Annotated in this window: 198 protein-coding genes and 4 tRNA genes (2 of these 202 cut by a window edge); 103 read left to right on the top strand and 99 right to left on the bottom strand. The window is 67.2% G+C overall.

Annotated elements, in window-relative coordinates; translation table 11 throughout:
- Both QX204_RS33160 and QX204_RS33155 read right to left on the bottom strand, forming a co-directional pair.
- Positions 1-1217: the 5' portion of a glycosyltransferase gene (locus tag QX204_RS33160; protein ID WP_301904398.1), read on the bottom strand. Its footprint begins 682 nt before the window's first position; 1217 of the gene's 1899 nt are visible here — the first part of the coding sequence; it begins with the start codon at positions 1215-1217; its stop codon lies off the left edge, out of view.
- 109 nt (positions 1218-1326) lie between these two features.
- Positions 1327-1875, bottom strand: coding sequence for a GtrA family protein (locus QX204_RS33155; protein ID WP_301904397.1), 549 nt, complete (start codon positions 1873-1875; stop codon positions 1327-1329).
- 205 nt (positions 1876-2080) lie between these two features.
- Here QX204_RS33155 and QX204_RS33150 point away from each other — a divergent pair, with 205 nt between their 5' ends.
- Together QX204_RS33150 and QX204_RS33145 are read left to right on the top strand one after the other, a co-directional pair.
- A complete protein-coding gene (locus QX204_RS33150; RefSeq protein ID WP_301904396.1) occupies positions 2081-3049 on the top strand; it encodes a glycosyltransferase family 2 protein in 969 nt (322 codons plus the stop codon).
- A complete protein-coding gene (locus tag QX204_RS33145; RefSeq protein WP_301904395.1) occupies positions 3046-4572 on the top strand; it encodes a DUF2142 domain-containing protein in 1527 nt (508 codons plus the stop codon). The genes QX204_RS33150 and QX204_RS33145 overlap by 4 nt, the downstream gene beginning before the upstream one ends.
- A gap of 22 nt (positions 4573-4594) precedes the next feature.
- On the opposite strand, the gene rfbB is transcribed toward QX204_RS33145, so the two are convergent.
- On the bottom strand, positions 4595-5596 hold the full coding sequence (gene rfbB / locus QX204_RS33140; RefSeq protein WP_301904394.1) for a dTDP-glucose 4,6-dehydratase: 1002 nt from the start codon (positions 5594-5596) through the stop codon (positions 4595-4597).
- 325 nt (positions 5597-5921) lie between these two features.
- Between rfbB and QX204_RS33135 the strand changes: the two genes are divergently transcribed.
- Complete coding sequence (locus QX204_RS33135) at positions 5922-6620, top strand: DUF8020 domain-containing protein (protein WP_301904393.1); 699 nt, start codon at positions 5922-5924, stop codon at positions 6618-6620.
- 116 nt (positions 6621-6736) lie between these two features.
- Here QX204_RS33135 and QX204_RS33130 read toward each other — a convergent pair whose 3' ends face one another.
- Positions 6737-7780, bottom strand: coding sequence for an alpha/beta hydrolase (locus QX204_RS33130; protein ID WP_301904392.1), 1044 nt, complete (start codon positions 7778-7780; stop codon positions 6737-6739).
- Positions 7781-8024: 244 nt separating this feature from the next.
- Here QX204_RS33130 and rfbA point away from each other — a divergent pair, with 244 nt between their 5' ends.
- Both rfbA and QX204_RS33120 read left to right on the top strand, forming a co-directional pair.
- Positions 8025-8897 (top strand): glucose-1-phosphate thymidylyltransferase RfbA, encoded by an 873-nt coding sequence (gene rfbA / locus QX204_RS33125; RefSeq protein ID WP_301904391.1) that lies wholly within the window; start codon positions 8025-8027, stop codon positions 8895-8897.
- A 3-nt stretch (positions 8898-8900) separates the two neighbouring features.
- A complete protein-coding gene (locus QX204_RS33120) occupies positions 8901-9452 on the top strand; it encodes a dTDP-4-dehydrorhamnose 3,5-epimerase family protein (RefSeq protein ID WP_301904390.1) in 552 nt (183 codons plus the stop codon).
- 57 nt (positions 9453-9509) lie between these two features.
- Here the strand turns inward: QX204_RS33120 and QX204_RS33115 are convergent, their stop codons facing one another.
- Complete coding sequence (locus QX204_RS33115; protein ID WP_301904389.1) at positions 9510-10988, bottom strand: MFS transporter; 1479 nt, start codon at positions 10986-10988, stop codon at positions 9510-9512.
- Positions 10989-11073: 85 nt separating this feature from the next.
- On the opposite strand from QX204_RS33115, the gene QX204_RS33110 reads away from it, so the two are divergent.
- Positions 11074-11493, top strand: coding sequence for a MarR family transcriptional regulator (locus QX204_RS33110; RefSeq protein WP_301904388.1), 420 nt, complete (start codon positions 11074-11076; stop codon positions 11491-11493).
- Here the strand turns inward: QX204_RS33110 and QX204_RS33105 are convergent.
- Together QX204_RS33105 and QX204_RS33100 are read right to left on the bottom strand one after the other, a co-directional pair.
- Positions 11477-12322 (bottom strand): helix-turn-helix domain-containing protein, encoded by an 846-nt coding sequence (locus tag QX204_RS33105; protein ID WP_301904387.1) that lies wholly within the window; start codon positions 12320-12322, stop codon positions 11477-11479. The genes QX204_RS33110 and QX204_RS33105 overlap by 17 nt on opposite strands.
- Positions 12323-12445: 123 nt before the next feature.
- Positions 12446-13030: a DUF4282 domain-containing protein gene (locus QX204_RS33100; protein WP_301904386.1), complete on the bottom strand. Its 585-nt coding sequence runs from the start codon at positions 13028-13030 to the stop codon at positions 12446-12448.
- A 194-nt stretch (positions 13031-13224) separates the two neighbouring features.
- Here QX204_RS33100 and QX204_RS33095 point away from each other — a divergent pair, with 194 nt between their 5' ends.
- The 3 genes from QX204_RS33095 (at position 13225) to QX204_RS33085 (ending at position 16805) form a co-directional block, all read left to right on the top strand.
- Positions 13225-13731, top strand: coding sequence for a hypothetical protein (locus QX204_RS33095; protein WP_301904385.1), 507 nt, complete (start codon positions 13225-13227; stop codon positions 13729-13731).
- Positions 13732-13838: 107 nt separating this feature from the next.
- Positions 13839-16013, top strand: a complete 2175-nt coding sequence (locus tag QX204_RS33090) for a molybdopterin oxidoreductase family protein (protein WP_301904384.1) — start codon at positions 13839-13841, stop codon at positions 16011-16013.
- Between the two features lie 168 nt (positions 16014-16181).
- Positions 16182-16805, top strand: a complete 624-nt coding sequence (locus QX204_RS33085; protein WP_301904383.1) for a pyridoxamine 5'-phosphate oxidase family protein — start codon at positions 16182-16184, stop codon at positions 16803-16805.
- 1 nt (position 16806) lies between these two features.
- On the opposite strand, the gene QX204_RS33080 is transcribed toward QX204_RS33085, so the two are convergent.
- Entirely contained in the window at positions 16807-17304 is a 498-nt protein-coding gene (locus QX204_RS33080; RefSeq protein WP_084787348.1) for a GtrA family protein, read from the bottom strand.
- A gap of 15 nt (positions 17305-17319) precedes the next feature.
- Between QX204_RS33080 and QX204_RS33075 the strand changes: the two genes are divergently transcribed.
- From QX204_RS33075 to QX204_RS33065, 3 genes are all read left to right on the top strand, one after another.
- Positions 17320-18747 carry a decaprenylphosphoryl-beta-D-ribose oxidase gene (locus QX204_RS33075; protein WP_301904381.1) on the top strand — a complete coding sequence of 476 codons (1428 nt, stop codon included), beginning with the start codon at positions 17320-17322 and terminating at the stop codon, positions 18745-18747.
- Positions 18744-19523 (top strand): decaprenylphospho-beta-D-erythro-pentofuranosid-2-ulose 2-reductase, encoded by a 780-nt coding sequence (locus QX204_RS33070; RefSeq protein ID WP_301904380.1) that lies wholly within the window; start codon positions 18744-18746, stop codon positions 19521-19523. The genes QX204_RS33075 and QX204_RS33070 overlap by 4 nt, the downstream gene beginning before the upstream one ends.
- A gap of 115 nt (positions 19524-19638) precedes the next feature.
- Complete coding sequence (locus tag QX204_RS33065) at positions 19639-21633, top strand: galactan 5-O-arabinofuranosyltransferase (RefSeq protein WP_301904378.1); 1995 nt, start codon at positions 19639-19641, stop codon at positions 21631-21633.
- An 18-nt stretch (positions 21634-21651) separates the two neighbouring features.
- On the opposite strand, the gene QX204_RS33060 is transcribed toward QX204_RS33065, so the two are convergent.
- Complete coding sequence (locus QX204_RS33060; protein ID WP_301904377.1) at positions 21652-22281, bottom strand: TIGR03086 family metal-binding protein; 630 nt, start codon at positions 22279-22281, stop codon at positions 21652-21654.
- Positions 22282-22364: 83 nt separating this feature from the next.
- On the opposite strand from QX204_RS33060, the gene QX204_RS33055 reads away from it, so the two are divergent.
- The 5 genes from QX204_RS33055 (at position 22365) to QX204_RS33035 (ending at position 28532) form a co-directional block, all read left to right on the top strand.
- Complete coding sequence (locus QX204_RS33055) at positions 22365-23327, top strand: helix-turn-helix transcriptional regulator (protein WP_301904376.1); 963 nt, start codon at positions 22365-22367, stop codon at positions 23325-23327.
- A gap of 178 nt (positions 23328-23505) precedes the next feature.
- The gene (locus tag QX204_RS33050; RefSeq protein ID WP_301904375.1) at positions 23506-24048 is read left to right on the top strand and encodes a hypothetical protein; all 543 of its coding nucleotides are present in this window, start codon (positions 23506-23508) and stop codon (positions 24046-24048) included.
- A gap of 214 nt (positions 24049-24262) precedes the next feature.
- On the top strand, positions 24263-24775 hold the full coding sequence (locus QX204_RS33045) for a hypothetical protein (RefSeq protein WP_301904373.1): 513 nt from the start codon (positions 24263-24265) through the stop codon (positions 24773-24775).
- A 90-nt stretch (positions 24776-24865) separates the two neighbouring features.
- Positions 24866-28210, top strand: coding sequence for an arabinosyltransferase domain-containing protein (locus QX204_RS33040; RefSeq protein WP_301904372.1), 3345 nt, complete (start codon positions 24866-24868; stop codon positions 28208-28210).
- Positions 28211-28391: 181 nt separating this feature from the next.
- Positions 28392-28532 (top strand): hypothetical protein, encoded by a 141-nt coding sequence (locus tag QX204_RS33035; RefSeq protein WP_165610232.1) that lies wholly within the window; start codon positions 28392-28394, stop codon positions 28530-28532.
- Between the two features lie 73 nt (positions 28533-28605).
- On the opposite strand, the gene QX204_RS33030 is transcribed toward QX204_RS33035, so the two are convergent.
- A complete protein-coding gene (locus QX204_RS33030) occupies positions 28606-31890 on the bottom strand; it encodes an arabinosyltransferase domain-containing protein (protein ID WP_301908196.1) in 3285 nt (1094 codons plus the stop codon).
- Between the two features lie 380 nt (positions 31891-32270).
- Between QX204_RS33030 and QX204_RS33025 the strand changes: the two genes are divergently transcribed.
- The 4 genes from QX204_RS33025 to QX204_RS33010 all read left to right on the top strand — a co-directional run bounded on the left by QX204_RS33025 (position 32271) and on the right by QX204_RS33010 (position 34771).
- On the top strand, positions 32271-32783 hold the full coding sequence (locus QX204_RS33025; RefSeq protein ID WP_301904371.1) for a hypothetical protein: 513 nt from the start codon (positions 32271-32273) through the stop codon (positions 32781-32783).
- A 100-nt stretch (positions 32784-32883) separates the two neighbouring features.
- Entirely contained in the window at positions 32884-33381 is a 498-nt protein-coding gene (locus QX204_RS33020; protein WP_056822265.1) for a peptidylprolyl isomerase, read from the top strand.
- A 147-nt stretch (positions 33382-33528) separates the two neighbouring features.
- Entirely contained in the window at positions 33529-34062 is a 534-nt protein-coding gene (locus QX204_RS33015) for a hypothetical protein (protein WP_301904370.1), read from the top strand.
- A gap of 148 nt (positions 34063-34210) precedes the next feature.
- Positions 34211-34771 carry a Uma2 family endonuclease gene (locus QX204_RS33010; protein WP_301904369.1) on the top strand — a complete coding sequence of 187 codons (561 nt, stop codon included), beginning with the start codon at positions 34211-34213 and terminating at the stop codon, positions 34769-34771.
- 60 nt (positions 34772-34831) lie between these two features.
- Here QX204_RS33010 and QX204_RS33005 read toward each other — a convergent pair whose 3' ends face one another.
- The 21 genes from QX204_RS33005 to QX204_RS32905 all read right to left on the bottom strand — a co-directional run bounded on the left by QX204_RS33005 (position 34832) and on the right by QX204_RS32905 (position 63492).
- The gene (locus tag QX204_RS33005) at positions 34832-36376 is read right to left on the bottom strand and encodes an acyl-CoA carboxylase subunit beta (RefSeq protein WP_056822279.1); all 1545 of its coding nucleotides are present in this window, start codon (positions 36374-36376) and stop codon (positions 34832-34834) included.
- 4 nt (positions 36377-36380) lie between these two features.
- On the bottom strand, positions 36381-41588 hold the full coding sequence (gene pks13 / locus QX204_RS33000) for a polyketide synthase Pks13 (protein WP_301904368.1): 5208 nt from the start codon (positions 41586-41588) through the stop codon (positions 36381-36383).
- 99 nt (positions 41589-41687) lie between these two features.
- The gene (gene fadD32 / locus QX204_RS32995; protein WP_056822283.1) at positions 41688-43598 is read right to left on the bottom strand and encodes a long-chain-fatty-acid--AMP ligase FadD32; all 1911 of its coding nucleotides are present in this window, start codon (positions 43596-43598) and stop codon (positions 41688-41690) included.
- A gap of 181 nt (positions 43599-43779) precedes the next feature.
- Complete coding sequence (locus QX204_RS32990; protein ID WP_056822285.1) at positions 43780-44799, bottom strand: LLM class F420-dependent oxidoreductase; 1020 nt, start codon at positions 44797-44799, stop codon at positions 43780-43782.
- Positions 44800-44939: 140 nt separating this feature from the next.
- Entirely contained in the window at positions 44940-45869 is a 930-nt protein-coding gene (locus QX204_RS32985; protein ID WP_301904367.1) for a cutinase family protein, read from the bottom strand.
- 56 nt (positions 45870-45925) lie between these two features.
- On the bottom strand, positions 45926-46429 hold the full coding sequence (locus QX204_RS32980; protein ID WP_301904366.1) for a DUF732 domain-containing protein: 504 nt from the start codon (positions 46427-46429) through the stop codon (positions 45926-45928).
- A 113-nt stretch (positions 46430-46542) separates the two neighbouring features.
- The gene (locus QX204_RS32975; protein WP_301904365.1) at positions 46543-48336 is read right to left on the bottom strand and encodes an alpha/beta hydrolase-fold protein; all 1794 of its coding nucleotides are present in this window, start codon (positions 48334-48336) and stop codon (positions 46543-46545) included.
- Positions 48337-48539: 203 nt separating this feature from the next.
- On the bottom strand, positions 48540-49544 hold the full coding sequence (locus QX204_RS32970; protein WP_301904364.1) for an alpha/beta hydrolase: 1005 nt from the start codon (positions 49542-49544) through the stop codon (positions 48540-48542).
- A gap of 393 nt (positions 49545-49937) precedes the next feature.
- Positions 49938-50999 (bottom strand): alpha/beta hydrolase, encoded by a 1062-nt coding sequence (locus tag QX204_RS32965; RefSeq protein ID WP_301904363.1) that lies wholly within the window; start codon positions 50997-50999, stop codon positions 49938-49940.
- A 298-nt stretch (positions 51000-51297) separates the two neighbouring features.
- Positions 51298-52368 carry an alpha/beta hydrolase gene (locus QX204_RS32960; RefSeq protein ID WP_301904362.1) on the bottom strand — a complete coding sequence of 357 codons (1071 nt, stop codon included), beginning with the start codon at positions 52366-52368 and terminating at the stop codon, positions 51298-51300.
- Positions 52369-52603: 235 nt separating this feature from the next.
- Complete coding sequence (zomB, locus tag QX204_RS32955) at positions 52604-54499, bottom strand: arabinofuranosyltransferase AftB family protein (protein WP_301904360.1); 1896 nt, start codon at positions 54497-54499, stop codon at positions 52604-52606.
- Between the two features lie 4 nt (positions 54500-54503).
- Complete coding sequence (locus QX204_RS32950; RefSeq protein ID WP_301904358.1) at positions 54504-55436, bottom strand: decaprenyl-phosphate phosphoribosyltransferase; 933 nt, start codon at positions 55434-55436, stop codon at positions 54504-54506.
- Between the two features lie 26 nt (positions 55437-55462).
- Positions 55463-55951 (bottom strand): phosphatase PAP2 family protein, encoded by a 489-nt coding sequence (locus QX204_RS32945; RefSeq protein WP_056822783.1) that lies wholly within the window; start codon positions 55949-55951, stop codon positions 55463-55465.
- A 98-nt stretch (positions 55952-56049) separates the two neighbouring features.
- Positions 56050-57972 carry a glycosyltransferase gene (locus tag QX204_RS32940; protein WP_301904357.1) on the bottom strand — a complete coding sequence of 641 codons (1923 nt, stop codon included), beginning with the start codon at positions 57970-57972 and terminating at the stop codon, positions 56050-56052.
- Positions 57969-59207: a UDP-galactopyranose mutase gene (gene glf / locus QX204_RS32935; protein ID WP_301904356.1), complete on the bottom strand. Its 1239-nt coding sequence runs from the start codon at positions 59205-59207 to the stop codon at positions 57969-57971. The genes QX204_RS32940 and glf overlap by 4 nt, the downstream gene beginning before the upstream one ends.
- A 333-nt stretch (positions 59208-59540) precedes the next feature.
- On the bottom strand, positions 59541-60203 hold the full coding sequence (locus tag QX204_RS32930; protein WP_301904355.1) for a hypothetical protein: 663 nt from the start codon (positions 60201-60203) through the stop codon (positions 59541-59543).
- Positions 60204-60296: 93 nt separating this feature from the next.
- Positions 60297-60842, bottom strand: coding sequence for a hypothetical protein (locus tag QX204_RS32925; protein ID WP_301904354.1), 546 nt, complete (start codon positions 60840-60842; stop codon positions 60297-60299).
- Between the two features lie 24 nt (positions 60843-60866).
- Positions 60867-61277, bottom strand: coding sequence for a hypothetical protein (locus QX204_RS32920; protein ID WP_301904353.1), 411 nt, complete (start codon positions 61275-61277; stop codon positions 60867-60869).
- Between the two features lie 31 nt (positions 61278-61308).
- Positions 61309-61842, bottom strand: a complete 534-nt coding sequence (locus QX204_RS32915; RefSeq protein WP_301904352.1) for a hypothetical protein — start codon at positions 61840-61842, stop codon at positions 61309-61311.
- Positions 61843-61966: 124 nt separating this feature from the next.
- The gene (locus QX204_RS32910; protein WP_301904351.1) at positions 61967-62725 is read right to left on the bottom strand and encodes a MerR family transcriptional regulator; all 759 of its coding nucleotides are present in this window, start codon (positions 62723-62725) and stop codon (positions 61967-61969) included.
- 56 nt (positions 62726-62781) lie between these two features.
- Positions 62782-63492 (bottom strand): SDR family NAD(P)-dependent oxidoreductase, encoded by a 711-nt coding sequence (locus tag QX204_RS32905; protein ID WP_301904350.1) that lies wholly within the window; start codon positions 63490-63492, stop codon positions 62782-62784.
- A 104-nt stretch (positions 63493-63596) separates the two neighbouring features.
- On the opposite strand from QX204_RS32905, the gene QX204_RS32900 reads away from it, so the two are divergent.
- The gene (locus QX204_RS32900) at positions 63597-64223 is read left to right on the top strand and encodes a TetR/AcrR family transcriptional regulator (RefSeq protein ID WP_301904349.1); all 627 of its coding nucleotides are present in this window, start codon (positions 63597-63599) and stop codon (positions 64221-64223) included.
- Positions 64224-64237: 14 nt separating this feature from the next.
- On the opposite strand, the gene QX204_RS32895 is transcribed toward QX204_RS32900, so the two are convergent.
- Positions 64238-65245: an EamA family transporter gene (locus tag QX204_RS32895; protein WP_301904348.1), complete on the bottom strand. Its 1008-nt coding sequence runs from the start codon at positions 65243-65245 to the stop codon at positions 64238-64240.
- A 102-nt stretch (positions 65246-65347) separates the two neighbouring features.
- Here QX204_RS32895 and QX204_RS32890 point away from each other — a divergent pair, with 102 nt between their 5' ends.
- The gene (locus QX204_RS32890) at positions 65348-65848 is read left to right on the top strand and encodes a MarR family winged helix-turn-helix transcriptional regulator (protein ID WP_301904347.1); all 501 of its coding nucleotides are present in this window, start codon (positions 65348-65350) and stop codon (positions 65846-65848) included.
- A gap of 21 nt (positions 65849-65869) precedes the next feature.
- Here the strand turns inward: QX204_RS32890 and QX204_RS32885 are convergent, their stop codons facing one another.
- Entirely contained in the window at positions 65870-67330 is a 1461-nt protein-coding gene (locus QX204_RS32885; protein WP_301904345.1) for a SpoIID/LytB domain-containing protein, read from the bottom strand.
- A 217-nt stretch (positions 67331-67547) separates the two neighbouring features.
- Between QX204_RS32885 and QX204_RS32880 the strand changes: the two genes are divergently transcribed.
- Complete coding sequence (locus QX204_RS32880) at positions 67548-69935, top strand: N-acetylmuramoyl-L-alanine amidase (protein WP_301904343.1); 2388 nt, start codon at positions 67548-67550, stop codon at positions 69933-69935.
- A 73-nt stretch (positions 69936-70008) separates the two neighbouring features.
- On the opposite strand, the gene QX204_RS32875 is transcribed toward QX204_RS32880, so the two are convergent.
- On the bottom strand, positions 70009-70836 hold the full coding sequence (locus tag QX204_RS32875) for an HAD family hydrolase (RefSeq protein ID WP_301904342.1): 828 nt from the start codon (positions 70834-70836) through the stop codon (positions 70009-70011).
- Between the two features lie 86 nt (positions 70837-70922).
- Here QX204_RS32875 and QX204_RS32870 point away from each other — a divergent pair, with 86 nt between their 5' ends.
- The 11 genes from QX204_RS32870 (at position 70923) to QX204_RS32820 (ending at position 85243) form a co-directional block, all read left to right on the top strand.
- Entirely contained in the window at positions 70923-71900 is a 978-nt protein-coding gene (locus QX204_RS32870) for an ABC transporter permease (protein ID WP_301904341.1), read from the top strand.
- On the top strand, positions 71897-72865 hold the full coding sequence (locus QX204_RS32865) for an ABC transporter permease subunit (RefSeq protein ID WP_301904340.1): 969 nt from the start codon (positions 71897-71899) through the stop codon (positions 72863-72865). The genes QX204_RS32870 and QX204_RS32865 overlap by 4 nt, the downstream gene beginning before the upstream one ends.
- Positions 72862-74706: an ABC transporter ATP-binding protein gene (locus tag QX204_RS32860; protein WP_301904339.1), complete on the top strand. Its 1845-nt coding sequence runs from the start codon at positions 72862-72864 to the stop codon at positions 74704-74706. Before QX204_RS32865 ends, QX204_RS32860 begins: the two co-directional genes overlap by 4 nt.
- Before the next feature lie 34 nt (positions 74707-74740).
- Positions 74741-76417: an ABC transporter family substrate-binding protein gene (locus QX204_RS32855; protein ID WP_301908195.1), complete on the top strand. Its 1677-nt coding sequence runs from the start codon at positions 74741-74743 to the stop codon at positions 76415-76417.
- Positions 76414-78102: an ABC transporter family substrate-binding protein gene (locus QX204_RS32850; protein ID WP_301904338.1), complete on the top strand. Its 1689-nt coding sequence runs from the start codon at positions 76414-76416 to the stop codon at positions 78100-78102. Before QX204_RS32855 ends, QX204_RS32850 begins: the two co-directional genes overlap by 4 nt.
- A gap of 19 nt (positions 78103-78121) precedes the next feature.
- Positions 78122-78763, top strand: a complete 642-nt coding sequence (locus QX204_RS32845) for a hypothetical protein (protein ID WP_301904337.1) — start codon at positions 78122-78124, stop codon at positions 78761-78763.
- Positions 78764-78876: 113 nt separating this feature from the next.
- The gene (locus QX204_RS32840) at positions 78877-79614 is read left to right on the top strand and encodes a FadR/GntR family transcriptional regulator (RefSeq protein WP_301904335.1); all 738 of its coding nucleotides are present in this window, start codon (positions 78877-78879) and stop codon (positions 79612-79614) included.
- A 128-nt stretch (positions 79615-79742) separates the two neighbouring features.
- Positions 79743-80369, top strand: a complete 627-nt coding sequence (locus QX204_RS32835; protein WP_301908194.1) for a sterol desaturase family protein — start codon at positions 79743-79745, stop codon at positions 80367-80369.
- 133 nt (positions 80370-80502) lie between these two features.
- Positions 80503-81918, top strand: a complete 1416-nt coding sequence (locus QX204_RS32830) for an MFS transporter (RefSeq protein ID WP_301904333.1) — start codon at positions 80503-80505, stop codon at positions 81916-81918.
- A 68-nt stretch (positions 81919-81986) separates the two neighbouring features.
- Positions 81987-82925 (top strand): DUF8832 domain-containing protein, encoded by a 939-nt coding sequence (locus QX204_RS32825; RefSeq protein ID WP_301904332.1) that lies wholly within the window; start codon positions 81987-81989, stop codon positions 82923-82925.
- A gap of 62 nt (positions 82926-82987) precedes the next feature.
- Positions 82988-85243: a heavy metal translocating P-type ATPase gene (locus QX204_RS32820; protein ID WP_301904331.1), complete on the top strand. Its 2256-nt coding sequence runs from the start codon at positions 82988-82990 to the stop codon at positions 85241-85243.
- Positions 85244-85304: 61 nt separating this feature from the next.
- Here the strand turns inward: QX204_RS32820 and QX204_RS32815 are convergent, their stop codons facing one another.
- Positions 85305-87209, bottom strand: a complete 1905-nt coding sequence (locus QX204_RS32815; protein WP_301904330.1) for an alkyl/aryl-sulfatase — start codon at positions 87207-87209, stop codon at positions 85305-85307.
- Between the two features lie 177 nt (positions 87210-87386).
- Between QX204_RS32815 and QX204_RS32810 the strand changes: the two genes are divergently transcribed.
- Both QX204_RS32810 and QX204_RS32805 read left to right on the top strand, forming a co-directional pair.
- Positions 87387-88016: a histone deacetylase gene (locus QX204_RS32810; RefSeq protein WP_301904329.1), complete on the top strand. Its 630-nt coding sequence runs from the start codon at positions 87387-87389 to the stop codon at positions 88014-88016.
- Positions 88017-88088: 72 nt separating this feature from the next.
- A complete protein-coding gene (locus QX204_RS32805; RefSeq protein WP_301904328.1) occupies positions 88089-89519 on the top strand; it encodes a lipase maturation factor family protein in 1431 nt (476 codons plus the stop codon).
- Positions 89520-89553: 34 nt separating this feature from the next.
- Here the strand turns inward: QX204_RS32805 and QX204_RS32800 are convergent.
- A tRNA-Gly gene (locus QX204_RS32800) sits at positions 89554-89625 on the bottom strand.
- Between the two features lie 228 nt (positions 89626-89853).
- Between QX204_RS32800 and QX204_RS32795 the strand changes: the two genes are divergently transcribed.
- Positions 89854-90276 carry a hypothetical protein gene (locus tag QX204_RS32795; RefSeq protein ID WP_301904327.1) on the top strand — a complete coding sequence of 141 codons (423 nt, stop codon included), beginning with the start codon at positions 89854-89856 and terminating at the stop codon, positions 90274-90276.
- Between the two features lie 29 nt (positions 90277-90305).
- Here the strand turns inward: QX204_RS32795 and QX204_RS32790 are convergent, their stop codons facing one another.
- Positions 90306-91244 (bottom strand): NAD(P)H-binding protein, encoded by a 939-nt coding sequence (locus QX204_RS32790; RefSeq protein WP_301904326.1) that lies wholly within the window; start codon positions 91242-91244, stop codon positions 90306-90308.
- A gap of 19 nt (positions 91245-91263) precedes the next feature.
- On the opposite strand from QX204_RS32790, the gene QX204_RS32785 reads away from it, so the two are divergent.
- Entirely contained in the window at positions 91264-92055 is a 792-nt protein-coding gene (locus QX204_RS32785) for an AraC family transcriptional regulator (protein ID WP_301904325.1), read from the top strand.
- 12 nt (positions 92056-92067) lie between these two features.
- Here QX204_RS32785 and QX204_RS32780 read toward each other — a convergent pair whose 3' ends face one another.
- Positions 92068-92589 (bottom strand): OsmC family protein, encoded by a 522-nt coding sequence (locus QX204_RS32780; RefSeq protein WP_301904324.1) that lies wholly within the window; start codon positions 92587-92589, stop codon positions 92068-92070.
- Positions 92590-92621: 32 nt separating this feature from the next.
- Complete coding sequence (locus QX204_RS32775) at positions 92622-93383, bottom strand: lysophospholipid acyltransferase family protein (RefSeq protein ID WP_301904323.1); 762 nt, start codon at positions 93381-93383, stop codon at positions 92622-92624.
- A gap of 200 nt (positions 93384-93583) precedes the next feature.
- On the opposite strand from QX204_RS32775, the gene QX204_RS32770 reads away from it, so the two are divergent.
- The 3 genes from QX204_RS32770 to QX204_RS32760 all read left to right on the top strand — a co-directional run bounded on the left by QX204_RS32770 (position 93584) and on the right by QX204_RS32760 (position 97584).
- Positions 93584-94474 carry a hypothetical protein gene (locus QX204_RS32770; RefSeq protein WP_301904322.1) on the top strand — a complete coding sequence of 297 codons (891 nt, stop codon included), beginning with the start codon at positions 93584-93586 and terminating at the stop codon, positions 94472-94474.
- Between the two features lie 102 nt (positions 94475-94576).
- The gene (locus QX204_RS32765; RefSeq protein WP_301904320.1) at positions 94577-96112 is read left to right on the top strand and encodes a Rieske 2Fe-2S domain-containing protein; all 1536 of its coding nucleotides are present in this window, start codon (positions 94577-94579) and stop codon (positions 96110-96112) included.
- Positions 96113-96207: 95 nt separating this feature from the next.
- Entirely contained in the window at positions 96208-97584 is a 1377-nt protein-coding gene (locus QX204_RS32760) for an FAD-binding oxidoreductase (protein WP_301904319.1), read from the top strand.
- A gap of 73 nt (positions 97585-97657) precedes the next feature.
- Here the strand turns inward: QX204_RS32760 and QX204_RS32755 are convergent, their stop codons facing one another.
- The 9 genes from QX204_RS32755 to serS all read right to left on the bottom strand — a co-directional run bounded on the left by QX204_RS32755 (position 97658) and on the right by serS (position 111441).
- Complete coding sequence (locus QX204_RS32755; protein ID WP_301904317.1) at positions 97658-98707, bottom strand: Gfo/Idh/MocA family protein; 1050 nt, start codon at positions 98705-98707, stop codon at positions 97658-97660.
- Between the two features lie 57 nt (positions 98708-98764).
- Entirely contained in the window at positions 98765-100681 is a 1917-nt protein-coding gene (locus tag QX204_RS32750) for a protein kinase domain-containing protein (protein WP_301904316.1), read from the bottom strand.
- Positions 100678-102540, bottom strand: coding sequence for a serine/threonine-protein kinase (locus QX204_RS32745; protein WP_301904315.1), 1863 nt, complete (start codon positions 102538-102540; stop codon positions 100678-100680). Before QX204_RS32745 ends, QX204_RS32750 begins: the two co-directional genes overlap by 4 nt.
- A gap of 17 nt (positions 102541-102557) precedes the next feature.
- A complete protein-coding gene (locus tag QX204_RS32740) occupies positions 102558-103724 on the bottom strand; it encodes a DUF7373 family lipoprotein (protein ID WP_301904314.1) in 1167 nt (388 codons plus the stop codon).
- A gap of 80 nt (positions 103725-103804) precedes the next feature.
- Complete coding sequence (locus tag QX204_RS32735; RefSeq protein WP_301904313.1) at positions 103805-105700, bottom strand: serine/threonine-protein kinase; 1896 nt, start codon at positions 105698-105700, stop codon at positions 103805-103807.
- A gap of 94 nt (positions 105701-105794) precedes the next feature.
- A complete protein-coding gene (locus QX204_RS32730; RefSeq protein WP_301904312.1) occupies positions 105795-106775 on the bottom strand; it encodes a DMT family transporter in 981 nt (326 codons plus the stop codon).
- A 35-nt stretch (positions 106776-106810) separates the two neighbouring features.
- Positions 106811-108184, bottom strand: a complete 1374-nt coding sequence (locus QX204_RS32725) for an MFS transporter (RefSeq protein WP_367620147.1) — start codon at positions 108182-108184, stop codon at positions 106811-106813.
- 88 nt (positions 108185-108272) lie between these two features.
- Positions 108273-110108, bottom strand: coding sequence for a putative bifunctional diguanylate cyclase/phosphodiesterase (locus QX204_RS32720; RefSeq protein ID WP_301904309.1), 1836 nt, complete (start codon positions 110106-110108; stop codon positions 108273-108275).
- Positions 110109-110184: 76 nt separating this feature from the next.
- The gene (gene serS, locus QX204_RS32715) at positions 110185-111441 is read right to left on the bottom strand and encodes a serine--tRNA ligase (protein ID WP_301904308.1); all 1257 of its coding nucleotides are present in this window, start codon (positions 111439-111441) and stop codon (positions 110185-110187) included.
- Between the two features lie 55 nt (positions 111442-111496).
- On the opposite strand from serS, the gene QX204_RS32710 reads away from it, so the two are divergent.
- The 6 genes from QX204_RS32710 (at position 111497) to QX204_RS32685 (ending at position 117061) form a co-directional block, all read left to right on the top strand.
- Positions 111497-113179: an aldehyde dehydrogenase family protein gene (locus tag QX204_RS32710; RefSeq protein ID WP_301904306.1), complete on the top strand. Its 1683-nt coding sequence runs from the start codon at positions 111497-111499 to the stop codon at positions 113177-113179.
- 36 nt (positions 113180-113215) lie between these two features.
- Positions 113216-114283 (top strand): septum formation family protein, encoded by a 1068-nt coding sequence (locus QX204_RS32705; protein ID WP_301904305.1) that lies wholly within the window; start codon positions 113216-113218, stop codon positions 114281-114283.
- A 14-nt stretch (positions 114284-114297) separates the two neighbouring features.
- The gene (locus QX204_RS32700; protein WP_131816868.1) at positions 114298-114636 is read left to right on the top strand and encodes a metallopeptidase family protein; all 339 of its coding nucleotides are present in this window, start codon (positions 114298-114300) and stop codon (positions 114634-114636) included.
- Between the two features lie 109 nt (positions 114637-114745).
- Positions 114746-115057, top strand: a complete 312-nt coding sequence (locus QX204_RS32695) for a PE family protein (protein WP_301904304.1) — start codon at positions 114746-114748, stop codon at positions 115055-115057.
- 46 nt (positions 115058-115103) lie between these two features.
- Positions 115104-116228 carry a PPE domain-containing protein gene (locus QX204_RS32690; RefSeq protein ID WP_301904303.1) on the top strand — a complete coding sequence of 375 codons (1125 nt, stop codon included), beginning with the start codon at positions 115104-115106 and terminating at the stop codon, positions 116226-116228.
- Complete coding sequence (locus tag QX204_RS32685) at positions 116225-117061, top strand: ESX secretion-associated protein EspG (protein WP_301904302.1); 837 nt, start codon at positions 116225-116227, stop codon at positions 117059-117061. Before QX204_RS32690 ends, QX204_RS32685 begins: the two co-directional genes overlap by 4 nt.
- Positions 117062-117140: 79 nt before the next feature.
- Here QX204_RS32685 and QX204_RS32680 read toward each other — a convergent pair whose 3' ends face one another.
- From QX204_RS32680 to QX204_RS32670, 3 genes are all read right to left on the bottom strand, one after another.
- Entirely contained in the window at positions 117141-117809 is a 669-nt protein-coding gene (locus QX204_RS32680) for a histidine phosphatase family protein (protein ID WP_301904301.1), read from the bottom strand.
- Positions 117806-118720: a prephenate dehydratase gene (gene pheA / locus QX204_RS32675; protein ID WP_301904300.1), complete on the bottom strand. Its 915-nt coding sequence runs from the start codon at positions 118718-118720 to the stop codon at positions 117806-117808. Before pheA ends, QX204_RS32680 begins: the two co-directional genes overlap by 4 nt.
- Positions 118721-118820: 100 nt before the next feature.
- Entirely contained in the window at positions 118821-119243 is a 423-nt protein-coding gene (locus tag QX204_RS32670) for a hypothetical protein (RefSeq protein WP_301904299.1), read from the bottom strand.
- Positions 119244-119344: 101 nt separating this feature from the next.
- On the opposite strand from QX204_RS32670, the gene QX204_RS32665 reads away from it, so the two are divergent.
- The 5 genes from QX204_RS32665 to QX204_RS32645 all read left to right on the top strand — a co-directional run bounded on the left by QX204_RS32665 (position 119345) and on the right by QX204_RS32645 (position 123894).
- The gene (locus QX204_RS32665; RefSeq protein ID WP_301904297.1) at positions 119345-120106 is read left to right on the top strand and encodes a DUF2470 domain-containing protein; all 762 of its coding nucleotides are present in this window, start codon (positions 119345-119347) and stop codon (positions 120104-120106) included.
- A 280-nt stretch (positions 120107-120386) separates the two neighbouring features.
- Entirely contained in the window at positions 120387-121163 is a 777-nt protein-coding gene (locus tag QX204_RS32660; protein ID WP_301904296.1) for a CPBP family intramembrane glutamic endopeptidase, read from the top strand.
- 147 nt (positions 121164-121310) lie between these two features.
- On the top strand, positions 121311-122723 hold the full coding sequence (locus QX204_RS32655; RefSeq protein WP_301908193.1) for an LCP family protein: 1413 nt from the start codon (positions 121311-121313) through the stop codon (positions 122721-122723).
- A gap of 9 nt (positions 122724-122732) precedes the next feature.
- A complete protein-coding gene (locus QX204_RS32650; RefSeq protein ID WP_301904295.1) occupies positions 122733-123263 on the top strand; it encodes a ferritin in 531 nt (176 codons plus the stop codon).
- Between the two features lie 82 nt (positions 123264-123345).
- Positions 123346-123894 (top strand): ferritin, encoded by a 549-nt coding sequence (locus QX204_RS32645; RefSeq protein WP_301904294.1) that lies wholly within the window; start codon positions 123346-123348, stop codon positions 123892-123894.
- A gap of 240 nt (positions 123895-124134) precedes the next feature.
- On the opposite strand, the gene QX204_RS32640 is transcribed toward QX204_RS32645, so the two are convergent.
- The 4 genes from QX204_RS32640 to QX204_RS32625 form a co-directional block, all read right to left on the bottom strand.
- Positions 124135-125055, bottom strand: coding sequence for a DUF5926 family protein (locus tag QX204_RS32640; protein WP_301904293.1), 921 nt, complete (start codon positions 125053-125055; stop codon positions 124135-124137).
- 76 nt (positions 125056-125131) lie between these two features.
- Positions 125132-125899: a glycerophosphodiester phosphodiesterase gene (locus QX204_RS32635; protein WP_301904292.1), complete on the bottom strand. Its 768-nt coding sequence runs from the start codon at positions 125897-125899 to the stop codon at positions 125132-125134.
- Positions 125896-126960, bottom strand: coding sequence for a DUF4328 domain-containing protein (locus QX204_RS32630; RefSeq protein ID WP_301904291.1), 1065 nt, complete (start codon positions 126958-126960; stop codon positions 125896-125898). The genes QX204_RS32635 and QX204_RS32630 overlap by 4 nt, the downstream gene beginning before the upstream one ends.
- 20 nt (positions 126961-126980) lie before the next feature.
- Positions 126981-127340 (bottom strand): rhodanese-like domain-containing protein, encoded by a 360-nt coding sequence (locus tag QX204_RS32625; RefSeq protein ID WP_301904289.1) that lies wholly within the window; start codon positions 127338-127340, stop codon positions 126981-126983.
- 336 nt (positions 127341-127676) lie between these two features.
- Between QX204_RS32625 and QX204_RS32620 the strand changes: the two genes are divergently transcribed.
- From QX204_RS32620 to QX204_RS32605, 4 genes are all read left to right on the top strand, one after another.
- Positions 127677-128288 (top strand): hypothetical protein, encoded by a 612-nt coding sequence (locus QX204_RS32620; protein ID WP_301904288.1) that lies wholly within the window; start codon positions 127677-127679, stop codon positions 128286-128288.
- A gap of 234 nt (positions 128289-128522) precedes the next feature.
- Positions 128523-129146, top strand: coding sequence for a superoxide dismutase (locus tag QX204_RS32615; RefSeq protein WP_056822473.1), 624 nt, complete (start codon positions 128523-128525; stop codon positions 129144-129146).
- Between the two features lie 153 nt (positions 129147-129299).
- The gene (locus QX204_RS32610) at positions 129300-129827 is read left to right on the top strand and encodes a hypothetical protein (RefSeq protein ID WP_056822475.1); all 528 of its coding nucleotides are present in this window, start codon (positions 129300-129302) and stop codon (positions 129825-129827) included.
- A 359-nt stretch (positions 129828-130186) separates the two neighbouring features.
- Positions 130187-130888, top strand: a complete 702-nt coding sequence (locus tag QX204_RS32605; protein WP_301904286.1) for a TMEM165/GDT1 family protein — start codon at positions 130187-130189, stop codon at positions 130886-130888.
- 1 nt (position 130889) lies between these two features.
- On the opposite strand, the gene QX204_RS32600 is transcribed toward QX204_RS32605, so the two are convergent.
- Together QX204_RS32600 and QX204_RS32595 are read right to left on the bottom strand one after the other, a co-directional pair.
- On the bottom strand, positions 130890-131531 hold the full coding sequence (locus QX204_RS32600) for a TetR/AcrR family transcriptional regulator (protein WP_301904285.1): 642 nt from the start codon (positions 131529-131531) through the stop codon (positions 130890-130892).
- Complete coding sequence (locus tag QX204_RS32595; RefSeq protein ID WP_301904284.1) at positions 131528-132406, bottom strand: SDR family NAD(P)-dependent oxidoreductase; 879 nt, start codon at positions 132404-132406, stop codon at positions 131528-131530. The genes QX204_RS32600 and QX204_RS32595 overlap by 4 nt, the downstream gene beginning before the upstream one ends.
- Before the next feature lie 312 nt (positions 132407-132718).
- Here QX204_RS32595 and QX204_RS32590 point away from each other — a divergent pair, with 312 nt between their 5' ends.
- The gene (locus tag QX204_RS32590) at positions 132719-133486 is read left to right on the top strand and encodes an SDR family NAD(P)-dependent oxidoreductase (protein WP_056822485.1); all 768 of its coding nucleotides are present in this window, start codon (positions 132719-132721) and stop codon (positions 133484-133486) included.
- A gap of 63 nt (positions 133487-133549) precedes the next feature.
- Here QX204_RS32590 and QX204_RS32585 read toward each other — a convergent pair whose 3' ends face one another.
- From QX204_RS32585 to QX204_RS32570, 4 genes are all read right to left on the bottom strand, one after another.
- Positions 133550-133903, bottom strand: a complete 354-nt coding sequence (locus QX204_RS32585; protein WP_301904283.1) for a MerR family transcriptional regulator — start codon at positions 133901-133903, stop codon at positions 133550-133552.
- A 397-nt stretch (positions 133904-134300) separates the two neighbouring features.
- Positions 134301-134750, bottom strand: a complete 450-nt coding sequence (locus tag QX204_RS32580; RefSeq protein WP_301904282.1) for a GNAT family N-acetyltransferase — start codon at positions 134748-134750, stop codon at positions 134301-134303.
- Positions 134751-134855: 105 nt separating this feature from the next.
- Positions 134856-136817, bottom strand: a complete 1962-nt coding sequence (htpG, locus tag QX204_RS32575; RefSeq protein WP_301904281.1) for a molecular chaperone HtpG — start codon at positions 136815-136817, stop codon at positions 134856-134858.
- A gap of 63 nt (positions 136818-136880) precedes the next feature.
- Positions 136881-138530 carry a TM0106 family RecB-like putative nuclease gene (locus QX204_RS32570; RefSeq protein ID WP_301908192.1) on the bottom strand — a complete coding sequence of 550 codons (1650 nt, stop codon included), beginning with the start codon at positions 138528-138530 and terminating at the stop codon, positions 136881-136883.
- Between the two features lie 170 nt (positions 138531-138700).
- Between QX204_RS32570 and QX204_RS32565 the strand changes: the two genes are divergently transcribed.
- The 7 genes from QX204_RS32565 to rraA all read left to right on the top strand — a co-directional run bounded on the left by QX204_RS32565 (position 138701) and on the right by rraA (position 143130).
- Entirely contained in the window at positions 138701-139375 is a 675-nt protein-coding gene (locus QX204_RS32565; RefSeq protein WP_301904280.1) for a DUF6474 family protein, read from the top strand.
- A gap of 7 nt (positions 139376-139382) precedes the next feature.
- Complete coding sequence (locus tag QX204_RS32560; protein WP_301904279.1) at positions 139383-139922, top strand: hypothetical protein; 540 nt, start codon at positions 139383-139385, stop codon at positions 139920-139922.
- 41 nt (positions 139923-139963) lie between these two features.
- The gene (locus tag QX204_RS32555; RefSeq protein ID WP_301904278.1) at positions 139964-140617 is read left to right on the top strand and encodes a YcnI family copper-binding membrane protein; all 654 of its coding nucleotides are present in this window, start codon (positions 139964-139966) and stop codon (positions 140615-140617) included.
- Positions 140617-141141 carry a copper resistance CopC family protein gene (locus QX204_RS32550; protein WP_301904277.1) on the top strand — a complete coding sequence of 175 codons (525 nt, stop codon included), beginning with the start codon at positions 140617-140619 and terminating at the stop codon, positions 141139-141141. Before QX204_RS32555 ends, QX204_RS32550 begins: the two co-directional genes overlap by 1 nt.
- A gap of 6 nt (positions 141142-141147) precedes the next feature.
- Complete coding sequence (locus QX204_RS32545) at positions 141148-142092, top strand: CopD family protein (RefSeq protein WP_301904276.1); 945 nt, start codon at positions 141148-141150, stop codon at positions 142090-142092.
- A 66-nt stretch (positions 142093-142158) separates the two neighbouring features.
- A complete protein-coding gene (locus QX204_RS32540; protein WP_301904275.1) occupies positions 142159-142638 on the top strand; it encodes an SRPBCC family protein in 480 nt (159 codons plus the stop codon).
- A 3-nt stretch (positions 142639-142641) separates the two neighbouring features.
- Positions 142642-143130, top strand: a complete 489-nt coding sequence (gene rraA / locus QX204_RS32535) for a ribonuclease E activity regulator RraA (RefSeq protein WP_056822505.1) — start codon at positions 142642-142644, stop codon at positions 143128-143130.
- 21 nt (positions 143131-143151) lie between these two features.
- Here rraA and QX204_RS32530 read toward each other — a convergent pair whose 3' ends face one another.
- A complete protein-coding gene (locus tag QX204_RS32530; RefSeq protein WP_056822507.1) occupies positions 143152-143373 on the bottom strand; it encodes an RNA-binding S4 domain-containing protein in 222 nt (73 codons plus the stop codon).
- Between the two features lie 151 nt (positions 143374-143524).
- On the opposite strand from QX204_RS32530, the gene lysX reads away from it, so the two are divergent.
- From lysX to QX204_RS32515, 3 genes are all read left to right on the top strand, one after another.
- Positions 143525-146803 carry a bifunctional lysylphosphatidylglycerol synthetase/lysine--tRNA ligase LysX gene (gene lysX, locus QX204_RS32525; protein ID WP_301908191.1) on the top strand — a complete coding sequence of 1093 codons (3279 nt, stop codon included), beginning with the start codon at positions 143525-143527 and terminating at the stop codon, positions 146801-146803.
- 162 nt (positions 146804-146965) lie between these two features.
- Complete coding sequence (locus QX204_RS32520; RefSeq protein WP_056822509.1) at positions 146966-147283, top strand: hypothetical protein; 318 nt, start codon at positions 146966-146968, stop codon at positions 147281-147283.
- Positions 147284-147410: 127 nt separating this feature from the next.
- Entirely contained in the window at positions 147411-148031 is a 621-nt protein-coding gene (locus tag QX204_RS32515; protein ID WP_301904273.1) for a histidine phosphatase family protein, read from the top strand.
- 333 nt (positions 148032-148364) lie between these two features.
- Here QX204_RS32515 and QX204_RS32510 read toward each other — a convergent pair whose 3' ends face one another.
- The 8 genes from QX204_RS32510 to gltB all read right to left on the bottom strand — a co-directional run bounded on the left by QX204_RS32510 (position 148365) and on the right by gltB (position 158997).
- The gene (locus QX204_RS32510) at positions 148365-149264 is read right to left on the bottom strand and encodes a cutinase family protein (RefSeq protein WP_301908190.1); all 900 of its coding nucleotides are present in this window, start codon (positions 149262-149264) and stop codon (positions 148365-148367) included.
- 222 nt (positions 149265-149486) lie between these two features.
- Positions 149487-149858 carry a hypothetical protein gene (locus QX204_RS32505; RefSeq protein WP_301904272.1) on the bottom strand — a complete coding sequence of 124 codons (372 nt, stop codon included), beginning with the start codon at positions 149856-149858 and terminating at the stop codon, positions 149487-149489.
- Positions 149859-149868: 10 nt separating this feature from the next.
- Positions 149869-150372 (bottom strand): roadblock/LC7 domain-containing protein, encoded by a 504-nt coding sequence (locus QX204_RS32500; protein WP_301904271.1) that lies wholly within the window; start codon positions 150370-150372, stop codon positions 149869-149871.
- The gene (locus tag QX204_RS32495; RefSeq protein ID WP_301904270.1) at positions 150369-151298 is read right to left on the bottom strand and encodes a hypothetical protein; all 930 of its coding nucleotides are present in this window, start codon (positions 151296-151298) and stop codon (positions 150369-150371) included. Before QX204_RS32495 ends, QX204_RS32500 begins: the two co-directional genes overlap by 4 nt.
- Positions 151295-151642 carry a hypothetical protein gene (locus QX204_RS32490; RefSeq protein ID WP_301904269.1) on the bottom strand — a complete coding sequence of 116 codons (348 nt, stop codon included), beginning with the start codon at positions 151640-151642 and terminating at the stop codon, positions 151295-151297. The genes QX204_RS32495 and QX204_RS32490 overlap by 4 nt, the downstream gene beginning before the upstream one ends.
- A gap of 341 nt (positions 151643-151983) precedes the next feature.
- Positions 151984-152610, bottom strand: coding sequence for a tetratricopeptide repeat protein (locus QX204_RS32485; RefSeq protein ID WP_056822515.1), 627 nt, complete (start codon positions 152608-152610; stop codon positions 151984-151986).
- A gap of 190 nt (positions 152611-152800) precedes the next feature.
- Positions 152801-154273 (bottom strand): glutamate synthase subunit beta, encoded by a 1473-nt coding sequence (locus QX204_RS32480; protein WP_301904268.1) that lies wholly within the window; start codon positions 154271-154273, stop codon positions 152801-152803.
- A 56-nt stretch (positions 154274-154329) separates the two neighbouring features.
- A complete protein-coding gene (gltB, locus tag QX204_RS32475) occupies positions 154330-158997 on the bottom strand; it encodes a glutamate synthase large subunit (protein WP_301904267.1) in 4668 nt (1555 codons plus the stop codon).
- Between the two features lie 929 nt (positions 158998-159926).
- Between gltB and QX204_RS32470 the strand changes: the two genes are divergently transcribed.
- Positions 159927-161750 (top strand): DUF4407 domain-containing protein, encoded by a 1824-nt coding sequence (locus tag QX204_RS32470; RefSeq protein ID WP_301904265.1) that lies wholly within the window; start codon positions 159927-159929, stop codon positions 161748-161750.
- A gap of 48 nt (positions 161751-161798) precedes the next feature.
- Here QX204_RS32470 and QX204_RS32465 read toward each other — a convergent pair whose 3' ends face one another.
- Complete coding sequence (locus QX204_RS32465; protein ID WP_301904263.1) at positions 161799-163310, bottom strand: MFS transporter; 1512 nt, start codon at positions 163308-163310, stop codon at positions 161799-161801.
- A gap of 81 nt (positions 163311-163391) precedes the next feature.
- On the opposite strand from QX204_RS32465, the gene QX204_RS32460 reads away from it, so the two are divergent.
- The 6 genes from QX204_RS32460 (at position 163392) to QX204_RS32435 (ending at position 169983) form a co-directional block, all read left to right on the top strand.
- Positions 163392-163937, top strand: a complete 546-nt coding sequence (locus QX204_RS32460; protein ID WP_301904262.1) for a TetR/AcrR family transcriptional regulator — start codon at positions 163392-163394, stop codon at positions 163935-163937.
- Between the two features lie 186 nt (positions 163938-164123).
- Positions 164124-165737, top strand: a complete 1614-nt coding sequence (locus tag QX204_RS32455) for an adenylate/guanylate cyclase domain-containing protein (protein WP_301904261.1) — start codon at positions 164124-164126, stop codon at positions 165735-165737.
- 53 nt (positions 165738-165790) lie between these two features.
- Complete coding sequence (locus QX204_RS32450; RefSeq protein WP_301904260.1) at positions 165791-166675, top strand: hypothetical protein; 885 nt, start codon at positions 165791-165793, stop codon at positions 166673-166675.
- Complete coding sequence (locus QX204_RS32445) at positions 166672-167700, top strand: DUF4129 domain-containing protein (protein WP_301904259.1); 1029 nt, start codon at positions 166672-166674, stop codon at positions 167698-167700. The genes QX204_RS32450 and QX204_RS32445 overlap by 4 nt, the downstream gene beginning before the upstream one ends.
- Complete coding sequence (locus QX204_RS32440) at positions 167697-168692, top strand: AAA family ATPase (RefSeq protein ID WP_301904257.1); 996 nt, start codon at positions 167697-167699, stop codon at positions 168690-168692. The genes QX204_RS32445 and QX204_RS32440 overlap by 4 nt, the downstream gene beginning before the upstream one ends.
- 4 nt (positions 168693-168696) lie before the next feature.
- A complete protein-coding gene (locus QX204_RS32435; protein ID WP_301904256.1) occupies positions 168697-169983 on the top strand; it encodes a DUF58 domain-containing protein in 1287 nt (428 codons plus the stop codon).
- 147 nt (positions 169984-170130) lie between these two features.
- Here the strand turns inward: QX204_RS32435 and QX204_RS32430 are convergent, their stop codons facing one another.
- Positions 170131-170877: an RDD family protein gene (locus tag QX204_RS32430; RefSeq protein WP_301904255.1), complete on the bottom strand. Its 747-nt coding sequence runs from the start codon at positions 170875-170877 to the stop codon at positions 170131-170133.
- 18 nt (positions 170878-170895) lie between these two features.
- Here QX204_RS32430 and QX204_RS32425 point away from each other — a divergent pair, with 18 nt between their 5' ends.
- A complete protein-coding gene (locus tag QX204_RS32425) occupies positions 170896-171930 on the top strand; it encodes a stage II sporulation protein M (protein WP_301904254.1) in 1035 nt (344 codons plus the stop codon).
- Positions 171931-172720: 790 nt separating this feature from the next.
- Here the strand turns inward: QX204_RS32425 and QX204_RS32420 are convergent.
- Entirely contained in the window at positions 172721-174100 is a 1380-nt protein-coding gene (locus QX204_RS32420; RefSeq protein ID WP_301908189.1) for a hypothetical protein, read from the bottom strand.
- A 137-nt stretch (positions 174101-174237) separates the two neighbouring features.
- Between QX204_RS32420 and QX204_RS32415 the strand changes: the two genes are divergently transcribed.
- Genes QX204_RS32415 through QX204_RS32405 form a run of 3 tightly spaced genes read left to right on the top strand, consistent with a single transcriptional unit; the run spans position 174238 to position 176293 of the window.
- Positions 174238-174876, top strand: a complete 639-nt coding sequence (locus tag QX204_RS32415; RefSeq protein WP_301904253.1) for a class I SAM-dependent methyltransferase — start codon at positions 174238-174240, stop codon at positions 174874-174876.
- 44 nt (positions 174877-174920) lie between these two features.
- A complete protein-coding gene (locus QX204_RS32410) occupies positions 174921-175760 on the top strand; it encodes an alpha/beta fold hydrolase (protein ID WP_301904252.1) in 840 nt (279 codons plus the stop codon).
- A complete protein-coding gene (locus QX204_RS32405) occupies positions 175757-176293 on the top strand; it encodes a TetR/AcrR family transcriptional regulator (RefSeq protein WP_301904251.1) in 537 nt (178 codons plus the stop codon). The genes QX204_RS32410 and QX204_RS32405 overlap by 4 nt, the downstream gene beginning before the upstream one ends.
- Positions 176294-176344: 51 nt before the next feature.
- Here the strand turns inward: QX204_RS32405 and QX204_RS32400 are convergent.
- Positions 176345-176427 (bottom strand) — tRNA-Leu (locus QX204_RS32400).
- A 219-nt stretch (positions 176428-176646) separates the two neighbouring features.
- Between QX204_RS32400 and QX204_RS32395 the strand changes: the two genes are divergently transcribed.
- The 8 genes from QX204_RS32395 to QX204_RS32360 all read left to right on the top strand — a co-directional run bounded on the left by QX204_RS32395 (position 176647) and on the right by QX204_RS32360 (position 187079).
- The gene (locus QX204_RS32395) at positions 176647-178074 is read left to right on the top strand and encodes an FHA domain-containing protein (RefSeq protein WP_301904250.1); all 1428 of its coding nucleotides are present in this window, start codon (positions 176647-176649) and stop codon (positions 178072-178074) included.
- A 168-nt stretch (positions 178075-178242) separates the two neighbouring features.
- On the top strand, positions 178243-178719 hold the full coding sequence (locus tag QX204_RS32390) for an FHA domain-containing protein FhaB/FipA (RefSeq protein ID WP_062992366.1): 477 nt from the start codon (positions 178243-178245) through the stop codon (positions 178717-178719).
- Entirely contained in the window at positions 178716-180167 is a 1452-nt protein-coding gene (locus QX204_RS32385) for a PP2C family protein-serine/threonine phosphatase (protein WP_063055331.1), read from the top strand. The genes QX204_RS32390 and QX204_RS32385 overlap by 4 nt, the downstream gene beginning before the upstream one ends.
- Positions 180167-181639, top strand: a complete 1473-nt coding sequence (locus tag QX204_RS32380; RefSeq protein ID WP_056822556.1) for an FtsW/RodA/SpoVE family cell cycle protein — start codon at positions 180167-180169, stop codon at positions 181637-181639. The genes QX204_RS32385 and QX204_RS32380 overlap by 1 nt, the downstream gene beginning before the upstream one ends.
- On the top strand, positions 181636-183108 hold the full coding sequence (locus tag QX204_RS32375) for a peptidoglycan D,D-transpeptidase FtsI family protein (RefSeq protein WP_301904249.1): 1473 nt from the start codon (positions 181636-181638) through the stop codon (positions 183106-183108). The genes QX204_RS32380 and QX204_RS32375 overlap by 4 nt, the downstream gene beginning before the upstream one ends.
- A gap of 37 nt (positions 183109-183145) precedes the next feature.
- Entirely contained in the window at positions 183146-184666 is a 1521-nt protein-coding gene (locus tag QX204_RS32370) for a protein kinase domain-containing protein (RefSeq protein ID WP_301904248.1), read from the top strand.
- A complete protein-coding gene (gene pknB, locus QX204_RS32365) occupies positions 184663-186558 on the top strand; it encodes a Stk1 family PASTA domain-containing Ser/Thr kinase (RefSeq protein ID WP_301904247.1) in 1896 nt (631 codons plus the stop codon). The genes QX204_RS32370 and pknB overlap by 4 nt, the downstream gene beginning before the upstream one ends.
- Before the next feature lie 101 nt (positions 186559-186659).
- Complete coding sequence (locus QX204_RS32360) at positions 186660-187079, top strand: CBS domain-containing protein (RefSeq protein WP_301904246.1); 420 nt, start codon at positions 186660-186662, stop codon at positions 187077-187079.
- Between the two features lies 1 nt (position 187080).
- Here QX204_RS32360 and QX204_RS32355 read toward each other — a convergent pair whose 3' ends face one another.
- The 3 genes from QX204_RS32355 to QX204_RS32345 all read right to left on the bottom strand — a co-directional run bounded on the left by QX204_RS32355 (position 187081) and on the right by QX204_RS32345 (position 189023).
- Positions 187081-187539, bottom strand: coding sequence for a deaminase (locus QX204_RS32355; RefSeq protein WP_301904244.1), 459 nt, complete (start codon positions 187537-187539; stop codon positions 187081-187083).
- A 144-nt stretch (positions 187540-187683) separates the two neighbouring features.
- Positions 187684-188364, bottom strand: coding sequence for a RibD family protein (locus QX204_RS32350; protein WP_301904243.1), 681 nt, complete (start codon positions 188362-188364; stop codon positions 187684-187686).
- Positions 188361-189023 (bottom strand): aminodeoxychorismate/anthranilate synthase component II, encoded by a 663-nt coding sequence (locus QX204_RS32345; RefSeq protein ID WP_301904242.1) that lies wholly within the window; start codon positions 189021-189023, stop codon positions 188361-188363. Before QX204_RS32345 ends, QX204_RS32350 begins: the two co-directional genes overlap by 4 nt.
- A 93-nt stretch (positions 189024-189116) precedes the next feature.
- Between QX204_RS32345 and crgA the strand changes: the two genes are divergently transcribed.
- Positions 189117-189380 (top strand): cell division protein CrgA, encoded by a 264-nt coding sequence (gene crgA / locus QX204_RS32340; RefSeq protein ID WP_056822573.1) that lies wholly within the window; start codon positions 189117-189119, stop codon positions 189378-189380.
- An 84-nt stretch (positions 189381-189464) separates the two neighbouring features.
- The gene (locus QX204_RS32335; protein WP_301904241.1) at positions 189465-189914 is read left to right on the top strand and encodes a PH domain-containing protein; all 450 of its coding nucleotides are present in this window, start codon (positions 189465-189467) and stop codon (positions 189912-189914) included.
- A 72-nt stretch (positions 189915-189986) separates the two neighbouring features.
- On the opposite strand, the gene QX204_RS32330 is transcribed toward QX204_RS32335, so the two are convergent.
- A complete protein-coding gene (locus QX204_RS32330) occupies positions 189987-190520 on the bottom strand; it encodes a peptidylprolyl isomerase (protein WP_301904240.1) in 534 nt (177 codons plus the stop codon).
- A 52-nt stretch (positions 190521-190572) separates the two neighbouring features.
- Between QX204_RS32330 and QX204_RS32325 the strand changes: the two genes are divergently transcribed.
- Together QX204_RS32325 and QX204_RS32320 are read left to right on the top strand one after the other, a co-directional pair.
- A complete protein-coding gene (locus QX204_RS32325; protein ID WP_301904239.1) occupies positions 190573-190749 on the top strand; it encodes a hypothetical protein in 177 nt (58 codons plus the stop codon).
- 426 nt (positions 190750-191175) lie between these two features.
- Entirely contained in the window at positions 191176-192300 is a 1125-nt protein-coding gene (locus tag QX204_RS32320; RefSeq protein WP_301904238.1) for a ParB/RepB/Spo0J family partition protein, read from the top strand.
- A 397-nt stretch (positions 192301-192697) separates the two neighbouring features.
- On the opposite strand, the gene QX204_RS34495 is transcribed toward QX204_RS32320, so the two are convergent.
- Positions 192698-192877 (bottom strand): transposase, encoded by a 180-nt coding sequence (locus tag QX204_RS34495; protein ID WP_367620210.1) that lies wholly within the window; start codon positions 192875-192877, stop codon positions 192698-192700.
- Between the two features lie 262 nt (positions 192878-193139).
- Here QX204_RS34495 and QX204_RS32315 point away from each other — a divergent pair, with 262 nt between their 5' ends.
- Entirely contained in the window at positions 193140-193433 is a 294-nt protein-coding gene (locus QX204_RS32315; RefSeq protein WP_301904237.1) for a hypothetical protein, read from the top strand.
- Positions 193434-193543: 110 nt separating this feature from the next.
- Here the strand turns inward: QX204_RS32315 and QX204_RS32310 are convergent, their stop codons facing one another.
- Entirely contained in the window at positions 193544-194338 is a 795-nt protein-coding gene (locus QX204_RS32310) for an ABC transporter permease (protein ID WP_301908188.1), read from the bottom strand.
- 59 nt (positions 194339-194397) lie between these two features.
- Positions 194398-195396, bottom strand: coding sequence for an efflux ABC transporter ATPase subunit, DrrA-related (locus QX204_RS32305; RefSeq protein ID WP_301904236.1), 999 nt, complete (start codon positions 195394-195396; stop codon positions 194398-194400).
- 606 nt (positions 195397-196002) lie between these two features.
- Between QX204_RS32305 and QX204_RS32300 the strand changes: the two genes are divergently transcribed.
- Positions 196003-197586, top strand: a complete 1584-nt coding sequence (locus QX204_RS32300) for a serine hydrolase (RefSeq protein WP_301904235.1) — start codon at positions 196003-196005, stop codon at positions 197584-197586.
- On the opposite strand, the gene QX204_RS32295 is transcribed toward QX204_RS32300, so the two are convergent.
- The 11 genes from QX204_RS32295 to dnaA form a co-directional block, all read right to left on the bottom strand.
- Complete coding sequence (locus QX204_RS32295) at positions 197587-198486, bottom strand: acyl-CoA dehydrogenase family protein (RefSeq protein WP_301904233.1); 900 nt, start codon at positions 198484-198486, stop codon at positions 197587-197589.
- A gap of 5 nt (positions 198487-198491) precedes the next feature.
- Positions 198492-198564, bottom strand: a tRNA-Ala gene (locus QX204_RS32290).
- A 32-nt stretch (positions 198565-198596) separates the two neighbouring features.
- On the bottom strand, positions 198597-198704 hold the full coding sequence (locus QX204_RS32285; protein WP_214516728.1) for a DLW-39 family protein: 108 nt from the start codon (positions 198702-198704) through the stop codon (positions 198597-198599).
- A 29-nt stretch (positions 198705-198733) separates the two neighbouring features.
- Positions 198734-198807 (bottom strand) — tRNA-Ile (locus QX204_RS32280).
- Positions 198808-198941: 134 nt separating this feature from the next.
- Positions 198942-199919 carry a DUF3566 domain-containing protein gene (locus QX204_RS32275; protein ID WP_301904232.1) on the bottom strand — a complete coding sequence of 326 codons (978 nt, stop codon included), beginning with the start codon at positions 199917-199919 and terminating at the stop codon, positions 198942-198944.
- A gap of 42 nt (positions 199920-199961) precedes the next feature.
- Positions 199962-202469: a DNA gyrase subunit A gene (gene gyrA, locus QX204_RS32270; RefSeq protein WP_301904231.1), complete on the bottom strand. Its 2508-nt coding sequence runs from the start codon at positions 202467-202469 to the stop codon at positions 199962-199964.
- A gap of 58 nt (positions 202470-202527) precedes the next feature.
- A complete protein-coding gene (gene gyrB / locus QX204_RS32265; RefSeq protein WP_301904230.1) occupies positions 202528-204561 on the bottom strand; it encodes a DNA topoisomerase (ATP-hydrolyzing) subunit B in 2034 nt (677 codons plus the stop codon).
- Positions 204562-204969: 408 nt separating this feature from the next.
- The gene (locus QX204_RS32260; protein WP_301904229.1) at positions 204970-205506 is read right to left on the bottom strand and encodes a DUF721 family protein; all 537 of its coding nucleotides are present in this window, start codon (positions 205504-205506) and stop codon (positions 204970-204972) included.
- Positions 205507-205638: 132 nt separating this feature from the next.
- Positions 205639-206841: a DNA replication/repair protein RecF gene (recF, locus tag QX204_RS32255; RefSeq protein ID WP_301904228.1), complete on the bottom strand. Its 1203-nt coding sequence runs from the start codon at positions 206839-206841 to the stop codon at positions 205639-205641.
- Positions 206842-206865: 24 nt separating this feature from the next.
- Positions 206866-208041: a DNA polymerase III subunit beta gene (gene dnaN / locus QX204_RS32250; RefSeq protein WP_301904227.1), complete on the bottom strand. Its 1176-nt coding sequence runs from the start codon at positions 208039-208041 to the stop codon at positions 206866-206868.
- 787 nt (positions 208042-208828) lie between these two features.
- The gene (dnaA, locus tag QX204_RS32245) at positions 208829-211093 is read right to left on the bottom strand and encodes a chromosomal replication initiator protein DnaA (RefSeq protein WP_301904226.1); all 2265 of its coding nucleotides are present in this window, start codon (positions 211091-211093) and stop codon (positions 208829-208831) included.
- Between the two features lie 649 nt (positions 211094-211742).
- Between dnaA and rpmH the strand changes: the two genes are divergently transcribed.
- The 9 genes from rpmH (at position 211743) to QX204_RS32200 (ending at position 220742) form a co-directional block, all read left to right on the top strand.
- The gene (gene rpmH / locus QX204_RS32240) at positions 211743-211886 is read left to right on the top strand and encodes a 50S ribosomal protein L34 (RefSeq protein WP_082843828.1); all 144 of its coding nucleotides are present in this window, start codon (positions 211743-211745) and stop codon (positions 211884-211886) included.
- Positions 211887-211908: 22 nt separating this feature from the next.
- Positions 211909-212325 carry a ribonuclease P protein component gene (gene rnpA / locus QX204_RS32235; RefSeq protein WP_301904225.1) on the top strand — a complete coding sequence of 139 codons (417 nt, stop codon included), beginning with the start codon at positions 211909-211911 and terminating at the stop codon, positions 212323-212325.
- Positions 212325-212624 (top strand): membrane protein insertion efficiency factor YidD, encoded by a 300-nt coding sequence (gene yidD, locus QX204_RS32230; RefSeq protein ID WP_301904224.1) that lies wholly within the window; start codon positions 212325-212327, stop codon positions 212622-212624. Before rnpA ends, yidD begins: the two co-directional genes overlap by 1 nt.
- 4 nt (positions 212625-212628) lie before the next feature.
- Positions 212629-213708: a membrane protein insertase YidC gene (gene yidC / locus QX204_RS32225; protein WP_301904223.1), complete on the top strand. Its 1080-nt coding sequence runs from the start codon at positions 212629-212631 to the stop codon at positions 213706-213708.
- 25 nt (positions 213709-213733) lie between these two features.
- A complete protein-coding gene (locus QX204_RS32220) occupies positions 213734-214270 on the top strand; it encodes a Jag family protein (protein ID WP_301904222.1) in 537 nt (178 codons plus the stop codon).
- Between the two features lie 86 nt (positions 214271-214356).
- Positions 214357-215103 (top strand): 16S rRNA (guanine(527)-N(7))-methyltransferase RsmG, encoded by a 747-nt coding sequence (rsmG, locus tag QX204_RS32215; protein ID WP_301904221.1) that lies wholly within the window; start codon positions 214357-214359, stop codon positions 215101-215103.
- A gap of 2762 nt (positions 215104-217865) precedes the next feature.
- Positions 217866-218861, top strand: coding sequence for a ParA family protein (locus QX204_RS32210; protein ID WP_301904220.1), 996 nt, complete (start codon positions 217866-217868; stop codon positions 218859-218861).
- Between the two features lie 34 nt (positions 218862-218895).
- Positions 218896-219936, top strand: a complete 1041-nt coding sequence (locus QX204_RS32205) for a ParB/RepB/Spo0J family partition protein (RefSeq protein WP_301904219.1) — start codon at positions 218896-218898, stop codon at positions 219934-219936.
- Between the two features lie 80 nt (positions 219937-220016).
- Positions 220017-220742, top strand: a complete 726-nt coding sequence (locus QX204_RS32200) for a hypothetical protein (protein ID WP_056822618.1) — start codon at positions 220017-220019, stop codon at positions 220740-220742.
- 56 nt (positions 220743-220798) lie between these two features.
- Here the strand turns inward: QX204_RS32200 and QX204_RS32195 are convergent, their stop codons facing one another.
- The 6 genes from QX204_RS32195 to QX204_RS32170 form a co-directional block, all read right to left on the bottom strand.
- On the bottom strand, positions 220799-221998 hold the full coding sequence (locus QX204_RS32195; protein ID WP_301904218.1) for an N-acetylmuramoyl-L-alanine amidase: 1200 nt from the start codon (positions 221996-221998) through the stop codon (positions 220799-220801).
- Positions 221999-222130: 132 nt separating this feature from the next.
- Complete coding sequence (trxA, locus tag QX204_RS32190) at positions 222131-222463, bottom strand: thioredoxin (protein ID WP_189031738.1); 333 nt, start codon at positions 222461-222463, stop codon at positions 222131-222133.
- A gap of 17 nt (positions 222464-222480) precedes the next feature.
- Positions 222481-223467 (bottom strand): thioredoxin-disulfide reductase, encoded by a 987-nt coding sequence (gene trxB / locus QX204_RS32185; protein WP_301904216.1) that lies wholly within the window; start codon positions 223465-223467, stop codon positions 222481-222483.
- Positions 223468-223589: 122 nt separating this feature from the next.
- Positions 223590-224360, bottom strand: coding sequence for an RsmA family anti-sigma factor (locus QX204_RS32180; protein ID WP_301904214.1), 771 nt, complete (start codon positions 224358-224360; stop codon positions 223590-223592).
- An 84-nt stretch (positions 224361-224444) separates the two neighbouring features.
- On the bottom strand, positions 224445-225041 hold the full coding sequence (gene sigM, locus QX204_RS32175) for an RNA polymerase sigma factor SigM (protein WP_301908187.1): 597 nt from the start codon (positions 225039-225041) through the stop codon (positions 224445-224447).
- Between the two features lie 294 nt (positions 225042-225335).
- On the bottom strand, positions 225336-228953 hold the full coding sequence (locus tag QX204_RS32170; RefSeq protein WP_301908186.1) for a murein biosynthesis integral membrane protein MurJ: 3618 nt from the start codon (positions 228951-228953) through the stop codon (positions 225336-225338).
- 909 nt (positions 228954-229862) lie between these two features.
- Here QX204_RS32170 and QX204_RS32165 point away from each other — a divergent pair.
- Positions 229863-230204 (top strand): hypothetical protein, encoded by a 342-nt coding sequence (locus QX204_RS32165; protein WP_301904213.1) that lies wholly within the window; start codon positions 229863-229865, stop codon positions 230202-230204.
- 72 nt (positions 230205-230276) lie between these two features.
- Here QX204_RS32165 and QX204_RS32160 read toward each other — a convergent pair whose 3' ends face one another.
- A protein-coding gene (locus QX204_RS32160; protein WP_301904212.1) for a DUF6049 family protein crosses the window boundary here: on the bottom strand, positions 230277-230686 show its 3' portion. It continues 2050 nt past the right edge of the window; only the last 410 of its 2460 coding nucleotides appear in the window; its start codon lies off the right edge, out of view; it ends in the stop codon at positions 230277-230279.

The raw sequence follows: 230686 nt of genomic DNA, 5'->3' as shown, positions 1-230686 counted from the left end.
TGCCAGACGGCGGCGTTGGGCAGGGTGACGGTGACGAAACCGTGCTCGCGCGCCCGGATGCCGTATTCCACGTCGTCCCACTGGAAGAAGATCGGCACCGGCAGCCCGATCTTGGCGACCACCTCGGCCGGGATCAGGCAGGTCCACCAGGCGTTGTAGCCCGCGTCGACGCGACGCTCCTGGTTCTTCTTGAGCATGGAGGTGTTGCGCAGTGCCTTGGGCACCTTCTGGCCGTGCTTGAGCTCGTGCAGATGCACTTCTTCCGCGCCGACATTGAGGTAGTCGGGGTTGAGCAGGAACAGCATCTGCGCGCCGACCAGGGTCGGTTCGACGGTCAGGTTGGCGAACGCCTGTAGGCGCAGGACGGTCTCGGGCTCGCAAAGGATGTCGTCGTCCATCAGGATGACGTCGGCATGCTCGTTGGCCGCCGACACCTCGTACAGGCCACGGGTGAAGCCGCCCGCGCCGCCGAGGTTGGGCTGGCGGATGTAGCGCAGCTTGTCGCCGAAATCGGGACGGACCTGCTGGAACAGCGGGCGATCCTCGACCGGATCGGTGCCCTGGTCGACGACGTACACCGCGTCGATCGCGGCCAGTACGGTCGCGTCCGATGCCAGCGCGGCGACGGTGTGCGCGCAATCCTCGGCCCGGTTGAAGGTGCAGATCGCGATGGCGACCGGGCGGACCTTCTCGGGCGCCTGCGCGGTCCAGGCGAGCTCGGTGATGTCGAGTTCGCCCCCGACGGCATCGAACTCGAGCCACAGCGCGCCACCGTCGACGTACTGATCCAGCGGCGCGGTGAGCGAGACGTAGCCGCTGCTGGTGGCCACCAGCGAGGCGATGATGCGGCGGTGCCCGGCGATATCGGAGGCCACCAGGCGCACGTTCGCCTTGTCGCCGACAGTCAGCTGCGCACCCACCGACACCTCGGTGACGGTGGTCCAGCGCTGCCAGTAACTGGCAGCCAACCGGCCGAAGTAGGTGTTGGTGTGTGCGGTCGCGCCCTTCGGCAGGTGCAGCGAGTGCCGTTCCCGAACCGCAGCACCCCCCTTGACGACCGCGTAGAGGTCATCGCTCACCCGCGCCGACGGCCCGGTGAAGATGCCTCGGGCCAGCACGAGCCGCTCGGGCGCTGAGTGTTCACCCCGCAGCGATGCGGGCGCGGCCTCGCGCCGATCGTTCGATTCGGTCACGGCTTTGGTAGCCGACTGCTCCATGAAGTCCTCGAAATTCTCGGTATCGACTGCGCCGGCGCAGGGAGTCACGTAAAAGTGGGCGTCGCGGCGGGCGGGGCGAGGATATCAATCGCGCGCCGCCCTCGCGTGGTCAGTGAGGTGTAGCCGCACCCCGCGCGTGTTGCTCATCGCTTGCCGACGAGCCGGTGAAAACGAATTTGCTGTAGGCCCAATAGCGGAATACGACCGCCATCGTCTGGCCGACCACAGTGGCGGAAATGTTGTCCGCCAGCGGTGACGACAGATCGAGCACATATCGGGAAAACCCGAGGCAGCCGAGTTGCAGGAGGATCGCTACCACATTGACGATCGCGTACAGCAGATATTCCCGACCAGGGCTGTCGGACTTACGGTGCGAGTAGGTCCACCACTTGTTCCCGAAGTAGGTGACCACCGTCGCCACCACGATCGCGATGATCTTGGCGACCAGTGGCGAGTGATAGAGCACACCCTCGGAGAGGGAAAAACCCCCACCCCAGAACACCAACAGGTTGTAAGTCCCCGCATCGACGAGAAACCCGATCGCCCCCACAACAAGGAACGCCGCACCCTGCCGCAATCCCGCGATCACCTTCGACACGAAGGGAACAGCAGACGGTTCAACGGATTGCGACACGCCCTGACCGTAGCCAACCACCACCCCCGACCCCTAGGGAGGGGCGGCCACGCAGTGGCCGGTTCGCGGCCGGGTCGCCGGTCAGGCGCCGTTGCGTAGGCGACGAAGGAGCAAGCAACGGTGCCTGACCGGCGGCCCCTCAGGGCCGCGAACACGCGGCGCCCGCGCCGCCAAAAATCCTGTAGCCTCCCGGTGTCCCACTGCTGCCTAACTTCGAGGATTGACCCGGGTGGACTCCACCGAGCTTCGCATTGCCGCCGTGGTTCCCTGCCACAATGAAGAGGCCGCGGTCGCCAAGGTCGTCGCCGACCTCAAAGCCGCCGTGCCGGGGATCGTCGTCTACGTCTACGACAATCTGAGCACCGACCGCACCGCCGAATGTGCCCGCGAGGCCGGGGCGATCGTGCGCCACGAGAACACCAAGGGCAAGGGCAACGTGGTGCGCCGCGCCTTCGCCGATATCGATGCCGACGTGTATCTGATGATCGACGGCGACGACACCTACGAGGCGTCGGCCGCTCCGCTGATGATCAAGACGCTGCTCGAGGGCCCCTACGACCACATTCTCGGCGTGCGCAAGCAGGACGCCACCGATACCAGCGCCTACCGCAGCGGCCACGAGACCGGCAACAAGGTGCTCAACGGCGTGGTCGGCAAGGTCTTCGGCGAGAACGTCGAAGACATGCTCAGCGGTTTCCGGGTGTTCTCGCGCCGGTTCGTGAAGAGCTTCCCCGCGGTGTCGCGGGAATTCGAGATCGAGACCGAGCTGACCGTGCATTCGCTGCACCTGCGCGTTCCGCAGACCTCGGTGTCGGTCGGTTTCCGTGACCGCCCCGCCGGCAGCGAGTCCAAGCTGCGCACCTACCGCGACGGCACCAAGATCCTCGCGCTGATCCTCGGCCTGGCCCGCCACGAACGCCCGGTGGCGTTCTACGGCCTGTTCGGCACCGTGGCCTGGCTGATCTCGGTCGTCCTGACCGTGCCGATCGTGATCGATTACTACAACACCCACCTGGTGGCACGGTTCCCGACATTGTTCCTGGCCTTCACGCTGTTGCTGCTCGGCAGCCTCGCCTGGACCGCAGGCCTGATCCTCGACGGCATCCGTCGCTCTCGCCATGAGACGGCGCGCCTGGTCTACCTGCGCTATTCGGCCGCCGGGGTGAGCGAGGACGTCGCGGCCGGAGAGCATCGGTGACCACCTCTACCGAACCCGAGACGACTGCTGTCGAACCCAGCAAGACCCCCGCGCGTAAGGATCGAGCGTTGGCGCCGGTGCGCGCGCTGACCCAGCGATTCGGCGCCGCCACGGTGGCGTTCGCGATGGTCGCGACCGTGTTCGGTGCCGTGTTCGCCGTGCTCACGCCCGCCTTCTGGGGCCACGACGAGATCACCCAGTTCGGCCGCGCCTATCAGGTCGCGCACGGCGGGGTGTTCCCCCAGCGCATCGTCGACGATCGCGGTGTGGCCTACGGCGGCCAGATTCCGGTCTCCGTCGACGAACTGATGGGCTACGCGTTCATCGACTACAACGACAACCCCGACGAGCCCGACGCGATGGTGGCCGACCCCGCCGCCTACGACCGGCTCGGCTCGGCCGAGATCTCCTCGACGACGCGGCAGATGTGGTTCACCAACACCGCCGCCTACTCGCCGGTGCCATATGTGCCCGCGGCCATCGGCATTCGCCTGGGTGAGGCGCTCGGCCTCAACGTGGGTGGCCTGTATCTGCTGGCGCGGTTCGCCGGGCTGGTGGCCTATCTCGCGGTGGTCGGATTCGGGCTCTACGCGCTGCGTGAGCGGCGTAGCCAGTGGCTGGTGTTCACCGTCGCGGTGCTGCCGATCGCACTGTTCCAGGCGGGCACCGTCACCGCGGACACGCTCACCAACGCACTCGCGATCATGGTGTCGGCGTTGCTGCTGAAAGCGCTTTTCGTCGGTGATCGATTGCACCGAGCCGAAACCGCCGCACTGCTCGCCGCGACGATCGCGCTGCCGCTGAGTAAACCGACCTACGTGTTGTTGGCGATGCTCGTCGTGGTCGTCCCCGCCGACCGGCTCGGTTTCGCCGGAAAGCTGAAATTCCTTCCGTGGGCATTCGCGGTGACGGGCGGGGTTCTTTTCCTCGCCTGGACGAAGATCGCGGCGCCCACCGGCGACGGCATGGGCCTGATGCGCCCGCCCCATCAGTGGGGTCAGGTGCGGCCGGGCGATCAGCTGAAGGGAATCCTCAGCGACCCGGTGCAATTCGTGCATACCTTCGGCGAGAGCATCGCGCTGCGCGATCATCGCTGGTTCAACCAGTTCTTCGGTGAACTCGGTTTCGCGTATGTGGACGCACCGGCGATCTCCATGCTGGCCTGCCTGCTCGCTTTCGCGGTGAGTTTCGGCATCGTCGACCGAATGAGTACTGCCACCGCCACTTTCCGTCGCACGCTGATCGTGGCGCTGACGGTACTGGCGAGTGTGGCGATGATCTACGTGACGCTGTACATGTCGTTCACGCCGGTCGATTTCTACATAATCGACGGTGTACAGGGTCGGTATTTCGTGCCGCTGGCGATCATGGCGCTCGCCGTGCTCGCACGCGTTGTACCGCTGCGGCTCTCGAATTCCGACGGGGTGATTCCGACCCGCGGAACCGCCATCACCGTCGCTTGTGCGTCGACTTTCGCGCTTATCGCCGCCGCCGCAACGTATTACACCGTCGTCTGGGGATAATTCCCCAGACGACGGTGGGGGTTTACAGCGTCTTTTCGCCCGCGGCCGCGTAGGCGCGTTCGGTATCGGCCTTTTTCGGTCGCCACCAGTTCTCGTTGTCGCGGTACCAGGCGACGGTGTCGGCCAGCCCCGCCCGGAAGTCCGCGTAGCGCGGTGACCAGCCCAGTTCCTCGCGCAGCAGGCTCGCGTCGATGGCGTAGCGCTGGTCGTGGCCGGGGCGATCGGTCACATGATCGAAATCGGTGGGCTCGCGATCGAATGCCTGCAGGATGAGCTGGACGACGGTGAGGTTGTCGAGCTCGCCCTGCGCCCCGATCAGATATGTCCGACCCGTGCGGCCGCGTTCGAGAATGTCCCAGACCGCGCGATTGTGGTCCTCGACGTGAATCCAGTCGCGCACCTGATGACCTGCGCCGTAGAGGCGCGGGCGCACCCCGTCGATCAGATTGGTGATCTGGCGGGGAATGAATTTCTCAACATGCTGGTACGGGCCGTAGTTGTTCGAGCAGTTCGACAGGGTGGCCCGGATACCGAAAGACCTGGTCCAGGCACGGACCAGCATGTCGCTACCCGCCTTGGTCGCCGAATACGGGCTCGACGGGTTGTAGGCGGTGGATTCGGTGAAGCCCGGCTCGTCGGGGGTGAGATCGCCGTACACCTCGTCGGTGGAGATGTGGTGGTAGCGCACATCGTGGCGGCGCACGGCCTGCAGCAGCGAGTAGGTGCCGACGATATTGGTCTGCACGAACGGCCACGGCTCGGCCAGGGAGTTGTCGTTGTGGGATTCGGCGGCGAAATGCACGACCGCGTCCACCCCGCTGACCAGATTGTCGACCAGATCGAGGTCGGCGATATCGCCGTGCACGAATTCGATCCGATCCGCGACCGGATCCAGCGACGCCCGGTTGCCCGCGTAAGTGAGCGCGTCGAGCACGGTCACTTGGACATCCGGGCGCGTGGCCACGGTCTGTTGGACGAAATTCGCACCGATGAACCCGGCCCCGCCGGTTACGAGCACTCGCACTCGGTCAACGATACGGGCATTGCGAGAGCCCTCGTGACGAACGGGCCGTCGTTATGTGTTGCTGGAACGTCTCTGAGCTGTGACCCGCCATCTATTTACACAGTGATCTCCGTCACACTACCTGTAAGTAGGTTAAGACTCAGAGTTGGTTTTACTGAGAAAAACCCCGGTCAATGCTCAGGTTTCTATCAGCGCACCGGCATCGGGGTATCAGTGGTGAACAAAACTTGAACTAACAGTCACAGCGGGTTCACCTCTGGTTAGCTGCGGGAGCTTTTGATCTACCAGTCCCCTCCGCACGCTCCAAACTTGAGGTTCAACAAAAATGCTGATGAGGAAATTCGCCGCCACGTCGGCGCTGCTGATCGCTGCCATGGGCGTTGCTGCCGGCACCGTCAACGCCGCGCCGGTCGAAGAGGCCGCCCCGATCAACTACACCGCCCAGGTCGTCGACGGTTCCAAGTCCGTCATCACCACCGACGCGGGCTCGCTGGTCGTCGAAGACGGCGCCTTCAAGATCAAGGCTGCCAACGGCACCACCGTCGCCGGTACCCCGCTGACCTTCCGCCTCGACGAGTTCGAGCTGCCGATCGCGGCCGAGATCTCGGGCAACACCGCCACCCTGAGCCCGCAGCTGGACCCGGCCAAGGCTGTCTACAAGCCGGTCGCCCTGCCTTACGACAACCAGGCGCCGTGGAAGACCGAGTACGAGCGTGAGCAGGCCGCCTGGAGCCGTCTGACCTCCACCATCTCCATGGGCGCCACCATCGGCACCCTGGGCGGCGGCCTCGCCGGCGCTGCCATCGGTTGCGTCACGGGTGCGGCGATCGGCCTGGTCGCGACCGGCGTGCTGCTCGCCCTGTTCGGCGCGGGCCCGCTCGCGGGTTGCGTCGTCGGCGCTACCAGCATCGGCGCCCTCGGTGTCCTCCTGGGCCAGATCTTCGTGACCGCCCCGGTCGCGATCGGTGCTGCGATCCAGTACTTCACCACCATCTCCGCCCCCTTCACCCCCCCGGCCAAGTAATTTCGCCGTAGGACAGAAGGAAAGCGGCCCCGCTCGGTTCTCCGAGCGGGGCCGCTTCGTTCACGTTCGAGGGTGGCTCGGTCGGCCGACCGTGATCAGAACCGCCCGAGCCGTTCTCAGGCCGTGCGGGCCCGCTGTGCCGGTTCCACCGCGGTGCGGACGAACTTCGCCACCCGGCCGAGCGCCGAACGACTCTCCGGCATGCTCGGCAGGATGCTCATGAACGCGTGCACCTGCCCACGCCACAGCTCCAGCGTGTTCGGCACGCCCGCGGCGGTGAGCCGATGGGCCATCAGCTCACAGTCGTAGCGCAGCAGTTCGTCTTCGGCCGCGATGAGCAGGACCGGCGGCATTCCCGCCAGGTCCGCGTTGACCGGTGAGAGCGCGGGATCGAGCGGACCTTCGTGCTCGGCGCCGAGGTGGACGACCGCCTCGAGCCCTTTCAGCGGAATGTAGGCATCCCGGTCGACATTGACGTACCCCTCTTTGGCCCGGTAATCCAGATCGAGCAGCGGACTGAGGCCGACGAGGGCGGCGGGCAGCGGCAGGCCGATCTCGCGGGAGCGGATCGCGGTGGCGAAGGTCAGGAACCCGCCGGCCGAATCACCGGCGAACACGATGCGCGCCGGATCGGCGCCGTGGCGCAGCAGCCAGCGGTAGGCGAGCACACAGTCGTCGATCGAGGCATCGATCGAACCGGGCAGCTGCCGGTATTCGACATTGAGGACCGGCAGCCCGGTGCGCCGCGCCAGTCCGGCCGCGATCGCACGATGCGTCTGCAATCCACAGACCGCGAATCCACCGCCGTGCATGTACAGCACCGCGCCGTGGCGCAGCGCGCGCGAGCCGCCCGCGGGCCGGACCATCTCCATCTTGAAATCGCTGAGCTGGATCTGCTCGCGTTCGATGCCGTGGGGTTCGGGTCGCAGCCGCGACAACAGGTCGATCGCGACGGCGCCGACCGGGATGGTGGCCCGGTTGATGGGCACGGTGCGCAGCAGCGGTCCGATGACGCCGAGGCAGGCGCCCATCAGGACACGCGAGGAGGTGCTGGTCCGGCCGGAGTTGACGATGATGCCCGGCTCCGGCCTGCTCGTGGTGCCGATCGGGGCCACGGGCGCGAGCCCACCCATCACGCCGGTGATCTTCGTGGTTACCATCGCGCACCTACCTCACAGCTGGCGCGTCGACCCCTGACCAAGGCGTATCCCCCCGGATCGGATGTCGGCGCTGACATCTAACACAGTGATGTTTCACACATCGGAGCTCACATAATCAGATGAGCGCCATGTCTGTCTCAGTTATCGCCCGACACACCCGGCCACGAAACGTTCGTGACCAATTCGTCGACGTGTCGGAACCTCCCCGTCTCCGGGGAGGAGGGAACTGGCAGACTTGCCACCTATGCGCGGAATCATCTTGGCGGGCGGCACCGGCTCACGGTTGCACCCGATCACGCGCGGGGTGAGCAAGCAGCTCGTCCCGGTCTACGACAAACCCATGGTCTACTACCCGCTGTCCACTCTCATGCTGGCAGGGATCGACGACATTCTGGTGATCACCACGCCGGAGGACGCCGACGCGTTTTCCCGATTGCTGGGCGACGGCAGCCAGTTCGGCGTCGCGATCAGCTATGTGGTGCAGCCCGAACCCGACGGCCTCGCGAGCGCCTTCGTCCTCGGGGCCGATCACATCGGCAACGAACCGGCCGCGCTGGTCCTCGGCGACAACATCTTCCACGGACCCGGCCTCGGCGCCAGCCTGGAACGCTTCCACGACATCGACGGCGGCGCGGTGTTCGCCTACTGGGTGAAGGACCCCACCGCCTACGGCGTGGTGGAGTTCGATCAGGGCCGTGCGGTCTCCATCGAGGAGAAGCCGAAGGTCCCGCGCTCGAACTACGCCATCCCCGGCCTCTACTTCTACGACAACGACGTGGTCGAGATCGCCCGCGAGCTGCGCCCGTCGGCGCGCGGGGAGTACGAGATCACCGATATCAACCGCGCCTACCTCGAGCAGAACCGGCTCAGCGTCGACGTACTGGCACGCGGCACCGCCTGGCTCGACACCGGCACCTTCGACTCCCTGCTCGACGCCGCCAATTACGTGCGCACCATCGAGGAACGCCAGGGCCTCAAGATCGGCGTGCCGGAGGAAGTGGCGTGGCGACGCGGCCTGATCTCCGACGAACAGCTGTGCAAGCTCGCCGAACCGATGGTGCGCTCGGGCTACGGCCGCTACCTGCTGGATCTGATCGACCGTGGAAAAGACTGGTAACACATGGAGTTTCGTGAACTGGCGATCCCCGGCGCCTGGGTGGTGACCCCGCGTCTGCTCGGCGACGACCGCGGCATGTTCTGTGAGTCGTTCAAGGCCTCGGAGTTCGAGAAGGCCACCGGACGCCCGTTCGAACTGCACCAGGTGAACACTTCGGTCTCAGCAGCCGGGGTGCTGCGCGGTATCCACTACACCGACAATCCGCCCGGTCAGGCCAAGTATGTGACCTGTGTGCGCGGTGCGTTCCTGGACGTGGTGGTCGACCTGCGACCCGGCTCGCCGACCTACGGCCGGTGGGACAGTGTGTTGCTCGACGACGTGTCGCGCCGCTCGGTGTTCCTGTCCGAGGGTCTCGGCCATGCCATCCTCTCGCTGGAGAACCGCTCGACGGTGACCTACCTCTGCTCGCTCGAGTACTCCCCCGAATTCGACAGGGACATGGACGCTTTCGATCCGCGCCTCGCTATCGCCTGGCCGACCGAGGGCCGCGACGGCCGCCCGCTGACCTACGTTCGCTCGGCGAAAGACGAAGCAGCGCCGAAGTTTTCCGACTGATTCACGTGAAACGAACGGCACCACCCGCGTGGGGTGGTGCCGTTCGGCGTTATTCGATCAGGCGACCGGTTCGAGAACCTTCGCCTCGACGACCGGTGCGTCCTGGGCGGGCTTGCGGAACCTGGGCAGGAAGACCGTCAGCGCGACCAGTGCGCCGACGATGGTGACGCCCGCCGCGAACTCGAGGCCCGGCCGGTAGGTGTCGAGCATCTGCTGCGCAGTGGCACTCGTTCCGTGCCCGCCGGAGGTGACGATAGCGGTGGTCACCGCGAGCACGATGGCAGCGCCGACCTGCATGGAGGTCTGCAGCACGCCTGCCGCGAGACCCTGCTCGTCGTCGTCGATACCGCTGGTGGCCTGTACATTGATCGCCGGGAAGCCGACCCAGCCGATGCCGATCAACAGGATCGCGGGCAGCAGCACGGTGAAGTAGCCGGGAGCCGTGTCGATCCGCAGGAACAGCAGGTAGCCGATCGCCATCACGCTCATGGTGACCGCGATGACCGGTCCGGTGCCGAAACGGTCGATCAGCTTCTCGGAGAAGAAGGCCGACCCGACGACCAGGATGCCCACCGGCAGCAGGGCCATCGCCAGCTTCAGCGCCGACCATTCCAGGGTGTCCTGCATGTACAGGGTCACGATGAACTGCCAGGAGAAGTACGAACCGGCGACCGCGATGATGGCCAGACTGGCTCGCACGAGCGAGGCCTTGCGCAGGATGCCGAGGCGAACCAGCGGGTGCTTCACGCGCTGCTCGGTGACGACGAACGCGGCGAACAGGGCGATCACGGCGAGGAACGAACCGATGGTGCGGCCCGAGGCCCAACCGACTTCCGGCGCGGTGACCACGGTGTAGACCAGCAACAACATGCCTGCCGTCGACAGCAGCGCGCCGAGCAGATCGTGCCCGCCTTCCTCGGCCTTACCGTCCTTGGGCACCAGCACGAACGCGGCGATCAGCGCGGCGACGGCGATCGGGACGGGCAGCAGGAAGGTCCAGCGCCAGCCGACGCCGGTCATGAGGCCGCCGAACAGCAGACCCATGGAGTAGCCGCCCGCACCGAAGACGGTGTAGATCGACAGCGCCTTGTTGCGCGCTTTTCCCTCGGCGAAGGTGGTGGTGATGATCGACAAGCCGGTCGGCGCGGTGAACGCGGCGGCCAGGCCCTTGATGAAACGGGTGGCGATCAGCAGAGCGGGGTCGCTCACCAGCCCGCCGACCAGTGATGCGACGGCGAACACCGCGAGTGCGATGAGGAAGACCTTGCGGCGTCCGAGCAGGTCGGCGGTGCGTCCGCCCAGCAGCAGCAGGCCGCCGTAGCCGAGGATGTAGCCGCTGACGAGCCACTGCAGGGTGGAGGTGGACAGATCGAGTTCGGCGCCGATGGACGGCAGCGCGACGCCGATCATCGAGACGTCGAGCCCGTCGAGGAAGAGAACGATGCACAGAGTGATCAGCATGCCCCAGAGCCGGAGGGGCCACCTGGTGGGATCGGTCGCCTGATCTGCGGCCGAAAGCGTTGCTGGCGAAGTCATGCGGAGGACATTACATGCGTGTGCATTAATTGCCAACACATAAAATGCCGTTGCATGAACAGGTGCCTACCACTAAGATGGGGCCATGAATCCGGCCGTAACGTCAGCTCGGCGCACTGAAGCGCCCACCGAGCTGGTCGGTCAGTGGCGCGAACTACTCGGCAGGCACGCCGCCGTGAGTTGCGCCCTGGAGAAGGCGCTCCAAAGGGACCACGAGATCGGCCTCAGCGAATTCGAAACGCTGGACCGACTGGTCGACGCGGCGTGTCAGAAGTACCGCATGACAGAACTGGCCCAGGACATCTACCTGAGCCAGAGCGCGCTCTCGCGCGCGGTGGCGAGACTGGAACGCGACGGACTGGTCGAGCGGAGCATGTGCGATCTCGACCGCCGCGCCATCTTCGTCCAACTCACCGACAAGGGCAGGGCGGTCTACGACAGCGCCCTGCCCACCCACCGTTCGGTGCTCGCCGGTTCGTGGGACAGCCCTACAGCGTGCCCGTAGCCGCCACGGTGATGTCGGTGAACGCCCGCCGGTAGCGGTCGCATTCGGCCGGTTTGTCGAGATAGCTGCTGCCCGCGAAGGTTTCCACGTAGACCACCGGCGGCTCCGGTCGATCCACCGAATCGTCGACCCCGAAATCCAGGATCACGAACCGACCGGATTCGAGACCGGAGTGATAGCCGGAATCGCCGGGAACCACCTGGATACGCACCGTGTCGCGCTCGGCCAGCTCCCGCAATCGCGCGAGCTGGCCCGCGCGCACGCGCTCGTCACCGATGAAGCGGGTGAGCACCGACTCGGCCAGCACCACGTCCAGCCGCAGCGGGGCATCGGCCCTGGTGACCAGGGCCTGCCTGGCGGCGAGCACCCGCAGCCTGCGCTCGAGCTCCGCCTCGGTCAGGTCGGGAATCGTCTGCTCGAACAGCGCTTTCGCGTAGTCCTGGGTCTGCAACAGCGCCGGGACCAGGCCGTCCTCGTAGAGTGCCAGCCCCGACGCGGCTTCCTCGAGACCGATGTAGACCTCGAAGCCCTCCGCGATCACATCGCCGTAGCTCGTCCACCAACCCCGTGCCTTGGTTTCGCGAGCCAGGGCGGCCAGTGGTTCGACCAGATCGGCCGGCGCGCCGTACACCTTGCACATGGCCTCGACGTCGAGGCTGCGCAACGACGTCTGCCCCGTTTCGATCCGCCAGATCTTCGCTTCCGACCACTCCAGTTGCGCCGCCGCGGTTCTCGTTGTCATCCGCGCCCGATTGCGCAGGTCACGTAGGTGCCTGCCCAACTGCCTGCGCGGCATCGTGGAACCCGTGACGCCCTGTGGTGAAGCCATACTTCCCCCCTGTATCCGAACTCCGGTCTCCGGACAGAACTTTCGGAGACCGCCCTACGCGGCCGACATATCGTCGGATCTGCGTACGGATTGTTTCACAATGAATCGGACACCGCGCAAGACCTATTTTTTCTTGCGGAACCGCCAGAACTGCACCGCTCGAACATCTTCGGAGAGCTGGTTCACCGGCTCGGCGACATCGGACAGGGCCTGGAACAGGCCATCGGCCAGTTCGCTGATGTGCTCGACGCGGCCCGCCAGCCGGGCGGCGTTGTCGGCGAATTCGAGCATCAGGCGCACCGAGGCCGCGATGGTGAGCCCCAACGGCACGGCGACGAGCGCGGCGAGCACCCCCAGCAGCGCCGAGGCCCGCCACATCAGCACCGTGAGCGCGATCGGCACGCCGATACCGAAGGAAACGACGCCCAATACGTAGGCCAGCGGCAGCAAGGTCCTGGTCGCGGGCCTGCGGAACTGCACATCGAGCAGGGAACGACCCGCTTCGGCAGCCCATTGTTTGGCCGAACCGGTGGTGCGGAAGGGCTCTTCGAACCCCGCGTCGCGCGCCAGGTCTGCCTCGTACGTACCCTCTGCGGGACGAGCCGAACGCTTTCCGTCGGTCTCTTTCCAAGAGAGCCAACGTGATTCGGCTTCGAACTCCTCGGCATCCTCGTCGTTCGACTCGGGGGTGCCAGGCGCTTCGGTCATAGTCCGAATCCTGCCCCGTTTCGGCCCCTACGCCAACCCGGGCGGCGCCGTACCTGCGATAGCGAAGGTTACCGAACTGAGACGAAGCAGACACTCTCGAATATTTTTCGGTAACGGCGTAACAAGTGGACTACCCCGCGCCGATACGCCCATGAACGCAGGAACAGAGCTCTTCGGGGAATGGAGAACACACAGTGCGCACGACGTTTCCGACCACCACTACGGCCGCCGACAAAGGTGCCGCCGCGCAGGAGTACACCGCGCGTGGATGGACGGTCGCTGAAACCATCAATGGCTTGTGCTTGATCACCGACGACGAGGTCTCGGCCATCGAGATCACCGGTGAGATCGCGGGCGATGTCCGCCGCTTCCTGCGCGCCAACAACCTGTCCGGCCCCGTGATCGAGATCCCGGGCCAGGAGCGTCGCGAGATCCACCTGGTCACCGGAGTCCGCAAGGCCGCCATGGCGATCGAGGCCATGCGTGAGGCCGGCGTCATCGTGCACACCGACGGCGCGAGCATCCCGCTGCCGCCGACCCAGCTGGCCGCGGGCAGCGCCTCCTGGAGCGTCGCGCCCACCGAGGCTCGCTGGATCCCGCCGGTCGTCGCCCTCGGTGCGGCCGTGCGCTCGGCGATGGCGCGTAAGCAGTCCGGCACCAAGCAGACCGGCAAGCGCACCGCGCTGACTCTGGCCAGCTGACCTGAACCAGCCCGAACCCGCGAGCCGCGACGCCTCCCCGACGTCGCAGCTCGCGGGTTTTCGGCGTTTCCGACCATCGCCCACCCCGGTGGGCGTAAGCATGAAGGATGGCTTCTCGTTCGCTGTCTTCTCGGACCGCTCTGCGTACCTGTCCGCTGTGCGAGGCCGTCTGCGGTCTCACCGTCACTCTCGACGACGCCGACCGGGTGTTGTCGGTGCGCGGCGATCGCGACGACCCGTTCAGCAAGGGCTTCCTGTGCCCGAAGGGCGCCAGCTTCGGCCAACTCGACAACGATCCGGACCTGGTCACCACCCCGCTGATCCGCGACGGTGACGGATTCCGCGCCGCGGGCTGGGACGAGGCGTTCGACCTGATCGCGGCCGCCTTCGCCGAGATCCCCAGCGGCTCGTCCGCCATGTACCTGGGCAATCCCAACGCGCACACCGTCGCGGGCGCGCTCTATGTGCCCGCGCTCATCCGCGCGTTGAGCACCCGCCACGTCTACACCGCGAGCTCCGCCGACCAGATGCCGAAACAGGTCGCGGCCGGGCTCATGTTCGGCGACCCGCTCAAGGTCCCGGTCCCCGACCTCGACCGCACCGATTTCCTGCTCATGCTCGGCGCCAATCCGCTCGAGTCCAACGGTTCGCTGTGCACCGCGCCTGATTTTCCCGGCCGGCTCAAGGCGTTGCGGGCTCGCGGAGGCAAGTTGGTCGTGGTCGATCCGCGCGAAACCAGAACCGCCGCGATCGCTGACCAGCACCTGTTCATCCGGCCCGGCGCCGACGCCTATCTGCTGTTCGGTGTGGTCCACACGCTGTTCGACGAAGGTCTCACGGACGTGCGCGTCGACGTCGCCGGGCTCGACGAACTGCGCGCTGCCGCGCTCGAGTTCGCGCCCGAGGCAGTGGCCGAGCGCACCGGCATCCCCGCCGACACCATCCGCACACTGACCCGCGAGCTCGCCGCCGCGCCCACGTCCGCGGTCTACGCGCGGATCGGCACCTGCACCGCGGAGTTCGGCACGCTCACCCAGTGGCTGGTCGACGCCGTCAACGCCCTCACCGGCAACCTCGACGCCCCCGGCGGCGCCATGTTCGCCGACGCGGCGGCGGGCGGAGTGGAGCGGTCGAGGCCGTTTCGGCTCGGCCGCTGGACCAGCCGCGTTCGCGAGCTGCCGGAGTCGATGGGCGAACTGCCCGTCGCCACCCTCGCCGACGAGATCGAAACCCCCGGTGAGGGGCAGATCAAGGCGCTGGTGACGGTCGCGGGCAACCCCGTGCTCTCCGCGCCGAGCGGTGCCCGACTGGACAAGGGTCTGGCCGGGCTGGAGTTCATGGTCAGTGTCGATCGCTACGTCAACGAAACCACCAGACACGCGAATGTGATCCTGCCGCCGCCGCGCTCGGTGCAGTCGCCGCACTTCGATTTCGCGCTGCTGCAGTTCGCGGTGCGCAACTACGCGCGCTACTCACCGCCGGTGGTCGACCTGGGTGACCGGCCGTCGGAATCGGCGGTGGTGGCCCGTCTCGCGGCCGCGGTGAGCGGTCAGCCCCACACCGGCACAGGCGCGGCGAGCCCGATCGCGATGATCGACGAACTCGTCATCGCGGGCACCCTGCACAAGGCCGACATGAGCGAACGCCGCGAGGAGCTGACCGGCGCGAACACCACCGAGCAGCGCCTTGATCTGATGCTCAAGCTCGGCCCGTACGGTGCCTGGAACGGTGGTGAACTCAGCCTGAAAACGCTGCTCGACAACCCGCACGGCATCGACCTCGGCCCGCTACGGCCGCGGCTGCCGGGAATCCTGCGCACCGCGTCGAAGAAGGTCGAGCTCGCCCCGCCGCAACTGCTGGCGGACGTGACGCGTCTGCGGGCCGGACTGGCGAGCACCGCGCCCGCGATGGTGCTGATCGGACGACGTCAGCTGCGCTCCAACAACAGCTGGATGCACAACATCTCGGGCCTTGTCGGCGGCTCCAACCGCTGCACGCTGCAGGTACACCCCGACGACGCGACCCGTCTCGGTCTCGGCGAACAGGCCGAGATCACCTCGGCGGCCGGCTCGTTGACGGTGCAGGTGGAGCTGACGCCGACGATCATGCCCGGCGTGGTGAGCCTGCCGCACGGCTGGGGCCACAGCGCGAGCACCACCCAGTCGGTCGCGCTGGCCAACGCCGGGGTGAATGCCAATGTGCTGACCGATGATTCGGTAGTCGACGCGGTATCCGGCACCGCTGTGTTCAACGGCGTACCGGTGACGGTAGGTCCGGCCTGATCAGTCCTGACCTGGAAACTGTTGCGCAAACTCGGCTTTCATCCCATTCGCAATAATGGAGACGCCCCGCCGACAGTGAGATTCCCCTAGACTGGATGAGATTGCGGTCACAGCGGGGGTTTCGTCTAGAGGCCCGCATCAACCGGTACGGCTAGCAGAGGGGGCCCGATGCCCGAAAAATTCGTCGGCAGCGACGGAGAACACGAGCTACAGGACACGTTGGGCACCTCGGACAGAGCCGAGCGTTTCTACGACGACCAGGTGATCGACTACCTGAACCCCACCATGGTGGATTTCGTCGCCCGCATGGACATGGCCTTCATCGCCACCGCCGATTCACACGGGGAATGTGACTCGAGCTTCCGGGCCGGGACGCCCGGATTTCTGTATGTGATCGACGATCGCACGATTGCGTACCCCGAGTATCGAGGTAACGGGGTGATGGCCAGCCTGGGCAATATCCTCGAGAACCCGCACGTCGGGATCCTGATGATCGACTTCGTTCGCGATCTCATCGGCCTGCACATCAACGGGAAAGCCCGCATGGTCGCCGACAGCGAACTGCGCGGCACCGTCACCGACCTGCCACCTGCCGAGCGGGGGAAAACCTCGCAGGTGTGGGTCGTCGTCGATGTCGAAGAGGCCTACATCCACTGCCGCAAACACATCCCGCAGATGGTGCCGGTCGCGCGGGATCAGCGCGAATGGGGCACCGACAACGTGCGCGCCAAGGGTGGCGACTACTTCGGCGTCAAGGCGGGCCGACACCATGTCGAGGCCAAAGCAGGCTGACCTACTTGATCTTGAAGATCACCGCACGCTGCACCACGAAGTTGATGACCGTTGCGGTGCCCTGTGCGACGACGAACGCGAGGGGCTGACGCCACCACTCGTCGGCCAGCGCGAAGTACATCGCCGCGTAGATCCCGACCTGCACGGCGAAGGTCACCGCGTACAGCGCGACCACCGCGAGGAACCGTGCCCTGCTCGGCTCGGCGTTGAACGTCCAGCGCCGATTGATCAGGTACGCGGTGGTCGTGCCCGCGATGAAGCTGATCGCCTTGGCGAGAACCTCCGGCAAACCGAGCACGTTCGACAGCAGAGCGAGCAGGCCGAAGTCGACGACAGCCGACAAACCCCCGGTCAGCGTGAACCGCACGATCTGCGTCTTGAGGTCGACATCGGTCCCGCCGGGCTCGTCGACCAGGGGAATTTCGGCGGGCAGCGGCAGATGCGGTTGGGCTTGCACGTGAGGAAGACTACGAGACCGGTCGCTCCTCGCGCCATGCATGTAGCCTCTTAGCCGATGTCTGAGAACATTTCGACCACCAACGATGACGCGTTCGCGCTACCCACGCGCACCCGCAAGCTCACCGGTTGGGGTCGCACCGCACCCACCTCCGCCGAAGTGCTCTCGACCAGCGATCCGGAACTGATCGCCAAGGCCGTGAGCATGGTGGCGCAGGACAACGACTCGAAGCCGGCGCATCTGCGACGCGGCGTGATCGCGCGTGGCCTAGGCCGCTCGTACGGCGACCACGCCCAGAACGCGGGCGGGCTCGTCATCGACATGCCCGCGCTCAACCGCATCCACCGCATCGACCGCGATTCGCGCATGGTCGAGGTGGACGGCGGTGTGAGCCTGGACCAGCTGATGAAGGCCGCGCTGCCCTTCGGCCTGTGGGTGCCCGTGCTACCCGGTACTCGCCAGGTGACCATCGGCGGCGCCATCGCCTCCGATATCCACGGCAAGAACCACCACAGCGAGGGCAGCTTCGGCAACCACGTCCGCTCGATCGACCTGCTCACCGCCGACGGCGCGGTGCGCACGATCTCGCCGACCGAGGACGCCGAGCTGTTCTGGGCGACTGTCGGCGGCAACGGCCTGACCGGCATCATCCTGCGCGCCACCATCGAGATGGCGCCCACCGAGACGGCGTACTTCCTCAACGACGGTGTGAAAACCTCCACGCTGGACGAGACCATCGCGGTCCACAGCGACGGCAGCGAGGCGAACTACACCTACTCGAGCGCGTGGTTCGACGTGATGAACCCGCTGCCCAAATTGGGTCGCTCCTGCCTGACTCGCGGCCGCCTCGCCACGGTCGACGAGCTGCCGAAGAAGCTGCAGAAGAATCCGCTGAAGTTCGACGCGCCGCAGCTGTTGACGGTGCCGAACATCTTCCCCAGCTGGTCGGCCAACCGGCTCTCGCTGGGCGCGGTCGGCGAGGCGTACTACGCCATGGGCGGCACCTACACCGGCAAGATCCAGAATCTGACGCAGTTCTACCACCCGCTCGACATGATCTCCGAGTGGAATCGGGCCTACGGACCCGCCGGTTTCCTGCAGTACCAGTTCGTGGTGCCGACCGAGGCCGTCGAAGAGTTCAAACGGATCATCATCGACATCCAGGCGTCCGGGCACATCTCGGCGCTCAATGTGTTCAAGCTGTTCGGTGAGGGCAACGCGGCACCGCTGAGCTTCCCGATGCCCGGCTGGAACATCTGCGTCGACTTCCCGATCCGGCGCGGCCTCAACGAGCTGGTCACCGATCTGGACCGGCGCGTGATGGAGTTCGGCGGGCGGCTGTACACCGCGAAGGACTCGCGTACGTCCGCCGAGGCGTTCCACAAGATGTACCCGCGGATCGACGAGTGGATCAAGATCCGCCGCAGCGTCGACCCGAATGGCGTGTTCATGTCCGATATGGCCAGGAGGCTGGAGCTCCAGTGATCAACGCAGTTGGCAACCCGCAGACCATCCTGCTCTTCGGTGGCACCTCCGAGATCGGTCTCGCGATCTGCGCCGAGTACCTGCGCAAGAGCCCGGCCCGGGTCATCCTGGCGAACCTGCCCGGCGATCCGCTGCTCGAGAACGCCGTCACCACGCTGAAGGCCGCGGGCGCGACCCAGGTCGACGTCATCGACTTCGACGCGCTCGACACCGACTCGCACCCGAAGGTCGTCGATTCGGCGTTCGCCACCGGTGACGTCGATGTGGCGATCGTGGCGTTCGGCGTGCTCGGCGATGCCGAGGAGCTGTGGCAGAACCAGCGCAAGGCGGTGATGACCGTCGGCATCAACTACACCGCCGGTGTCTCGGTGGGCGTGCTGGTCGGCGACAAGTTCAAGGCGCAGGGCCACGGCCGGATCATCGTGATGTCCTCGGTGGCCGGTGAGCGCGTTCGCCGCTCCAACTTCGTCTACGGGTCCACCAAGGCGGGGCTCGACGGCTTCTACCTCGGTCTCGGCGAAGCGTTGCGCCCCTTCGGCCCTCGCGTCACCGTCATCCGCCCGATGCAGGTGCGCACCTCGGCGACCAAGGCCCACTGGGAAGCCACCGGCTCCAAGGAAGCCCCGCTCACCGTCGACCCGGAGGACGTCGCCAAGCTCGCCGTCGCCGCGTCGGAGAAGGGCACCGAGATCGTCTGGGCCCCCGGCGAGGCCCGCTTCCTGATGTCGGCCCTGCGCCACGTGCCGCGACCGATCTTCCGCAAGCTCCCGATCTGATCGACCGCGTTCCGGACTGCCACATCATCCCCGGATGGTGTGGCAGTTCTGCGTTGGGGCTCCACTAGGCTGGCCCGGACCGTGGAGCACAGTGGAGCCGGAGGATTGCGCGCCGATGACGACCAATGACGAGGCGCGGGCGGGGCGCAGGATCTGGACCGGGGTCGGTGAGGGCGTCGCCGCCGCGGTGGTGGCACTCGTTGTCGCCGCGGTGGGACTGTTCGCGTTCTCGGCGGTGCAGTGGCCCGCGTTCAACTCCTCACATGTGACTCGCGCCCTGACCACGGTGGGCCAGGTCGTTTCGATCGCGCTGCTGGTGGTCTCGGTGCTGTTGATCCGCCTGCGGAAGTGGCCCGTGGTGGCGAAACTGCTGTCCTGGGTGGGTATTTCGAGCTTCGTCACCGTCACGCTCGGGATGCCGCTGGCCGCGACGAAGTTGTACCTGTTCGGCGTCTCGGTGGATCAGGAATTCCGGACCGAGTATCTGACGCGGCTCACCGACAGCGCCGCCCTGCGCGATATGACCTATGTGGATCTGCCGCCGTTCTATCCGGCCGGGTGGTTCTGGATCGGCGGGCGCGTGGGCAATGTGCTCGGCATGGACGGCTGGGAAGTGTTCAAGCCGTACGCGATCGGGCTGCTGGCCATCGCCGCCGCGGTGGCGCTGGTGTTGTGGATGCAGTTGGTGCGGGCCGATATGGCGGTGGGGGCCGCTGCGGCTGTCACGGCGATGACGTTGGCTTACGCGTCCCCGGAGGCTTATGGCGCGGTGCTCGTGGTGTTCATTCCGCCGGTGCTGGTATTGGCGTGGGGTGCGTTGCATCGGCGTTCCGGCGGGTGGGGCGCGGTGCTCGGAACCGGGGTGTTCCTCGGGGTGGCCGCGTGTTTCTACACGTTGTATCTGGCGATCGCGGCGTTCACCGTGGTGATCATGGGCGTGGTCGCGGCTGGATTCGCGGTCTACTCCCAGCGGGCCGCCGGGCAGCGGGCACACCGGGCCGGCACGGCGGCCACCGACGCCGGAGCTGCTTCGAGCGGCGCATCGCCCGCCTGGCGTGCCGCGATCGCGCCGCTGACCCGGCTGGCGGCCATCGGCGGTATCGCCGTCGTGCTCGCCCTCGTCGTGTGGGCGCCGTACCTGCTGAAGATGCTGTCCGGTGCGAAGATGCCGTCCGGCAACGCATTCCACTACCTGCCCGAATCCGGCGCCCAGCTCGCGTTCCCGATGCTCGAGTTCTCCCTGCGCGGAGCGTTCTGTCTGCTCGGTGTGCTGTGGCTGGTGATCAGGGCCGGATCATCCAGGCGCGCACAGGCACTGGGCATCGGCGTCGTCTCGATCTACCTGTGGACGCTGCTCTCGATGGCGGCGACCGCGGCGGGCACGACCCTGCTGTCCTTCCGCCTCGAGCCGGTGCTGCTCGCGCTGCTCGCCGCCGCGGGCGTTTTCGGCTTCGTCGAAGGCGCGACCGCCGTCTACCAGGCGTTGAACGAACCCGCCCCCCTGCGAACCGCCGCGGCGGCGATCGCCGTCCTCGGCGCTCTCGCTTTCGCGCAGATGATCCCCACCGTCCTCACCCACGAGATCGACACCGCCTACACCGACACCGTGCCCACCGACGTTCCGAACGCCGACGGCACCTACGGGGAACGCGCCGACAAGCGCAAGCCGTCCGCGGTCGCGTACTACCACGCCGTCGACGAGGCCATCCTGGCCCGAACCGGCAGGCCCCGCGACGAATCCGTCGTCCTCACCGCCGACACCACCTTCCTGGCGTTCTACCCCTACTGGGGCTTCCAGGCCCTCACCTCCCACTACGCGAACCCCTTGTCCGACTTCAAGGCTCGCGCCGCCACCATCGCGGACTGGAGCAAGCTCCCCGACTCCCCCGCCCTGGTCGAAGCGCTGTCGAAGTCGCCGTGGCGGGCCCCCGACGTCTTCCTCTTCCGCAACGACGGCGACAACTACACCCTGCGCCTGGCCGAAGACGTCTACCCGAACGACCCGAACGTCAAGCGCTACACGGTGTCGTTCCCCAAGTCCCTGTTCACCGATCCCGCCTTCACCGCCACCGAGATCGGCCCCTTCACCCTGATCACCGTGCGCCGCTGATCCGAGGCCGGGCTCCGCTCACGCAGCGGTGCGGCCGAGGTAGTGGAGGAGTTCGGCGGTCGGCGTGGTGGCCGATCCTTCGACGATCGGGGCGTAGGCGCCCCACTGCCGGAGGGGTTCGATGATCTCGGCGTCGGCGCCCGAACCGGGGGCCGGGTGGATCGTGCGGGCGGCCGCGAGGAGGTGGGCCGACAGGTCGTCGGTGAGGGGCGACGGCTGGCCGGTGGCGATCGCGATGTCCCAGGCGTGCACCGCCGCGTCGAGCGCGGCGAGGGTGGCCGCGACCGGGGTGGGGAGATCGCCGTGCGGAAGCGGTGTGGGCACGGTGGCGGTGTCGGCGGAGACCGTGGCCCATGCCGCGGCGGTCTGGTCGATGGCCTCGCGGACCAGCGCGGCGGCGGTGCCGTCGATGGCGCCGGAGGGGTCGAAGGGGTTGTAGGACGGGCCGGGGCCGACTCCGAGGGCCGCGGCGTAGGCGAGTTGATCACCCGCCGCGTGCTGGATGACCTGGGTGACGGTCCAGTCCGAGCAGGGGGTGGGCAGGCCCCACTGGTCGTCGCCGATACCGGCGACGACGTCGCTGAGGGCCTGGTAGGAGGTGGCGACCACGTCGCGCCAGACGGTTTCGAGGGCTGCGGTGCTGTTCATGATGGTGCCTTTCGTTTCGGTGATGAGTCCAGCCTAGAAACCTATTAGGCTAGTTTCTTTCCTAATTTTCCCCGAGGTGAAAAATGGCTGCGACAACCCCGCGCGTCCTGCGCCTACTCGCCCTGCTCCAGGACCGCGGCTACACCGGCCGTGAACTCGCCGAGCGCCTCGACATCACCGAACGCACCGTGCGCAACGACATTGCGCGACTGCGCGAACTCGGCTATCCCGTGCACGCGGAACGGGGCGCGATCGGCGGTTATCGCCTCGGCCGAGGCGCGACCATGCCGCCGCTGCTGCTCGACGACGAGGAAGCCGTCGCGGTCGCGCTGTCCATCGCCGTCGCCCACGATGGGTCGCTCGCCGTCTCCGACATCGGCGACCAACTCACCCGAGCCCTGCGCAAGATCGAGCAGATCCTCCCGAAACGCCTGCAGCGCAAGGTCTCCGCACTGCGCGATGCCACCGAGATCGGCCCGGCCACCACCGGCTCGCGCGAACCCGACGCACCGGTGGCCGCGGGCATCCTCACCACCCTCGCCGACGCCGTCCGCCGCACCACCGCCGTCACCGTCGAGACATCCGACGGCACAGCAGGGCTCGAGCCCTACCGGCTGATCAACTGGCAGCGCCGCTGGTACCTCGTCGCCTACAGCATGAACACCCATGCCTGGACGGCCCTTCCGGCTGCCGGGATCACCCGGGCCGAGACCGGCGCCCGCGTGTTCGCCCCGCGCGCGCTCCCGGACGACGACCTCGTCGCCTTCGTCATGCGCCACATCGCGTCCACCGGCTGGCGCGTGCACGCCCGCGTCACCGTCCTCGAACCCGCCGAGACCGTCATCGCCAGGATCAACCCGGCGGTCGGGGTGGTCGAGCCGATCGACGAACACAGTTGCGTGCTGCTCACCGGCGCCGACGCGATGGAGACGATCGCGATCTACCTCAGCATGTTGATGATGGATTTCCGCGTCGACGGCCCGCCGGAACTGGTCGCGCATCTGCGCACCCTGGCCCGTCGCTACACCGAATCGGTCGCACCGTGAGCCGTGCCGATCGTGTCCGTTCCGTGCCGGAACCCGGTGTTCATCCCGCCCTCCGGCACTACACTGACGGGTGCGGCACGGTCGTCGCCGACGGAGCGCACAACCCCCTCGGCGGCCGGCGTTGGAATCAGATTCTGCACGTCACGGGTCTCGGCGACCCGCTACCGGAGGAGGACGTATGTCCGATCCGTTGCACACGAGGGTGTGCCTCACCGGCCTGAACTGCTCCTGCCCGAGCATCAGCGTTTTCCTGGTGCCCGAACCGCTGGTTCTGGGCGGGCAGATGATGCACCTGCTCGAACAGGCCCCGGTCGCCGGGCGAATGCTCGAACCCACCCCCGACTCCGAACTGATCGACCTGATCCAGGCCGTGCGCACCCCGCTGGACACCCGTGGGCTCGCACGCGCGCAGCAGGTCGCGTTCTCCGGCCCGCGCCACGATCCGCCGGTCGCGCGGGAGGTTCTGCACGACCATCTCATCGAGGAACCCGCGCCATGGGGGCTCGATGTGGACGATCCGGCCGAACTCACCCGGCTGGCGATGCTGCCCGAACGGCGCATCGGCGTGCGCCGCATCGATGATTTCCAGGCGCATTCGGTCCGCCAGGCGATGGAGGCCGTCTACCGGTATTTCGCGATCGACCAGCGCATTCCCCTGGTCTATCACGGCTTCGCCGACCCACGCGACGGCTGGTTCGCGTTGCGCGCATCGGCGGCGTGAGCCGATCCCGCGGTGTGACGGCGTCGACCCTGTGTCTATCGACACCCGATAGCTACTGGTGTGCGGGAGCTCGATAGACCACAATATGTCCGGTCAGTGTCAACAAACCGCGCGGTCGGTGTCGCGGGGCGAGTACGCTGCGAAATGTTGGAAGTTCGGCCGACCGAAATCAGGTTTTGGTAGCGCTGATCGGTACGGATGCAGAGGTATAGCCATGACGCTCAACCGACCGGAGCGGATCGATCTTTTGTTGACCCGGACGCAACGTCTCGGCCGTGAACCAGAACCGCGCGAGCAGCTCGACTCCCTCGCCGCGATCGAACGGGTCGTCATCGACGCCACCATCGCCCTGCTCGCACCCGGCCAGAAATTCGCACTGCTGTGGTCGCTGCAGGTCGGCGAGCAGACCGTCGCCGGTGTGCAGATCAAAGAGCGCAACGGAACGGTCACCAACCTGATGCCGCCCACCGAGGTGCTCGAATACCTCACCGATCACAAACGCATGTCCTACGACCCCGCGACCGGGGCCTGGCTCAGCGCCGAGATCTTCATCGCGGGGCCGACGCGATACAAGACCAACTACTCCACCGCTGCCGTCGCCGACTGGATGCCGGAGGTCTCGGCCGACGACCTCCGCGCCGAATTCGCCGCCTTCCCGCGTCCCGACACCGAGATCCCCGACTGGGCCCGAACCCAGCTCGACTGGGCCGACCGCCGCACCGGCTAGGCCGTGCGCGGCTGAAAACCCTGTCGCGCCCGGGCCACATCAGGAGCGGCGCCGACCCGCGCACAGGTTCGATGGCTAGCATCAGTCCCCGTGCGACCGGACCGATCTGAACGAGCGTTCACCCGATACCGCCTGATCGCCCTTGTCTGTGGGCTGCTCGGGTTCGTGCTTGCCCTGCTCACACCGCTGTTGCCGGTGCGCCAGGACCGCGCGAGCCTGGACTGGCCCCAGGCGGGCGCGACCAGCGTCGAGGCACCGCTGGTGTCGTATGTGCCGCAGCGGCTCGACGCGCAGCTGCCGTGCACGATGCTGAACGGTCTGCCCGGCCCCGGCGCGGAGAACCCGAGCACGACCACCCTGTTGACGACGATTCCGGCCGCCTCCGGCAAAGCCGACCGCGGCCTGAGCGTCACGGTGCGAGACGGTGTGGTGGGAGTGCAGGCGCGTGATGTGCCGATGCTGTCGGCGCCGATCGCCGAGATCGGCGGGTGTGAGCGGATCAGCATCGTCTCGACCATCGAAGCGACCACCGTCGAGTTCGTCGGTGCCGCGCGCCAGGACGGCACCCCGTTCCGCAACACCGTCACCGTCGACAAGCGCCCGCAGATCGTCGGCATCTACACCGACCTCGACGCGGCCGCCCTCACCGGCGCCCGGCTGCACGCCGATATCGACTCACGCTTCACCTCGACGCCGACCACGCTGAAACTCGTGGCGATGATCGGCGCCGGGGTCTTCACCCTGCTCGCCTTGATCGCGCTGCACCTGATCGACACCGCCGACGGCCGACGCGCGCGGCGCTTCCTGCCCCGGCACTGGTGGCGGATCACCCCCACCGACGTGGTGGTGGTCGTGACGCTGCTGGGCTGGCACGTGATCGGGGCAAACACCTCCGACGACGGCTACATCCTCAATATGGCGCGCGCGTCGGGCCCGTCGGGCTACATGGCGAACTACTACCGCTGGTTCGGCGTGCCGGAGGCCCCGTTCGGCTGGTCCTACGAACTGCTCGCCTGGATGACGAAGGTCTCCGACGCCAGCCCGTGGATGCGCCTGCCCGCCCTCGCCGCCGGACTGGTCTGCTGGGCGGTGATCAGCCGAGAAGTGCTGCCCCGCCTCGGTGCTCGCGTGCGCCGCGACAAGGTGGCGCTGTGGACGGCGGGCCTGGTGTTCCTCGCCTTCTGGCTCCCCTACGACAACGGCCTTCGCCCCGAACCGCTGATCGCGGCGGGCGCGCTGCTCACCTGGTGCCTCATCGAACGCGCCATCGCCACCGCGCGACTGCTGCCCGCCGCCCTTGCCGTCCTCGTCGCCGCGTTCTCGCTGGCGGCGGGTCCGACCGGCCTGATCTGCATCGCCGCGCTGATCGCGGGCACCCGCCCGGTCATGCAGATCATCATCAAACGCGCGCAAGGTCTGCGACCACGCCGACCCGCCGCTGACAGTGCGGTCGATGCCGCCGATCAGAGTGCCGCGCCCGCCGGCCGCAAGCCCGAGCGACTCTCGCTGGGCACCAAGATCTTCCGTTATGCCGCGCTCCTGGCCCCTGGCGTCGCGGCGGGCACGCTGGTACTCATCATCGTCTTCGCCGACCAGACGCTGGCCACCGTCATGGAGGCCACCCGAGTCCGCACCCTCGTGGGCCCGAACGTGGCCTGGTTCGACGAGCGCACCCGCTGGGACTCGCTGTTCATGCTCTCCCCCGACGGCTCGCTGGCCCGCCGTTTCGGCGTCCTGGTGATGCTGCTGTGCCTGCTCGTCTGCATCCTGCAGGTCCTGCGCAAGGGCCGCATCCCCGGCACCTCACGCGGCCCCTCGGTGCGCATCCTCGGCATCGTCTTCGCCGCACTCCTGCTGATGATGTGGACGCCGACCAAGTGGACCCACCACTTCGGCGTCTACGCGGGCCTCGCGGGCTCGCTGGCGGCCTTGGCCGCGGTGGCTGTGGGCACCAACGGAATTCGCGCCCCACGCAATCGCTCGCTGTTCGCGGCGGCCGTTCTGTTCCTGCTCGCGATGACCTTCACCGGCTCCAACGGTTGGTGGTACGTGTCCAGCTACGGCGTGCCGTTCTGGGACAAGGCGCCGATGGTGGCGGGCAAGGGCGTTTCGACCCTGTTCCTCGGCCTCAGCATCCTCGCCCTCCTCGTCGCGCTGTATTTCCACCTGCGCGACCCCTACCGAACCCCGTCGGACACAGGCCGATTCGATCGTTTCGCGACCATGCCGCTGACCATCGCGGCGGCCTTGCTCGTGCTGTTCGAGGTGGCGTCGATGGCCAAGGGCGCGATCACCCAGTACCCCGCCTATTCCATCGCGAAGTCGAATATCAATTCGCTGGGAGGCGATACCTGCGGCCTCGCCAATGACGTTCTGGTGGAAACGAATACCGCCGATTCATTGCTCACTCCCTACACCGGCGCCCCCGCCGACGGGCTGAACGCCGAATCCACCGGCTTCACCCCGGACGGCGTCGCCGACGATCTCACCGCCGATGCCGACGAGACCGTGGTCGGCGGCGCCAACTCGGTCGACACCGATTCCGCCAACAAGACCACCAAGACCACCGGCGCGGGTACCGGCGGCGGCACCAGCGCCGAACCGGGCATCAACGGCAGCACCGTGGCCCTGCCGTTCGGCCTCGACCCCGCCCGGACCCCGGTCCTCGGCTCCTTCCAGGACGGCGTGCAGCAGCAGGCCAAGCTGACCTCACAGTGGTACGGCGTCGACCTCGGCGACAGTGTTCGCGACGATGCCGCCTATCAGGCCCTCGTGGTCACCGCGGCCGGACGCATCCGCTACGTCGATACCGACGGCGTGGTGCACTACGGCCAGGATCTGCGCCTGGAATACGGCACCCGCGCCGCCGACGGTTCCGTCGAGGTGACCGGTTCGGTCGCGCCGATGGATATCGGGCCCGCCCCGTCGTGGCGCAACCTGCGCGTGCCGATCGATCAGCTGCCCGTCGGCGTGAACGCGGTGCGCCTGGTCGCCGCCGACAACGACATCACCGGCAAGCAGTGGCTCGCGGTCACACCGCCGCGCCTGCCGAAACTGGCCACCCTGGACTCGGTGGTCGGCCGGACGGACCCGGTGCTGCTCGACTGGCACGTCGGCCTCGCGTTCCCCTGCCAGCGCCCGTTCGAGCACCACGACGGCGTCGCGGAGGCCCCCCAGTGGCGGATCATGCCCGACCGGGTCGGTTCGGACGCGTCCAACGCCTGGCAGGACGACATCGGCGGCGGCCCGCTCGGGTGGACAAATCTGCTGTTGAAGGCCGAGACTGTGCCCACCTATCTCGACCACGATCTCGGCCGTGACTGGGGCTCGCTGGAGCGGTTCACGCCGTATCAGCCCGCACCGCCCGCGAAGATCGGGGTGACTGTGATCGATCAGACAGGACGCGCCAAAGAACCGGCAATTCGGGCACAGTAGGGGCGTAGAGACTAGGGCAGCGCAAGGGCAGTGACCGGGCACTTGCCCATGTCTCTTACGAAACCCCCAGTGTCCGTTAGGGTTTCAGTTTGATGAAACACCTGTAAATGACATGGTAAAGGTCCTGTGCCTGCGGGTTTGAGCACGTACCCTGGTGGGTATGACAGGAGCCTTCGATGACATGGATCTACGAGATCTCGTCGAGTTGCTCAGCAACGACGAGAAGCAAGAACTACGACCGGCCGTAATGCGGGTACTGGAAAGACTGCCTTCACAAGAGGTATTACGCCGCGACCTGAACCGTCGCATGCTCAACGTCTGACTCCTGTCCCTCATACGACCACAAAGGCGCGGACCACATCCTGTGATCCGCGCCTTTTACTGTCCGGCCGAGGTCAGAACACCCGCAGCGGGCCCGGGCTCCACAGCCCGTCGCGCGGCGCGGTGCCGGTCTCCAGCTCGGCGGGCGTGGCCTGCGCGTACTGGTCGTAGCGTTCCAGCGAGCCCCAGTCGCGAGCCCAGTCGTCCTTCAGATAGGTCGGGATGGTGACCCGGCTCGCCAGCATCTGCGTCATGCCGAGCGGACCACCGAACTCCTGCGCCTGCCAGGTGTCGGTCGACGAGATCGCCAGCGGACGGTCCGGCAGGATCCGGTAGTTCGCCACCTCGGCCACGCCGTTCTTGTGCGCGAACGGACGCTGGCACGGGAACTGCAGGCCCACGGCCCAGTCCAGCAGGACCGGCTGGTCACGGCCGATGAACGTGTCCAGCGTCTGCAGCTTCGGTACCCGCGGCGGGGTGAACGCCAGCCACTGATCACCGATCAGGATCGGGTCGTTGACCATCACGCGTACCGCGTTCGCCTCGGCCGGGAGATCGGCCAGCGGCACCCGCAGGTTGCGCCACGACGGGGCGGGGCCGATATCGCGCGGCTGGTAGGCGCCGAGCGTGGTGACACTGCCGTCGGGGTTGCGGGTGCCGTATTCGACGAACAGCGCCTGGCCGTACTTGTCGGAGCCCGAGTCGTCCTTGGAGGCGATGCGACCGGCCGCGCTGATCACCACCAGCGGCGAGTCGTCCGAGCGGGCGGGCAGTCCGTACCAGGCCGATTCCAGGTGGGCCGGCTGCTGCATGCCCTCCTGGTAGGAGCCGAGAATCGGGGTCTGGGCGGGGTCGAGGCCGAACGGCAGCGCCACGGTCGAACCGTTGATGCCGCGCGCGCCCTCGCCGCCGCCGGTGCCCGCGCTCTCGCCTTCGGCGAAGGCCGCGCCCACCGACTGGTTGCTGGTGTTGCCGGTACCCGGCTTCACCTCGACCGCGTCGGCCGACAGGTCACCGGGCACGCCGTTGGGGGTGAACCCGACCGAGCCGGTGCCCGCGAGCGGGTCGCTGGGGTCGGTGAACGGACGGGCCGGGTCGACGATCGGGTCGAGCCTGCCGCCGTTCGGGTCGGGTTCGACCAGCACGTCGTTGGCCAGGCCGCACGAGTTGTTGCTCAGCGCGTCGATGTTGGAGCGGCCGAGCGAGTAGCCGGGGTACTGCTGGGTGGCACCCTTGACCAGCGAGAGCACCTCGAACAGCACCATCAGTCCGACCACGACGGTCAGCGGGATGGCGGCGAACTTGCGGATCCGTTTGCCGCGCTTGGTTTTCGCCGACGGCACCGGCCGCACATAGTCCTCGCGCAGCGCGTACCAGCCGACCAGGGCCAACGCCACGCCGAACAGGATGAGCATCACCGTGTTCGAATGCACGCCACGCAGCGAGATGGTCTTGTCGAACCACGGCACGCCGTAGCTGGACACGTACCAGTAGCCGTTGATGCCCGAGAACGACAGCGCGAGCACGAACAGCAATCCGGCCAGGAAGATCGCCCGGTTCTTGCGTGACCGCAGCGCGCTCTGTGACACCGCCACCGCCGTCACCGCGGCGAGCCCACCCGCGATGCCCGCGTAGGCGCCGAAGTGGTGGGTCCACTTGGTGGGGTTGAACATCATGAAGAAGATCGTGCCGAAGACGATTCCCATCAGACGCCAGGTCGGGCCCGACGCGATCCCCGGTACCTGACGGCGGCGCAGCAGCACCAGCAGCGTCGTGAACAGGCACAGCAGCATCACCAGGAAGGCGAAGCGGCGGGCCAGCGAGCCGTCGACGGTCTCGACGAACATGTAGTAGTAGCGCAGGTAGTCCTCGTACCAGGCCAGGTTCGGGCCGGTGGCCTGACGCACCCGGTTGGCTTCCTGGATACCCGCGAAGGTCTGGTCGCCGTAGACGACCGTGAGCACGAGCACGCCCGCCGACGCGATCGGAGCCAGCAGCGCGATCGTGCCGAACTCGCGATGACGGCGCACGATGATCCGCACCAGCGGCCGGATACCGGCCAGCAGCGCGGCCACACACATCAGACCCGTCGGTGCGGCCGCGAGAGTGAACGCCGCGATCAGCACCGCGATACCGGCGGGCAACAGACGGCCGGTGGCGATGGCGCGTTCGATGGAAACCCAGGTGAGCAGCGCGCCGAGGGCCACGATCGGTTCCGAACGCAGGCCGTTGTCGAACGGCAGCCAGAACGCCAGGAACACCAGTCCACCGGTCCACAGCGCCACCTGAGAGCGCTTCACGGCATTGCCGAGGCGAGGGACCACCTCGCGGCTGATCACCATCCAGCACAGGATCGCGCAGATCAGCGCGGGCACGCGCACCCACGGGCTGGCCGTGGAGATCTCGGCGAACACCTGGATGACGTAGTAGTACCAGCCGAACGGCGCCTCGGGGACGCCGTACCAGCGGAAGTAGTTGGCCATATAACCCGCGTCGGGGGCCACGCGCACCATCGACAGGATGTAGCCGTCGTCGGAGGTGTTGGCGCCGACGAAATGCCAGACCAGCAGCGTGCCGACCACCGCACCGTCGGCCCAGGTCGGCTTCAGCCAGTTGCGCGGCAGGAAGCGGCGGTGCCCACGCCCGTCACTGCCGTCGAGACGAGCGAGCGCGCCGAGCGCCAGCAGGGTGCACAGCACGGCCGCGATGATCGCCACCAGCTTGATCGGCGACGGGCTCGACGAGAAGCGGGTGTCGATCGTCGAGGTCAGCGAGAGACCCTGCGGCACCGCGCCTTCGAGATCGGTGAACACGCCGACGATCTGGGGCCGCAGGTCACCGGCGAGCTGCCCCTGCACGGGCACCTGCACGGTTTCCACCACGCCGGGCTGACCGGCGACCGGCCGCTCGACCTGCTTGCTCAGCCCCACGAACTCCGCACTCGTGCGGTTCTGATCGGAGCTGATCCGGATCGCCGAGCACCCGTCCATCGCCGACCGGTCCGCCGAGGCGACCACCGCGTTGCGATCCACCACATCGACGGCGGTATCGGACACGCGCACGAACAGCGCCTCCAGGGCCGCGCGATCGCCCTGTGGGGGTGCGGTCGCCAGCAACATGCCGCCCTGTTCGGGCAGCGTCGCCACCGCCGAACACGGGATCGACACATTCAGGTCGATCGGCACCTGCGACATCAGCGGCGCCTGGACGTTTCCGAGCGCGCCGTTCTGCGGCCAGTTCAGCTGCGCGGTCGTCTGGGTGACCGGAAGAAACGGCGTAGCCACCGCGAACAGGGCACCCAGAATCCCGGCGACGATCGCGATCCATCGCGCGATCCGGAAGTCCTTCGCGGTGGCCACCGGTTCGGCAGGAGGCTTGGTAAGAACGGCTGTAGCGGCGTCTGGCACGGTTCGACATGCTATCTGTCCCTCGGTACATGCGAGGGGTCGCACGCCGAGTCGGTAATATAGTTGGTGTGACTATGCACCAGGGGTGCATAGTCACACCACATGGTCAGCAGGGGGCGGCATCCGAAAAAGGCAATCAATACGGCCCTCGCAGAGCTCGACCTGGATCGTTTCGAGGTCGAAGAAGTCCACCGTGGACACCGTTGGGGCGTCGTCCGCCACCGTTCCAGCGGTGACACGATTGCTATCTGGTCGACCCCTCGCGTCCCAGAAGACAACGCCGACGCCATCCGCCGGTTCACGCGAGGGCACACCGAGTGAAAGGAATCGTCATGGGTCGCCATGAATTCACGCTGGTACTCGATCACACGCCAACCGATGACGAACTCGACGCGCTCTACGACGCGGGGCTCGACGATTCAACTCCCGAGTTCGGCCCACGCACGACCCCTCTACTGCACCTGCATCGTGATGATGACTCCCTCGCATCGGCCATTATCAGCGCTGTCGGCCAGGCCGAGACCGCCGGTTTCGCCGTCGTGGGCGTGCGCACCGAGAACCTGGTGACCCTGAAAACGATCGCAGTCAGAACCGGCCGCACTTACGAAAGCGTTCGTCGGCTCGCCAATGGCGATCGCGGGCCGGGCGGCTTCCCCGCGCCGATGAGCGGTGACGGTTATGCCCTGTACTCATGGACCGAGGCCGCGCGGTGGTTCGCCGAGCACTATGGCATCCCTGACACAACCACGTCTTACGACCGAATCATCGCTGCCGCGGATCATTTGGTGCGCGCCCGCCATTTGCTCGGCGGCGACACCGGCCAACTCTCCGCACTGGCGAGCTGACCTTCATCACCAGCAGATTCACGCCCGAGACTTTCCACCCGGCACTCCGACCGTGCGGCACCTGCCAGGACGCTCGGCGGTTCGCCCTAGACTCGACTCCATGACCAAGGTGAATCTCGAAACCAATTACGGACCGATCGTGCTCGAGTTGGACGACCAGGCCGCGCCGAACACGGTCGCCAACTTCGTGAACTACGTGAACTCGGGCCATTACGCCGGCACCGTGTTCCATCGCGTCATCCCCGGTTTCATGGTGCAGGGCGGCGGCTTCGAGCCCGGCCTGAAGCAGAAGCCGACTCAGGCGCCGATCCAGAACGAGGCCACCAACGGCCTGAAGAACGACAAGTACACCGTCGCGATGGCCCGCACCAACGACCCCCACTCGGCCACCGCGCAGTTCTTCATCAACATCTCCGACAACGCCTTCCTCAACCACTCCGCGCCTCAGGGCCAGGGCTGGGGCTACGCCGTCTTCGGCAAGGTCACCGACGGCTTCGAGGTAGTCGACAAGATCGCCGCCGTCACCACCGGCAGCGCCGGCCCCCACCAGGACGTCCCCGTCGACGACGTCATCATCGAATCCGCCTCTGTCGCCTGATTTCTCGACGCAGCGCGGCGGGCCGTCACCGAATTCCTCGGTGACGGCCCGTTTTTTCGGCTGTCGAATCGTCGCCGATGCGATCGTGACGGTGTTTTATCGCACGCGGTACGGTGTCTCGACTGATCGAAATGCTTGGGGGATTACGTGAAAGACCTTCTTTACTCGGTGCTGGGCGTTGTTTTCGGCGCCTTCCTCGTTTTCGGCGGAATCGTCACGCTCAACAGCGGTGCCGACTGCGACGGCAAGGCCATGTCGGCGGGCCAGACCTGCGTGACGACCAGCAAGGGCTCGTCGGTGGAGCGCGACGCCGCCGAACAAGAAGCCCAGAACAAGCGCACCGGGTGGATGCTGATCGGCGGCGGCGCCCTGATGAGCGTCGGCTCCGCGTTCTGGCTGCGGAGCAATCTCCGGTCGCGCCGGGCTCGCCGCGCCGCGACCGCGCCGCAGGGTTTCCCGCCCGCCGGTGCGCCGATGCCCGCCCCGCATGGCTTCCCACAGGCGCAGGGCCAGTGGCAGCAGCCCGCACCCGCTCCGTATGGGTCGCCGCAAGCCCAGGGCCAGTGGCCGCAGGGCGCTCCCGGATACGGCGCACCCGCTTACGCGCCACACCCCCAGAACCAGCCGTACGCACCGCACCCGGGCGCGGGGTACAACCCGAACCCGAATTACCGGCGGTAGTGGGTCAACCAGAAACGCCCGACTCGGATCGTCGCGAACCCGAATCACTTAGCTGAGCTCGCGTACTCCTTCGAGCTTTCCGGTCGCACGATTGGATTTGGTCCAGCGGGTGCGCCGACCGCTCGGAAATTTGGCCGGAAGGAGCGCCGTGACTGCCATTCTCCCCGCGTGGATGCGCGCGCAGATCACGGCAGCGGAGTACGACACCTGGTCCGAGGAGCGGTGCGCGGGCATCGAGATCGTGGACGGGATGGTTGTTGTGAGTCCCAGTGCGTCCCAGCGGTATAACCGGCTGGCTCGGATTCTCGCCAACGCGCTCGACGCCGCGGCCGGACCGGACTGGAATGCCGACACCGACTTCGACGTCCGACTCCAAGATGTTCCGCTCACCAATCGGCGACCCGATGTCGTTGTCTATCGGGCTGACACGATCGACCTCACGCCGACCCGGCCCGAACACGTGCTGTTGGTCGTCGAGGTCGTCTCGCCCGGTTCGGAGACCACAGACCGCATCGTCAAGGTGGACCAATACGCGAAGGCGGGCATCGCCTTCTACTGGCGGATCGAGCAGGCGGCCAACGGTGTCCCGCTGATCTATACCTACATTCTCGACCCGGCGACCGAGTCGTACCGGACCGGCGACATGTTCATAGGAGCGATCGATGTCTCGGCTCCCTTTCCCGTGGAGATCGACCTCGGGAAGATTTGATCCAGACTGCGCGAACGGGCCGCCACGGAGAGTTTCCGTGGCGGCCCGTTCGGGTTCGATCTACAGCGGCAGGACGTGGTGCTTGCGCGGGTTGCGCTGGATCTTCTTGTCCTGGAGCAGTTTCAGGGCTCGGCGCAGTTCGAGGCGGGTGGAGGCCGGTTCGATGATGGCGTCGATGAAGCCGCGTTCGGCGGCCACCCACGGGGTGGCGACGTTGGCATTGTAGAAATCGATCAGGTTCTGGCGGATGGCAGCGCGCTGCTCTTCGGGGGCGGCGGCGATCTGGGCGGCGCCGAGGAGGCTGACGGCGCCCTCAGCTCCCATGACCGCGATGCGGGCCGTCGGCCAGGCGAGGTTGATGTCGGCGCCGAGCTGCTTGGAGCCCATCACCGCGTAGCCGCCGCCGTAGGACTTGCGGACCACCAGGGTGATCTTGGGGACCGAGGCCTCGACGTAGGAGAACAGGAAGCGCCCGCCGCGCTTGATGACGCCGACCTTCTCCTGTTCCACGCCGGGAAGGAAGCCGGGGGTGTCGACGACGAAGACCAGCGGGATCTCGAAGGCGTCGCACAGGCGCACGAAGTGCGAGGCCTTGTCGGAGGCGCGGGCGTCGAGCGCGCCGGCCGCCGACATCGGCTGGTTGGCGACGACGCCGACGGTGCGGCCGTCGATGCGCGCGTAACCGGTGATGATGTTCTGGCCGGTGTCGGCGCTGATCTCCTTGAACTCACCGTCGTCGAAGATGCGCAGCAGGATGTCGTACATGTCGTAGCCCGCGTTGTCGGAGTCGGGCATGAACGTGTTCAGCTCGCGGTCGGAGTCGGTGATCTCCGGCTCGAGGCCGGGGTTCACCACCGGCGGCAGTTCTTGGCAGCTGCTCGGCATGTAGCCCAGGTACTCGCGCACCCAGGTGAAGGCCGCCTCCTCGTCCTTGGCGACGTGGTGGATGTTGCCGTACTGGGCCTGCGTGCGCGCGCCGCCGAGCTCCTCGAGGCTCACGTCCTCGCCGGTGACCTCTTTGATGATCTTCGGGCCGGTGACGAACATGTGCGCGGACTCGGTCGCGACCACCACATCGGTGCAGATCGGCTCGTACACCGCGCCACCGGCGCAGTTGCCGAGGATCACCGAGACCAGCGGAACCATGCCCGACAGCGGCTCGAGGTTGGTCGCCATCCAGGCGTACCAGGCCAGCGAGCTGATCGCCTCCTGCACGCGCGCGCCACCGGAATCGTTGATGCCGACCAGCGGAATGCCGACCTTGGAGGCGTACTGCATCAAGCCGCACAGCTTGCGACCGAACGCCTCACCGACCGAACCGCCGTAGACCGTCTGATCATGGGAGAACACCGCCACCGGGCGGCCCTCGACCTTGCCGTGGCCGACGACGACACCGTCACCGTAGAGCGCGGTCGCGTCGCCGGGCTTGCGCACCAGCGCGCCGATCTCGACGAAGGTGCCGGGATCGAGGAGCTGGTTGATCCGGTCGCGGGCACTGGGAATGCCCTTGTGCGCCCGCTTCGCGATGCCCTTCGCGCCCGCGGGCTCTTTGGCGAGCTCGAGCCGCTCGTGCAGATCGGCAAGCTTTTCGGCGGTCGTGCTCACTTACTTACTCTCCCTTTGCGGAAATCGCGGCCAGCTTGGCAGCGAGGTCGGCACCGATCTGACCGATCCGCGGTTCGTCGACAATCTGTAGGTGGTCGCCCGGAATGTGGACGACCTCCAGGTTCGGGATGAACTCGTCCCAGCCACCGTTGGGCCTGCGATCAGCGAAGCGCGGCTCGAGCTCGATCGCGCCATCGTGGTAGCGATCGGCCAGGTAGAGCACCACGTCACCGTCGTACTGCCGGGGCTCCACCGCCAGCAGGGCGCGGTTCTCCAGCCACGAGGTGCGCTGGTGTTCGAGCACACCGCCGGGGATCTTCGCACCGGAGAGCTTGATCAGGTCGCTGATCATCGAGAACTGCTCGGTATCGGAGACCGCCGCCAGTTCCTCGATCTGGTCTCGGTCGAGGGTGGTGGGCACGTTGTAGGTCTTCTTGGCGAAGGCCTGGTACCGCTCGAGGCGACGCACCCGTTCCTCCGGGCTGTTGTCCTCGCCCTCGACCGTCATCGCCAGGTCGATCAGGCCGACGTAGCGCACGTCGGCGCCTTCCTCGCGCAACAGCTGACCCACCTGCAGTGCCAGCACAGCACCCAACGACCAGCCGTAGAGCACGTACGGACCGTTGCCCTGGATCTTGCGGAGCTCCGGAAGGTACTCGCGCGCACGGTCTTCGATGGAACCCTCGACCCGCTCGAAGCCGTAGACCGGCGTGTCGGCGGGCAGTCGCTTCATCAGCGGCTCGTAGACCAGGGTGTTGCCACCGGCCGGGTGGAAGACGAACAGCGGGACGGTGTCGGACCCCTCGGGACGCACACGCAGCGGACGGATGAAGCCCTCCACGTCGGCGCCACTGTCCTGCAGGTTGCGGACGACATCGGCGAGCTGCTCGATGGTCTCGCAATCCAGCACATCGTCGAGAGTCACTTCGGCGCCCACCCGCTCGGTCAGACGTGCCGCCATCTTCTCGGCGAGCTCCTCTTCCAAGATCGGGAGGGTGTTGAAGATGCCGCCCGGGGAAGTGCCGGTCACGACTGCCCACGTGGCGTAGGTCAGGCGCTCGGCCGCGTCACGTGGCGGAACGTTGTCCTCGTCGGCACTCGCATCGGCGAAATAGTCGATGTCGGCGACAGCCGACTCGGCAGGCGCCTGCTCCGAAACCGGTTCGGCGACAGGTGCAGGCGAACTGGCGTCGGCATCCGAAACCGGTTCGGCGGCAGCGGCTTCCGACGACAGCTCGGCTTCGGCCTTCTTCGCCACCGCCAGCGGATCCTCACCCGCGGCGATCGCGGCCCGAGCAGCCTCGACGAAATTGGCGTCGACACCCAGCTCGACATCTTCACCGGCGGCCTTGGCGGCAGCCTGCTTCTCCGCCATCGCCGCGACCTCGTCGCGATGCTCGATCGCGTAGCGCAGCACCTTCGACACCTCGTGGAGGCTGGCGTCGCGCACGGCCGAGATCTGCAGCTGCGGGATGTCGAATTCGTATTCGACGCGGTTCTTGATGCGCATCGCCATCAGCGAATCGAGGCCGAGTTCCATCAGCGGGATCTCCATCGGGAGGTCCTCGACGGCGTAGCCCATGGATTCGGCGACGATCACGCACAGCCGCTGCTCGATGGTCTCGCCGCTGTCGGGGCTCCAGCGGTCGCCGGTGGCGATGGCGATCTCGGCGGCGGTCGGTGCGGTTTCCTCGACCGGAACCGCCACGGCGGCAACGGGTTCGGGGAGCGCGGCGCCGGAGGTGACGACCGCGTCGAAGAGCAGGGTGAACCCGGCCCCGGACTTGGCGTGCACCTGGACCGACGCGCCGCCGAGGTGCGGAGTCAACGTGGTGGTCAGCGTGCCCGCGGTGGGCAGTGCGGCGTGCGGATGTGAGACCGAGACCGAAACATCGGAAAGAACCTGTGCGGCAGCGGCTTGCACCAGCGCGGCCAGGTCGCTCACCGAGGAGGCCTGGACCTCCCAGGCGTGACGGCCGTCCGGCATGGCGACGTGCGCACCCGGCACCCGGGTGTTGCCGCCACCCGAGGACATCGAGACCTTGGGCCAGTACGGCTTGCGCACGAACGCGGTTCGCGGCACGTCGGCGTAATCGCCTTCGGGCAGCAGCGAACTCAGGTTCACGGCGTGGCCGTGGACGTAGAGCTGCGCGAGCGCGCCGATCACACCGGCGGACTCGTCTTCCTTGCGCTTGAGCGTCGGGATGAGCTGCGCGTCGTGCACGCCCGCCGCGAAGGTGGTGCCGAGAACCTGCATCAGCGCAACGGAATTGGGCGCCAGCTCGAGGAACGTGGTGTGCCCGGAGTCGACGGCGGCCTTCACCGCGTTGGTGAACCACACGCTGTGGCGCAGGTTCTTCACCCAGTAGGGCTCGTCGTGGATCGGGTCGGAGCCGGGCTTGAAGTACAGGCCCTCGTGCACGGTGGAGTACAGGCCGGTCTTCAGCGAGGTCGGCTCGATGCCCGCCAGTTCGGCGGCGAGTTCGCCGAGCAGCGGGTCCATCTGGGAGGTGTGGCCCGCGCCGCGGGTCGGCAGGATGCGGGCGAACTTGCCCATCGCCTCGACCTCGGCGACGATCTGCTCCACCTGCTCGCGGGGCCCGCCGATGACGGTGTTGGTCGGCGCGGCGTACACCGCGCACTCCACGTCGGGGTACTTCGGCAGCAGCAGCGCCACATCGTGGGCGCTGAGTTCGACCAGCGCCATATTGCGCACTTCGTCGTCGGTGAGCATCTGCTCGCCCTCGCCCATCAGGCGCGAACGGGCGCAGATCACGCGCACCGCGTCTTCGATCGACAGGCCACCGGCGATGTAGGAGCCTGCCACCTCGCCCATCGAATGACCGACCACCGCGGCCGGTTCCGCGCCGTGGGCACGCAACAACGCGGCGAGGCCGAGCTGGATGGTGAAGATGCCGACCTGGCAGGTGCCGACGTCGTAGTCCTGCTCGTCGTCGAGGAACATCTCGCGGATCGAGTAACCGGCCTCGTCCTGCACCAGCGCGTCGACCTCGTCGACCGTCTTGCGGAAGATCGAGTTCTCGCCGTAGAGCTGCTTGGCCATCTTGCGGTGCTGCGAGCCGAAACCGGAGAACACCCAGATCGGCCCGTTGGACGCGGGCGAATCGGCGGTGAACACCCCGGCGCCCGGCTTGCCCTCGGCGATGGCGCGCAGGCCGGTGACGGCCTCTTCGCGGGTCTTGGCCACCACCACACCGCGCGAACGCTGATGGCTGCGCTTGGCCAGCGAGCGGGCGACGTCGGCCAGCGGCACATCCTTGCCCGCGCCTTCGAGCCAGTCGGCCAGCTCGGTGGCGGCGCGCTTGCGACGCGAGGGCAGGTAGGCCGAAACGGCGAGGACCACGGGCAACGGCTCGTCGCGCTCGCCGTCCCACTCGACGACCGGTTCCACCGGCTCGACAGCGGCCTCGGTGATCGCGATGGCCTCGGCGACCACATCGGTGGTCTCCTCGCCCTCGATCTCCTCGGCGGCGACCTGCTCGGCGGTCACGTTCTCGGCGGTCACGTTCTCGACGACCGGGGCCGTGGGCACGTACTCCTGCAGCACCACGTGCGCGTTGGTGCCGCCGAAACCGAAGCCGGAGATGCCGACGGTCGCGACGCCGCTGTAGCGCGGGTACTCGGTGGCCTCGTCGACGACCTTGAGGTTGGCCTGCTCGAACGGGATGTAGGGGCTCGGGCCGGCGTAGTTGATGTTCGGCGGAATCACGTTGTGCTGGAACGACATCAGCACCTTGGCGAGGCTCGCCGCGCCCGCGCCGGATTCGAGATGACCGAAGTTGGTCTTGGCCGAACCGAGCAGGGCGGGCTTGTCGGCGTCGCGGCCACGGCCGATCACGCGAGCCAGCGCCTCGGCTTCGATCGGGTCGCCGATCGGAGTGCCGGTGCCGTGCGCCTCGATGTAATCGACGGTGTTGGGAACGATGCCCGCGTCGCGGTAGGCGGCGCGCAGCACGTCGGCCTGTGCGTCGGGGTTGGGCGCGAACAGACCGTTGGAACGACCGTCGGAGTTCACCGCGGAACCCTTGATGACGCCCATGATGTTGTCGCCGTCGCGCTCGGCGTCGGCCAGGCGCTTGAGCACGATCATGCCCGCGCCCTCGGAGCGAACCATGCCGTCGGCATCGGAGGAGAACGCCTTGATGTGCCCGTCCTTGGCGACGGCGCCGTTCTGGTCGAACCCGAGGGTGATGACCGGGGCCAGGATCATGTTCACGCCACCGGCGAGCGCCACGTCTGCCTCGCCGGCACGCAGCGCGCGCACGGCCTGGTGCACGGCGACGATGGTCGACGAGCAGGCGGTGTCGACGGTGACCGACGGGCCACGGAAGTCGTAGAAGTAGGAGACGCGGTTGGCGATGATGCCGGTCGAGCCGCCGAGCAGCGCGTATCCCCGGGACGAGGCAGGCGCGTCGGGATCGGTGTCGCCGAGGCCGAGCGAAGCGATCATCTGGAAATCGTTGGTGGACGAGCCGACGAATACGCCGACCTGCCCGCCCTTGAGGTCACTCGCCGGGATACGCGCGTGCTCGAGCGCCTCCCAGGTGAGCTCCATCATCAGCCGCTGCTGCGGGTCGACCTGCTCGACCTCGATCGGCGACATCGCGAAGAATTCGGCGTCGAACCCCTTGATGACGTCCTGGTCCAGGTAGCCGCCGAGGGTGTTGGCCTGGTCGATAGTCTTGGCCACGGACGGATCGGTGAGGAACTCCGACCAGCGACCTTCGGGCAGCTCACGGATCGCGTCACCGCGCCCGATGATGAACTCCCAGGTCGACTCGGGCGTGGTGCCCGCACCCGGCAGACGCGTGGACAGGCCGACCACCGCGACATCGTGCGCCTCGGAAGGCGCGAACGCGGCCGTGTACTCCGAGGAATCCTCGGCAGGCGGCTCCGGCTCACCGTGCACGATGACCTCGGCCAGCGAGGCGATCGTCGGGTGCTGGTAGACCACCGTCGGGGTCAGCACCACGCCGGTCAGGTCCTCGATGTCACCACCGAGGGCGAGAGCATCGCGCGAGGCGAGCCCGAACTCCTCCATCGGCCGGTCGACGGTGATCGCGTCGACAGACTGCCCGGTCGCATCGGCGACCCAGCGGCGCAGCCATTCACGCAGCTCGGCCACCGAGAGATCGTTCGTCTCGGCAGGGACGTCAGGGTTCGGGGTGGGCGTGCCCTCGTTGTCAGCCATCAATTCCTCAAGCTACCTGTCTGCGTACAGGGCGCGCCGTGGAATGACGCCCGGCCTGCATCGCACACCGGGCGTCACCTCCTTTTCGGACGTGCCGAATTACTCTTCCGGTGCATCGGGGAAAGCCTGCTGGGTGTAACCACCGCGCAGCGTTCCCTCGAGGTAGGCGGCCTTGCAGGCGCGCCGGGCGATCTTGCCGCTGGAGGTACGCGGGATGGAACCCGCGGGCACCAGCAGGATGTCACGAGCAGTCACGCCGTGGCGCAGCGACACCGCGGCACGCACCGCGTCGGCGATCGGGCCGGGGTCGGCCTTACCGGCGCCGGGGCCACGTTCGGCCACGACCACCAGCTGCTCGGACGCGTCGTCCACGTCGAACTTCAGGCCGGAATGGCTGTCGGCGGCGAAGACCTCGGCGGGCAGCTGATTGGCGGGCACCGCGAAGGCCGCGACGAAACCGGGCCGCAGCGACTTGGACGCCTCCTGCGCGGAGAACTCCAGGTCCTGCGGGTAGTGGTTGCGCCCGTCGACGATCACCAGGTCCTTGACGCGACCGGTGATGTAGAGCTCACCTTCGAAGTAGACGCCGAAGTCGCCGGTGCGCATCCAGTCGGCATCCGGACCGGTGCCTTCGGCGTGTCCGCCTTCGACCGGCTCGGTGACCTTGTTGCGGAACGCCTTGGTGGACTCGGCGGGGCGACCCCAGTAACCGATGCCCATGTTGTTGCCGTGCAGCCAGATCTCGCCGACCTGCCCGTCGGGCAGCTCGCGACCCTGGGCGGTGTCCGCCGATTCCGGATCGACGATCACGGCCCACTGCGACAGCCCGACGTAACCGCACGACACCTGCGCGATGGCGGTCTCGTCGGACTGGTCCACGCGCACCATGCGGCCCGCGTTGAGCTCGTTGCGATCGACGTAGACGTACTTGGCCTCGTCCTCGGCGCGGGTAGCCGAGACGAACAGCGTCGCCTCCGCCATGCCGTAGCAGGGCTTGATCGCGGTCTTGGGCAGCCCGTACGGCGCGAACGCCTCGTTGAACTTCTTCATCGAGGAGACCGTCACCGGCTCGGACCCGTTGATCAAGCCGATCACATTCGACAGGTCGAGCGACTCGCCCGCCTTGGGCACACCGCGCGCGGCGGCGTGCTCGAAGGCGAAGTTCGGCGCGGCCGCGAACGTGCCGGCACCGTCGGAGACGGCGGCCAGTTCGTTGATCCAGCGCGAGGGACGACGCACGAACGCACTCGGCGACATGATGGTGATGAACTTGCCGCCGACCGCGGGCAGGATCACCGTGAGCAGGCCCATGTCGTGGAACAGCGGGAGCCAGGTGACGCCACGCGAGTTCTCGTTCATGTTCAGCGAGTTGATCATCTGCAGCAGGTTGGTGCCGACCGCGCGGTGAGTGATCTCCACACCGGCGGGCACCCGGGTGGAACCCGAGGTGTACTGCAGGTAGGCGATGTCGTCGATCGCGGTGTCGGGGCGCACCCAGGAGTCACCGAGGGTGTCCGGGATGGCGTCGACGGCGATGATGCGCGGACGCTGCGCGGCGGGCAGCGAGCGGAAGAACTGGCGCACACCGGCGGCCGAAGAGGTCGCGGTGAGGATCGCCGACGGCTCGCAGTCACCGAGGACGGCGTGCAGGCGGTCGGTGTGACCCGGCTCGTCGGGATCGAACAGCGGCACCGAGATGGTGCCGGCGTAGATCGCCGCGAAGAAGGAGATCACGTAATCCAGGCCTTGCGGCGCGAGGATCGCGACCCGGTCGCCCGGGTTGGTCACCTGTTGCAGGCGAGCGGCCACCGCGCGCAGCCGTACTCCGAACTCCTGCCAGGTCAGCTCGTGCACCTCGCCGTCGCGTTCCCGCGAATAGTCGATGTAGCGGTACGCGAGCGTATTCGCATCGTTACGGGTGTGCTTCTCGACGTGATCGACCAGGGTCCGACCCTCGGGAATGTTGATATTCCCGGTTGCGTCCAGGTAGTCGTCGAAAGTCTCTTCCATTCCTTCTTCTCCTTGCGAGGACGCGATGACAAGCTCTGCGGCCTCGACTCGCTATATCGCCACCGGCCGTCGAACTCACACGAACGTGCGTCGACAGCCTGCGGATTTTCGAGCGGTCTGCGCGGTGACCGCTATCGGCTAGATGTTCTCAAACCAGAGTCATGTTACAGAGAGCCCCCGCTCAGTCCTCCCGCAGCAGCGGAATGACAGGCGCGAATGCGTCCATCTGGGTGGGAAAGATGCCCACGTACGACATCGAAGTGAGTTGCCGCACACGCTTGACCTGTTCGGCGATTTCCTCGAACGTGCCGATCGCGATGTAGGGCGAGCTCAGGATTTCCTCGACGGTCAGTTCGACGTCGACTTCGAGGTCGGGATGCAGGCCGCGTTCGATCGCGCGCAGCGCCATCTCGGCGGTCTTCTCCCGGTCGTCGGTGATGACGATAGCGGTGATGGCCCAGTTCAGCTCGATGTCGGCGAACCGGTCACCGGCAGCGGCCTTGACGATGTTGACCTTCTCGATCGTCTTCTCGAGCGTGATGCCCGAGAGCAGGCCCTTGCCGTTCTTGGTGGTCTGCGGGACGACCGAGACGATGTCGGCGTGCTTGGCCGCCAGTGCCAGCATCTTCGGACCGCCGCCACCGGTACACAACGGCGGGCGCGGGCCCTGCCGTGGGCGCGGAGTGCCCTTGATGCCACGCACCTGGTAGTGCTTGCCCTCGAAATTGCACTCCTGACCGCGCAGCAGCGTGTCCAGGATGGTCAGCGACTCGTCGAGCTTCTCCAGCCGGATGCCGGGACGCTCGAACGGGATGCCCGCGTTGTCGAACTCTTCCTTGATCCAGCCCGCGCCGACGCCGACCTCGAGCCGCCCTTTGGACAGGACGTCGAGGGTGGCCAATTCCTTGGCGACCACGACCGGATGGCGTAAACCGTTCGCCAGCACCGAGGTGCCGAGGCGGATCTTGGAGGTGGCTTGGGTGAGTGCGCCCAGCGCGGCGATCGGGCCGATCTGATCGCCCAGGTGATCAGGAACGAAGAAGGTGTCGTAACCCATCTCTTCGGCTTCCTGCGCCGTCTGAACGAACTTGCGCGCGCCACCCTCCTGCTTGTTGCCCTCTCCGGCCGCTCCGAAGCGGAACGGACGCAGCGGCGTACCCAGCGCGGTCAATTCACCGACGGGTGCGGCAGCTTCGGTCATGAACTCTTCGCTCCTGGCTGGTGTGTACTCGGGCGCAATTCCCAGCGCACTTTACAGCGTGCGAGCGATCCGGCGTGCGGATGTCACAGCGAGGCATGATCCATGGCAATGACGCCCCCACTGTGACTGTGACAACTCCGTCAAGAATGGGGCGGATGGGGTGCGTTCTCGATGAGCCCGGCAGCCCAGTCGACCGTCCACTGGGTGGCCGTCGTGCCGTCGCCGTCCACCGGATTCGAGGCGTACAGCGCGTGCACAGGGTTACCCGCCGAGCGGATCAGCGCCGCGAGGCTGCCCAACGCGTTGGCCGGATTGAGTGCCTGGCGTGGTGCGTCGCAGATCATGTCGCCGGGGGCGCAGATGGAGTTCACCTTCGATGCCAGCGTGCCGAAACCGCCCGGTCGCGGACCGGTCATGCTGATGCCGGGCACATTGACGCCCTTGAGCGCCACCTCGGCGCCCTCACCCTGCGGCGGGGGATCACCGATCTCGGTGGGCTGGCCGGGACCGGTCGCGGTGCGACGGCCGTCGGCGATCACCGTCACGCCGAGCACGTTGGCTTCCGGGATCGGGCCGTTGCCCGCACCGATCTGCGCGGCGACGTCACCGGCGATCACCGCGCCCTGGGAGAAGCCCGCGATGACGAAGTTCGTCAACGGGCATTCCTTGTGACGCTGAGCCAGCACGTCGGTGGCGCGCGCGGTGCCCTCGGTGCGGCTGTTGTTGTAGGAGGCCTGGCCGTCGGGCGGGAACGCGATCGGGTTCGAGAACTGCGCCACGTACGGAACCGTGTACACCTCGAGCCGGTTGTCCGGGAACTGCGCCCGCAAGGGCCCTGACACGCTGAGCATCAACGAGATCGGGTTCGCCTGCGGGTTGTACGGATCGTCGGCGCTCGACGACTCCCAGGTGCCCGGGATCGAGAGCAGCATCACATCGGGGCAATCCGCCGACTGCGAGGTCGGCGGCGGCGGGCCGGGCGGTGTCGGCCCCGGCTCCTTCAACCGGCCCGCGAGCAGGTACCAGAGCAGCACGATGACGATGATCGCCAGCACGAGCAGCGCCAGCACGGTGAAGCACCCCGCGGGCCAGAACCCGCGGGAGCGTCGCGTCGGTCGGGGCGTCACTAGCAGTAGGTGGAGTTCGCGGCAGCGATGTAGATCTGTGCTGCCTTGTTGACATCCATCTTCGACGCGTCGAATGACGGGTCGGTGCCTGCCATCGCGCCGACGAAGGTGGCCACGTCGGCGTCACTGGCGCCGGTGCCCTTGGTGGAGCAGATGTAGGTCGCGGTGGTCAACGCGGTCGTCTGGTCGCCCGGGGTGATCCCGTTCTTGGCCAGTTCGTCCAGGAACGCCTTGTCCTTGCCGGTTGCGGGCGCGACGGCGCTGGTCTGCGGGAGGGGCGTGGGCTCCTCGGCAGACGCGCTCGGCTCCGGCGCGGTGCTCGACGGGGCCTCGGCCGGCGGCTCGATGACCACGGGCGGTGTCGTCGTCGACTTCGCGGCGGCGCTGCTGGAGAGGGTGGGCGTCTGCGACGCGGTCGAGTCGTTGCCGCCACAGGCGGACAACAGGGCGACGGCAGCCAGGGCCGCGACCGATCCGGCTACCTTGCCAGAGATCCGATGCATGAAGATGTCTTTCCTCGATCGTTCGTCAGGGGAGCGGTCGCAGACCAGGCTAGCCGGACACTCGGCGCGGCAAGGCACCGAGCGGCGAAGCTCAGAGAGTTCTCAGCCCGAGATCACACCCCGTGTACTTCGGACTTGCCGTCTCGGACCACGATGAACCCGGTCTGAAAGTTCTGCTGGATTCCGCCGGGAACGGCGAACTCGTCGCTCACCGGATACCCGAGTCTGCCGTTTTCGAACCCCTGCGCCCCCCAGGTATCGGCGAGCGCGCCGTTGCGCACCGACCAGGCGCCTGACAGCGGGCTCCAATAGATGTTGCCGCCCTCGAACCGGCTGTAGCGCCCGAGATCCTTCAGCGGGGCCTCCCCGGCGACCGGGAAACCGAGCGGGCTGTTCTCGAAGCCGAGCTGGCTGTACTTGTCCAGGACGAAGCCCTGCACCCGGTGTGCGCCGGTGGCCGGGCTGTAGAACATCGGACCGTTCTCGAAGGCCTGTACCGAGCCCGCACGGCTGGGTGTGGGCGCCTCGGCGGCCACCGGATAACCGGCCGGACCGCCCTCGTAGCCCTGCTTGCCCCACTCCTCGAGGAACGCGCCGCGCATCACCTGCGCGCCGGTCTGCGGGGTCCAGTAGATCGAGCCGCCCTCGAAGGTCTGCATGCGGCCGCGCCCGTCGGGCAGACCGTGCTCGTCACCGGTGGGCAGGCCGAGCGGCGAGGACGCGCCCCCGATACCGGCGTAGGTGCCACCGATGCGTCCCGCCACCGCGTGCGTGCCCGCGGCGGCCGAGTGGAACACCCGGCCGTTCGGGAAGTCCTGCACCATTCCGGCGCCGGCCGGGTACTCGGCGGTCAGGCAGTTGCCCAGCCAGTTCGCCGCTTGCGCGACCCCGCCGATCGCCCCACCCAGCGTGCAGGTCGAGCCGCCGGGATCGGTGCCGAGCGCCGCCGCGGCCTGTGACCACGACTGCCGCATCTCGAAATCCCAGTACGGCCACGTGTGGGTGCCCGCGGGCCGGTAGTTCGCCTGCACCGGAATCGCCAGCTTCTCGAGCTTGGCGACGAAATTCTGGGTCGACAGCCGAGAGAGGATCTCCAGACCGGTGCCTGCCCAGTTCTCGCTCATCAACGGCACTTCACCGAGCTGATCGTGCGAGCCGGCCAGTCCGCTGCCGCTGGAGACGTACATGCTGACGCCTTTGAGTTCCTCGGCCAGCTGATAGGGGTCGTGCGCGTCCCACTCGGGGCTGCCGGGCGGGCCCCACATCGCGCCCGCGTCGAAGCCGCCCGCGTCCTTGTTGGCGAAGGTGATCGCCTGCGGCATGCCGAGCGTCGTCGTGGTGAGCAGGCCCGAGTACGAGGCCACATATTTCATCAGCCCGGGGTTGCGCCCCGCCAGGTTCATCGCGGCCGTGCCGCCCATCGAAAGTCCCTGCACGCCACGCACATCCGTGGTTCGCCAGTCCCGTTCGAGGATCGGCGGGAGTTCCTTGGTCAGGAAAGTCTCCCACTTGTAGGTGAAGCCGTTGTCGGGCGCGAGCCAGTCCGAATACCAGCTCGACTGGCCGCCGACCGGCAGCACCACATTGACGTTCTTGTCGGCGTAGAAGCCCTCGGCGTCGGCGTCCTTGGTCCAGCCGTTCTCGTCGTCCTGCGCGCGCAGACCGTCGAGCATGAGCATCATCGGGAACTTCGCGTCGGGACGCGCATTCCAGTCCCGCGCCAACAGCATCTGCACCTGGATCGGGGTCTTCATGGCGGCCGAGTACACCCACAGCGCCACTCGCCGATCCGAGAGCCAGTCCACCCGCTGCACCCCGGACACCACCGGTTGGGCCTGTGCGGGAACGGCGACAGCGGGCGCGAACAGCGCCGCCGACATGGCCGCGATTCCGAGGATCCGCCGCATCGGCGCTGAGACACTATGTACCGAGACACGATGTTTCATCACACGCGACCTTCCTCATCCCGGAATTGGGACACAGCCTCACCGTCGGTTGTACCGCAGTCAGCGGCGATAACTGGGGAGGACACGCGAGGGACCGATACAGCAAAAAGACCGGCCCACCCTGGGGGTGAGCCGGTCTTCGAGGTGTTGCTGGACGGAAACTACTAGGCGCCCAGTGCATTCAGGATGTGCGGACGGGCCTTCCACAGCTCGTCTTCCCAGTACTTCCACGAGTGGGTACCGGAGGCACCGACGTCGTAGACGGCGTTGATGCCGAGGGTGTTGAGGCGACGCTGGAACGCGAGCGTGCTCACGAACGAGATGGCCTCGATGCCCATCGCGTTGGCGGTGTTGTAGGCACCGCCGAGACCGGCGGGCTTGTCGTGCTGGGCGGGCAGGCCGTTGGCCGAGGAGATGAACATCGGCAGGCCGCGCAGCTCGGGCGCGAACACCATCGGGTCCATCCGCAGCCACGCCGAGCTCCACGGAGCGGCCATGGCGTCGACGTTGAAACGGCCCGCGTCGAGCATCATCACGCGGATGGCCTCACGCATGCCGGGGGCACCCCAGTTCAGCGGGCCCGAGAGCGAGGACGCGTGCTTGAACTGATCGCGGTTCAGCGCGGCGAGGCGCAGCGCCGCCGGACCCGACATCGACAGGCCGAGCACCGCGTTGTTCTTGCGGGACACGCCGTAGCCCTCGAGGAAGGCGGGGAGCTCTTCGGTCAGGAAGGTCTCCCACTTGTAGGTGGTCTTCTGGCCGTTGGTGTTGCTGGCGGCGGTCCAGTCGGCGTACCAGCTGGACTGGCCACCGACCGGCATCACCAGGGTGACGTTGTCGTTGCTGAACTGCTGCATCGCGTTGGTCTCGAACGACCACGCGTTGCGGTCGTCACGGGCGCGAAGCCCGTCGAGCAGGTAGAGCGCGGCGTTGCCGCCGTTGCGCGCCCACTGCACCTGGACCTTCACCGGGCCCATCTTCGAGGGCACCATGAGTTCTTCGTAGCCACCGGCCGGTGCGCGCAACACGGGTGCCGACACCGACGGTGCGGCAAGCGCGGTCGGGGCCGCTCCTGCGGCGATCGGCAGCACGAGGGCTGCAGCGCCGACAGCTAGAATTCGATTACGCCAACTACGAGATGCCGGCGCGACGGCCTTGCCGAAACGCATGTGAATTCCGCTCTCTTTCTGCTGTTATGGCATGCCAGACACGCTGGCCGCCGCCGACACGGCCCCGACAGCCCGGTCGATCACACGGATGAAACAACGATCTGGTCACACTTACGCTCGCTGGAGGATATTCCACGCGCGAATTAACTGCAAGGGCAGGGATATTGGCGGCCGGCGCCGCTGGGTTTTCGGCCCTGTGGGCCTCGAATCCGAAGGGCGATACTGCGCCTTCGGCGTTCCGTCTCGCCCTTCGGATCCGAGGCGGCCGAAAACCCGTGGTTGTCGAGTTATTTGCGTGGCGTGGTCGTCATATGAACGTATTGTTCAGTCGCCGCGGTGGTCCGGACAGACAGAACCGGCACCGCCGATGTCGCGGTGCCGGTTCCGTGATGTTCACCCGATGTTGGCGGACAAATCCGGGATCATCCGCAGTGCTTCGTCATTCCAGTTGTTCCACGCGTGGATACCGAAGGCCGGGAAAGAGTAGGTGACGTTACGGGCGCCGAGCGTCGCCATCCTGACTTCGAAAGCCCGAGTGTTGGCCAGCGCCAGGGCTTCCAGCGCCATCCCGTTGACGGTGCCCATGTTCGGGCCGTCGGTACCGGTCGGCAAGCCTGAGCCCGCCGCTATCCACAGCCGGGTGTTGTTGCCTACCAGGTTGGGGGCGAACACGAACGGATCCATCCGCAGCCACTGTGGGCCCCACGGCGGTGCCATGGCGTCCACGTTGTAGCCGCCCGCGTCGAGCATCGCGATGCGAATCGCCTCGCGCATGCCGGGGGCCGAGATGTTCAGGTAACCGGAATACGCACCGGCGAAGGAGAATTGGTCCGGGTGGTAGGCGGCCAACGTCAGTGCGGCCGAGCCGCCCATCGACAGGCCGAACACGCCGTTGCGGTACCGGTTGAAGCCGAGGCGGTCGGCGAGGGCGTTGCGCAGGTCGCCGGTGAGGAACGATTCCCACTGGTAGCGGTAGCTCTTGCCGGGTCCGCCGGACAGCGCGTTGCCCGCGCCCGAACCCGAGGACGGCGCGCCGTTGCCGGGAATGCCGAAGAAATCACTCGGCGCGTTCCAGTCGGCGTAGAAGCTGGACATACCGCCGACGGGCATCACCACATTGATATTCGCCGCGGCCAGCGCATTCGGGATATCGGTTTCGATCTCCCAGCCGTTGAGATTCTCCGGTGCGCGCATGCCGTCGAGGACGTAGACGACGCGGTTGGTGTTGCCGTCGGCGGCGCGCAGCACGCGCGATTTGATCGGACCCATCCCGGAATCGACCCAGAAATCGAAGGCATTGCCGTTGAATCCGGCCGAGGCGGGGGCGATTCCCCCGGTGACAGCCGTCGCGATCGGAACGAGCAGAGCCATGGATACGCCCGCGGCCCAGCGCCGAGCCCACGAACCAGGGGCTGCGGTCTTCACGGGCCCACGCTTGCGGCGCAGTGTTCGCATTCGACTAGACCTTTCTCGCAGACCGAACGCGCAAATCCCGAGCTACGCAGTCGGATCCCTCATCGGACGTCGAGAGGAATCGATCCAGGGCAAAACGGACGATTCAACCTCGACGCATGCTCTCTATGTATCAATCGGTGACGAATGGTCTACATGTTGCTGGAAAGTGACCCGGAGCACAACTCCCGGTGATCTGTCGCACATGATTCGTCACCGCGTGTCGCTCGGATCGTGACGAAAACGAGGAAACCGCCCGGTGCGACGAGGCACCGGGCGGCTTCGGGTCTTGCGGGTTCGACTAGCCGATGTTCGCGGAGAGGTCCGGGATCATGCGGTTGACTTCGGTCTCCCAGTTGCGCCAGTTGTGTACGCCGGTGATCGGGAAGTCGAAGTGGGCGTTGCCGCCGCCGAGGGTGGCCATGCGGACCTGGAACGCGCGGCTGTTCACCATCGCGAGCAGCTCCAGCGGGACGCCCTGGACGATCTCCATCGGGTTGGACACATCGCCCGCACCGGGGATGCCGCTGGCCGCGGAGACCCAGATGCGGGTGCCGTTGGCCACCAGGCGCGGGGCGAAGACGAACGGGTCCATGTGGAACCACTGCTGGCCCCACGGCGGCGCCATCGCGTCGATGTTGAAGGCGCCGGCCGAGACCATCGCCACGCGCATCGCTTCACGCATACCGGGAGCCGAGATGTTCAGGTACCCGGAGAACGAGCCCGCGAAGCTGAACTGGTCGGGGTGGTAGGCGGCCAGCGTCAGCGCGGCGGAGCCACCCATCGACAGACCGAACACGCCGTTGTTGTTGGGGTTGAAGCCCAGACGCGCCGACAGCGCGTTGCGCAGGTGGCTCGTGAGGAAGGTTTCCCACTTGTAGGTGTTCTTCTTGCCCGCCACCTGGATGGGCGCGACCGACGAACCGGTCATCGCCGAACCGGTCGCCGCCGAACCGGTGGAGCTACCACCCGAACCGGCGTCGAGGCCGAAGAAGTTGCTCGGCGCGTTCCAGTCGGCGTAGAAGCTCGACTGGCCGCCGACCGGCATCACGACGTTGATGTTGGCGTTCATCAGGGCGCGGGCGACATTGGTGTCTTTCTCCCAGCCGCTGAGGTCGTCGCCCGCACGCATACCGTCGAGCGCGTACACGACCCGATTGGTGTTGCCATCGGCCGCGCGGAAGATCCGCGACTTGATCGGGCCCATCTCCGAGTCGACCCAGAAGTCGAAACCTGTGGGATCGAAGGCCGCCGTCGCGGTGCCGGTGGGACCGGCCACCGCCGCACCGATCGGCAGCAATACAGCCAGGGAGAGAAGCACCGATCGTTTGAGCCAGCCGGCTCCCCGGGCTCTGAGACGTCCGCCACGCATTCTGTTATGGGCCTTTCCTCGTGCGGTTCGCGCGGAACCGCGGTTGCAATGACCGCCGACTGATTACCGGCACACCAGTGCGCCGACGGGCCGTTCCTCCGGTGACCATATCGCTACATCGATAGCTTGGCGTTACCGAAAAGTGATTTAGCGGCGAAGACCACTAAATAAGCGCTGGCCAGTCGGTGTAGCTCATATCCAGAGGGGGTACTTATACCGACCGACCGGGCCGATTTCAGCGCGGGGGTTCGGGGAACGGGTCGATGAGACCACAACGCTGGATCTCGTACTTGGGGATCCGATCGATTCGGTACTTCGAGAACGCCAGGGCGTTGCGCAAGTTGTGCTTGAACCGGTCGAAGGTAAGCGGGTCGCGGACGGAGACCATCAGCGCCTGGGTCTGCGGGCACGACATCGCCGTGCGCGCCTGGGTGACCCACTGTTCGTCCATGTACCAGGGCATCCACGGGTGGATGTCGACCATTCCCGAGTCGACCACCACCCAGTCCGGCAGCAGGCTCTTGTCGTGGCCGATGCGGCCGTCCGCCAGTCGGTCCGAATGCGCCGCGAGCGGGTAAGACAGGCCCATCGGGTCGATCACGCGGACGTCGAGCGGCACGTTCATGCTCGTCATACCCAGGTTCAGGAAGTAGACCGTGTGGCCGGAGCCCCCCTCGGGGATCGGCTCCGGCGGCGGGTCGAGGTACCAGAACGTGAACGCGGGCGAGTTCAGCAGCAGGCCGCCCTTGGGGTTGGCGGCGATGTCGTTGACCATGGCGCGCATCCGCGGATAGTCGAGATAGTCCTCGGCCCGGATCGGGTGGTCTTTGCCGGTGTTGAGCACGTAGTAGATGCGCTCGTCGACGATGCCCGACGAGCGGATCTTGGTGCCGGTCGTGATCGCGGTCGTGTTCGACGCGTACAGCGACCAGCCCGCGGTGCCCAGCAGTGCGACCAACAGCGCCACGACCGACCAGTCGGCCTTCCGGAAACGGGTCGGAATCGGCAGCACAGCCACCGGCAACAGCAGCAGGAACAGCTGGGTGAGCAGCATCCGCCCGTGCATGAAGTCGCCGCCGACACGCACCGCGTACACGGTGAGCAGCAGACCGCTGCCCAGCACCATCACGACCACCGCGCTCGGCGAACGCAGCCACGCCCGCACACCCGCCACCGACAACCGCGGCAGCGCGAAGCCACGCGCGATCCCCGCGACCACGCCTGCGATCAGCAGCACGAGCAGCGGAATCCACAGGTAGTACGGGCCGACCAGGTCCCACAGGTAGATGGCCCCCTGGCCCCACTTGGCTCCGCCCGCGTCCTTGGCGACCGCGGTATTCGGATAGGGCAGACCGTAGTAGCCCATCCGCCAGATCTGATAGCCCACCGGCACGATCCCGGCGACGAACACGATCAGCGCGCGCAGCACGACCGGCCCGAACCGGAACTGCGGCATCGGCGCCAGGAAGATCATGCCGAGCGCGAGCACGCCGATCAGCGTGGCCTCGGGGCGAACCAGCGGCGCGAGCCCGGCCAGGAAGACCAGGCCCAACAGGCTCGGCACGCGAACGACCGCGGCCTGACTCCAGCGGATCATCAGCCACCACAGCAGCCCGACCCAGCAGATCACCAGACCGCTCTCCAGCCCGGAGGTGGCGTAGTCACGCGCCGGCGGCAGGGCGATGTAGACCAGCACACCGGCCGGAATCAGCAGCTGACCACTGGTTCCACCCCACAGTCGCGCGGTGCCGAGCATCGCGAACACCACCGCGAGCACCGAGACCACCAGCGCCACCCCGAGCACCACGTACTCGAGACGGGCCTGGGTGAGCCAGGAGAAGAACCAGATCACGTAGGTCCACGCGGTACTGGTGTTGGCCTCGACCCGCTCGTCGACATTGAAGACCGGGCCGTTGCCCGCGAGCAGATTACGGACCGTGCGCAGCACGATCAGGCCGTCATCGGCGATCCAGCGCCGCTGCCACGCACCCACCGTGAACAGCACGGCGGTCGATATCACCCCACCGACGAAGATGGCGCGGGACAGCACCGAGGAGCGCGCGTCGCTACGCGGCGACTCGTCGTCGCGTAGCTGCTCGTCTTCGGTTGAATCCTGCTCCGCTACCAACATCTCGTCAGGTGAGATAGACAGCGACACCTACCGCTCCGATCCAGGCAATAGCGAGGAACTGCAGGATGCGGTCCCCCAACGCGATCTCTTCGGGTTCACCGGCCTCGCCACCATCGACGTCGACCGCGTAACGCAGGATTGCGATGGTAAACGGGATCATCGAGATCGAGTACCACTGGGTGTCTCGAGCCGAGTCCTGCTGGAATGCCCAGAGGCCGTAGAAGACCACGACCGCGGTGGCCGCGAGCGTCCAGATGAAGCGCAGGTAGGTCGGGGTGTAGTACTCGAGCGACTTGCGGATCTTGGCGCCGGTGTCCAGCGCGATCTGCAGTTCGGCGTAGCGCTTGCCCGCCGCCATGAACAGCGATCCGAACGCCATGATCAGCAGGAACCACTGCGACAGGGCGATGCCCGCCGCCGCGCCACCGGCGACAGCGCGCAGGAGGAAGCCCGAGGACACGATGCAGATATCGAGCACGGCCTGGTGCTTGAGGCCGAGGCAGTACGCCAGCTGGATGCCGATGTAGATCGCCATCACCACGGCAAGATGCCACGACGCCAGGAACGAACCGGCGATCGAGCCGATCAGCAGCACGGCCGAGAGCGCGTAAGCCAGGTTGACGGGAACGACGCCCGCGGCGATCGGCCGGAACCGCTTGGTCGGGTGGGCCCGGTCGGCATCGACATCGAGCGAGTCGTTGACCAGGTAGATGCCGGAGGCCGCCATGCAGAACACGATGAAGGCGATCGCGACATGCAGGAGCACGCTCGCGTCGCCGACCGCTTCCGGTCCGACAGCCAGCGGTGCGGCGAGCACCAGGACGTTCTTCACCCACTGACGTGGGCGCATGGCCTTGATGACACCACCGAGCAGCGTCTTCGGCGGGCCCTTCACAGCACCCTCGTCAAGGACGGCGGCGGACGGTTCTTCGCTCATCTCAGCCAAGGTTCTTTCAGTTGCGGTCACTGTCGGAGTCTCTTTTCGGCGGCTAGCACGGCAGCAGCCGACGCGGCCCCCAAAGCGGAACCGGCGATCACGTCGGAAGGGTAATGCACCCCGAGCACAACTCGGGACAGCAGCATCGGTGGGACGATCACCGCAGGCAAGGGTAGCCCGGTCAGGCGCCCGAGCAACACCGCCGCCGCCGTGGTGGACGTGGCGTGCGAGGACGGGAAGCTCAACTTGCTCGGCGTCGACACGTTGACCTGCACCGACGGATCATTGGGACGCGGACGCCGCACGATCCGCTTGATCACGATGGACGCGGCGTGCGCGCCGACAGCGCCGACCGCGACACCGGCCCACTGCCGACGACGCGGCTTGTCGACCAGCCAGCCCGCGGCGGCGATGCCGACCCAGCCCAGCGCGTGCTCGCCGAAGTGCGACATGCCGCGCGCGGCGGAGACGACGGCCGGGTTGTTGCCGATGGTGCCCTGCACGGCGTTGAGGATCGCGACCTCGACCGGGACCTCTACGTAGTCGCCGCTGCAATCGCAACCGCCGCAGCAGCCCTCGTCGGCCAGTTCGAGCTCGGGCAGTTCGGTGTCAGTCACTTCTCGGTTCCGTTCAGGCCGAAGGTCTTCTCCCACGCCGCCGTGCTGGTGAGCTCGGCGTGCGCGGCCCGGTAGCGCTGCTGCATCTCCGGGAAGCGGGCGGTGAGTTCCTTGCGCAGGCGCATCGCTTCCTTGAGCAGGTCGCGGGCTTGGCGCGGGTCACGCTTGCGATAGACGACGCCGCGACCGTCAGCGGTGGTCACGGTGACGCCGTCGACCTGCGAGAGCAGGTACCAGCGCGCGTCCAGCGTCGGCACGTTGAGCTGGGGCGTCTCGTACGCGGCCGGGTCGGCTTTGCGGAAGTTGTGCACCACGCCCTTGGCCAGGCGCGCGACCTTGGCGAGCGGATTGCCCGGTTCGCCGACCGCGCCGACACCGTGGCGATTGGCCAGCGGCAGTTCGGTGGACGAGGGCACCACGACCGCGTCCGGGAACTCCTTGCGCATGCCGTGGATCTTGCCCAGCGCGGTGGGGAGCAGGTCGAACAGACCCTCCGGGCCTGCCAGGAAGTCGCGGATCGCCTCGTTCTGGATGGCGACCGTGGAGTATTCCAGGCACAGCAGGTGCTTGAGGGTGGCCTTGATCGTGTTCACGATCATCGGCTTGCCGTCACCGGGGAGGTACATCGACGCGACCACGAGACGGTTGCGCAGGTGGAAGTAGGCCTGCCAGTCGATGGCGTCGTCCTTGTCGGACCAGGCCATATGCCAGACGGCCGCACCGGGCAGGGTGATGGTCGGGTAGCCGGCGTCACGCGCGCGCAGGCCGTACTCGACGTCATCCCACTTGAGGAACAGCGGCAGCGGCTGACCGATCTGCTCGGCCACCTGACGCGGGATCACGCAGGTCCACCAGCCGTTGAAGTCGACGTCGATGCGCCGGTGCAGCAGCTTGGAGTTGTCGCGGTCCTTGAGCGGGTACTTCGAGAAGTCGTGGTCGTATTCGACATTCGGCGCCGAGGACCACATGAAGATCGAGCGGTCGACGACCTCGCCCATGCTGTGCAGGTGCGAACGCTCCTGCAGGTTCAGCATCTGCCCGCCGACCAGCAGCGGCGACTTCGCGAACCGGGAGAACGCGAGGGCGCGCAGGATGGAGTCGGGCTCGATCTCGATGTCGTCGTCCATGTAGACGATGTACTCGGCGTCAGTCTGCAGCGCCTCGTACATGACCCGGCTGTACCCGCCGGAGCCGCCGAGGTTGGGCTGGTCGCAGATGGCGAGCCGGTCGCCGAGGGTCGCGGCGGCCTCGGTGAAACCGGGCTCGTCGACGACCTTGCGGTTGCCCTGGTCCGCGACGATCACCGCGGCGATGTTGTCGAGCACCAACGGATCCGAGCCGAGCGCGCCGAGCGTCTTGACCAGGTCGGTGGGGCGATTGAACGTGGGCATGCCGACCGCGATGGAGCCCGTGCCCGGCGCTTCCTGCGGTGCGTACCAACCGCCGGCCAGCAGCGTGACGGCCGTGTCGGTGGTGATGTCGAACCAGATCCAGCCGCCGTCCTCGAACGGGCCGAGATCGGTTTCGAACTCCACGTCCACCGAGTCCGCGCCTTGCGCGACGGCGAACTCCTTGCCCTGCACGTGAATTCGCGAGCCGTCGGCCTTGGAACGGTAGACGTCCACCCGGCCGTGCCCGGCCAGTTCCAGGCGAAGGACCACCGACTTCAGCACGCTCCAGCGACGCCAGTAGCTGGCGGGCAGCGCGTTGAAGTAGGTGCAGAACGACACCTCCGACTCCGCGCCGATCGAGAGCGCGGTGCGGCTGGTGGCGTGCGCGCGACGGGCGTTGGTGGTGGACTCCTCCAGATAGAGGGTCCGCACGTCGAGGGGCTCGCCCGGTCGCGGCAGGATCACCCGCTGCAGCAGCGAGACGGCGCGAGTTTCGGTGGTCACGTCTTCGAGCATCGCTTTGGTCATGCCTCGTCCACCAGCGCCGCGCCCGATTCCAGGTGCGGGCGGAGCACGTTCTCGAACATGCTCAGCGCCGAACCGATCGCCATGTGCATGTCCAGGTACTGGTAGGTGCCGAGACGGCCGCCGAACAGCACCTTCTTCTCGGCGGTTTCCTGCTTGGCTCGCTCGCGGTAGGCGAGCAGCTTCGCGCGATCCTCCGGGGTGTTGATCGGGTAGTACGGCTCGTCACCGGTCTGTGCGAAGCGGGAGAACTCGCGCATGATGACCGTCTTGTCGGTCGGGTAGTCGCGCTCGGGGTGGAAGTGGCGCGGCTCGATGATGCGGGTGAACGGGACATCGGCGTCGTTGTAGTTCATCACCGAAGTGCCCTGGTAGTCGCCGGTCTCGAGGACCTCGGTCTCGAAGTCGATGGTGCGCCAGCCCAATTCGCCCTCGGCGTAGTCGAAGTAGTGGTCGAGCGGGCCGGTGTAGACGATGGGGGCGTCCGGGTTGGCCGCGACGAGCTCGTCACGCACGTCGAACCAGTCGGTGTTCACCCTGACCTCGATGAGGTCGGAGGCCGCCATGTTCTCCAGCCACTTGGTGTAGCCGTTCTTGGGCAGGCCCTCGTAGGTGTCGTTGAAGTAGCGGTTGTCGAAGGTGTAGCGCACGGGCAGGCGGGTGATGTTGCCCGCTGGCAGTTCCTTCGGGTCGGTCTGCCACTGCTTGGCGGTGTAGTCGCGGATGAACGCCTCGTAGAGCGGCCGCCCGATCAGCGAGATCGCCTTCTCCTCGAGGTTCTGCGCGTCGGCGGACTCGACCTCGGCGGCCTGCTCGGCGATGAGCTTGCGGGCCTCTTCGGGGGTGAAGTAGCGGCCGAAGAACTGCGAGATCATGCCGAGACCCATCGGCAGCGGGTACGCCTGGCCCTTGTGCAGCCCGAACACCCGGTGCTGGTACCCGGTGAACTCGGTGAACTGGGTGACGTAGTCCCAGACCTTCTTGTTCGACGTGTGGAACAGGTGCGCGCCGTACTTGTGGATCTCGATACCGGTTTCCGGTTCGGGTTCGGAGTAGGCGTTGCCGCCCAGGTGGTAGCGGCGGTCGATCACCAATACCCGCTTGCCCAGCACGTTCGCCGCACGCTCGGCGACGGTCAGCCCGAAGAAACCGGAGCCGACCACGATCAGGTCGTACTGGTTTGCCGGGGCGTTGGAATCTGCGTTGACGGAATTACCCGAGGACGATGCGGCGGTCACGGGTGCCCAGCGTATCGGAAGACCACCGTTTGTCCCGGCGGAGTCTCCGACCACGCCTTGACCAGGGCCGATTCATCCCAGATGAAACTGATCGGCCTCGAGTCCGCTGTCAGTACCCCTGACGCGGGTATCCACCGGACCAGAGCAACCCCGTACGCGCACCGTAACCCGGCTGGACGCCATTAGGCGCGGCGCCGACTCCGGGTCGAGAGTGCCCGGCGTACGGGTCACAGCCCTGCTGTAGGCCGTATGGGTACCCCATCCTCTCCCTGGGGCGGCGTTCTCACCTGCTGTGCCGTGCGGCGCTACTACGAGCCGAAGGTGCGCTGACCGTCAGTACTGCGGGTATTGCTGATAACCGGCCGAGCGCCCGGCGCGAATCCAGCGGCCCGTGGACGGTGCGACAGCGAGCAGGAAGATCAGCAGCGGCGCCGCGCCACTCACGGCACCGCCGATCAGCACGAACGTCGCCTCTTCCCCCGCGGCGCCGTTGCCGCTGATCAGGGGGACAACGGTAGAGAGCACGCTGAACACCAGGGCGAGCCCGGACAAGAGGAGGAGAATCACCCGACCCGCGGTCTTGCGCCGGAACAGCAGAATCGAGCCGAGCAGCAACAACAGGCACGGCACGACCCCGATCAGCATGCCGACCGTCAATGCCCCGCGGAATTCGGTCTCGGACGTGGTGGCGGCATCGCTGCCGAAGATGACGGCCGTGGCGATCCCCATGACGAGCAGCCCGAGAATCGACAGCAGCAGTGAGATCACCGCGGCGGTGATCGCCGTGCCGCCGCCCGCTCGCGGCTCACCGTAGCCCGGCGCATACGGATAGGGTGCACCGTAAGCCGGTGCACCATAACCATTGTGGACGGGTGCGCCATAGGGCTGCGGGTAAGCCGGCTGACCTCCGTACGGGTCGGGCCCGTAGCCGGGTTGCGCGTACCCCTGTCCCGCGTATGGGTCGTGGCCCTGCTGTGGACCGTACGGATACCCCATGGTGTCTCCCCCTCCGTGACAAGCTGTATCTGTGGCCGCTATCTCGCGTCGCGGCCTGGCAGCACCCTTCGCGACGATGCTGACCTGCTGAAACTATACGTTCGGTCCGACAACACTTTCCGGACCGGCGAGGGTGTGGGCCGCAGTCTGCGGCAATGCCGCGGCCGACAGCACGAGCCCGCCGAACACCGCACCCGAAAGTGCCGCCGCCCAACTGTGATTCACGATCGCCGTCACGGCGCCGGGTACCCCACCGAGGCCGATCAGAAGCGAACGAACGACGGATTCGTCGGCGAACCAGTGGATCCCGTACTCGGAGTCGTAGTTCACGAGCGTGGCGAGCAGGCCGAGGACGCCGAGGACGAGTTGTGCGCCCGCGGCGACCATGATCACCCATCGCCCGGTCTCGTCCCGACGCGCCAGAAGCACGCCACCGTAGACGAACGCGAAGACCGACACCAGCGCGCCGAGCGTGGCGAACAGCGTCAGCGAGTCGTCGAGCTCGCCCGGATCGCTCAGGAACGACCGCACGAGAACCACGGCCCCCACCAGATTCGCCACCGCGGCGCACCCCGCGAGGCACACGGCCACGATCGCCGCCACCTCACCGCTCTTCGACTTCGTCTCCAGCACGACCATCCCCCGACCGTATCCCGTACAGCCTCAGCGCGTAGTGGTCCAACGCCGCGTCGGCTCGCTCAGACTGAGCGCGAGGATCACCACATTGACGAACAACCAGAAATCCAGCGGCCCGATCCCCCACCCATGGCCGGCCCCGTTGAGCACGATGACCAGCAGAGTCGCCCCGGCCATCACCGCCGCCATGCTGAGCAGCAACCGCCTGCCGACCATCCACCGCCGCAACAACAGCACCGCCCCGACCAGATAGACCACCCCGAGCCCACCCACGATCCCCGCGCCCACGTAATCGAGGTCGATCGCGCGCCCTGCCGCCCGCAGTACGGCGGTGGCCGTGCCGACGAAGATTCCCGCCGCGCCGACCAGCACCCCGAGCCAGCCCGCGATCAGCGCGGTCACCGCGCGCGAAGGCCGCTCCGGCCGCACCTGTTCCACCACTGCCCCCGCAAATCTGTCGACGTCGCCGTCAGTTATACGGCGGAACCGGCGGGCGCGGGGTGTTCGACTGTGCGAGCTGGGCGTTCGGCCCGGAATCGATCCATCGTTGACTCGATGGCAACAGCGCGGCGAGCAGAGTCCCACACGGGAGCAGCGAGTACAGGACGAAGAACACCAGCTCATCGGACGTGGCAGACATCGACGCTGCGCCCCAGAGCGCGAATATCGCGAGCCCGCTACCGATGATCACCATGTTCAGTCCGCGCGCACGCCGACCGAGCACCAGCACTCCGCCCAACCCGAGCAACACCGCGAGCACCGCGCCGACCGCGAGGTCGATTTGATGCTCGAGCATCTGGAGATTCCAATCGACAGGCAGTTGCGACTGTTCCCATCGGGTGGAAGTTGCGTGCAGAGCCGAGAGGGCCGCCGCAGCTCGGCTCAGCCCGAACAGTCCGACCACGACGGACCCGATGCCGCCGAGCAAGACAGCGACGGGCGGACTCGACAGCGCTCCGCTCTTCTGCGGCACCTGCCCCTGCGGCCTTTGCTGGTCATTCATCGCTCCCCCTCGCGACCTCGCGCAGCACATCATTCGGTCTTCGGCAGCCTAATATCCTCGACGACATCCGCACCCGGACAGTGACTGCCAGGGTGCGGGTGCCCACTCGGTATACGCCCGCCCGTCAGGCGGGATGCGCTGCGACGTAAGCCCGGAAGGCTTCGAGGATGTACTCGGCAGCGCCTTCGCCGTGCACGTCGTAGTTGCCTCGGAAGCGCGGATCGGCGACATACATCTCGCCGAGTCCGAGCAGGTATTCGTTCGACACCGGTCTGCCCTGCGTGCCGTCGACGAGCCAGGCGCGATGCCGGGCGACGATCGCCTGGACAACGTCGCCTTCCACGGGAAGTCCTGCGCCGAAGGCCTTTCCGAAGTCGGCGGCGATGTCGAGCTGGGTCTGCTGGAAACGCTTCTTCTCGGCATCGGTCAGCGAGCGCCACCAGCGATCACCGCTCTCGTAGGCCTGCTTGCCCCAGCGCTCGGTGACCTCGTCCTTGTACTGCGTGTGGTCGAAACCGTCGAAAACCTCTGCGGCCATGAGCGGTTCACCTCTTTCCGTCTTGTGCAAAGTGGTCGACACCGACTCGATCTGCCGCGCCACCCGATCCTGCTGCTGCCGAAGCAGTTCCAGGTGGGTCCGCAGCGCACCGGCGGTGTCCTGTTCACCGGCGAGGACTTCGGCGATCACGGGAAGGCCGAGGCCGAGTTCGCGCAGCAGCAGAATGCGCTGCAGTCGAACGAGAGAGGTCTGGTCGTAATAGCGATAGCCGTTGGCCCCGATCCGGCTCGGCTCCAACAGCCCGAGCTGCCCGTAGTGGCGCAACGTACGACTGGTGGTTCCCGCGGCCTTCGCGAGGTCCTGAATGGACCATTCACCCACCATGACCTGCTCCCTTTCTCGTCGGTCCCTCCACTCTGCAAGTTGACGCTACGTCAAGGTCAAGACGCGAAGCCGACTTCGACCTCCACCGTGTCGCGCTCGGTGTACATGCGCCACAGCCGCGCGCCCAGCTCGGCATTATCGATTCTCGGCAGCACCAGCCCGGCGGGCACGAGGTCGGGATTCGCGTCGACGATCCGTTGGGCCGCGCTGTTCTCGATGAGCGAGCCGATGGCGAGCAGCCCCACGAAGACGCCGGTGCCGTCGAGTTCGCCCGCCAGCTGCCGAATGTAGGCGCGCTGCGCACCGAGAGCGACCCCGACATTGGCCAGATACGGCTGCAGATGCTGTTCGGAAGCGCCCGAGGAGAACAGCAGCGTGCCACTGCCTCGGGCGATCATCGCGGGCAGCAGGGCGCGGGTGAGCTGAATCGGCGAGTACACCTTGAGCGCGAACGGCAGCTCGAGCGCTTGCCGGTCGACCTCGACGGTCGAGGCGCTGCGCACCGACATATCGGCGGCCGCCGAATGCAACGCGACATCGATCGGCCCCAGCTTCTCCTCGATCCGGCCGATCACGTCGAGCACCTGCGCGGGATCGGTGACGTCGGCCGTGAACGGTTCGGCCTCGATCCCTTCCGCGCGCAGCGCCGCGGCCCGCTCGACCGGGTCGCGTCCGATCACCGCGATTCGAAACCCGTTGCGGCCGAAGTGTTGCGCTGTCCCGGCACCGAGCCCTGGTCCGTAGCCGAAGATCGCGAGCGTACTCATCCGATACCCCATAAGTTGAGTGTTGGTTCAAGTTATCTCGAACGTAGCATTAAGTTGAACCCATGCTCAAGATATTCCGGACGCCGGATTTGTAGGATCAGCGGATGCCCGAGGACAAGCCGTTGCGCAGTGACGCCGAACGCAACCGCCTCGCGCTGGTGACGGCCGCTCGCGCGGTTTTCGAAGAACGCGGCCTCGACGCCCCGCTCAAGGACATCGCCGCCCGCGCGGGCGTCGCGATCGGCACGCTCTACAACCGCTTCCCCACCCGCGACGCCCTGATCGCCGCCGCCGTCGCCGACCGCGTGGAGGCGGGCAGCCGGATCGCCGAACAGGCGATGGAGCTCGCCGATCCTTGGGACTCGTTCGTGTTCCTGGTCGAGAAGATCTGCGAACTCCAGGCGGCCGACCGCATCCTCGGCGACCTCGCCCTGCGCAACGCCCCCAGCGCCGCCGTCGAACACGCCCGCGAATACGGGCACGGACTCATGCGAAGCATCGTCGTGCGCGCTCAGGAGGCGGGCGCCCTGCGTTCGGACTGGACCCTCGAGGACATCGCGTTCATCACCTGGTCCCACACCAGCGTTCTCGCCGCCACCAGCACCGTCGCCCCCGACATCTGGCGGCGCAATCTCGCCATCATCTTCGACGGCCTACGCGCGAAAGCCGCGCACCCCCTGCCGATTCCGGCCCTCACCGAGGATCAGTTGATGCAGGCGATGCGCGGCTGACCGAATCAGCGCGCTCAGATCCGAGTAGTCGCCGAAACCAATTCCGGTGCAACCGGATTCACTGTCGACTCGGTATCGTCGCGGCGTTCGGCCCGATCACCCACAGGCTGGACCTGCTCTCCCACAACACCTCCGGGGAAACCGACGACCGACTTGGACGGCATCTGCCCGAACACGGTAGCCGCGAGAGCAACGCCGAGGCCGATGATCTGCAGGGCGGTCAGTGCCTGACCCAGCGCGAGCCAACCGATCACCGCGGCCGACACGGGACTGAGCAGCCCGAGGAATGACACCGAAGTCGCCGGCACCCGCGAGATTCCGCGCACCCACAGCCAGTAGGCCAGCGCGGTGCCGATGACGCCGAGGTACAGGTACCCGCCGACGGCCTTTCCGTCGAGCGCGGGCGGCGCGCCTTCGATCAGCAGCGCGAGCGGCGCGATGAACAGTCCGCCCGCGGTGAGCTGCCAGCCGGTCATCGCCAGCGGCCCGACGCCGTCGGGTCGTCCCCACTTCTTGGTGAGCACGGTGCCCGCCGCCATCGAGGCCGCACCGGCGAGCCCGGCGAGCACCCCGACCAGATCAAGTTCGACAGTGCCGCGCAGCACCACCAGCGAGACCCCCAGCACACCGACGACGCCCGCGATCACCTTGCGCCTCGCCGGCGCCTCGGCCAGCAGCACCGCGGCGAATCCGAGCGCGAACATCGGCGCGACCGCGCCGAGCACCCCGGCGACGCCACCCGGCAGCCGATACGCGGCCAGGAACAGCAGCGGGAAGAACGCGCCGATATTGAGCACCCCGAGCACCGCGGCCCGGCCGAGCCACTGACCGTGCGGCAGCACCCTGGCCAGTGCGAGCAGCACCAACCCGGCGGGCAGCGCGCGGACGAGGGCGGTGAACAGCGGCCGGTCGGGCGGCAGGAATTCAGTGGTCACCGCGTAGGTGGAGCCCCACACGATCGGGGTGAGGGCGGTGAGCGCGAGAGTGCCCGCGTAGCCGGTGGAGCGGGTTGCGGTCGTCATGTTCACTCCTGATTGATAATCTCAACATTGAAATATCTACTCGCTGGGATATCTCTGCGTCAAGTAGATGAACGTTAAGAGTTTCAATGGAGAGGGAAAGAGATGCGCGACGCGGTCGACCTGATCACCGAGCACTGGAACATCGAGCGCCCGGATGTCGACGTGTCACCGATGGCGATCATCGGTCGGATCACCCGACTCTCGCGCGTGCTCGAACAGGATCTGAAGCGCTTCTTCGCAGGTCACGGCCTGGAATTCTGGGAGTTCGACGTGCTGGCCACGCTGCGTCGCTCCGGCGGCGACACCGGCCTCACCGCGGGCGCGCTCAACCGGGCCGCCATGGTCACCTCGGGCGCCATCACCAACCGCATCGACCGCCTGGCGGCGAAGAACCTGGTCCGGCGTGTCCCGTCGCCCGACGATCGCCGCTGCGTCTTCGTGCAGCTCACCACCGAGGGCCGCGAACTCGTCGACCGGCTGCTGCCGCTGCACGTGGCCAACGAGCAGCGCCTGCTCGCCGCCCTCGGCGCCACGGACCGCGAGCAGCTCGCCGACCTGCTGCGCACCCTGGCCGTCGCACTGGACGACACCACGCTCGACTGACCGGAACAGCGCTGAGCGCGGTTACTCCCCGTCGTGGATGCCGGGAGTCGCGACCGGGCCGTATCCGCCGTCGTGCACGCCGGGGTTCAGCGGGCCGTGGACGGGTTCGCCCCTGACGTCGGCATCCGAGGGAATCTGCACGCCCCCCGCGGCGCCGGGTGAACCCAACTGGGGCAGACCACCTACCGGCATCTTCAGCCTCGGCCTGCCCGAAGCCGTCGCGGGCAACTGATCACCCACGTCGGGGACGAGCTGGAGCAGCGTGGAGAAGTCGACGACCTGCGCGCCGAGCGTCTGCGTCGCCACGATGACGCCGTTGGTGTACAGCCGATACGTGCCCGCCCGTTGCGGCAGCAACATTTCCGGGCCGATCGGCTCGCCCACCGCGCTGTTCGCGCCGCCGATGCGCCGATACTCGGTGTCGATCACCGACTCACCCGCCAGCGCCTCGATCGTCAGATCCGGCTCGGCCGGTGCGGCGGGAACCGCAGGGGCCGGGGCGGATTCGACGAGTTCACTGGGCGCCGGTCCGACCGCGAAGGTTTCGATATCGGCGGGCCGACCGCCGTCGGGCGCCGCGGAGTATTCCGAGCGCAGGATCTGTCCGTCACGCAACAACACCGTGCCCGTGGTCGCGGCGACCGCCTCGGTACTGCGCGAATCCTCTTTCACCGTACCGGGATAGGCCTGGCAGTCGGTGGTGTCGCAGGTCTGCGCGTAGTCGTAGCGACTCTCGGCCAGCGCATAGGAGCGGGCCGCGATCGCTTGTGCGCGTAGAGCTTCGAAGGCGCCCTGGTCGGCCCAGTTGGCCTGCATCTCCGCGGGCAGTACGCCGGCGAGGTAGTCGTCGAGGTCCACCTGGTTGACGGTGCGGAAGGCCTCGCCCTCGAGCGCCACGCCGAGCGCGCCACGATAGGCCGTGCCACCGCACAGGGTCAGGTGTTCCTCGGCAGGCCTGCCCGCACCGGCGCCGATCGGATAGACGAACGGATCGTCGGTCGCGGCCTGCCACAGCACTTCGCCGTCGCAGCCCGCGGTCACCACCACGCTCGCCCCGCCGTCGGGTAGCGGAGTGAGATGGGCCGCGTCGCCGGGGCCGATCGTGCGACCGGCGACCTGCGCACCGGCGGCGGCGAAGGTATCGAGGGTGGCGTCGTCCTGTGCCTGGAGGCGGACACGGATCTCCGTCGGCCCGATTTGCCCGAGATCAGCTCCGGGGTAGTAGTGGCCGAGGATCTCCTCGGCCGACCAGCCCGCCCGCGCGTTGTCGAAGGCGCCGACCTGGCTCATCCCGCGACCGTGTCCCGCGCCGACGGTCGGCGTGATCTGACCCGGCAGGATCTGCCACAGCCCGATCGCCCCGGTCAACGCCAGCACAGTGCCGCTGACCAGCAGCGGCAGCGGCACGGTTCGGATGACCGGCACAGCCCGGCGACGGGTGCCACGGCCGGTACTGCGGGTGATCTTGGTGTCCGCTCTCATACTGTGCTCCCACGGTTTCAAGGTTCGACCGGCGGAGCTCGCGTCGGCATGTCGTCGTCGCCGGGCGGGATCCGAGGGCTACATTCGAGCAATCACATAAGTCTCGAGTTGAGGTTGAGATGTGTGACGTATGTTAACTAGTGTGATGCGTGAGGTTAGAGGAAGCAAGCATCACATGAGCGAAAAAACACGAGCTCGACCCTGATAGGAGTCGCACGTGAGATACCGAAAGCCGAAACGTTCCTACGTGCTCCCGGTGGTCACCACCCTCGTTGTCGCCGCACCGATCGGCGCGTTCGCTCTCAGCGACTCGACCGACTACCGCAGCGCCAACGATTCCCAGGTCGCGGCCGTGCCGACGCAGCTGGCCGAGGTCGCGCTGACCTCGATTCCCGACATCACCGTCCCGCTGCGCGACCTGACCGGCCTCGACCTGCCCGACCTGCACCTGTCGGACCTGCGCATGTTGCAGATACCGAGCTCGATTCCGATCCCGCCGGGATTGCCGGTCCCCCCGGGCGTGGCGCTGCCCACCGAGATCCCGCTGCCGCAGATTCCGACCAAGCCGCAGCCGACCCCGACGCAGCAGGCCACGCCGGGCGCCGCGACGCCCGCCCCCGCCGCACCGCAGGCGCGCCCACCGGTCCCGAGCACCTCGGTCCCCACCGCGCCCCCGGCTCCGCCGTCCGCGGTCCCCCCAGCCCAACCTCCGGGCGCTCCTGCCCCTGCTGCTCCCGCGCCCGGCGCTCCGGCGGCTCCGGCGGCTCCGGCCGCCCCAGCCCCCGAGCCGTCTGCCGCACCTGCGGCTCCCGCACCTCCGGCACCGGCACCAGCGCCCGCCGAGGTCGCACCGCCCGTCGGCGCGCCGGTCGTCCAAAGCCGTTCCGGAGCCGCGTTCATCGCTGACCCGGAGAATCTGGAACCCGGCACCACCCCCGACACCCCCGCTCTCTCCCCCGGCGCGGTCGGCTCCGACGTCATCGACCAGGTGGGCGCACAGGTCAAGGAAATCACCCAGGACACGCCGTTCAGCATGGTCGCCCTCACCGCCCGCGACCTGGCGAACACCACGACCAAGCTCCGGGCTCGCCAGCTGGACGGCGACTGGGGCCCCTGGTACAACGCCGATCCGGTCGACACCAGGGCCACCGATCAGACCCCCGCCGACGCACCGACCGGCACCGAACCGATCTACGTCGGCGAGACCACCGCGGTGCAGATGCTGGTCACCCGCAAACCCACCGCGGGCCCCGACCACGACCCGGCCCACCTCACCGAGACCGCGCTCAAGGCCGTTCTGATCAATCCGGGACGGGCCGCGATCGATGCCGCGCTCAACGACGTCGCCGCGGCGCTGCCCGGTGGCGGGCCGAGGGTCATCACCCGCGCGCAATGGGGTGCCGACGAGTCGATCCGCTGCCAGGAACCCACCTACGACGACGGCGTCGGCGGCATCACCGTGCACCACACGGCCGGTCGCAACGACTACAGCCGCTCCGAATCGGCGGGCATCGTCCGCGCGATCTACGCCTATCACGCCGAAACGCTCGGCTGGTGCGACATCGGCTACAACGCCCTGGTCGACCAGTACGGCCAGATCTTCGAGGGCCGCTACGGTGGCCTCGACCGCGCGGTCCAGGGCGCGCACGCGGGTGGTTTCAACGAGAACACCGCCGGTGTGGCGCTGATGGGCAACTACGAGAACGAGGACCCGAGCAACGAGTCGCTCAACGCGATCGGCAAGTTCATCGGCTGGCGAGCCAAGCTCGCCGGGATCAACCCCAAGGGCATGACCACGATGTACTCCGAGGGCACCGAGTTCACCCCGTACGAATACGACGAAGCGGTCGACCTGCCGGTGGTGTTCGCACACCGCGATGTCGGCAACACCGACTGCCCCGGCGACGCCGCCTACGCGCTGATGGATCGCATCCGCGGGATCGCGGCGGGCAATTCCAGCACCTATACCTCGCCCCCGACAGCGAATCGTCCGCCGAGTCAGCTGGCCCGTGCCCCACAGGGGAACATGGCCGAGCTGGGCGCGATGGTCGATAAGTTCCTCGGCCTGTCCGGCGACAACGCGATCGCCAAGCACTGGGTGGCCAAGGGCGGGGTCGACGGGCCGCTCGGCGCGCCGCAGTCGGACCTGCTCGCGGCCGCGCAGGGCCGTCAGTACGCGAAGTTCGCCAACGGCTTCGTCTACGCGGACGAGGGCGGTCAGGTATTCGAGGTGGTCGGCGCGATTCTCGACCGCTATCTGAGCCTCGGCGCCGACGCGGGCGTGCTCGGTCCGCCGACCGCGAGTTCCTACCTGGTCCCGAACGGTCTCCGCACCGATTTCCAGCACGGCTCTCTGGTGCTCAACGAGCTCACGGGCATCGTCACCACGTTCTGGAAGACCTACGACGAGACCTACAAACAGGAAATGAACGGACAGCCCAAGCCAGGACAGGCGCCGACCAACCCCATGCTCGGATTGGCCGTGCCTGCCCCGACCGAAGCGCCACCGGTACCCGCCGAACCGCAGGCTCCCCCGGTCGAACCGGCGCCTGTCGAACAAGCCCCGGCTGAGCCGCCTGCCCCCGAACCCGCCCCGACCGGCTGAACCCGGTCACGGCGAAGAACGGCCGGTGCACCCTCCGAGCGAGGGGCACCGGCCGTTTTATGTGTCGTCGGACCTACCGCCACCAGCGTTCGAGCACCATCGCCACACCGTCGTCGATATTGCTGCCGGTCACCTCGTCCGCCGCCGCCCGAGCCTCCTGGTGCGCGTTGCCCATCGCGACGCCGTGTCCGGCCATTGCCAGCATCGGCACATCGTTGGGCATGTCGCCGAACGCCACGATCGCCGCGTTCTCGACGCCGATCCGTCGGGCCACCTCGGCCAGTCCGGACGCCTTCGTCACCTTCGGCACCGCCAACTCGATCAGCCCGCTCTCGGTGGAGTAGGTGATCTCGGCGCGGTCGCCGATGAGCGGGGCGAGGGCGGCGCGCATCTCGGAACTGCGGGCCGAGCTGAGCCGGATGAGCATCTTGATCGCGGGGGAGTCGATGACCTCGGCGTGGGAGACGACGGTGTCGTCGGGATTGAGCCAGGCGTGCTCGTAGGTCGGCGAGCTGACGAACTGCTGGGTCACGGCGTCGTGCGCGCTGGCCCCGACCCGTTCGGTCGCCAGCCCACAACCGGGCAGCGCGTGTTCGGCGACATCGGCCAGCCAGCTCAACGTGTCGACGTCGAGGGTGTGACTCGACAGCACCCGATCGGTCGCGCTGTCGTAGATGACCGCGCCGTTTCCGCAGATCGCGAGCGGTGCGTACCCGAGTTCGCTGACGACCGGGTCGATCCAGCGGGGCGGGCGGCCGGTGGCGAGCACGAAGGTGGCGCCGTCGGCGACGAGCGCCCCGACGGCGGCCTTGGTGCGCGCCGAGACCTTGTCGGAGTCGTCGATCAACGTGCCGTCGACGTCGCTGGCCACCAGCTGCGGTTTCGGGTGCAGGTGCGTCATCCCGTCTATCCTGCCGCACGTCGCCACGCGAGGACGACGGACTGTCCCTATGATCAGGGCCTGATTACCCGATCCAGAGGGGACTGATGACCGGCTTCTTGGTGCGGCGCACACTCAACTACGTTGTGCTCCTTCTGCTGGCATCGTTTCTGACCTTCAGTCTCGCCTCACTCACGTTCAACCCGCTCGAGAGCCTCGAGCAACGCAACCCGCGCCCGCCGCAGTCGGTGATCGACGCGAAGGCCGACCAGTTGCATCTCGACGAGCCCATCCCGCAGCGCTATCTGACCTGGCTGGGCGGCGTCGTGCACGGAGATTTCGGGACCACCCTGGCCGGGCAGCCGGTGAGCGAGGAACTGGGCAGACGGGTGGCGGTGAGTCTGCGGTTGCTGATTCTCGGTTCGGTCATCGGCACCGTGCTCGGCGTGCTGATCGGCGCGGCGGGGGCGATCCGGCAGTACAAGTTCAGCGACTATTTCTCGACGGTGCTGTCGCTGCTGATCATCTCGACACCGATCTTCCTGCTGGCGACGCTGTTGAAATACGGTGCCCTGCAGATAAATACGATGACCGGCACGCAGATCTTCCTCTACACCGGCGAAACGTCTGCCACCCAGATCAACGGGTTCTGGAACCAAATGGTCGACCGCGCACAGCATCTGGTGCTGCCCACCTTGGCGCTGGCGCTCGGCGCCATGGCCGGATACAGCCGCTACCAGCGCAACGCCATGCTCGATGTACTCGGCAGCGATTTCATCCGAACAGCGAGAGCCAAAGGTCTGACCCGCAATCACGCGCTCTACAAACACGGCCTGCGCACCGCGCTGATCCCGATGGCGACACTGTTCGCCTACAGTCTCGGCGCCCTGATCACCGGCGCCACCTTCGTCGAGAAGATCTTCGGCTGGCACGGGGTCGGCGAATGGCTGATCGATTCGATCAATTCCCAGGACCTCTACGTGGTGGTGACGGTGACAGCGTTCGCCGGCCTGGTGGTGCTGGTGTCGGGGTTGCTCTCCGACGTCGTCCTTGCCCTGCTCGACCCGAGGGTGCGTGTCTCATGACCGAAACCGAACTCATCGCCGTCGGCGCACCCGAGATCGCCGCGGCCGGTCGCCGCAAACTGGTCTGGCGACGCTTTCTCCGCAACAAGCCCGCCGTGGTCGGCGCGGTGATCCTGGTGCTGATGTTCGTGGCCAGTTTCGTGCTGCCGCCGCTGCTGCCGTGGGATTACCAGCAGATGGACTACAAGGCGCTGCTGAAGCCGCCGAGCCTCGAGCACCCGTTCGGCACCACCCAGATCGGTCAGGACGTGCTCGCCCAGACCATGCGCGGCCTGCAGAAGTCGCTGATCATCGGCTTCTGCGTGGCGATCTGCTCCAGCGTCATCGCCGCGACAGCGGGCGCGGTGGCCGGACTGCTCGGCGGCTGGCCCGACCGCGCGATCATGTGGTTCGTCGATCTGCTGCTGGTGGTCCCCAGTTTCATCATCATCGCGCTGTTCGCACCGCGCACCAAGGGTTCGGGGTCGATCGCGATCCTGATCGTGCTGCTGAGCGTGTTCGGCTGGATGATCGCCGCCCGCATCATCCGCGGCCTCACCCTGAGCCTGCGTGATCGCGAATTCGTCCGCGCCGCACGGTACATGGGCGCACCGACCCGCACCGTGATCCTCAGTCACATCATCCCGAACATCGCCTCGATCCTGATCATCGACACCACCCTCGCGGTCGGCGCGGCGATCAGCGCCGAAACCGGTTTGAGCTTCCTCGGTTTCGGCGTGCAGCCGCCGGATGTGTCGTTGGGTTCGCTGATCGCGTCCGGCACCAAATCGGCGCTCACCTACCCGTGGCTGTTCCTGTTCGCCGGTGGCCTGCTGATCACGATCGTGTTGAGCGCCAACCTGGTCGGCGACGGTCTGCGCGATGCCTTCGACCCCGGCGCCCGTGGCGCGCGCAAGGCCCGCAAGGAGGTCGCCGAGCACAAGAACGAGGCGCAGGTGGAGTTGAAGAAAGCCGAGAAGCGATGACCGCGTCGACCGCACCCCTGCTCGAGGTCACCGACCTGCGGGTCTCGTTCCCCGGCGAGGAAGGCCGCGTCGAGGCGGTGCGCGGGGTGAACTACACCGTCGCCGACGGCGAGGTGCTCGCCATCGTCGGCGAGTCCGGTTCGGGCAAGTCGGTGTCCTCGCTCGCGGTGATCGGCCTGCTGCCCGATCAGGCACGGGTGCAGGGATCGGTACGCCTGCGCGGCCGCGAACTGCTCGGCCTCGGCGACAAGCAGCTGTCGAAGCTGCGCGGTTCCTCGATCAGCATGGTCTTCCAGGATCCGCTCTCGGCGCTGACCCCGGTGTACCGCGTCGGTGATCAGATCGCGGAAGCCCTTCTCGCGCACGGGAAGATGAGCCGCAAGGAAGCCGGCGAGCGGGCCGTCGAGCTGCTCGAACTCGTCGGCATCACCGATGCGAGGGCTCGTTCCAGGGCGTTCCCGCACGAGTTCTCCGGCGGCATGCGCCAGCGCGTGGTGATCGCCATGGCCATCGCCAACGATCCCGCCCTGATCATCTGCGACGAACCGACCACCGCGCTCGACGTGACAGTGCAGGCGCAGATCCTCACCCTGCTGCGCGAGGCGCGCGACATCACCGGCGCGGGCGTCATCATGATCACCCATGACATGGGCATCGCGGCCACCGTCGCCGACCGGGTCGCGGTGATGTACGCGGGCAAGGTCGTCGAAACCGCGCCGGTCGCGGAGCTTTTCGCGGCTCCGCGCATGCCGTACACCGTCGGCCTGCTCGGCTCCATCCCGCGTATGGACGGCCCGCCGCGCACCCCGCTGATCCCCATCCTCGGCGCCCCGCCCGCCATGCACGCCCTGCCGCCCGGCTGCTCGTTCGCGCCGCGCTGCCCGGTCGCGATCAGCGACTGCGTCGCCGCCGAGCCTCCGCTGGAGAAGGTGAGCCCCGGCCACTCGGTGGCCTGCATCCGCACGGCCGAGGTCGGCAGCCACCAGCTCTTCGAGGCCTACCGCGAGGAGATCCCGACCCCGGCCCACCCCGACCGCACCGACGACGAGGTGGTCCTGCGCGTCACCGACCTGGTGAAGACCTTCCCCCTCACCTCCGGAGTGCTGCTGCGCCGCCGCACCGGCGAGGTCCGCGCGGTGGACGGCATCAGCTTCTCGGTCCGCGCGGGCCGCACCCTCGCGCTGGTCGGCGAATCCGGTTCGGGCAAGTCGACGACCCTGTCGCAGATCATGGACCTGGCGCGACCGCAGTCGGGCAGCATCGAGGTGCTCGGCAACGACGTCGCCACCCTCACCAAGGCGCGCACCCGCGAGATCCGCCGCAAGATGCAGATCGTCTTCCAGGACCCCAGCTCCTCCCTCGACCCGCGCCTGCCGATCTTCGACGTCCTGGCCGAACCACTGCGCATCGACGGCCGCTCTCGCGAAGAAGTCAATCGCCGGGTGCCGGAGCTGTTGCGGCAGGTGGGCTTACGTCCCGAACACGCCGATCGCTACCCGTCCGACTTCTCCGGCGGCCAGAAGCAGCGCGTCAGCATCGCCCGCGCGCTGGCCCTGGACACCCAGTTGCTGGTACTCGACGAACCCGTCTCGTCGCTGGACGTCTCGATCCAGGCGGGCGTGCTCAACCTGCTGCGCGACCTCCAGGCCGAGCACGGCCTGTCCTACCTGTTCGTCTCCCACGACCTGTCGGTGGTGCGCAATCTCGCCCACGACATCGCGGTGATGCTGCGGGGCAAGATCGTCGAATCCGGCCCGGCCGAACAGATTTTCGCCGATCCTCAGCACGAATACACGCGCTCGCTCATCGCGGCCGTACCGGAACCCGTCGTCAGCGGGTAGGACCCGAGCAGGAGGTGCCATGAGAACCCGACGCATGCACGCGCGTGGAGCCCGATTGCGCTGTGCCGCAGTGGTAGTAGCGGCCGGAATGATCGTGGCGGGGTGTGGCGGCGCCGATGAATCGGCCACCGGTCTCAGCGATGCGATCGGCACCACCAGCGACGTGAATCCCACCCCACGCGACCAACTCCGTGAGGGCGGCAACCTGCGCCTGGCCACCACCGACTACCCCGCCAACTGGAACATCCTCTCCAATGACGGCAACAACGGCGAGATCGGCTACATCGTGCGCGCGATGCTGCCGCGTTCCTTCGAGATCGACGCGGCAGGCCAGCTCAGCGTCGACACCGATTTCTTCACCGATGTCCAGCTGACCGGCTCCGATCCGATGCAGGTGACGTATTCGATCAATCCGAAAGCCGTCTGGTCGGACGGTTCGCCGATCACCTGGGAAGACCTCGCCTCACAAGCGCGCGCACTGAGCGGCCGCGACAAGAGCTATCTGATCGCGATCACCAATGGTTTCGAATTCGTCGACAAGGTGGAGCGAGGTGTCGACGACCAACAGGCCGTCCTCACCTTCAGCAAGCCCTACGCCGACTGGCGCGGTCAGTTCTCCGGCAACTCCGCCCTCTACCCGAAGTCGGTGACCAGCACGCCGGAGGCCTTCAACACCAGCCTCACCGATGCGATCACGCTCACCGCCGGGCCGTTCGTCGTCAGCGCCACCGACCGCGCTCAGGGGCGAATCACTTTGGGTCGCAACCCGAAATGGTGGGGCGACAAGCCCGTTCTCGACAACATCACCTACAGCGTGCTCGACGCCACATCGTGGGTCCAGGCGTTGCAGAACAACGAACTCGACCTCATTCGCCTGACCACCCTCGACGATGTGAAGACGGTGCGTGGCACCGAGGGACTGGTGGTACGTCGTGCTCCGGGTAATCGCTGGCGCCACATCACGTTCAACGGCGCGCCCGGCTCGATCCTGGCCGAAGAAGGCGTACGCGTGGCCATCTCGAAGGCCATCGACCGGCAGGGGATCGTCAACGCGATGCAGAACGGGCTGGTCGAGAACCCCAAGCCGTTGAACAACCATGTCTTCCTGCAAGGCCAGAAGGGCTACCGGGACAACAGCCTCGGCTTCGACCCCGCCGCCGCGGCACAGCAACTCGACGACCTCGGCTGGAAACTCAACGGCGAGGTACGCGAGAAGGACGGCCGCAAACTGGTCATCCGCGACGTCATGTACAACGACCCCACCTGGGTCCAGATCGCCCAGATCATCCAGCAGAATCTGGCCGCCATCGGCGTGCAGCTCAACATCGACACCAAGCCCGCCGCCGGTCTCTTCACCGATGTCATCCAACCCGGCGACTTCGACGCCGCCCAGTACGTCTACGAGGGCGACCCCTTCCCGCTGAGCAGCATCCGCCAGATCTACTACTACGACCCCACCGACCTCCAGTCCAACTTCGGCCGCATCGGCTCCCCCGAACTCAACGCCCTCATCGAACGCACCCTCACCGAACTGGACCCACAGAAGTCCATCGACCTCGCAAACCAGGTCGACCGCGAGGTATTCGAAGAAGGCCACTCCCTGCCCCTGATGCAGTCCGACGGCAGTTTCGGCGCCCGCACCACCCTCGCCAACATCGGCTCCCCTGGATTGGCCACCTACGACTACACGAAGATCGGATTCACGAAATGACCACAGCTACTTACGCCAGGCGCCTACGCCGGGTCGGCTTCCGTATCGCGGTGCCCGTTTTCGCTATGACGTTGGCACTTGGTGGTTGTGCGTCAGAGGCCGATGTGGAGTCGGGGTCAAGCGCGATCGGTTCGATCAATGACATCAACCCGCAGGATCGCGACGCGTTGCGCGACGGCGGCAATCTCCGGTTGGCGCTGACCAGCTTTCCCGCGACTTTCAATAGCCTCCACGTCGACTCCGACGGCGAGATCAGCGACCTCACCGGCTGGGCGCTGCCAGGCACGATCAATTCCGATGCTGCGGGAAATCTTACGATCGACCACAACTACTACACCGATGTCGAGCTCACCAATACCAATCCGCAGCAGATCAAGTACACGATCAACCCGAAGGCGGTCTGGTCTGATGGATCCCCGATCACCTGGGAGGATCTGCGTTCTCAAGCCAACGTGTTGAGCGGCCGCGATACCGCCTTCAAGATCGCAGCGAGCCAGGGTTACAGCAGCGTCGAGAAGGTCGAACGCGGTGTTGACGACCGCGAGGCGATCGTCACTTTCGCCGAGCACTACGCGGAGTGGAAGGGGCTGTTCAATCCGCTGTACCCACGGCAGCTCACCGAATCCCCACAGGCATTCGACGACCTGTACCGCAACGACATGCCACTGTCGTCCGGGCCGTTCATCATCACTTCGATCGACCGTGCTCAGCAGCGGATCGTGCTGAGCCGCAATCCGAAATGGTGGGGTGACACCCCGAAACTCGACACCGTCACCTACAGCGTCCTCGACAATGCGGCACGGCTGAATGCGTTGCAGAACAACGAACTCGACGTGTCTACTTTGTCCGGCATCGAGGAGGTCAAAACTGCGACGAACACCCTGGGCATAACGGTACGACGTGCGCCGGCGAACAGGTTCTCGCACTTCACCTTCAACGGTGCGCCCGGCGCATTGCTGTCTGATCCGAAGCTACGGATCGCGATCTCGAAGGGGATCAACCGGCAGGCGATCGCCACTGCTACTCAGAACGGCGTGGTCACCGACCCGAAGCCGCTGAACAACCATCTTTTCCTCGTCGGCCAGAAGGGCTATCAGGACAATGCCGAGTCGGTCTCCTACGACCCGGCCGCCGCGGCTCGGATGCTCGACGACCTCGGTTGGAAGCTCAACGGCGACATCCGTGAGAAGGATGGTCGCAAACTAGAGATCCGCGACGTCATGTACCAGGCCGATACCTGGACCCAAATTGCACAGATTGCCCAGCAGAACCTCGCTGAGATCGGCGTGAAACTGATCATCGAGACCTACCCAGGCAACGGATTGTTCACCACCGTCATCGACCCCGGCAATTTCGATATCGCCCAATTCGTCTGGTCGAAGAGCATATTCCCGCTCGGTGCGTTGCCCCAGATCTACGCCTACGATCCCGCGAACCCGTTGAGCAACAAGGGCCGCATCGGCTCGCCCGAACTCAACGCGCTGATCGAGGAGGTCATCGGCGAACTCGACCCGGAGAAGGCGATCGAACTGGCGAACAAGGCTGATCGGATGATCTTCGAGGAGGGCTTCTCTCTCCCCATCGTGCAATCCGCGGGTACGGTCGCGACGCGTTCCGGCCTCGCAAATTACGGTGCGGAGGGGCTGGCCTCCTACGACTACACCAAGATCGGCTTCGTGAAGTGAGCGCGGCAGGCTTCGTGAAGTGAGTTCCGGCCCGGCGCGCGCACTCACCTATCCGCTGCTCGTCACGAGCGGCACCCTCGCGGTCATCGCCGCGTGGGTGCCGTTCGCGGATATCGATCAGCTGAGTGCGCTCGCCGTGGTCGCTCTCGCCGTACTCGCCTATACCGCTTATCAATTGGGGCTTGCCTTCGGTGTGTTCCCAACCGGGTTGGTTGCCACCGGAACGGTGCGCGGTAGGCGGGTTCGGCAGCAGTATCGACTGGTCAGCCGGTCGTGGCTGGAGATCGGTAGTGGTGATCGTCTGGTGTGGCAGCCGGTCTTCTATGAGCCGGCGTTAGCGGTGCTCACCCCGACCGAACTGGAACTGCTCGGCCGGTCGATCCGCCGGGGGAACACGCGCTTCTACCCCTCGGGCCGCGTTCGCACCACCGAGCCGACGGGCAAGCTCGTCGACAACCCCTCTCGCCCCACCGATCCACCCGCCTTCGGGGTCGCCCGCCGCCTGATCCTCGATATCCAGCCCGCGGTCGGCGCTCCCCTGGTCGGCCTGCTCTGGGTCTACGTCATGGACGGTGGGCTCGGCGCGTTCGTCGCCGCCACCACGGTCGCCGCCGCTGCCTTCACCTGGCTCTCCGCCATCCGAGGCTCCGACCCGAGCTGACCTGGTTCCACTCGACCGACCCCCCACCCTGGTTTCTGATGATCAACTGCCGAATTCCGGTACAACTGGTCTGACCACTTGACCTCTTACCATCCAAGGCGCATGATCGGGGTATGGCATGGACTCCCGTGGTGAAGCGCTCGGTATCCGGTGATGTGTTCGAGCAGATCGCCGCCGAAGTGCTGGGTGGGGAGTTGGCGGCGGGGAGCACGTTGCCCAGTGAGCGGCAGTTGGCCGAGGCGTTGGGGGTTTCGCGGCCCGCAGTGCGGGAGGCGTTGCAGCGGCTGGCCGCCGCCGGGCTGGTTGCCGTTCGGCAAGGTGAGGCGACGACTGTGCTCGACTATCGGCGCAGCGCTGGGCTGGAAGTGCTGCCGCGACTGTTGCTTCGGGGAAATTCCATCGATCCCGCGGTCGCTCGCAGCATTCTCGAGGCACGGCTGCACAACGGCCCGAAGATCGCCGAGCTCGCCGCCGCGCGGGTTCGATCGCGAGGCACTACCGATCCTCGGGTCGACAGCGAATTGGCGGTGCTGCGCGATTCCGTCGATTCCCTTGTCGCCGAATTCGATCCACTCACTCAGCAGCTGATCGCCCTCGAATTCTGGGACCACATCCTCGATCTGGCCGATTCGATCGCCTTCCGGCTGATGTATTCCATGCTGCGCGCCGCCTACGAACCCGCGTTGGCCGCGCTGGCGCCGATCATGTCCGCCGAGGTGGGCAATGCCGACGCCTATCGAGACCTGGCCGCCGCGATCGCCGCGGGCGAGCCGGAACGGGCCGCCGATTCCGCCCGAGCACTGCTCGAGCCGGCGACCACCGCCCTGATCCACGCCCTCGACGTGGCGTGAATTACCCGAGGAATGATATGACCGAGCACCGTCCGACAACGACGTCGCACGACAGCGCCGACGAAACCCGTGCGACCGAACGCCGCCGAACTCCTGACCGCGGCTCGCCGCGGGCGATCCGGCGCAGCATGCCCCTGAGCGAGGCTGCCCGCGAATTCCTCCGCCATCCGTCGCCCTGGATGATCGCCGCGGTCTTCGTGGTCGCGCTGACCACCCGCGTCGCCATCGGCGACTGGCAGCTCACCGACGCTCTCGTCCCCGTGCTGATCCTGGCCGCGTTCCCGGTGATCGAATGGGTTATCCATGTCACCGTGTTGCACTGGCGCCCAAGGCATCTCGGCCCGCTGACCATCGACAGCGAACTGGCCCGCAAACACCGCGAGCACCACGTCGACCCGCGCGACATCCCGCTGATCTTCATCCCGCCGAAGTCGCTGCTGATCACGATCGTCGCCTTGGTCGCGATCGCCCTCCTCGCCTTCCCCCGCACCGGCCTCGGCCTCACCTTCCTACTGACCATCACCACCCTCGGCCTGCTCTACGAGTGGACGCACTACCTGATCCACACCGACTACAAGCCGAAACATGCCCTCTACCGAGCAATTTGGCGCAATCACCGCCACCACCACTACAAGAACGAGCACTACTGGTTCACCGTGACCACCTCCGGCACCGCCGACCGCCTACTCGGCACCGCCCCCGACCCGGCCACGACCCCGACGTCCCCCACGGCGCGCAACCTCCACGCCGACTAGAGGTACCACCTCGAGACAGCACTCAGACCCGGCTCGCACCATCACGCGAGCCGGGTTTTTGCTTGACACGTTAATACCCTAGGGGGGTATGGTACCGAGCACGATAGGCATTCCGCTCGAAAGGACGAAAGTCGTGACTACGCAATCGCAATCCACCCGGAAGTGGTGGGCGCTGGCGGTGATCGCCGCCGCGCAGTTCATGGTCATCATGGACACCTCGATCATCGGGATCGCGCTGCCGAAGATGCAGGACGAGCTCGGGTTCACGCCGGGCAATCTGACGTGGGTGTTCAATGCCTATGTGGTCGCCTTCGGCGGGCTGCTGCTGCTCGGCGGCAGGCTCTCCGATCTGCTCGGTGCTCGCCGGGTGTTCGCCGCGGGCTGGGTGGTGCTCGGTGTCGGATCCGTCGTCGCCGGTGCGGCAGGCGATGTCGGCGTCGAGCTGGCCGGGCGGGCGATTCAAGGTGGCGGTGCGGCGCTGATCGCACCTTCGGCGCTCACGCTGCTGATGATGCTGTTCGGCGGATCGCCACAGGAGCTCACCAAGGCGCTCGCGGTGTACGGTGCGGCCGCGCCCGCCGGTGGTACCGCGGGGGTGTTTCTCGGTGGCGTGATCACCGAATACATCAGCTGGCCTTGGGTTTTCTACATCAATATTCCGATCGCGGTGCTCGCGTTGATCGCTGTGCCGCTGCTGATGCCCGCCGCTCCGGCGCGTAAGGGATCCATCGATATCGCCGGATCCGTCACTGTGACAGCTGGTTTGGCTGCGGCGGTGTACGCGATCGTGCAGGCGCCGGAGGTCGGCTGGGCTTCGGGTGAGACCTGGGGCGTGCTGGCGCTGGCCGCCGCGCTGCTGGCCGGCTTCGTCGTCATCGAGTCCCGGCGTGGTGAACCGCTCATGCGGCTGAGTATTTTCCGCGCACCGAACCTGGCCGCCGCCAACTTCGCCCAGTTCGCGCTGGCCGCCGCGTGGGTACCGATGTGGTTCTTCCTCAACCTGTACCTACAGCAGGTACTCGGCTACAGCGCGTTCCCGTCGGGCGCGGCACTGCTGCCGATGACCACGCTGATCATGCTCGGCATGGTGGTTCTCGCGCCGAAGGCGATGCAGCGTTTCGGCGCGAAGCCGATGATCGTCACCGGCCTGATCGTGCTCGGCCTCGGCCTCGGGGTGATGTCGCTGGTGCGGCCGACCGGCAATTTCTGGGTCGATGTGCTGCCCGCCTCGCTGATAGCCGCGGGGGGTATGTCGCTGGCCTTCATTCCCTCGCTCGGCACCGCCATCTCGGCGGCACGGCTCGAGGAAGGCGGACTGGCTTCGGGCATCGTCAACGTCAGCTATCAGGTGGGTTCGGCGCTCGGCCTGGCCGCCATGACGGCGGTGGCCGCGGCGTTCGGCGCGAGCGAGCTCGGTGACATCTCGACGCTGACCGACGGCTATTCCGCGGCCTTCCTAGGGGCGGGCATGCTCGCCCTGGCAGGCGCGGGCATCACCGCGGCGACCATGCGGACCCCGGCCGCGGACAAGGCCGACGCGACTGTTTGACAAAATACCCTAGGGGGGTATGGTAAAAATTAACCGACTCGCAGACTGAACGGATACGGAGCATCCCGATGAACGCAACAGGCAAGTTCGCCGGATTCGCCCTCGGCCTCGCGGCGGTCTTCGGGATCGCTCTGGCCGTCGGCGCCCTGGTCGGACCGGAACCTTCCGAACCGGCCGGGCACGGTGACCACGCGACCGCGGCGGCACCGTCGGCCGATATGCCGGGCGGACTGCTCGCCTCCGATCAGGGCTACACGCTCGCCCTGGACAAGCCCGACACCACCACCGCATCGCAGTCGCCGACGAGTTTTCGCATCCTCGACGCGAACGGCGTGCCGGTCACGAAGTACGTGAACAGCCACGACAAGGACCTGCACCTGATCGTGGTCCGCCGCGACATGGCGGGTTTCCAGCACGTACACCCCGTCCTCGATCCGGCCGGGACCTGGACTGTTCCGCTGAACCTCAGTCGCGGCGGTGACTACCGGGTCTACGCCGATTTCACCCCCGAGGGCGGGTCGAACCTGACGCTCGGCGCCGATCTGCGCGTGGCAGGCAACTACGACGTGCAAGCGCTCCCCGCCCCGGCCGCCACCGCGCAGGTCGGCGGGTACACGGTCGCGCTGAACGGCGCGGTCACGCCGGGCACGGCGTCGAAGGTGACGCTCTCGGTCAGCCGCGACGGCACCCCGGTCACCGACCTCCAGCCCTACCTCGGCGCCTACGGCCATCTGGTCGCGCTTCGGGCCGCCGACCTCGCCTACCTGCACGTTCACCCCGAGGGCTCACCCGGCGACGGAGTGACCCCCGCCGGGCCGGGCATCGACTTCGTGGTGAACGCGCCGAGCGCGGGCGACTATCGCCTGTTCCTCGACTTCCAGCACCAGGGCGTGGTGCGCACCGCCGAGTTCACAATGCGGGTCGCCGCGCCGAACGCCACCGGTGCGAGCAACCCCGCCCCGACCAGCGCACCCGCCGATCACGGCACACCCGGCCACGGCCACTGACCCCACCTGGTTCACCCGCGACCACTCAGCAAGAATTGCTATCAGGAACGAAGGAGCATCCCATGACCACCGTGACGCACCCACCGGGCACCGGCCAGGTAGAACTGGTGATCGGTGGCATGACCTGCGCTTCCTGCGCGAACCGGATCGAGAAGAAGCTCAACAAGCTCGACGGGGTCACCGCCACTGTCAACTACGCGACCGAGAAGGCGCGCGTCGACTTCACCGGTGACGTTTCCCCTGAGGAGCTGATCGCCACCGTCGAGCAGGCCGGCTATACCGCGGCGCTGCCCGCGCCGAAGAAGCCCGAGACCGACGAAACGCCCGTTGCCGACGCGGACCCGACGGCCTCGCTGCGCACCCGGCTGATCGTGTCGGCGCTGCTCACCGTCCCGGTGATCGCGATGGCGATGATCCCGGCGTTGCAGTTCACCAACTGGCAGTGGCTGTCGCTGACGCTGGCCGCGCCGGTCGTGATCTGGGGCGCGCTCCCCTTCCACCAGGCCGCGTGGACCAACCTGAAGCACGGCGCCGCCACCATGGACACGCTGGTGTCGATGGGCACGCTCGCCGCGTTCGGCTGGTCGCTGTACGCACTGTTCTGGGGCACGGCGGGCACGCCGGGGATGAAGCACCCGTTCGAATTCACCATCGCGCGGATGGACGGCACCGGCAGTATCTACCTCGAAGCCGCGGCAGGCGTCACCACGTTCATCCTGGCCGGGCGGTATTTCGAGGCGCGCTCGAAGCGACGGGCGGGCGCGGCGCTGCGAGCCCTGCTCGAGCTCGGAGCGAAGGACGTCGCGGTACTTCGCGGTGGAGTCGAGATGCGAATTCCGGTGGAGCAGTTGGCCGTCGGCGACGAGTTCATCGTGCGGCCGGGCGAGAAGATCGCCACCGACGGTGTGATCACCGAGGGTACGTCGGCGGTCGACGCGTCCATGCTGACCGGTGAGTCGGTGCCGGTGGAGGTCGGCGTCGACGACGGCGTCACCGGCGCCACCGTGAACGTCGGCGGCCGACTCGTAGTGCGCGCCACCAGGATCGGCGCCGATACCCAGCTCGCCCAGATGGCCCAGCTCGTCGAGGACGCGCAGACCGGCAAGGCACAGGCGCAGCGGCTGGCCGACAAGATCTCCGGCATCTTCGTTCCGATCGTCATCGCGCTCGCCGTCGCCACCCTCGGGTTCTGGCTCGGCACAGGCGGTTCCATCGCCGCCGCCTTCACCGCGGGCGTGGCGGTGCTGATCATCGCCTGCCCCTGCGCCCTCGGCCTGGCCACGCCGACCGCGCTGATGGTGGGCACCGGACGCGGCGCGCAACTCGGCATCCTGATCAAGGGACCCGAGGTGCTGGAATCCACCCGCAATGTCGACACCATCGTGCTGGACAAGACCGGCACCGTCACCACCGGCAAGATGACCCTGCTCGACGTGATCCCCGCCGAGGGCGAACTGGGCAGCAAGGTACTGGAACTCGCTGGTGCGTTGGAGGATTCGTCGGAGCACCCGATCGCGCAAGCGATCGCCAAGGGCGCGCGGGAGGAGTTCGGCACGCTGCTGCCGGTGGAGGGCTTCGCCAACGTCGAAGGGCTCGGCGTGCAGGGCGTGGTCGACGGGCACGCGGTGATCGTGGGTCGGGCTCGACTGCTGGCCGACTGGTCACAGCCGCTCGACGAGAAGTTGGCAACCGCGCTGGCGCAAGCGGAATCGGCGGGCAAGACCGCGGTGGCCATCGGCTGGGACGGCAAGGCGCGCGGCGTGCTCGTGGTCGCCGACGCGGTGAAACCGACCTCGGCACAGGCCATCGCCCAGTTCCGCGAGCTCGGCCTGACGCCGATCCTGCTCACCGGCGACAATGCCCGCGCGGCCCGCACCATCGGCGACGAAGTCGGCATCGACGAGGTCATCGCCGAGGTGCTGCCGCAGGACAAGGTGAACACGGTCAAGCGGCTGCAGGCTGAGGGCAAGGTCGTCGCCATGGTCGGTGACGGCGTCAACGACGCGGCCGCCCTGGCCCAAGCCGACCTCGGCCTGGCGATGGGCACCGGCACCGATGTCGCCATCGAGGCCAGCGACCTCACCCTCGTCCGCGGCGACCTCCGCGCCGCCGCCGACGCGATCCGCCTGTCGCGGCGCACCCTCGCCACCATCAAGGGCAACCTGTTCTGGGCCTTCGCCTACAACGTGGCCGCCATCCCACTGGCCATGGCGGGCCTGCTCAACCCGATGCTGGCCGGCGCCGCCATGGCGTTCAGCTCGGTCTTCGTGGTGAGCAACAGCCTGCGTCTGCGCCGGTTCGAGTCGACGGCACAGTAGGGGCGACAACGAAATGCGAGGGCGTCATCCGGAATAACGGATGACGCCCTCGCGCGCTTCGTCAGGGGGTGACGATGGCGAAGGCCGGATCGAACTCGTCGAGGATGCCCGCCAGCGTTTCGAGCACCGTGACGTCACCACTGAGGGTGATCTTGCCGCCTGCGGCGAGTTGCCGCGAGGCGCCGGGTTTCAGCATGACCGAGGTCAGGAAGGGTTTCGGGCCGGAGACCGTGAGCTGTGGATCGCCGAAGCGGCCGCGCCGGGCATTGAGCACGCCGCGGCGAATCCACATCGTCCACTGTTCGTCGTGGTCGGTGAAATCGAGCATGATCCGCAGGTCGACGTCGGCGGCCTTCTCACCGATCACATGCACCGATACGAAATCGAAGAGTAGGTCGATCGGCATCGCCAGAATGCTGTCCTCGCTGGCCGTCACATAGGGTGGCGGCTGGATACCGTCGCGCAATTCCAGCGCGGCGGAAAGGAAGATTCCGCGCCACTGCGGTCCTTCGGCTTGATAACCCATCTGTTCGTAGGCGTCGGCCTGCAAATCCTTGGCGCGCTGGTTGTCCGGCTGCGCGAACACGAGTTTGTGCAGAATCTCCGCTGCCCAGCGGTAGTCGGCCGCTGCGATGGCGCGTTCACCTTCGGCGAGAATCTTGTCCGCACCGGCGAATTCGACGAATCGGCGAGCCGCCTCGACGGGTGGATGCGGGTGCAGCGAGACCGGATCGCCGTCCCACATCCCGAGCTCCTTGGTGTACACCGCGCGCACATCGTGGTGCAGGGTGCCGTGGTAGCCCCGGTTGGCCCAATTGCGGCGCAATGGTTCGGGCAACTCGATCACTTCGGCCGCCTCCAGCGGGGTGTAGCCCTTGTTCGCCAGCCGCAACGCCTGGTCGTGAATGAATTTGTAGGTGTCACGCTGCGATTCGAGGAAACCGGTGACATTCTCGTTGCCCCAGACCAGCCAGGTGTGCGGTCCGTAGTGCACCTCGACCTCGTCGCCCCAGCGCTCCAGAGTCTCGTCCAGGTATCGCGCGAAATTGCGGGCGTCACGCGTGCGAGCTCCGCGCAGCGTCTGGATGTTGTGCAGTGAATGATTCGCGTTCTCCGCGCAGGTCAGCGCTTTCAGTTGGGGGATCCAGATATGCATCTCCTCGGGCGCCTCGGTATCAGGGGCATAGAGGAATTCCATTTCGATGCCGGCGATCTCGCGTTTGGCCCCGGTCTCGGTGATCGAGTCGGTCGGCGAGATATAGGACACGACAGGGCCTTTCGTCGCCACCGCGCCGATACCGCAGGTAATGAATCCCTGTGGGCCGGGCGCCAGCATGGAACCGAAGGCGTAGAAACTGCGGCGCGCCATCGCGTTTCCCGCCACCACGTTCTCACCGATGGCGTACTTGTCGAACTGGTGACCGGGGGCGATGATCGGCACTTTGCCCGAGGCCACGTCCTCAGCCGAGACCACGCCCTTCACACCGCCGTAGTGGTCGATATGGGTGTGGGTATAGACGACGGCGGCCACCGGCTTGTCGGTGACGTGCTCGCGCAGCAGCTTCATGGCCTGTTCTGCCGATTCGACACCGGCCATGCAGTCGATGACGATGATGCCGTCCTCGCCCTCGACGATCGTCAGGTTCGCGATGTCGTTGTTGCGAACCTGGTAGATCCCCTTGGTGACTTCGAAGAGCCCACCGATACTGATCAGCTGCGACTGCCGCCACAGGCTCGGATTCACCGAGTCGGGTGGTGGCACGTCGCCGTGCAGATAGTCGAATTCCGCTGGATCGAAGATGACTTTCGACGAGTCGGTATCGGAATACACCGGACCGGGCAACTCGGCGATCAGGCCGTTGCGCACGTCGGCGAAGTCAGCTCGGTTGTCCAGGTCGTAGAGCTGGGTGGCCGCGCGGTTGACGGCCGTGGTCGCCTCGGTCGGGTCCTTCGGGTGCTGGCCCATGGCTGCTCCCCGGCTCGGATCGGCTGCTGAGACCCAGACTGAGCGACTCGACGAGCCCGCGAATCACCCGTCTCGGGTGAGATCGCCGGGCTCGCCAGCGCCGGGCAGGAAGAATCGACAGCAAGGAGCCGATTCGTTTACTTCGCTCATGGAACCGTGACCCACCGAGGTGAGCCCGTGACCGCAGCTCAGCACGTCTGGTATGCCGCGTACGGCTCCAATATGCATGCCGCGCGGTTCGCCTTCTACCGCTGTGGCGGGACGCCATCGGAGACCGCGCATACCTATCCGGGGTTCCGCGACCCCACTCCACCGGCGGCCGTCACCGCCCTCACGCTGCGCGGCAGCCTGTATTTCGCCTGGCAGAGCCCGGTCTGGCCCGGGGGCGTCGCCTTCTACGACAACCGGCCCGCCGCGGATCGGCCGACCGCTGCCCGGGGGTATCTGCTCACGGTCGATCAGTTCGCCGATCTCCAAGCTCAGGAGATGTACCGCGAGCCCGGCGCGGATTTCGACCTGGCGCGGGTGCTCGCCGACGGCGCGGTGCGTCTCGGGCCGGGGCGCTACGAGAGCGTGCTGCACGCGGGCACGAGGGACGGTGTGCCCATTCTTACCTTCACCGCGCCGTGGGATCCGGAAACTGTTGCACCGCAACGACCGTCGGCCCGGTACCTCGCCATGATCGGCGCGGGCCTGCGCGAGTCGCACGGTTGGGACACCGATCGCATCGTCGAGTATCTGCGGGTGTGCCCGGGGGTCGTCGGGCGGTGGCGCGATGACGACCTGCGGGTCCTGCTCGGCGGCTGACGAGGGCATTCCGCCGGGCGAGCATCGGGAGGACAATCGAACCGGGGAGGCCGACCGTGCGGGAGCGGGTGCATGGAGTGGTTCACGGCACCGGAGTACTGGCAGGGCAGACTGATCTTCCAGCGTGGCCTGGCGGTGGTCTACGCGATCGCCTTCCTCGGCGCCGCGCTGCAATTCCGCGCGCTGCTCGGCGAGCGGGGGATGCTGCCCGTGCCGCGCTACCTGGCTCGGACCCCGTTCCGCCGGTCACCGAGCGTGTTCTACCTGCACTACTCCGATCGGTTCTTCGCCGTCCTGGCCTGGTCGGGGGCGGCGCTGGCGGTGGCTCTCGCGCTGGGGGCCGCGGATCTGGTGCCGCTGTGGGCGTCGATGGCGCTGTGGTTCGCGCTGTGGGCGCTGTATCTGTCGATCGTCAATGTCGGGCAGGCCTGGTACTCCTTCGGCTGGGAAACGCTGCTGCTCGAGGCGGGTTTTCTGGCGATCTTCCTCGGCAACGACACCGTCGCGCCGCCGCTGCTGGTGCTGTTGGCCGCGCGCTGGCTGCTGTTCCGGGTGGAGTTCGGGGCCGGGCTGATCAAGATGCGCGGCGACCGGTGCTGGCGTGACCTGACCTGCCTGTACTACCACCACGAGACCCAGCCGATGCCCGGCCCGCTGAGTTGGTTCTTCCACCATCTGCCCCGGCCGCTGCATCGGGTGGAGGTCGCGGCCAATCATGTCGCCCAGTTGATCGTGCCGTTCGGGCTTTTCGCGCCGCAGCCGGTGGCGAGCGTCGCGGCGGGCATCATCATCGTCACCCAGTCGTGGCTGGTGATCTCGGGCAATTTCGCCTGGCTGAACTGGGTGACCTTGCTCCTGGCGACGACCGCTGTCAGCGCGTACCCGATGCTGCCGGACGCGCCTGCGGTGGCCGAGCCGCCCCGATGGTTCCTCGGCTCTGTCGTCGCTTTCGTCGCGATGGTCGCTGTGCTGAGCTTCTGGCCGGTGCGCAACCTGCTGTCCGCACGGCAGGCGATGAATGCCTCGTTCGAGCCGTTGCACCTGGTCAACACCTATGGCGCGTTCGGCAGTATCACCCGGGTACGTCAGGAGATCGTGTTGGAAGGCACCGCCGCCACCCAGTTGGAGCCGGACACGGTGTGGCGCGAATACGAGTTCAAGGGCAAACCGGGGGCCCTCCGGTCTCGTCCGCGCCAGTGGGCGCCGTATCACCTGCGGCTGGACTGGCTGATGTGGTTCGCCGCGCTGTCCCCGTCCTACGCGCGATCGTGGGCGCTGCCGCTGGTCATCCGGCTGCTCGACAACGACCCCGACACCCTGCGCCTGCTGCGGCACTGCCCCTTCCCCGACGCACCGCCGCGCTACCTGCGCGCCCGGCTGTACGAGTACCACTTCAGTACGCCCGCCGAACTGTTCCGCGAGCGGATCTGGTGGCGCCGAACACTGATCGGCGAGTACCTGCCGCCACTGGATCGCGAGCGCCTGGAACGACGCCGACAATGAGAAAAGCCCGGCACGATGGCCGGGCTTTTCGTTGAGCGGATGACGAGATTCGAACTCGCGACCCTCACCTTGGCAAGGTGATGCGCTACCACTGCGCCACATCCGCGTGCCTTCCGAAGCCGTTCCGGCGACCGCCGGTGACTTCGTCGTGCGAAAAGGAACTCTAGCGCGAAACTCCCGAACTACGAAATCCGGGCTCACCTCCGGGCCGCGACCACGGTGAGAAGCGAGCGTCGGCGCGCGTCGTTAAGCGAGCGACAAGGTTGTGTAAGTGGTTGCGGGAGAGACTTTTTCATCACGCGGCATCGGTCGCAGAAGCTACGGAAGGAACTTCGTGAAGACTCTGGGGATGATTGCGGCGGGCGTTGCGGTGGCGGCAGTGGCCGTGTTGGGGGCCGGGCCCGCGCGGGCCGATTTCACCGACCCGGTGGAGTACACCGACAGTGGGGAGAACGTGGACGACGATGGTTTCGGGGAGTACGCGGTCAGCCGGACCGAACCGGGGTCGTGTCTGGTGGTGCAGAACCACACCGGCGGGCGGGTGACGGTGCGGTTGAACTACCCGACCAGCAGGGGAAAGTGGCAGTTCGACCACGACCAGGTCGGTGTGCTGACGCGCAACGGCAAGCTGGTGACCTCGCCGTCCGGGAACTGGAATGTGCGCACGAACCCGCCGATCAGGTTCAACTGGGTCTACGACGGCAATATGAACTCCCGCAGGGGTTGCAACGGGTCGTGGGTGCTGACGATGAACTGAGCCGGTGCGCCGCCGGCCCGTCCGGCTGGTCAGCGGGGCGTTGTCACGGCGCGGTCGACGAAGGCGGCGCGGTGGTCGGCGGCCCAGGTGGCGTAGCTGCGGGGTGGGCGGCCGAGAACGCGTTCGATGTCGTCGGTGATCAGCGCGTTGTGGCCGCCGCGGATGAAGGCTTGGCCGGTCAGTGCGCCGTCGACGAAGGCGGGCGGAAGGCCCGCGTCGACCAGGAAGGTATAGGCGTCGGCTTCGGCGATATCGGTGACGGCGATCGGGCGGTCGATGATCTCGGCGAGGACGGCGGCCTGGTCGCGGCCGGTTTGCAGGGTGGGGCCGGTCAGGGTGTAGGTGCGGCCGTGGTGGTCGCTGGAGCGCAGCGCCGCTACGGCGACCGCCGAGACATCGCGCGGGTCGACCACGGCCTGTCTGCCCTCGCCGGTGAGGTTCGGGACGGGGTGACCGTTGCTGAGCGGCTCGATCCAGCTGAACGTATTCGAGGCGAAAGTGTTGGGGCGCAGGATCGTCCACTCCAGGCCCGAGTCGCGCACGGCCTGCTCCCCCGGCACATGCCAGGAGCCCGGCACACCCAACCGTGGATCGCCGGTGCCGACGGCGGACAGCTTCACCACGCGCCGCACACCGGCCTCGCGGGCGGCAGCCACCAACGCGGCATCGGTGCCGGTGCCGTCCGGGCCGGGGATCGCGACGAGGAACGCGGCCTCGATACCCCGCATGGCGGGCCCGAACGTCGTCGGGTCGCGGTAATCGACCCGAACCACCTCGACCTCGGCGGGGAACTCGGTCCGCTTCGGGTCGCGGGTCGCCGCCCGGACGGCGACGCCCTCGGCAACCAACTGTCGGACGATGTCGCTTCCGATGGTGCCTGTCGCACCGGTGATCAGGATCATGGAATGAGCGTGGCCGCCGGGCTGCCTGCGAAGATAGGAGAAATCGGCACGGACATCACGGCTCACACCACCTACAGTCGATCAGGTGGAGTACCTGACCTCGGCGCACATCGAGACCCCCGTGGCGACACCGGAATCGTTGCGCCCCTGGCTCACCGAACTCACCAGCACACCGGTGTTCGACGATCTCGCTCAGCCGTTCACGCATCCTCCCGCGGCGACGACCACGGTGGTGCTGCGCACCGAACAGTCCGGCCGCAGTAGGGCCTTCGTCGTCGGCGCGCAGACGAAGGCGTCCTACTCGCGGCCCGACGAGCCGGCCGGTTGCGTGCGGCTGCGGTTGGAACCGGGTGTGACGCGTCAGCTCCTCGGCGTCGCCGCCACCGAACTCACCGACCGGGTTATTCGCCTCGACGAATTACCGGGCCCGCTGGGTGGTTTCGCGCCGGAACTGACGGAGCTGCCCACCGAGCAGGCGATCACCTATCTGGAAGACCGACTGCCGCAGCATGTCTCGGAATCACCTACCGAACGCGCGCACCGGATCGTGCTACGCGAGGCGATCTCCGCGCTCACCGCCGACAATGCCCCCGCACTTGCCGAACTCACCGCCCAGCTGGCCGTCAGCGAACGCCAGCTACGCAACCTGTTCACGTCGGGAATCGGCTTGTCCCCCAAGCATTTCGCCCGTATCCAACGCCTGCGCCGCGTGCTCGCCTTCGCGGGCAACACTCCGTGGTCGCACCTGGCCACGGACACCGGCTACTACGACCAATCCCACCTCACCGCCGACTTCCGCACCCTGATGGGCGTCCCACCGGCCGCCTACCTGCGCGGCGAGCTTCCCACACCGACCCGCTGCCGGCTGCCGCGTTGAGTGGTTCGCCGATCACGGCGCGGGGGTGCGCACCACGCGGATCGTCGGCGGATGCCGCAGGCTCTGACCGACCACGCAGTAGCGCTCGGTGAGTTCGGCTAGCTTTGCCAGAGCAGTCTCGTCGACCGCCGCCGAGGTGGTGACGGTGATCGTCACGGCGATCGGCGAAACCCCCACTTCGGCGGTGCGATCGATGCCGAGGGTGCCGGTGGCGTCGAAGGAGCCTGTCGCCTCGACGTCGGCGCCGGTGAGCGGCAGGCCCATCGCGGTGGCGACGCTGCGGCAGGTCACCCCGGCGCAGGCCGCCACCGCTTCGAGCAGCATGTCGCCAGAGCAGGCATCGGCGCCGTCACCGCCGGTGGCGCGGTGCAGACCCGCGCGGACCGGGCCCGCGAAGGTTCGCACCGTGCAGGTGATGCCGGGGTCGGTGAACGAGCCCGCGCCGCGCAGCGCGGTGACCGCGGCGGCCGGGTCCTCCCGGTAGCGCTGTTTCACCGGAGCTTGCAGGGCCCTCAACTCCGCCGCGGTGGTCATCTGTCGAGCGTATGCCCGCCCCGGGGCGAACGTCAGCCTTCGGTCTCCCGCGTTTTCTCGGCCTTACGGGCGAGGCGTTCGGCCGCTTCGGCGTCGTCGAGCGCGGTCGCCTCTTCGAGGGTCGGGGCGCTGCCGCCGAGCCGTTTCGGGACCCAGTAGGCGCCGGGCTCGTGTTCGTAGGATTCCTGCAGGTCGGCGAGCATTTCTTGCATGGTGGAGCGGAGTTGCGCGGTGAGGTCGGCGGCGGGTTCGTAGGGCTGGATGGGGGCGCCGACGGCGATCGAGATGGGGGTGTTGGTGCGGCCGAGTCGCTTCGGGAAGCCCTTGGTCCACACGCGCTGAGCGCCCCAGATGGTGATCGGGATGATCGGCACCTCGGCTTCGAGCGCCATGCGGGCCGCGCCGGACTTGAATTCCTTGATCTCGAAGCTACGGCTGATCGTGGCCTCGGGGTAGACGCCGACGAGCTCGCCGTCGCGCAGGTACTGCACCGCCGACTGGTAGGAGTCGGCGCCCGCGGTGCGGTCGACCGGAATGTGCTTGAGGGTGCGCATGATCGGGCCGGAGATGCGGTTGTCGAACACCTCTTGCTTGGCCATGAACCTGATGTAGCGACGCGGGGTACGCACGGGCAGACCCGCGTAGGTGAAGTCCATGTAGCCGGTGTGGTTGACCGCCAGCACGGCGCCGCCGGTAGCGGGGATGTTCTCCGCTCCCTTGACGGTGAACTTCAGACCTTCGAGGAAGAACAGTGTTCGGGCCACGCCGATGATCGAGAAGTAGAGGGGTTCCACAATTACGCAAGCGTAGTCGTAGATCTCCCCGTCGGCAGGGGTGCGTTCGGTGGGCCGGATCACCGTAGAATCGCGGCGTTCGCCCGCGCAGCCAATCCGCTTCGCGCACACCGGTCTACACCCGGCGAGTCCGCTCGCCCCGACAGTCACCGCCCGCATCGCACGCGGGTGCCACGGCCTAGGAATTGAGGAACGTCGAAGTGGAACGCGCTCAGTCGACCCCGATCGCTACGACTCGCCGCGCGTACGCGCTGGTCGCCGGACTCGCCGTGGCGGCCCTGGCCACCGGATGCGACTCGGTGTCGGGGATCCCGGGCGATCCGGTCGAGGCAACCACTGCCGCGTCCACCACGTCGGCCGCGCCGACGACCACGGCGACCCAGGCCATCGCGCCCGGCGAACCGGCGCCCAACAGTCCACTCCCCGCCGACGCACCGCAGGTCGGCACCGTCGCGGGCCATGCCGATGCCGTCACCGCCGTGCGCCGCTGGGCGGCCGACCTACAGAACGGCACGGTGAAGGAGCTCCAGGACAACTGCTGGACCATTCCCCCGGCCACCGTCGCCGAGATGTACGCCGACCCGCAGGCGGTGCTGGCCGCTCTCACCGCACCGGGGGTCGCGACCGCCGACACCGTGACCTGGCGTGACCGAACCACCACCGTCACCGTCGACCGTGAATCCGTCGCGTCCGGCTATGCCTGCGGCAGAGTCTCCGCGGCGGGCGTCGAGCCCGGTTACGACGACGCGGACGCGCGCCACACCGTTCGCCGCTATCTTGCTCGCGCCGCGGGCAAACCACTCAACGCGGCCGACATCGAAGCAGACCATCCGCTGACCTGCAAGGCCTCTCCCGCCAATTGGGATCCCGAGGGCACCGGCAACCCCACAGCGGCCCCCTTGACAGGCGACTCGGGCAAAGTAGGCAATGTCACCTCCTTCGTCGGCGAGGAGCTACGATCCGACCAGGTTCGTGGCGACTACCTGGCAGTTCAGGTCCCTGTGACCACCTCTCCCGGAGGCACGAGGACGCGCACTTTCACGGTTGTCGCGACCGCTGAGGGCTATTGCATCGGTGACGTAACGATTTAGCCACTACCCTGGTTGGCTGGTACGCCGAAGCAGTCTCCGGGGCCCGAGGCGGTAGCTCGCCATTGATCCGGCGAATCAGATCCTGGTAGGAGGAAACAGCTCGTGCAGATCACCAGCGTCGGACATGCCGGCTTCCATATCCGAACCGAGGCCGGGACGATCCTGTGCGATCCCTGGGTGAACCCCGCGTACTTCGCGTCGTGGTTCCCGTTCCCGGACAACTCTCAGCTCGACTGGGAGTCCCTCGGCGATGTCGACTATCTCTACGTCTCGCACCTGCACCGCGACCACTTCGACGCCGCGCACCTGGCGAAGTACGTCAACAAGGACGCGACGATCCTGCTGCCCGACTACCCGGTGCTCGACCTGCGCCGTGAGCTCGAGGCGCTCGGGTTCACCAAATTCTTCGAGACCGAGGACTCGGTCAAGCACACGATCACCGGGCCGAAAGGCTCCGTCGACATCATGATCGTGGCGTTGCGCGCGCCCGCCGACGGCCCGATCGGTGACTCCGGCATTCTCATCTCCGACGGTGAGACCACCTGTTTCAACATGAACGACGCCCGTCCGGTGGATATGGACGTCATCCACGACGCGTTCGGTGAGATCGACATCCACCTGCTGCAGTACTCGGGCGCGATCTGGTACCCGGCGGTGTACGACATCCCGGCGCGGACCAAGGCCAACTTCGGCAAGCAGAAGCGTCAGCGCGGGATGGATCGCGCGCGCTCCTACATCGAGCAGGTCGGCGCGACCTGGGTGGTGCCGTCGGCCGGGCCGCCGGTGTTCCTCGACTCCGAGCTGCGCTACCTGAACGACGATCGCGGCGACGAAGGCAACATCTTCCCCGATCAGATCGTGTTCCTCGAGCAGATGAGCATCCACGGCAACCCCGGCGGGATCCTGATGATCCCCGGTTCGGTCGCCGATGTGCGCGGCAAGGAACTCGACCTCGCGCACCCGTTCGACCCGGATCAGATCTACGGCGACAAGGCTGCCTACATCGAGGAGATGGCGCAGCGTTTCGCGCCGGTGCTGGCCGCGGAGAAGGCGACGTGGGAGACCGGCGAGGGGTCGCTGCTCGAGCCGCTGCGTGAGCTGTTCGAACCGATCATGAAGCAGAGCGCGCTGATCAGCGACGGCATCGGCTACCCCGTCGGCCTGGTGATCGGCGAGGAGACCATCGTTCTGGACTTCCCGCACCGCACCGTGCGCGCGCCGCTGGAAGGCGAGGGCCGCTACCGCTACGGCTTCCGGATCGCCCCGGAACTGGTGCGCACCGTGCTGCGCGACAACGAGCCCGACTGGGTGAACACGATCTTCCTGTCCACCCGCTTCCAGGCGTGGCGCATCGGCGGCTACAACGAGTTCCTCTACACCTTCTTCAAGTGCCTCACCGACGAGCGGATCGCCTACGCCGACGGCTGGTTCTCCGAGGCGCACGACGACTCCGCCGTCACCGAACTCGACGGCTGGGAAGTCCAGCGCCGCTGCCCCCACCTCAAGGCCGACCTCTCCAAATTCGGTGTGGTGGAAGGCAACAACCTCACCTGCAACCTGCACGGTTGGCAGTGGGACCTGGAGTCGGGGCGCTGCAAGACCTCCAAGGGCCACGAACTGCGCTCGCGCAAGCTCTAGAACCTTGAACCGGGGACGTCGACCGGAGTAGCTTGAGTTCGGGGACAGAGCACGATGAAGGGCGTAGCTCGATCCGACCCGTACAGGGAGTGAAAATGAACGGCGCACCCGTACTGACCCTGCTCGAAGCGGTCCGCGGCGAGGTGATCACCGCACAGTCGCCTGGCTACGACGAGGCTCGCTCGGTGTACAACGCGATGATCGACCGCCGACCCCTCGCGATCGTCCGCGCGGTCGACGTCACCGACGTGCGGGTCACCGTCGATGCCGCCCGCGAGGGTGGACTCGACCTCGCCATCCGCGCGGGCGCCCACAGCGTGCCGGGGTTCGGCACCGTCGATGACGGCATCGTCTTGGACCTCAGCGCGATGAAGGGCATCCGCATCGACCCGGAGCAGCGAACGGCCCGCGTACAGGGCGGCTGCGACTGGGGCGACTTCGACCATGCCGCGCACTCCTTCGGGCTCGCCACCACCGGCGGCATCATCTCGACCACCGGCGTCACCGGCCTGACCCTCGGCGGCGGCATCGGCTACCTCGCCCGCGCCTACGGTCTGTCCATCGACAACCTCCGGTCCGCCGATGTGGTGCTGGCCGACGGATCCTTCGTGACCGCGAACGCGACCGAGCACCCCGATCTGTACTGGGCGCTGCGTGGCGGCGGCGGCAACTTCGGTGTGGTCACCGAAATGGAGTTCGACCTGCATCCGGTGGACACGATCTACGGCGGACCCATGTTCTTCGAGCTCGAGGTCGCCGAAGAACTGTTGCGGACCTACCGCGACTGGATCGCCGCAGCGCCCCGCGCGATGGGTGCCTTCCCCGGCTTCCAGATCGCACCGCCGCTGCCGTTCATCCCCGAGGAACGCGTCGGCGAGCCGTTCGTCCTCCTGGTGTCCTGCTTCAACGGCACCGACGAAGCGGCCGAAGCACTGCTCGCGGACTTGCGGGCCGTCGCGACACCGGTGGCCGAGCACGTCGGCCGGATGCCCTACCCGGCCCTCAACAGCGCCTTCGACGGGCTGTTGCCCCCAGGACTGCAGCACTACTGGAAAGCGGCGTTCCAACCCGAACTCACCGACGGCGCCCTCGCCGCCCACCTCGAGTTCGGCCCGCGGGTGCCCGCGGTGCAGTCCACCATGCACCTCTACTCGATCGACGGCGCCGTGCAGGATGTCGCGGTGGACGACACCGCGTTCGCGTACCGCACCGCGAACTTCGCCCCCGTGATCGCGGGCATGTGGCCGGATGCGGCCGACAACGAAGCCAACATCAAGTGGGTGCGCGACTACCACTCCGCGCTCGAGCCCCACACCGCCGACGGCGGCTACATCAACTTCATGGCCTCCGACGACCAGGGCCGCATCCGCGCCAACTACGGCCCCAACTTCGACCGTCTGGCCGGCGTCAAGAAGACCTACGACCCGAGCAACCTGTTCCACCTGAATCAGAACATCGCACCGGCGCAGTAGTCGCCGGACGTCTGCGAAACATCAATGGGCGGTGCGCTGTTCGCCTTCGCGCCGCCCTCTTTCGTAGTGCCGGTCAAGAAGTGAGATCGGCGGGTTCCGCCACGTGGCGGGCGTATTCGAGGATGCGCAGGGTTTCCACGGCATCGCGGGGGTCGACGGGGACCGGAGCTCCGTCGAGCAGGGCGGCGGCCATTCCCGCGTAGAAGGCGGGGTAGTCGCCGGGGAGGGTGGGGATCGGGCGTAGCTCCTCGCCTGCACCGAAGGTGCCCCACTTTTCGGGGGCGACTGTGCCCCAGGGCTTTCCGTCGTCCGGGCGGCGACCTGCGCGCAGTTCGTCTTCCTGGGGGTCGAGGCCGGAGACGGTGTAGCCGTTGGCGGATCCGAGCACGCGCAATCGCGGGCCCAGTTGCGGCGCAACGGCACTCATCCACAACTGCGACCGGGTGCCGTTGGCGTGGGTGAGAGCGATGAAGGCATCGTCGTCGGCTTTGACGTCAGGGCGGCGGCGGTCGAGTTCGGCGTAGACCTCGACGACCGGGCCGAACAGCGTCAGCGCCTGGTCGACCAGGTGACTGCCCAGATCGAACAGGATGCCCGCGCCGTCCTCGGCATCGCCGACTTCGCGCCAACCGCCCTTGGGAACCGGCCGCCACCGTTCGAACCTGGACTCGAACCGCCGGACCTCACCCAGTTCACCGGCATCCATCAGCGCGCGCACGGTCAGAAAGTCGTTGTCCCAGCGCCGATTCTGAAAAACACTCAGCGGCAGATCGGCCCGCGCCGCAGCCTCGACCACTTCCTCGGCTTCGGCCGCCGTCACCGCGAACGGCTTGTCCACCACCACCGGCAACCCGGCGGCCAGCGCCTGCAACGCCAGCGGCGCGTGCGAACGATTCGGCGTGGCGATCACCGCGAGATCGACATCCTCGTCCTCGACGAACATCTCCTGCGCCGACTTCCACACCCGCACCCCGGGATACTCGGTCCGCGCCTGCGCGGCCCGCTCCTGCGATGAGGTCACTACGGCAGCTACCCGCATTCGCGGATCGGCGGCGATGAGCGGCGCATGGAACACCGACCCGGCCAGGCCGTATCCGACTACCGCTACTCCGAGCTGGTCCATGGCTGCCCTTTCGTGGTGGTCCGCGGAATCGAGTATTCACCGTAGCCGCTGCCCGACTCAGCGCTCGGGCAGTTTCCCGACCGCCTGTCGCAGGAGGGACGAGGCGATCGCGCAGATCTCGTCGCGGATTTCCTCGGTTCCGTGCACCGAGACCTCGAGGGTCTCCTTCCCGGCATCCGGCATCAGGTAGGCGCGGGAGCAGATGGCCTTCGAACCGCCCTTGCCGAGATGGATCTGAACCCCGTCGACCGTGACGATCTCCAGATCCTTGCCCGTAGTGCTCGTACTGGTGCTGAGAAGCTCCAGGGTGACTCGCACGCGCGCGTCCCACCGGCAGGTGTGCGCGTCGGCGATCGTGGGCTCGGGTGGCAGGACGCCGATCTTCTCGGCGACGGCGTCGCGGTCGAGCAGCGCGCACGGTTCCAGCAGGGCCAGCGAGGACTCCCTGCCCTCGGCGCGCGGCGCGGTCGTCAGTGAACGGGCGAGGTTGGCCGCGATGTAGTCCAGACCCGCGCATTCCTTCACCCCGGACGGATTGCTGAGCATGATGACGATGCCGGATTCGTGCTCGGCGCCTGGGCTCGCGATGGCCCGCGTGCAGCCCGCCGCGCTGCCGTCGATGATCGGAACCCCCTCTACCACCGTCTTATTGGGCGTCAGGTATTCCTCCTCCTGCCCCAGATGCAGGTAGAAGGCGTAGCGGTTGGAACTGGCGGTACACCCCCAGCTCGGGGAGGGACTCAGCTCCCAGGTATCCGCAGCCAGTGGTGTCGGCGCGACCGGCACCGAGTCGCCGAGGGCCGAGGTCAGCCAGGGGCAGGCATCGACCTGCCGCAACTGCGCCAGAGTCAGCCCGGTGACCGGCCCCGGCGCACTTTCTTCGCGTGTCGCGAAGTAGGTGATCCCGACGAGCGCCACGAGCAGTGCGACCAGGCCACCTGCCAGGCCGCTCCGGGCCCTCGGACTCGCCGCACTCCAACGACGACGCCCGGATTCCAGTACACGCCTGCCATATTCGACGCTCGCACGACCTGTTTCGATCATGACCACCGAAAAGGGCCGTCCAGGTACGGGTTCCGGTGCGGTGATCGCGGGCAGTGCGGCCAGCAGCGCCGAGATCTCGTGTTGCTGGCGCCCGATGTCATCGAGTACGGGGGCGGGCCACGGCGGCGGGCCGCTCGGCTGGGTACCTAGATAGTCCAGGATCTGCCCCGGAGTGGGGCGGGCCGCCGGATCCTTGCGCAGGCACGCGGCCAGCATCTCGAACAGCGGCTCCGGCACCCGGCTCAGATCGGGTTCGCGCTGGGCGATGTTGAACAGCGTGTACGGCACCGATGGTGCGGCGAACGGCGCGACACCGGAGGCGGCGAACGCGAGAACGGAACCGAGGGAGAACACGTCCGAAGCCGGCGTCAGCTCATAACCGAGCGACTGCTCCGGCGACAGGAAGTCCGGCGTGCCCATAGCCGTCGCGGTGGCGGCCCCGGCGGCCGGGGAGATACCGACTTCACCGAGACGACCACTGTCCCTTGCCAACAGCACCGTGTCGGCCCGGATGCCTCTATGCACGAGGCCAGCGGCGTGCACGGTTCGCAGCGCCGAGGCGAGGGCGGCGGCCAAGGCGCGAACGGCAGGCACAGGCAGTGGCCCGTGTTCGGCAACCGCGGTGTCCAGGCGCACACCTGGCACGAATGCCGATGCCAACCAGGGCTTCTCAGCATCGGCGTCGACGTCGATCACTGTGGTGTTGGCGGATCCGGAGACACGCATCGCGGCAATCGCACTGTGCCGCATCCTGATCCGGAACTCCGGCTCGTCGAGAAGTTCGGGTAGCGCCTGTCGAACGACGACCAACGAGTCATCGGGTCCGGTGGCGAGCACGGACCGGAATCCGGCCGCGGACTCGAGTGTGCCGAGCACTCGGTAGCGGCCGATGGTGGGTGGATCGCTGGGACCGGGCGGATGGATCGTCATGATGGGGGCAACTTCTCGAGTACGGGTTCGAACAAATCGGCGACGGTCTCGCAGTTACCGTCGGCCTGCGGGTTGTTCGGGTAGTACGAGGCCCGCAGTTGCTCGGCTTGATCGTCCTTGGTCGGCATCACCATGAAGATGAAAGTGCAATATGTGGGACCGCTGCCGTCGAGATAGACCGTGTGCTCCCCGATCGTGCGTGTCGGCCGGGCCTTTCGGCTCGTGACATTGTCCGGCCGGATGGTCTCGACGACGTCGACTATGAAAAGGCCGTTGGCGCCGGTCAACTCGCAACCGTGGGGGGTCGCTGAGCGTATGAGGTCCCCGAGCGACGAACGGGTGGCCGCGAGGTCGATCAGCGTGCACGGGTCGAGCGGCAGCAGCGAGCCCTGCGGGTAGGTCCGCAGTGGCGGATTGACCGACAGTCGCCGGACCACCGCCGCGAGTGCGCGTTCGGACTCCGGGCAGAGGTCGCCCGCTGGCGGAAAGGTGCTCGCACTCATCTTCAGCACCATCGGCAAACCGCTCTGCGTCACCACCATGCGGTCGCAGGAGGCGGACTCCTTGTAGCGTCCGAGCACCGGCATCCAATTGATGGTGCTACCCATCGGCTGTTCGTCACGCACTTCGGCGACACTCTCGCTGGTACTCAGGGTGAAAGACATCTTGCGGCCGGCCTGATCGCGATACCCGACAGTGCAGCCGCCGACGACGTCCGAAACCTCTTCACTTGTCGCCGTGCCCAGTTCACCGAGAACCGACGGATCGAGCAACGCGCAGATGTCGAGACGGCGGGATTCGTCGTGGGTCAGCGCCAGCGGCGGATCGTCCATCGCCACCGCGTTGCCCTCGACGCCGACGCCCCAGAACGCGATAGCGGCCAGCACCAGTGCCGACACCGCCGCAGCGACGGGAGCCAGTCGCGCCCACTTCGGTTTCGGCGGTTCGGGCACGATCGACGCTGCGGCAGCGGCGGTTCCGTCAGCCCAGCGACCAGCCTCGGCCTGGCAGTCGGCGATGCGACGGCGAATCCGGACCGGCCAGACCGGTTCGGCGTCGATCCGGCTCGCCGCGTCGAGCAACTGCTCGGGGGTCGGTCGCGCCGACGGGTCCTTGGCGAGGCAGGCATCGACCAGAGCACGGATCGGATCTGGAATTCCTCTGGTGTCCGGGGAACTGTAGAGCACGTTGTAGAGGACCTGCGGGGTGGAGGCCGCGTCGAACGGACTCGCGCCGGTGGCCGCCATCGCGAGGACCGCACCGACGGCGAAAACATCGGAAGCCGGTGTGAGAGTTCGGCATTCGGCTTGCTCGGGCGACATATACGCGGGCGAGCCGATCACCGCGCCGGTGGCGGTGAGGTTGACGTCGTCCTCGAGCGCCCTGGCGATGCCGAAGTCGATCACGCGTGGACCGTCGTTGGTGAGCAGGATGTTGCTCGGCTTGAGGTCGCGGTGCACCAGGCCGGTGCGGTGGATCTCGAGCAGCGCCATCGCCAAGCCGGTCGCGAGGAGCTTCAGCCCGTTCAGGTTCAGGCGGCCGAACTCGCCGATCATGTCCTGCAAGCCGGGGCCCGCGATGTATTCGGAGGCCAGCCACGGTGTTTCCGAATCCGCGTCGTGGTCGACCACGCCTGCGGTGTAGGCACCGGTGACCTGCTGTGATGCCAGCACCTCCCGCCGGAACCTGGCACGGAACTCCGGGTTGCCGGTGAACTGGCGGTGGATCTGCTTCACGGCGACCAACCGGCCGTCCTGCCCCTGGCCTAGCAGCACCTGGCCCATGCCGCCCCGACCGATCACGGCCAGCAGGCGATAGCGGCCCAGCTGTTCGGGATCCTGTGAACCCAGCGGTTTCATCGCCGCGCCTCCCGTGTTCACCACGACCCGCTCAGCAGCGCGTGCTGCGCGACCGCCTGCTGTCGAATATCGGTTTCCTGGTTGCTGAAGAGGCGGACCACGAACTGGTTGTGGCGCACCACGCAGGAGAACCGCCGGGCGGGAACCGACCTGTTGTCCGGCCTCGCGGCCCGGTAGCAGGAAACATCCGCGAGTCCCGGCGGACCTGTCATCGGGGTGTAATCGGCTGCCAGCGCATGCTTCTCCTCGATGTCGGCGTAGGTCTTCGCGCCTTCGCCGTCCCGCGCACGGTAGAGGAACTTGTTGTACGACACCGCGATCGCGTCGATCGAGCTCTGTTCGAACTCACCCAGGTTGACCGACGGCTGGTCGCGCAACAGAGCATAGGAGCGAGGTCCATAGACCATGAAATCCCACTTGTCGGGCCAGTAGTCGCCGGTCTTCACCACGTGGGTGAGTAACTTGTCGCTGTCGAGTTTCAACTTGGGCACATCGGCGGCGGGCGTCGGAACGAAGGTGCCGAGCTCGGCGAGCTGTGCGCGATAAGTTCGCGTGAGCAGATCGGTCAGCAGTTCGGGGCTCGGCTCGATGATCTTGGCGTACAACCTGATCACCAGGTTCTTCCACACCAGCCAGCTCCCGACCGTGGGCACACCGGGTCGCCAATGGGACAGGGCGGCAGGATATTCCGGGAGAGCAAGTGGAGCGTTCTCGGTGTTCGCGGTGAAATCCGCGGCAGCCATCGCCTGTGCGGCCGCCGTCGCCTGTGCCTCGTCGGATAAGGACATGATCGCGATCGACAGCAGCTTGTGCTTCGATTCGTTGTCCGACTGGCCGTTGCTCGCGATCGCGCCGTAGCCGGCCAGCACGTCGAACGGCCCGAGTGCGGTCCGCTGGACGCCCGAGAGCAGATCGTCGACGCCGTGTACGCCGACGATCAGCCCGCCGCCGTCGCCGTCGGTCAATTCTGGGTCGATGCGGTTGGCGAGCAGTAACCGCTCGCCGATGCGCACGGATTCCACGAGCGTTCCGCGCACCGTGTTCGGCGCGTCGTCGTAGTCGCCCGCCACCGGTTCGAGGGCATAGTCACCGTGATCGAGTGCGGCGTTCTCACCGCATGCGGCGGTGAGCAGGGTGAGCGACAACAACGGCGCCAGCCAACACAACCGATTACGCACGTGCATTTCCCCTCCGACCGCGGCATCGAACGCCGGGCCCCTCCCGCGACTCTGCCGTGAAACTATCACCTGCGAGTTCAGCGCCGCTACCGCGCGGGCAACCGGCCGACCGCCTGCTTCACGAGCGGATCGGCGGTCGCGCACAGTTGCTCTTCGCGCTGGTTCGGGTTGCTGACGGACAGTTCGACATCCTCGCGAAAGGTCTCGCCGACCTTGCGGAACTGATACACCCGGCGGCACTTGTTCGTCCCCAGCATCGCGCTACCGAGATCCTCGACCAGCACACCATCGCCGATATCGATCACCTTGTCCTCCAGGGAGGTCGCCCGTCGCCGTGGCTGCGACAACGTGATTCGCACGGTGGAGTCACCCGACCACTCGCACGAGTGCGCGGATTTCGCGACGACGGGGCCGAGTGCGGCGAAGGCCGCATTGTCCACCAGAGCACAGGGATCCACCGAGGACAGCGATTTCTGCGCGGCGGCGTCGGGACGCAGTTCGCCGAGTGAGGCGGTGAGCCGCTCGAGGACATGGCCGGCGAGGCGGCATTCGCCGCGCGAGAAGGTGTCGACGATAATTCCCCAGCGCGCGGCTTGCTCACTGCCCTCGATGGCGAACGCGCAGTCGTCGGCGCGGCGGGCAATCGCGTAACCGTTGACCACCTGATTGCCGGATTCGAATCCGTTCAGCCCGGCACCGATCTCGACGGCGATGCGCGCGCCGCCCGAGGTGCCGTCACATCCCCAACTCGACGTCGCCTGCCATCGCCAGGCCGAGACATCCGGCGATGCCTTGTCGGCGACCTCGGTGGGCAGTCTCTCTCCGAGAGCCTGCGGCAACCAGGTGCACGCATCGGTGCCGCGCAGTTGGTCCAGGCCGGGAAGAGTCGCGGTCGGTATCGCCTTCGGCGTGTCCTGAGGCGTTGTCACGGACCCGCCGCCGCGCAGGACGACCGCTGTGATCGCTCCAGCGATCACCACCGCCGTGACCGCGATGATTCCCAGCCGAAGTGCGGTCCGGCGCTTCTCAGTAGGCGCACCGACGGGCGGCGGTGCAATCGGCGTGTGCGCCGGAATGATCTGCGTCGCTTCGGGATCCGAGGTGAGCGCGACCAGTTTCTGCGTCTGAGCGGTGATTTCGGCGTGGACAGGCGCGGGCCACGGCTGCGATTGAACGGGCAGGACCCCCAGGTAGTCCAGGATCTGAGCGGGTGTCGGTCTGGCCCTGGGGTCCTTGCGCAGACAACCCGCGATCAGGTCGCGCAGCGGCGCGGGGACCTGGTCGAGTCGCGGCTCGCTGTGGACGATGTTGAACAAGGTGTAGGGAGCGGAGGACGCCGCGAACGGCGCCGTTCCCGTCGCGGCCATGCACAGCAGCGAGCCGAGCGAGAAGACGTCGCTCGCCGAGGTGATCGGTTCGCCGTTCGCCTGTTCCGGTGACATGTACGCGGGCGAGCCGACCACGGCACCCACTTCGGTGAGCTGCGCACCGGTGCCGACCGCCTGCGCGATGCCGAAGTCGATCACGCGCGGCCCGTCAGCGGCCAGAATCACGTTGGCGGGCTTGAGATCTCGATGCACGAGACCCGTGCTGTGGATCGAGTGGAGCGCCGACGCCATTCCGGAGGCCAGCGTGCGCAACGCCGGGACCGGCAGGGGGCCGAGCTCTCGTACTGCTTTATCCAGCGGCACACCCGCGATGAACACCGAAGCGAGCCAGGGTGTTTCGCTGGCCGTATCGAAGTCGACCACCGCGGCGGTGAACGCTCCCGACACGCGGGCGGAGATGGCGACCTCGCGCTCGAACCTGGCCCGGAACTCACGATCGTCGAGCAGATGCGAATGAATCTGTTTGATGGCGACGAATCGGCCGTCGGGCCCCGTCGCCAGTACTACCCGACCCATCCCACCGGCGCCGAGCACGCCGTGCACCCGGTAGCGCCCGATCATCGGCGATTCACTCGTCGACAGCGGATCGATCAATTCGGTACTCCCCCACTCCCTGTCCGCCGCACCGGCGGACCGGCCGAATCATCCGGCCGCATTTCGCCTGAAACCTAGCATTTCGGCGTCTGGGTCAGCGACTGGCGCGGCTCGCCACTACCACCGCACCCAGCACGATCACACAGCTCACGACGGTGGTCGGCGACAGTCGTCCGTCGGCCGCGTCGAGAACCATCGCGGCGACAAGCTGGCCCGCCACCGAGGTGAGACCCAGCAGGAGGACACCGATCATGCCTACCGTCACGGCGGCCAAGGCGATGAACGCGACGCCGATCAGGCCGCCGGTGTAGAGCCAGAGGTCGGTGGGGAATTCGGTGGGCAGGCCGGTGGTGGACAGGATGTAGAGGTCGAGCAGGAGCAGGGCGGTCAGGCCGACCGCGAAGTTGATCAGGGTGGCGGTGAAGGGGCCGCCGGTGGCACCCACTCGGCCGTTGACCGCTTGTTGCCAGGCCAGGCCGACACCCGCGAGGGCGGGTAGGACGATGAGCAGGACAGGGAGGTCGGGGACACCGGTGACGACGGTGGTCGGGGCGGAACCGCCGCCTGCCGAGAGCACGACCCCGGTGATGCCGAGGGCGGCCGCGAATACCCGCCATGGAGTGATCGGGGTTCGACCGTTCGGGGCGAGCCCGAGTCGGTCGACGACGAGGCTGCTCAGGAGTTGACCCGCGACCACCGCGACGGTGAACGCGGTGACGCCGATCGCGGCGATGGTGAGGCCTTGCGCGGCCACGAAGAACGCGCCACACAATCCGCCGAGCAACTGCCACAGCGGCAATCCGCCCTCCGACACCGCGGTACGCACCTTGGTGACACCCGCCCGCAACGCCGGGCTGAACGCGAAAGCGATCAGCAGAGCGACGAGGCCGGTGCCGAAGCTGATGGTGGCCGCCGCGATCCCATCGGCCAGCCGCGCGCCCAGCGCCCCGTTGATCCGCCCCTGCACCGCGACACCCGCCCCGATACCGAACCCGAATATCAGCCCGAGGCTCATCCGCCTGCCCGCGACTCCCGCGGGTCGTCCGGGGCCGTGACGGCTAGCGGTCGGCCGCACGCTGTCCGCCTCGTCGGTGGGAGGTGGTTGGGGAGTTACCCATGTTCTCCCTCTTGATCCGGGGTTGCGTTCTCAGTCCTATCACGCGCGGCGGTGGGACGCGGCGGCAGCCAGGTAGGCGTCAACGCGGCGGCGACCACGATGACCAACCCGAGCAGCGCGATAGTCGTCGACATCGCGAGCCACTGGGTCGCGACCGCGACGAACGCGAATACACCGAGCGCGACGATCTCGGAGAGCAGCCCGGAGACCGAGGTGACGGTAGCCCTGGCCGGGCCTTCGATCGCATCCTGGAGCCGAGCACCCGCGATGACCTCGGCATTGAAGTCGATGCCGTAGGCGATGCCGATACCGACGAAGCCCACCCAGACCAGCGCGGGGCCCTGCGCCGCTCCGACCGCCAATGCGCCCGCGACGAACAGGATTCCGGCGACGAACAGCGCGATGGCCAACGTTCGGTTCGACACGACCTCGGTGCGACCAGCCGACAAAGAACCTATCAGCGAACCCGCGACGGTCACGCCGACCAGCAATGCCGAGGTGCTGGTCGAAGCGCCGCCGGAGACCGCGAGTAGGCCGAAGTATTCGTCGAAGGCGGTGACGCCGTACAGGAGTGCGCCGAGCAGCACACCTCGACGGACCCTGCGCACGTGAAGTGCTTCGGAGAGGCCGGTTCTGAGCATGGCGAGATAGCGCGACGAGGTGGAGCCGTGGGAATTCGACGGTGGTGCGCTCGCCGATGCCGCTCCGGGTTTGACGTGCGGGCCGACCGGTCCTGGTGCTGGGTCGTCATCGTCGAGATCGTCGACGGCGGTGGCGGAGATGGCGACGGGCGCGCTGGGCAGCGCCAGCGCGGTCAGCGTGTGCAGCAGACCGACGGCGACGCTGACCCAGCCGACCAGTTCGTAACCGCCGAGCGCGAACAGCGGTGCGGCGGCCAGGATCGCCACGAGCACGGTGCTCTCCTGCGCGCCGCGCGCCCAGCCCATGATGCGCGCGTAGGCGGACGGTTCGCCACGCGCGACCAGATCGTCGTAGATCAACGCCTCGAAGGTCCCCGATTCCAGTGCGCCCGCGACACCCCAGACGAGGAAGCCGAGCGCGAAGCCGACGAACGACGGTGCCAGCATCCAGAGGGCGAAACACGCGGCCTGCAGCACACAGCTCAGGACGAGCAGGCCGCGGCGCGACACCGTGTCGGCCCACGCACCCGAAGGCACCTCGAGCAGGAACGCGGTCACCGACCAGATCGCCAGCAATAGCGAGATCTGCGCGGTACTCAGTCCGTGATCGGCGAAGAGCACGCCGTAGAGGGCATAGATCGGCAGCAGGTCACGCGTGCCCTTGAACAGGACCGCGCGCACCGTGAGGTCGCGGACACCGGTCGGGTCACGCCTCAACCAGGCCACCGCGTGCCGGAGCGGGGAAGGTCAACAGCCGTAGAAGAGCATCCGCATGGGCTCTATCGTTCGCGTCGCGACCGGCCGGGTCAAGCGATTATCCGAGCGGTATCCAGCCGTTGGCGGCGAGGGAATCATCGTCGTCGTCGGTGGTGCTCGCCAAGGGGCGGCGGTCGTTGAGGTCGTTGATGAGTTCGGAGACCGGATGGGAGTCGCTGTAGTGGTAGCCCTGGGCGAGGGCGAAGCCGAGTTCGGTGAGAACGGCGGCCTGGTACTCGGTTTCCACGCCCTCGGCGATGACCTGCAGGTCGAGGGATTTACTCAGGGCGGCGATCACGCTCAGCAGCGGCGGGGCGGGGGAATCGGAGCGGATGGCGGCGACGAAGGACTGGTCGACCTTGAGGATGTCGCTGGGGATGGTGGCAAGGCGGCTCAGCGAGGAGTACCCGGTGCCGAAATCGTCGATGGCGATGCGCACGCCACGGTCGCGCAGGGTGTGCAGGTTGGTGATCGCGGTCTGGGATTCGGCGGCCAGTTCGCTCTCGGTGACCTCGAGGACGAGTTGGTCGGCGGGCCAGCCGGTATCGGACAGGATGGTCGCGACCCGCTCGGCGTACTCGGTCTCGGCCAGTTCGAGGCCGGAGACATTCACGTTGAGGGTGAGGTCCAGCGAGGCGAAACTCTCCTGGAGGCGGGCGGCGTCGGCGCAGGCGCGGCGAAGGACCAGCTCGTCGAGATCGGAGATGAGGTCGTATTCCTCGGCGACGCGGATCAGGCCCTCGGTGGTCACCTCGGGTTGCGCGCTCGACGACCAGCGCAGCAGCGCCTCGACGCCGACCGCTTGGCCGCCGTCCTCGGTCAGGCTGACGATCGGCTGATAGTGCACGTCGAGCGCACCGCGATCGATGGCCTCGCGCAGCTCCACCGCCAGCGGAAGCTGACGCGACGATTCGAGCACCGTGCGGTTGCGGCCCGCCTGCTTGGCCCGATACAGGCCGACATCGGCGCGGCTGACCAGCAGCGAACCGGACTCGCCCGGCTGCCAGGAGGTGACACCGGCCGAACAGCCCATGGTGACCGCGGCCCGCAATTGTTCGGTGAGCAGGATCGCGGCCTGCTCGGTGGTCCCCGGCAACAGCAGCGCGAACACGTCGCCGCCGAAACGGGCCAGCACCTGGCCGGGCGCGAGCAGGTCGAGCCAGGTATCGGCGACCCGCTGCAGGACGGCGTCGCCCGCGCGGTGACCGAGATGGTCGTTGATCTTCTGGAATCGGTCGAGGTCGACCAGCACCAGGGCCATGCCCTGACCGCCGCGACTCGCCGCATCGATCGCCGGGTTCAGCTGTTTCTCGAAGCCACGTCGGTTGAGCAGACCGGTGAGCACGTCGATATCGGCTTCCGACGCCATCCTGGTGAGGATGCCGACCACCACGCCCGCGCCGAAGGTGACACCGGCGGGGATCAGCCCGGACCACCACGGCAACCCGCGCGCGGGCAACACCAGCAGGCACAGCACCATCGCGAAGCCGATGTGCGCGGCGGCCTGGGTCCAGGCGAAGAACAGCGCGGCGTCGCAGGCCACGAACACGAAGAACGAGGCCAGGGTGATGGCGCCGACCAAGTTGGGGAAGTCGTAGACCGCGATCGCGACGAGCACCGTCGCGGTGGCGAGGTAGACGTGATGCAGGCCGTGCGGCATCCGAGGGCCCCAGGCGAGCATCGTGAGGCCGAGCAGGACCGAGATGGCCGCCGCGGTACCGACAACCGCGCGATTACCGTCGTCGCCCGGTGCGACGGCAGTGATCATCAGGCCGAGGACACCACCGAGAACGTAGAACGCCCCCGTTGTCCTGGCCATGACCTTTGCCGTCGCCAACGCCGATGCCGCCCGCACCCGGGTTCGGGTATCGCCGCGCGCCCCGATTCCTCGCACGAGCACCAGCCTAGATGTTGATGGGTCAGGGTGTTTGCCACATCCGCCAAATGAACGTCAGCAAACAATGAGCATCTTACGGCTTCAGCACCTCGGTGCCTACGAACGGGACCAGCGCCGCAGGCACGCGCACCGAACCGTCGGCCTGCTGGTGGTTCTCCAGGATCGCCACGATCCAGCGTGTGGTGGCCAGCGTGCCGTTCAACGTGGCCGCCACCTGTGCCTTCCCGTTCTCGTCGCGGTAACGCACCGAGAGCCTGCGCGCCTGGAAGGTGGTGCAGTTCGAGGTGGAGGTGAGTTCGCGGTAGGTCTGCTGAGTGGGCACCCAGGCCTCGCAGTCGAACTTGCGCGCCGCCGAGCTACCCAGATCGCCACCGGCCACGTCGATCACCCGGTAGGGCACCTCGATGGCGGCCAGCATCTCGCGCTCCCAGGCCAGCAGCCGCTGATGCTCGGCATCGGCCTGCTCAGGGGTGGTGTAGACGAACATCTCGACCTTGTCGAACTGGTGCACGCGGATGATGCCCCGGGTGTCCTTGCCGTAGCTACCAGCCTCGCGGCGGAAGCACGACGACCAGCCCGCGTACCGCTTCGGACCAGCGCTGAGGTCGAGGATCTCCCCCGAGTGGTAGCCGGCCAGCGGCACCTCCGAGGTACCGACGAGGTAGAGGTCGTCTTCTTCGAGGTGATAGACCTCGGCCGAATGCTGGCCGAGGAATCCGGTACCGGCCATGATCTCCGGGCGCACGAGCACCGGCGGGATCATCATGGTGAAGCCGTTGGCGACGGCCTTCTGCGCGGCCAATTGCAACAGGCCCATCTGCAGCAAGGCGCCGTAGCCGGTGAGGAAGTAGAACCGCGAGCCCGACACCTTCGCGCCGCGCTCCATGTCGATGATGTGCAGCGACTCGCCGAGCTCGAGGTGATCCTTGGGCTCGAAGTCGAAAACCGGTGGGGTGCCGACGGTTTCGAGCACGACATAGTCGTCCTCGCCGCCTGCGGGCGCACCGTCCTGGACGATATTGGAGATGGCGCGCTGCGCGGCGTCGAGTTCGACGTCGGCGGCGCCCTCGGCGAGTTCGGCCTCTTTCACCTTGGCGGACATGTCGGTGGCGGCGGCCAGCAGCGCGGGGCGCTCCTCTTTGCTCGCCTTGCCGATCACCTTGCCCATGGCCTTGTGCTCGGCGCGCAGATTGTCGGCGGTGGCCACGGCGGCCCGACGCGCGGCGTCGGCTTCGAGCAGGGCGTCGACGAGCGCGGGGTCCTCGCCGCGGGTCCGCTGCGAGGCACGGACGGCTTCCGGGTTCTCGCGCAGGAATCGGAGGTCGATCATGAGCAAACAGCCTAGTTGAAGTGCCAATGGGGCAGCACAGGGGCATAGTTGCGGTGTGAGTACCTCTTTCGACACCGCCGTCATCGATACCGCGCTCGCCGATCTCACCCAAGGGGAAAAGACCTGGGCCGCGACGGACCTGCGTCGCCGCCGCGAATTGCTCGACGAGCTGCACGCGCTCACCGCCCGCGATGCCGAGGCCTGGGTCGCCGCCGCCCGCACCGTCAAGAAACTCGACGCCGACAGCCCGCTGCTCGGCGAGGAGTGGATGTCGGGCCCGATGACGATGCTCGCCGGTGCGCAGGCGCTGAGCGAGTCGATGGCCGCGCTCGAAAAGGGCTCGAGCCCACTCGACGGTGTCGAACTGGTCAACGCCCCCGGCGGCCGGGTGGCGGTGCCCGCGCTGCCCCACGGCTTCTACGACAAGCTGCTGCTGAGCGGATTCAGCGCCGATGTGTGGCTGAAGCCCGGTGTCGACGCCGCGACCGCGCGTCGCAAGGCGGGCCTCGCCCAGCGTGATCCCGCGAAGACCAACGGTGTCGGCGCGGTGCTCGGCGCGGGCAACATCATGTCGATCGCGCCGCTGGACACCCTCTACGAGCTCTACGCCAACAATCGCGTCGTCGCGCTCAAGCTCAACCCGATCACCGATCCGCTGCTGCCGGTGTTCCAGGCGATCTTCGCGCCGTTCATCGAGCTCGGCGTGGTGCGCATCCTCACCGGCGGAGCCCCCGAGGGCGGCTACCTGGTGAACCATCCGCTGGTCGCGCACGTGCACATGACCGGCGGCGCGCCGACCCACGACGCGATCGTGTGGGGGCCGGGCGCCGACAAGACCGGCGCGCCCATCCTGGACAAGCCGATCACCAGCGAACTCGGCGGCGTCGCGCCGTGCATCGTGGTGCCCGGCGACTGGGCCGCCGCCGATCTGAAGTTCCAGGCCGAGCACGTGGCCACCCAGCGCCTGCACAACGGCGGCTACAACTGCGTCGCCGCGCAGACCGTGGTGCTCGCCGCGGACTGGCCGCTCAAGGAGCAGTTCCTCACCGAACTGCGCGCCGCGATCGACAACGCTCCGGCGCGCACCGCCTACTACCCGGGCAGCGACAACCGCGTGGCGGGCGCACTCGAGTCCTACCCCGACGCCGCCCGAGCCAACGGCCGCCTGCTGGTCGAGAACCTGCCCGCCGGCGACACTCCCCTGCTGCGCACCGAGTACTTCTCCCCCGTTCTCGGCGTGGTCGAACTGCCCGGCGCCGGAGCCGAATTCCTCGGCAACGCGGTCGATTTCGCCAATGACGAGCTGATGGGCACCCTGGGCGCCAACATCATCGCCGACCCCGCGACCATCGCCGCGCTCGGCGCGGAACTCGACACCGCGATCGAGAGCCTGCGGTACGGCACCGTCGCCCTCAACGCCTGGACCGGTCTCGCGTTCCTGACCCCGCGCGCCAGCTGGGGCGCCTACCCCGGCCACACCCTCGACGACATCCAGAGCGGCATCGGCGTCGTACACAACGCCTTCCTCCTCGACGACGTCGAGCGCACCGTGGTCCGCGGCCCCTTCCGCCCCGCTCCGCGCTCGATTCTGCGCGGCGAATTCGCCCTCACCCCGAAGCCGCCGTGGTTCGTCTCCAACAAGACCGGCACCGCCACCGGACGCAAACTGACCGATTTCTACGGCGACGGCAAACTGCGCCGAATCCCGGGCATCTTCGTGTCAGCTCTGCGGGGCTGACCCGGCGGCCCGCCACGACAAATACACTCGTCGACGATGTCGAAGAAGCAGAGCAACCCAGCCGAGGGACCCGCCGCGCCCAGTCGCGGCGGCGCCCTGCACCTGTCCGCGACGAAACTGCGTTGGGGGCTGCTGATAGGCGCCCTCGGCGCGGTGATCGCGGCGATGGTCACCATGACCGTGACAGGCTTCGAGACCGACAAGGTGGAAGCGCACCAGCCGGGCGCCGAACCGGTGGTGCGCGACAAGGAGTTCAGCAGCGCGACGCAGGGCGACTGTCTGACCTGGTCGAGACCCGACCGGAGCGATCTGGTGAAGGTGGGCTGCGGCGACAAGCACCTGTTCGAAGTGGCGGGCGTCATCGACCTCAGCGCCTATCCCGGGCGTGAGTTCGCCGAGGGCACCCGGCACCCCGATTCGCTGCGCATGACCGAATTGCGGGACGAACACTGTGTGACCGCTGTCCAGAAGTATCTGGGCGGGCGATTCGATCCGCGCGGCAAGTTCATGGTGAATGTGATGTCGCCGAGCCCGGCCGGTTGGCAGCACGGCGACCGGACGCTGCGCTGCGGCGTCCAGGTCGCCGCCACCGCCACGAGCCCGGCTACCACCGGCAGCCTGGCCGACAGCGATCAGTCCAAGATCCATGCCACCGGTACCTGCCTCGGCATCAATCAGAACCTGCCGACCGACCCGGTCGATTGCGCCCAGCCGCACTCGGTGGAGATCGTCGGCACCGTCGACCTGTCCACCGCCTTCACCGGCGGGCCGCCGTCGGAAGCCGATCAGGACAAGTTCGTGGAGGCCGAATGCAATCGGCTCTCCGGCGACTACCTCGGCAGCCCCGACGCCATCCGCAACAAGACGCTGACCCTGTTCTTCGACTATCTGGAGCCCGCCAGTTGGCTCGCGGGCAGCCACAAACTGGACTGCTGGCTCGGAAAAGGCGCCGACCGTGAGGGTTTCGCGCCCATCGTCGGCTCGGCTCGCGGCGAGATCCTGATCGACGGGCAGGCCCCGGTGCCCCCGCCGAACACCGGACGCTCCACTCCGGCCCCGCTGCCGGGCGCCGCGCCACTGCCACCGCAGCCCCAGCCGAGGTGACGTTGTCCGAGCGGATGCCGGAGTGGCGTTTCGAGGAGTTGGTGAGCGACGCCCTCGACCAGATCCCGGCCGAACTGTCCAGTGCCATAGATAATGTTGTGGTGCTGGTGGAGCCCCGAAACGACGAGGAACCGTCGCTGCTGGGGCTGTACCACGGGGTCGCCCTCACCGAGCGCGACAGCTATTACGCCGGATCGTTGCCGGATACCATCACGATCTATCGAGAAGCTATTCTCGACATCTGCAACACCGACGACGAGGTGGTCGAAGAAGTCACGATCACCGTGATCCATGAAATAGCACACCATTTCGGGATTGACGACGACCGGTTGCATGAGCTGGGATGGGGTTAGCGAAACTGGGTGGGGAATCGATGGAACCGAATGACCCGCTCTCGCGTCCTAGTACTCGTAGGGGGAATTCTCGTGGTTCCCGATAGCCGCCACCAGAAGGAGTCGGGTCATGGTTGGACACGTTCTCGTTGCACCTGAAATCGTCCTCGCCGCGTCCGCGGAGTTGGATCTGCTCGCCGAGCGCCTCGCCGTCGCGGCCGGGCTCGCCGGCCCGACCACGCATGTGCTGCCCTCCGGCGCCGAAGAGGTGTCGCTGCTCGCGGCGAGCCACTTCAACACCGCGGCGGGCAAGCACGACGGCTCGGTCGCCCAGGCGATCCTCGAGCTGCATCACGCGGCCGCGACCTTGCGCTCGCAGCTGAGCACTCATATCGGGGAAGACGTGGTCCGCGCGGCGACGATCAACGCCGTCCAGGTGTAGTCGCACCGATCCTGTCGACGATCATTTACTCAGGGGAGAAACAAGTATGACCGCAGGGATCACCGGGGTGTTCTGGCTGCCTCGTATGGCCGAAGTGAACTCGACCACCCTCAATACGGGCGCACACGCGATCCCGATCAGCGCCGCGGCTACCTCGTGGGGCGGGCTGGCCGCCGCGTGGGGCGACGCCGCCTTCACGATCACGCGCGTGATCGCCGAGGTCGGTGTCGGCCTCCAGGGCGTCAACGGTATCGCCGTGCTCGCCCGTCTGGCCCCGTTCGCGGGCTGGGCCAGCCAGCAGGGCATCGCGGCGGCGGCGATCAGCGCCAAGTGCGCGGCCAATGCCACCGCCTACACCGTCGCGTCGATCGCGATGCCGAGCCTGCCCGAGATCATCGCCACCAACGGCGCGGTGGCCGCCTCGGCCAACCCGCCCGGTGTCGTCTCCGGCGCCTTCGAGGTCGCCGAGGTCGCGCGCCACGCCATGGACATCCGCGCCGCGTTGGTGATGGAGACCTACGAGGCCGCCACGTCGGCCACCGTCGCGATCCCCAGCGAGTTCACCATGCCGCCCGCCATCGCGAGCGGCGCGGGCTCCGCCGGAGAGGGCGACTTCGGTGGCGGCGATCCGCTGCAGACCGCGGTCGCCGCCGCGCAGGCCTTCGTTTCCAATCCCGGTGTGGTCAGCGCGGCCACCCAGGCGGCCAACACCGCGGGTGGCGTGCTCACCAGCGGGGTCAGCACGGCCGGCAATATCGGCGCTTCCGCGATCTCGGCGGCTACGGCCACCGCGCCCGCGAGTGCCGCCGTCGCTCCGGCCATGGCGGGTGTCGCTGCCGCCGGTGCCGCGGTCGGTGGCGGCATGGCCACCACGTCGGCCGGTCTCGGTGGCGTCAGCGCGGGCTCGCTGAAGCTGCCGGAGGGCTGGGGTGCGCCCGCCGCGAGCGTGTCCGCGAGCGCCCCGGTGTCGGAATCGGTCGTCAACCGGGTCGAGAGCGCACCGGTGCGCAACACGGGCACCGGCGCCAACCCGCTGATGGGCAACCGGCAGAAGGGCGAGGAGGACGACGAGCATGATGGCGTCGACTACGTGCGCTCCGACGAGTTCACCGATGGCCGCTACGCGGCCGAAGGTGTGATCGGCGCCGACCTCACCGGATCGGCCAAGTGACGGTTCTCGGCACGGGCAGCGGAGGTTCGCTGCTCGGCGCCGTCGTGCTCTCGCTCGACGACATGCAGTTCCTCCTGGAGAAACTGGAGTTCGACGAGATGCCCGTGGTGCTCGATGCCATGGGCCGCTATGACAACGTCACCGCGCACGACGCCGCCATGAACGTGGCACAGTCCGCCCTGGCCGAACGCGAGCTGCTGTTCGGCCAGGTGGTGGCACCCGAGCTCGCCGAACGGCTGCGGGTGCTCTACCGGCCGCAGTGGATCATCGCGCTGCGGTGGGTGGTGGCAGGCCAGGTCAACCGATTCTGCCTGGCGCAGGGCGACGACCGTGCGGTCGTCGCCCTGCGCGGGCCGGAGTCCTACGTCATCGATGACGCCGGTCTCGATCTGCCCGGCGCGGTATTGCAGGCGCTCGGGCCGGTCGAAGCGCTCGAGCTGTACGGGATGAACGCTCCCACCGAACAATTGGCGCCGATCTTCGGCGACACCGGTGACGTGGCCGCCACCACGCAGCGCCTGACCAAGGTGGGCAATCCGACCACCGATGCCCAGGTACTGGCTTCGGCGCTGGTGGAGATCCACTCCTACGCCGAGATCGTCGGCGTGGCCTACGGTGACGGCACCCGCGACATCCAGGACAACCACATCGCCGTGTTCAACACGCGCGCAGGCAGATTCATCATCACCGCCAGCGTCGCCGACGACGGCGTGAAGTGGTCGTCCATCGCCAGCGGCACGAACGCCCGCCTACGCACCGCGGTAGCCGACCTCATCGAGTCCCTCCCGGTCCGCACCGAATTCCCTACCGCGGCAGCCACTAACCCGGCGTAAGCCCACCCCACCGAAACCGCAACCGGCCCCACCAACGCCCCCACAACTTAGCCGCAAACCGGAGGCGCAGCCGGAGCGTTTAGCCCATGGGGTCGTCGGCTGACGGGTCGGCCTGGATAGTGAACGGTGGGGTGAATTTTCCCCACCGTAGGCATTCCCAGCCGCCGTCTTCGGTGGGGAGCAGTTCGATGGTCTCGGTGTTGTCGAGGTGGTTGTTCGTCGTGAACGGCGGCGCCACCCCGGCCAGGGCCTTCCCGATCAGGCGCATGGCGGCACCGTGGTTCACCACCACCACGTCACCATCGGCGTCGTCGGTCAGGAACTCCTCGCGCAGGCCGTCGAGGACGGGCAGGATGCGGGCAAGCACTTCGTGGCCGGATTCGCCGCCGGGGGCTCTGACGTCGAGCTCACCGAGGTGCCAGCCGCGATAGATCTGCTGGAAGAGCTCGTGCGCTTCCCGGTCGGAGCGGCCGTGCAGCTCGCCCACCTGCACCTCGTACAGGCCGTCGAGGACGTATGCCGGTGTGCCGGTGGCCTCTTCGATGTAGCTCGCGGTCTGGCGGGCACGAAGCGCGTCCGACGACACCAGCACCTGGGGCGCTCGCTCCAAGCCCGCGCCGAACGCTTTCGCTTGCGCCACACCACGTTCGGTCAGTGGTAGGCCAGGCACCGCGGTGTCGAGGATCTTCGCGACATTGCCCTCGGTCTCGCCGTGGCGCACCAGAATCAGTTTCGCGCGGGTAGTCATAGGTCCGCGACCCCCTTTCGCAATTGCGTCAACCATTCTGCGGCCGGTTCGTCCGACGGCGGCGGTGTGCCGACTGCCGCTGTCGCGGGCCAAGATCCGAGGAAGCGGACCCGGGTGGTGCGGTGCAGAGCTTTCAGTGTTTCCGCTACCGCCGGGTCGTCGATGTGTCCGACACAGTCGAGATAGAACCGGTAGGTGCCCATGCCGGTGCGGGTCGGGCGCGATTCGATACGGGTGAGATCGACTCCACGCGTAGCGAATTCGGCGAACGCGCGCATCAGTGAACCGGGTTCGTTGGGCAGTTCGAGCACCACGGAGGTCCGGTCGGCGCCGGTGGCGCCCGGTGCGACGCCCGGGTGGGTGACCAGGACGAAGCGGGTGATGGCCTGGTCGTGATCGGCGACGCCGCCCGCCAGGGTCACCAGGCCGAGTCGTTCACCCGCCAGTGCGGTCGAGATCGCGGCATCGGCGGTTCCGGCCGCCACGTCTTCGGCGGCGGCCGCGTTGGATGCCGAGGTGAACGGGCGCGCATCGGGCATGGTGCGCGCCACCCATTCCCTGACCTGCGCCGCCGCCACCGGATAGGCGGCCAGGGTGCGCACGTCGGCCAGCGCGGTTCCGGGGCGCGCCAGAATCGTGAAGGTCACCTCGAGTTCGGTTTCGGCCATGATCTGCAAACGCGGTCCGATGGCGAGGGAATCCAGGGTCGCCGGGATCGAGCCCTCCACCGAACTCTCGATCGGCACCACCGCGCCGTCGACCTGTCCGGTCCGGATCAGGTCGAGCGCTGCCCCTTGGCTGGGCGCGGCGACTCGCTCGACCGGCCCGTCGAAGGCCCCCGAGTTCTCGAACTTCGCCAGAGCCATCTCGGTGAAGGTCCCGGACGGTCCGAAATACGCTATACGCGGCACACTGCAACTTTAGCGGCTGGCGCCGACTGGGTTTCGGACTCGAAGGTCGGACAGGTGGTGCGGCAGCTAACGCGTGGCGGTCGGCCCGCCGGGCTCGGGGTCAGTTGTCCAGTACTCGCAGCGCGTCGGCGATCGCCTGTTCGTCAGGAGTTTCGATGGCCAGCAGGACGGTGCGGGTGGCCTCGATCGCGGCTGGCTTCAGTGACTTCAGGAAGGCGAGGTCAGGGGCGGTGAGGGCGGTGGGGATGTCTTCGCCGCACAGGGCCGCGACGGTGCCGGCGACCACGGCGAGAGCGCGGGGGCCGCTGGTGGTGCGGGCGGTGAAGCCGTGGTCGGCGTGGGCGATGCCGGCCAGGAAGGCGGTGAGGTCGGGGTCGGGGATGTCGACGTCGACGGGGGCGGGCGAACTGCCGTCGGGGCGGACCAGGTCGGCCACGAGACTGCGGCGGGCGGGGGCCGACAGGCTCAGCAGGACGGGTTCGGCGGGGGCGGAATGGTCGTCGCCGTGGTCGTCGTGCGTCATCCGTCCACCGTATCGGCTCGATTCATCGGGGTGTCCTCTTGCGCGTCGGGCGTTTGTAACTTAGCTTAGGTTTACCTAATCAAACGTTCGCGGAGGTTGTCATGCCGAGCCCCACCACGATCCTCGCGCCGACCACCGCCGAGCGGGTGCGAAGTGCGTGCGCTCATGCCGAGACAGCGGTGCTCGCGCTCCCCGGAATCGACCCGGTCCCCACCACGCTGCACCACCTGCGCCGGTGCGGCGACGCGGTGATCGCGGTGCCGGGGTCCTCGCTCGCGGCCGCGATGGCCGCCACGGCCAACGAGACCTCCGCGGTCCTCGAGCTCACCGATCACGCGCCCCTGCCGCTGCGTGAGCCGGTCAGGGCGCTGGTGTGGTTGCGCGGCTGGGTGCGACAGGTGCCCGAGCAGGCACAGCGCGCGCTCGCCGTCGAAATCGCCAAGGACTTCCCACATCCGGGCCTGCTCGATGTCGGCCACGGCGTCACGCTGCTGCGGATCGTGGTGAACTCGGCGGTGCTGGCCGACACCGCGGGCGCGGAATCCGTCGACCACGCCGACCTACGCGCCGCCACGGCCGACCCGTTCTGCGAGCTGGAAAGCGCCTGGCTGCAACACATGTCCGAGGATCACGCCGACGTGGTGGCCCAACTGGCCCGCCACCTGCCGACCCGGCTGCGGGGCGGCCTCGTGCACCCGCTCGCCATCGACCGCTACGGCCTGACCCTGCGCGTGGAGAGCAACGACGGCGACCACGACGTCCGGCTGCCCTTCCCCACCCCCGCCGACGACATCGAATCGCTGAGCCGCGCGGTCCGCATCCTGGCGGGCTGCCCGTTCCTGAACGGCCTGCGCCGCATCTGAATCATTCGCGCTTCCCCACGATTCCTTCGCGTTCCCCACGCCGATGCCCACAGCCGTACCGCACTCCCGACCCCACACTCCCAACCCCACACTCCCGACCCCGCACCCGCGACCCCTAGGGAGCGGCGGCCACGAAGTGGCCGGTCCGCGGCCGGGTCGCCGGTCAGGCGCCGTTGCGTAGGCGACGAAGGAGCAAGCAACGGCGCCTGACCGGCGGCCCGTGGGGGCCGCGGACCCGCGCGCGCCAGCGCGCCAACCAACACTGCTTACACTGCGCGGCATGCGCGTCGATCCTCCGGATACCCAGCTGAGCGAGCGGGACAGGTTCGGACTGCGAGTAGAGATCACGATCGTTCTGCTCGTGACCTTCGGGTTGAGTGGGATCAGTGCCGCTCTTTCCCTGCTGGATTCGGCGCTGTCGCCGGGTGGGGTCGGTGGCCGGACCGTGGCGTTGAACGCGTCGCGGTCGAACAACTCATTCCTCGATCTGCTGTTCCAGCTCGTCGGGGTGACCCGGCTGATGGCGTGGGCGGCGTTGGCGCTGTACCTGTTGTGGCGCAGCGGGATCGGGCCCCGGATGATCGGGTTGGCCCGTATCCGGCGTGGCGACATCGTGGCAGGTCTCGCGCTCGCCGCGGTGATCGGACTGCCGGGGCTCGCGCTGTATCTGATCGCGCACGCGATGGGGGTGAGCGTCACCATCGTGCCGAGTTCGCTGTCGGAGCACTGGTGGCGGCTGCCGGTCCTGATCTTGTCGGCCTGTGCGAATTCCGTCGCCGAGGAAGTGGTGGTGGTGGGCTATCTGATCACCCGGCTGCGCAGGCTCGGCTGGTCGGAGAACTCGTCGCTGGCCGCGTCGGCGCTGCTGCGCGGCAGCTATCACCTGTATCAGGGGATCGGCGGCGGGCTGGGCAATATCGTGATGGGCCTGATCTTCGGCCGCTACTGGCAGCGAACCAACCGCCTGTGGCCGCTGATCCTGGCCCACGCGACAATCGACGCCGTCGCCTATCTCGGCTACAACGTGCTGCGCGGACGCGTCGGTTGGCTGCCGTGATCACTGATGCCGACGGCGTGTCGCGGCGAGTTTCACCACATCACCGCGTTTCTCGCTAACAGTGGCCCCAGCGCGGGGTATCACCAGTAGTAACCGAGCGCGCGGAAACCGACTCGCGCTCCCCACGATCAGTAGAGTTTGACGGTGATGAACGGCGACGACCCCCGCGAGGACCCCCGTAGACGCCGGGTGCCGCCGACGTCCGGCCGCCCCGGCGGCCCCTCGGTGCCCCCACAAGGTCGTCCTCAGCCGCCGCAGGGTCGCGCGATGCCCCCGGATCCGCGCTACGGCCGCCCGCCCGGCAACGACCGGCGCCCGCAGCCCGAGGACGGTCCGACGGTTCGCTACAACCCGGCACCTCGGCGCGGCGCGTCACACGTCGAACCCACCCAGGTGATGCACCGCGGCAACTCCGGTGACCAGCCGCTGGCCTATTCGCAGCTGCCCTACGAGCGCGAGAAGCCGCGTCAGGCACCACCGCCGCCGCCACGACCGCCTCGTGAGCAGGTCAGACACGCACCGACTCAGCGGCCGGTGCCCCACCACGACGCACTCCCGCCCCGACGCACTCCCCCGCCGGTCACCGGGGGCAGGCAGCCGCAGCCGCCACGGCGCAGGCGCAAACGTCATCCGTTCCGGTGGCTGATGGTGATCATCGTGCTGTTGATCGCCGGCCTGATCGCCGCGGTCGTACACCTGGACAACTCACTCACCCGCATCACCGCGCTGCCCTCCTACAGCGACCGCGTGAGCAATACCCCCGGCACCAACTGGCTGCTGGTCGGCTCCGACGGCCGTGGTGACCTCTCCACCGAGCAGGAACAGGAACTCGCGACCGGCGGCGACACCGGACCCGAACGCACCGACACGATCATGATGGTGCACATTCCGGGCTCCGGTCCGACCACCATGGTCAGCCTTCCGCGCGACTCCTACGTGAACATCCCCGGCCACGGCAAGGACAAGCTGAACGCGTCGTTCGCGATCGGCGGCGCGTCGCTGCTGGTCCAAACGGTGGAGGAAGCGACGGGCGTGCGGATCGACCACTACGCGCAGATCGGCTTCGGTGGTTTCGCCAGTGTCGTCGACGCGTTGGGTGGGCTCGAGATGTGTCTGGACGAACCGATCGTCGACCCGCTGGCCGGGCTCGACCTGCCCGCGGGCTGCCAGGAACTGTCCGGCCCGCAAGCACTCGGCTTCGTTCGCACCAGGGCGACCCCGAACGCCGATGTCGACCGGATGAACCATCAGCGGATGTTCATGGCGGCGCTGTTGAAGAAGGCCACGAGCATGGGCACCCTCGCGAATCCGTTCTCGTTGTGGCCCATGGCAACCGGGGTCGCCGGTTCCCTGAAGGTCGACGACGGAGACCACATCTGGAACCTCGCGGCACTCGGCTGGGCGATGCGCGGCGACACCGTGACCACCAGCGTTCCGATCGGCGGATTCGACGACACCGACGTGGGCAATGTGTTGCTCTGGGACAAGTCCAAGGCCTCTGGTTTCTTCGAGGCGCTCGCCACCGATCAGCAGATCCCAGAGGAACTGCTCACGCGGTAACGTCGAGGTATGCCCGAGAACCTGTCGTTCACCGAACTCCTCCGTGACCAGGTCAGAGCCGGTCTGACCGCGGCGCATCAGTATCTGGCCGCCGCCGTCTATTTCGACGCACAGGATTTACCCGAGCTGGCCGCGCAGACCTACGCGCGTTCGACGTCGAATCACGGGCACGCGATGCGCATGGTGCAGTACCTGCTCGACCGCGATGTGCCGATCGCGATCGGCGGGCTCGACGAGGTCCGCTCGGAATTCGACTCCCCGCGCGCCACGATCGCCTTTCTGCTCGACCGCGAGCGCGTCACCACCGCGCAGGTCAGCGCTCTCGCCGCGGCCGCGCGCGACAGCAATGATTTTCTCGGCGAACAATTCATGCAGTGGTTCCTCGGCGAGCAGGTCGACGATGTCGCCGCGATGACCACCCTGTTGACCGTGCTCGACCGGCAGGACAACCTGTTCGACGTCGAGGAATTCATCCGCCGTGAACTGCGCGGGACGGTGCGAATCGATACCACCGCACCCCGAATGGCAGGCGCGACTTAGGAAATACTTGGTTAGGGAATACTGTCCTCAATAAGGCTGCACTTGGATGACAACCCCTATGACCAGCATTAATGTGGCGGCCATGTCGATTCATCCGGAAGCCCCGCGAAGCAAGTTCCACACTCTGCTCCAAGACCAAATCCGGCATGAGTTCAATGCCGAGCACCAGTACATCGCGATCGCGGTGTGGTTCGACAACCACGACCTGCCGCAGCTGGCCAAGCGCTTCTACGCGCAGTCGGTGGAAGAACGCAACCACGCGATGATGATCGTGCAGTACTTCGTCGACCGCGACATCTCCGTGGAGATCTCGGGCATCGACGCGGCGAAGTCGAAGTTCGAGTCCGCCCGTGAGCCGATCGAACTGGCGTTGACCCAGGAGAAGACGGTCACCGATCAGATCGTGCAGCTGGCGAGCACCGCCCGTGAAGAGGGCGATTACCTCGGCGAGCAGTTCATGCAGTGGTTCCTGAAGGAACAGGTCGAAGAAGTGGCGCACATGACCACGCTGCTCAATATCGCCGATCGCGCCGGGTCGAACCTGTTCGACCTGGAGGAGTTCATGTGGCGCGAGCTGAGCACCCCGAAGGATGCGTCCGGGGCGCCGTCGGTCGCGGGCGGCAGCGTCTAGCTCGAACGCGAAAGGATTCGGCTCGCGGGCAGCGAGCCGAATCCTTTGTGCGCGTTTACCAGCCGGAGCCGGAACCGCCCGAGCCGGTGTTGGCCAGCACGGTGCCGATCACGATCTGCGCGAGACCAGCGATAGATCCGAGAAATTCCACGATGCCTCTTACTTTCCTCTTCACCGATTGTCCGGTTCAGTCGTGAACCTAGCGGATCGAATCTGTGAAAGAGACATGTTTCATTAAGTTCAGCGCAGGGTGACCTGACGCGAACGCAGACCATCGCGCGAACGACGTTCTTCGCTGGTCATAGGCGCGTCGGACGCCAGCGCTTCGGCCAGGCGAGCACCGAATTCCCGCGCCGGAGCTTCCCATTCGGCCGGGTGCCGCTCGGGATCGAGGTCGAACACCGGCACCAGCAGACCGTGCGTACGGAACGAACCGGCGAAGCGCGAACCCTCACCGAGGTGCAGGCCACCGGTGGCGTGCACGCGAGCCAGGGCCAGCATCAGCGCGTCTTCGTCCTCGGGACGCACCCAGCGCACATGCGCCTTCTCGCCCGCGTCGACCCACCAGGCCGCGCCGACGGAATCCGGGCCGAGGTCGAGGCGCGCCGACGGCATGATGGCCTGCTTGGCCTGCTCGATCGTCGCCGCCACCTGCGGATCCGGGGTGACGCCCTCGGGCACCCACCAGTCGAAGTCCTGGTGCACGGTGAGCTCGAGGTCGGCGCCGGGATCGATGACATCGGCGAGGCGCGGACCACCGTCGACGGCGTCGGCGGAGTTCAGCGACTCGCCGGGCTCGGCCGACTGGGTCCACAGGATCGCCGCCGCGATATCGGCCGACGGGTCTTCGCCGCGGAACTGCATCTGCGTGCCGACGAAGCCGACCGGCTCGTCGCCTGCGCGCACCAGCGCGGCCACCGCGCCGGGCAGCACCGTCGCCAGGGTGACCTCACGCTGCGCGGCCACACCGGGCGCGAGCTTCAAGGTCGCGGTCGCCGACGGCACGAACTCCCGCAGCGCCACCAGATCACATTCGGCGGCAAGACCCTCGAACGGCCGTGTCACGGCCGCGGATGCCTGCTCCTGCGCCGCACGCCGCTGCGCGAGACGCTGAGCCCGATTACTGTCGGGCTTCGGACTGTTCCGCTTGCTTTTACCCACGCGTGGAGTTTATGGCCGAGCGGCGAGTTCGCTTACCGCGCCCCCTGCCCACGCCCGCCGTGTCCGGTGCGGGCGATCAGACTCCGGCCAGTAGCGCCTTCGTGCGGCCCGGGTGGTTGGTCGCCACCCAGCTGACGCCGAGGTCGGCGCACAACGTCACGTCTTCCGGATCGTCCACGGTCCAGCAGTAGGTGGCCCGGCCCGCCGCGGCGGCCTTGTCGACGAGTTCGGGATGCTCGCGCAGCGTCTTCACCGAAGGGCCGACCGCGGTTGCGCCGACCGTGGTGGCCGCGCCCCCGCCGAGGAACCGCGACGATTCGCCGAGCAGTACCGTCGGCAACAGTGGTGCGGCACGGCGGATCCGCCAGACCGCGGTCGCCGCGAACGACATCACCACCGCGCGGGAGTGATCGGCCGAAGCGGGCGTGGCGATGCCGAAACGCTGGAGTTCGGCGAGCACCTTGTTCTCCACCAGGGCGCCGTAGCGCACCGGGTGCTTGGTCTCGATGAACAGTTTCGTCGGACGGGTGCGCCAGTCGAGGACGAGGCCGATCAGATCGCTCAGCGCGAGCACACCCTGCGGCTCTTCGCCGGTGCCGAAGTTCATGTCGCGCAACTCGTCCAGCGTCAGTTCACTGACCAGGCCGGTGGCATCGGCGGTGCGGTCGACCGTGCGGTCGTGCACGCAGACCAGGTGGCCGTCACGGGTGAGCCGGACGTCGCATTCGACACCGTCGGCGCCCTCCTGCAGCGCTAGTTCGTACGCGGCGAGGGTGTGCTCGGGTCGTGCCGCCGACGCACCACGATGCGCCACCACGAAGGGTGGGCGATTGCTCTGGCTCACTTGGCCACGACCTCCTCCTGCGTATTCTCGCCTGTCCGGACGGAATCCGCGCGCTCGGCCTCATCGTGCCCGACGTCATCGCGCGCCGCGACGTCGCGCACTGCGACAGCGCCCGGCTCGACCGGCGCGATGACGACCTCGGCGGGATCGGCCGCCATCACCCAACGGTGCGCCGACCTGACCTCCCCACGCAGGTCACGGCCCTCCAGCGTGCGCACCATCCACAACGTCAGCACCGCAAACGCGGCCGCGCACAGGTTGGTGAAACCGGTGAAGGAGACACCGTCGGCCTCGGCCTGCAGGGTCGACGCGTCGCGCCACAGCGTCGCCGCGATCAGCAGCAGCCCGCTGAATGCCCAAGCGGCCCACCAGATCCGCACCGCCCGCCACGAACGCGGATCCGGGTCGGCGCCGAGGAGTTCGGTGAGGAACACGCCGGGCCAGATCAGATTGACGCCCGGCACCAGGCATCCCGCGATCAGCGACCACCGTTTGCGTGGGTCGCGCTTGCCGTAGGCGGTGAACACGATCGTGCGCGCTTCGATGAGCCAGGCGACCAGCGACACGGCCGTCACCAGCGCGCAGAGGGGCGCGAGGACGCCGAACACCAGCACCGTCGCGTCGGAGATCGACAGCAGCCAGCCGGGGATGAGCCGGGCGCGGTTCTGCAACAGGATCAGGTAGCGGCCGTATTCGGCGAGGCCGGCGAGCAGGAACGCGAGCGCGGTCGTGACCAGCAGCCGATCGCGGCGGACGGCGAGACCGCGCAGGGGACGCTCGGGTGGGCGGGCCACGGACGGCGGCGGATCGAGCAGGCCCCAGCGCGGGGTCTCGGTGTAGCGCGGGGTCGGCCCGAGCGGGGCCGAGGTGGTCGCGCTCGCCTTACGGGTGCGGTGGTCGGGTCGGCGCGCGACCCAGCGGTAGTTGCGCTGGGTGGCCGGCGCGTCGACTCTGCCGGGCGAGAGCAGCACCCCTCGGCAGCGCGGGCACCAGTGCATCGGCGCGCCCTGCACGGCCCACCGCGCACCACAGCGTGCACATGGTTGCACCACCGAACTCACCCGCGCACCCCGCTTCCGGACTAGTAGATCTTGGCTTCGTGTTCGCCGTCGGCGACCACCGGGCGGCCGGTCTGCTGCCAGGCCACCATGCCTCCCGCGACATCGACCGCTTCGTACCCGATGTGGGCGAGATACCGGACGACCTCGATGGACCGGCCACCCTGTCTGCACACGATGTAGAGCTCGGCGTCGATATCGAGCTCGTCGAGGCGGGCGGGCACGTCGGCCATCGGGATGTGGACCGCGCCCGGCGCGTGGCCGAGGTTCCATTCATCGGGTTCGCGCACGTCGAGCAGCTGCGCGCCCGGCGCCGGGTCCGCGTCGTCGAACGCGGCGGGTACCGCACCCACCGGCACCGTGGGGACATCGGAGCTCGTCACGCCTCGATCCTGCCATGCCGCGCGGATCGCCGGGCGAGGCTGTGCGAGGACGGTGCGATCCGCGAGCCCCAGCTATCGGTCAGCACACAGCCAACGGGAACCGGCTGCCGACGACGCCGACAGCCGGGTGGAACCAGCCGGGAACAACCGATCCGGGACTCCCCTCCATGTCATCCCGGAGCGGTCGTTCGCCGCTGACGTCGGGATTCGTGGAGTGTGTTCTGTCCCGACATCTACTTGGACGCAAGTGGGGCCGAATCGGTTCCATAAAAACGAGAACACTAGAGAAAATCCTAAATCCTGGGATCTGGGCGGCCGGATCGGTAGCCTGGGCGCATGAACGTGAGCAGGGGGCTACTCGACAGTTTCGACATCAACGGCTTGAATACCGCTTTGTCCGAATCCACGTGTCTAGGGGTAGAAGTGGATGCCGCGGCGGGCAGGCTGCAACTCGCTCTGGAGGTGCTGACGCTACCCACGGATGGACCCGCGCCGATCGACACGAAAGTCCTGCTCACCTTCACCGGAGTCACCCGCGTCGCGGCCTCCCTGCGCATCCAGCGCTGGGACGATGTCGACGCCCGCGTGCTTCCGCTGAGCCTCGACCAGCTCGACGAGGCCATCGAGAGCTTCGGCGGCGGCGGGCTGCACGGGTGGGAGTTCATCGACCTCGACGACAGCGGGTGGACGCTGTGGAGCGAGTTGCTCAGCTTCGACACCGTGCTCGATCAGCGCATCGCCGCGCATGTCATCGAGTTCTCCCAGGAGGAGGGCATCGACCCGCGCGAACTCGACGTCCGCGTGTGGTTCGACAAGATCTCGGTCACCGACACCGCGGGCCGCGAGATTCCGATGAACGAGTTCATCGACGGCGGCCGGCGCTGGTGGGACGCGCACGCCACCGGCGATGCCAGGACGACGAAAGCCGACATCGCGCCGCCGCTGTAATTTTGGAGCGCCGGCGCGCTCGAGCGGGGCCCTTCGGGCCCCTGATCTTCCCTCCCTCCGGGCACTCCTTCGTCGCACCCTCCACTCAGTCCAGATCAGGGCGGGCCCCGCCGGTAGAGACATACGGGGAATCGGGGGCACGGTTCGCGGGTTGCACGGGGCGGGTGTACGAATGATGGTTGGTGTTGTCGTCCGAACTGGGCGCACACAGCCCGACACACGGAAAGGGACATCGTGGCCGTCTACACGCTGCCGGAACTGGATTACGACTTCGGCGCACTGGAGCCTCACATCTCCGGTGAGATCAACGAGATCCACTACACCAAGCACCACGCTGCCTACGTCGCAGGCGCCAACAAGGCGCTCGAGCAGCTCGAGGAAGCTCGCGAATCCGGCGACCTGGCTGCCATCCTGCTGCTGGAGAAGAACCTGGCCTTCCACCTGGGTGGCCACTACAACCACTCCGTTTGGTGGAAGAACCTTTCCCCCAACGGCGGCGACCAGCCGGAAGGCGACCTGGCCGCGGCCATCGCCGACCAGTTCGGTTCGTTCGACAAGTTCCGCGCGCAGTTCACCGCTGCCGCCAACGGCCTGCAGGGCTCCGGCTGGGCCGTCCTGGGTTACGACACCCTCGGCCAGAAGCTGCTGACCTTCCAGCTGTACGACCAGCAGGCCAACGTGCCCACCGGCATCATCCCGCTGCTGCAGGTCGACATGTGGGAGCACGCCTTCTACCTGCAGTACAAGAACGTCAAGGCCGACTACGTGACCGCGTTCTGGAACGTCGTCAACTGGGCTGACGTGCAGGACCGCTTCGCCCGGGCCGTAGGCCAGGGCAAGGGCCTGATCTTCGGCTGATAGCGCCCTTCAACGGGCCCGCCTGCGATTTTCGCAGGCGGGCCCGTTGTCGTTTTGCCCGATTAGCACTCTTTGGTACTTGTGTGCCAGATGGGTTAGGGGCTATTCCTGTCTTATACGGGCACAGTCGCCCCCGTTAGTCGGGAGGCCATCATGAACACACAGGGTCCGATCGGGATCACGCCGTTTCAGGCGCGCGGTCGACTACGGGGATTCGTGGTTTCGGGGCGGTGGCCGGATACCACCAAGGAATGGGCGCAGGTACTGGTGCTGGCCGTGCGGGTGGCGTCGATGCCCGGTCTGCTGGTGACCACCACGGTGTTCGGGGTACGCGAGGAGCTGCCCGACGATCCGGAACCCGGCACGGTGGGGCTGGTGATGGCGGAAGGCCCGGTCCTCGGCGACGAGGCGATCGAGCCCGGCCGGTTCGCCGCGCATGTGCCGCCCGCGCTGCTGATGCTGCATCCGCCCTCGGAGACCCGTCCGTCGCTGCCCGAATGCGCGGGCGCGGCCTCGGGCTGCGTCCTGCTGCCCGGCGTGCCGCACCTCGGTTTGGAGCATCGCGCCGCATGGGCAGAGGCCGAACTCGACGGCACGATCACCTCGCTGGTGAGCCGGGTCGGCATGGATCTGATCAGCGATCCAGACACCGCCGTGCTCGCAATGCTGCTGGCGTCCTGAGCCTTTCGACCGTGACGGCCGGGCGAATGCCTGGCAACGGGTCTGCGTGGTGCTGAAATCAGGGAAACCGAACTATCGCCGCCGCACACCCAAACTTATTGCGCCCATTGAGATTTGGATTACGAGCGCTTGGCATACCAGGAGCAATCGGGCTAGAGTGGTGGACAGCGAAGGGGAGTAGCCCGCAATCGCCCAGTCGACATACTGATCGCCCGCCGAATTCGGCGCGGTCCGGCTGCGTGAACCGGTGACCACCGGTGGGCGAGACCTTCGGCCACGAACCGATCCGTCGACCGGTGTGGCTGAAGGCGCACCCGTCTTTCAGCCACAGGCCGGAGTATTTCCTGGGAGCTGACCTCATGATCGCCACGATTCTGCTGAGCTTCGGCGTGCTCTTCCTCGCCGAACTCGGCGACAAATCGCAACTCATGGCGTTGACGTTCTCGCTGCGCTACCGCTGGTGGGTGGTGCTGGCAGGCATCAGCGTCGCCAGCGTGGCCGTGAACCTCATCGCCGCGGGCGTCGGCCACTTCCTCGGCACCGCGCTCCCCGCGAACGCCATCGCCGTCATCACCGCGCTCACCCTGCTCGTGGTCGGCCTCTGGACGCTGCGCGACGCGCTCACCAGCCATGACGACTCCGACGAAGCTCCAGCGCCGTCGAGCACCCGCAATGCCTTTCTCGTGGTGATCTCCGCCTTCACCCTCGCCGAACTCGGCGACCGCACCATGTTCGCCGCCGCCGCCCTCGCCTCCAACAACAACTGGCTGGCCGTCTGGATCGGCTCGGTCGCGGGCATGGTGGCCGCGGGCGCGCTGGCGATCCTGGTCGGCAAGATCGCGGGCAAGCACCTGCCCGAGCGCGGCATCGCCATCGCATCGGGCCTGCTGTTCCTGTTCTTCGCCGCGAAGACCGTGCTCGACGCGTTCGTGCCCGGTCTCGGCGGTTGGGCGTCGGCCGGGCTGGCGCTACTGGCCCCCGCGATGGCCGGTCTCGGCGTCGGAGTATGGCGCGCCACGCGGCGCACGGCGCCCGATCCGGCCGAGCTGGCGGCGCGCTGATTCAGTCGGCGAAGGCGTTGCCGTAGAGCGTGCCGGAGCGTTCGGCAAGCGCGATCAGCTGGTCTTTGATGCCGCGCAGGCTTTCCGGGTCGTCGGCGGCGATCCGGCCGGTGACCATCGCGCCGATGGCGGCGGCCAGGGTCGCGCAGGCGAACCGCTGTTCTTCGGATTCGGCGCCGAGCATGGTGGCCACCACCTCGACGAAACGATGCTGCAGGTCCATGCGCGCCTCGATGGCCGACGGGCCGACCGCGTAGACCTCCACCAGGAACAGCCGGGCCGAGGCCGGGTCGTCGATCATGTGCTCGAAGTAGGTGGTGAGGATGCGATCCATCCTGGTGAGCGCGTCGGTGTCGACGCAGTCGGCGATCACCGCTTGAAGCTTCGCGGCCAGGGAGTTCGACACCCGATCGAAGGCCGCGTTGAAGCAGTCCTCTTTCGAGCGGAACAGCTCGTAGAACGTTTCCCGTGAAACCCCGGCCCGCTTGAGCACGGCCGCGACCGGCGTGCCGACATAGCCGCCCACAGTCATCGCCTCGCCCATCGCGACGAGGATGCGCTCACGCTGAGAGGCGACGACTTCTTCGCGCGAGAGGTGGTGGCGTCCACGCGGAAGTTGTTGCCGCAGTGTCGAATCGTTCATGATTGCCGTTCCATTCTGCGGGGTCGGGCGGGCTGTTCGGTGGTGAAGGGGACCTCTTCGGTGCGGGCGATGTCGATGGCGCGGGCCAGGCGGTCGCCTTGCACCCGCTGCACGACCAGTTGGGCCAGCAGTCGAAACGGCCGCACCAACGCTACCCACCAGGGCGAGACAACGGTCTTCCTTCGTCGCGCGATGGCTCGTTCCATCGCCTCGACCGCGGGGCCGACCGGCGAGCTGCCGGTCAGGCTGGTCTCCCCCAGCACGGTGTGCGCGGCGACTGTCCCGAATCCGCGCACCGTCATGTCGGTCTCGATCCCGGCGAAATAGCTCACCCCCACCTTCGCCCCGGTGGACCGTAGTTCCGCGCGCAGCGTGGCCCCGAGCGAGGCCACCGCCGCCGCCGAGGCGCTGTAGGCCCCGCCGAGCGGCAACTGCACGGCTGTGGAGATCGACGACATCATCAGCACATACCCGCCCGGATGCGAAAGATGCGCACCCGCCGCCGACACCGTGTAGGCGACCCCGAGCACATTCACCGCGAGGGTCTCCTCGAGCACCGACGGGTCCCCGCCGATCATCGCCATCTGCTTGGCGACTCCAGCGTTGGCCACCAGCACATCGAGCCCGCCGAGTTCGGCGACCAACGCCTCGACCACCCGCTCGACCTGCCCCCGATCGGCCACATCGCAATACCGCCACGGCACGCCACCGCATTCGGCGGCCACTTCGGCCAGCAGTTCCGGTTCGAGCCCGAGGAGGGCCACATGGGCGCCGTGAGCGGCCAATCTCCGAGCCAGCGCGGCGCCGATCCCGCGTGCGGCCCCGGTGATCAGGACCTTGCGTCCGGCCACGGAAGGACCGGCGAACGATCTCATGACGGCACGCTACCACTGGTAAACACTGGTGTTCACGACGATTTCCCCACCGCCCGATATGGGTGTTCCAGAGCACACCCGTCACACGCTAAGGTGCCCTTATTGGCAACCGGCACAATAAGCCGTAGGCCATAGAGTTCCAGGCGCACCCCTCCTCGTAGGGGGTGCGACGAAGGAGCGCGTTCTCGGCGCGCCTCCGCCGATGGACTGACCGAAGGGTGCGACGAAGGAGTACCCGTAGGGAGGGAAGAGGCGGAGTCAAGCGCCGAGAACAGCGGCACCAGCCGCAAATAAACACAGAGAGGACCATCAGTGGAGATTTCGGGTTCCGCCGCCATTGTCACCGGAGGCGCGTCCGGCCTCGGTGCCGCCACCGCCAAGCGTCTCGCCGACGCGGGCGCCACCGTCTTCGGCCTGGATGTCCCCCAGTCCATCGAGCGCGCGGGCGACAACGTTCCCGCGGGCGTCACCCTGATCGCGGCCGACGTGACCAGCGGTGACGAGGTCGCCGCCGCGATCGCCCAGATCACCGAGGGCCCGGCGCCGCTGCGCATCGTGGTCAACTGCGCCGGCGTCGGCTGGGCGGGTCGCATCCTGTCCAAGAACGGCCCGCACGACCTGGAGCTGTTCCGCACCGTCATCACCGTGAACCTGCTCGGCACGTTCAATGTGATGCGTCTGGCCGCCGACGCCATCGCCAAGACCGAACCGGTCGACGAGTACGGCCAGCGCGGCGTGGTCATCAACACCGCCTCGGTCGCGGCCTTCGAAGGCCAGGTAGGCCAGATCGCGTACTCCGCCTCCAAGGGCGGCGTCCACGGCATGACCGTTCCCGCTGCCCGCGACCTCGCCCAGTTCGGCATCCGCGTGAACACCATCGCCCCCGGCATCATCGACACCCCGATGCTCGCCGGCGTCACCCCCGAGTACCGCGCTGGCCTCGAAGCCGGCGTCCCGTTCCCCTCCCGCCTCGGCCGCCCGGACGAGTACGCCCAGCTCGTCGAGTACATCGCGAGCCACGACTACCTCAACGGCGAGACCATCCGGATGGATGGCGCGCTGCGCATGGCACCGCGCTAGAAATCCGCTGTTCGACGGCGCCTGGCCTCTACCGGCCAGGCGCCGTTCGTTTTTCGGGTGAGGTCAGGTGTCGGCGCGGTGGTCGAGTTCGCGCTGGAGGTCGGTGTTGATCCGCTGTGCCTCGGCGAGCTGATCCTCGAGGATCACGATCCGGCACGACGACTCGAGCGCGTTGCCCGCATCGACGAGTTCGCGCACGCGCGCGGCGATGCGCAGCTGATAGCGCGAGTAGCGGCGGTGTCCGCCCGCCGAGCGCTGCGGGGTCAGTAGCCGCGCGGCGTCGAGGCCGCGCAGGAACGCCTGGGTGACGCCGAGGATCTCCGCGGCGCGTCCCATGCTGTAGGCGGGGTAGGTGTCGTCATCGAGCTTGTCCGCCGCGCTGGGACCGTCGGCGGGATTGATGTTCGGGTGCTGCACGAGGCCTCTCGGGTTCAACGCCGGAAGGCCCCGGCGCGCTGGGCGCCGGGGCCGTAATTTACGACTGAGGGAATGTTCTGAGATACCGCATCCGACAACTTCTGGGATGCGGGACATGTAAATGGCTGATCAGTGGCCACCACCTCCTGAATCGTCGGTTCTACCTGCGGTAATTCACTTGCCTTGCTTCTTCGTCCCCCGGCGGTCCAGCCGACTGCACCGGATTCTCTTCTCCGCCTGAGGGGACGGTCGAACTTGTCGTTCCGGGCAGTTCACCTGCCCGGCCATTTGATTTCTTAACAGGAACGAGAGCGACTATATACCCCCGAAACCGAGAATGTCTACACCCGACACGACAGATTTACTCCACTCGCGGTGACGGCAGGCCGACGAGCGATTACACGGGGCGGGTGAAGGTGACCAGCGAGCGCCCAGGGCCGTTGTAGTCGGGGACGGGTCCGGCGACGGTGAAGCCGAGGCTGCGGTGGAAGTCGATGCTGGTGTAGTTGGCCGGCGACGTTATCGCGGTGACGATGGTGCGATTGTCGGAGCGAGCGATGGTGAAGAACGCTTCGTAGAGGGTTCTGCCCAGGCCGGCCTTGCGAGCGTCGGGACGGACCGCGACGAAGTGGATGTAGGCCGTGTACGGGTCAGAGGGAGAGCCGAAACCCACCAGGAAGCCGGAGATTCCGTTGTCGTCGGAGGCGATGAGACTGGTGCGATGGAAGTGGTCGAGGAACATCCGGGGAAGGTTGTGCACCGCCGCTCTGCCCCACCAGTTGTCGACTACGCCGATAACGGTGTCGTAGTCGTCGGGTCTCGCTCGACGAATTTCGTGCCCCACCATCACTCCATGGTGACCCCGATGTGGCGTGTCAGCACCGGAATTGCCGGTGAACAAAAACTGCCCGCCACCGAAACCGGTAGCGGGCAGTCCACAGTGCGGGTGATCTCAGACCGTGCGGGTGAGCCGTTCGGTGAGCAACTGGGCGAAGCGGGCGGGGTCCTTGAGTTCGCCGCCCTCGGCGAGAACCGCTGTGCCGTAGAGGAGTTCGGCGGTCTCGGCGAGCTCGGGGACCTTGCCTTCGTCGGCGTCGGACTTGCGCGCGTCGTAGGCGTCGCGCAGACCGGTGACCAGCGGATGGGTGGGGTTGAGCTCGAGAATCCGCTTCGACTCCGGCAGCGCCTGACCCGAGGCGCGGTACATGCGCTCGAGCATGGGGGTGAAGTCGTAGACGTCACCGACCAGGCAGGCGGGCGAGGTGGTGAGGCGGTTGGTGAGGCGGACCTCCTTGGCGACATCGGTCAAAGTGCCACCGAGCCAAGCGAGTAGGTCGCCGAAGTCCTTGTCCTGCTGTTCGCGCAGGGCTTCGGTTTCCTTCTTCTCGTCCTCGGTTTCCAGGTCCACCTCGCCCTTGGCGATGGACTGGAAACTCTTGCCCTGGAATTCGGGCACCGAGCCGACCCACATCTCGTCGACGGGATCGGTGAGGATCAGCACCTCGCGGCCCTTGGCCGTGAAGGCCTCCAGGTGTGGCGAATTCTCCACCTGCGCACGGCTTTCGCCGGTCATGTAGTAGATCGACTCCTGGCCGTCCTTCATCCGCTCCACGTACTGCGCGAGCGTGGTGAGCTCGGACTCCGAGGCGGTGGAGGCGAAAGAGGAGACGGTGAGCAAGGTTTCGCGGTTGTCGGTATCGGAGAGCAAGCCCTCCTTGACAACTCGACCGAACTGCGCCCAGAACGTCTGGTACCTGGTCTGATCCTCGGCGCCCTGCAGATCCTTGACCGTGGACAGCACCTTCTTCACCAGGCGCTTGCGGATCATCTGGATCTGGCGGTCCTGCTGCAGGATCTCGCGGGAGACGTTGAGCGAGAGGTCCTGCGCGTCGACGACGCCCTTGACGAAGCGCAGGTACTCCGGCATCAGTTCTTCGCAGTTGTCCATGATGAACACGCGACGCACGTAGAGCTGCACACCGCGCTTGTGCTCACGGGTGAACAGGTCGAACGGTGCGATCGAGGGAATGAACAGCAGCGCTTGGTATTCGAAGGTGCCCTCGGCCTTCATCGGGATGATCTCGAGCGGCTCGTCCCAGGCGTGCGAGACGTGGTGGTAGAACTCCTTGTACTCCTCCTCGCTCACCTCGCTCCGGGGGCGCGTCCACAAAGCCTTCTGCGAGTTGAGGATCTGGTCCTCGACGATGGTCTTGTCGACCTTGTCCTCGCCCTCCCCCTCGGTCACCGTGCGCTCGACCTGCATGCGGATCGGCCAGGCGATGAAGTCGGAGTACTTGCGGACGATCTCGCGCAGCTTCCATTCCTGCGTGTAATCGAAGAGGTGATCGTCTTCGTCGGCGGGCTTGAGCTCGAGGGTCACCGAGGTGCCCTGCGGTGCGTCGGCGACGGTGTCGATGGAGTAGGTGGAGCTGCCCGCGGCGGCTTCCCAGCGGGTGCCTTCGGTCTCGCCCGCCTTGCGGGTGGTGAGGACGACCCTGTCGGCGACCATGAAGGTGGAATAGAAGCCGATGCCGAACTGGCCGATCAGCTCCTCGGCGGCGGCGTCGGACTTGGCCTCGGTGAGCTTGCGGCGCAGGTCGGCGGTACCGGATTTGGCGAGGGTGCCGATCAGGTCGATCACTTCGGCGCGGGACATGCCGATGCCGTTGTCGCGCACCGTCAGGACACGCTTGTCCTGGTCGACCTCCAGCTCGATGTGCAGGTCGGAGGTGTCGGCGCCCAGGTCTTTGTCCTGGTAGGCGGCGAGTTTGAGCTTGTCCAGTGCGTCGGAAGCGTTCGAGATCAGCTCCCGCAGGAAGGTGTCTTTGTTGGAGTAGACCGAGTGGATCATCAGCTCGAGGAGCTGGTGGGTCTCGGCCTGGAACTCGAGGGTTTCGACGTGCTGCTCAGTCACGCCCCCGATGGTATTACGGCGCCTGTCGCGGTGTTCCCGAGGACCCTGCGTGGTGACGCCGCGCTAGCTCACCGGTCGCACCGCGCCGAAATCGGCCAGCGAGGGAACCTCGGCGGCCGCCCGCTTCGACATCCAATCGCGCAGGACCTGGGTGGCGCGCACGTCGTCCTCGTTGTAGACGAACAGGCGGGTGCGCTGCGACATGTCGATGACGTCGTCGTACCCGACGGCGCGGCGGTACCAGCCCATCGACGCCTCGCCGCCCGCCTCCGGATCACGCCAATGGAACCCGGCTACGGGCGCGATCTTCTTGAGCCCTTTACCGTTCGGGCAGATGAACTGCTCGGTGACGGCTTGGAACATGTCGACCCATTCCTTCGAGTCGACGAACGCGCGCACTTCCTCGTGGGTCGGGATACCGGGGCGCCCGGCGAATCGGCGGGCCGATTCGTAGAGCCACTTGTCCTCGGCGGTACGCGAATAGCAGTAGGCGGCAAAGGTTTTGCCCGCGGCATGGGCTTCGGCGCGCCGCTCCATCAACCAGGTCCAGAATTCGCCGAACGAACGGCCCTCGTCCTCGGTGGGCAGCGGATCCCAGGTGAAGAACGGGCGGTAGACGTCGTCGAGCAGGGTGCCCCACAGATAGGCGCCGTCTTCCTGGTAGCTCTCCAGGTCGACGTCGATCTCCACATCGGCGCGACGCACGCTCACCTGCTCGAACCGGCGCACCAGCGGGGCGCCGTCGATCCAGGCGCGGGCGGTGACGACGGTTTCGGCGAACGGCCCGTGCTGCCAGTCGTCGGGTTCCTCGCCCTCCCAGGCGGCGAGTTCGTCGACCGTCTCGATCCCGTGCAGGCGCAGAACGTCCGCGCGCGACCCCGGTGCGACCAGGCTCACATCACGCATCTGCGCCAGCGTCGCCTCACAGCTGGGTTGGCCCTCAGGACCGCGCACCCACCAGGGGCACTGCCTGCACTCGGGCACTTTCGACGGTTGGGTCGGCAGTTCTCCGCGCACCACCGCGATGCGGTCGGCATAGCGTTGGTCGTAATCGGCCAGCACGCTCGTCAGGTCGTGCACCAGGATCCGGTCGGCGACCAGGCCGATCGCACCGCCGATCAGGGCGGGGCTCGCCATGCCGTAGCGCTGCAACATCCGGTACAGGTGAGCGAGGCGCTGCTGGTCGCGCGGCTGCGGGCGCAGTTTCACGTGTTTGTCGCGGCGGGGCTGCCACTGGAACAGATCCGAGGTCAGCGGGTGGAAATCGGCCGGGTCGGGCCTGCGCGGGTCGGTGACCTTGTGGTTGACCACGATGATCGGGATGTAACCGCCGCGATCGTCGTCGCGCAGCAGGATCTCGACACCGCCGCGTCGACCGGTATCGGCTTCCTGCGGCAGCAGTCCGCCCCAGATGCGCGGGGCGCCCGCCTCGATGGCGGCCATCGTCGCGGCGGCTTTGGCGCCACCACGCAATTCCGGGTCGATCACCACCCAGTCGGCGGGGGCGGCCGCCACCAGTTCGTCGCGGATCCTGGTGCGATGAGCGGTGGCGGCGTCGCGACGCTGCTGCACGCCCGGATCCTCGCGGACCTCGGCGAGCACCCCCGGATTCTCGGCATCGAGGCGCAGCCGGTGCCTGCATCCGATCAGTGAGCGCGCGTCCAGGAAGGCGGTGCGGAAATCCGCAGCGGAAGCGGGGACCGGGCTACGCACCGGCCCGCCGTCGAAGTCGTCCTCGGCTGCACGCACGCAAGCAGTATGGGCCTTACCCCCGACACAATGCCCAATCGCTACCCTGATCCCACTACGCTACGGAGAACGGCGGGCCGCTTGGAGGCGGTGCTGCCTCATGACTTGGCGAGCATGACGGAGGGCCTGATCCCATGGGGTTGTTCAGCAAGCGGAAGCGGCGGCCGAGCCGACGCGCTGAGGCGAAAGCACTCAAGCACAAAGCCGCGGTGGAGGCGAAGCTGAGCGCCAAGAACGAGCGCAAGGCGGCCAAGGCGGGCGAGCGGGTGAACCGGCGCGCGGCCAAGGCACAGGCACGCACGGCCGACAAGGTGGCCAAGGCGCAGATCGCGACCCTGCAGGCCGAGGAAAAGGCCGCGCAGAAGGCCGCCGCGAAGGCCGATCGTGAGCTGTTCAGCGCGAGTCAGATCCGCAAGTACATCGGGGTGGCCCGAGTCCTCATCCCCGTGCTCGCCCCGCTGGCTTATCGCGGCGCCACGATGGTGCGCGGGCAGCTCGACGCCCGCAAGGCGCAGCAGCTCGGTATCGGCTTGGATCAGCTCAGCGAGTTCAGCGGACACGGTGCGCGGCTGCAGGCCCGCATCACCAATACCGAGGAAGCCCTCGACAAGATCGCCGCCGACAAGGCGGGCGACGCCGGCACCGAGAAGTTCGTCGAGGCGGCGCGCTCGCGCCTGGCCGACCTGAACGTGGCGGTGCGTACGGCCGAGCAGATGCCCGCCGCGCGCCGCAAGGCTGTCCACGCATCGATCTCGGCCGAGCTGTCCGTGCTGGAGAACGACGTGCTCGCTCGCCTCGGCGTTCGCTGAGCCTGCCGTGACCACGCCGCAGCTCACCTCCCGCTTGCGCGGTGGTGGCTGCGGCGTACTCGTGGGCGCGCTGGCTGTGGCCGCGCACGGGATCGGCGGCGGGGTGCCGAAGTCGGCGGAAATCGCACTGCTGCTGCTGGTTTCCTTGACGGCCGGAATATTCGCCGCAGGCGCCACCGCCGAACGCGCTGGGCTGCGGACACATTCGTACCGTCGGCCCGCGACGTTGCGCACGGCCGCCGCGTTGATCGGTGGTCAGTGGGCCGGGCACTTCGCGCTGTCGGCGACGCTCGACCATCACGGGCTGCTCCACCTGCCGAGTCTGTCGATGATCGCCGCGCACCTCGTCGCGGCAGGTGCTTGTGCCGCACTGATACTCGTCGCCGAGCGGCTGTATCTCGTCGCGTCGAGCGTGGTTCGAGCCGTGCTCAGCAGTCCCGTCGCGCTCGCGCACCGCACTGTCCGCTGGTTCGCCACGGTCACCGTCGCGCGCGGGGCACGTCCGAAGGGTGCGCGATGTCCGCGCGCACCGCCGTTGTTCGCCTGATTCACCACGACATCAGAATTCTTCGGACGACAAGGCATCCCATGCACAACTTCATCACCCGTAGCACCGGTACCGCCGCCCTCGCGGCGGGTTTGGTGCTCGCCGCCTGCGGTTCGGCGGCAGCCCACGTGACTGTCGACGCGCCGGGCGCCGCCCAGGGCAAGTACACCGTCGCCACCTTCAAGGTGCCGACCGAATCCGAGACCGCGTCCACCACCGCGCTGCGCGTGACCGTGCCGAACCTGAAAAGTGTTCGGACCGAGCCGATGCCGGGTTGGACGTCGAAGGTCGAGCGCAACGACAAGGGCGAGAGCACCGCCGTGGTGTGGTCGGCTGATCCGGGTAACCCCGGCGTCGGGCCCGGCCAGTTCCAGCGGTTCGTGCTCTCGCTCGGCCCGCTGCCCACCCAGGACACCGTGAACTTCCCCGCGCAGCAGACCTACAGCGACGGCAAGGTCGTGGCCTGGGACCAGCCGAGCACCGGCGGCGCCGAGCCCGAACACCCCGCACCCGCGCTCACCCTGTCCGCGAACGGCGGCGCCGAGGGCGGCGACCACCAGGTCGCCTCGGGCGAATCCACCGAGGCGCAAACCGATTCGGTCGCCCGCTGGATGGGCGGAATCGGTCTCGCCCTCGGCCTGTTCGCCGCGGCTCTCGGCCTCGGACTCGTCTTCCGCTCGCGGCGGTCGTCGTGATGCGGAGGATGCTCGTCGGCTTATTCGCCGTCCTGTTCGCCTGCGCCTTCGCGGCGACGGGCACGGCGAGTGCGCATTCCGGCGCGGTGAGCAGTGTTCCCGAGAACGGTTCGACCGTGGAGGTCGGACCGGCGCGGGCCAGCATCACCTTCAATGAGGAACTGCAGCAGAACTTTCCGTCGCTGACCGTGGTCGGCCCGGACGGCAGGCTGTGGTCCAAGGGCAAGGCGCTGGTCGAAGGGCGCAGTGTCAGCGTGGAACTGGGCGAGCTGGGGCCGGTCGGTGAGTACACGATCGCGTTCCGGGTCACCTCCGCCGACGGGCATCCCGTGAGCGGGACAAGGACTTTCACGCTGAGCAAGGCGGGCACCGGCACGCCGGGCGCTCGGCCCGGTGAGGACAAGGCCGACGACGGCGGCGACGGCGGTGTGCCCGTGTGGGTGTTCATCGTCGGCGGGGTGGTGCTGTTCGGCGCCGGCCTCGCGGTGGCGTTGCTCGGCGGCCGGTCCGGTCGCAAGAAGTAGTCGACGATGACGACCGGACGCCGGGAATCCGGTGCCGCGCTGCGGCAATGGCGGGTCCTGGCGCCGGTCGTCGTCGCGGCGCTGGCCGGGGTGGTGCTGGCCTGGCTACTGCGCCGGTCCGGCGGGTTCGCGTGGGTGGCGTTCGCGCGCGTGCTCGCCGACTGCGCGGGCGCGGTCGTGATCGGCCTCGCCGCGCTGCCCCGGCTCAACGACCGGCTGACGGTCGCGTGGCGACCGCTGGCCGTGCTCGCCGGCGTCTGGTTCGCCGCCGAGTTCACCGTGCTGGTGTGCGAGGCCGCCGAGATCGTCGGCGTCGCGGTGACCCAGCTCGGCGCGAGCGATTTCATCACCTTCCTCGGCAGGCTCAGCGGCGGCCAGATCGGCATCGCGATCCTGTTCTGCACCGGCGCGATCGCCTGCTACGCGGCATTGGCCTTCCGTCGGCCCGACACCGCGTCGGCCGATCTGGTGCTCGTGTTCGCGGCGGTGGCGCTGTCGCTGCGTCCGATCACCGGGCACATGTCCCAGCAGATGTTCGGTTCGGTGATCGCCGCGATCCACGCGCTGGCCGCCGCCTGCTGGCTCGGCCTGCTGCTGGCCATGGTCCTGGTCCTGCGCACGCGCGGTGAGTGGGCCGCGACCCTGCCCCGCTACTCCGCCATCGCCGCGCCTCTGGTCGGCGTTGTCGCGCTCACGGGCCTGGTCAACGGTGTGGTGCGACTCGGCGGCATCACTACCCTGCTGACAACCGGCTACGGACGAATCCTGCTGGCGAAGCTCACCATCCTGTGCGTCCTGGTCGTCCTGGGCTGGTGGTGGCGGCGAACCTGGGTCCGCAAGGCCGCCGACCACCGCGTCACCGCCGAGACCTCCCTGCGCAACGCGGCCGCCGAGGTACTGGTGATGGCGCTGGCGTTCGGCCTGGCCGCGACGCTGGCAGTCACCGCGTAGTCGCCTCGGTCACGTTCGGCCTCGATGGCCATTTGACGCCGATACCCACCAATTAGAGTGACCGGTATGACCGAAGTGAGGATTGTTGAAGACGGCGCAGCGCCCGCCGAAACGGCGTTCGCGTTCATCAACGACTACCGCAATCTGCCGAAGTTCTGGTACGGCATCGAATCCTTCACTCCTGTCACCGCGCAGACCGACGGCATCGGCGCGAAGTTCGACGGGAAGATGAAACTGGGCCCCGCGTCGCTGACCTCCCGCATCGAGGTCGTCGGCTGGGAAGAGGGCCGGTTGATCGCCACCAGGTCGATCAAGGGCATCGAGATCGTGGCGACCTTCAAGTTCATCCCCAGGGGCGAGAACGCGTGCACGGTCGACGCGGTGATCGACTTCAATGTCGGCGGCGGCATCGCGGGCAAAATGCTGGGCAAGACGATCGAGCCGTTCGTGAAGATCGCGGTCAAGCACACCACCGACGCCCTCATCCGAGAGATCGAGAAGACCTACCGCGAACAGCCGCATCAGGGCGGGCCTGACACAATCTGACCCATGACCGAATCAGCGAATGTTGTGGCCACCGCCGATCTGGCCGACGAGATCGGCCCCGAGATCCGTAGCTGCGATACGCAGTTCATCCAGTTCGGCGGCCGCGCCGAATTCGCGGGCCGGATCACCACGATCCGCTGCTTCCAGGACAACCTGCTGGTCAAGCAGACCTTGAGCGAGCCGGGCGAGGGCAAGGTGCTCGTCGTCGACGGCGGCGCGAGCGTGCACACCGCGCTGGTGGGCGACATCATCGCCGGGCGTGGCGTGGACAACGGCTGGGCCGGCGTGATCGTCAACGGCGCCGTGCGCGACTCCGCGATCCTGCGCACCCTCGACATCGGGGTGAAGGCGCTGGGCACCAACCCGCGCAAGAGCACCCAGACCGGCAGCGGCGAGCAGGACGTGCCTGTCGAATTCGGCGGCATCACCTTCGTGCCCGGCGAGATGCTCTACAGCGACTCCGACGGCGTCGTGGTTCGCGCCGAGGACTGAGGCGACGCGGGTGTTCGAGGGTCAGCCCTCGGACACCCGTACCTTGTTGCCCGCGAGGACGACCACATCGCCGATCTGCAGTTGCCTGCCGCGACGTAGCTCCACTTCGTCGTTGACGCGCACCAAACCCTGCGCGATCACCGTCTTGGCCTCGGAACCCGAATCGATCAGGTTGGCCAGTTTCAGGAATTGCCCGAGCCGGATGACAACGTCATCGATCGGCACATCAACTGGTTCCGACATGCGCTAATACTTACCCGGTCACGCGAAACCGGTCAGCACCGGCCCCGCGGTTGCCCGCGGTGCGGAACACGCCGCAGCCACCGCCACACCGATCCGGCCCGAATGGACGCACACTGGATCGGTGACTCCCACGCAGGCCGAGCAACACCCCATCGTCGAGGACCGCACGCCGGTGCCGCATCGCGCGCACGGCCGCCTTTCCGAGGTACCGCACATCGCCGGATTGACCCTCGGTGTGTTCGCGGTGCTGCTGACCCTGTGGAGCCTTTCGCCCAGCCTGCGGATCCTCACGCAGGTGCCACGCCACTACGTCGACACCTATTACTTCGACGCCCCCGACACCAGCCTGGTGTGGGCGTTGGTGGTCGGCTTGCTCGCCGGGGCGACCGCGGCCCGCAAGCGGATCGCCTGGTGGCTGCTGGTGGTGTATCTGCTGCTGTACGCGGTGGCCAACATCCTGGACTTCTTCGCCGACGACGATGTGGACGCGCTGGTCGCCTTCATCGTGCACGCGGTGGTGATCGCGATCTTGCTGGCCGCGCGGAAGGAGTTCTACACCCGGGTCCGGCCCGGCGCGCTGTGGAAAGCGCTCGGCGTGCTGGTGGCCGGGTTGGCGCTGGGCTGTCTGCTCGGCTGGGGGCTGGTCGAGCTGTTCCCCGGTTCGCTGCCCGCGGGCGTGCAGCGTCCGCTGTGGGCGGTGTATCGGGTCACCGCCGCCGTGCTGGTGAACAACGAGCACTTCGACGGGCATCCGCGCGCCTGGGTGAACTTCCTGCTCGGCCTGTTCGGCGCGATCGCGCTGCTGGCCGCGGTGGTCGTGCTGTTGCGTTCACAACGCGCCGACAACGCGATGACCGGCCTGGACGAGTCGGCCATCCGCGGACTGCTGGCCATCAGCGATGTGGAGGACTCGCTCGGCTACTTCGCGACCCGCCGCGACAAGGCCGTGGTGTTCGCGCCGAACGGCAAGGCGGCGATCACCTATCGCGTCGAGTTGGGTGTGTGCCTGGCCAGCGGCGATCCGATCGGCCCGAAACAGGGCTGGCCGCAGGCGATCCAGGCCTGGTTGGAGCAGGCCGACCGGTTCGGCTGGCAACCCGCGGTGATGGGCGCGAGCGAACTCGGCGCCACCGCGTACCGCAAGGCGGGGCTGTCGGCGCTGCGTCTGGGCGACGAGGCGATCCTCGACACCCGCACGTTCTCCCTCGCTGGCCCGGAGATGAAACAGGTCAGGCAGGCCGCGAACCGGTTGCGCAAGAACGGCCTCGAAGTGCGGGTGCGCAGGCATCGCGACATCCCGGCCGAGGAGTTCGCCGAGATCGTCGCCCGCGCGGACGCCTGGCGCGACACCGAGACCGAGCGTGGCTTCTCGATGGCGCTGGGCCGCCTCGGTGACCCACTCGACGGTGACTGCCTGCTGGTCGAAGCCGTCGACCACGACGACCGCGTGCACGGCATGCTCTCACTCGTTCCCTGGGGCCGCACCGGCGTCTCGCTGGAACTGATGCGCCGCGACCCGCAGAGCCCCAACGGCGTGATGGAGCTGATGATCTCCCAGCTCGCCCTGAACTCCGATCAGTACGGCATCACCAAGGTGTCGCTGAACTTCGCGGTGTTCCGTTCGGTGTTCGAAGAGGGCGGGCGGATCGGCGCCGGTCCGATCCTGCGGGCCTGGCGCGGTGTGCTGCTGTTCTTTTCGCGCTGGTGGCAGCTCGAGGCCCTGTACCGGTCGAATGTGAAGTACCACCCGCGTTGGGTGCCGCGGTTCTTCCTGTTCGAGGAGCGCAGGCAGCTGCCGCGGGTGGCCACGGCGAGCGGGCTGGCCGAGGGTTTCCTGCCGCGCATCGGCAAAGCGCCCGACGCGGGCGTGCACACCGGTACGAAGGCGGCGGTCCCCGCGACCGTCACCGGCCTCCACCCCGACGGCAGCGCGCCGGAGACACCGGAGAGCGCCGACGACGAGCAGGGTCCGCGCAGGCCGGAGCAGGTACGGGTGCGCCTGGACAAACTCGACCGGCTCACCGCGTCCGGCGTCGACGCCTACCCGCCCGCCTACCCGCCGACCCACGACATCGCCGCGGCCAGACGCTGCCCCAAGGGCACCACGGTGCGCATCGCGGGCAGGCTCTTGCGGATTCGCGACTACGGCGGCGTGATCTTCGCGTTGGTGCGGGATTGGACCGGCGAGATCCAGCTGCTGATCGACCGCGAGCGGGTCGGCGCCGACCGCAGCAACGAATTCACCGAGTTCTTCGACCTGGGCGATCTCATCGAGGTGAGCGGGCAGATCGGCGCCAGCCGCAACGGTGAGCTCTCGCTGCTCGCGCAGGACTGGCGGATGAACGGCAAGTGCCTGCACCCGCTGCCCGACAAGTGGCGTGGGCTGGCGGATCAGGAAGCCAAGGTCCGGCAGCGGTATGTGGACATGGCGATCGACCCCGAGGCCCGCGAGGTGATGGCCAAGCGCAGCGCGGTGCTGCACTCGCTGCGCGATTCCCTCTTTGTCTGGGGCTTTCTCGAGGTGGAGACGCCGATCCTGCAACAGGTGCACGGCGGCGCCAACGCGACCCCGTTCCGCACCCACATCAACGCCTACGACCTCGATCTCTACCTGCGCATCGCCCCCGAGCTGTACCTCAAACGGCTGTGTGTCGGCGGTATGGAGAAGGTGTTCGAGATCGGCCGGACCTTCCGCAACGAAGGCGTGGACTTCAGCCACAACCCCGAGTTCACGATCCTGGAAGCCTATGAGGCGCACAGCGATTACCAGCAGATGATGCACCTGTGCCGTCGGCTGATCCAGCACGCGGCGATGGCCGCCAACGGGGCCGAGGTGGCGTTGCGCCCGAACGACGAGGGCGGATTCGACACCGTCGACATCTCCGGCGAGTGGCGGGTCAAGACCGTGCACGGCGCGGTCTCCGAGGCGATCGGCACCGAGGTGACCCCACGCACCGAGCTGTCCCGGCTGCGCGAACTGTGCGACGAGGCGGGCGTGGCCTACCAGCACGGCTGGGACGCGGGTCAGGTGGTACTGGAAATGTATGAGCACCTGGTGGAATCGCAGACCACCGACCCCACCTTCTACCTGGACTTCCCCACCTCGGTCTCGCCGCTCACCCGCTCGCACCGCAGCATCGACGGCGTGGCCGAGCGCTGGGACCTGGTGGCCTGGGGCGTCGAATTGGGCACCGCCTACAGCGAACTCACCGATCCCGTGGAGCAGCGCCGCAGACTCACCGAGCAGTCGATGCTGGCCGCGGGCGGCGACCCGGAGGCGATGGAACTCGACGAGGACTTCCTGGCCGCACTCGAACACGCGATGCCGCCCACCGGTGGGCTCGGCATGGGGGTGGACCGGGTGGTCATGTTGATCACCGGACGCAGCATCCGCGAGACGCTGCCGTTCCCCTTGGTGAAACCACGGTGAGAACGGGTACAGGTGTATACGGATCGCGACGCGTTCGCGATCAACAACTGCTCCGTCCGGCCCGCGTGCGACTTTCGTAGTGAAAGTCGCAGCGCGACCGCTAGTCTCGGAGTTCCGGCACCGGGAGGATGTCGGACCACCAACACATCGGGATGGGATCACATGTATCTGGACTTGCTGACCACGGCCGCACTCGTCGATCCGCACATGTTCACCAGCAGTTTCGACACCCTGGCCAGTTCGGACGCGGTCAACACCGCGATGGAACTCGCGGCGAAGAAGAAAAAGAAGAACAGCAGTTTCCTGATCATCGGCGGCATCTGCTGCCTGGTGATCGTGGTGCTCATCGTCGGCGGCATCTACCTGCTCAAGAACAAGAAGAAGGACGACCAGCCGCCGCACAACGGTGGTCAGCCGCCGTTCAACGGCCCGCAGGGTGGTCAGCCGCCGTACGGTCAGCCGCCCTACGGCCAGTCCTGACCCGGAGGACTCGCGGCGATCCCCTCGGTCGACGAGGCGACCCCGCGAGTCCTCGAACGAGCACCCGTTCGCCGGGACCAAGAGCCGTAGTCCCCCCGGGAAACCTCGATACGGCAGAGTGTTGAGCGTGCAGCTGATACTCGTGCGTCATGCCCAACCCGAACGCGTGGTCGGCGACACCGCCGCCGCCGACCCCGGCCTCACCGACATCGGCAAACTCCAAGCCGACCGTGTCCCCGCCGCGCTCGCCCCCCACGACATCGTTCGCGTAGTCAGCAGCCCCCAGCGCCGCGCCCGCGACACCGCGCTCCCCACCGCGACCGCCCGCGACCTGCCCGTCGAGGTCATCGACGACCTGGCCGAATACGACCGCGACTTGCCCGCCTACATCCCCATCGAAGACGCGAAAACCGAATTCGCCGAGGCCTACGCCCGCATCAAAGCGGGCCACCTTCCCGAGCAGATCGACGGCCCCGCGTTCACCGCGCGAGTGCTGGCCACCATCGACAACCTGGTCTCCGCGGCAGCACCCGAAGACACCGTCGTAGCCTTCGCCCACGGCGGCGTGATCAACGCCCTCCTGGCCGACATCCTGACCCTCCCCCGCCCCCTGACCTTCCCGATCGACTACTGCTCGATCACCCGAATCCTCTACTCCCGCACAGGCACCCGCACGGCCGCCACCATCAACGAAAACGGCCACGTGTGGAACCTGTTGCCAAGAGCCCTGTCCCGAACCACCCCCTGACTCCGCCACAACCACACACTCCCAGCAACACCCCCACCCCCGACTCCGCCATGCCCGAACACCCCAGCCACACCGCCCACCCCGAGCCCGCCATGACCGCACACCCAGCCCCCACCCGCGACCCCTAGGGAGCGGCGGCCACGAAGTGGCCAGTCCGCGGCCGGGTCGCCGGTCAGGCGCCGTTGCGTAGGCGACGAAGGAGCAAGCAACGGCGCCTGACCGGCGACCCGTGGTGGCCGCGGACCCGCGCGCGCCAGCGCGCCAAAAACACAGCCCCAACACACAAAAGAACCCGGCACCACCGCAGCGATACCGGGCCCCTCACAGAAACACTCAGGCCTGCTGAGCGATCCAGTTGTGCATCCAGGTGATAGCGGTCTGCCCGCCACCCACCGAGTAACTGCCGTACAGCGTGTGCGCCTGCGAGCGATAGAACTGCTCCAGATCCTTGGCCCGCTTCTGATTAGCGGCATCGGTCAACTGCGACTGCAACGTCGGCACCCCACCGTGCGACATCAGGTCGGTGACGATGGCCCCGGCCTCGAGCTGGTAGCGCCACAGGTTGGCCGGATTCGCATCCGAACTCTGCGCGAGGAACCCGGCGAACCGCGTCACGAAGTCGTCGGTGGCGGTCGCGCAGTACAGATCGTCGACCGCGCAGATCGTGCGCGTGCGATCACTGAGCCAACCGAACCCACCCGGCCGGGCGCCACCGGCACCGGCGCCCGGGGCGAACGGGCCGACCTGCACATCGGTCGGCGAACGGCGCGGATCGGAGATGAGGCCGACAGCGGCGACCCGGTCCTGTGGGATCGGGCTGATGCCGGTGCCGATCTCGGCGGCCAGATCGCCTGCGGCGTCGGCACCCTGGCTGTAGCCGACGATCGCGGCCTTGGTGTTGCCGCAGGCGGCCAGCTTCTCGCTGATCAGCCCGCGGGCGGCGTCGACCGCCTGCTTCTTGGAGTTGCCGTAGACATCGCCTTCCCAGGGGAAGGCGGTGGCGGCATAGGTGACGTAGTCGACGTCAGTGCTTCTCGGCAGGCCGTTGGTCACGCCGGCGAGCATGCCGGGGCCGGGGGCCTTCTCGTGGCCGGTTTCCCAGGTGCCGGGAATGGCGACCACATACAGACTCGGGCAGGCGGGCGCCGCGCTGGCGCTCGTGCTGCCGACAACAATTCCGGACACCATCGCGGCGGACGCTCCCAGAGCCGCGACAACCTTCTTCACCTGCATACCGCTCCAGTTCACCTTTGCTCGTCGATGTGAGAGCAGACCCCGAATATTGACGTTGTGGCCCCAGACCTCGCCGCGAATCACAATAGGCGTACGAGCGATCCCGTGCCACACGACCTCTCGATTTTGTCGCCGAAATTACCGGCGGATCGAGCAGGGCCACGCACTGGAGACGGGATGTCGGCGGCAGGTCACCGCCGACACATCCCCCGTTGGCCGAACTCACACCTCCAGGTCTTCTTCGATGCCCTTGAGCTTGTGCCGCGCCAGCGCCAGATTGGACCGGGCACGATCGAGGGCGAGGTAGAGAAAGAGCCCTTTGGACTTGCGCCCCGTCATCGGGCGGATCAGGTGGTACTGCGTGCCGAGGGTGATCAGGATGTCCTCGATGTCCTCGTTGAGACCGAGCTGCTCGATGGTGCGCATCTTCGCCCGCACCACCTCGGTATTGCCCGCCGCGGCGACCTGCAGGTCGAGCGACTTGGTGCTGCTGAGCATTCCGAGCGCCATCCCGCTGCTGTAGTCGACGATCGCGGCGCCGATCGCGCCTTCGACCACCATCATGTCCTTCAGAGCCAGATCCATATTCGACATATCGTGCCTTTCATTCGTCGATCTTCGCCAGGTCGTTCCCGGGCGAGTGCGCCGCCGCCAGATGGCCGGCGATGGCGCGAGCTACAGGTCGCGACTCCAGGTGGAGCCGACCGACATTCACTTCTGGTCCGGCGAGCACGGTCAACGAGGTGTAGCCGGCGGCGTAGATCACCACCTGCCCCTCGGTGCCGTGCACGACGACTTCGCTGAACCCGCCGCCGTGCGCGACGTTCGCCAGCCGATACGACAGCGACAACTGCGCGGCCGACAGCGCGGCCATGCTCGCGGGTTCCAGATGGACCGGCAGGTCGTGTTCGATGAGCAGCCCGTCGCTGGAGGCCACCAGCGACCCGGTGAGCTGAGGTAGCCGCTCGCGCAACGCCTTCAATTCGGCCAATACGGCCGGATAGTGTTCGGGCGCTTTGTGTTCGGGCACCCGGGGTTCGGGCGCGGTCATCGCCGGTTTGGTCAACCTTCCCCTCCAATCACCGAGCAGCTTCTTCCGCACGGTCACGCAAGCTCCTCCAACGCCGCCCTGAGCCGGATGAGTGTTTCGCGGTCGACCTGCCGCCAGCGTTCGGGTTCCGCTCGGCCTCGGTCTCCGCGGTGTCGGGCGGTCGCGGTCGCTTCCTCGTCGATCGCGTGCCTGCCCGCTCGTGCACCCGTCTCCTGCTGGGAACGGGTCGGTCCCGCGCTGCCGGGGATACGTCTGGGCAGCGTGGGCACGGATGTTGTCGACAGTGTCGAGTTTCGGTGGTCGGCCGGTTCCGGGGCGAGGGCGAGATGACGTCCGCGCTGCGGTTGTTCGGTCGGGACGGGCTCCGGGGTCTCGATCAAGCCCGCCGCGGTGAGGTCGCGAACCGCGACGAGGCAGCCGTAGGTGGTGCGGCCCAGATCGCGCGCGATGTCGGCGATGCTGCGGCGGGTATCGGCGGCGGCGAGGACTTCGGCCTGACTTCCGGTGATCACCACCCGGTTTCGCTTGACCCGGCGGGCCGGAACCACCGGGACCGTGGTGACCAGGTCGGGCGACCACGGACCGTGGTCGTTGTCGTTGCGACGTTCGCATTCGTGCACAAGCGCGCGCGGGGCGATATGGCAGACCGGGGCCAGCCAGTGTTCGGGTGTCGGGCGGAATTCCGGCTCGCCCGCCGAGGCCAGCAAAAAGTAGGCAGCGTCGAAGACCGACAGCAGCGCAAGGGTTTCCAGTTGCGGCTGTTCCAGCAGCGGACCGGGATCGCCCGCGCCCGCGCGGCGCCAATCCTCCGCTGTTGCCACCCCGGCTTCGACCACCAATCGGTCGAGTCCGATGGTGCGCCCGCAGCCCACCGAGGCGATAGCGCCACGGACCAAGTGGAATTCGCCGTCCCCGGCCCGCAATACTCCGGTAGACCCTTCTTCGCCGAGCCGATGCAATTCATCGGCGAGCGCGACACTCATCGGCTCCCGCCCGTCAAATCTTCCAGTGCCGATCTGAGTTGATAGCGCGCCATCCCGAGATTCCCTGTATCGCCGTCGAATACGACATGCATGAACAACCTGCCGTCGAAGTCACCGTCTACCAGGTGTAAGAGATGGAACCCCCTGGTCCGGCACACCACCATCTCGGTGAGGTCGTCATCGGAGCTCCCCAGTGCCGGGCACCCGAGCACGGCTCGGACCACATCGGTGGTCCCCGCTGCGTCCTCGTGCTCGTCGACGCCCTGGTGTTCTCCGGCGGCGGCGACAGCCAGCCCGCTCGCCCCGTCCACCAGCGTCGCGCTGCGCGCTCCGGGAATATCCATGATGCGTTTCAGACACCCATCAAGCGAATTCACCGAGCCCCCGACCGTCATCGACTATTGATCGAGACGAGACGTTATACCCCGCCGCTATTCTCCGCATCTTGAACGCCGGAAAATTGCTGCCGCACAATATGTTTGCTGATGGTTGCTGGAAAACCGCTCGGTATCAATACTTTTCAGTAACTTCGGTGATCATTCGCTGCCCGTCGCCATAACCGGTGATCACTCACCTTTTCCACCCTCCAGCGATCATCGGGCGAACTGACGAATCAGCGTCTTCGCAGACCTCGCCTGACTCGGCGCACACCACTGCCACACCGATGTGCTCGGGGATTGCGCGATCAGCCCGCCGCGCGGCGGTACCAGGTTTCCGCTTCGCGGTGGGCGCCTTGGGATTCCAGCAGCGCCGCGAGGTTGGCCATGGCACGGGGGTGGCCGAGGTCGGCCGCGCGCCGGAAGCAGCGGCGGGCCTCGGTGGTGGCGCCGCGGTGGCGCAGCAGGATGCCGAGGTTGTTGACGGCGTCGATGTCGCCGTGGTCGGCGGCCTCGCCGTACCAGGCTTCGGCGTCGTCGAGGCGGTGCTGGTCCTCGAAGAGCCGGGCGAGGTTGTACATGGCGTCGACGTGGCCCGCCATGGCGGCGTGGTGGTACCAGGTCTCGGCATCGCGACGGTCACCACACTGGTAGAGCATGGTGGCCAGATTGAACATCGCGTTGCAGTTGCCCGCGGCCGCCGCACGGCGGTACCAGGATTCGGCCTCGTCGAGTTCACCGAACTGGTCGAGCAGGACGGCGAGGTTGTTCATCGAGCGCGTGTGGCCCGCGGCGGCGGCGCGCCGGAACCAGTGCTCGGCCGCCTCGAAATCGCTGTGGTCGTGGTAGAAGTGGGCGAGATTGTGCATAGCGGTACCGTCACCACGCTCTGCGGCGCGACGCAGGTTCGCCAACGCTTCCGGCGGCAACGGCACAGCTCCCCCTCGGATCTTCCCGTACACCTCGACACGGAAAGTCTATGTGCTGCAGGGAAGATCAGCCATGTCGTTTGTGTAGCCATCGAAACCATCGAGTAACTTGCTCGTTCAGCCCCCTACGCATCCCCTCGGCAACACGAAAGCGCCCGCGGACTCGAAAGTCCGCGGGCGCCTCGGTGTTACGCGATCAGCGCTGGGCGACAGCTGTCGGGGGGATCGGCGCGGGCAGCGCGGTCTCACCCTCGAGGAACTTGTCGACAGCCGACGCGGCGGCGCGGCCTTCGGCGATGGCCCAGACGATGAGCGACTGGCCACGGCCCATATCGCCGGCGACGAAGACGCCGGGGATGTTGGTGGCCCAGTTCTTGTCGCGCTGAACGTTGCCGCGACCGTCGTAGCCGACACCGAGATCGGTGAGCAGGCCCGGCTTCTGCGGGCCGACGAAGCCCATGGCCAGCAGGACCAGGTCGGCTTCGAGGGTGAAGTCGGTGCCTTCGACCTTCTCGAAGCGGCCGTTGGCCATCTTGACCTCGTGGGCGTCGAGACCGGCGACCTTGCCGTCCTTGCCGACGAACCGCTCGGTGTTCACCGAGAACAGACGTTCGCCGCCCTCTTCGTGTGCCGAGGCGACCCGGTACATGAGGGGGTAGGTCGGCCACGGGGTCGAGCCGGCGCGCTCCTCGGGCGGACGCGGCATGATCTCGAACTGGTGGACCGACTCGGCGCCGTGGCGGTGCGAGGTGCCCAGGCAGTCGGCGCCGGTGTCGCCGCCGCCGATGATGATGACCTTCTTGCCCTTGGCGTGGATCGGCGGCAGGCCGTCCGCGTCGGCGATGTCGTCACCGAGCTGCACCCGGTTGGACAGCGGCAGGAACTCCATCGCCTGGTGGATGCCGTCGAGCTCGCGGCCCGGGATCGGCAGATCGCGGGCGATGGTGGCGCCACCGGCCAGCACGATCGCGTCGAAACGCTCACGCAGCTGCTCGGCGGTGATGTCGACACCGACGTTGACGCCCGCCTTGAAGATGGTGCCTTCGGCTTCCATCTGGGCCAGACGACGGTCGATGACCGACTTCTCCATCTTGAATTCCGGGATGCCGTAGCGCATCAGGCCGCCGATGCGGTCGTCACGCTCGAACACGGTCACGGTGTGGCCGGCGCGAGTGAGCTGCTGGGCGGCGGCCAGACCGGCCGGGCCGGAGCCGACGACGGCGATTTTCTTGCCGGTGAGACGGGTCGGGTACACCGGGGTGACCCAGCCCTCGTCGAAGGCGTTCTCGATGAGTTCGACCTCGACCTGCTTGATCGTGACCGGCTCCTGGTTGATGCCGAGCACGCAGGACGCCTCACACGGAGCCGGGCACAGGCGGCCGGTGAACTCCGGGAAGTTGTTGGTGGCGTGCAGGCGGTCGATGCCTTCGCGCCACGCGCCCTTGTAGACCAGGTCGTTCCATTCGGGAATCAGGTTCCCGAGCGGACAGCCGTTGTGACAGAAGGGAATGCCGCAGTCCATACAGCGGCTGGCCTGGGTCTTCAAGGTGTCCTGGGAGAACTTCTTCTCCTCGTAGACCTCTTTCCAGTCGAGCAGACGCAGCTCGACCGGACGACGGGCCGGGGTTTCCCTCGAGGTGTGCTTCAAAAATCCCTGTGGGTCAGCCACGAGTTGCCCCCGAATGTTCACAGTGCGGTGTCGACGTCATCTCTAAAACTCCTTGTCTACCCACGAGCCGCCTCCATGATCGCGGTATCCACGTCCTTGCCTGCCTTCTCGGCTTCGGAAATGGCGAGTAGAACCTTCTTGTATTCGCGGGGCATGACCTTCACGAAGTGGTTCACCTGCTGGGACCAATCGCTCAGGATGCGTTCGGCCACAGCCGATCCCGATTCGTCGCGGTGGGTCGCGATGATGTCGCGCAGCCAGGTGAAGTCGTCACCGGAGAGCTGCTCGATCGCGTCGACCTGATCCGGGTTGACCCGGCCGGGCAGCTTGCCCTCCGGGTCGTAGACGTAGGCCACGCCGCCCGACATACCCGCGCCGAGGTTGCGGCCGGTGTCACCGAGGATGACCACGCGGCCACCGGTCATGTACTCGAGCGCGTGGTCGCCCACACCCTCCACGACCGCGGTGGCGCCGGAGTTACGAACGCCGAAGCGCTCGCCCGCGACACCGTTGATCAGGATGCGACCGCTGGTGGCGCCGAACATGATCACGTTGCCCGCGATGATGTTGTCCTCGGCGACGAAGGCTTCCGGTGCGGATGCCGACGGACGGACCACGATGTGGCCACCCGACAGACCCTTGCCGACGTAGTCGTTGGCGTCACCGAAGACCCGCAGCGTGATACCGGCGGGGACGAACGCGCCGAAGCTGTTGCCCGCCGAACCGGTGAAGGTGATGTCGATGGTGTCGTCGGGCAGGCCCGCGCCACCGTAGAGCTTGGTCACCTCGTGGCCGAGCATGGTGCCGACCGTGCGGTTCACGTTGGTGATCTTGGTTTCGATCTTGACCGCCTGGCCACGCTCGAGCGCGGGGGCGCTCTGCGCGATCAGCTCGTTGTCGAGAGCCTTGTCCAGACCGTGGTCCTGGGTGGTGGTGCACCGGGTGTTCTGGTTCATGAACGCCGTTTCCGGCATGTCCAGGATCGGCGACAGGTCCAGCTTCGCGGCCTTGTAGTGCTGCTTGGCCTTGGCGGTGTCGAGCAGGTCGACCCGGCCGACGGCCTCGTCGAGAGTGCGGAAGCCCAGCTCGGCGAGCAGCTCACGCACCTCCTCGGCGATGAACATCATGAAGTTCTCGACGAATTCCGGCTTGCCGGTGAAGCGCTCGCGCAGCACCGGGTTCTGGGTGGCGATGCCGACCGGACAGGTGTCGAGGTGACACACGCGCATCATGACGCAACCCGAGACGACCAGGGGCGCGGTCGCGAAACCGAACTCCTCGGCGCCGAGCAGGGCGGCGATCATCACGTCGCGGCCGGTCTTCATCTGACCGTCGACCTGCACGACGATGCGGTCGCGAAGGCCGTTGAGCAGCAGGGTCTGCTGGGTCTCGGCCAGGCCGAGCTCCCAGGGACCACCGGCGTGCTTGAGCGAGGTGAGCGGCGAAGCACCGGTGCCGCCGTCGTGGCCCGAGATGAGCACCACGTCGGCGTGTGCCTTCGAGACACCGGTGGCGACGGTGCCGACGCCCGGCTCCGCGACGAGTTTCACGTGAATCCGCGCCTGCGGGTTCGCGTTCTTCAGGTCGTGGATCAGCTGGGCCAGATCCTCGATCGAGTAGATGTCGTGGTGCGGCGGCGGCGAGATCAGGCCGACGCCCGGCGTGGAGTGACGCACCTCGGCGACCCACGGGTACACCTTGTGCGCGGGCAGCTGGCCGCCCTCGCCCGGCTTGGCGCCCTGGGCCATCTTGATCTGGATGTCGGTGGCGTTGGTGAGGTAGTGCGCGGTGACGCCGAAGCGACCCGACGCGACCTGCTTGATCGCCGACCGACGCCAGTCGCCGTTCTCCTCGACCTCGAAGCGAGCGGGGCTCTCACCGCCCTCACCGGAGTTCGAGCGGGCGCCGATGCGGTTCATCGCGATGGCGAGGGTCTCGTGCGCCTCGGCAGAGATGGAGCCGTAGCTCATCGCACCGGTCGAGAAACGCTTCACGATCTCGCTCGCGGGCTCGACCTCGTCGATGGAGATCGACGCGCGCTGGTTCGACTTGAACTTGAACAGGCCACGCAGCGCCGCCAAGCGCTCGGACTGGTCGTCGACCAGCTTGGTGTACTCCTTGAAGATCGAGTACTGGCCGGTGCGGGTCGCGTGCTGCAGCTTGAACACCGTGTCCGGGTTGAACAGGTGGTACTCGCCCTCACGACGCCACTGGTACTCGCCGCCGACCTCGAGCTCGCGGTGCGCGCGCTCGTTGCGGTTCTCCAGGAACGCGACGCGGTGGCGGATGGCCACCTCTTCGGCGATCTCGTCGAGACCGATGCCGCCCAGCGGGGAGCGCAGGCCGGTGAAGTACTCGTCGACCAGATCCTGGGCCAGGCCGATGACCTGGTACAGCTGGGCGCCGTTGTAGGAGGCGAGGGTGGAGATGCCCATCTTCGACATCACCTTGAGCACGCCGTTGCTGGCCGCGGTGCAGTAGTTCGCGACGGCCGTGCGGAAGTCGGCGGACAGATCGCCGGTGCTGCCCGGAATCTGCAGCGAACCGCGCTCGAGCATGTCCTCGATGGTCTCGAAGGCCATGTACGGGTTGATCGCGGCGGCGCCGAAACCGATCAGCAGGGCCATGTGGTGCACCTCGCGGGCGTCACCGGCCTCCACGACCAGGCCGACCATGGTGCGGGTCCGCTCGCGCACCAGGTGGTGGTGCACCGACGAGGTGAGCAGCAGCGACGGGATCGGCGCCAGCTTCTCGTTGGACTCACGGTCGGAGAGCACGATGATGCGCGCGCCGCCGTCGATGGCGGCCGAGACCTGGGTGTTGATGGCCGCGAGCGCCTTGCGCAGACCCTCGCCGCCCTCGGCGACCGGGTACAGACCGCGCACGACCACCGAGCGCAGGCCCGGCTGGCTGCCGTCGTCGTTGATGTGGACGAGCTTGGCCAGCTCGTCGTTGTCGAGAATGGGCTGTTCGAGCGCGATCATGCGACAGGAGTCGGGGCCCGGGTGCAGCAGGTCGGCCTCGGGGCCGAGGTTGCGCTTGAGGCTGGTGACGACCTTCTCGCGGATGGCGTCGAGCGGCGGGTTGGTGACCTGCGCGAACAGCTGCGAGAAGTAGTCGAACAGCAGACGCGAACGGTTCGACAGCACCGCGATCGGGGTGTCGGTACCCATCGAGCCCAGTGCCTCGCCGCCGGTCTTGGCCATCGGCGTGATCAGCAGGTTCAGGTCCTCGGTGGTGTAGCCGAAGATCTGCTGACGGATCAGCACGCGGTCGTGCGACATGTGCACGTGCGGGCGATCGGGCAGATCGGCCAGCCGGCTCACGCCCGCGTCGAGCCACTCCTGGTACGGCTGCGCCGCGGCCAGCTCGGACTTGACCTCCGAGTCGGTGACGATGCGCCCCTGCTCGGTGTCGACCAGGAACATCTTGCCCGGCTGCAGGCGGATCTTCTGGACCACGGTCGCGGGATCGATGTCGAGCACGCCGACCTCGGAGGCCAGCACGACGAGACCGTCTTCGGTGACCCAGATGCGACCGGGGCGCAGACCGTTGCGGTCGAGCACGGCGCCGATCTTGGTGCCGTCGGAGAAGCACACCGCCGCCGGGCCGTCCCACGGCTCCATCAGCATCGAGTGGTACTCGTAGAACGCGCGCCGCTCGGGGTCGAGGTTCTCGTTCCGCTCCCACGCCTCGGGAATCATCATCATGATGGCGTGGTGCAGTTCGCGACCGCCCAGGTGCAGCAGTTCGAGCACCTCGTCGAAACGCGCGGTGTCGGAAGCGCCGGGGGTACAGACCGGGAAGATCTTCTGCAGACGGTCCTTGCCCGCTTCGTCCTTGCCGAACACGTCGCTGCGCAGCAGCGCCTCACGGGCGCGCATCCAGTTCTCGTTGCCGGTGACGGTGTTGATCTCACCGTTGTGGGCGACCCGGCGGAACGGGTGCGCCAGCGGCCACGAGGGGAAGGTGTTGGTGGAGAAGCGCGAGTGCACGATGCCGATGGCCGACTCGACGCGCTCGTCCTGCAGGTCCAGGTAGAACGCACGCAGCTGGGGCGTGGTGAACATGCCCTTGTAGATGAAGGTCTGGCCGGACAGGCTCGGGAAGTACACCGATTCCTTGCCGACGGTGCCCTCACCGGGGCCTGCCTTGCCGAGCTCGTGCTCGATCCGCTTGCGGATCACGTAGGCGCGACGCTCCAGGTCCATGCCGGAGAGCTGCTCGGCGGAGTTCTTCGGCGAGCCGATGAAGATCTGCCGGAAGGTCGGCATGGCATCGCGGGCCAGCGCACCGAGCGAGGACTCGTCGATCGGCACCTCGCGCCAGCCGAGTACGGCCAGGCCCTCTTCGGTGACGATCTTCTCGACGCCGTAGGCGGCCCGCGCGGCTTCGCGACGGGCCTGCGGCAGGAAGGCGATACCGGAGGCGTAGGAGCCCTCCGGCGGCAACTCGAAGGGGGCGGCACTTTCGGCGATGATCGCGCGGAAGAACTTGTCCGGGAGCTGGATCAGGACGCCCGCGCCGTCGCCGGAGTTCGGCTCGGCACCCGCAGCACCGCGGTGCTCCAGGTTCAGGAGGGCCGTAATGGCCTTGTCGACGATGTCTCGACTGCGTCGTCCATGCATGTCGGCGACGAACGCGACGCCGCAGGCGTCGTGTTCGAATGCCGGATCGTAGAGCCCGGTGACTCCGGGTGACCTGTGGCCAGGAAGTTGCGTCATGCCTCTGCCTTCAAGAAAGTCGGCTGTCGATGTCGGCCACCCAGCAAGCTGAGCGTGGGCCCTTCGTCGTTTCGCCTCCGTCAAGACTGCGTCCGTACGATCCGAAACCAGCGACGGTGGTGGTTTGCGGCGTTGACGTAGTTGGGGTGCTCAGAGGTAACGGGATGCTTACTTCTCCCTTACCTCTGCGCGGGGTTTCACCCGCTACTCTTGGCCCGGTTTCACCGGACCTCGAACAGGTGGTTGGCCGAACATGGGTGCGTTCGGCGTAAGAGCAAACGATAAGTCAGACCGCAGACCCAACCAACTAAGGTTGTGCTAAGTAACCCGTCTAGCTGGGGTTTGTAACGGCTGCTTGCATCGTCGCGCGCGTCGTCCAGTGTAAAGCAGACTGGGGACCGGATCGATCCCGGACAACCCGTTCCTACCTGCGTGAACACCGTGGACGAGCAGGCTCGGATCAGCCGCCGACCCGGGGTCGAAAGCTGAACTCACCTGCACCGCAGCAGATTTCCCTGCAGATGCCCTGGTCAAACCTCCCACCTCCGCTAACCGGGGGTGGGGACTGTGAGATATTCCCGACACGGGCCCCCACAAGCGCGCCAGTCAGCCGACCGTACGGTCTGTATTGCGAAATGTGCGCCACAGCACACCTCTGGCTAACTCTTGGCAGTGTCGTTCGACACAAATCGGGCGCGGACGGCGGTGGAGCCCGGCTCGCCGCGCACGACACGCCGAGGCGGGCACGGAAATGTCTCGGTCCACGCGATGGCAGGCCGCACTCGATTGTGAGGCTGACCACAAGCCGCACCTCGGCACTCGGTGTGTCGGTGTCCGGCCTGTCACGCTGACACAACGAATCCATGCCAGTTTCGCCATGCCTACCAGTTTCGCCATGCCCAGTGGAGCGCACGACCCGGGGAGAATTCATGACCGGCTTACTCACCTGGCTCGGCGGAGGCCTCGCCTCGCCTCGGCGCCGGGACCCTGAAACGGGTGCTGACCTGGCTCTCAGCCATGAACAAGGCCGCTATCTCGTCACCGGCGCCGCCGTGTCGTCGTTCGCGCTGATCGCCGGTCTCGTCGCGTTGTGCGCGCTGCTCGCCGCCGATGTCGGTGTGCTCGGCGCGGTGCTGTTCGCGCTGGTCGTCGCGGGCGCGGTGGGGGCGCTCGGGCGGGCGCTGGCCACCACTCGTCCCGGGGCCGACGATGACCGGTTCGGAGTCGCGGCCCGGATCGGGGTGGGGGTGCTGGCGGGGGTGTTCGTCGCCGAACTCGCCGCCACCGTGCTGCTCGGCGGGACCGTCGACCGGGAACTGGATGTACGCGCCCAGGCCGGCGCCGAGAGCGCACCCGCTGTGGTCGCCGCCCGCACCACCTTCGACCTGGCCACCGCCGACCGTGCCGCGCTCGACCTGAGCATCGCCAAGTCGCAGGCCGATATCGACCGCGCGCTGGTGATCGCCCGGTGCGAGTACAACCCCACGCCGGAATGCCCACGGACCAGGATCACCGGGGTGCCCGGTCGCGGTCCGGAAACCCAGACCGCCAACGACATGCTCGACGACGCCCGCAAGCAGCTCGCCACGGCGCAGGGCCGCGTCGAGGGCCTCGACCAGCGGGTTCGCACCGAGTCCGCCACCCTCGCCGCCGCGCGGACCAGCGCGATCGCCGAGGCCGACCGTGGTCTCGGCGCCCGCTGGCTGGCCATGAACAGCTACACCGCTTCGCACGCGGGGGCCGCGGCGTTGCGACTTCTCGTTCTGCTCGCGGGGATCGTGGTGGCCCTGCTGCCGCTGCTGTTGCGCTGGTGGCGCGGGGAAACCTCGCTGGACCGCCGGGTCGACGCCGCGGACGTGGCCGATCGGGCCCAGCGCGAAGCCGACGCGGCCATCGCGGTGAAACGCGCCGAGGTTCGCACCGAGACGGCCGCATTGCGCGCCGAACACGAGCTCACCGCCGCGCAACTGGCCATCGAAGCCGATACCGTGATCGATCGAGAACGTCAGCGCACCAGGATCATCGCCGCGATCGGCGGTTTCGAGCTCGGGTTCTCCGAGCCGCATCGAAAGGACGACTCCGTGTCTCTGGAGCCGAACGTGACATCGCAGCTGCCCGCCGGTTATGCCCAGCACGCGCTGCCCACCGGTCCCGCCGGGGCGCTCGTCCCCGCGCACCAGGCCCCTGTTCAGCAGGCCCCCGCGCCCGCGCCGACCAGCGGTGGCGGCCTCGAGCTGCCGATCATCGGAACAGTGCCGTTCACCGACACCGCGGCCCGCTGGATTCGGCCGCTGGTGCCTTCGTTCGTCGCCAACGCGTTCGACTCGGCCACGCACCCGATGCGGACCGCGCGACAGGCATTCGAAGAGGTCGAAGAGGTGACGTTCACGCTGCGCCGCTCGCGCAAGGTCACCGTCGACACCCAGGATTCCTCGGCACAGCAGCAGGTTCCCGCCGGTTACCAGCTGCAGGGACAGCCCGCGCAGGGTTACCTGCCGCCCGGCGCCTACCCGCAGCAGCAGTACCAGCAGCCGTACCAGCCCTATCCCCAGCAGATCGCCTCGAACGTGGTCGACGCGCCGTCGAGCCGGTTCCACCCGGACCCGCGTCAGTACCCATCGGCGCCGACCTACACCGCACTGCCCGCCGGACAGGGCAACGGTCTGCCCGAGGCGCAGGGCCACGGTGAACTCCCCGGCGGCGGCGCGGGCGAGCTCCCCGGCGGCCGTCGTCAGCTGCCGCCGGCCCGCTGATCGCACGGTTCGGGACAGCAGGCAGCGCCCGCTGTCCCGAACTCGCGCTCAGCCACGCGTGGTCTTCGTCCGGACCGCGCTGTAGGCCGCGAACAGCAGCACCGCGACGATCCCGACCACCGTCAGATGGATGCCGCTGACGAACGCCTGATTCGCCGAGGACAGGAACTCCTGTGCCACCGCGGAGGGCAGCTCGGCGGCCACCTCGACCGCGCCACTGAGCGAACCCGACGCGGTCGCCACCGCGTCGTCGGGTAGCAGAGACAGGTCGAGACCACGCCGGAAGATCGCCATCACGGTGCTCCCGAGCAGGGCCACACCGAGCGCGAGACCGGTCTCGTAGGCGGTCTCCGAGATCGCCGCGGCCGCACCGGCACGTTCGGCCGGAGCCGATCCGACGACCAGGTCGGCGGCCACCGTCATGGCCACGCCTGCGCCCAGACCGATCCCGACGAAACCGAGCACGAACGCTTCGGCACCGCTCACCACGTCGACCGCGAGGAAGGCCGTCGTGCCGAGCGCGGTGACAACCAGCGCACCGGCCAGCACGACCGTCGCACGCCAGCGCCGCACGAGTAGGGCGGCGGCCAGCGAGCCGAAAACGCTCGCCGCGAGTCCGGGCAGCATCAGCAGACCCGCTTGCAAGGGTGTGCGGCCGAGCACCAGCTGCAGATACTGCGAGCCGAAGAACAGCACGCCTGCCAGCGCGAACACCGCGAGCAGGTTGGTGAACACCGCCACCCGGAACCTCGGCAACGCGAACAGCCGCAGGTCGAGCATCGGATCGGTCAGACGACGCTGCCTGCGCACGAACAGCACGGCCGAGATCACCCCGACCAGGCCGACCAGCAGCGCGCTCACCGTGGGACCGTGCGCGGCGGTTTCCTTCACCGCGTAGACCACCGGGACCAGCGCCAGCATGGACAGCAGCGCGCTGAGCGCGTCGAACCGGCCCGGATTCGGGTCACGTGATTCGGGGATGAGCAGCGGCGCGAGTGCCAGCAGCACCAGCATCACCGGCAGGTTCACCAGGAACACCGAGCCCCACCAGAAGTGTTCGAGCAGCCAACCGCCGACCAGCGGACCGGCCGCGGCGCCGCCACCGGCCATCGCACTCCACACGCCGATCGCCATCGTGCGCTGACGCGCGTCCTGGAACATCGAGCGGATCAGCCCGAGGGTGGCGGGCATCAGCGTGGCACCTGCCACACCCTGCAGTACCCGCGCCGCGATCAGCATCTCGGGCGAGACCGCCCATGCGGCCAGGGCCGAGGCGATGCCGAAGCCGACGGCGCCGATCAGCAGCAGCCTGCGCCTGCCGATCCGGTCGCCGAGGTTGCCCATCACGACCAGCAGGCCGGCGAGCACGAACGAGTACACGTCGATGATCCAGAGCAGCTGTGGGGTGCTCGGGGCCAGGTCGGCGCTGATCGCGGGCACGGCCAGGTCGAGCACGGTCGCGTCGACGGCGAGCAGCAGCAGGGCGAGGGCCAGTACGCCGAGGCCCGCCCACTCACGCGGGGTGGCGCGCGGCGGGGCGAGTGTGGTGGGGGTGTTCATCGGTCTCTCGACTTTCAGGTTGGTAAACCGTCCAGCCGGTACAGTAACAGGAAAAGCCGTCCAGACGGTACAGTGGGCACTGTGAGCCCCGGCACCCGCGATCGCATCCTCGACGCCCTGGAAACCCTGCTGCTCGAACGCGGCACGGCCCAGATGACCCTCGACAACGTCGCCGCGGCGGCGGGCGTGTCCAAGGGCGGGCTGCTCTACCACTTCAAGAGCAAGGACGCGCTGCTCGTCGGGCTGGTGCATCGACTCGGTGAGCGCGCCCGCACCCAACTCGACGAAGCCAGAGCGAGCGGGAGCTCGATCGCCGAGTGGTACCTCCAGACCCCCGACCCCACCGCGCAGGCCGATGCCGTGGAACTCGCCCTGTACCGCTCACTGCTGGCGACCATGCGCACCATCGACGCCTCGGCGGGCAGCGAACCCGACGAGGTGCAGCGCGCCCTCGACGCGGTGATGGCGGCCTGGTCGGCCAACCTCGAGACCGAGGTCGACGACCCCGTCCGCGCCGACACGATCCGCCTCGTCGGCGACGGGGTCTACCTGCGCGCCCTGCTCGGCCTGCCGCAGATCGAGCCCGCGCGCTACCGCGCCGTCGTCGACCGGCTGCTGCAGCGCTGACATTCCGCGAGCGCACGCACTGAGTGGACGCTTGTACACCGAACACCGCTGCGGATAGCCCCATGATCGCCGAGCCGGTGGAGGCTCACAAAAGCCACCGCTACCAGTTGGTATAGCCAACGGACTCACTTAGTGACCTACGCAACTCTGTGGTCCGTGGTCCTTTCGCCGGTTTACAGTTCGAGTGTGATCAACCGCGATGGATCGACACGCGCGGCGGGATCGGCGCCGTGGGGCTCCCCGCTGCTCGGACCAGCCGACGAGAAGTCGACCGCCCGGCGCGTTCGAGTGCAGTTGTTGCTCACCATTCCGCTGCTCATCGCCAATCTGATCGGTATCACGATGGTGGTGGTGCTGGCGGGCTTCGTGCTGCCGGGACCGACCGTGTTCACCCAGGAACTGCTGTTGGTCAACAGTGTCTTCACGCCGCTGTGCGCGGCCCTCGCGCTGGCGGTCGGTACCGCGTGGGGCACCGTGGCCGGTGTGCGCTCGATGGGCTGGGCCACCGATCCCGAGCATGTGCCGACGCCGGCCGAACAGCAGGTCACCGTGTCGGCGCCGCGCTGGATGGTGCTGCAGCAGGCCCTCCTGTGGACGCTGACCTTGACCGCGCTCACCATTGTCTACGGCGTACTCGAACCGGCGCTGATCCCCAAGGTCGTCCTCGCGATCGGCGCCGCGGCGATCGTGGTGTGCGCCAACAGCTATCTGATCATCGAATTCGCGCTGCGTCCGGTGACCGCGCGCGTGCTGGCCGCCGACCCGCACCGCCGCCGCGGCATCGGCGTGTTCGGCCGGACCATGCTGTCGTGGTTTGTCGGCGTCGGGGTACCGGTGACGCTGACGATGACAGTGGCGATCTGGGCGTTGGCCGATCCCGCGGTGAGCAAGGCCAGGCTCGCGGTGTGCATGCTCTGCTTCGGCGGCTCGGCACTGGTGTTCGGGTTGATCCTGATGGCCCAGGTCGTCGCGGCGACGGTGGCCCCGATCAAGGGTGTACGCCAGGCGCTGCGCCGCGTGGAGAACGGTGACCTCGACGCCGAGATCGCCCTCTACGACGGCACCGAACTGGGCGAGTTGCAGAGCGGCTTCAACACGATGGTGCACGGCCTGCGCGAGCGGGCGATGATCGAGGACCTGTTCGGCAAGCACGTCGGCCACGATGTCGCGATGGCGGCGATCGCCTCCCAGCCGGTGCTCGGCGGTACCGAGACCGAGGCCGCGGCCCTGTTCATCGACATCATCGGCTCGACCACGATGGCGGCCACCCTGCCCGCGCCCGAGATCGTCGGCATCCTCAACCGGTTCTTCGACATCGTCGTCGACGAGGTGGAACGCCACGGTGGGCTGCTCAACAAGTTCGAGGGCGACGCGGCGCTGGCCGTGTTCGGCACTCCGGCTCCGCTCGACGACCTGGCGGGGTCGGCGCTGTCGTGCGGACGGGCGATCCAGCGTCGATTGCATGGCGCGTCCGATCTCGACGCGGGTATCGGCGTCGCGGCGGGACGGGTGGTCGCGGGCAATGTCGGTACGCACAACCGGTACGAGTTCACGGTGATCGGCGATGCGGTCAACGAGGCAGCTCGGCTGTGCGAGCTGTCCAAGCAGTACGACGAACGCTTGCTCACATCGGCGACCACGCTCGCCGCCGCCGACGACGCCGAATCCGCGCAGTGGATTCCCGGTGAGACGGTCACCCTGCGTGGGCGTTTGAAGCCCACGCAGATCGCGCTGCCGAGGCTGTCCGAGCGGGCCGACAAGGGTGCCGGCACCGGGCGTGGATCCGCTGACGTTCGGTAGGGCGCAGTACGCATGACCGGGCGGTTCGGGTGGGATTGACTACACTCGGGCCCGTGCGTCCCGCCGTCGAAACGGTTGGCGCCGTCGGGGCGGGAGTCGATCCGGCACCGGTGCCTGCGCCGGTACCGCACATGCCGCCTACGGTGCCGATCCGCCCCTTGCGTTTCCGCGAATTGCTCGATGAGCCGTTCGCCCTGATCCAGGCCCATCTTCGGACCTTCGCGGTGCTCGGCGGCAGTGCGCTGGTGCTGGCGGTGCTCGGCGTGCTCGGGCTCACCGGGCTGGTTTCCCATCTCACCGACGGTTCCGACGCGGGTACCGCGTGGGCCGCGATCCTGGCCACCGCGGCAGGTGTGTGGCTGGTGCGCCTGGTCCTGCGCGGCGCGACCGTCGCCATCGGGCTCGCCGATTTCCACGGGGTGCGTTACGGCGTGCTCGACGGGTTGCGGGCCGCGGGCCGCCGGGCGATGCCGCTGGTGATTGCGCAGATCATGTTCACGCTCACCGGAATCGGGGTGCTGCTGCTCGGCAGCGTTCTGGTGATCACCTTTCCGCTCGCGCTGATCTGGCTCTCGCATGTGCGGGCGCGCCGGTTCGTCGCCGAACCGGTGATCGTCGCCGAGCAGGCGGGTTTCGGTGGAGGCGTGGCCCGTTCGAAGGAGCTCGTGCACGGTGGCGTCTGGTCGACGGCGGGTCTGTGGCTCACCCAGCGGTGCATCTTCGCCGTACTCGCGGTGCCCGCGTTCGGTATTCCGTTCTTCCTCTCCGATTTCTCCGGCACCCACCGCTGGGCCGTTATCACCCTGCTCGTCGGCGGATTCCTGCTGGTGGTGACGGTGAGCGAGATCGTCGAGGCGACCAGCCGCGTGCTCTGCTACATCAGCAGGCGCTGCGTCCGGGAAGGTATGGACATCCGAATCCCCGGTGATCGCCGGTGACCGACTCCCCCGGTGGCGTCCCACCTCGACCCAGCCTCGGCGCCGCCGCCGAACACCGCGCCGCCGCCGAGAATGCCGCGGACCGACGCGATTACGACCGCGCCCTGCGCGAACGTTTCCGCGCCGTCCTGCGCGGACTCGAACAGGACGGCAGCCTGCCGGTGCGCCGCTCGCGCACGGCGCAGGAGACCGCCGACGACGCGACCACCGCGCTCCCGCTGGAGCAATCCACCGCATTGCACCCGGCGGCACGCAGCTTCGACGAAGTCGTCTACGGCGGACGCGCGGCCACCGAGGACGAGTACCGCCGCCTCGAGTACGCCGACCGCTACTCCCAATCCGCGCCGCCGCCGGTCCTCGACCCGCTCGAGATCGAGGTCGTCGAACGAGAACCCAAGCAGCGCAGGAAACTTCCGCCGCTGCCCGGAATCCTGCGCAGCCCCCGTTTCTGGGCAACGCTGGCCGCCGGACTCGCCATCGCGCTGCTGATCTACGCCACCATGCAGTCGTGCGGCGCCCCCAACGCGCCCGACACCCCCGACCTGCCCGACCCCCCGGATCCGCCCGACAGGCCGCCGCCCGACGACAGCGACCTCGATTTCGGCAGCGGCAAGGACTCGATCTTCACCCGGCTGCCCGGCTGGCTGGCGTTCGGCGGCTTGCAGTTCCTGCTGGCCTTCGTGGCGCTGATCTGGTGGCGGGCGCGCAGGCGTGGCGCGCTGGTCGGCGAGCCGCGCCCGGTCGAGGTCGCCGCGAACGAGCTGCTCGCGGGGCAGGCGGGGCTGTACCGGCGCTCCGGCGACGTGGCCCATGTGGCGCGGATCTTGCGCGAGGCGACGCTGCGCCGGATCAGGCCACGGCTGGGCGGCCAGCTCACCGACGATCAACTCGTCGCAGTCGTGTCGAGTCGACTCGGCGTCCCCGCTCAACGGATCGGCACCGTCCTGTTCGGTGACGTGCCGGACGAGACGACCCTCAATGATGTTGCCGCACACCTCGAATGGATCGAGACGGAGCTCGGATGACAAATATTTCCAAAGACGCTGTCGCACTGGAAGCGCCGAGCGCGCAGGAAGCCGCGGCGGCGCTGGCCGCGCTGCGCACCGAGATCGGCAAGGCGGTGGTCGGCAACGACCAGGCCGTGCTGTACCTGGTGCTCGCCCTGTTGTGCCGCGGGCATGTACTGCTGGAAGGTGTTCCCGGCGTGGCGAAGACGCTGCTGGTGCGCGCGTTGGCCACCTCGCTGGCGCTCGACCACGCGCGCGTGCAGTTCACCCCGGACCTGATGCCGGGCGATGTCACCGGATCCCAGATCTACGATCCGCATTCGGCCGAGTTCACCTTCCGCAAGGGCCCGGTCTTCACCAACCTGCTGCTGGCCGACGAAATCAACCGCACCCCACCGAAAACCCAGTCCTCGCTGCTGGAATCGATGGAGGAGCGCCAGGTTTCGGTGGACGGTCAGCCGCGTGCGCTGCCCGATCCGTTCGTGGTGGTCGCCACGCAGAACCCGATCGAGCAGGAGGGCACCTATCCGCTGCCGGAGGCCCAGCTCGACCGGTTCCTGTTCAAGGTCGACATCCGCCTGCCCGACCGCGACGACGAGTTCCGCATCCTGCAACGCCACGCAGGCGGCTTCGATCCGCGTGATCTCGGCGCCGCCGGGCTGCGGCCGGTCGCCGGGCCCGCGCACATCGCGGCCGCGCGCGCCGCGGTGGGCGAGGTGGCGGTGAGCCCGGAGGTGCTGGCCTACATCGTGGATCTGTGCCGGGCCACCCGCTCCTCCCCCGCCGTCGCGCACGGCGCCTCCACGCGCGGTGCGACCGCGCTGCTGGCCGCCGCCCGTGCCTTCGCCTGGCTCAACGGGCGCACGTATGTGACGCCCGACGACGTGAAAACCGTGGCGATGGCAGTACTTCGGCATCGCTTGCAGTTGCGGCCGGAGGCCGAGCTGGACGGGGTGAGCACCGAGGGCGTGCTCTCGTCGTTGCTGGTCTCGGTGCCGGTTCCGGTCTAGCGACGTGGTGGTCACAGGCCGATTCGCGCTGCTCGCCACGGTCGCGGCGGCGGTGGTGATGTTCGTGGTGCCGACCGGGGTCGGGGTGCTCGGGGCGTGCGCGGTGCTGCTGGCGCTGCTGCTGACCGATGTCGCGCTCACCGCGCGGGCGGATTCGCTGTCGCTGACCCGCGATCCGTTGACGGTGGTGCGGCTCGGTCGCGGCACCGAGGTGGAACTGGTGGTCACCAACACCGGCCCGGCCACCGTGCGCGGCATGCTGTGGGACGCCTGGCCCGACAGCGCCCGCGCCGACATCGACGGCAGGCACCTGGATCTGGCCCCGCACACCCGAATCCGCCTGCGTACCAGCCTGACTCCGGTCTATCGCGGCGATCGGGTCGCGGGTCCGGTGACGCTACGGCTGCTCGGACCACTGGGCCTGGCCGGACGGCAGAGCCGCGTCGATGTACCTGCCAGGGTGCGCGCGCTGCCCGCGTTTCGCAGTGAGCGCCTACTGCGTTCGAAGGTGAAGCGGCTGCATCATCTCGAGGGCCGCAATGTCGCCAATACACGCGGGCAGGGCACCGAGTTCGATTCGTTCCGCGAGTATGTGGCAGGCGACGACGTGCGCAGCATCGACTGGCGGGCCACCGCACGCGCCAACGACGTGCTGGTGCGGACCTGGCGGCCCGAACGCAACCGCCACATGCTGATGGTTCTGGATACCGGGCGGGCCAGTGCGGGGCGGGTCGGCGAGGGAACTCGCCTCGACAGTGCGATCGAAGCGGCCTTGCTGCTCGGTGGGCTGGCCGCGGCGGCGGGCGACACCGTGGACCTGTTGGCCTACGACCGGCGGGTGCGCGCGGAAGTGACCGGAGTCGGCGGCAATCAGCTGCCTCTCAAACTTATGCACACCCTCGCGGGGGTTACTCCACAGCTGGTGGACACCGACACCGACGGGCTGGTCCGCACCGTGATCTCGCGGGTTCGCAGGCGGGCGTTGATCGTGTGGTTCACCAGTCTCGACGGACCGACCGTCACCGAGCACCTGTTGCCCGCGCTGCCGACGCTCACCCGACGTCATCGGGTGCTGATCGTGTCCGTCACCGATCCCGACATCGCCGCTGCTGCCCGTGATCGTTCGGCGGTCTATACGGCGGCCGCCGCCGAAACCGTGCTGGCCGAACGCGCTCTCGTGCAGGAATCACTGCGCCGGCGCGGGGTGGCCGTGGTGGCCGCGGCCCCCGATGAACTGCCGGAGGCGCTGGCCGACGAATACCTCGAATTGAAACAGTCCGGCTCGCTGTGATCTGTGGACGTCGCGAATTGTGCACAACCGCACGTGGTTGTGGATAACCGCAGTTTCCACCGGTACTCACAGTTCATCCACCGACTCGCCAACAGATTCATCCACAGGCTGGTCTGTGCACAGGTGGTTCGTACACAGGCTGGTGATCTACACCCGTGAAAGCTGCTGTCGCCGAGCGAGAATCGCGCCGAGCACGTGATACGGCGGGTAGCCGAGGGGCACCGGGCAGCGCAGCGCAGCACACATGGCCTCGACGAGCTGAGTGCCCAGATAGTGCTGTGTGGGCGGCGTGAGCGTCGGCAGCCGGGTCAGATACCGTCGCGCCGCCCCGGCCAGTTCGTCGGAGATCCCGCTCGGGTCCAGCTGCGCCGACCAGCCGGTCAACCACGGCGGCGCGACGGCCAGCGACGGCACCGGCATGGTCTGGCGGGTGTGCACAACTACCGTTCCGGCGAGCACATCGCCCACCCGCTTGCCATCGCGCGAACACAGCGACGCGACAACGGCCACCGCGCCGAACGCACCGAGCAGCCAGAAATCGACGATCGCGCCCGCGAGGCCGCGCGTGAGCGCGTGCCGGAAGTCGGTCGGCCCCGCGTCGGCCCGCACCACGCGTAACCCGAACGCCAGCTTGCCCAGCGACCGCCCGCGCGAGACGGTTTCGCTGCACACCGGATAGGCGATCAACACGGTCACCAACGTGATGACCGCCGTCACCGAGAACCAGGCGGAATCGGCATCGGTGGCGATCAGCACCAGCATCAAGACGTATTGCAGCGTCGCGGCGAGCGCGAGCTGGAGCATCAGGTCGAGCAGAAAAGCGCCCGCACGGCTGGGGATGCGCGCGATCGGGAGTTCGAGCGCTACCGCTTCGCCGGTGGTGAATTCAGCCATGTGGCTAGCATTCCCGATATGGACACCGATGCCTACAGCTGGGCGAATCAACAGTCGTGGTATCGGCTCGATCAGCTGGTTCGCCGGCGGAAGTTGTCGGGCGCGGAGGCCGACGAGTTGGTCCGGCTGTACCGGTCGACCTCGCAGCAGTTGGCGAGATTGCAGGGGCACCACCCGGATCCGGAGCTCGTGGACCGGCTCAGTGCGCTGCTGGCGCGGGCCCGCGGGCGAGTACTCGCGGCGCGGTCGCAGCCGTGGCGCGAGGTGGGCCGGTTCTTCACCCGGCACTTTCCCGCGGCTGTGTACAGAGCCTGGCCGTGGTGGCTGGGGACAACTGCGATCTTCCTCGCTGTCGCGGGGGTGATCGGCGTGCTTGTGAATCGTTCGGCCGCGGCCCGCGAGGCGCTGGGGATACCCGACGGTGACCTGTCAGATGTCACCGGACCTGGGGGTTCGTTCGAGTCGTACTACTCCGAGCACCCCAATGAGGCCTTCGCCGCGAAGGTCTGGACCCACAATTCGCTGGTGTCGGCGATCGCGTTGTTCACAGGCGTGCTGATCCTTCCGGCTGTGTACGCACTGTTCATGAATGCGCTGAATCTGGGGATAACCGGTGGATTGATGGCCGAGGCGGGACGGCTGGATTCGTTCTTCGGCTTCATCCTGCCGCACGGCACGCTCGAGCTCACCGCGCTGTTCGTCGCGGGCGGGGTGGGGTTGAAGCTCGGGTGGACGCTGGTCGACCCGGGGCCGCGAAGCAGGGCGGCCGCGATGGCGAGGCAGGGGCGTGCGACCGCGACGGTGGCGCTCGGGCTTGTGTGTGTGCTGCTGGTGTGTGGACTACTGGAGGGTTTCGTGACGCCGAGCCCGCTGCCGGTGCCCGTGCGGATCGCGCTGGGCTTCACCGCCGAGTCGCTGTTCCTGTACTACGTCTTCGGGATCGGCAGGCGAGTGGCCGAGGAACAGGATGCCGAGGCAGCGGTACCGGTGGTGTCGGCGGATCCGGCCGATCGGTGGCTGATGGCGCAGCCGAAAGCTCTGGACCGAGCGTGAGCTCGCATCTGCACGTACATCTGTGAGGCCGACAACTCCGAGCACACCGCACCGGAACAGCACCGGACAATCGGCAGCTACAGAAGGTTAAGAGATGGTTTCGAACTCCCCCATTTGAGTTCCGCTGGCCGCAGCGAGTCGGGCTCGAACTGCGGCCAGCGTTACCGTCAACTGTACACAATCGTTATCCCCACGCAACCCCCAACGCGCAGGTCCGGGGTAAGAATTGCGAACCTGCAAACCCCTGTGGACGCACTGATTTTCACACCCACAGCAAACTACTGGCACCGCCTTCGTCGAGCAGTCGGCAGCACCGAGAATTCACCTCCGGCAAACCTTCGATAACGAGTCGCGCATCCTCGATGAAGCCCGCGCGCGAATGTCGAGCAAGGTTGCCCCGGATCACACCGAGCCCTGGACATAGCTGTCACCTGGGGTTTCGGCAACGGAATTACGGTTGCCGACTATTTGAAACGGTAAAAGAGACCCAAAGTTTGTTAACTGCGTCGCAAACGAGATGCGCGCTCAGCAATCGCGCTGAAACACCGAATTCATCGCCTCAAACTGGACGGACGACTGGTTGCGAACGGTCCGCCGAACGGACAGATATCGGCAGAAGAACATCCGGAATACAAGGTTGCACCGACAGTGTGACCTTCGCCTCACCTGCGGGAATCAGGAGTATCCGACCCCGCCCGGGGGCAAGGGAGACCGACGGTCGACTGGACGAGCGTTTCGAGGTCAGGCCACCGAAACGGGCGTGAGGTCTGATCGAGCGCTCGAGACGGCCTCAGCCGATTCGGACGACCCCCGTGACCGTTCCCTGCCAGAGCGCGCCGTCGCGGGTGATGAGCGCGGCCATCTGCAGCGGGTCCTCCGCGACCGTGCCCGGCAGCGGAGTCGAGGTGCGAACAGCGCCGGTCGCCGGGTCGATAACGACATAGTCGAATCCGTCGAGGGGGCTTGTCGCATCCGGTCCGATGCGGCGCAGGGTGTGGATGCCGCCGTCGGCGAGAGACAGCCGCGGAACGGCAGCGCTGCGTACCCCGCTGTCCCACACCGGGACACATCCGTCGGCAGTGAGGTCGACCCGGCTCAGACCGCCCCGGAACGGCGCGCTCGCCGGAACGGCCGGACCCGCGCCCTCGGGAACGGTGGGATACGGATAGCCGTAGGTACTCGCGACGAAGACCGACGAACCGACCCCGATCGGCGAATTCTCGCTACCTCCGACGGGGACCGGCACCGAACAGACCTGCTCACCCGAACCGGAGCGCGCCACGATCAGCCGCACCCCGTTGTCGGCATTGTCGACGATGGCGAGATATTCGTCGCCGCGCACCGGCCCGAAGTACGTCGGCGTCGAGCCGGTACCCCAGCTGAGCTGACCCGGTTTCCGCGCGGTGCCACGGTCATACGAGGACCGCCAAAGAATCTCCGGTTCACCGTTTTTCGCGCGCAACTCGTACAGCGCGTGTGTACTCGCCACGGCCACAACGCCGTTGGGCGCGGAAGAAATGCTGTTGGCCACCAGTTCGCCGGACGGCAGCGCCACCGTCGCGACATCTCCCTCTCGTCCGACGAACCCGACGACCCCGTGCCCGGTCGCGAACCAGACATTGCCGGTCCAATCGGGAACCAGTCCGGTCACGTTGTCGCCCTGCGGAATCGAGCCACTCAGATCCGCCTGCACGGTGGCGACCAACCGCCACGCACCGTCCTCATCTCGAACATGCGCGACGCGCAACAGCCGTCGCCCACCGTCGACGACCACCAGTCGATCCTCGTTGTCGAGAAAGGCGTAGACCCCGCCGAGCAAGCTCCCCTTGGTCAACGGCAACGAGGCAACCGCCCCACCGACCGGGCCCGACGCACCCGAGTCGAACAGGAACACCGTCGGCGTCTGGCCCGCGATGGCGGTGCACAGCCCCACCACCAGACCGTCCGCGCCTTCGAGCAGCGTCGGGCAAGCCGCGCCGAGCGGATACACCGTGACGCCTGCCCCCGGAGCAGGCCCGGCCAATGGCGTCACATCCGAGGACCCCGCGTCCCCGTGCATGGTCGCCGTGCCGAGCGGACCGAGGAAAGGATTTGCCGCGAGCGGACCGGTGACCGGCGGCGGGTCCGCCGACGCCGGACCCGACCAGGCGCACGCCGAGGCGAGGACCAGGACAGCGGCGCGGGCGAGGAAGCGGCGGCGGGTTGCAGACGGCACGGTCTGTATCGAACCCGAAATCCGGGCTCAGGAGAAGTATTCCGATCACCCTGCGGAACCGGCGGCGAGAAAACGCCGCCTACGATGGCGAAATGACCGGGGTCAAAGATCGCCTGCTCACGACAATCGCCGGGCAGCTCGGCAATCCGCACGGCGTGCTCGGTAAGGGCGTCGCGTTCGTGCTCAACCGGGGGAACAAGCGTGCCATCGCGGCGGCCGTGGATGCCGCCGCGCCGTCACCCGGAGCCACGGTCGCCGATATCGGCTTCGGCGGTGGGGTGGGACTGGAGTTTCTGCTGGCCCGCGCCGGGGCCGAAGGCATGGTGCACGGCATCGAGCCGTCCCCCGACATGCTCACCCGCGCTCGTAGCCGGTTCACCATGGAGATCGCGGAGGGTCGCCTTACGCTCGCCGACGGCACCCTCACCGCGCTCCCACTGCCCGATGCGAGCCTCGACGCCGCCATCACCGTCAACACCATCTACTTCCTCGCCGACCTCCCGGCCGCCTGCAACGAACTCGCCCGCGTCCTTCGCTCCGGCGGCACCGCGGTGATCGGCATCGGCGATCCCGAAGCGATGGCCACAATGCCTTTCACCCCTTATGGATTCACTTTGCGTCCGGTCGCCGATGTGGTGGCGGCGCTCAGCTCCGCCGGCCTGACCGTGGAGCAGCGCACGGTGGCGAATCCGCCGATTCCGCACCACCTGCTGATCGCTCGCAAGGTGTGATCCCGGCTCTTGACCGACCGGTCGGTCATGGCTACCGTCGGGACATGAGCACACCGATCACTGTCGCCACGCCGTATGGGGACGTGGTCGTACATCTGAGCGGGCGATCGCCCGGCGATGCGCCGGGACTGCTCCTGCTGCACGCGAATCCGGGCGACCACCGCGACTTCGATCAGATCGTCCCCACGCTGGGCGAGACGTGGGCCGTGGCGGCGATCGACTGGCCGGGTTACGGCGCGTCGACGGTCATCGATCCGGACGTGATCACCGTCGACGCGCTCGCTGACGTGGCCGTGCGAGTGTCGAAGTCGTTGGCCCAGATCGGTTTCGGTTCGCTGACGGTGATCGGCAACAGCGTCGGCGGATACGCGGCAGTCCGCCTGGCCGAGCGCGCGCCGGATCTGGTGCGCGGGCTGGTGCTGGTGCAGTCGGCCGGGTTCGCACCACTGAATGTGCTGACCAGGGCCATGTTCCGATTGATCGCGCGGCCCTCGGTGGCCCGGCGGTTCGTGGTCGTGAACGCACGGCTGTATCTGGGTTCGCCGCGTAACGAGGGTGTTCGGCCCCTCTTCGACCGGGCCCGCGAGATACCCGGCGATCCGATCCGGCTCGCGGTGTACCGCAGTATCTGGCGGAGCCTGGACGACCCGCGCGTCGACCTGGCCGCCGCGCCGATCCTCCCCGCGGTTCCCGTCCAGGTGGTCTGGGGCCGCAACGACCCGAGCAACCCGTGGCTGGTGAACCGGCGCGGCATCGCCCGCGCCCTCCCCGCGGCGCCGGTCGCACTGCTGCCCACCCGGCACGAACCATTCGCCGAGGCCCACGAACTGTTCCTCGAAACCGTGCGCGAGTTTCTCGCGGGCTGTGCTGGAATGCGGCAATGAGATCCGCTGAGCCCGGCCGTCGGGCCCTGTTGAACGCGGGCAGGCAGTTACTGGCCACCGAGAACCTGAGCAAGCTCTCGGTCAACGCCATCACGACCGCCGCCGAGATGGCCAAGGGCAGCTTCTACCAGCACTGGCCCAGCCGAGAGTCCTACGTACTCGCCCTGCACCGCGCCTTCCACGACGAACTCGACGCCCGGGTCGGTGCGGCGACCGCCGATCTACCCCCCGGCGAGGAACGCCTCGCGGCCGGGTTCACCGCCTACCTCGACGGTTGCCTCGCCGCTCCCGCGACAAAGGGCCTATTAGTACAGGCGAGAACCGACGCGGGCCTGGCCACCGAAGTCAGCGCCCGCAATTCCGCGGCCGCCGCCCTGCTCACCACCGACCTCACGGCGATGGGCTGGACCGACCCGGCGCCCGTCGCCGTGCTGTTGGTAGCGGCCACAGCCGAAACCGCATTACTCGAGTTGGACACACAGTCCCCGCGGCCGGATCTTCGCGCCGCCCTGCTCCGCATCGCCCGCCCCTGACCCCGGAAACGACAGAAGGCCCGATCCAGAAGGATCGAGCCTTTAGTCTTGTGGGCGAAGGGGGACTTGAACCCCCACGTCCTTACGGACACTGGCACCTGAAGCCAGCGCGTCTGCCATTCCGCCACTCGCCCGAGCGACTGGAAAAATCTAACATGCCCCGCGGGCGAAAATAAAATCGATTCCCTGACCTGCGGCGATGCCGTGGAATCCGGTCGGGGAACCGGGGGGCGCCGCCGGGAGTTACCCAGGTAGAGGATCGTGGATATCATGCAAGGAACGTGGTCGGGTCCGGACACGCCGTAACCAGCGTGTCGAGGAGGGCGGACACGCGCACCGAAGGGAGGGCTGTGATGGGCATCGTGTCGAGATTCGAACGTCGCTTGCAGGGCGCTGTCGGTGACGTGTTCGCGAGGGTGTTCGGCGGCAGTGTGGTTCCCCAAGAGGTGGAGGCCGCGCTGCAGCGTGAAGCCGCAGATCAGATCCAGGATCTGGACGGCGGGCATCGCCTCGCACCGAACAGTTACGTGATCACGATCAACGAAACCGATCACGGCAAGCTCGACGCCGATCACGACCTGACAACCAAAGCGTTCGCCAAACATCTGCAGGATTACATCCGGGAGCAGGGCTGGCAGACCTACGGCGAAGTACACGTGGCGTTCGAGGCATCACCTACGCTGCACACCGGAATGTTCAGAGCGAGCGGCCGCGTCGACCCCGACGCCGGTCGCGGGACGGCCCCACCTCGCACCGGACCGCCACAACGACCCGCACACCCGCAACCAGGAGCTGGCCCCATGACGCATAACTCAGGCTACGAGCCAAGCCGAGAGCCCGCGGAGTCCGATCCACGCAACCGCGGGTACGCACCGCCGCCCGCAGGCGCGCCAGGGGCTCCCTACCCGGCAGACGACTACGGCCGCGGTGGCGGCTACGGCGCGCCCGAGGCGCAGCCCGGATATGGCGACGCGTACGGCCAGCAGGGTGGCGACTACCAGAACGGCTACGACCCGGCCGCGCCCGCCCAGCAGGGCTACGGCCAGCAGGGTGGCTACGGCGCCGCGCCCGCGTACGGCGAGCCCGGTTACGACCAGCAGGGCGGCTACGGCCAGCAGGCCTACAGCCAGCAGGGTGGCTACGGCGCGCAGGGCGGCCAGGCCGGTTACGCCGAGCCCGGTTACGACCAGCAGGGTGGCTACGGCCAGCAGGGCTATGCCGAACCCCAGCAGCAGGGCTACGGCCAGCAGGCCGGTTACGGCCAGCAGGGCTACGCCGACCCGGGCTACGACCAGCAGGGCGGCTACGGCCAGCAGGGCTATGCCGAACCCCAGCAGCAGGGCTACGGCCAGCAGGGATACGGCGCGCAGCCCGGCTACGCCGAGCCCGCCTACGGCCAGGAGGAGCAGGGCGGCTACGCCCAGCCCGCCGGCGGCTACGGCCAGCAGGGCTACGGCCAGCAGCAGGGCGCGGGCTACGCCGCCGCCCAGTCGAGCTACTCGGCCACGCTCCAGCTCGACGACGGCAGCGGCCGCACCTACGCGCTGCGCGAGGGTTCCAACATCATCGGCCGCGGCCAGGATGCCCACTTCCGGCTGCCCGACACGGGCGTGTCGCGTCGGCATATCGAGGTGCGCTGGGACGGCCAGACGGCCATGCTCTCGGACCTCGGTTCCACCAACGGAACGCTCGTCAACGGTTCCCCCGTGCAGGATTGGCAGCTCGCCGACGGCGACGTGATCCGGGCCGGACATTCCGAGATCCTGATCCGGATCGTCTGATCCCGTAAGCTGCGCGGTGCACGTCACGAGTCGACGCTGTCGGCTCTATGATGCTGCCATTACACGCACGGTCCCGACCTCGGGGCCCGCAAGCCAGCACGCTGGTGGGGGTGGTTCGGCCCGCACCTGCCGTACCGACGTACCCGGGCAAACAGGAGGTGGAACGCCGTGCAGGGATTGATCCTGCAATTGACCCGCGCGGGGTTCCTGCTGCTGCTCTGGTTGTTCGTCTGGGCCGTTCTGCGGACCTTGCGCAGCGATATCTACGCGGCATCCGGCATACGGATACAGCCGAGGGCAACCCGCGGTAATCGCGGATCCATCGGTCTGCCCTCCTTCAGCCGAAGCCAGAAGGGCGCCAAGTATCTAGTGGTGACTCATGGTTCACTCGCCGGCACTCGAATCACCCTCGGCACGCAACCGGTTCTCATCGGACGCGCCGACGATTCGACGCTGGTACTCACCGACGACTACGCCTCGACCAGGCACGCGCGACTGTCTCAGCGTGGTGACGACTGGTACGTGGAAGACCTCGGTTCCACCAACGGCACATATCTAGACCGCGCGAAAGTCACCACCGCCGTCCGTGTTCCGCTCGGCACTCCGGTGCGAGTCGGCAAAACAGTGATCGAGCTGCGATCGTGACACTTGTTCTGCGCTACACCGCGCGAAGCGACCGCGGACTCGTCCGGGGCAACAACGAAGATTCGGTCTACGCGGGCGCACGCCTGTTAGCGCTGGCCGACGGCATGGGTGGGCACGCCGCCGGAGAAGTGGCCTCGCAGTTGATGATCGCCGCACTGGCGCATCTCGACGACGACGAGCCGGGCGAGGACATCCTCGGCAAGCTCGACCACGCCACGCATTCCGGCAACGCCGCCATCGCCGACCACGTCGAGGCCGAACCCGAACTCGACGGCATGGGCACCACGCTCACCGCGATCCTGTTCGCGGGGCGCAAGCTCGGCCTGGTCCATATCGGCGACTCGCGGGCCTACCTGCTGCGCGACGGCGAACTCGCCCAGATCACCCGCGACGACACGTTCGTGCAGTCGCTGGTCGACGAGGGCCGGATCACCGCCGAGCAGGCGCACACCCACCCACAGCGTTCGCTGATCATGCGTGCCCTCACCGGCAACGAGATCGAGCCGACGCTGATCATGCGCGAAGCCCGCGCCGGTGACCGTTATCTGCTGTGCTCCGACGGACTTTCGGACGTGGTGAGCGACGAGACCATCGGCAACACCATGCGCGAGGGCAACACCGACGAGTGCGCCGACCGGCTCATCGAGCTGGCGCTGCGCAGCGGTGGTCCGGACAATGTGACCGTCGTCGTCGCCGATGTGATCGACCTCGACTACGGCCAGAGCCACCCGATTCTCGCGGGCGCCGCCTCCACCGAGGAGGAGGAAGACTCCCCGCCGCCGAATACCGCGGCAGGGCGCGCCGCCGCCATGCGTCCGCCCCGCGCGCAACCGCGCCGGGCCGCCGCCGCGCCGCCGCCGCCGGAAACGAAGTCGCACAAGCTGCGCTGGCTGCTGTTGTCGCTGGCGTTGATCGCCGCGGTGGCCATCGGACTCGTGGTGGGCTACAAGATGATTCGCAGCAACTACTACGTGGGCGCCGACAACGACAAGGTGGTCGTGATGCGCGGCCTGCCCGGTTCGATCCTCGGCTACTCGATCCACGACGTGGAGCTCACGGGCTGTGTGAACAGCAAGAGCGAGCTCACTCTCGTCGAGGTGGGCAAGCCCGCGCCGAGTGGTTGCAAGACGCTGACGGTCAGCGACCTGAAGCAGACCGGGCGCGACCAGGTACAGAAGGGCCTGCCGCCGGATTCGCTGGACAAGGCGCGCGGCAGCATGAAGGTGCTGGCGCAGAACGAGCTCCTTCCGCCGTGCCCGAAGAAGGAAACGGTCCCCCAGCCCGGCGTGCTGCCGCCCGAGCAGACCCCGGTGATCCCCGGCGGCGCACCGACTCCCGGCCCTGATCAGCCCGCGACACCGACCACGACCACCCCCGCGCCGACCACCACAACCGTTCCTCCGACAACCCCGCAGATCTCAGGGGAGAACTGCCGGGTGACGGACTGATGTCCGCACCGCCACCGCCGTCGGCTGGGGCGTTCCCCAGTCCCCCTGGTGGATTCGCGCCGGCGCCGCCGCCGTCGACGCGACGCAACCAGGAGTTGCTGTTGCTGGCGGGCGCGGCGGGCATCACGACGGTGTCGTTGTTCATCGTCGAGGCGAGCCAGGAACAGTCGATCACCACCGACATCGCCAAGTACGGGGTGGCGTTCCTCGCGCTGTTCGGAATCGCGCATCTCGCGGTGCGCCGGTTCGCGCCGTTCGCGGACCCGCTCCTGCTACCGATTGTGGCGCTGCTCAACGGATTGGGGCTGGTGCTGATCCACCGGCTCGATCTCGCCGAAGCGCAGAAGGCGGCGTACGACGCGACAGCGGTGCCCTCCCCCGACGCCAACCAGCAGATCATGTGGACCGGCCTCGGCATCGTGGTGTTCATCAGCCTGCTCATCGTCTTGCGGGACTACCGCACGCTGGCGCGCTATACCTACACACTAGGCCTGGTCGGCCTGGTCGCGCTGGCGATTCCGGCACTGTTGCCGAGCCGATTCTCCGAAGTCAACGGCGCCAAGATCTGGATCCGGCTGCCCGGATTCAGCATGCAGCCGGGCGAATTCGCGAAGATCCTGCTGATCATCTTCTTCGCGGGCGTCCTGGTGGCCAAGCGCGACCTGTTCACCGCGGCGGGCAAGCACTTCCTCGGCATGGAGTGGCCGCGGCCACGCGATATGGGTCCGATCCTGATCGTGTGGATCGTCTGCATCGGCGTGCTCGTGCTCGAAAAAGACCTCGGCACTTCGCTGCTCATCTTCGGCACGGTGCTGGTGATGATCTACATCGCCACCGAACGGGTGGGCTGGCTGATCATCGGCGGCGGGCTGCTCGCACTCGGATTCGTGTTCGCCTACGAGCTTTTCGGGCATGTGCGCGTGCGCGTGGACACCTGGCTGCACCCGTTCGACGACTACCACAACACCGGCTACCAGATCTCGCAGTCGATGTTCGGCTTCGCCACCGGCGGGCTCGCGGGCACCGGCCTCGGCAGCGGTCGGCCCCAGCAGGTGCCCTTCGCCAAGACCGACTTCATCGTCACCACCATCGGCGAGGAACTGGGCCTGATCGGGCTCACCGCGGTGCTGATGCTGTTCCTGATCTTCATCGTCCGCGGGCTGCGCACCGCGCTGGCCGTGCGTGACAGCTTCGGCAAGCTGCTCGCGGCCGGCCTGTCGTTCACCATCGCGATCCAGATCTTCGTGGTCGTCGGCGGTGTCACCAAACTGATTCCACTCACCGGCCTGACCACACCGTTCATCTCCTACGGCGGTTCGTCGCTGCTGGCGAACTACGCGCTGCTCGGGCTGTTGATGAAGATCTCCGATGCGGCTCGCGCACCGGCACCGGCCCGTAAGCGCGCGCCCGCACCGATCGCCGACGCGGCCACGGAACTGGTCCGCAGGCCGGAAAGCAGGGTGAGCGAATGAACACACCTCTGCGTCGTGTCGCCGTCGCCGTCATGGTGATGGTGGTGGCGTTGCTCGTGAACGCGACCTATCTACAGGTGGTCAAGGCCGACGATCTGCGCAGCGATCCGCGCAACTCGCGGGTGCTGCTCGACGAGTACTCGCGCCAGCGCGGTCAGATCTCCGCGGGCGGCACCGTGCTCGCGGGGTCCGTCGCGACCGACGACCGGTACAAGTACCTGCGCGAATACCCCTCCGACCCTTCGGCGTACGCGCCGGTCACCGGCTTCTACTCGATGCAGTACGGCAAGACCGGGCTCGAGTTGGCCGCGGACCCGCTGCTCTCCGGCAACGACTCGAGCCTGTTCGGCCGTCGGCTCATCGACATGTTCTCCGGGCGCGATCCGCGCGGCGCGAACGTGCTCACCACGCTGAACCCGATGATGCAGCAGGTCGCCTACGAACAGATGACGTCGAAGGGCTACACCGGCGCGGTCGTGGCGATCGAACCGAGCACCGGCAAGATCTTGACCATGGTCTCCACGCCGAGCTACGACCCCAACGAGCTGTCGGGCCACGACGGCGCGGCGGGGCGGGCGGCCTGGGAGCGGCTGAGTACCGATCCGAGTCAGCCGATGCTCAATCGCGCTGTCTCGCAGACCTACCCGCCGGGGTCGACGTTCAAGACGGTCGTCACCGCGGCCGCGCTGTCCAACGGTGTCGCCGGTCCGAACGACCAGTTCACGGCGGCGCCCAACATCACCCTGCCCGGGACCAGCACCACGCTGGAGAACTACAACGGCACCACCTGCGGCGACATGCCGACGGCCAGCCTCTACGAAGCGTTCCGGCGTTCGTGCAACACCGCGTTCGTCGAACTCGGCGTGAAGGTCGGGGCGGCCAAACTCAAGGACGAGGCCGCCGCGTTCGGCATCGGCGTCGAGGATCCGCCCGGTGTGCCGATCCCGGTCGCCGAATCGACCGTCGGCCAGATCCCGGACAACGCCGCGCTCGGCCAGTCGAGCATCGGTCAGCGCGATGTGTCGGTGACACCGCTCAATGTCGCGGTGATCGCCGCGACCATCGCCAACGGCGGCACCAGAATGCAGCCGTATCTGATCGATCAAACCCAGGCGCCCGATCTGTCGGAGCTCAGCAAGACCAAACCGGTCAGCGTCGGGCAGGCAGTGAGCCCCCAGGTAGCGTCGACCCTGACCGATCTGATGGTCGCCTCGGAGGCCAATACCGTGGGCGGCGGGCGGTCGCCTTACCAGATCGCGTCGAAGACCGGAACGGCCGAACATGGCAGTAATCCCCGTAACACCCCGCCACATGCTTGGTATATGGCCTTCGCGCCCGCGCAGAACCCGAAGATCGCCATCGCGGTGATCGTCGAGAACGGCGGCAACAGGCAGTTGGCTGCCACCGGAGGTTCGGTGGCGGCACCGATCGCCAGGTCTGTGCTCGACGCGGGCCTGGCAGGGGGCTGAACGAAATGAGTGTGCGAGTGACAACACGGGGGCCCCGATGCTGAACAACGGCGCCATGATCGCCGACCGCTACCGCCTGCAGCGGCTCATCGCCACGGGCGGTATGGGTCAGGTGTGGGAGGCGATGGACACCCGGCTCGATCGCCGGGTGGCGGTCAAGGTCCTCAAAACCGAGTTCTCCGCCGACCCGACCTTCCGTGCGCGGTTCCGGGTGGAAGCGCGCACCACCGCGCAGCTCAACGCACCCGGGATCGCGGGCATCTACGACTACGGCGAGACCACCGACCCGTCGGGCGGCGAGACCGCGTACCTGGTGATGGAGCTCGTGCAGGGCGAACCGCTCAACGCGGTGCTCAACCGCATGGGCAGGCTCTCGGTCATCCAGGGTCTCGACATGCTCGAGCAGACCGGGCGCGCGCTCGAGGTCGCGCACGCGGCAGGCGTGGTGCACCGCGACGTGAAGCCGGGCAACATCCTGGTGACGCCGACCGGTCAGGTGAAGATCACCGACTTCGGCATCGCCAAGGCGGTCGACGCGTCGCCGGTGACCAAGACCGGCATGGTGATGGGCACCGCCCAGTACATCGCGCCCGAACAGGCCGTCGGCGAGGACGCCACCGCGGCCTCCGACGTGTACTCCCTCGGCATCGTCGGCTACGAAGCACTGGCCGGAGTCCGTCCGTTCACCGGTGAGGGCGCGATCACCGTCGCGATGAAGCACGTGCGCGACGCGCCGCCGCCGATGCCCGACGACCTGCCCGCGAACGTGCACGAACTGATCGCCATCACGATGGCCAAGGATCCGTTGCAGCGCTACAGCAGCGGCGGCGAGTTCGCCGACGCCGTGGCCGCGGTGCGCGCCGGACACATGCCGCCGATCCCCGGCGGCGCCACCGGTCCGTCGATGACCGGTGCGACCCGGGTGCTGCCGCCCGGCCCGACCGTGGCGATTCCCGCTGCCGCGGCCGCGGCCGACTACGACGGCGCGACCATGCGCTTCGGCCATCAGCCGGGCGGCCCCGTCGGTCCGCCGACCGGTGGTTACAGCGGTCCGGCCACCCAGGCGGCCGCGCCCGCTCCGGTCCCCGCGAGCAACGCCAAGAACAACCAGAAGTGGCTGATCGCGCTCGGTGTCGGCGCGCTGCTGCTCGGTGGCGGCGTGCTGTGGTTGCTGTTCGGCGGTGAACCGAACCGGGATTCGGGCACCACGACCACCACCGTGCAGACCACCAGGCCGGTGCCGCCGCCGGTGACCACCACCAGGCCGGTGCCGCCGCCGGTCGTCACCGAGGAACCGCCGACCACGACGGAACCGCCGCGTCCGACGACCACCACCGAGCCGCCGACGACGACCACCGAGCCGCCCACCACCACGGCGCCGCCCACCACCACCAGCAAGACCAAGCCGACGACGACGCCGAAGACGACCAAACCGGAAGCGACCACCACGGCGCCCGCCGGGGGAACCACCACGGTGGGTCGCCCCCGGCTGCCCACCTTCGACCTGCCGTTCCCCGATAGCGACACGGCCGTAGGCCCGACCATAGGACAACCATGACGACCCCGAAGAACCTCTCCTCTCGGTATGAGCTGGGCGAGATCATCGGGTTCGGCGGCATGTCGGAGGTGCACCGGGCCCGCGACGTGCGCCTGTCCCGCGACGTGGCGATCAAGGTGCTGCGGGCCGATCTGGCCCGCGATCCCACGTTCTACCTGCGGTTCAAGCGCGAAGCGCAGAACGCGGCCGCGCTGAACCACCCGGCCATCGTGGCCGTGTACGACACCGGCGAGGCCACCGTCGACGGCGGGCCGCTGCCCTACATCGTCATGGAGTACGTCGAGGGCGACACCCTGCGCGACATCGTGCGCGGCAAGGGACCGCTGGCGCCGCGCAAGGCGATGGAAGTCGTGGCCGATGTGTGCGCCGCGCTCGATTTCAGCCACAAGGCCGGAATCGTGCACCGTGACATGAAGCCGGCCAACATCATGATCAACCGCGCCGGTGCGGTGAAGGTGATGGACTTCGGCATCGCGCGCGCGATCGCCGACAGCGCCAACCCGATGACCCAGACCGCCGCGGTGATCGGCACCGCCCAGTACCTGTCGCCCGAGCAGGCGCGCGGCGAGACCGTCGACGCGCGTTCCGACGTGTACTCGGTCGGCTGTGTGCTGTTCGAGATCCTCACCGGGCAGCCGCCGTTCACCGGTGACTCGCCGGTGGCTGTCGCCTACCAGCATGTGAAGGAAGATCCCCCGCTGCCGTCGTCGGTCAACCCCGGCGTACCGCGCGAGCTCGATTCGGTGATCCTCAAGGCGATGGCCAAGAACCCGGCCAACCGGTACCAGACGGCCGCGGAGATGCGGGCCGACCTGATCCGGGTGCTCGGCGGGCAGAAGCCGAGCGCGCCGATGGTGATGAACGACGAAGACCGCACCGATTACGACGACGAGCCGGGCCCGCGGACCTTCCACGACCGCCGCGACGACACCTCCGAGCACCCCGCGGTCGGGCCGCCCGGCGAGGAACGTAACCGCACCGGGCTGATCGCGCTCGGTGTCGCGGCCGCGCTGGCCGTGGCGTTCGGGTTGTTCTGGGTGCTGGTCGGTCCGGGCAGCCGGGCTGATCAGGTAGCCATTCCCGATCTGTCGGGCAAGCCCGCTCAGCAGGCGCAGAACGAACTACAGCAGTCCGGTTTCCATGTGGCCGTGCAGGAGAGGCCGGACGGCAAGGTGGCGCCGGGCAATGTGATCGCGACCCAGCCGCTCGGTGGTTCGCGCATCGACGAGGGCAGCACGGTGACGTTGCAGGTCTCGACCGGTCCGACGCAGGTGCAATTGCCGCGCCTGTTCGGGATGAGCCAGACCGAGGCCGAGCAGAAGCTGAATTCGATCGGCCTGCAGATGGATCCGAACGTGGCGCGCAAGGCGTCGAGCACAGCCGAGAACGGCAAGGTGATCGCGCAGGATCCGAGCGAGGGCGTGCGGGTCGACATCGATCGGCCGATCGTCGTCACCATCGGCAGCGGTCCGGAGCAGGTTCGGGTACCGACCGTGGTCGGCCAGGACATCTCGATCGCCCAGCCGAATCTGGTCGACTCCGCCGGTTTCAAGGTCGAGATCCAGGAGGTGAAGTCCTCGCTGCCGAAGGGCCAGGTGCTCGCCACCAACCCGTCGGGCGGCAGCAACGCGGAGAAGGGCTCGACCATCACGGTCCAGGTCTCCGCCGGCGACCGCATCACCGTCCCCGATCTCACCGGGCTCACGCCGGTGCAGGCCCAGGAGACCCTGCGTGGGCTCGGATGGACCGGTCAGCTCAGCCAGACCACGGTGATCACCCTCGACGGCAATGCCTCGGGCAAGGTCGTCGGGCAGAGTCCGGCGGCCAATTCGGCAGTGACGATCAACGGCAATGTGGTGCTGCATGTAGGAGCTTCACCGATTCCGCGTTGAGGTCTCGATTGGATGGCGAACGCGTCTGCCGCGCCCACTCGGGCGCAGAATGAGGCTGCTTTCATCCCATCCAGCATTGCTGACGAGGAGGTACAGCCCCTATGACGACAGCCAGGGACATCATGAAGCCCGGTGCGCAGTGGATCACCCGCGGTGACACCGTGTCGACCGCCGCGACAGCGATGGCCGATCTCGGGGTCGGATCGCTCGTCGTCGCCGATGACGACGAGCGCATGTGCGGCATCATCACCGACCGCGACATCGTGGTGAAGTGCATCGCGCTCGGTCTGTCTCCTGATCTGACGACGGCCGCGGAACTCTGCGAGTCGACACCGCGATGGGTGAGCGCGGACGCCGATGTGGAAGACGTGCTCGACCAGATGGAGTCGCACCGGGTGAAGCGGATGCCGGTGATCGAGAACAAGCACCTGGTCGGCATGATCAGCGAGGCCGACCTGGCTCGCCACCTCGACGACAATCAGCTCGGCGAATTCGTGACCGCCATCTACGGGCGGCCGTGAGCTAGCTCAAATCCAGGTGGGTGTTCATCGACATGGCTTCGGTGGCCAGGTCGGTGAGCTCCACTACCCGCACGCCGTGGGTGCGGAGTTTGTCCACACCCTCGCAGGCGGCGACGAACAGGCTCGGCTCGCGCCAGGCGATGACCACCGTGGGAATGCCCGCGGCCAGAATGCGATCGGCGCACGGTGGCCGGGTCGCGGTGGCGCGGGTGGAGCACGGTTCGAGGGTGCTGTAGATCGTCGCCCTGGTCAGGCGGGGGTCGTCGGGGTCGAGCTTGTTCAGCGCGGCCTCTTCGGCATGTACCTTCGCATCGGTTTCGCGGGAGAAGCCGGTCGCGATCTCCACCCCGTCGGCGACGATCACCGCGCCGACCGAATAGGCCGTCTCGCTGGGGGGACAGTTCCTGGCGAGTTCTATCGCCCTGTGCATGAACCGGTGGTCGGTGTCGTCGTAGCTCATGTCTTTTCCCTGTGGTGGGCGAGTTATCCACAACCCTCGCGTGATGTGGAATCGGTCATGTTCAGGTGTGGAGAAAAGTTGTCCGCGAACTGTGGACAGTTGCATTTTCCCAGGTCAGTGCAGTGATTCCATTCGCGGTACCAGTTAGTCGCGGGGTCCGGAATCGGGGCTGACCAGGTAGTTCAGCACAGCGACATCCCCAAGTTGTTCCACACCCGCCAAATGCAGCCTGCGACCGGCACCGCCGGGGAACTCGGCCGGTCCGACGAAGCGTGGGGCCGCCGGGTCGCCCACCAGGATCGGGGCGATCGCCAGGCGAATCTCGTCGACCAGGTCGGCGGCGAGGAAGCCGGTGTGCATGCCGGTACCGCCTTCGACCATGAGCCTGTGGATGCCTCGGCGGCCGAGGTCGGTGACGAGAGCGGAGAGCGCGAGTCGCTCGCCGAGGCTGATCACCTCGGCGAGTCCGTCGAGCCGGTCGCCGAGCTTCGCGGCGCCCGCGCTGGAGGTGTAGACGAGTTTGTCGCCGCCGGTGTGCCAGAAGCGCAGGTGTGGACCGAGATCACCGGAATCGGTGACGGTCACTTTCACCGGATACTCCGGTTTGCCCGCCGCCACCCGCGCGGCCCGGCGCTCGGCGCTGTTCACGAGCAACCGGGGATTGTCGGTGCGCAGCGTCTGCGCACCGATCAGGACGGCGTCGGACTCGGCGCGGATCTGGTCGACCCGATCGAAGTCGGCGGTGTTCGACAGCAGGAGTCGCTGCGCACTCGCGTCATCGATATAGCCGTCGATACTGGCCGCCACCGACAGCAGCACCTTCATTTGGTCACCAGCGCGGCGACCTCCGCCTCGAGCGCGGCGACCAGGGCCTCCGATGGACGTTCGCCGCAGACCTCCAGCCAGTTGGCGAGCATCCGGTGCCCGCCCTGGGTGAGCACGGACTCGGGGTGGAATTGCACGCCGTGGATGGGCAGGGTGCGGTGACGCACCGCCATCACGATGCCGCTCTCGGTGTGCCCGACGACCACGAGTTCGTCGGGCATGGATTCGGGCAGAACGGTCAGCGAGTGGTAGCGGGTGGCGGTGAAGGGGTCGGGCAGCCCGGCCAACACGCCGGATCCGAGATGGAACACATCGCTGGTCTTGCCGTGCAGCAGTTCGGGCGCCCGGTCGACGGTGCCGCCGAACGCCTCGCCGATCGCCTGATGCCCGAGGCACACGCCGAGCAGCGGTACAGCGTGCTTCGCGGCGGCGTGCACGAGCGGGATGCTCGCGCCCGCCCGGTCGGGGCTGCCGGGGCCGGGGCTCACCAACACGCCGTCGAACGCGCCGCCCTCGTCACCGGTGGTGAGCAGGGTGTCCAGATCGTCGAGACGGGGATCGTCATTGCGCCAGACCACGACGTCGGCGCCAAGCTGGCCTAGGTACTGGACCAGGTTGAATACGAAGCTGTCGTAGTTGTCGACGACCAATACACGCATGCGTCGAGGGTACGTGGCGACCCAGTAGGTCGTCGCATCCATTACCTGGTGGGATAGCCTAGGAGTTACCTGTACTCCGAATTCGAGGACGTCATGCCCAAGTCCAAGGTCCGCAAGAAGGCCGACTACACCCCGAGCCCCGCCAGCCGTACGCCGGTGAAGGTGAAAGCGGGGCCGTCGCCGGTCTGGTACGTCGCGATCATGCTGGGCTTCATGCTCGCCGGCCTGGTGTGGCTGATCGTCTACTACCTGGCGCAGGACCACATCGCGTTCATGCTCGATCTGGGCGCCTGGAACTTCCTGATCGGGTTCGGCCTGATGGTCGTCGGCCTGATCATGACCATGCGATGGCGCTGATCGGAGCGGATTACACCGGTGTTATTCATGCACACCTGTGGATAACCCTGTGCACAACTCGAGGATAGAGGGGCGAACAACCGCGTGAACGACGCACAACCTGTCTCGTGGTCGACCCCTACCGCAGGTCTGCTTGTCGTCACCGGCGGCGGAATCCTGCTGGTCGTGGCGGCAATCCTCGCTCAGGACGGGCCGAGCAGGCTCCTGGTCGGCATCGCCGCTGTGGCGGTGCTGGCAACGGCTGTGCTCGGTTTCCGGCAGCGCCCCCGGCTCACCATGATTCCCGGCGCCGCGCCGCGTCTGGTGGTCGGCACGCTCACCGGTCCGAAGGACTACCCGATCGACCGGATCGACCGGATTCGGATGGTCTCCTACCGCCGCCTGGGCCGCAAGAGCGCGATGCTCGAGGTCGACGTCCAGCACGAGGGCACCGAGCGATTGCTGATCTTCGGCCGCTGGGACCTCGGCACCAATCCCCACGATGTGTACGACACGCTCGTCGTCAACGGCTTCGCCTCGGTGACCTCCGACTGACGTTGTTTCACGTGAAGCAAAGAACTCCCCGCCGCGATGAACCGCGGCGGGGAGTTTTTTGTGTGGCTGTGATCAGTCGATACTCACGGCTGAGATGATGACCGGGTCGGTCGGGCGATCGTTGCGATCGGTCTTCACCGAGGCGATCGCGTCGACCACCTTGCGCGAATCGGGGTCGACCACCTCGCCGAAGATCGAGTGCTTGCGGTTGAGATGCGGCTGCGCGCCGACGGTGATGAAGAACTGTGAACCATTGGTCTCGGTGCCGGCGCCCGCATTGGCCATCGCGAGCAGATAGCCGCGGTCGAAGCGCAGATCCGGGTGGAACTCATCGGCGAACTCGAAGCCCGGCCCTCCTCGGCCGGTACCTGTCGGGTCGCCACCCTGGATCATGAACCCCGGAATGATCCGGTGAAAGACGGCGCCGTCGTAGAACGGGCCACTTTCCGTACCGCCGGCGTTGACGGTGGAATACGGCGCGGAGCCGTCGGCCAGACCGACGAAATTGCGCACCGTCTTCGGGGCGTGGTTACCGAAAAGCGCGATCCTGATATCGCCGTGGTTGGTGTGCAGAGTCGCCACGGCCGTCTGGTTGGGTGAGGTCACGCAGTTATGGTGCCACGCGGCACGCCGAATCCGTTTGTGCCACAGTGGTCGAATGAAGCTTCGTAATCCACTGCTCGCCTCGCTCGCGCTCGCCGGGGCGGGCGCCCTGGCCTACCTGGCCCGCGCCAAGCGTCCGCAACTGCCGGAACCAGCCGCCGAGCCGCCGCGTCTGGGGTATTCCCGCAACGGCTCGGCGCCGGCCGTGGTGCCGGAAACAGGCGCACACTGAACCGATACGACCAGGATCATCGCGACCTGGACAGCAATGGCGTACCGGTGTCGCATCGGCAACGCCACAAAGACCGATCTAGCGGAATTGGCGTTGCGGCGACACGTCTGCCGCAGGCCGTGACTAGTGAGTATCCACGGCGTCTCGCGGATCTCGGACGGCTCGAGCATGGTCTCCGGGGCGTTGACTACTGTTCAAGATCTCAGCGCCGGCCGGCTTCGCCCGTGGCGCCTGCTGTCATGGATTCGAACCGCCCGGGCACCTCCTTGCACTCACAGCCGGGAAATAGAGTGACGTATATCACTCCAGGTAGGGGAACCGCCCAGATCGGTACCGCGTCCAACTCCTATGTAAGGCAAAAATTTTAGCTTCGCTGCCGGATCGAACCCCGGCGGACTTGCATTTGACCAGGGACGGGGAGGTTCCATGGCGGTTGATCACGATCGTGTGCGATTGTTGTCGCGCTCGACGGACACGATTGCCGATGTGACAGAAGGCCTTTCGACTACCGATTCCGTGACGTCGTTGCATGCTTCTGCCAGAGTAGTGAACCCTGGGCCGCTGGAGGATCTCGAGTTTCGCATATCGGGAATCAGCCCGTGCGAATCGCGGCCCGATAATGATCTCAATGTCATGTGGACTCACAGCTGCTCAACTCCTCAACCGATAGCGATTGACAAAATAAACCTTGCCAACTCGCCACGAGTGCGCGGCATCGATATTCGACATATTCAAGAGTTGATCGAAGCAGGTATCACTCTTCCGCCAATTGTCGTCAACCGAGAAACAATGGAGGTGATAGATGGCGCTCACCGGCTTATGGCAGCGCGTAAACGCGGCGAATCGACAATCAATGTCTCATTTTTCGATGGCTCCGAAACAGATGCCTTCTTGTTCGCCGTCCAGGTTAATGCCGAGCAAGGTTTGCCGCTTTCCCGCGAAGACCGTTTGGCGGCAACACATCGAATACTTGAGACCCACGGAACGTGGTCCGATCGAATGATCGCGGAGCTGGTTGGACTGTCAACAAAGACTGTCGCTTCGATTCGGTCTTGTTCAACTGAGGAAGACTCTCGGTTGAACAAGCGCCTAGGCCGGGATGGCAAGATGCGGCCAGTCGACAGTTCAAATTCCAGACAGCGCGCAGCAGAGCTTTTCAAGTCAAACCCCAATGCCTCTTTGCGAGAGGTAGCCAGAGCGGTAGGACTATCGCCTGCGACCGTCAAAGATGTGAAGAATAGAATGTCGCCTGATGAGACTTCCTCCACTGCCCAGCAAGTTTCTGGTTGCGTAGGTGACACCACGTCGGCGACTGTAGTGGATGTTTTGCTGAATAGTCTTCGTCGGGATCCATCGATTAGGTCGAACGAGGACGGGCGGGCGCTCCTTCGCCTCCTCGTGGGCACAGTCAACCGCCGAAATAGCAGTAATTCTATTCAGGCCATTCCGGCACATCAGGTATCAACAGTTGTTCAGGTTGCGAAAGTTTGCGCAAATATGTGGCAGGACTTTGCCACTCAACTTGCCACCCGTGATGTCCCGCCAGAGTAGTTATCTGTACAGGCATCCCGGGCAGTGGATGTACTCACCACTTTCTGACCGAGTGACCGGTCCCCGATGACGAGACCACCCGGGAATAGAGCCAGGTGATTTCGTACCGTGTTCAAATTTATCTCGCAGGTCACCGGGTGGTGGAGTGAGTGCAGGCCGCAGCATACTCGGTCGGAGTCAGGTAACCCAGCGCCGAATGCCGGTGCCGCGGTTGTGGTCGGCCCTGAAATCGCCGATCACCATGTAGCAGCGACTCGCGGGTGTGTTCGTCGATCATCGACACGATCTTCACCGCCCGACCCTCGACCGTGAAATCGAATGGGAAATCCATCGCCCACACCACGAGGTGCCGGCGCGCTTGTCGACGGCACGGTGATTGGCGGCTGGGCTCAGAATTTCACTTGGCGATCTCCCGCAACGCGTACTTCTCCAGCTCGGCGTCCGCGAGCAGCCGCTTCAAGCGGGCGTTCTGCTCGCGGAGCGCTCCAAGTTCCTTCGCCGCGTCGGTGTCGACCCCACCGTACTGGCGGCGCCAGATGTAGAGCGTCGCTGGCGATATCCCGATCTCGGCGGCGATTTCCTCCCCCGTCTTACCGGCGGCGGTCAGCTCGTCGGCTCGCCGCAGCTTCTTCCACCATGTCCTCTGCGGAGTGCCGCTTACGTCCTGCCACGGCGATCAGTGTCCCTTCTCCGCCCTCACCAGGCCGAACAGGACTCCAATGCCGAGTTGTCGCATTAACTGGGAAAGGCCTATATATGGGAGTTGAGCATCCATTGCTCAACTGAGGGCGCCCTGAAATAGTCGCTATTATCACTCAGCTCAAGGCAAGGAGAACGACATGAACAAAATCCATAGGATTGCCTCGATCATCGGCGCAGCCGCTGTAGTGCTTGGAGTCGGTGCAACGTTTGCGGGAACAGCGTCCGCTATCAATGTCCCTACTCCGCTGCATTGCGGAGAACAGGCTTTCCAAGAAGTTCACGAGGGCTACATCTATAGGTATGAACTTATCTCCCAGAATGGAACAACCTATTACTACGGCGTATCTGTTCCGAACGTTCCTGCGGGCTGGGTACCGGTAGGAGAGGTGGCCTGCACCGCAGGATATCCAGCCGACTACCCGCACTACTGAGTCAACAATCGGCGATCTCGCCAGACAGCGCCCAGCTTCTCCTGACTGGTTCCAGCCAGGAGAAGCTGGGCGTTATCGCCCGGAGGAGTGACTTATCGCTGATCCGCCTATCAGCGACTGACCGATTTCCGGTACTGGATCTGAGCTAAAGGCACGAACACGAGCAGGATCACCACGACCCAGGCCAGCGTTGTGATCACCGGGTGTTGCATCGGTATCGCTTCCGAGGGCGGTTCCAGCGGATTGGTGTTACCGAACAGTTCGCGTACAGCTTGGGCCAGTGCCGATACGGGGTTCCATTCCGCGAACACTCTCAGCGGTGTGGGCAAGGATTCCAGCGGTACGAACAAGTTCGATACGAATGTCAGCGGAAATATCACCATGAAGCTGGCGTTGTTGAACACCTCAGGAGCGCGGAGCAGCAGGCCGACCACGGCCATCATCCAGGACAGTGCGTAGGCGAACAACAGCATCAACATGTACGCGAGCACCGCATCGAAAAATGATCCACGGATCCGCCAGCCGACAACTAGACCTGTCAACGACATCACCACCAGGCTGACGATGTTGATGACCACGTCGCTGACGGTGCGGCCGACCAAGACCGCAGAAGGCGCCATCGGCAGTGACCGGAACCGGTCGATGATGCCTTTTTGCATATCCTCAGCCAAGCCTGCGCCGGTGAACGTGGCGCCGAAAACCACTGTCTGAGCGAAGATACCTGCGATCAGGAATTCGCGGTAACCACCTTCGACGCCAGGAATACTGATCGCTGAGCCGAAGATGTAGGCGAACAGCAGCACGAACATGATCGGCGACATCGTCGTGAAGATCAGCACGTCGGGCACGCGCTTGATCTTGATGACATTGCGTTTGGCGATGGTGACGCTGTCGCTCACCACCATCGACAGTCGTTCGCCGAGGCTGGGCCGGTGTACCTCGGTCTTGTCGAGTGCGACGCTCATCAGTTCTTTCCTTCCGCGGCGCCCACGGTCTCCGACTCGCGATCACCGTTGACGAGTTCTTCGGCCTCGTGCCCGGTGAGCGTCAGGAAGACGTCGTCGAGCGAGGGTCTGCGTAGTGCGACATCGTTGATGTCCACCTTGTTCTCGGTGAGCCTGCCGATGGCGGTGACCAGGTCCTGCGAACCATCGGCCACCGGCACGATGAGCTTGCGCAGGCCGGGTTCGAGATGGATCTCGCCATCGGCGAGCCCACTGAGCACCTGCTGGGCGACGGCCAGTTGGTCGACGGCGCCGACGGTGAGCTCGATCCGGTCGCCACCGACGAGGGCCTTGAGTTCATCGGCCGTGCCGCGCGCGATCACCTTGCCGCGGTCGATCACCGCGATCGAATCGGCGAGGCGGTCGGCCTCGTCCATGTACTGGGTGGTGAGCAGCAGTGTGGTGCCGCCTGCGACGAGCTCCTCGATGACATCCCACAGATCGAGCCGGGCCCGCGGATCGAGACCCGTGGTCGGCTCGTCGAGGAACAGCACCGGCGGATTGGCCACCAGTGCGCCCGCCAGGTCGAGGCGCCTGCGCATACCGCCGGAGTAGCCCTTGACCGGGCGATCGGCGGCGTCGCTGAGCCGGAACCGGTCGAGCAGTTCGCGGGCCCGTTCCTTACTGCGCTGGGTGCCGAGGTGGTAGAGCCTGCCGACCATCTCGAGATTCTCGAAGCCGGTGAGGTATTCGTCGACCGCGGAATACTGGCCGGAGGCGCCGATGCGCGAGCGCAGGGCCTGTGGATCGTTGAGCACGTCGATGCCCGCGACGGTGGCGGTGCCCTCGTCGGGGATCAGCAGAGTGGTGAGAACGCGAACAGTCGTGGTCTTTCCCGCGCCGTTGGGGCCGAGAAGCGCGGTGACGGTACCTTCCGGAACGGACAGGTCGAGTCCGTCCAGGGCGACGAGCTGCCCATACCGTTTGACCAGACCCTCGGCGACGATTGCGTCGGGCATGATTCTCCTGAAGTCGTGTTGGCGATGTTTTGCCCAGTATTGCCCTACCCACCGACAAGTCGCATCCCAAATTTCAGCGGGCCCGCGCATCACATGTACACATTTGTTCGACATGCCGACGCGATGCGACACGCGGCGAATCGGACTGATTTTCTGTCGCAGAGCACGAACGAATACGTCGGTTCCCTGGGTGGTTGCCAGGCGTGGCCCGAGAACATGTTCACCGGCAATTCCCCGTAAAACCTTGCGTACCAGCCGATTCCGCTGTCGGTAAGACACCTGACAGGTACCGAGCGCCCATATCGGCCCCACACCGCACCCCGGACCACCACCGATGCCCCCTCCGACACCCGGAAAATCTCGCCAACTCGCCAGGTGCGCGCACACCAATTCCGCGCGTATCGCGTAGGATCGTTCACGTCGGCCCCTCCCCCCCGGGCCGACCCTACGCGGGCCTCGGCTAACTCCCCCCCTTCGCCGAGGCCCGCTCCCCATTTTCCGGCAAGGTCGCAGCTCGGCAGACCACCCGATGCGCACCGACACGCCGAGCGTTACAGTCCGGCCACGTTCCGGCGATCACCCGGCTACCAGGGTTATCGTCTGCCCATGGTGCCTGGTCGCGGTGCGATCGCCGGGGTCGTCTTGTCGATGACGATCCTGGTCGGCTGCACCGGTTCCACCGACGACGAACCCCCCGCCGCGACGCCCTCCGCCGAGGTCCCGCCGAATCAAGTCGCCGGTGTCGCCCTGCCCGCCGACGCGGTAGACAAGGCCATCGGTCGCCTCGACGAACTGGCGGGCTCGCTGATGGACTCCAGCGGTATCCCCGGCATGGCAGTGGCCGTCGTCCACGGCGGAAAGACCGTGTACGCCAAGGGTTTCGGTGTTCGCGAGGCAGGCGGCCCGGACAAGATCGACGCCGATACCGTCTTCCAACTCGCCTCGGTGTCGAAGTCGCTCGCCGCGACCGTGGTAGCCAATCAGGTCGGCGCGAACACGGTCGAGTGGACGACCCCGGTGGTCACCCACCTCCCGTCGTTCGCACTGGCCGATCCCGCCACCACGGCCCAAGTCACCGTCGGCGACCTGTTCGCGCACCGCAGCGGCTTGCCCGACCACGCGGGAGATCGGCTCGAAGACATCGGCTACGACCAGGCCGCGATCCTCGACAAGCTGCGTCTCGAGCCCCTCGACCCGTTCCGCATCACCTACCACTACACCAACTTCGGGCTCACCGCCGCGGCGGAATCCGTAGCCGCGGCGGCCAGAAAGGACTGGGCCCAACTGTCGGCCGATGCCCTCTACACCCCGCTCGGCATGCGCGACACCAGCTCTCGCTTCGACGACTTCCGTGCCCGTCCCAACCACGCGGTGGGGCACGTGAACATCGACGGTGAATGGGTCGCTCGCTACGTGCGCGACCCCGACCCCCAGTCCCCCGCGGGCGGTGCGAGCTCGTCGGTGAACGACATGGCTCGCTGGCTGACGATGCTGCTCGGCGACGGCACGACGGGCGCGACCACCATCGCCCCGCCCGAAGCCCTGCTGCCCGCCGTCACACCCCAGATCGTCTCGGCGCCGCCCACGACCCCCGCCGCGCGGGCAGGCAACTACGGATACGGCTTCAACGTGTCGGTCTCCTCGGCGGGTCGCACCACCAACAGCCATTCCGGCGCCTTCGCCCTCGGCGCGGCGACCAACTTCCTGGTGATCCCCTCCGCCGACGTGGCCATCGTCGCGCTGACGAACGCGGCGCCGCTCGGCATCCCGGAGACCCTGACCGCCGAGTTCGGCGATCTGGTGCAGTTCGGCGAGGTGCGCGAGGACTGGCGCGGGCTGTACCGCGAGGCGTTCGCCGCGGCCGACGCACCGGAAGGCGACCTGTCCGGCAAGACAGCCCCGTCCGATCCGGCTCCCGCACAAGCACTGTCGACCTACACGGGCACCTACGACAGCGATTACTGGGGCCCCGCGACGATCTCGGCGACACCGACGGGCCTGGTCCTCACCATCGGTCCCGCGCGGCAGGAGTACCCGCTCCGGCACTGGGAGGGCGACACCTTCGCCTTCGAGCCGAGCGGTGAGAACGCACCGCCCGGCAGCCTCTCCTCGGCGCGGTTCACCGACGGCAGGCTGACCATCGACTACTTCGACGAGAACGGCCTCGGCACCTTCGCCAGAAGCGGTTGATCAGGCGAGCGCGCGCCATGCCGTCGCCAGTCGCGCCGCCCGCACCTTGCCCGCCACCCCGAGCAGCGGAACGTCACGCTCCCAGCGCTTCCTGACTTCCGGGTCCACCGGCGCCCACAGCGGCTCCAGTTCGGTACGCAAGCCGGTCAGCCGATCGAAGAGACCGCCGAGCGCGATGTGCACACCCGGCGAGCTCGGATCCTCGCCACCGACCCCACGGACCGCCGCAAACAGCGCCAGCAGCTGTTCTACGGGCTCAGCGGGCCACTGTGACAATCGGGCCACCCGAACCAGCTGACCGAGCACAGCGGCCACCACGTGCAGGTCCTCGACCGTCCGGAACGGCTTCAGATAGTCCGCGTAGCCGTCACCGGGCAGCACTTCGCCCGGCGCGGCATCGAAAGCGACTTCCGCGTGCGGGATCTCGGGCGCGAACGGCAGCGTGGGCAACGGCGACACCGCGGCGGCGGCGCCGGCGGGCACCAGCACAGCTCGCAGGATCGGCCTGCCGTCGGGCTGGGTACCGGAGCGGGCGATCACCAGGAACCGATCGGCGAACGCACCGAGCGTCGCGAAGGATTTCGTCCCGCTGACGGCGCCGTCCTCGTCCACCGTGGTGGTCATCGTCGACGGCCGCGCACCGGCGGTTTCGGTCGCGCACATCGAGGACAGCTCGGCGGGATCGAGCGAGGGCACCAGCGCGTGCAGCGCTTCCTGATATCCCCCGAGAAACGCGGGACCTGTGCCTGCACTGTCGAATCCGGCGATCGCCGCGCGGTCGATGGAATTCGCGAAATCGTGGGACCGGGCGCGGTGACGTGCCCATTCCGCCGCGAAGTCAGTCGAAACCGAGTCGACGGGGGTGGCGGTGAGGAGAAAATCGAATACCGAGGAATTCACAGATGTGGAGCCTAGGGGAATCGAACCCCTAACCCCTGCCTTGCAAAGGCAGTGCTCTGCCAATTGAGCTAAGGCCCCTTACTGGTCGCTGACCAGTTGGCAACCCGAAATCAGCGGGTGGTGACCTCGCGCCAGAGGTCTGCGTCGTCGCGCTTGCGGAATTTGTTGACACCGATGAGAACGGCGATCACAACACCGACCATGAGGACAATCTTCATGATTCCCACCCTACTGTGCTGTTCGGGAGTGGGCCTAGGAGGACTTGAACCTCCGACCTCTTCGTTATCAGCGAAGCGCTCTAACCGCCTGAGCTATAGGCCCGAACTCATTTCGATCCCCTGCCGGAGCAGTGAACCGCAACGAGAAACGAGGTTACCTTACCTGGCTGCCGATAACCAAAACGGCCGGTCAGGCCCAGTTTCCTGAGCCGACCGGCCGTTCGGGAAAACCCAGTTCTAGTCGGGATCAGCCAGGGTTACCTGGATGCCGCCGACCAGATCGCAGCACTGGTTGTAGATGAACACGCCGACAGTGGCCAGCGCGGTGAACAGCACCACGTTGATCAGGCCGATCACACCCGCGTAGCCGAACACCGTGCCCGCGTCGATCAGGCTCGACGAGTTGCCCTCCGGGTTCAGCATCTCGCCCAGCGAGTTGTCCAGGTTGTCCCAGACGCCCATGCCGGCCAGGACGATGTAGAGCAGGCCGACGGCCAGCATCCACACGAAGAACAGTGCGACGCTGATCACCAGCGTGATCTTCAGGGTCGACCAGGGGTCGATCCGGCGGATCTGCACCGTCGCGCGTAGGGGCTCACCCGACGCGGCGGCCGCGATGGCCACCGGTACCGCGGGCGAGACCGTGCCCGCCGCGGCTGCCCGCGCACTCGGCCCCTGGTTGTAGTGCTGCTGGGGCTGCGGGGCCATCGGTAGCCCCGGCGGCGGCGCCACCGGCGCCTCGGGCGCCGGGTGGCGCACGTCGGACAGGTCGGGCATGTCCTTGACCAGTTCCGGACGCGCGATACTGCGGGTCGGCCCGTCGATACCGACGGACTTCACCATCGCCGCTTCTTTGCGGGCCGCCTTGGCCGCCAGGTCAGCGGTGGTGCGCGCGTTGGACGCACCGCTGCCCTTGAGCCCGCCTGCCGCCGCCCCGGACGAGGGCCGGCCCTGGCTCGGCGCTTCGCCGGGCCGGTACAGGTTCGACTGCGGTTCACGCTGCGGCAGCTGAGCCCACCCGTCCTGGTAGGGCGAGGATTTGCTGCCCTTACCGTCGAGCGAATCGGCACCGGCCGCACCGGATTCCGGCGCCGCGCCCTCGGTCGGACCGCCCTGGCGTGGGATCGGCCGCGGCGGGATCGGAGACGTGGCGATTCGCTCGGTGACGCCGTTGGTCTGGTTCCGATCGTCGTTCGACTGATTCGGTGTGGTCAATGGAATCCTCAGATCCGTTCGTTGCCGCCGCTATTTGGTGTGTTACTCCGAAGCCACGTCGCCGAGGAGCTGATCGGGATCGGGCTCGTCGGCGTTGCGCGCGATCGCTAGCAAGGTATCGCCATCCGCGAGGTTCATCAATCGCACGCCCTTGGTCTGGCGTCCGGCCTTACGAACCTGCTTGGCCGCGGTGCGGATGACGCCACCACTGGAAGTGATCGCGTACAGCTCGTCCTCGTCGTCGACGATGAGCGCACCCACCAGGCTGCCACGTTTCGGGTCGTACTGGATTGTCAATACGCCTTTTCCGCCCCGACCCTGGGCTGTGTACTCCTCGATCGCCGTGCGCTTGGCATACCCACCAGCCGTCGCGACAAGCAGATACGTCTCCAGACGCACCACGTTGAGCGAGAGCAATTCGTCGTCGGTGTTGAAGCGCATGCCCTGCACGCCGGAGGTGGCCCGACCCATCGGACGCAGGGCCTCATCGGTGGCGGCGAAGCGGATCGACTGGCCGTGCGCCGAGACCAGGAGCAGGTCGTCGTCGGACGAGCACAGCACCGCACCGACCAATTCGTCGTCGTCGCGCAGGTTCACCGCGACGATGCCGCCGGAGCGGTTGGAGTCGAAGTCTGTGAGTTTGGACTTCTTCACCAGGCCCGCGCGTGTCGCGAGCACGAGGTACGGAGCGTCCTCGTAGGTCTTGAGCTGGATGATCTGGGCGATCTTCTCATCCGGCTGGAAGGCCAGCAGGTTGGCCACGTGCTGTCCACGCGCGGTCCGGTTGGCCTCGGGCAGCTCGTAGGCCTTGGCCCGGTAGACGCGACCCTTGTTGGTGAAGAACAGCAGCCAGTCGTGCGTGGATGACACGAAGAAGTGCTTGACGATGTCGTCCTGCTTGAGACCAGCGCCCATGACGCCCTTGCCGCCGCGCTTCTGCGAGCGGTAGAGATCGGTCTTGGTGCGCTTGGCGTAGCCGGTCTCGGTGATCGTGACCACCACGTCCTCGCGCGCGATCAGGTCCTCGTCGGCGACGTCACCGTCGGCGGCGATGATCCTGGTCCGACGGTCGTCGCCGTACTTCTCGACGATCTCGGCCAGCTCGTCGCGCACGATCGCGCGCTGGCGCTCGGGCTTTTCGAGAATGTCCTTGTAGTCGGCGATCTCGATCTCGATCTTGGCCAGATCGTCGATGATGCGCTGACGTTCCAGGGCCGACAGCCGACGCAGCTGCATGTCGAGGATGGCGGTCGACTGGATCTCGTCGATGTCGAGCAGCTGCATCAGGCCGGTGCGCGCGGTATCGGTGTTGGCCGCGCCGCGGATCAACGCGATGACCTGGTCGAGCATGTCGAGGGCCTTGACCAGGCCGCGCAGGATGTGGGCCCGCTCCTCGGCCTTGCGCAGCAGGTAGCGGGTGCGCCGGACGATGACCTCGAGCTCGTGATTCACGTAGTAGCGAATCATCTGGTCCAGGCGCAGGGTACGCGGCACGCCATCGACGATCGAGAGCATGTTCGCGCCGAAGCTGGTCTGCAGCTGGGTGTGCTTGTAGAGGTTGTTCAGCACCACCTTCGCCACCGCGTCACGCTTGACCGTGACCACGATGCGCATGCCGACACGGTCGGAGGACTCGTCGTGGATATCGGAGATACCCGCGATCTTCGCGTCCTTCACCTGCTCGGCGATGGAGTTGACGAAGTTGTCGGTGTTGACCTGGTACGGCAGCTCGGTGATGACGATCGTGGTGCGACCACGCGCGTCTTCCTCGATCTCCACCACACCGCGCATGCGGATGGAACCGCGACCGGTGGTGTAGGCGTCGTGGATGCCCTGGCCGCCGACGATCAGGCCGTGGGTCGGGAAGTCGGGGCCCTTGACCCGTTCCATGCAGGCGGCGAGGGTGGATTCCTCGTCGGCCTCGTAGTTCTCCAACGCCCAGTAGATAGCCTCGGCCAGCTCGTTGAGGTTGTGCGGCGGGATGTTGGTCGCCATACCGACCGCGATGCCGTTGCTGCCGTTCATCAGCAGGGCGGGCACCCGCGCGGGCAGCACGGTCGGCTCCTGCGAGCGACCGTCGTAGTTCGGAACGAAATCGACCGTCTCCTGGTCGATATCGCGCAGCATCTCCATCGCGAGCGGGGTCAGACGGCACTCGGTGTACCGCATGGCGGCCGCGCCGTCGTTGCCGCGGGAACCGAAGTTGCCCTGGCCGTCGACCATCGGGTAGCGCAGCGACCACGGCTGGGCCATGCGCACGAGGGTGTCGTAGATCGACGAGTCGCCGTGCGGGTGGTAGTTACCCATGGTCTCGGCGACCGGACGCGCGGACTTCACATAGCCGCGATCGGGGCGGTAGCCGTTGTCGTACATCGCGTAGAGCACGCGCCGGTGCACCGGCTTGAGGCCGTCGCGCACGTCGGGCAGCGCGCGGCCCACGATCACGCTCATGGCGTAGTCGATGTAGCTGTTCTGCATTTCGGTCTGGATATCGACCGGTTCGGTCCGGTCGCCCGCACCGCCGGACGGTGGCAGCGTGGTCTCAGTCATCAAATCTCCTTCGAGGGGCCGACATGCGAGCGGGCGCGCCCATCAGGCGCTGCGCCGCTTACACATCGAGGAAACGGACGTCCTTGGCATTGCGGGTGATGAAGCTGCGACGTGCCTCCACGTCCTCGCCCATCAGCACGGAGAACAGCTCGTCGGCCGCGGCCGCGTCGTCGAGCGTCACCTGACGAAGTACCCGAACCGCGGGGTCCATCGTGGTTTCCCACAGCTCCTTGGCGTTCATCTCGCCCAGACCCTTGTAGCGCTGGATGCCGTCGTCCTTGTTGATCTTCTTGCCCGCGGCGAGACCGGCCTCGACCAGCGCGTCGCGCTCACGGTCGGAGTAGGCGAACTCCGGGTCCGAACGCATCCACTTGAGCTTGTACAGCGGCGGCTGGGCCAGGTACACGTGACCGTGCTCGACCAGCGGACGCATGAAGCGGAACAGCAGCGTGAGCAGCAGCGTCGCGATGTGCTGACCGTCCACGTCGGCGTCGGCCATCAGGATGATCTTGTTGTAGCGCAGCTTGGCGATATCGAACTCGTCGTGGATACCGGTGCCGAACGCGGTGATGATCGACTGGACCTCGTTGTTCTTGAGGACGCGGTCGATGCGGGCCTTCTCGACGTTGATGATCTTGCCGCGCAGCGGCAGGATCGCCTGGTACATCGAGTCGCGGCCCGACTTCGCCGAACCACCGGCGGAGTCGCCCTCGACGATGTAGATCTCACACTTGCCCGGATCCTTCGACCGGCAGTCGGCCAGCTTGCCCGGCAGTCCGCCCAGGTCGGTCGCCGACTTGCGACGCACCAGCTCACGCGCCTTACGGGCGGCCATCCGGGCCTGCGCCGAGGACACCGCCTTCTGCACGATGGTCTTCGCGTCGGCCGGGTTGGCCTCGAACCAGTGCTGCAGGTGCTCGTTGCAGGCGCGCTGCACGAACGACTTGACCTCGGTGTTGCCCAGCTTGGTCTTGGTCTGGCCCTCGAACTGCGGCTCGCCGACCTTGACGCTCACGATGGCGGCCAGGCCCTCGCGGATGTCGTCGCCGGTGAGGTTGCCGTCCTTCTCCTTGAGGAGCTTCTTCTCCTTGGCGTACTTGTTGACCACCGTGGTGAGCGCCGCGCGGAAGCCCTCTTCGTGGGTGCCGCCCTCATGGGTGTTGATCGTGTTGGCGAAGGTGTGGACCGACTCGGAGTAACCCGAGTTCCACTGCATCGCGACCTCGAGCTCGTGGCCGGTGCCCTTGACCGTGTAGCCGACGACCGAGTTGTGGATGGCCGACTTGGTGCGGTTGATGTGGCGGACGAAGTCCACCAGGCCGCCCGGGTAGTGGTAGGTGCGGGTCTTCACCTTGTGCTCGGCCGCTTCCGCGGCGACCACCTCGGCGTCCTTGGGCGCCTCGGCGGTCTCACTGACCACCTCGTCGAGGACGTCGCCCACGGCGACCCGCTCATCGGTGAGCTTGATGGTGAGGCCCTTGTTCAGGAAGGCCATCTCCTGCAGGCGCCGCGCCACGGTCTCGAAGTTGTAGGTGGTGGTCTCGAAGATGTCCGGGTCGGCCCAGAACCGCACCGTGGTGCCGGTGGCCTTGGTCGCCTCGCCCTGCGCGAGCTTGCCGGGCTTGGCGTCCTTGTAGGTCTGGGTCCAGTGGTAGCCGTCGACGTCGATCTCGACCTCGACCTTGGTCGAGAGCGCGTTCACCACCGAGATACCGACACCGTGCAGACCACCCGACACCGCGTAGGAGTCGGAGTCGAACTTGCCACCGGCGTGCAGCTGGGTCATGACGACCTCGATCGTCGGCACGCCCTGCGCGTGCATCCCGACCGGGATGCCACGACCGTCGTCGATCACCTCGACGCCGCCGTCGGCGAGCAGGGTCACCTCGACCTTGGTCGCGTAGCCGGCCATCGCCTCATCGACCGAGTTGTCCACAACCTCCCAGATGAGGTGGTGCAGACCGCGTTCACCGGTGGACCCGATGTACATGCCAGGGCGCTTGCGCACCGCCTCGAGGCCTTCGAGGACCGTGATGGAAGAGGCACCGTAGCCTGAATTGTTGCCCGATGCGTTGGAGTCGTTGGCAGCCACTTCTCGGTAGCTCTCCTTACTTGCTGATCCCTGGCGCAGCGATCCGGGCAGCACGCGCACGGCTCGGAAGGAGCCATCAGATATCACGGACTGCACAGCACGCGCCGAAGGTTCGCCGCTGGTTACGTCACCATCCTACTGGTAAGCCCAACTTACAGTGCACCTACGACACCCCTGGCGTCGCCGTGAATGCAAGAAATCGCTCAACCGCGAGACATTTCCGCCTCTACGGGGATTTTGACGGTCGTGGGAGCGAATAGGCGGGCTCGTCCGAGGCGATGGTCACGTGGTGCGAGATCCGGCATGTCGCTCTGGGTAAAAGTTATCCACAGGCGTTGTGCACATGTCCACAACTCGAGGCGTGAGAGCGAGGCAGGCACAACGGATCTCGCCCCGGTCACCGCGCGGCTACCCGTAGGTATCGCGCGGGCCACGGCCCTTGATGTGTCGATCGCCCTTGCGCCAGCTCGGCGCGGCGGGGCCGGTGATGCGCAGGGAGGTGACCACGCCGTGACCGACCGCGGCATTGATCTTGGCCAGGATCTGGCTCTGCAACATGCGCAGCTGGGTGGCCCACGCGGTGGACTCCGCGGCGATCTTGAGCACACCGCCCTCTAGGGTCACCGGGGTGGCGTGTGAGGCGATGTCCTCGCCGACCACCCGTGGCCAGCTGCCGAAGACGGTGCCCTCGGCTACCTTGCCTGACCAGCCACGATTCTTCGCCAGCGAGCCGCTGAGCGCGCCGAGGAGCTGGGGATCGCGGGCATCGGGGCCCGCCCCGGACCAACCGCTGCGACGCCTGCCGCCTGCCCGCAATTTGCGTACCGGCGAAGCCCTGCCCTGCCCGATGGACTTGCCACTCGCCTTGGCCGCGGCACGCGCCTCCTCCAGCGCGCGACGGGCCAGATCGATGCCGCGCAGCTCCGGTGCGGGTTCTTCCGGCACGGGTTTCCGCCTTCCGGTGTCGAGGGTGGCCGAGTGTGGATGGAGTCTACGCCGGAGCGCCGACTGGCTCGTCGAGCACCGATCCGGCATATGTCCAGCATGTTGCCGGTTTTCCACAGGGGCTGGGGATAACTATCGCGATCTGTGCATATCTTCGGCGTGTTCGACGACTTCGGTGACGATCTGTGAGGTACGTCGGTCGGCTTCGCCGGTCGTTTGCACACGCAACGGTTCGGCGGCCAGTTCCGACGGCACGTCCTCGGCCACCGCGGCCGTGATCAACACCTGCTCGGCGCCCGAAGCCACCTCCGCGAGCGCGGCGCGGCGACGACGATCGAGTTCGGCGAACACGTCGTCGAGCAACAGCACCGGTTCGGAACCCTCGCTGCGCAACAGCTCGAACGAGGCCAACCGCAGCGCGAGGGCGAACGACCAGGATTCACCATGGCTGGCGAAGCCCTTCGCGGGCGCGCTGCCGAGCAGCAACTCCAGATCGTCGCGATGCGGGCCGACCAGACAGACCCCGCGATCGAGCTCCCGGTTCCGTGCGGCGGCCAGCTCGCGCAGCATGATCTCGTGCAGCAGTTGCGCGTCACCGGCCTCCGGCGCCCTGGCCGGATCGAGCAGTTCCGGCGGGAGATACCCCGAGCGGTAAGTGATTGCGGCAGGACGTGATTCGGGTGCGATCGACCGATATGCCTGGGACAGATGGGGATACAGGTCGTGTACCAGGCGCAGCCGTTCGGCGAGCAGTACCGCCGCGTGGTCGGCGAGGTGTCCGTCCCACACGTCCAGTGTGCTCAGATCGGAACGCGAGCGCGATTGGCGCCCGGCGGTTTTCAACAGGGCCGAGCGTTGGCGCAACACCTTGTCGTAGTCGGCGCGGACACCGGCGAGCCTGGGCAACCGGGCTGTGGACAACTCGTCGAGGAACCGACGCCGCTCCCCCGGATCCCCACGCACCAGCGCCAGATCCTCCGGCGCGAACAAGACGGTGTGCAGAATCCCCAGGATTTCGCGGGAGCGGCGCACCGGCGAGCGGTTGATCTGCGCGCGGTTGGCACTACCCGCCTTGAGCTCCACGTCCACGCGCAGTTCCCGGCCGGTGTTCACCACGGTGGCCCCGATCCTGGCCTGGGTGGCGCCCATCCGGATCAGTGGCGCGTCGGCGGAGACCCGGTGCGAGCCGAGCGTCGCCAGATAGCCGACCGCCTCGAGCAGATTCGTCTTGCCGTTGCCGTTTGCCCCCAGCAGCACTGTGCGCCCTGGGGACAACTCGAGGTCGGCGTGCTCCCACGAACGGAAATCACGGACCGACAGCTCACGAATGAACATATGGGCTTACCGGCGCCTGCCGGCTCAGCCGGGCAGCCGGACCGGCATCAACAGGTAGATGTACTGGCTCTCCAGCGCCGCGAACGCACCCGACTCGAGCACCTTGGGCTCTTCGTCGGAGGCGGGCAGCAGCACGGCGGGACGGCTGGGGGTGGTGAACCCGAAGGTGACCCGGTCGGTGTGCAGCGCGGCGAGGCCCTCGGTCAGGTAGCCGGGGTTGAACGCGATGGTGAGCGGTTCGCCACGGAAATCCGCCTCCAGCCATTCCTCGGCCCGGCCCGCGTCGTCCCCACCCGCTGACAACAGCACGCCGTCTGTGGAGAACTCGAGCCGCACCTGGGCACCGCGCTCGGCCACCAGGGCGACGCGCTTGATCGCCTCCGACAGCACGGCGACGGGCAGGGTGGCGATGGAGGTGTGCTCCTTGGGGAGCAACTGGCGGAACTTGGGGAATTCCGCGTCGAGCAGTCGGGTGGTGGTGCGCCTGCCGCCGTTGACGATGCCGAGCAGGCCGTCGGCGCCACCGCCGCTGCCCAGCGACAGCTGCACCGGCGCCTCGGCCGCACCGAGGGTCTTGGCGGCCTCGGACAGCGTACGCGCGGGGATGAGCACCGCGGTCTCGATATCGGAGCGGGTCGGCTGCCACTGCAGGTGGCGCACGGCGAGGCGGAAGCGGTCGGTGGCGGCGAGCACCACATCGTTGCCCTCGATCTCGACACGGATGCCGGTGAGCATCGGCAGCGTGTCGTCACGGCCGGCGGCGACGGCGACCTGGCCGACGGCCTCGGCGAACACGTCGACGGTGACCTCACCGGTCTGCTGCGGTACCTCGGGCAGCTGGGGATAGTCCTCGACCGGCATGGTCGGCAGGGAGAACTTCGCGCTGCCACAGGCGATGAGCACGCGGGTGCCGTCGACGGAGACATCGACCGGCTTGTTCGACAGCGACTTGGTGATGTCGGCGAGCAGGCGACCCGAGACCAGCACCTGACCGGGACCGGCGACCTCGGCCGCGACGCGCATCTGCGCGGAGACCTCGTAATCGAACCCGGAGACCGTCAGGCCGTTCTCGTCGGCCACCAGGAGCACACCGCCCAGAACAGGCACCGGAGGCCGGGACGGGAGACTGCGCGCCACCCAGGCCACCGATTCGGCGAAGTCCTCTCGGGCGACCCGAAACTTCATGCTCGCAAGCTCCATCGCCCGATTTGTCCTCTCCGAGTTTCGAATCCGTGTGCGGGGGTGTGTCAGCGGAGTTGAACTGCTGTGTCGGCCGCGCACTGAGTCTCGCACAACCGACCGACAACCAAACGGTACCCGTGCAGCGCGCGAACTCCGCATCGACCCTCCCGGTCGATTCCTGTTCGTCGAACTACCCGTGCTCCTCCTTGCCCGCCTGTGAGTGGACAACCGACGAAGCCGAGCCTCCCCAACCGAGTTTCCACACACCCTGTTTTAAAAGAGTTCTCTCTAGAAGGAGAACTGAAGTAGTAGTAGGCACTGTGGAATCTGTGGATTTCGATCGAATCCGCAGGTCAGAGCGCTTGGTGGCATGGGGATGGCCTTGGGGTGACTCGAGGATGAATCGGCGGTGGCTGTGGAGGGGCGGAGTTGTCCCCATTCCATCCTCGAGTTGTCCTCGAGTTGTTCCACCGGATTCACCCAGTTGTTCACACATCGGGCCAGCCTGGTGGCAACGGTGGGGATTCCTCGAGGACTCCACAGGGACTCCTCGAGGAATCCACAGGCCGGATTCGGTGACATCGCAGGTCACCGCTAGTGCACAGGTGTTAGTGGAGCGTCTTGTGGATGATGTGGACAACTGCCTGTGCATGAACGCTGCACACCCGTGCCCAACACCCTGTGCACCGACCGGTGCACAAAGGTGTGGATTCCTCGAGGAGTCCACAGGAATTCCTCGAGGAATCCACAGGGCAAAAAAGAACACCGCCCCAGGTCAGGGCGGTGTTCGGGGTTGGGGATGAAATCAGCGGGAGCGCTGTTTAATTCGGGCTGTGAGTTCTTGGACCTGGTCGTAGACGCGACGGCGCTCAGTCATCTCCTTGCGCACTTTTTTCTCCGCGTACATCACCGTGGTGTGGTCGCGACCGAACGCCTGCCCGATCTTGGGCAGCGACAGATCGGTGAGCTCACGGCACAGGTACATCGCGATCTGGCGGGCTTGCGCGAGCGGACGCGCCTTACCCGGCCCGGTGAGCTCTTCGAGCGTGGTGTTGAAGTACTCGGCGGTGACGGCCATGATCGTCGCCGCGTTGATCTCCAGGGCCGCGGTGTCGGGCATCAGGTCGCGCAGCACCACCTCGGCCAGCGAGAGGTCGAGCGGCTGACCGTTGAGCGAGGCGAAGGCCGTCACCCGGATCAGCGCGCCCTCGAGCTCGCGGATATTGCGCTCCACCCGGCTGGCGATCAGTTCGAGCACGTCGTGCGGCACATCGAGCCGGTCCATCCGCGCCTTCTTACGCAGGATCGCGATGCGAGTCTCCAGCTCAGGGGGCTGCACATCGGTGATCAGGCCCCACTCGAAGCGGGTCCGCAGCCGTTCCTCCAGGGTGGCCAGCTGCTTGGGCGGGCGATCCGAGGACACCACGATCTGCTTGTTCGCGTTGTGCAGGGTGTTGAAGGTGTGGAAGAACTCCTCCTGGATGCCTTCCTTGCCCTCGATGAACTGGATGTCGTCCACCAGCAGGATGTCGGTCTCGCGGTAGCGCCGCTTGAACGCGACCTTGCGGTCGTCGCGCAGGCTGTTGATGAAGTCGTTGGTGAATTCCTCGGTGGAGACGTACTTCACCCGCATGCCGGGAAACAGTCGCTGCGCGTAGTGACCCGCCGCGTGCAGCAGATGGGTTTTGCCCAATCCCGAAGCGCCCCAGACGAACAGCGGGTTGTAGGCGCGTGCCGGCGCCTCCGCGATGGCGACCGCGGCCGCGTGCGCGAACCGGTTGGACGCGCCGATGACGAAGGTCTCGAACGTGTACTTGGCATTGAGACTGGCCGACGAGGACGACTGCGGCGGCGCCTCGGGCGACTTGTTGAAGTAGGTCGGCCAGTTGTTGCGGTTGCTGACCACCGGTTCGTCGTCGACCGGCTGGGCGCCGGGCTGGCCGGGGAACGGCTTGTCCTGGCCCTCGTTGCTGGACTCCTCGGCGCGGGCCGGTGTGGGCTCCTCGGACGGCCTGCGGTTGGGCGCGCGCTGCGCAGGCGGCTCGGGAGTGAACAGCGACTCCTGCCCGGAGTGGTCGCGGCGCGGCGCTGAGGCCTGCTCACGGCGTGCGGGCGGTGCGGTCTCGGGGACACGCTGGTCCGGACGCGCACCACGGAACTCACCGCGGCCGCCGAACTCGCCGCCGGGGTAGTCGGGTGTCGGGTACGCCACGGTCGGCTCGAAATCGGTGCCGGGGAACTCGTTGCGTTCACCCTGGTACTCGGGTTGCTGGGAGTAGTCGGAGGGTGGCTGCTTGTACTCCGGCTGCTGGCCGTACTCCGAGGGCGCCTGCTGGTATTCGGACTGCTGGCCGTATTCCGACGGGGCCTGCTTGTACTCCGACGGTTGGCTGAATTCGGCCGGTGCCTGCTGGTATTCGGGCTGTTGCTGCTGGTACTCCGGTTCGATCGGGTACTCGCGGTGCCCCGCGTAGTCGTTGCGCTCGCCGTACTCGCCGGCCTGCCCGGGGTACTCACGGCCGCCGTAGCTGTTCGGGTACTCACCATTGGCCGGATAGTCGGGCGAGGACTGATAGTCGTTGCCGTACTCGCCGCCCTGGACGGGGTACTCGCCCGCGCCGTAGCGCGGCCTGCCGTACTCGCCGCGGGCGGCGTAGTCGGGAACACTGAAATCGGGACCGGGATAACCGGCGGGCGGACGGACCTGCTCGCGCGGACGTTCCGGCCTGCTCGTCATCCTGGCGTGCCGAGGCGAACTACCGGCCCGCTCCCCCGCGGCCGGGCTCGGCGCGGCGATGCGCACGCCGAGTCCTTCCACCTGGGGACCCAATCGGCGGGCGAGCGATCGCAGGATCGGCTCGCGCAGATCACGCTCGATCGCCTCCTGTGCCAGCGACGACGGAACCGACAGCAACGCGAAACCCTGCGCGACGGTGAGCGGCTTCACCAGCTTCAACCAGGCCTGCTGTGCGCGACTCACCGCGGGGATGGCGCCGTCGGCCGAGCCGGTGGTGAGTTCGGCAACCACCTCCGGCCACACTGTGGCCAGCACGTTCTGCTCGTCGTCCATACAGCGTCCTCCCCGGACCGGTTTGTTGGGGCCCACGGCCTTCGCGCACGCCGGAAACCACCCGTGAACAGGTGTATTCCAGTGATCCTGCGTACAACCGAAGCCGGTTCGAACGCTGTGGTCCGGTGATTCCGGACTGCGGCGCGGGCACCGACGGCCCTACGAATATGCCACTGCGGCCGTCTGTCCACATAATTATCCACAGATGTGGACAAACCTGGGGATAAAGGAATTCTGCCAGCGTGTGGCAGTGAATGGGGCTGGACCTGCGGTTCTTCAGCAATCCCCCGGCTACAGAGGTTAGCTGGCCGCGTCACGCAACGCCAGGGGTGTGGAAGAACTCACGAAAAGTGGCCGGATGCGTCACTGTAGCCCGGGCGTGTCGTGCCTGGTCGGGCCGATCCCCTGGTCCATTCGGGAGTCCGGTAGCCTTGACCCGTGCCGGTGACAGGTACGTGGGGGCCGAGTTTGACCCGTTCCTTCGGGGTAAGTACCCTCGTACAGTCACCCCTTGGCGCGGTTGGCGGCTGTCTGCTGCACATCGATCGCCAAGGCAATCTGTGCGTAGACCGCGGTCCGCAGCGCAGACAAATCATTTGTACAGACTTCGGGCGCCGAATGGTGCCCACCTACTACAGGAGTGTTGACCGTGGCCAAGGGCAAGCGGACGTTCCAGCCGAACAACCGTCGTCGGGCGCGCGTCCACGGCTTCCGTCTCCGGATGCGGACCCGTGCGGGTCGCGCCATCGTCGCGGCGCGTCGCCGCAAGGGCCGTACCGAACTGACTGCCTGATCGCGCGTAGTCGGACGCTCGGGTGTTGCCTGAGCCGTATCGGTTGCACCACCGTGCCGAATTCTCCCGCACGGTGCGCCGCGGTCAGCGAATCGGGAGGCGAGATCTCGTCGTACACGCGCTAACGCACGGGTACGACGATGTCGCCGACGGCGATTCCCTGGTCCGCGTAGGCGGTCCTCGGTTCGGGCTGATTGTCAGCAAGGCGGTGGGTAACGCGGTGGTTCGCCACCGGGTGGCCCGCCGCCTGCGTCATATGTGCGCCCAGGTGGTCGACGAACTGCCGGTCGGCACCGACGTCGTGATCAGGGCCCTGCCCGGCGCCGCTACCGCTGATTCCGCCGAGTTGCTGCGCCAGCTGCGCACCGGCCTGCGCAAGCTCGGCTTGCGCGGGGAACCGGAGCTCGCGCTCGGTCGCACCCCGGCCGGTGAACGGTGATGAGGACCCTCACCCGCCTACCCGCGAAAGCCTTGATCTCGCTGATCGAGCTGTACCGGACCTATGTCTCCCCCACCCGGATGCCGATCTGCCGGTTCACCCCCACCTGCAGTGAGTACGCGGTGACTGCCTTGCGTACCCGCGGGCTGGTCGTCGGATCGGCGTTGACGGTCGTGCGGCTCGCGAAATGCGCGCCCTGGCACCCTGGAGGGTGGGATCCCGTGCCTGAGCGCGGGTCGAAAGCCTGCACACAGTCATCGCCCGCGCTGATCGGCGATACGAACGACGGGAGTACCTAGAGCCGTGCTCGACATCATCTATTGGCCGGTATCCGCAATTCTGTGGTTCTGGCACAAGGCCTTCGGCTTTGTGTTCGGTGCCGACAGCGGGCTCACGTGGAGCCTTGCCGTGGTGTTCCTGGTCTTCACGCTCCGGCTGGTGCTGTACAAGCCGTTCGTGAAGCAGGTGCGCACCACCAAGCAGATGCAGGAGCTGCAGCCCCAGATCAAGGAGCTGCAGAAGAAGTACAAGAACGACCGCGAGACCATGGCGAAGGAGATGCAGAAGCTCCAGAAGGAGCACGGCTTCAACCCGCTCATGGGTTGTTTGCCGGTCCTGGTACAGGTGCCGGTCTTCCTCGGTCTGTTCCACGTGCTGCGCTCGTTCAACCGGACGGGCACCGGCTGGGGCCAGATCGGGATGTCGAACTACGACAACGCGCACACCGCGAACTACATCTTCAGCGCGACCGACGTCCAGTCCTTCCTGACTGCCCGCATCTTCGGTGCGCCGATCGCGGCGTTCATCACCGCGCCTCCCGAGCAGCTCGAAGCCTTCGCGGACTGGGGCGGTACCCCGACCAAGATGAGCATCGCGCTCGTCGCCATCCCGCTGATGATCATCGCGGGTCTGGCGACTCACTTCAACGCTCGTGCCTCGGTTCAGCGGCAGACGCCAGAAGCTGCCGCCAACCCGCAGGCCGCCATCATGAACAAGCTGTCGCTGTGGGTCTTCCCGCTCGGCGTGATGGTCGGTGGCCCCTTCCTGATGATCGGCATCCTGCTCTACTGGGTGGCCAACAACATCTGGACTTACGGACAGCAGCACCTGGTGTTCGGCCGGATGGAAAAGGAAGAGGAAGAGCGTAAGCAGAAGAAGCTGGAGCTGCGGGCGCAGAACGCACCCAAGCCCGGTGTCAAGCCGGTCGACGTCCGCAAGAAGCAGGACGCCCCGGCCGCGGACGAGTCGTCGACGAACGGCACCGCGGCGACCAACGGCACCGCCCCCAAACAGTCGGCCAAGCAGGGCGGCGGCAAGCGCAGGCCCGGCGGGCAGCAGCGGCCGGGTAACCGTGGCCGTGCGAACCAGAAGCGTAAGCGCTGAGACGCGATCGGATAGAGGGAATCCAATGACTGTTGAGACCGAGACCGACGGAGGGGACGCCACTGTGGCGACGAGTGCTGTTGACGTCGTGAACGACGCCGAAGAAGCGTTGATCGAAGAGGGCGAGATCGCGGGCGACTACCTCGAGCAGCTACTCGATGTGCTCGACTTCGACGGCGATATCGACCTCGACGTCGAGGGCGACCGCGCCATCGTGAGCATCGACGGGGGTCGCGATCTGACCAAGCTCGTCGGGCGCAATGGTGAAGTGCTCGACGCGCTGCAGGAGCTGACCCGGCTCGCCGTGCAGCAGGCGACCGGCGTGCGTAGCCGGCTGATGCTCGATGTGGCCGGCTGGCGGGCGCAGCGCCGGGCCGATCTGAGCGAGATCGGCGTCGCAGCCGCGAAGCGGGTGCTCGAGTCGGGAGCGCCCGAGGCGCTGTCCGCGATGACTCCGTTCGAGCGCAAGATCGTGCACGATGCTGTTGCCGATATCGAGGGTGTGGCGAGCGAGAGCGAAGGCGTCGAGCCGAATCGTCACGTGGTGGTAGTGCCCGAGTAGGCTGACTTCCGCCGCAACCACGAACGATGTGATTAGGCCTCCGGTCTCGGACCGGGGGCTTTTTCATTTGCCCTCAACGGAGAAGGATGTTTCACGTGGAACGAGATTTGGGTGCGCCGTCCGACGAGCAGGAACCGCCCGCCGCCGCAGCCCGAGTGTTCGGCGACCGCTTGGACATCGCCCGCCGGTACTATGCGGCGCTGGCGACCGCCGGTGTGGAACGTGGTCTCATCGGTCCCCGTGAGGTTCCCCGGCTGTGGGAGCGCCACATCCTCAACTGTGCCGTCATCGGCGAGCTGATCGATGAGGGCGCCTCGGTTGTCGACATCGGCAGCGGCGCCGGGCTTCCCGGAATCCCCCTCGCGATCGCCCGGCCCGACCTTCGCATCACCCTCGTGGAGCCGCTGCTGCGGCGGACCATTTTCCTGAGTGAGTTCATCGAGGAAGCCGGGCTGGATGTCACGGTGGTTCGCGGTCGTGCCGAGCAGTCCGGCGTACTCAAGGAAGCGGGCGGTGCGGATGTTGTCACGTCGCGCGCGGTGGCTCCTCTCGCCAAACTTGCGCACTGGTCGCTCCCCCTCCTTCGCGACCACGGACGCATGCTCGCTCTCAAAGGAACCAGTGCCGCCGAAGAACTCGAGCGCGATGGTGCAGAGTTGATTCGCGACGGAGCTACTGATCTTCGTGTTGTCGGGTGTGGTGCCGGCATCGTGGAAATCCCTACGCTTGTCATCAGTGCCGAGCTGCTCCCCCGTGCCGAGCGTCCGACTCGTCGTAGTGAACGGAAGGCTGCCGGGGTGGAGAAGAAGGCTCGGAAGCGTCGCGAATCCTGATCGGGTTGGAACTTTTTTCGCCTAGCGGGTTTGTGCGTTTCGTAACGTGACGAAACTTGCCGAGGGTTGTTGCATGGGGTGGTGGCGGGTCTATTTTTGATCGTTGCGGAGGGGTGCCGGGTTCGTGGAGCGGAAGTGTTTCACGTGGAACGCGATGCTCCCCCTGGCTTCGTTGCTGATCGAACTTCGTGATCGTTGTGCGGAGTTCGCCAGGTGTCCTCGTGGTGGAATTGCTCGCTCGTTCTGTTCGCATCGAGATGCTTTTGATAGTTGAGTGAGTCAGCGGACCTGTTAGGCGTGAAGAGAGCTGAGCGACAGTCTTAGCGTTGTGTGGTGAGTTGCGTTGGTGTCCTGTGGGATCGAATCTTCAGCTCGCTGGTGAGGGTGATCGTCGGGTGAGGTCTGTCGGGTGGGGTGAGCTTCGGCGGAGTCCAGGGCGGAATGTGCCCGTCTGTTGTGTGGCAGTTCCGGGATGGAGACTGTCGTGGGTGAGTGTGTTCCATGTGCACGAGGCTGACGAACGCATCGTGGGCCCGGAGCTCCACCTGTTCTTCGGGCACTCGTTGCGCGCGGCTTCGCCCGCCCGTTGTTAGAAGGGCCAGCCCTTAGGTGGCCCGATAGTTCGCACTTTCAGTTCGGTTTGGGTGTTGGTGTCCGATGGGGAGTTGTGCGGCCTCGGGTGTTCTCGGCGGCAGTTGGTTCGCTCGTCTAGTGCGGTCATGGTGGTCGAGTGGAGTTCGGTGTGAGAGGAAGTCTGGCGGCTGTCGGGGGTAGCCGGTCCGGGTGTGAGGCGGGGCGGAAGCTCGGAGGTCGGATGTCAGCGAAGCGGTCTCGGGATGTGGCTGAGCCCCTTCGGTGATCACCGTGTGTGGCATAGGGATCTGCGTGCGGGTGGTATGTGGTGATTGTGGGAGCGGGATCGTCGCGCCGATTTTGCGCGGTGGTAGTTCGGTGCCCACGTCGAGCGTTAGGCCCCGTCGCGAGTGGGTGACTGTGTTCGGTGACGACGCGAGCACTGCGCCTGTCGGGACTTTGGTGACTGTGTTCGGTGCCCACGCGAGCACTGCGCCGGTCGGGAGTTGGTGACTGTGTTCGTCGGCGATGACGCGAGCACTGCGCCCGTTTGAGTGGGTGACTGTGCTCGGTGGGCGGTGTTGGAAGGCGAGTGTTGGCGGGGTTGGTGGGCTGGGGCTGAGGGGTTCTCGGCTGGACTTGGGGTGGGGAGTGCGGGGGTGATGGTGGCTGGGATTGGGTGTTCTGTAGTCCCGGGCTGTTTGACGCTGTGTTTTTGGCGCGCTGGCGCGCGCGTGTCCGCGGCCCTGAGGGGCCGCCGGTTAGCGCTCGAGACTCGCGCCTGCGGCGCATGCGCTTCGAGCGCTAACCGGCGACCCGGCCGCGGACCGGCCACTTCGTGGCCGCCGCTCCCTAGGGGTCGCGGGTGCGGGGTTGGGAGTGCGGTCATGGCGGAACTGGGGAGCGCCGGGTGGCTGGGAGTGCGGGAGGGCGGCGGACTTTGGTGTGTACCTGCGGGGCGCTGGAGTGGGGTGGGCATCTGCCTTGCCTCGGTGAGGCTGGGAGCGCGGCTGAAAGTGCGAGAAGATTTAAGGCTTTGGCCCAGCGCGGCTGGGAGCGTGGGAGGGTTTGGACTGGTGGTGGAGTGAGGCCGGGAGTGCAGGAGGTGGTGGTCTTTGGTAGGTACGGCGTGGCGCTGGGAGGAGGGCGGTGCGCGTTGTGTTGGGCGTGCGGGAGGGCTTGGTTCGGGATTAGCGGGGGGGAAGGGATTGGGTACCAGCACGGGCACGTGGCTCGGTGCGACGGACTCGCCGGGACCTCCGTGCGGTGCGTCGAGCAGGTGGACCTGGCGACGCACAGCCCCGCCCCGTTTGGGGTGCGGTGCGGCTGGGAGTGTGGGAGGGCGGTGGTTTTTGGTTAGGTACGGCGTGGCGCTGGGAGGCGGTACGTGTGTGGTTGGACGTGTGGGAGGTCGGGGTCGGTGGCCGGATCCGTCCCGGCGGGATGCCGGCAGCGTCGGCCTGTGCGGACCCACCTCAGCATCCAGCACCGCGACGAATCGTGCGTGGCAGCCGCGGCGGTCTCGCTCAGGAGCTTGGTTCGGGGAAGGCAAGGGGCGGCAGTTAAATTCCGGAGAGCGGACCGGAGTCAGAGCTAACTCGGCGGGCTCGCTCCTGCTGCGGGGCGAATGGACAACTCGGCGGGCTTGCTCCTGCTGGGGAGGCGAATGTGGCGATGTTGCAGTGTTGCGATTTCCTGCGGACCGACCCCCTGGTCTGATGCGCCCGTCTGGTTGGGAGGGAGTCGGGTGCGGTTCGTGAGGTGGGGGTTGGGAGTGGGTTGGGAGCGTGAGGCCCGGGTGTCGAAGTGAAGTTGGCGTGTGGACCCGGACGGATTTCGCGGGCCGCCGGGGCGGGCGGGACGGGCTGGCGGGGGAGCTGTTCGGGCGAGGTCGACTTAGGTGTCGCGGCGCCCAACGGTTGTCGGGGTGTGGTGCCCACTCCCCCACTGTTTCCCGTGAAACATTGATCGCGGGTTCTAATTTGTGGGTATTGGGTGTGTCCTTGTCGGCGTGCCGCGATTCAGCTTTCCTAACTGTCTTAGGGCTGGCAAGCTGTCAGAGTCGGGCGGGAGTGAGCCACCCTCCTCGAGTCTTCGAGTTCTCCACCGACACAGTTTGTTTGTGACGACACGGCGCCGACGCTCGTCGGGGATACGTGATCTGAAGTTTCTCGGGTTAGGAGCAATCTATGTCGAGCGGTCCGGCGAATGTTTCACGGGAAACAACGTCGCGGGTCCCGGGGATGCTGGACTCCAGCAGCTTCGACGCGGAGACGTTCGGGAATACTCCTTTCGGGCACATCTCCCCGGCCGAGACCCCGATCGCGGCGGAAGCGCAACGCGCCAGCCAGATTCTGCATCCAGGAAAGGTCAATGTGCCGAAACCTCGCGAGCAACGGATCATCACTATCGCCAACCAGAAGGGCGGCGTCGGTAAGACGACTACGACGGTCAATCTCGCTGCGGCGCTAGCGCACCAGGGAATGACGGTCCTCGTGGTCGATCTTGATCCGCAGGGCAACGCGAGTACGGCGCTGGGCGTCGCGCACAACTCGGGTGTGCCGTCCAGCTACGAGCTGTTGATCGGCGAGGTGACGGTCAAGGACGCGATCCAGGTGAGCCCGCACAGCGAACGCCTGCTGTGTGTTCCGGCCACGATCGACCTGGCCGGCGCCGAGATCGAACTGGTCTCGATGGTCGCCAGGGAAGGTCGGCTGAAGACCGCGATTCGCGAGGCGGGCATGGTCGGCTTCGACATCGATTACGTGCTGATCGACTGCCCGCCCTCGCTGGGCCTGCTCACGGTGAACGCGCTCGTGGCGGCCAAGGAGGTGCTGATCCCGATCCAGTGCGAGTACTACGCGCTCGAAGGCGTGGGTCAGTTGCTGCGGAACATCGGTTTGGTCCAGGCGCACCTCAACCCGGAACTACATGTGTCGACCGTCCTGCTGACGATGTACGACGGCCGCACCAAGCTGGCGGACCAGGTGGCCGAGGAGGTCCGCAACCACTTCGGCGATGTGGTCCTCAAGTCGATGATCCCGCGCAGCGTGAAGGTCTCGGAGGCGCCGGGCTACGGGATGACCGTGTTGGATTACGATCCAGGCTCGCGCGGTGCGATGAGCTACATGGACGCGGGGCGCGAGCTCGCCGCTCGTGCGCAGCTGAAGCAAGACGCGTCTTAAGCGTGAGTTGGAACGAGAAAGGGATCGGTAGCCGATGAGTCAGGCGAAAAAAGGCGGTCTCGGTCGCGGGTTGGCCGCATTGATCCCGACGGGTCCGGCCGTGGCGCCGGGCTTGAGCAGTGCCGCGGCGAGCGTGATCGGGATCAATCCGATCGGCCCGCAACCGGCCGAGGCATTCCTGCATCGTGTCCCGGACGCGGAGCCGGAGGCCGAGCCCGAGCCTGCTGAATCCGATCTGGTCTCCCCCGGCGGCGCGGTGTATCGCGAGGTCCCCGCGGAGCTGATCGAGCCGAACCCGAAGCAGCCGCGTCAGGTCTTCGAGGAAGACGCTCTCGCCGAGCTGGTGCACTCGATTCGCGAGTTCGGTCTCATGCAGCCGATCGTCGTGCGCCGCGTCGAACCAGGCGTCGACAAGTTCCAGTTGGTCATGGGCGAGCGCCGCTGGCGCGCGTGCCAAGAGGCCGGACTCGCCACGATCCCGGCGATCATCCGCGACACCGACGACGGCTCGATGCTGCGCGACGCACTCCTGGAGAACATCCACCGGGTGCAGCTGAACCCCCTCGAGGAGGCGGCGGCCTATCAGCAGCTGCTCGAGGAATTCGATGTCACCCACGAGGAATTGGCTTCACGAATCGGTCGCTCGCGACCGGTGGTGACGAATATGATTCGTCTGCTGAAGCTGCCGATTCCCGTGCAGCGTCGGGTGGCCGCCGGGGTGCTCTCGGCTGGACACGCCAGGGCGCTGCTCGGCTTGGATGCCGGCGCGGACGCACAGGAAGTATTGGCGGCGCGGATCGTCGCCGAGGGTTTGTCGGTTCGAGCCACCGAGGAAGCGGTGACGCTCGCCAACCGCAATCCCACGGAGACCGCTCCCCCGGCGCCGAAGCGCAAGCCGATCCACATGCCGGGTCTACAAGAAGTGGCCGAGCGGCTGTCGGGTTCCTACGACACTCGGGTCACAGTGAGCCTCGGCAAACGTAAGGGCAAAATCGTTGTCGAGTTCGGGTCCGTCGAAGACCTTGAGCGCATCGTGGCGCTGATGGAGCAAGTCGGCCCCGAAACGTCACTGTGACTGAAAGAGGCGGCACGTACTGTGGATAGTGATGTGGCGTGAGCGTGGATGAATCCGACAGCTGGAGGCTGAACAAGGCGGTGCCGACCAGCGTCACGGCTTTGACTCTCGACGGGTTGGGTCAGCTCCCGGCGCACACCCGGCGGTGTGTGTTCTGGGAGCTCGACCCGGCCGTCGCGGAGGACTCGCACGCATTCAGCGATCCGGTCTTCGAGAAGGAAGCCTGGCTCTCGACGGTGATGCTCGAGTGGGGCTCGTGCGGGCAGGTGGCGCACGTGGAGAACAACCTCGCGGGCTGCGCGCTGTACTCCCCTCCGAGCGCCGTGCCGCGCTCCGCACTGTTCCCCACCTCCCCGGTGAGCCCGGACGCGGTCCTGCTGACCACGCTGCAGGCCGAATTCCCCTACGACGAGGCCGATGTAGCCCACCGCCTGGTTCAGGCCGTGGTGGCCGATCTGGTGCGTCGTGGCGTGCGCGCGCTGGAGGCGTTCGGCATTCGCAACGGCCCGCCGTCCAGTTCGGTGGCCGATCGAGGCTTCGGATCGTCGATGCGGCTGATGGAACGGATCGCGGCGCCACTGCGCGACCCGTCGTCGGCGACGAGGTGCACCCCCGAAACCTGCATGATCGACGCGGATTTCCTCGCCGAGGTCGGTTTCGAAGTGGTGGCCCCGCATCATCGCTTCCCGCGCCTGCGGCTGGAGCTCGACTCCGACCACGGCTGGAAGGAAGACGTCGAGCGCGCGCTGGACCAACTCCTCGCCGCCGCGTCGATGGAACCGCCGTCGCGCGTCGGCGCGCACTGACCCGAGACGAGACAATGGCCCCGCGGAAAACCGCGGGGCCATTGTTGTCTGAAGAACTACACGCGCGGGGCCGCGTCGGCGGCAGCCAGCTCTTCGGCCAGTAGCTCGGCGAAGGTGTAGGTGCCGGTGGGCTGGTCGTCCTGGCCGAGCAGATAGAGCCGCTTCACCGAGATGAGAATCGCTTCGGCGATCACGTCGCGCATGCGCGGGTTGGTGAGCACCGAGGCGTCGTAGTCGTTGGTGAGGTAGCCGAGGTCGACCTGGACGGTCGGCATCTTGGTCAGGCGCAACAGGTCCCAGGTGCGCTGATGAGTCCGGCAGTCCTGCACGGAGGTTCGGGCCACCACTTCGCGCTGGATGAAGCCGGCCAGTACCTGACCGATCATCGACACCGAACCGTGCGAGTTGCCCCAGTAGAAACCGGCCACGCCCTTGGCGGACGGGTTGTCACTGACCGCGCAGCGCAGCGAGATCATCAGATCGGCGTCGAAGGCGTTGGAGGTGTCGGCGCGTTCGACATCGGTGGGGTTGGCGCCCCACGGCCGGGACAGGAAGGTTTCCATGCCGGTCGCGGCCATCCGGCCCTCGAGTCGCGATGCCAGATCCCACAGGATCTCCGACTCGAAGACGTCGCCGAATTCGGTGGGCACCGCGAAACCCTTGTCGGCGCCGCCGAATCCGGGATCGATGACGATGCGCTTGCCGGTGAGCTGCGGGCCCGCCCGATGCACCACCTCTTCCTCGGCGATGCGATGCGGGTTGCCACCGGTGACGCGCGCGCCGAGCAGATCCAGCGAGCGCAAGGTGTCGGGTCCGCAGATACCGTCGGCGGACAGACCGATCTCGCGCTGGAACGCGCTGAGCCCCTCGTGGGTGTGCGGGCCGAAGTGCCCGTCCACCCGGTACACGTAGAAGCCGAGGTCCTGCAGCTTGCGCTGCAGGGTGGCCACGTCGTCACCGTAGAGCGGTGCCGACAACTGGTAGATCAATGTGCGAGCACCCAGCCGGTAGGAGGCTTCCTTCAGCGCGCGATAGGTGGCCGGACCCACCACCCCGTCGACGAGAAGACCGCGCTGCTGCTGGAACGCGCGGATCGCCGAATCGAGGGGCCGGTCGAACACCGCCTCGGTGTCCTTCCAATACTCCGGTCCGTCAGTGGATTCGACGTGTGGGAGATGCAGGAAGCCGAGGCTTGCGAGGGTGCTCCGAACCTCTGCGACGGCTGGTCCTGAATCGCCGTGACGAAGTCGGTGCATGCGTAAGAGCCCTTTCCTTCGGCCGGAGCGTCCGTCGATTGTCTCAGACTCGGGCCGCTTTGCGGGAATCCCGGGTCCAGGCATCCTACGGCGCGTCGGCCGGTAGGAGACGCTTTTATTGGATGCTCTGTGCTAGATGAGGCCGTCGAGCTCGCGCAGTAGTGCGGCCTTGCCCTTGGCGCCGACGATCTGTTTCACCGGCTTGCCACCCTGGAACAAGATCATCGTGGGCAGCGACAGGATCTGGTAGTCGCGGGCGGTGCCGGGGTTGGCCTCGGTATCGAGCTTGGCGATGGTCAGCTTGTCGGCGTGGGTGCCCGCGATCTCCTCGAGGACGGGGGCGACCATCTTGCACGGGCCGCACCAGTCGGCCCAGAAGTCGACGAGCACCGGCTTTTCGCTGAGCAGGACGTCATCGGCGAAGGACTGGTCGGTGACGGTGATGGTGTTGGCGCTCTCGGCCATGGGTCTATCTCCTTGAATCAGTTGGTGCGCACGGCGGCCGGGCCGTCGGCGTGGTCGAGCGTGTTGGCGGTGATGTCACCTTGCTCGGCGAGCCAGCGTTCGGCGTCGATCGCGGCGCGGCAGCCGGTGCCCGCGGCGGTGATCGCCTGCCGGTAGGTGTGGTCGACGAGATCGCCGACGGCGAACACGCCTGCCACATCGGTGGCGGTGCCCGGATCGGTCACCTGCACATAGCCTTCGCCGTCGAGTGCGACCTGCCCCTTGACGAGTTCGCTGCGCGGGTCGTGGCCGATGGCCACGAACAGCCCGGTCGCGTCGAGCTCGGACTCCTCGCCGGTGCGGGTGTCGCGGAGGGTGAGGCTGGTGACGCTCTTCTCCCCGTTGACTTTCACGACCTCGGAGTTGAGCCGGAACTTGATCTTCTCGTTGGCCTTGGCGCGCTCGAGCATGATCCGCGAGGCACGGAACTCCTCGCGGCGGTGCACGATGGTGACGCTCGCGGCGAACTTGGTGAGGAAGGTCGCCTCCTCCATGGCGGAGTCGCCGCCGCCGACCACCACGATGTCCTGGCCCTTGAAGAAGAAGCCGTCGCAGGTGGCGCAGGCGCTCACACCGCGGCCGAGCAGGTCCTGCTCCCCCGGCACGTTCAGGTAGCGCGCGGCCGAGCCCATCGCGAGGATGACGGCGTAGGCCTCGAAGGTCTCGTCACCGACGGTGACCTTCTTCACCGGGCCGGACAGGTCGATCGCGTCGACGTCCTCGGTTCGCAGCTCGGCGCCGAAACGCTTGGCCTGGTCGCGCATCTGCTCCATGAGGTCGGGACCCATGATGCCGTCGCGGAAGCCGGGGAAGTTCTCCACCTCGGTGGTGGTCATCAGGGCGCCACCGAACTGGGTGCCTTCGAAGACCAGCGGCGAAAGCTCCGCGCGGGCGGCGTAGACGGCTGCCGTATAGCCGGCGGGTCCTGAGCCGACGATGATCAGGTCGCGAACTGGCGTGCTCATGGGGCCCTTCCGAAAAAACAATCTGGGGACGTGTCGGTCAACAACACCCTAATCGGTGTTGTTCCCGGTGATGGCTTCGCGGCTGGCACCGCTGCTTCTCGGCGCCGGTTCGCGGCCGACTCTCAGCCGATGTCGCGCAGGGTCAGCCGTTCGGGGGTGCCGGTGGTGCAACCGGTGCCGACGACGAGTGCGGTGATGGTGGGAGCCTCGACGCCCTGTACCAGCACGAGGACGGCGTCGGAGCCGCGGAAGGTGATATTCGACGCTCCGAGCACCGCCCGGTCGATGCCGTTGGCTTGCACACAGCGGGTGAGGGCGGCTTCGTCGGCCAGCGGGCCGATCACGTCGCGTTTGCCCAGTGCGCGCAGTGCGGCGGCGGTGGTGAGTTCGTCGGCGGCCGCCGGCTCGGTGAACGGTGCGGCCGTGGGGGTGCCCTCGGTGGTGTCGAACGTGCTGAACACGGCACCGGCGCCCGCCAGGACGGCCACCGTGGCCGCGGCGGCCGCGAGTAGCCCCAGTCGGCGCCGGGAACGGTAGCGGTCCAGCGAGATGGGAGTTTCGTCGGCGGTGGGTATCGGCTCGGCAGGAGGCGCCTGAGCGGCCGAGAGCGGCGTGATGCGATCGGTCGGCCCGTCGCCCGCGTCGAGTTGGGCGACGAATCGGAACATGCGGTCGGCCACGTCGTCGGGCATGCGGTGGGTGACCCGCTCGTCGGTGGCCAGCGTGCGGAGGTGGGTGTTCACCTCGTCGAGCTTGTTCAGGTAGTGCAGCGCGTCTACGTCGGTGCGGACCACGGGCCACAGTTGCTCGCGCAATTCGGGCGCGAGATTGTCGGCATGCAGATCGGCCAGCAGTTCCGACGGGAACGGAGGCTGCGGCACGGATCGAGACATCCTCGCACCTCCCCTGTTCTGTCGATATCGGATCGCAGGATTTACATCGCTGACTTGCTCGTCACTGTTAATGACGCATCTCGACTACATCCGGTTCCCTGGATCCCGGAAAAATTCCAAACGTTCTTGCAAACGTACGCGCGCTCGGGCGCATCGGCTCTTGATCGTGCCGGGCGCCACGCCGAGCGCCGCGGCGGCTTCGGCCACGCTGCGGCCCTCCATCTCGGTCATGACCAGGGCCAATCGCTGTTCGTCAGGGAGGGTGAACAGCGCCTCGCTCACGACGGTGGACAACTCGTAGTCGGCGAACGCGTCGTGCGGGTCGACCGCCTCCGGCATGGTGTCGGGCAGGATCGAGACGGCGCGGCGGGTCTTGTTGCGCCGGATCCGGTCGAGGCAGGCATTGACCACGATGGCGTGCAGCCAGCTGCGCACTTCGGATTCGGCGCGGAACGAGGCGGCGGTGCGGTGGGCCGAGAACAGGGCGTCCTGCAGACAGTCGGCGGCGTCCTCGCGGCTGTAGGAGGTGCGCAGCGCGGTCTGCCAGAGATGGTCGGAGTGCCTGCGCAGCAGTTCGGCGAAAACGTGCGGTTCCCCGCGCACGTGGGCAGCCAGCAATTGCTTGTCGCTGCCGTTCTCGAGGAACGAGCGGACGTCGGCCTCGACCTGCCCCGGTGGCACCCCGCGGACTTGCTCGTTGACTTCCGGCGACAAACTGACCCCTCGGACAGCGCTCGTTACGGCGACTTCGAGTCGGCGAAACAAGGCCGATCCATCACCTGACCACTACGCGGCGTCCAGGATCGACGTCGACAAATCCTGGGTAACTCTCAACCGAGAGCGCGCAGGAATCATATCGTCGATAACAATCACGCACCAACCGGACCGCAGTTCGACAACGCTCGGCGATGGACCCGGAAATGCTCGACCACCTGCGGCGACGCGGAGGCGGGAGAGTTTTACGGCGCAGTGAGACTAAGGGGCCGCGTCGAAGCGGACGTCGGCGATCGCGGTCTGGAACTGACCGCCGGAGTTGGCGAGTCCGGTGATCCAGACCAGCACGAAACGAGCGGCCTGATCGGTCTGTACGGCGATATCGGTGACACCGTCACCGAGCTTGGCCGAACCGATCAGCTGGGTCTGGTCGAGGGTGGGCGCCTCGGTGGGCGAGGTGCGGATCTCGACGGTGCTCCCCGCGCTGGGCGAGGTGATCGACACATTGGTCAGCTTCGCCGGTGTGGGCAGCGTGGCCAGCAGCCCCACGCCCTTCTTGAGTGCGGGGAACTGCTGGAAGTACTGATCGGTGCGCCACACCGTCGCCGCGTTCTGGTCGAGCACCGCGCCCGCCGCCGCGGCGCCATCGGGAGTGCCCTCCGGGGAGAACACCGCGGCGCCGGTGACCGGCACCGGCACACTCGTCGGCGGCGCCGCGGGGTCGTCGGCGGGCGGTGCGGACGCCGCGGGCGGCGCCACACTCGAGGTGAGGCCGATATTGATCTGCTGGTCGAGTGGCTTGTCCGACGCGCCGGGCGCGAAGATGCTGACCATCCACCAGATCAGCACGCCGACCACCAGCGCCGCGAGCACGCCGAGGGCGACCATGATCCACATCATCCGCTTGGAGCGTTCCCGCTCGGCGGCGAGCAGTTCCGGGTCGGCGAGCGAATCGGCGCCGGGGGCAACCGCCCGCTGACCCAGTCGTAAGACCGGAATGAAGTCGGTCTTCTGGTCGACGACCGAGGCCTGCTCGAGCACGTGCTGCACGGTGGCAGCGGTGCGCACGCCCTTGTTGGATTCCAGCGAGCGAACCGCGACGGCCGAGATCTCGAACGGCACCTCCGGCCGGATCTGCCGCGGTTCCACCGGCGTGCCGTCGGGCCCGAAATCGGCCAGTCGCAGACCGCCGATGGTGGCCGCCGAGCCGGTGACGCCGCCGACGCGAATCGGCCAGCGCGCGGTGATCAGGGCGTAGAGCATCGCGCCGAGGCCACGGACATCGCCTTGCGCGTCGGAATCGCCGAGGGTGCCGGGGAACGCGAGGACGGCGTCGCCGGAGGCGCTGATCCGGATCCGATCGGGGTGATCGATCGACAGCGAGCCGCCGCCACGGTGGGCGAGTTCGGCCGCCGAGGCGAGCGCCCTGATGGCCCTGGCCGCGCCGACCGGCGAGGGCACGGTCTCGGCCATCTCGCGCAGCGAACGGCCGGGGGTCCACTCGGCCACGACGATGCCGCCGGAGCTGCCACGAACCACGTCGAGGACCCTGGCCAGGCCCGGCGCGTTGATCCGGCCCAGGCGCAGCGTGCGTGACAGCACCGCCTGCGGGCCGTCGTGACCGGAGTTCTCGCCGGAGGTCTGATCGGCGTCCACGAAGGTCAGCGCGACCTCGCGATCGAGCTTGATATCGAGGGCCTGCCAGAACTTCAGCCCACGCGCACCGCCGTGACCGGCCAGCAATCGGTATCGGCCACCGGCGACGGACGCACCGGGGATGAGCTTGGGGCCACGCTGCCCACGGTTGGTCGCGGCGCTCGGAGGCACCTGCGGGGGAATCGGCAACATGCCGGTGTCGTATGTCGGATCGTGCGGCGGCATGGCCGAACGCGCGCCGTCTTCGTGCGTATCGCCTTCGTCTGGCGCGTCGGTATGCTCGGAATCCGTCGAGTTCGGCGCATCGGGCCCGACCTCGGTGGACATTCCTGCTGCCGCGCGCGCCGCAGAATCAGCGGCCGGGACGCCGCCCACCGCGTCATCGCTCACCCTCGGTCCTCCTTCGGCCTGAAAACCCGTGTCGGTCTGCGGAACAGCGTACGGGAACTGTGCTTTACCGGTGCTGTCAACAGCGCCCGGTCGAATGACGGGGAGCACCATGGTCTGGGTATCCAAAGACTGCCCGTATGCGGGGAATCCATAGGTATCGGGACGGCGGAGCACGGTGGTCGCGTAGATGTCGTCCGCCGGGGTGTCGTCGAGTCCGAGATCCGGCGCCGGCGGGGTGATGCCGAGCTTGCGCGAGATCGCGACGGTGATGGCGACGACCTCGGGAATACCGGCCAGACGCATCAATCCGAAGGCCACCGAGAACATCACCACGGAATCGATGACGACGCGCAGCAACGAGCCCGCGCCCCCGGAGACCCGGTCGAGCCCGGTCACCGTGTCGACGATCAGCATCACCGCGCCGCCCGCGATCGAGGCGAGCAACACTCTGGTCACAGTTCGGCCGACATTGACCATCCGCAAGTCGCCGAGGCTGCGGTGCAACAGCACACCGCCGATCACCGCGCCCGCGGTGAATCCGAGTCCGGTGGCGACACCGAGCACGATCACCACGTCGTCGCTGTCGCGGGCGATGACCGGCGCCAGTGCCGAGAGCAGGATCTTGATCGTCGTGATGCCGAGGATGATCCAGGTCGGCGTCCAGGCCTGCTCGCGTGCGTAGAACACCCGCAAATGGATGAGCACGAGCGAGTACGGGATGAGCGAGAACGCCGACCAGCTCACCGCGCTGCCCAGCCGTTCGGCGTCTCCGGAGAACCGCGCGTAGCCGTAGAGCGCCTGGCCGATCTCCGGGCCCGCGAGGGTCATGAAGGTGACGATCGGGATCATCGCGATCATCGTGAGTCGGGTGGCCACGGACAGGTCGTCGACCACCGCGGGGGTGTCGTCGTCGGCGGCGCTGCGGCTCAGCCTCGGCATGATGGCGGTGAGCAGGGTTACCCCGATCACGCCGTAGGGCAGCTGCAACAGCGCCCATGCGTTCGCGAAGATCGCGGGACCAGCCACGTCGGCCTGGGAGGCGACATTGTTCGCGACCACCAGGCCGACCTGGCTGATCAGCACGTACAGGATGATCGCGATGCCCATCTTGCCGAACTGCTTGAGACGCGCGTCGACTCCCCACAGCGGACGCAGGTTGATCCCGTGCCTGCGGATCGCGGGCAGCAGACAGACTGCCTGCGTCGCCACGCCCGCGGTGATACCGAGGCCGAGGACCAGCAGTTTCGGATCGCTCATCCGCACCGGATCGAGGGTGATCTCGCCGGGTGTCAGCGCGTAGACCGCCAGCACCGTCAACGCGACCAAGTTGTTCATCACCGGGGCCCACGCACCCGGCTTGAACGCCTGTCTGGTGTTGAGGATCGCGGTGAACAACGCCGACATGCCATAGAAGAGCAGCGCGGGCGCCAGGAGGTAGGTGAGCGCGACGGTCAGGTTCGTGTTCACCTTGCCGTCGGACGAGACGAGCACGTGACCGGCCAGGATCGGCGCGGCCGCCAAGGTCAGCACGGTGGCGACGAACAGCACCGTGAAGGCCGCCGTCACCAATCTGCGCACGAACGTGGCGCCGTTGTCGGCGTCCTCCTGCTCGGCACGGATCAGGGTCGGCACGACGATGGCGGTCAGCACGGCGCCCAGAACGAGCTCGGCGACCATGTTCGGGATCAGGTTCGCCGAAATGAACGCACTCGCGATGGCCGGACCGAGCACCGTCAGCAACAACAACTGCTTGGCGAACCCGGTGATCCGGCTGATCAGCGTCGCGACCGCGATCGAACCCGAGTCCTTGAGCAGCTTCGCGTTGGCGCTCATCGGGGCGTCGCCCGACTTGGGGGAAGGTTCGGCCGCCACCTTCTTCGGCTTGGCGATGACCTGAGTCCGCTCCGCCGACCGATCGGCGGCAAGCGGACCGGCCGTGGCTCGCCCACGCTCACCGAATCCTGCCTGGCGCCCGTCCCGCCCGGGATCCGCGGCGGGCATGCCGGGGAAACTTCCACGCGGCGGCGGCGCGGGCCGCCCCTGCTCCGGCGGGGCCGGTCGGCGCACACCGGCCTGATCGGGCCGATCCTGTCTCGGGATGGCACCGGAAGGCGCACCACGCGGCGGGACCGGTCGTTGCTGGGGGAACTCACCCGAGGGGTTCGGGCCGGGCCGCCGTGGGGCGAACCCCTCGGGCCCGGGGCGCTGCTGTTGCGGGAACTCGCCCGAGCGCCCGGCGGAACCAGGTGCGCGGCGCTGTGGTGGAGGTACCGGCCGACCGTCGGGGCCGAAGGCCGCAGGGCGTGGTGGCTCGCCGGGGCGTGCGGGAGGACCGCCTACGCCGGGGCGCTGGGGCGGCACACCGCCGGGACGTTGCTGCTGCGGGAACTCACCCGAGCGGTTCGCAGGCCCGGGTGGCTGTTGACGCGGGTTCGGGACCGGCCGTTCGCCCTGCGGCGGACGTTGCGGATCCGGGGAGCGGTAGCCGGCGGGCGGTTGGGGCGGACCCGGTCGGCGCTGTCCAGCGGGCACGTCCGGTGCAGGGCGGTACCCGGGCGGCGGCGGTTCAGGGCGATACCCGGGCTGACCGGGCGGCATGGGAGGCCGGGGGCCGCGATGGGCCGAGGGCGGCGCCGGTGCGCCGGGGTCGGCGGATGCCGGCCGGTAACCGGTCTGTTCGACGGGTCGGTAGCCGCCACGACCCGGATTCTCGGGCGGAAGTTCACCGCCGGGGACACCAGGATGACGAGGGGTGCCGGGCTGGCCGGCCGCGGGATGACGAGGCATCGCATGCGGATCGACGGCTGGATCACCGGGTCGGACCGGCGGACGGCCGTCTCGAGGCGCGACGAACTCCGGTCGATGACCGGGCGCACCGGGGCGCCGATCCACCGGGCGATCCACGTGCGGCACAGCCTCGTCGCGGTCGGCGTCCTGTCCGGCCGTCATCCCACGCTCCCACGGAGCGCTGGGAGCCCGGCGCAGGGTCGGGTCGTCGTCGTGGTCGCGCCGATGAGCGGAATCATCGTCGCCCATCATGCCTCCTGTACCCGGCGTAACCCGCGAATCCCGCCGGTCCGATGAGCGTTTCGCTCACCAGTGCCACTCTCGTCCTTGTCTGTCATGGTGCCCTGACCGCGCGTCAGGCGCGGGGGTTCACTGCCGTTGCAGCCGCTGACGTGCGCGTCGCAGCCGACCCGCCCGTTCGACCGTCTCCGGGGCGAACCCTTCGTCGGCGGGATCGGGTTGCCCGCGGAACCGGCGCACCAGTCGGCGCCCGGCGAGCAGCAACAGCAGTATCGCGGCACATGCGGTAATTATGGCCAGCGCCTGACCGTAGGCGTTCGAGCGCACGGAGACCGAGGTCGCCTCTCCTAGCGCTATCCCGTCCGGGGTGGTAAGGGCGATCGGAATCACCAGCTTACGGCTGTCGCTCACCTCGGTCGGGATCTGGAACGACCGGGTCCCGGACGGTGGAAGCAGCTGTTCGCCGATATCGGTGATGTTCGTCTCGGCCGGAGCCTCGATCCGGAACATCACCCGGATGGCGACGGGCAGTTCGTTGC

Source organism: Nocardia sp. PE-7 (assembly GCF_030486425.1).
GTDB lineage: Bacteria > Actinomycetota > Actinomycetes > Mycobacteriales > Mycobacteriaceae > Nocardia > Nocardia salmonicida_A.
The sequence above is the reverse complement of the archived record's forward strand: the minus strand, read 5'-3'. Positions and strand labels throughout refer to the sequence as shown.

Coding starts and splice junctions, on each gene's coding strand:
- QX204_RS33135 (WP_301904393.1), top strand. CDS start 5,922: ATGCTGATGAGGAAATTCGCCGCCACGTCGGCGCTGCTGATCGCTGCC.
- QX204_RS33130 (WP_301904392.1), bottom strand. CDS start 7,780: ATGGTAACCACGAAGATCACCGGCGTGATGGGTGGGCTCGCGCCCGTG.
- rfbA (WP_301904391.1), top strand. CDS start 8,025: ATGCGCGGAATCATCTTGGCGGGCGGCACCGGCTCACGGTTGCACCCG.
- QX204_RS33120 (WP_301904390.1), top strand. CDS start 8,901: ATGGAGTTTCGTGAACTGGCGATCCCCGGCGCCTGGGTGGTGACCCCG.
- QX204_RS33115 (WP_301904389.1), bottom strand. CDS start 10,988: ATGACTTCGCCAGCAACGCTTTCGGCCGCAGATCAGGCGACCGATCCC.
- QX204_RS33110 (WP_301904388.1), top strand. CDS start 11,074: ATGAATCCGGCCGTAACGTCAGCTCGGCGCACTGAAGCGCCCACCGAG.
- QX204_RS33105 (WP_301904387.1), bottom strand. CDS start 12,322: ATGGCTTCACCACAGGGCGTCACGGGTTCCACGATGCCGCGCAGGCAG.
- QX204_RS33100 (WP_301904386.1), bottom strand. CDS start 13,030: ATGACCGAAGCGCCTGGCACCCCCGAGTCGAACGACGAGGATGCCGAG.
- QX204_RS33090 (WP_301904384.1), top strand. CDS start 13,839: ATGGCTTCTCGTTCGCTGTCTTCTCGGACCGCTCTGCGTACCTGTCCG.
- QX204_RS33085 (WP_301904383.1), top strand. CDS start 16,182: ATGCCCGAAAAATTCGTCGGCAGCGACGGAGAACACGAGCTACAGGAC.
- QX204_RS33080 (WP_084787348.1), bottom strand. CDS start 17,304: ATGCATGGCGCGAGGAGCGACCGGTCTCGTAGTCTTCCTCACGTGCAA.
- QX204_RS33075 (WP_301904381.1), top strand. CDS start 17,320: ATGTCTGAGAACATTTCGACCACCAACGATGACGCGTTCGCGCTACCC.
- QX204_RS33065 (WP_301904378.1), top strand. CDS start 19,639: ATGACGACCAATGACGAGGCGCGGGCGGGGCGCAGGATCTGGACCGGG.
- QX204_RS33060 (WP_301904377.1), bottom strand. CDS start 22,281: ATGAACAGCACCGCAGCCCTCGAAACCGTCTGGCGCGACGTGGTCGCC.
- QX204_RS33055 (WP_301904376.1), top strand. CDS start 22,365: ATGGCTGCGACAACCCCGCGCGTCCTGCGCCTACTCGCCCTGCTCCAG.
- QX204_RS33050 (WP_301904375.1), top strand. CDS start 23,506: ATGTCCGATCCGTTGCACACGAGGGTGTGCCTCACCGGCCTGAACTGC.
- QX204_RS33045 (WP_301904373.1), top strand. CDS start 24,263: ATGACGCTCAACCGACCGGAGCGGATCGATCTTTTGTTGACCCGGACG.
- QX204_RS33035 (WP_165610232.1), top strand. CDS start 28,392: ATGGATCTACGAGATCTCGTCGAGTTGCTCAGCAACGACGAGAAGCAA.
- QX204_RS33025 (WP_301904371.1), top strand. CDS start 32,271: ATGGGTCGCCATGAATTCACGCTGGTACTCGATCACACGCCAACCGAT.
- QX204_RS33020 (WP_056822265.1), top strand. CDS start 32,884: ATGACCAAGGTGAATCTCGAAACCAATTACGGACCGATCGTGCTCGAG.
- pks13 (WP_301904368.1), bottom strand. CDS start 41,588: ATGGCTGACAACGAGGGCACGCCCACCCCGAACCCTGACGTCCCTGCC.
- fadD32 (WP_056822283.1), bottom strand. CDS start 43,598: ATGGAAGAGACTTTCGACGACTACCTGGACGCAACCGGGAATATCAAC.
- QX204_RS32990 (WP_056822285.1), bottom strand. CDS start 44,799: ATGACCGAAGCTGCCGCACCCGTCGGTGAATTGACCGCGCTGGGTACG.
- QX204_RS32980 (WP_301904366.1), bottom strand. CDS start 46,429: ATGCATCGGATCTCTGGCAAGGTAGCCGGATCGGTCGCGGCCCTGGCT.
- QX204_RS32975 (WP_301904365.1), bottom strand. CDS start 48,336: ATGCGGCGGATCCTCGGAATCGCGGCCATGTCGGCGGCGCTGTTCGCG.
- QX204_RS32970 (WP_301904364.1), bottom strand. CDS start 49,544: ATGCGTTTCGGCAAGGCCGTCGCGCCGGCATCTCGTAGTTGGCGTAAT.
- QX204_RS32965 (WP_301904363.1), bottom strand. CDS start 50,999: ATGCGAACACTGCGCCGCAAGCGTGGGCCCGTGAAGACCGCAGCCCCT.
- QX204_RS32960 (WP_301904362.1), bottom strand. CDS start 52,368: ATGCGTGGCGGACGTCTCAGAGCCCGGGGAGCCGGCTGGCTCAAACGA.
- zomB (WP_301904360.1), bottom strand. CDS start 54,499: ATGTTGGTAGCGGAGCAGGATTCAACCGAAGACGAGCAGCTACGCGAC.
- QX204_RS32950 (WP_301904358.1), bottom strand. CDS start 55,436: ATGAGCGAAGAACCGTCCGCCGCCGTCCTTGACGAGGGTGCTGTGAAG.
- QX204_RS32940 (WP_301904357.1), bottom strand. CDS start 57,972: ATGACCAAAGCGATGCTCGAAGACGTGACCACCGAAACTCGCGCCGTC.
- QX204_RS32930 (WP_301904355.1), bottom strand. CDS start 60,203: ATGGGGTATCCGTACGGTCCACAGCAGGGCCACGACCCATACGCGGGA.
- QX204_RS32925 (WP_301904354.1), bottom strand. CDS start 60,842: ATGGTCGTGCTGGAGACGAAGTCGAAGAGCGGTGAGGTGGCGGCGATC.
- QX204_RS32915 (WP_301904352.1), bottom strand. CDS start 61,842: ATGAATGACCAGCAAAGGCCGCAGGGGCAGGTGCCGCAGAAGAGCGGA.
- QX204_RS32910 (WP_301904351.1), bottom strand. CDS start 62,725: ATGGTGGGTGAATGGTCCATTCAGGACCTCGCGAAGGCCGCGGGAACC.
- QX204_RS32905 (WP_301904350.1), bottom strand. CDS start 63,492: ATGAGTACGCTCGCGATCTTCGGCTACGGACCAGGGCTCGGTGCCGGG.
- QX204_RS32900 (WP_301904349.1), top strand. CDS start 63,597: ATGCCCGAGGACAAGCCGTTGCGCAGTGACGCCGAACGCAACCGCCTC.
- QX204_RS32895 (WP_301904348.1), bottom strand. CDS start 65,245: ATGACGACCGCAACCCGCTCCACCGGCTACGCGGGCACTCTCGCGCTC.
- QX204_RS32890 (WP_301904347.1), top strand. CDS start 65,348: ATGCGCGACGCGGTCGACCTGATCACCGAGCACTGGAACATCGAGCGC.
- QX204_RS32885 (WP_301904345.1), bottom strand. CDS start 67,330: ATGAGAGCGGACACCAAGATCACCCGCAGTACCGGCCGTGGCACCCGT.
- QX204_RS32875 (WP_301904342.1), bottom strand. CDS start 70,836: ATGACGCACCTGCACCCGAAACCGCAGCTGGTGGCCAGCGACGTCGAC.
- QX204_RS32870 (WP_301904341.1), top strand. CDS start 70,923: ATGACCGGCTTCTTGGTGCGGCGCACACTCAACTACGTTGTGCTCCTT.
- QX204_RS32865 (WP_301904340.1), top strand. CDS start 71,897: ATGACCGAAACCGAACTCATCGCCGTCGGCGCACCCGAGATCGCCGCG.
- QX204_RS32860 (WP_301904339.1), top strand. CDS start 72,862: ATGACCGCGTCGACCGCACCCCTGCTCGAGGTCACCGACCTGCGGGTC.
- QX204_RS32855 (WP_301908195.1), top strand. CDS start 74,741: ATGCACGCGCGTGGAGCCCGATTGCGCTGTGCCGCAGTGGTAGTAGCG.
- QX204_RS32850 (WP_301904338.1), top strand. CDS start 76,414: ATGACCACAGCTACTTACGCCAGGCGCCTACGCCGGGTCGGCTTCCGT.
- QX204_RS32840 (WP_301904335.1), top strand. CDS start 78,877: ATGGCATGGACTCCCGTGGTGAAGCGCTCGGTATCCGGTGATGTGTTC.
- QX204_RS32835 (WP_301908194.1), top strand. CDS start 79,743: ATGCCCCTGAGCGAGGCTGCCCGCGAATTCCTCCGCCATCCGTCGCCC.
- QX204_RS32825 (WP_301904332.1), top strand. CDS start 81,987: ATGAACGCAACAGGCAAGTTCGCCGGATTCGCCCTCGGCCTCGCGGCG.
- QX204_RS32820 (WP_301904331.1), top strand. CDS start 82,988: ATGACCACCGTGACGCACCCACCGGGCACCGGCCAGGTAGAACTGGTG.
- QX204_RS32815 (WP_301904330.1), bottom strand. CDS start 87,209: ATGGGCCAGCACCCGAAGGACCCGACCGAGGCGACCACGGCCGTCAAC.
- QX204_RS32805 (WP_301904328.1), top strand. CDS start 88,089: ATGGAGTGGTTCACGGCACCGGAGTACTGGCAGGGCAGACTGATCTTC.
- QX204_RS32780 (WP_301904324.1), bottom strand. CDS start 92,589: ATGACCACCGCGGCGGAGTTGAGGGCCCTGCAAGCTCCGGTGAAACAG.
- QX204_RS32760 (WP_301904319.1), top strand. CDS start 96,208: ATGAACGGCGCACCCGTACTGACCCTGCTCGAAGCGGTCCGCGGCGAG.
- QX204_RS32755 (WP_301904317.1), bottom strand. CDS start 98,707: ATGGACCAGCTCGGAGTAGCGGTAGTCGGATACGGCCTGGCCGGGTCG.
- QX204_RS32750 (WP_301904316.1), bottom strand. CDS start 100,681: ATGACGATCCATCCGCCCGGTCCCAGCGATCCACCCACCATCGGCCGC.
- QX204_RS32745 (WP_301904315.1), bottom strand. CDS start 102,540: ATGAAACCGCTGGGTTCACAGGATCCCGAACAGCTGGGCCGCTATCGC.
- QX204_RS32740 (WP_301904314.1), bottom strand. CDS start 103,724: ATGCACGTGCGTAATCGGTTGTGTTGGCTGGCGCCGTTGTTGTCGCTC.
- serS (WP_301904308.1), bottom strand. CDS start 111,441: ATGATCGACCTCCGATTCCTGCGCGAGAACCCGGAAGCCGTCCGTGCC.
- QX204_RS32705 (WP_301904305.1), top strand. CDS start 113,216: ATGTCGAAGAAGCAGAGCAACCCAGCCGAGGGACCCGCCGCGCCCAGT.
- QX204_RS32700 (WP_131816868.1), top strand. CDS start 114,298: ATGCCGGAGTGGCGTTTCGAGGAGTTGGTGAGCGACGCCCTCGACCAG.
- QX204_RS32695 (WP_301904304.1), top strand. CDS start 114,746: ATGGTTGGACACGTTCTCGTTGCACCTGAAATCGTCCTCGCCGCGTCC.
- QX204_RS32690 (WP_301904303.1), top strand. CDS start 115,104: ATGACCGCAGGGATCACCGGGGTGTTCTGGCTGCCTCGTATGGCCGAA.
- QX204_RS32680 (WP_301904301.1), bottom strand. CDS start 117,809: ATGACTACCCGCGCGAAACTGATTCTGGTGCGCCACGGCGAGACCGAG.
- QX204_RS32670 (WP_301904299.1), bottom strand. CDS start 119,243: ATGACGCACGACGACCACGGCGACGACCATTCCGCCCCCGCCGAACCC.
- QX204_RS32665 (WP_301904297.1), top strand. CDS start 119,345: ATGCCGAGCCCCACCACGATCCTCGCGCCGACCACCGCCGAGCGGGTG.
- QX204_RS32660 (WP_301904296.1), top strand. CDS start 120,387: ATGCGCGTCGATCCTCCGGATACCCAGCTGAGCGAGCGGGACAGGTTC.
- QX204_RS32655 (WP_301908193.1), top strand. CDS start 121,311: ATGAACGGCGACGACCCCCGCGAGGACCCCCGTAGACGCCGGGTGCCG.
- QX204_RS32650 (WP_301904295.1), top strand. CDS start 122,733: ATGCCCGAGAACCTGTCGTTCACCGAACTCCTCCGTGACCAGGTCAGA.
- QX204_RS32645 (WP_301904294.1), top strand. CDS start 123,346: ATGTCGATTCATCCGGAAGCCCCGCGAAGCAAGTTCCACACTCTGCTC.
- QX204_RS32620 (WP_301904288.1), top strand. CDS start 127,677: ATGAACGTGAGCAGGGGGCTACTCGACAGTTTCGACATCAACGGCTTG.
- QX204_RS32610 (WP_056822475.1), top strand. CDS start 129,300: ATGAACACACAGGGTCCGATCGGGATCACGCCGTTTCAGGCGCGCGGT.
- QX204_RS32605 (WP_301904286.1), top strand. CDS start 130,187: ATGATCGCCACGATTCTGCTGAGCTTCGGCGTGCTCTTCCTCGCCGAA.
- QX204_RS32600 (WP_301904285.1), bottom strand. CDS start 131,531: ATGAACGATTCGACACTGCGGCAACAACTTCCGCGTGGACGCCACCAC.
- QX204_RS32595 (WP_301904284.1), bottom strand. CDS start 132,406: ATGAGATCGTTCGCCGGTCCTTCCGTGGCCGGACGCAAGGTCCTGATC.
- QX204_RS32580 (WP_301904282.1), bottom strand. CDS start 134,750: ATGGTGGGGCACGAAATTCGTCGAGCGAGACCCGACGACTACGACACC.
- QX204_RS32565 (WP_301904280.1), top strand. CDS start 138,701: ATGGGGTTGTTCAGCAAGCGGAAGCGGCGGCCGAGCCGACGCGCTGAG.
- QX204_RS32555 (WP_301904278.1), top strand. CDS start 139,964: ATGCACAACTTCATCACCCGTAGCACCGGTACCGCCGCCCTCGCGGCG.
- QX204_RS32550 (WP_301904277.1), top strand. CDS start 140,617: ATGCGGAGGATGCTCGTCGGCTTATTCGCCGTCCTGTTCGCCTGCGCC.
- QX204_RS32545 (WP_301904276.1), top strand. CDS start 141,148: ATGACGACCGGACGCCGGGAATCCGGTGCCGCGCTGCGGCAATGGCGG.
- QX204_RS32540 (WP_301904275.1), top strand. CDS start 142,159: ATGACCGAAGTGAGGATTGTTGAAGACGGCGCAGCGCCCGCCGAAACG.
- rraA (WP_056822505.1), top strand. CDS start 142,642: ATGACCGAATCAGCGAATGTTGTGGCCACCGCCGATCTGGCCGACGAG.
- QX204_RS32530 (WP_056822507.1), bottom strand. CDS start 143,373: ATGTCGGAACCAGTTGATGTGCCGATCGATGACGTTGTCATCCGGCTC.
- QX204_RS32520 (WP_056822509.1), top strand. CDS start 146,966: ATGTATCTGGACTTGCTGACCACGGCCGCACTCGTCGATCCGCACATG.
- QX204_RS32510 (WP_301908190.1), bottom strand. CDS start 149,264: ATGCAGGTGAAGAAGGTTGTCGCGGCTCTGGGAGCGTCCGCCGCGATG.
- QX204_RS32505 (WP_301904272.1), bottom strand. CDS start 149,858: ATGTCGAATATGGATCTGGCTCTGAAGGACATGATGGTGGTCGAAGGC.
- QX204_RS32495 (WP_301904270.1), bottom strand. CDS start 151,298: ATGAGTGTCGCGCTCGCCGATGAATTGCATCGGCTCGGCGAAGAAGGG.
- QX204_RS32490 (WP_301904269.1), bottom strand. CDS start 151,642: ATGGATATTCCCGGAGCGCGCAGCGCGACGCTGGTGGACGGGGCGAGC.
- gltB (WP_301904267.1), bottom strand. CDS start 158,997: ATGACGCAACTTCCTGGCCACAGGTCACCCGGAGTCACCGGGCTCTAC.
- QX204_RS32470 (WP_301904265.1), top strand. CDS start 159,927: ATGACCGGCTTACTCACCTGGCTCGGCGGAGGCCTCGCCTCGCCTCGG.
- QX204_RS32465 (WP_301904263.1), bottom strand. CDS start 163,310: ATGAACACCCCCACCACACTCGCCCCGCCGCGCGCCACCCCGCGTGAG.
- QX204_RS32440 (WP_301904257.1), top strand. CDS start 167,697: ATGACAAATATTTCCAAAGACGCTGTCGCACTGGAAGCGCCGAGCGCG.
- QX204_RS32430 (WP_301904255.1), bottom strand. CDS start 170,877: ATGGCTGAATTCACCACCGGCGAAGCGGTAGCGCTCGAACTCCCGATC.
- QX204_RS32425 (WP_301904254.1), top strand. CDS start 170,896: ATGGACACCGATGCCTACAGCTGGGCGAATCAACAGTCGTGGTATCGG.
- QX204_RS32415 (WP_301904253.1), top strand. CDS start 174,238: ATGACCGGGGTCAAAGATCGCCTGCTCACGACAATCGCCGGGCAGCTC.
- QX204_RS32410 (WP_301904252.1), top strand. CDS start 174,921: ATGAGCACACCGATCACTGTCGCCACGCCGTATGGGGACGTGGTCGTA.
- QX204_RS32405 (WP_301904251.1), top strand. CDS start 175,757: ATGAGATCCGCTGAGCCCGGCCGTCGGGCCCTGTTGAACGCGGGCAGG.
- QX204_RS32395 (WP_301904250.1), top strand. CDS start 176,647: ATGGGCATCGTGTCGAGATTCGAACGTCGCTTGCAGGGCGCTGTCGGT.
- QX204_RS32380 (WP_056822556.1), top strand. CDS start 180,167: ATGTCCGCACCGCCACCGCCGTCGGCTGGGGCGTTCCCCAGTCCCCCT.
- QX204_RS32375 (WP_301904249.1), top strand. CDS start 181,636: ATGAACACACCTCTGCGTCGTGTCGCCGTCGCCGTCATGGTGATGGTG.
- QX204_RS32370 (WP_301904248.1), top strand. CDS start 183,146: ATGCTGAACAACGGCGCCATGATCGCCGACCGCTACCGCCTGCAGCGG.
- pknB (WP_301904247.1), top strand. CDS start 184,663: ATGACGACCCCGAAGAACCTCTCCTCTCGGTATGAGCTGGGCGAGATC.
- QX204_RS32360 (WP_301904246.1), top strand. CDS start 186,660: ATGACGACAGCCAGGGACATCATGAAGCCCGGTGCGCAGTGGATCACC.
- QX204_RS32355 (WP_301904244.1), bottom strand. CDS start 187,539: ATGAGCTACGACGACACCGACCACCGGTTCATGCACAGGGCGATAGAA.
- QX204_RS32350 (WP_301904243.1), bottom strand. CDS start 188,364: ATGAAGGTGCTGCTGTCGGTGGCGGCCAGTATCGACGGCTATATCGAT.
- QX204_RS32345 (WP_301904242.1), bottom strand. CDS start 189,023: ATGCGTGTATTGGTCGTCGACAACTACGACAGCTTCGTATTCAACCTG.
- crgA (WP_056822573.1), top strand. CDS start 189,117: ATGCCCAAGTCCAAGGTCCGCAAGAAGGCCGACTACACCCCGAGCCCC.
- QX204_RS32325 (WP_301904239.1), top strand. CDS start 190,573: ATGAAGCTTCGTAATCCACTGCTCGCCTCGCTCGCGCTCGCCGGGGCG.
- QX204_RS32320 (WP_301904238.1), top strand. CDS start 191,176: ATGGCGGTTGATCACGATCGTGTGCGATTGTTGTCGCGCTCGACGGAC.
- QX204_RS32315 (WP_301904237.1), top strand. CDS start 193,140: ATGAACAAAATCCATAGGATTGCCTCGATCATCGGCGCAGCCGCTGTA.
- QX204_RS32310 (WP_301908188.1), bottom strand. CDS start 194,338: ATGGTGGTGAGCGACAGCGTCACCATCGCCAAACGCAATGTCATCAAG.
- QX204_RS32305 (WP_301904236.1), bottom strand. CDS start 195,396: ATGCCCGACGCAATCGTCGCCGAGGGTCTGGTCAAACGGTATGGGCAG.
- QX204_RS32300 (WP_301904235.1), top strand. CDS start 196,003: ATGGTGCCTGGTCGCGGTGCGATCGCCGGGGTCGTCTTGTCGATGACG.
- QX204_RS32285 (WP_214516728.1), bottom strand. CDS start 198,704: ATGAAGATTGTCCTCATGGTCGGTGTTGTGATCGCCGTTCTCATCGGT.
- gyrA (WP_301904231.1), bottom strand. CDS start 202,469: ATGACTGAGACCACGCTGCCACCGTCCGGCGGTGCGGGCGACCGGACC.
- recF (WP_301904228.1), bottom strand. CDS start 206,841: ATGTTCATTCGTGAGCTGTCGGTCCGTGATTTCCGTTCGTGGGAGCAC.
- dnaN (WP_301904227.1), bottom strand. CDS start 208,041: ATGGAGCTTGCGAGCATGAAGTTTCGGGTCGCCCGAGAGGACTTCGCC.
- dnaA (WP_301904226.1), bottom strand. CDS start 211,093: ATGGACGACGAGCAGAACGTGCTGGCCACAGTGTGGCCGGAGGTGGTT.
- yidD (WP_301904224.1), top strand. CDS start 212,325: ATGAGGACCCTCACCCGCCTACCCGCGAAAGCCTTGATCTCGCTGATC.
- QX204_RS32220 (WP_301904222.1), top strand. CDS start 213,734: ATGACTGTTGAGACCGAGACCGACGGAGGGGACGCCACTGTGGCGACG.
- rsmG (WP_301904221.1), top strand. CDS start 214,357: ATGTTTCACGTGGAACGAGATTTGGGTGCGCCGTCCGACGAGCAGGAA.
- QX204_RS32210 (WP_301904220.1), top strand. CDS start 217,866: ATGTCGAGCGGTCCGGCGAATGTTTCACGGGAAACAACGTCGCGGGTC.
- QX204_RS32205 (WP_301904219.1), top strand. CDS start 218,896: ATGAGTCAGGCGAAAAAAGGCGGTCTCGGTCGCGGGTTGGCCGCATTG.
- QX204_RS32195 (WP_301904218.1), bottom strand. CDS start 221,998: ATGCACCGACTTCGTCACGGCGATTCAGGACCAGCCGTCGCAGAGGTT.
- trxA (WP_189031738.1), bottom strand. CDS start 222,463: ATGGCCGAGAGCGCCAACACCATCACCGTCACCGACCAGTCCTTCGCC.
- trxB (WP_301904216.1), bottom strand. CDS start 223,467: ATGAGCACGCCAGTTCGCGACCTGATCATCGTCGGCTCAGGACCCGCC.
- QX204_RS32180 (WP_301904214.1), bottom strand. CDS start 224,360: ATGTCTCGATCCGTGCCGCAGCCTCCGTTCCCGTCGGAACTGCTGGCC.
- QX204_RS32170 (WP_301908186.1), bottom strand. CDS start 228,953: ATGAGCGCCAACGCGAAGCTGCTCAAGGACTCGGGTTCGATCGCGGTC.
- QX204_RS32165 (WP_301904213.1), top strand. CDS start 229,863: ATGACGAGGGGTGCCGGGCTGGCCGGCCGCGGGATGACGAGGCATCGC.